A 193445-nucleotide genomic window follows, 5' to 3' on the forward strand; every position below is an offset into this window, starting at 1 on the left:
AGAAGGCCTGCGCTTCGCTATCCGCGAAGGTGGCCGTACCGTCGGCGCCGGCGTCGTGGCAAAGATCCTCGACTAAGTTGTTCGATTGCGAACGCGGCACCAACCGGCCGCGTTCGTTGCCAGAAAGGGTTGGCGCTAGCGTCAGCTCTCAGTAGTTTTAGGGGTATAGCTCAACTGGCAGAGCGTCGGTCTCCAAAACCGAAGGTTGGGGGTTCGATTCCCTCTGCCCCTGCCAAATCAATCAGCCGCGTCGCGAGGAGCAATCGTGACGCGGCTTAGTCTCGTTTGCGAAACATGGCCAATCCCAATGTTGAAACCGTGAACGCCAACAGCGGCAAGTGGATGCTCGGCGTCGCGGTGCTGCTGGTGGTTGCCGGCGTCATCGGTTTCTATGCACTCGCACAGCAACCGTCTTATGTACGTGGCGCTGCGCTGTTCGGCGGTATTGCACTGGGTGTCGTCGTTGCACTGGTGTCGGCACCGGGCAAGGACTTCATTGGGTTCGCCAAGGAATCGTATCGGGAAGTTCGCAAGGTCGTCTGGCCGACGCGCAAGGAAGCCGGACAGATGACGGGCCTGGTGTTTGTCTTCGTCGTAGTGATGGCACTGTTCTTGTGGTCGGCGGACAAGCTCATCGAGTGGGTTGTGTTCTCGCTCGTGCTGGGCTGGAAATAAGAGGTAGCACATGACCGATAACGCTCAGCAGGAAACCACCGCGCCGGAATCGCCTTCGTCGAAGAAGCGCTGGTATGTCGTGCATGCCTACTCCGGCATGGAGAAGAGCGTGCAGCGCGCGCTGCAGGAGCGCATCGAGCGCGCCGAGATGCAGGACAAGTTTGGCCGCATCCTGGTGCCGTCCGAAGAAGTCGTGGAAATCAAGGGCGGCCACAAGTCGGTCACCGAGCGTCGTTTCTTCCCGGGCTACGTGCTGGTGGAAATGGAAATGACCGACGAAACCTGGCACCTGGTGAAGAACACCAGCAAGGTCACTGGTTTCGTGGGCGGCGCACGCAACCGCCCGAGCCCGATTTCGCAGCGCGAAGTCGACAAGATCATGACCCAGATGCAGGAAGGGGTCGAGAAGCCGCGTCCCAAGACGCTGTTCGAAGTGGGCGAAATGGTGCGCGTCAAGGACGGCCCGTTCACCGATTTCAACGGCAACGTGGAAGAAGTGAACTACGAGAAATCGCGCCTGCGCGTCTCGGTCACCATCTTCGGACGTGCAACGCCGGTCGAACTCGAATTCGGCCAGGTCGAGAAGGTTTAAGGAATTTGCCGGTTGTCGGCCGAGAGGGCGGCAACTGGCAACGGCAGTGTCCCAGGGCGTTGCCAAAGAGGAGCGTGAGGCCGTGCCACCGGTGCGGCGACAGCGCGTTACGACTCAACAGGATCGTCTTCCCCGAGTGGAGCGATCCGGATTGGAGTAGAGATGGCCAAGAAGATCATTGGCTTTATCAAGCTGCAGATTCCGGCTGGTAAGGCAAATCCCTCCCCGCCCGTTGGTCCCGCACTGGGTCAGCGTGGTCTGAACATCATGGAGTTCTGCAAGGCGTTCAATGCCCAGACCCAAGGCATGGAGCCTGGTCTGCCGGTGCCGGTGGTGATTACCGCCTTCGCCGACAAGAGCTTCACCTTCGTGATGAAGTCGCCGCCTGCGACCGTGCTGATCAAGAAGGCAGCCGGCATCACCAAGGGTTCGCCGAAGCCCCATACCGACAAGGTTGGCAAGATCACCCGCGCCCAAGCTGAAGAAATCGCCAAGGCCAAGAACGCTGACCTGACCGCCGCCGACCTGGACGCCGCCGTGCGTACCATCGCCGGTTCGGCTCGTTCGATGGGCATCACCGTGGAGGGTCTGTAAATGGCTAAGGTTTCCAAGCGCGTCGCCGCCAACAAGGCGAAGATCGAGCGTACCAAGTTCTACCCGATCGACGAGGCCCTGGGCCTGGTGAAGGGCTGCGCCTCGGCGAAGTTCGACGAGTCGATCGACGTGGCCGTGCAACTGGGTATCGACGCCAAAAAGTCGGACCAGGTGGTTCGTGGTTCCGTGGTGCTGCCCGCCGGTACCGGCAAGTCGGTGCGCGTGGCTGTGTTCGCCCAGGGCGACAAGGCCGAGGCCGCCAAGGCCGCCGGTGCCGATATCGTCGGCATGGAAGATCTGGCCGAGCAAGTCAAGGCTGGCAACCTGAACTTCGACGTCGTGATCGCTTCGCCGGACACGATGCGTATCGTCGGTACGCTGGGCCAGATCCTGGGCCCGCGCGGCCTGATGCCGAACCCGAAGGTCGGTACCGTGACCCCCGACGTGGCCCAGGCCGTGAAGAACGCCAAGGCCGGTCAGGTCCAGTTCCGTGTCGACAAGGCCGGTATCATCCACGCCACCATCGGCCGCCGTTCGTTCGAAGACGCCGCGCTGAAGAGCAACCTGTCGGCGCTGCTGGACGCGCTGGTCAAGGCCAAGCCGGCCACCAGCAAGGGCGTGTACCTGCGCAAGATCGCTGTTTCGTCGACCATGGGCGTCGGCGTGCGTGTCGACCAGGCTACGCTGGCTGCCTGAGCTGACGGCAAATTGCTGACCGGCACCCGATAACACCGGTCGGCAAAAAGAATTGAAGACCCTGGCCAATGGCGAGGGTCGTCTCCGGACCGCAAGGGATGGAGCATGGCTTTGGGCAGCGGTGCTCGCTGGATGCGCAAGCATCGGCAGGCATCGCTGGTTATCAAAGACCGCTGGTGTCCTTGTCCGCGGCAGTGATGCGGAAAGGGCTTAATCGGTCGGAACGTGCGGCAAGGCTTCATGCCTGAGCGACGTCTTCCGGCCAGCCAGCGCAGATGGCGCACCCGAAGGGATTGAAGCAACCGGGCACTGACCCGGGTGATTCGGGCCAATCGGACGCCGTTCGTTTGTGCTGACGTGAAGGCTCCGGTATAGCCGGAGACCCAGCGTCATTTTGGAGCTTAACCGTGCCACTCAATATTGAAGATAAGAAGGCCGTCGTTGCTGAGGTCTCGGCGCAAGTCGCCAAGGCCCAGACCATCGTCGTCGCCGAATATCGCGGCATTGCGGTTGGCGATCTGACCAAGCTGCGTGCTGCCGCTCGCCAGCAAGGCGTGTACCTGCGTGTTCTGAAGAACACGCTGGCTCGCCGTGCCGTCGAAGGTACGCCGTTTGCAGGCCTCGCAGAGCAGATGACCGGTCCGCTGATCTACGGTATTTCCGAAGATGCAGTGGCCTCGGCCAAGGTTCTGAACGACTTCGCCAAGACCAACGACAAGCTGGTCCTGCGCGCCGGGTCGTATGACGGCAAGGTTCTCGACGCTGCCGCCGTGAAGGCGCTGGCCTCGATCCCGACCCGCGACGAACTGATTGCTCAGCTGCTGGGCGTGATGCAGGCACCGGTGTCGGGCTTCGCCCGTCTGCTGGCTGCCCTGGCCGCCAAGAAGGAAGAAGGCGCTCCCGCGGAAGCGGAAGCCGCCGGCGCCTAAGGCAATCCAGGCCGCGCATCGAAAGATCGCATTACCGATACCGAATCAAATCTAGTAGGAGTATTTCAAATGGCAATCACCAAAGACGACATCCTGGAAGCCGTTGGCGCGATGTCCGTGATGGAACTGAACGACCTGGTCAAGGCGTTCGAAGAGAAGTTTGGCGTGTCGGCTGCTGCCATGGCCGTGGCTGCTGCTCCGGGCGCTGGCGGTGCCGCCGCTGCTGAAGAGCAGACCGAGTTCAACGTGATCCTGGCCGAAGTCGGCGCCAACAAGGTTGGCGTGATCAAGGCCGTTCGCGAAATCACCGGTCTGGGCCTGAAGGAAGCCAAGGACCTGGTCGATGGCGCACCGAAGCCCGTCAAGGAAGGCGTGGACAAGGCCGCTGCTGCCGAAGCCAAGAAGAAGCTGGAAGACGCCGGCGCCAAGGTCGACGTCAAGTAATGTTGTACTCGCGTGCCCTTGCGGCACGCGAATGGGGCTGGCAAAGGGAAATTCCCGGCGCCAGCCTTTTTGCGCTTGTGCGATTGTGTTTTAGTCACCACTCGGCACAGCGGCAAAGTTACAAAATGTGATGTTTGCGGGTCCCGGCACCACTTCATTTGCCGGCAACTCAGCAGAGGCCAAACATCAGTGGCACACTAAGTGGTTGCTGCTGATGTTTGTCTTCTGAACCGACTGCAGAAGACAAGTTTGGTCGGGTGTCCCCCGGGCGAGTGCAGGCGTTGCGCTGATGCGACGACCACACCGCCCGCAGCGTGCGGACACCGTCAGCCAGAGGTTGGTAGCGGCCAACCGCCAAATCCCCTCCCAGTCGCTGAACACCTCAGGCGCGGCCAGGTCCAGCCGTCCTGCGATGATTCGGAGATCCCATGGCGTACAGCTTCACCGAAAAGAAGCGCATTCGCAAAAGTTTTGCGAAGCGCGCGACGGTACATCAGGTTCCATTCCTGCTTGCCACTCAGATTGAATCCTACACCCAGTTCTTGCAAGCGGAAACGCCGACCGCGCGTCGCAAGAGCGAAGGCCTCCAGGCCGCATTCAACGCAATCTTCCCGATCTCTTCGCATAACGGGCTCGCCCGTATGGAGTTCGTCTCGTATCACCTGTCCAACCCGCCGTTCGACGTCAAGGAATGTCAGCAGCGTGGCCTGACCTTCCACTCGGCCCTGCGCGCCAAGGTTCGCCTGATCATCAACGATCGCGAGAACCCGGGCAAGGTCAAGGAAGTGAAGGAGCAGGAAGTCTACATGGGTGAGATCCCCCTGATGACTTCCACCGGTTCGTTCGTGATCAACGGCACCGAGCGTGTCATCGTCTCGCAGCTGCACCGCTCGCCGGGCGTGTTCTTCGAGCACGACAAGGGCAAGACCCACAGCTCGGGCAAGCTGCTGTTCTCGGCCCGTATCATCCCCTACCGCGGTTCGTGGCTGGACTTCGAGTTCGACCCGAAGGACATCCTGTACTTCCGCGTCGACCGCCGCCGCAAGATGCCGGTGACGATCCTGCTGAAGTCGATCGGCCTGACCCCGGAACAGATCCTCGCGCACTTCTTCGTGTTCGACAACTTCACGCTGCAGTCGGAAGGCGCGCAGCTGGAGTTCGTGCCCGAGCGCCTGCGCGGTGAAGTCGCGCGCTTCGACATCGCCGACAAGAACGGCCGCGTGGTGGTCGAGAAGGACAAGCGGATCAACGCCAAGCATATCCGCGACCTGGACTCGGCCGGCACCAAGCTGATCAGCGTGCCGGAAGACTACCTGCTGGGCCGCGTGCTGGCCAAGAACATCATCGACCCGGATACCGGCGAGGTGATTGCCAACGCCAACGACGAGCTGACCGAAACGCTGCTGGAAAACCTGCGCGAAGCCGGTGTCAAGCAGATCCAGACCCTGTACACCAACGATCTGGACCAGGGCCCGTACATGTCGCAGACCCTGCGCGTGGACGAGACCGCCGACCAGACCGCTGCGCGTATCGCGATCTACCGCATGATGCGCCCGGGCGAGCCGCCGACCGAAGAAGCCGTGGAAGCGCTGTTCCAGCGCCTGTTCTACAGCGAAGAGTCGTACGACCTGTCGCGCGTTGGCCGCATGAAGGTCAACAGCCGCCTGGGCCGCCCCAGCGGTGAAGGCGCCATGGTGCTGCAGGACGAGGACATCCTCGAGACCATCAAGATCCTGGTCAACCTGCGCAACGGCAAGGGCGAGGTCGATGACATCGACCACCTGGGCAACCGTCGCGTGCGTTGCGTCGGCGAACTGGCCGAAAACCAGTTCCGCGCCGGCCTGTCGCGTGTGGAGCGCGCCGTCAAGGAACGTCTGGGCCAGGCCGAGACCGAGAACCTGATGCCGCACGACCTGATCAACTCGAAGCCGATCTCGTCGGCGATCCGCGAGTTCTTCGGTTCGTCGCAGCTGTCACAGTTCATGGACCAGACCAACCCGCTGTCCGAGATCACGCACAAGCGCCGTGTCTCCGCACTGGGCCCGGGCGGTCTGACCCGCGAGCGCGCAGGCTTTGAAGTCCGCGACGTGCACCCGACCCACTACGGCCGCGTGTGCCCGATCGAAACGCCGGAAGGTCCGAACATTGGCCTGATCAACTCGCTGGCACTTTACGCGCGCCTGAACGAGTATGGCTTCCTGGAAACCCCGTACCGCAAGGTCGAGAACAGCAAGCTGACCGACCAGGTCGACTACCTGTCCGCGATCGAGGAAGGCAAGTACGTGGTGGCGCAGGCCAACGCGACCGTCGACGCCGACGGCAACCTGACCGACGAACTGGTGTCGGCGCGCGAAGGCTCCGAGCGTGAAACCCGTATGGTGACGCCGGACCGCGTGCAGTACATCGACGTGGCGCCGTCGCAGATCGTGTCGGCCGCAGCCTCGCTGGTGCCGTTCCTGGAACACGATGACGCGAACCGTGCACTGATGGGCGCGAACATGCAGCGTCAGGCCGTGCCTTGCCTGCGTCCGGACAAGCCGCTGGTCGGCACCGGCATCGAGCGCACCGTTGCGGTCGACTCGGGTACGGCCGTGCAGGCGATGCGTGGCGGCGTGGTCGACTACGTCGACGCGATGCGTATCGTGATCCGCGTGAACGACGACGAAGCCGTGGCCGGTGAAGTCGGCGTGGACATCTACAACCTGATCAAGTACACGCGCTCGAACCAGAACACCAACATCAACCAGCGTCCGATGGTGAAGGTCGGCGACCACGTTGCCCGCGGCGACGTGATTGCCGACGGCGCCTCGACCGACCTGGGCGAGCTGGCACTGGGCCAGAACATGCTGGTGGCGTTCATGCCGTGGAACGGCTACAACTTCGAGGATTCGATCCTGATCTCGGAGCGTGTGGTGGCCGAAGACCGCTATACCTCGATCCACATCGAGGAATTGTCGGTCGTTGCCCGCGACACCAAGCTGGGACCCGAGGAAATCACGCGCGATATCTCGAACCTGGCCGAAGCCCAGCTGGCTCGCCTGGACGAGTCGGGCATCACCTACATCGGCGCCGAGGTTGAAGCCGGCGACGTGCTGGTGGGCAAGGTCACGCCGAAGGGCGAGACCCAGCTGACCCCGGAAGAGAAGCTGCTGCGCGCGATCTTCGGCGAGAAGGCATCGGACGTGAAGGACACCTCGCTGCGCGTGCCGTCGGGCATGAGCGGCATCGTGATCGACGTCCAGGTCTTCACCCGCGAAGGCGTGACCCGCGACAAGCGCGCCCAGTCGATCATCGACGACGAGCTGAAGCGCTACCGCCTGGACCTGAACGACCAGCTGCGTATCGTGGAAGGCGATGCCTTCCAGCGTCTGGAGCGCCTGCTGATCGACAAGACCGTCAACGGCGGTCCGAAGAAGCTGGCCAAGGGCGCCAAGATCACCAAGGAATACCTGGCTGACGTCGACAAGTACCACTGGTTCGACATCCGTCCGGCCGACGAGGAACTGGCTGCCCAGCTGGAAGCCGTCAAGGAAGCCATCGAGCAGAAGCGCCACGAATTCGACCTGGCCTTCGAAGAGAAGCGCAAGAAGCTGACGCAGGGCGACGAACTGCCGCCGGGCGTGATCAAGATGGTCAAGGTCTACCTGGCCGTCAAGCGCCGCCTGCAGCCTGGCGACAAGATGGCAGGCCGTCACGGTAACAAGGGTGTGGTGTCGAAGATCGTCCCGATCGAAGACATGCCGTACATGGCGGACGGTACCCCGGCCGACATCGTGCTGAACCCGCTGGGCGTGCCGTCGCGGATGAACGTGGGCCAGATCCTGGAAACCCACCTGGGCTGGGCCGCGCGCGGCCTGGGCCAGCGCATCGGCGACATGCTCAAGGCCTCGGCCAAGGCGCAGGAACTGCGCACGCTGCTCTCGCAGATCTACAACGAGAGCGGCAAGCCGGAAGACCTGGACAGCCTGAGCGACGCCGAAGTGCTGGAACTGGCGCACAACCTGAAGAAGGGCGTGCCGTTCGCGACGCCGGTGTTCGACGGTGCGCACGAGAAGGAAATCAAGCGCATGCTCGACCTGGCCTACCCGGACGAGATCGCCGCCGAGAAGGGCCTGACGGCTTCCAAGCAGCAGGTCACGCTGCACGACGGCCGCACCGGCGAAGCGTTCGAGCGTCCGGTCACGCTGGGTGTGATGCACATGCTGAAGCTGCACCACCTGGTCGACGACAAGATGCACGCACGTTCCACCGGCCCGTACTCGCTGGTGACGCAGCAGCCGCTGGGCGGTAAGGCCCAGTTCGGTGGCCAGCGTTTCGGTGAGATGGAAGTGTGGGCACTGGAAGCCTACGGCGCGTCCTACGTGCTGCAGGAAATGCTGACGGTCAAGTCCGATGACGTGAACGGCCGTACCAAGGTGTACGAGAACATCGTCAAGGGCGAGCACTCGATCGATGCCGGCATGCCGGAATCGTTCAACGTGCTGGTGAAGGAAATTCGCTCGCTGGGTATCGACATCGACCTCGATCGCTACTGATCGAGACGATGCGGGTGCCAGCCACGGCGGGCACCCACCAGCGCAGGATTTCCCACAGGATTGAATGCCGCGGCACCGGACAGACTCCGGAGCGGCGGCGAAACAAGGAGTTGCAATGAAAGCATTGCTCGATCTCTTTAAGCAGGTACAGCAGGAAGAGCAGTTCGACGCGATCAAGATCGGCCTGGCCTCGCCCGAGAAGATCCGTTCGTGGTCGTACGGCGAAGTGAAGAAGCCGGAAACGATCAACTACCGTACGTTCAAGCCGGAACGCGACGGCTTGTTCTGCGCCAAGATCTTTGGCCCGATCAAGGACTACGAGTGCCTGTGCGGCAAGTACAAGCGCCTGAAGCACCGCGGCGTGATCTGCGAGAAGTGCGGCGTTGAAGTGACGCTGGCCAAGGTGCGCCGCGAGCGCATGGGCCACATCGAACTGGCCGCGCCGACCGCGCACATCTGGTTCCTGAAGTCGCTGCCGTCGCGCCTGGGCATGGTCCTGGACATGACGCTGCGCGACATCGAGCGCGTACTGTACTTCGAAGCATTCGTGGTGCTCGAGCCCGGCATGACCCCGCTCAAGAAGAGCCAGATCATGTCGGAAGACGACTACCTGGCGAAGTGCGACGAGTACGGCGAGGGCGAGTTCGTCGCCATGATGGGTGCCGAGGGCATCCGTGAACTGCTGCGCGGCATCGACATCGAGAAGCAGATCGAACAGATCCGCGCCGAGCTGCAGGCCACCGGTTCCGAAGCCAAGATCAAGAAATTCGCCAAGCGCCTGAAGGTGCTCGAGGCCTTCCAGCGTTCGGGCATCAAGCCCGAGTGGATGATCCTCGAAGTGCTGCCGGTGCTGCCGCCCGAGCTGCGTCCGCTGGTGCCGCTGGACGGCGGCCGCTTCGCGACCTCGGACCTGAACGACCTGTATCGCCGCGTCATCAACCGTAACAACCGCCTGAAGCGCCTGCTGGAGCTGAAGGCGCCTGAGATCATCGTGCGCAACGAAAAGCGCATGCTGCAGGAAGCGGTTGACTCGCTGCTGGACAACGGCCGTCGCGGCAAGGCGATGACCGGCGCCAACAAGCGTCCGCTGAAGTCCCTGGCCGAAATGATCAAGGGCAAGGGCGGCCGTTTCCGTCAGAACCTGCTGGGCAAGCGCGTCGACTACTCGGGCCGTTCGGTCATCGTGGTGGGCCCGACGCTCAAGCTGCACCAGTGCGGCCTGCCCAAGCTGATGGCGCTCGAGCTGTTCAAGCCCTTCATCTTCCACAAGCTGGAAACGATGGGCATCGCCACCACCATCAAGGCGGCGAAGAAGGAAGTCGAAAGCCAGACCCCGGTGGTGTGGGACATCCTCGAAGAGGTGATCCGCGAGCACCCGGTGATGCTGAACCGTGCGCCGACGCTGCACCGCCTGGGTATCCAGGCGTTCGAGCCGGTGCTGATCGAAGGCAAGGCCATCCAGCTGCACCCGCTGGTCTGCGCGGCGTTCAACGCTGACTTCGACGGTGACCAGATGGCTGTCCACGTCCCGCTGTCGCTGGAAGCGCAGATGGAAGCCCGCACCCTGATGCTGGCCTCCAACAACGTGCTGTTCCCGGCCAACGGCGACCCGTCGATCGTGCCGTCGCAAGACGTGGTGCTGGGTCTGTACTACACGACCCGCGACAAGATCAACGGCCGCGGCGAGGGCATGACCTTTGCCGACATCAGCGAAGTGATCCGCGCCTACGAGAACAAGGAAGTCGAGCTGGCTTCCCGCGTGAACGTGCGTATCACCGAGTATGAGCTTGTCGACAAGGACGCCGAAGGCGACGCCCGTTTCGCACCCAAGATCACGCTGCAGGCCACCACGGTCGGCCGCGCGATCCTGTCCGAGATCCTGCCGAAGGGCCTGCCGTTCTCGGTGCTGAACAAGCCGCTCAAGAAGAAGGAAATCTCGCGCCTGATCAACACGGCGTTCCGCAAGTGCGGCCTGCGCGAGACCGTGATCTTCGCCGACAAGCTGCTGCAGTCGGGCTTCCGCCTGGCAACCCGCGCCGGTATCTCAATCGCGATCGACGACATGCTGGTGCCGCCCGCCAAGGAGAAGATCATCGCCGAGGCCTCGGCCAAGGTGAAGGAATACGACAAGCAGTACATGTCGGGTCTGGTGACCGACCAGGAACGCTACAACAACGTCGTGGACATCTGGGGCGCCGCCGGCGACCAGGTGGGCAAGGCGATGATGGAGCAACTCCAGCACGAAGACGTGGTCGACCGCGATGGCAAGACCGTGAAGCAAGAGTCGTTCAACTCCATCTACATGATGGCCGACTCGGGCGCACGGGGTTCCGCGGCGCAGATCCGCCAGCTGGCCGGTATGCGTGGCCTGATGGCCAAGCCGGATGGCTCGATCATTGAAACGCCGATTACGGCGAACTTCCGTGAAGGCCTGAACGTTCTGCAGTACTTCATCTCGACCCACGGTGCCCGTAAGGGTCTGGCGGATACGGCACTGAAGACCGCGAACTCGGGTTACCTGACCCGTCGTCTGGTCGACGTGACCCAGGATCTGGTCGTGGTGGAAGACGATTGCGGCACCTCCAACGGCGTGGCCATGAAGGCCCTGGTCGAAGGCGGTGAAGTGATCGAAGCCCTGCGCGACCGTATCCTCGGCCGTGTGACCGTGGCCGACGTGGTGAACCCGGAAACCCAGGAAACCGCGATCGAATCCGGCACGCTGCTGGACGAAGACCTGGTCGAGCTGATCGACAACATCGGCGTGGACGAAGTCAAGGTCCGCACCCCGCTGTCGTGCGACACGCGCTACGGCCTGTGCGCCAAGTGCTACGGCCGCGACCTCGGCCGCGGCGTGATGGTGAACTCCGGCGAAGCGGTTGGCGTGATTGCCGCCCAGTCGATCGGTGAGCCGGGCACGCAGCTGACCATGCGTACGTTCCACATCGGTGGTGCGGCATCGCGTGCGGCGGTGGCATCGAGCGTGGAAGCGAAGGCAACCGGTACCGTGCGTTTCACGGCGACCATGCGCTACGTCACCAATGCGAAGGGCGAACTGATCGTCATCTCGCGTTCGGGCGAGGCGCTGATCACCGACGACCACGGCCGCGAGCGCGAGCGCCACAAGATCCCGTACGGCGCCACGCTGCTGGTGCAGGACGGCCAGGCCATCAAGGCTGGCACGCAGCTGGCCACGTGGGATGCACTGACTCGCCCGATCGTCTCGGAATACACCGGTACGACGAAGTTCGAGAACGTCGAAGAAGGCGTGACCGTCGCCAAGCAGATGGACGAAGTGACCGGCCTGTCGACCCTGGTGGTGATCGACGCCAAGCGCCGCACGGCTGCAACCAAGGGCATCCGCCCGCAGGTGAAGCTGCTCGACGCCAACGGCCAGGAAGTGAAGATCCCGGGCACGGACCACTCCGTGACCATCGGCTTCCAGGTCGGCGCGCTGATTACCGTGAAGGACGGCCAGCAGGTGCACGTGGGTGAAGTGCTCGCACGTATCCCGACCGAATCGCAGAAGACCCGCGACATTACCGGTGGTCTGCCGCGTGTGGCCGAGCTGTTCGAAGCGCGTTCGCCGAAGGACGCCGCCGTGCTGGCGGAAGTCACGGGCACGACCTCGTTCGGCAAGGACACCAAGGGCAAGCAGCGCCTGGTCATCACTGACCTGGACGGCAATGCCCACGAGTTCCTGATCGCTAAGGAAAAGCAGGTGCTGGTGCACGACGGCCAGGTGGTGAACAAGGGCGAAATGATCGTGGAAGGTCCGGCGGACCCGCACGACATCCTGCGCCTGAAGGGCATCGAAGAGCTGGCGCACTACATCGTGGACGAAGTGCAGGACGTGTACCGTCTGCAGGGCGTGAAGATCAACGACAAGCACATCGAGGTGATCGTTCGCCAGATGCTGCGTCGTGTGCAGATCGCCGATGTGGGCGACACCAAGTTCATCCCGGGTGAACAGGTGGAGCGCTCGGAACTGCTCGACGAGAACGACCGCGTGATCGCCGAAGGCAAGCGTCCGGCAACCTACGAGAACCTGCTGCTGGGTATTACCAAGGCGTCGCTGTCGACCGACAGCTTCATCTCGGCGGCATCGTTCCAGGAAACCACGCGCGTACTGACCGAAGCCGCGATCATGGGCAAGACCGATGACCTGCGTGGTCTGAAGGAAAACGTGATCGTGGGTCGTCTGATCCCGGCCGGTACCGGCCTGGCCTACCACCGTGCCCGCAAGGCGCGCGAGGCCTCCGAGCGCGAACGCGCCCAGGCGATCGCCGAAGAAGAGCAGTCGCTCTTCATCGAGCCGCCGCCGGTGGTGCAGGCGACGACCGAGGGTGAAGGCGACAACGCCTGATCTCGCAGTAGTGAATGCCCGCCGCAAGGCGGTCAAAAAGCCCGGCTGATCCAGCCGGGCTTTTTTTTATCCGCGCGTGGCGTGACCTTTCGTGAGAATCGTCGGAGAGTTTGCCCGCGAGGCGCGGTAGCCGGGTCCCTTAGTGGTAAGGTTACGGCTTTTCCGGCTTCAGCAATTCCGCAGTCCATGTCGCAAGCACTGGCGATCCTCAAGGATGTCTTCGGCTACCACGCCTTCCGCGGGCGCCAGGCCGAGATCATCGACCACGTTGCCGAAGGCGGCGACAGCCTGGTGCTGATGCCGACCGGCGGCGGCAAGTCGCTGTGCTACCAGATTCCGGCACTGCTGCGCCAGCGCTCAGGGCAGGGCGTCGGCATCGTGGTATCGCCGCTGATCGCGCTGATGCAGGACCAGGTCGCGGCGCTGACCGAAGCCGGCGTGCGCGCCGCGGTACTGAATTCGACGCTGACCGGTTCGGAAGCGTCCGCCGTCGAGCGCGACCTGCTCGCCGGCAGGGTGGAGATCCTCTACGTCGCACCCGAGCGGCTGATGACGCCGCGCTTCCTCGACCTGCTCGAGCGTACCCGCGTCGGGCTGTTCGCCATCGACGAGGCGCATTGCGTATCGCAGTGGGGCCACGATTTCCGGCCGGAGTACATCCAGCTGTCGGTGCTGCACGAACGCTTCCCGTACGTGCCGCGCATCGCGCTGACCGCGACCGCCGACGCGCTGACGCGCAACGAGATCATCGAGCGGCTGGCGCTGGACGACGCCCGCGTTTTCATCTCCAGCTTCGACCGGCCGAATATCCGCTACCGCATCGTCGAGAAGGACAATGCGCGCCAGCAGTTGCTGGCCTTTATCAAGGCCGAGCACACCGCCGCCGACGGCACACACGACAGCGGCATCGTCTACTGCCTGTCACGCAAGAAGGTGGAAGACACCGCGGCGTGGCTGGAAGGGCAGGGCATCAACGCGCTGCCTTACCATGCCGGCATGGACCCCGGCACGCGCCAGCGCCACCAGGCACGCTTCCGCGAAGAAGAAGGGCTGGTGATGGTGGCCACCATTGCCTTCGGCATGGGGATCGACAAGCCGGACGTCCGCTTCGTCGCTCACCTTGACCTGCCCAAGAGCATGGAAGGCTACTACCAGGAGACGGGACGCGCCGGGCGCGACGGATTGCCCGCCAATGCCTGGATGGCCTACGGCCTGGGCGACGTGGTGCAGCAGAAGCGCATGATCGACGAGTCGGAGGCGGACGAGGCGTTCAAGCGCGTGTCGTCGGCCAAGCTCGATGCGCTGCTGGGTTTGTGCGAAACCGCCGGCTGCCGGCGCCAGCGCATCCTCGCGTACTTCGACGAAGCCAGCGAGCCCTGTGGCAACTGCGACACCTGCCTGGAGCCGCCGGCCACCTGGGACGGCACGCGCGAGGCGCAGATGGCGCTGTCTTGCGTGTACCGCACCGCGCAGGCAAGCCGCATCCACTTTGGTGCGACCCACCTGGTCGACGTGCTGCGCGGCAATGCCTCGGAAAAGATCAAGCAGTGGGGCCATGACAAGGTATCGACCTTCGGCATCGGCAAGGACCGATCGGTGCATGAATGGCACACGGTCTTCCGCCAGCTGATCGCCCAGGGTCTGCTGATGATCGACCATGGCGGTCACGGCGCGCTGCTGCTGGGCGAACGCGCGCGCGAGGTGCTCAGGGGCGAGCGCCAGATCATCCTGCGACGCCAGGCTGCCAAGCCGGCCAAGTCCGGCGAGCGCGCGGCGCGCGGCAACCGCATCGACCATACCGCGGACATGGACGCCGATACGCTGGCCAACTGGGAGGCGCTGCGCCGCTGGCGCACCGAGGCCGCGCGCGAGCACGGCGTGCCGGCCTACGTGATTTTCCACGACGCCACGCTGGCCGAACTGGCGCGCACGGCGCCGGACTCGCTGTCGGCGATGCAGGGCATTCCCGGGATTGGTGCATCCAAGCTGGAGCGCTACGGGCAGGGCATCCTCGACACCCTGCGCGGGGTCTAGCCGGCGCTGCTTGTCAGCCGGGTATACGGCTTGACGGTATACGATTCCCCTGCTAGAGTGCCAGATTCGAGTTTTTGGCTTTGGATTTCGCTCGCCCGTCGGATATGTGGCTTTCATGCCGCTGCCGGCAAGCCTTCCGGACCGGTTTTGATGGACCGGTGGCGGCAGATGCGGGATCCGGATGCCGGCTCGCGCTCTTTGGCATGCTGTTACCGCACAGTCCCGTCTCCAGAGCGCGTCCGCTCATCTCTCCCGCCCAAAAACTTGTAGTTGCCTCTCCATCCTGGTTCATGCCGGTGCGAGGGGCGTTTTTCGTAAAACCAAGCTGGATTGAACAATGCCAACTATCAACCAACTGGTTCGCAAGCCGCGCGTCTCTGAAGTCGTCAAGAGCAAGAGCCCGGCGCTTGAGAACTGCCCCCAGCGCCGTGGTGTGTGCACCCGTGTGTACACCACGACGCCGAAGAAGCCGAACTCGGCACTGCGTAAGGTCGCCAAGGTGCGCCTGACCAACGGTTTCGAAGTCATTTCGTACATCGGCGGTGAAGGCCACAACCTGCAGGAACACTCGGTCGTGCTGATCCGCGGCGGCCGTGTGAAGGATCTGCCGGGTGTGCGTTACCACATCGTCCGTGGCTCGCTGGACCTGCAAGGCGTGAAGGACCGCAAGCAGGCCCGTTCGAAGTACGGCGCGAAGCGTCCGAAGGCGGCCTAAGCTTAGGGTGCCTGGGTCCGAAAGACCCACAGCAGCAACAACCGATAGCCTGTGGCGCAAGTCATGGTGCTGTCACCAGGCGGCGGTACAACGGAGCGCCCTTTTGGCAACCGTGCCGTCGAGTAAGTGGTCACCCGGCGAATTTGCTGTCTATTGCATGCAAGCTAGTTGGTGGCCGGAGAGCGGAAACAACTGACCGCGCTCTCAACTGAATCTAAAGGAAAGAAGATGCCACGTCGTCGTGAAGTCCCCAAGCGGGATGTTCTGCCTGATCCGAAGTTCGGCAACGTTGAAGTTGCCAAGTTTATGAACGTGCTGATGCTGGACGGCAAGAAGTCGGTTGCCGAACGTATCGTCTATGGCGCGTTCGACCAGATCGAAAAGAAGGCAGGCAAGGCCCCCATCGAAGTGTTCTCCGTTGCCATCAACAACGTGAAGCCGGTGGTGGAAGTGAAGAGCCGTCGCGTGGGCGGCGCCAACTATCAGGTTCCGGTCGAAGTCCGTCCGTCGCGTCGTCTGGCATTGGCGATGCGTTGGCTGCGCGAGGCCGCGAAGAAACGCAGCGAGAAGTCGATGGCGCTGCGCCTGGCAGGTGAGCTGCTGGAAGCATCGGAAGGCCGTGGCGGCGCGATGAAGAAGCGCGACGAAGTGCACCGCATGGCCGAAGCCAACAAGGCGTTCTCGCACTTCCGCTTCTAAAGCGCGCGAAAACACTGTTGGTTGCCGGGCGGGCTGTGTTTTCACACATCTCGCCCGTTTGTGTTAAGGGCGCAGGTCATGAGATCTCTGCGCCTCATGGACGAATAGAGGATTAAAGTGGCTCGTAAGACTCCTATTGAGCGCTACCGTAACATCGGTATTTCGGCTCACATTGACGCGGGTAAAACCACCACGACCGAGCGGATCCTGTTCTACACCGGTGTGAACCACAAGATCGGTGAAGTGCATGATGGCGCGGCCACCATGGACTGGATGGAGCAGGAGCAGGAGCGCGGCATCACCATCACGTCTGCTGCGACCACCGCCTTCTGGAAGGGCATGGGCGGCAACTACCCCGAGCACCGCTTCAACATCATCGACACCCCGGGCCACGTGGACTTCACCATCGAGGTGGAGCGTTCCATGCGCGTGCTGGACGGCGCCTGCATGGTCTACTGCGCAGTGGGTGGCGTGCAGCCGCAGTCGGAAACCGTCTGGCGTCAGGCCAACAAGTACAAGGTGCCGCGTCTGGCGTTCGTCAACAAGATGGACCGTACCGGCGCGAACTTCTTCAAGGTCTACGACCAGCTGAAGACCCGCCTGAAGGCCAACCCGGTGCCCGTCGTGGTACCGATCGGCGCTGAAGACGGCTTCCAGGGCGTCGTCGATCTGCTGGAAATGAAGGCGATCGTTTGGGACGAAGCCAGCCAGGGCGTGAAGTTCGAATACCAGGACATCCCGGCCGAGCTGCAAGCCACCGCTGACGAATGGCGCGAGAAGATGGTCGAATCCGCCGCCGAAGCCAGCGAAGAGCTGATGGAAAAGTACCTGGGCGGCGAAGAGCTGACCCGCGCCGAGATCGTCAAGGCGCTGCGTGACCGTACCATCGCCTGCGAAATCCAGCCGATGCTGTGCGGCACCGCGTTCAAGAACAAGGGCGTGCAGCGCATGCTCGACGCCGTGATCGACTTCCTGCCGTCGCCGGTCGACATTCCGCCGGTTACGGGCACGGACGAGGACGACAGCGAGAAGAAGCTCGAGCGCAAGGCTGACGACAACGAAAAGTTCTCGGCACTGGCGTTCAAGATCATGACCGACCCGTTCGTTGGCCAGCTGATCTTCTTCCGCGTCTACTCGGGCAAGATCAATTCGGGCGACACCGTGTACAACCCGGTCAAGAGCAAGAAGGAACGCCTCGGCCGTATTCTGCAGATGCATGCCAACCAGCGCGAAGAAATCAAGGAAGTGCTGGCCGGCGACATCGCCGCTGCAGTGGGCCTGAAGGACGCCACCACGGGCGACACGCTGTGCGATCCGGCTGCACCGATCGTGCTCGAGCGCATGGTGTTCCCGGAGCCGGTGATCTCGCAGGCCGTCGAGCCGAAGACCAAGGCTGACCAGGAAAAGATGGGCATCGCCCTGAACCGCCTGGCCGCCGAAGATCCGTCGTTCCGCGTGCGTACCGATGAAGAATCGGGCCAGACCATCATTTCGGGCATGGGCGAGCTCCACCTCGAAATTCTGGTCGACCGCATGAAGCGCGAATTCGGCGTGGAAGCCAACATCGGCGCGCCGCAGGTGGCCTACCGCGAAACCATTCGCAAGACGGCCGAAGGCGTCGAGGGCAAGTTCGTCAAGCAGTCGGGCGGCCGCGGCCAGTACGGTCACGCCGTGATCACGCTGGAACCGCAAGAGCCGGGCAAGGGCTTCGAGTTCATCGACGCCATCAAGGGCGGTGTGATTCCTCGTGAATACATCCCGGCGGTCGAGAAGGGTATCGTCGACACGCTGCCGAACGGTATCCTGGCTGGCTTCCCGGTGGTGGACGTGAAGGTGACGCTGACGTTCGGTTCGTACCACGACGTGGACTCGAACGAAAACGCGTTCCGCATGGCCGGCTCGATGGCTTTCAAGGAAGCCATGCGCAAGGCCAGCCCGGTCCTGCTCGAGCCGATGATGGCCGTGGAAGTGGAAACGCCGGAAGACTACACGGGTACCGTGATGGGCGACCTGTCGTCCCGCCGCGGCATCGTGCAGGGCATGGACGACATGGTGGGTGGCGGCAAGATCATCAAGGCCGAAGTCCCGCTGTCGGAAATGTTTGGTTATTCCACGTCGCTGCGCTCGGCCACGCAAGGCCGCGCCACGTACACCATGGAATTCAAGCACTACGCTGAGGCACCGAAGAACATCGCCGAAGCCGTGATGACGGCCAAGGGCAAGTAATTCGAAGTTTGCCGCCGCGCCTGCCGGTGCGGCGGCGCGATGAAACAACAAGACTGCATTCCTATCAGGAGCTAAGAAATGGCAAAGGAAAAGTTCGAGCGGACCAAGCCGCACGTGAACGTTGGTACGATTGGTCACGTTGACCATGGCAAGACGCGGTATTACCATCAATACCGCCCACGTCGAGTACGAGACGGCCAACCGCCACTACGCGCACGTTGACTGCCCGGGCCACGCCGACTACGTGAAGAACATGATCACGGGTGCCGCCCAGATGGACGGCGCGATCCTGGTGTGCTCGGCCGCTGACGGCCCGATGCCGCAGACGCGCGAGCACATCCTGCTGGCCCGTCAGGTTGGCGTGCCGTACATCATCGTGTTCCTGAACAAGTGCGACATGGTGGACGACGCTGAACTGCTCGAGCTGGTCGAGATGGAAGTTCGCGAGCTGCTGAGCAAGTACGAGTTCCCCGGCGACGACACCCCGATCATCAAGGGTTCGGCCAAGCTGGCCCTGGAAGGCGACAAGGGCGACCTGGGCGAAGAAGCCATCATGCGCCTGGCCGACGCGCTGGACACCTACATCCCGACGCCGGAGCGTGCCGTTGACGGTACCTTCCTGATGCCGGTGGAAGACGTGTTCTCGATCTCGGGTCGCGGCACCGTGGTGACCGGCCGTATCGAGCGCGGCATCATCAAGGTCGGCGAAGAAATCGAAATCGTCGGTATCCGCCCGACCGTGAAGACCACCTGCACCGGCGTGGAAATGTTCCGCAAGCTGCTGGACCAGGGCCAGGCTGGCGACAACGTCGGTCTGCTGCTGCGCGGCACCAAGCGTGAAGACGTCGAGCGCGGCCAGGTGCTGTGCAAGCCGGGTTCGATCAAGCCGCACACGCACTTCACCGGCGAGGTGTACATCCTGTCGAAGGACGAAGGCGGCCGTCACACCCCGTTCTTCAACAACTACCGCCCGCAGTTCTACTTCCGTACGACCGACGTGACCGGCTCGATCGAGCTGCCGAAGGACAAGGAAATGGTCATGCCGGGTGACAACGTGTCGATCACCGTCAAGCTGATCGCCCCGATCGCCATGGAAGAAGGCCTGCGCTTCGCTATCCGCGAAGGTGGCCGTACCGTCGGCGCCGGCGTCGTGGCAAAGATCCTCGACTAAGAGAAGGCCTGCGCTTCGCTATCCGCGAAGGTGGCCGTACCGTCGGCGCCGGCGTCGTGGCAAAGATCCTCGACTAAGCACTTCCTGGGACATGCCTGCGGGCATGTCCCCATTTAACTGGGCACCTTGCCCAATCGCTCTTTTAAGGAAATATCATGCAGAACCAGAAGATCCGTATCCGCCTGAAGGCTTTCGACTATCGCCTGATCGACCAGTCGGCTGCCGAAATCGTGGATACCGCCAAGCGTACCGGCGCAATCGTCAAGGGCCCGGTGCCCCTGCCGACCCGCATCCAGCGCTTCGACATCCTGCGTTCGCCGCACGTCAACAAGACCAGCCGCGATCAGTTCGAGATCCGCACTCACCAGCGCCTGATGGACATCGTCGATCCGACCGACAAGACGGTTGACGCGCTGATGAAGCTCGACCTGCCGGCCGGCGTGGACGTCGAGATCAAGGTGTAAAGATGCTTTTGGCCGCGTTGGTGGCCTGATGCAGCAAAAACGGCGAACCGCAGGGTTCGCCGTTTTTGTTGGCTGACAAGTTTGAATCGCCGATTGTTTGCTCCCCTCTCCCACTTCGCGGGAGAGGGGAGCCTCTACCAGGGGCGTTGGCTTGCGTTCAGCGCGTGGTGCACGTATGCCGGTACAGATCGGACGTCAACCCGCCCCACGCCGCCGCAGCGTCTGCGCCGGACATTCACCGAATGCCCGCCGATATTCGGCGCTGAAGCGCCCCAGATGCGCAAAACCCCAGCGCAATGCCGCGGCGCTGACCGATGCCACCGATGCATCGTTCAGCAGGTCGTGCCGCACCCGCTCAAGCCGCACGGTGCGCAGGTAGGCCATCGGCCCAGTACCGCGATGCTCGCGAAAGCCGGCAAACAGGCTGCGCACACTGACGCCGGCCACCTCCGCCAGCAAGGCCGGGTTCAACGCCGCATCAGCGTTGGCATGAATGTACTCCTCCACCACCTTGACATGGCGCGGCGCCAGCGGCTTGCCGTGCTCGCGCAGCGCGTCCGACAGGCTATGCGGCTGTGCGGTCAGCAGCGTACCGATCACCAGTTGCTCGAGCTGGCAGGCGGTGAGGGGATGCCGGGCCGATTCCGGGGCCGCCTCGAGCATCGCGGCGAGGTAGCGCATCAGCTCGTACCAGGCGCCGGTGCGCCACGCCATGCCAAGCGCAAAGCGCAGCGCGCGCTCGGGACGCCGGCCCAGGTGGGCGGCGCAGATCCGGTCGAGCGCGCTGCGCTCGATGCGCACGATCAGCTGGTCGCTGTCCGCGCTCCAGCGCATCGCGAGCGCGTCGGCCGGCGTCAGCACCGAGGCGCTGTCCGGCGTGGACAGGATGTGCTGGTCGCCACAGCGGATATCGGCCTGGCCCGACAGCGGCATCTGCACCAGCAGGAAGTCGCCCAGCGGACCGGGATCGATGGTGACGTCGGCGCCGTACGCCAACCGGTTGAACGACACCGCGCCCAGCGGGGCATGGTGCATGCGCGCCTGCAGCCGGGTACCACGCACTTCCAGCCGATGCGGCTTGAACACGCGGCCGACGGCTGCGCGCGTCTCGGCTACGTCGGTCGAGGCAAACACGCACCGCGCGGGGTCGCCGAGCAGGGCGCGCACCAACGGTCCGGCGGCCGTGGCGGCGGGGGGCAGCTGCATTGTCTCGCTCCTCTGGCGTGGACCGCGGTGCTGCCGGGCAGGCTGGGCCTGGCGCCGTGCGCGCCGCATGGTCAGGGACCGGGCCGGCGGTCGAAGTCCGCCCGGCAAACGGTTTCCCACGCGATCCACTATAGCGGATGGGCCCCGGCCGCCGTGTGCCGCCGGCGCCACAGCGTTGACCGGGTCGGCAGTTTCCTGCACTAATCGGATAGCCGCTGCGCCCAGCGGCTAGTTTGCTGCGGTGCGGAGCCACCATGATGGATTCCAGCACGGCAGCCGCCCACCAGGTACCGTAAAGCGAAAACGACAAGGAGAGCAGGCCATGGGCCAGACCATCCAGATCCAGACCCCAGAAGGCAGTTTCAGCGGTTATCTCGCCGTCCCGGCGGCAGGCAAGGGCCCGGGCATCGTGCTGTGCCAGGAGATTTTCGGCGTCAACGCCACCATGCGCCAGGTTGCCGACTACTACGCCGAAGAGGGCTACACGGTGCTGGTGCCCGACCTGTTCTGGCGCATCGCCCCGGGCATCGAGCTGATTGATCGCGGCGAAGACTTCCAGCGCGCGCTCGGCCTGTACCAGCAGTTCGACGAGGCCAGGGGCGTGCAGGATGTGGGCGCGGCCCTGGACGCGCTGCGCGCCCGCCCGGAATGCGCCGGCCAGACCTGCGTGCTGGGCTTCTGCCTGGGCGGCAAGCTGGCCTACCTGGCGGCTTGCCGGCTGCCGGACGTGGCTTGCGCAGTGGCCTACTATGGCGTCGGCATCGAGCATGCGCTGGCCGAGGCCGCCAATGTGCGCGGCCGCCTGGTGCTGCATATCGCGGAGAAGGACGGCTTCTGCCCGCCGAAGGCACAGGCCGCGATCCGCGAAGCGCTGGCCGGGCGCGACCACATCGAGGTCTATGTCTACCCGGGCGTCGACCATGCCTTCGCGCGCGTGGGCGGCGAGCATTTCGACAAGCCCTCCGCGCTGATGGCGCACCAGCGCGCGATTGCCGCGCTGCGCCGCGAGATGGGGCCGCACTACGATTTCTCCACGCTGTGGGACAAGCACTGCGAATATGAATTCGCCACGCGCGACGTGGATGCCACCATGGCGACGATGGTGCCGCAGCCCTACGTGAACCATATCCCGACCATGACCGGCGGCGTCGGCTACGCGCAGCTGCGGCGCTTCTACCAGAACCACTTTGTCCACAGCAATCCACCGGATACCACGCTGATTCCGCTGTCGCGAACGATCGGCACCACGCAGATCGTCGATGAACTGCTGTTCTGCTTCACGCATACCTGCGAGATCGACTGGATGCTGCCGGGCGTGCCGCCCACCGGCAAGCGCGTGGAGATCCCGCTGGTCGCCATCGTCAAGTTCCGCGGCGACAAGCTCTATCACGAGCATATCTACTGGGACCAGGCCAGCGTGCTGGTGCAGATCGGCAAGCTCGACCCGGCGGGTCTGCCGGTGGCGGGCGTGGAGACCGCGCGCAAGCTGCTGGATGAAACCTTGCCGTCGAACACGCTGATGGCGCGCTGGCAGGAGAGCGAGGGTAAGTAGCGAGCGCAAGTAGCGAGCACAACAACGATCCGGAGCGGGCCCGCAGAGGCCTGCCCGGAACACGGACACGGATGGCAAACAAGGAGACAACCATGAAGGGATTGCAGGACAAGGTGGCCATCGTCACCGGCGGCGCCACTCTGATCGGCGCTGGCGTGGCGCGGGCCTTCGTCGAGGCTGGTGCGCGCGTGGCGATCTTTGATATCGACGCCGCCAACGGTGAGCGCGTTGCCGCGGAGCTGGGCAAGGACGCGCTTTTTATCGCGGCCGATATCACGCAGGACGAACAGGTCCGCGATGCCGTGGGCCAGGTCGCGCAGCGCTTCGGCGGCGTGGACTTCCTGGTCAACCTGGCCTGCACCTATCTCGACGACGGCTTCCGCTCCAGCCGTGCCGACTGGCTGGCGGCGCTCGACGTCAACGTCGTGTCCGGCGTGATGCTGGCGCAGGCGGTGGCGCCGCTGATGCGCGCGCGCGGCGGTGGCGCCATCGTCAATTTCACCAGCATCTCGGCCAATGTCGCGCAGACCGGGCGCTGGCTATATCCGGTATCCAAGGCGGCCATCGCGCAGCTGACGCGCAATATGGCGATGGATCTGGCGCCCGACCGCATCCGCGTGAATTCGGTGTCGCCGGGCTGGACATGGTGCCGGCTGATGGACGAGGTCAGCGGCGGCAACCGCGCCCGTACCGATGCCGTCGCCGCGCCATTCCACCTGCTGGGCCGCGTGGGCGAGCCCGACGAGGTCGCGCAGGTGGTGCTGTTCCTGTGCTCTGACCATGCCAGCTTCGTCACCGGCGCGGATTACGCCGTCGACGGTGGCTACAGTGCGATGGGCCCGGAGCAGAACGTCCCGGCAATCGGCAAGCTGGCCGGCTGACGCCATCGCCGCACACGCCATCCCCATCCAATCAGGAGACCACATCATGCGCCAACGCATCGCCATCGTAGGGGCCGGGCAATCCGGCCTGCAAATGGCCCTCGGGCTGCAGGCGGCCGGCTACCAGGTCACGCTGCTGTCCAATCGCACGCCGGAGCAAGTCCGCACCGGCAAGGTCATGTCGAGCCAGTGCATGTTCGACCGCGCCTTGCAGACCGAGCGCGACCTCGGCCTCAACTGGTGGGACGACAACTGCCCGCCGGTCGAAGGCATCGGCCTGGCCGTGCCGCATCCCGAACTACCCGGCGCGAAAGCCATCGATTGGGCCGCGCCGCTGGACCGGCCGGCACAGGCGGTCGACCAGCGGCTGAAGATGCCGGCGTGGATGGAAGCCTTCGCCGCGCGCGGCGGCGACCTGCGCATCGTCGATGTTGGCGTGGACGAACTGGAAGCGCTGACCGGCGAGCACGACCTGGTGCTGCTGGCCGCCGGCAAGGGCGAGATCGTCAGCCGCTTCGAGCGCGACGCGCAGCGCAGCCCGTTCGACAAGCCGCAACGCGCGCTGGCGCTGACCTATGTCACCGGCATGGTACCGCGCGAGCCGTTCTCGCGGGTTTGCTTCAACCTGATCCCGGGTGTCGGCGAATACTTCGTCTTCCCCGCGCTGACGCTGTCGGGGCCGTGCGAGATCATGGTGTTCGAGGGCATCCCCGGCGGCCCGATGGATCGCTGGGCCGAGGCACGCACGCCCGACCAGCACCTCGCAGAGAGCCTGCGCATCCTGCGCACCTATGCGCCGTGGGAGGCCGAGCGCTGCGAGCGGGTGGCGCTGACCGACGACAACGGCATCCTGTCGGGCCGCTTCGCGCCGACGGTGCGCAAGCCGGTGCTGACGCTGCCTTCGGGCCGGCTGGTATTCGGCATGGCCGATGCCGTGGTGGTCAACGACCCGATCACCGGGCAGGGTTCCAACAATGCCGCCAAATGCTGCAAGGTCTACCTCGACGCCATCCTCGCCCATGGCGAGCGGCCGTTCGACCGTGACTGGATGGAGCAGACCTTCGCCCGCTACTGGCAATACGCCGGCGATGTCGTGGCCTGGACCAACTCGCTGCTGACCCCGCCGCCGCCGCATATCCTGGCGCTGCTGGGCGCGGCAGGGCAGGCGCCCGCGCTGGCGGCGCGCATCGCCAACGGCTTCGACAATCCACCGGACTATTTCCCGTGGTGGATGGACGAGCAGGCTTGCCACCAGCTGATCGACCACCACCTGCCGCAGGCTGCCTGACATGGACACCACCAATCATGCCGCGCCCCTGCTCGATCCGCGCGAGTTGCGGCGGGTTTGCGGCCGCTACGCGACCGGCGTGGCGGTCATCGGTGCCTGTACCGCGCAGCTACGGCCGGTCGGCATCACCGTCAACTCGTTCGCGTCGCTGTCGCTGGCGCCGCCGCTGATCCTGTGGAGCCTGGCGTCGCACTCGCCCAACGCCGGGTTGTTCGAGCCAGGCCGGCCGTTCGGTGTCAGCATCCTGCGCGCCGGGCACGGCGACCTGGCGCGCCGCTTCGCGGCGCCGGCTGTAGACAAGTTCGCCGGCGTGCGCCATACGCGCTGCGCCCAGGGCGTGCCTTACCTTGACGAGGCGCTCGCCACGCTCGCGTGCCGCGTCGAGCGTGCCGATCCCGTGGGCGATCACCTGCTGATCGTCGGCGCGGTGGAGTCCATCTCGGCGGAAGAAGGCGAGCCGCTGGTCTTCTATAGTGGCGGCTTCGTGCGCGTCGCCGCCTGAGCCGCATGCCGGCGAGCGGCGTCTGCTGCCCGCCGCGCCGCCTTCGTGCCAGCTTTTGTGCACATCTGCTTGAATCCTGCCTACAACACCCATCGGCAAATCACAATTGCTTATTGCCCTTTCCTCGGGGAAGGGTTATAGTGTAAGGCTACCCGTGTCTCCGGGTAGTGGGTTGGCCGTTTTGGCCAGGCGCAGTCCTCTTTAGCGCAGCCCATCCGCGCACAAGCGCAAACACAGTTTTCGTGTATCAATCAGCCCCGGCCAATCGCAGCTGGGAATGGAGCAAACCATGAGCCTTGGCCTTGTAGGTCGCAAGGTTGGCATGACCCGTATTTTCACGGACGACGGTGAAGCGATTCCCGTGACCGTGGTCGAGGTCGGCGACAACCGCGTGACGCAAATCAAGACGGACGAGACCGACGGTTATACCGCGGTTCAAGTCACCTTCGGCGCACGACGCGCAAGCCGCGTCACCAAGCCGCTGGCGGGTCACCTCGCCAAAGCCGGCGTGGAAGCCGGCGAAATCATCCGCGAATTCCGTATCGATGCAGCCAAGGCTGCCGAACTGCAAGCTGGCGGTTCGCTGTCGGTCGACCTGTTCGAAGTCGGTCAGAAGATCGACGTGCAGGGCGTGACCATCGGTAAGGGCTACGCCGGTACCATCAAGCGCTATCACTTCGCCTCCGGCCGTGCCACCCACGGTAACTCGCGCTCGCACAACGTGCCGGGCTCGATCGGTATGGCGCAGGATCCGGGCCGCGTGTTCCCGGGCAAGCGCATGACCGGTCACCTGGGCGATGTCACCCGCACCGTGCAGAACCTGGAGATCGCCAAGATCGACGCAGAGCGCAAGCTGCTGCTGGTCAAGGGCGCCATCCCTGGCTCCAAGAACGGCAAGGTCATCGTTACCCCGGCCGTCAAGGCCAAAGCCAAAGCTTAAGGAGCGCATGTAATGGAACTCAAGCTCCTCCAGGACAATGGCCAGATCGGCGCGGGCGTTGCCGCTTCGCCCGAAGTGTTCGGCCGTGACTACAACGAAGCCCTCGTTCACCAGATCGTCGTCGCTTACCAGGCCAACGCGCGCAGCGGTAACCGCAAGCAGAAGGATCGTGAAGAGGTCAAGCACACGACCAAGAAGCCGTGGCGCCAGAAGGGTACGGGCCGTGCTCGTGCCGGTATGTCTTCCTCGCCGCTGTGGCGCGGGGGCGGCCGTATCTTCCCGAATTCGCCGGAAGAGAACTTCAGCCAGAAGGTCAACAAGAAGATGTTCCGTGCCGGCATGCGCTCGATTTACTCGCAGCTCGCACGTGAAGGTCGTATCAATGTGGTGGACGGTTTCACCGTCGACGCGCCCAAGACCAAGCTCTTGGCCGACAAGTTCAAGGCCATGGGCCTGGACTCGGTGCTGATCATCACCGACAGCCTCGACGAAAACCTCTACCTGGCTTCGCGCAACCTGCCGCACGTGGCAGTTGTCGAGCCGCGCCAGGCTGATCCGCTGTCGCTCGTGCACTACAAGAAGGTGCTGGTGACCAAGGCAGCCGTCGCGCAGATCGAGGAGTTGCTGAAATGACGCAAGTAGCCAAGAACGATCATCGTTTGATGCAGGTGCTGCTCGCGCCGGTGGTTTCCGAAAAGGCAACCCTGGTCGCCGACAAGAATGAACAAGTCGTGTTCGAAGTGGCCCGCGATGCCAACAAGGCAGAAGTGAAGGCCGCCGTCGAACTGCTGTTCAAGGTCGAGGTGCAGTCCGTTCAGATCCTGAACCAGAAGGGCAAGCAGAAGCGCTTCGGCCGTTTCATGGGCCGTCGCAACCACGTGAAGAAAGCTTACGTGTCGCTGAAGCCGGGTCAGGAAATCAATTTTGAAGCGGAGGCCAAGTAATCATGGCACTCGTCAAGACCAAGCCGACTTCCCCGGGTCGTCGCTCGATGGTGAAGGTCGTCAACAAGGACCTTCACAAGGGCGCCCCGCACGCTCCGCTGCTGGAAAAGCAATTCCAGAAGTCGGGTCGTAACAACAATGGTCATATCACCACCCGCCACAAGGGCGGTGGTCATAAGCACCACTACCGCGTGGTCGACTTCAAGCGCAACGACAAGGACGGCATCCCCGCCAAGGTCGAGCGCCTGGAATACGATCCGAACCGCAGCGCCAACATCGCGCTGGTCGTGTTCGCCGACGGCGAGCGCCGCTACATCATCGCCACCAAGGGCATGGTTGCCGGCCAATCGCTGCTGAATGGCTCGGAAGCGCCGATCAAGGCTGGTAACAACCTGCCGATCCGCAACATTCCGGTCGGTACCACGATCAACAACGTGGAAATGCTGCCGGGCAAGGGCGCCCAGATCGCCCGCGCTGCAGGCGGCTCCGCCGTGCTGCTGGCCCGTGAAGGCCTGTACGCCCAGGTTCGCCTGCGCTCCGGCGAAGTGCGCCGCGTGCACATCGAGTGCCGCGCCACCGTCGGTGAAGTTGGCAACGAAGAGCACAGCCTGCGCGTCATCGGCAAGGCCGGTGCGACCCGTTGGCGCGGTATCCGCCCGACGGTCCGCGGCGTTGTGATGAACCCGGTCGACCACCCGCACGGTGGTGGCGAGGGCAAGACCGCTGCTGGCCGCGATCCGGTGTCGCCGTGGGGTACCCCGACCAAGGGCTACCGCACCCGCAGCAACAAGCGCACGGACAGCATGATCGTCCAGAAGCGCCACAAGCGTTAATCGGTAGGTAGGAGCTAAAGATATGACTCGTTCCGCTAAAAAGGGTCCGTTCTGCGACGCCCACCTGCTGAAGAAGGTGGAAGTTGCAGTCAGCGGCAAGGACAAGAAGCCCATCAAGACTTGGTCGCGCCGCTCGACCATTCTGCCGGAGTTCATTGGCCTGACGATCGCCGTGCACAACGGCCGTCAACACGTGCCGGTGTACGTGACGGAAAACATGGTTGGCCACAAGCTCGGCGAATTTGCGATCACCCGCACGTTCAAGGGCCACGCGGCTGACAAGAAAGCGAAGAGGTAAGGTGCCATCATGGAAGTGAAAGCGATTCATCGCGGTGCCCGCATCTCCGCCCAGAAGACGCGCCTGGTCGCTGACCAGATCCGTGGTCTGCCGATCGAGCGCGCGCTCAATGTCCTGACGTTCAGCCCGAAAAAGGCTGCCGGGATTGTGAAGAAGGTGGTCGAATCGGCCATCGCCAACGCTGAGCACAACGAAGGCGCCGACATCGACGAACTCAAGGTCAAATCGATCTACGTCGACAAGGCGACCTCGCTCAAGCGCTTCACCGCACGGGCGAAGGGCCGCGGCAACCGCATCGAGAAACAAACCTGTCACATCACTGTGACGCTCGGCAACTAAGGAGTCACGATGGGACAGAAGATTCATCCGACTGGCTTCCGTCTGGCTGTCAGCCGTAACTGGGCTTCGCGCTGGTACGCCAGCAACACGAAGTTCGCCGGCATGCTGAAGGAAGACATCGAAGTTCGCGACTTCCTGAAGAAGAAGCTGAAGAACGCATCGGTTGGCCGCGTCGTCATCGAGCGCCCCGCCCGCAATGCCCGCATCACCATTTACAGCTCGCGTCCGGGCGTGGTGATCGGCAAGAAGGGTGAGGACATCGAACTGCTGAAGGCCGAACTGCAGCGTCGCATGGGCGTGCCCGTGCACGTGAACATCGAGGAAATCCGCAAGCCGGAAACCGATGCTCAGCTGATCGCCGACTCGATCACCCAGCAGCTCGAGCGCCGCATCATGTTCCGCCGCGCCATGAAGCGCGCCATGCAGAACGCGATGCGCCTGGGTGCCCAGGGCATCAAGATCATGAGCGCCGGCCGTCTGAACGGTATCGAAATCGCACGTACCGAGTGGTACCGCGAAGGCCGTGTGCCCCTGCACACCCTGCGCGCCGACATCGACTACGGCTTCTCCGAAGCAGAAACCACCTACGGCATCATCGGTGTCAAGGTGTGGGTCTACAAGGGTGATCACCTCGGCCGCAATGAAGCGCCGGTGGTGGAAGAGCCGCAAGACGACCGTCGTCGTCGCCCGGGTCGTCCGGAAGGCCGCCGCCGTGAAGGCGAAGGCCGTCCGGGTGGCAACCGCCGTGGCGGTGCCGGTGCCGGTCGTCGCGCTGCGCCTGGCGCAGATGGGAAGAGTGGAGAATAACGATGCTGCAACCTAAGCGCAGAAAATACCGCAAGGAGCAGAAAGGCCGCAACACGGGTAAGGCTACCCGTGGCAACGCCGTGTCTTTCGGCGAATTCGGCCTGAAGGCCATGGGCCGTGGCCGTCTGACGGCTCGCCAGATCGAGTCGGCACGTCGTGCGATGACCCGTCACATCAAGCGTGGCGGCCGCATCTGGATCCGGATCTTCCCGGACAAGCCGATCTCGAAGAAGCCCGCTGAAGTCCGTATGGGTAACGGTAAGGGCAATCCGGAGTACTACGTGGCTGAAATCCAGCCGGGCAAGATGCTGTACGAAATGGATGGCGTGAGCGAAGAGCTGGCGCGTGAGGCGTTCCGCCTCGCAGCGGCCAAGCTGCCGATCGCCACCAATTTCGTGGTGCGCCAGGTCGGGACGTAAGGAGAGCAGGGATGAAAGCATCCGAACTTCGCGGCAAGGACGCCGCAGGCCTGAACCAGGAGCTCTCCGAGCTGCTGAAGGCCCAATTTAGCCTGCGCATGCAAAAGGCAACCCAACAGCTGCAGAACACCAGCCAGCTGAAGAAGGTTCGCAAGGACATCGCGCGCGTGCAAACCGTGCTGACTGAAAAGGCGAACGCGAAATGACTGAAGCTGCACAAACGGAAAAGTCGCTTCGCCGTACCCTGGTCGGCCGTGTCGTGAGCGACAAGATGGACAAGACCGTTACGGTCTTGGTGGAAAACCGCGTCAAGCATCCCCTGTACGGCAAGTACGTGCTGCGTTCCAAGAAGTACCACGCACACGACGAAGCCAACCAGTACAAGGAAGGCGACAAGGTCGAAATCCAGGAAGGCCGTCCGCTGTCGCGGACCAAGTCCTGGGTGGTTTCCCGGCTGGTAGAGGCTGCACGCGTCATCTAAGAACAACACGTTCTTAGCTTGACTTGCAAGTCCAGGATTATGTAGCTATAATCCTGGACTTCCGCTTTATTGCGTTCGCCTTAGCAGTACCACCCGGGCGGGCCTGTTGAGCGAGCCAGGGCCAAGCGATTCGACATCAGTCAAGTTGCCAGGCTCCTACCGACTTCAAAGTTGATCAACCCATACGGTGCTGGCGCAAGGCCGGAACCGACGGGACCAAGACTGACCGACGGGCGCTATGGCACCTGGCGGATTAAGTTGGGAAGACAAACACCATGATTCAGACAGAAAGCCGGCTCGAAGTGGCCGATAACACTGGTGCGCGCGAAGTGCTGTGCATCAAGGTGCTGGGTGGCTCCAAGCGCCGCTACGCAAGCGTTGGCGACATCATCAAGGTGACCGTCAAGGACGCAGCGCCGCGCGGTCGCGTGAAGAAGGGCGACATCTACAACGCCGTCGTCGTGCGTACCGCCAAGGGCGTGCGCCGCGCTGACGGTTCGCTGATCAAGTTCGACGGCAATGCCGCCGTCCTGCTGAACAACAAGCTCGAGCCGATCGGCACCCGTATTTTCGGGCCGGTGACTCGTGAACTCCGTACCGAGCGCTTCATGAAGATCGTGTCGCTCGCTCCGGAAGTGCTGTAAGGAGCCGACATGAACAAGATTCGCAAAGGCGATGAAGTCATCGTCCTGACCGGCAAGGACAAGGGCAAGCGCGGTACCGTGCAGGCCGTGCTCGGTGACAAGGTTGCGGTGCAGGGCGTGAACATCGCCAAGAAGCATGCGCGCCCGAACCCGATGCTGGGCACCACCGGTGGCGTGGTTGACAAGGTCATGCCGCTGCATATTTCCAACGTTGCGCTCGTGGATGCCAATGGCAAGCCGTCGCGCGTCGGCATCAAGGTGGAAGACGGCAAGCGCGTGCGCGTGCTGAAGACCACCGGCGCCGTCGTGGCAGCTTGATTCTGGGCACGTTTAGGAGTTGAGCATGGCAGCACGTCTGCAAGAGTTTTACAAAGAACAGGTTGTGCCGAAGCTGATCGAACAGTTCGGCTACAAGTCGGTCATGGAAGTGCCGCGCATCACCAAGATCACCCTGAACATGGGCCTTGGCGAAGCGATCAATGACAAGAAGATCATTGAAAACGCCGTCGGCGACCTGACCAAGATCGCCGGTCAGAAGCCGGTCGTGACGAAGGCCAAGAAGGCCATCGCCGGCTTCAAGATCCGCCAGGGCTACCCCATCGGTGCGATGGTGACCCTGCGCGGCGAGCGCATGTTCGAATTCCTCGATCGTTTCGTCACCGTGGCCCTGCCGCGCGTGCGTGACTTCCGTGGTGTGTCGGGCCGTTCGTTTGACGGTCGTGGCAACTACAACATCGGTGTGAAAGAGCAGATCATTTTCCCCGAAATCGAGTACGACAAGATCGACGCACTGCGTGGTCTGAACATCAGCATCACGACGACGGCAAAGAACGACGAGGAAGCCAAGGCACTCCTCGGTGCGTTCAAGTTCCCGTTCCGCAATTAAGGGGTAACCGTGGCTAAACTGGCTCTGATTGAACGTGAGAAGAAGCGCGCCAAGCTGGTGGCGAAGTACGCCGCCAAGCGCGCCAACCTCAAGGCCATTATCGACGACCAAGAGAAGTCGGAAGAAGAGCGTTACAGCGCGCGTCTCGAGCTGCAACAGCTCCCGCGCAACGCGAACCCGACTCGCCAGCGCAATCGCTGCGCGATCACCGGTCGTCCCCGCGGTACCTTCCGCAAGTTTGGCCTGGCGCGTAACAAGATCCGCGAAATCGCCTTCAAGGGCGAAATCCCGGGTCTGACGAAAGCCAGCTGGTAATTACGCACAGGCTACAGGAGAAACAGTATGAGCATGAGCGATCCTATCGCCGATATGCTGACGCGCATCCGCAACGCCCAGGGCGTGCAGAAGGCGTCGGTTGTCATGCCGTCGTCGAAGCTGAAAGTGGCAATCGCCAAGGTCCTGAAGGACGAAGGCTACATCGACGATTACGCCGTCCAGGAAGATGGCGGCAAGGCACAACTGAGCATCGGCCTGAAGTACTACGCCGGCCGTCCGGTGATCGAGCGCATCGAGCGCGTCTCGAAGCCCGGCCTGCGCGTGTACAAGGGCCGCAGCGACATCCCGCAAGTGATGAACGGCCTGGGTGTGGCGATCATCTCGACCCCGCAGGGTCTGATGACCGACCGCAAGGCTCGCGCCACCGGCGTGGGCGGCGAAGTTCTCTGCTACGTCGCTTAAGGAGAGAACCATGTCCCGTGTAGGTAAGGCTCCCATCGCGCTCCCCAAGGGCGCGGAAGTGAACGTGGCAGCTGGCGTGCTCTCCGTGAAGGGTCCGCTGGGTACGCTGTCGCAACCGATTCACAGCCTGGTCAAGGTCAATGTCGAGAACGACACGCTGACCTTCTCGCCGGCTGACGAGTCGCGTGAAGCAAACGCCCTGCAAGGCACCATGCGCGCCCTGGCGGCGAACATGGTCAAGGGCGTGACCACCGGTTTCGAGCGCAAGCTGAACCTCGTTGGCGTGGGCTACCGTGCCCAGCTGCAAGGCGCTGCGCTGAAGCTCCAGCTTGGTTTCTCGCACGACGTGATCCATGAGATGCCGGAAGGCGTGAAGGCGGAAACGCCGACGCAGACCGAGATCATCATCAAGGGTGCGGACAAGCAGAAAGTCGGTCAGGTTGCCGCGGAAGTCCGCGCGTACCGCCCGCCTGAGCCCTACAAGGGCAAGGGTGTGCGCTACAGCGACGAGCGCGTCATCCTGAAGGAAACCAAGAAGAAGTAAGGGGTGCAATGATGAACAAGAAAGACGCTCGTTTGCGCCGTGCACGTCAGACCCGCGCCAAGATCGCGGAGATGAAAGTCAATCGTCTGACCGTGTTCCGTACGAATTCGCATATTTACGCCCAGGTCTTCTCCGAGTGCGGCACCAAGGTGCTGGCTTCGGCTTCGACCGCAGAGGTGGAAGTGCGCAAGGAACTGGATGGCAAGGGCGCTACCGCCGCTGCCGCCACCGTGGTTGGCAAGCGCATCGCCGAGAAGGCGAAGGCTGCCGGCGTGGAAACCGTCGCGTTCGATCGCGCCGGCTTCCGTTTCCATGGCCGCGTGAAGGCCCTGGCAGACGCCGCCCGCGAAGCCGGCCTGAAGTTCTAAGCGCATAGAGAGAGATACGTCATGGCAAAGATGCAAGCAAAAGTCCAACAGGACGAACGCGACGACGGCCTCCGCGAGAAGATGATCTCGGTCAACCGTGTCACCAAGGTGGTGAAGGGTGGCCGGATTCTCGGTTTCGCAGCGCTGACCGTGGTTGGTGACGGCGATGGCCGCATCGGCATGGGCAAGGGCAAGGCCAAGGAAGTGCCGGTTGCTGTTCAGAAGGCAATGGACGAAGCCCGTCGCAAGATGGTCAAGGTCTCGCTGAAGAACGGCACGCTGCAACACGAAGTCGTTGGCAAGCACGGCGCCGCCAAGGTGCTGATGATGCCCGCCAAGGAAGGTACCGGCGTGATCGCTGGCGGCCCGATGCGCGCGATCTTCGAAGTGATGGGCGTCACCAACGTGGTGACCAAGTCGCACGGCTCCACCAACCCGTACAACATGGTTCGCGCCACGCTGGACGGCCTTCAGAAGATGAGCACGCCGGGCGAAATCGCCGCGAAGCGTGGCAAGTCGGTCGAAGACATCCTGGGTTAAGGTGAACGCAATGTCGCAGAAAACCGTAAAAGTGCAACTCGTGCGCAGCCTGATCGGCACGCGCGAGGATCATCGCGCCACCGTTCGTGGCCTGGGCCTGCGCCGCATCAACTCGGTGTCGGAGCTGCAGGACACGCCCGCCGTGCGCGGCATGATCAACAAGGTCTCGTACCTGGTGAAGGTTCTGGCCTGATCGGGACTTGGAGAGCAAGATGCAACTGAACAACCTGAAACCGGCTGCCGGTTCGAAGCACGCCAAGCGTCGCGTCGGCCGCGGTATCGGCTCCGGCCTGGGCAAGACTGCCGGTCGCGGTCACAAGGGTCAGAAGTCGCGTTCGGGCGGCTTCCACAAGGTGGGTTTCGAAGGCGGTCAAATGCCGCTGTATCGTCGCCTGCCGAAGCGCGGCTTCACCTCGCTGACCAAGGCGTTCACCGCCGAAGTCACGCTGCGTGACATCGAGCGCCTGGAAGCGGCCGAAGTCGACCTGCTGGTTCTGAAGCAGGCTGGCCTGGTCAGCGACCTGGTCAAGAGCGCCAAGGTCATCAAGGCCGGCGAGCTGACCCGCAAGGTGACGATCAAGGGTCTGGGCGCCACCGCTGGCGCCAAGGCCGCGATCGAAGCCGCTGGCGGCCAGATCGCAGCCTGACAAGACATTTATCGCAGCATAGGCAGTTATAGTCGGAGCATCGTTTGGCCACGGCGAAACCCAATGCAAGCGCGCAAGCCAGGAACACGGCGAAGTACGGCGACCTCAAGCGCCGGCTGATGTTTCTGGTGCTGGCCCTGATCGTGTACCGCATCGGCGCTCATATTCCGGTGCCCGGTATCGATCCGGAGCAGCTTGCGAAGCTTTTCCAGAGTCAGTCGGGTGGCATCCTCGGGATGTTCAACCTGTTCTCGGGCGGGGCGCTGTCGCGCTTTACCGTCTTCGCGCTCGGCATCATGCCGTACATCTCGGCGTCGATCATCATGCAGTTGCTGACGATCGTGCTGCCGCAGCTGGAGTCGCTGAAGAAGGAAGGGCAGGCAGGCCAGCGCAAGATCACGCAGTACACGCGCTACGGCACCGTGGTCCTGGCCACGTTCCAGGCGCTGTCGATTGCGGTGGCGCTGGAGTCGCAGCCGGGGCTGGTGCTGGATCCTGGCCTGATGTTCCGGGCCACGGCGGTGATCACGCTGGTGACCGGTACGATGTTCCTGATGTGGCTGGGTGAGCAGATCACCGAGCGGGGTCTGGGCAACGGCATCTCGATCATCATCTTCGGCGGTATCGCGGCGGGCCTGCCCAACGCGATCGGCGGACTGTTCGAACTGGTCCGCACGGGTTCCATGAGCATCATCGCGGCGATCTTCATCGTGGCGATCGTGATCGGTGTGACCTTCGCAGTGGTGTTCGTCGAGCGTGGCCAGCGCAAGATCCTGGTGAACTATGCCAAGCGTCAGGTCGGCAACAAGGTGTACGGCGGACAGTCGTCGCACCTGCCGCTGAAGCTGAACATGGCAGGGGTGATTCCGCCGATCTTCGCGTCGTCGATCATCCTGTTCCCGGCAACGATCGCGGGCTGGTTCACGTCTGACGCGACTGGATCGGTGGGCGGGTTCATCAAGGACCTGGCTGCCACGCTGTCGCCGGGCCAGCCGGTCTACATCCTGCTGTACGCTGCTGCGATTGTATTTTTCTGCTTCTTCTACACGGCCCTGGTCTACAACAGCCGTGAAGTGGCAGACAACCTGAAGAAAAGCGGTGCCTTCATTCCGGGCATTCGTCCGGGCGAGCAGACGACGCGCTATATCGACAAGATCCTGGTGCGTTTGACGCTGGCTGGTGCGATCTACATCACACTGGTCTGCCTGTTGCCGGAATTCCTGGTGCTGCGCTGGAACGTTCCGTTCTATTTCGGCGGAACCTCCCTGCTGATCATCGTGGTCGTCACGATGGACTTCATGGCCCAGGTTCAGTCCTATGTCATGTCGCAGCAGTATGAGTCGCTGCTGAAGAAGGCGAATTTCAAGGGTAATCTGACCTTGCGCTGACTTCGGATCGGTACAGGCTAGGTATGGCAAAAGACGACGTCATCCAGATGCAGGGCCAGGTCCTGGAGAACCTGCCCAATGCGACGTTCCGAGTCAAGCTGGAGAATGGCCATGTAGTGCTGGGCCACATCTCCGGCAAGATGAGAATGAACTACATCCGGATTCTTCCGGGTGACAAGGTGACGGTCGAGCTGACCCCATATGATCTGTCGCGCGCACGAATCGTCTTCCGGACGAAGTGAGCGAACAGGAATTGAAGGAAGAGGAAAATTATGAAAGTGCTGGCTTCTGTTAAGCGCATTTGCCGCAACTGCAAAATCATCAAGCGCAACGGTGTCGTGCGCGTGATCTGCTCGTCGGATCCCCGCCACAAGCAACGCCAAGGCTAATCGGAAAGAGGATTGACGAATGGCACGTATCGCAGGGGTTAACATCCCGAACCACAAGCATACCGAAATCGGCCTGACCGCCATTTACGGTATCGGCCGCTCGCGCGCCCGCAAGATTTGCGAGGCCACCGGTGTACCGTTTGACAAGAAGGTCAAGGATCTGACCGACGCCGACCTGGAAAAGCTTCGTGACGAAGTGGGCAAGGTCACGGTCGAGGGTGACCTGCGTCGTGAAACCACGATGAACATCAAGCGTCTGATGGACCTTGGTTGCTATCGTGGCATGCGTCACCGCAAGGGCCTGCCCATGCGCGGTCAGCGTACCCGTACCAACGCACGTACCCGCAAGGGTCCGCGCAAGGCCGGCGTGGCTCTGAAGAAGTAAAGCCGAAGGCAGAGGAAGAAACTAATGGCAAAAGGTCCGAATAACGCCGCTCGCGCGCGTAAGAAGGTCAAGAAGAACGTTGCCGACGGCATTGCGCACGTCCACGCCTCGTTCAACAACACCATCATCACGATCACCGACCGTCAGGGCAATGCCCTGTCGTGGGCGACCGCCGGTGGCCAGGGCTTCAAGGGTTCGCGCAAGTCGACCCCGTTCGCTGCCCAGGTTGCTGCCGAGAACGCCGGCCGCGTGGCGCAAGACCAGGGCATCAAGAACCTGGAAGTGCGCATCAAGGGCCCTGGCCCTGGCCGTGAGTCGGCTGTCCGCGCGCTGAACGCGCTGGGCATCAAGATCGCGATCATCGAAGACGTCACGCCGATTCCGCACAACGGCTGCCGTCCGCCGAAGCGCCGCCGCATCTAAGCGATGGCGTGTCCGAGCCCGGTGGGTTTACCTGCCGGTTTCGGATATGGTAGTATCGCGCGTTGACCTGCTGCATTTGATGCGGCAGGTTTTCGTTTTGCATCGAGGGAATGTCGCATAAAGCACATTTCGGTGTCGATGCACTGTAAATGCTTTCAGCGTCGTATCCCGGCCCCAACAGGCCAGGTCGCGCTTCATAAGCCCACCGTCCGTCACGGTCTTCCCGGGTTTCCGGGGGGTACTGCGTTGGCGGACTCGCGGCGCGTCAAGAAGGCGCCGTGATCGATCAAAGGAAGACAACGTGGCACGTTATACCGGCCCGAAGGCCAAACTTTCCCGCCGTGAAGGCACCGACCTGTTCCTGAAGAGCTCGCGCCGCTCGCTGGCCGACAAGTGCAAGCTGGACAGCAAGCCGGGCCAGCATGGCCGCACCTCGGGTGCACGCACCTCGGACTACGGCAACCAGCTGCGCGAAAAGCAGAAGGTCAAGCGCATCTACGGCGTGCTCGAGCGCCAGTTCCGCCGCTACTTCGCCGAAGCCGATCGCCGCAAGGGCAACACCGGCGAAAACCTGCTGCAACTGCTGGAATCGCGCCTGGACAACGTGGTGTACCGCATGGGCTTCGGCTCGACCCGCGCTGAAGCGCGCCAGCTGGTTTCGCACAAGGCGATCCTGGTGAACGGTCAGACCCTGAACGTGCCGTCGGCCCAGATCAAGTCGGGCGACATCATCGCCATCCGCGAGCAGTCGAAGAAGCAAGTCCGTATCGCCGAAGCGCTGTCGCTGGCCGAGCAGTCGGGCTTCCCGACCTGGGTTGCCGTGGATGCCAAGAAGTTCGAAGGTACCTTCAAGCAAGTTCCGGATCGCGCCGATATCTCTGGCGACATCAACGAAAGCCTGATCGTCGAACTGTACTCGCGTTAATCCGCGAGGCAGACGGCCCAGCGCTTGCGTTCTCCGCAAAGCTTCTCTTTCAGCCCGACGCGCGCTACGCGCGGTCGGGCTTCGCCCATCGTTACGATGGGTATTTTCAGGTTCCAAACGTCAGCCTTATCGGTGTAACGAGCCGAGGGTATTGAAAAGGACAACCTAATGCAAACAGCACTCCTCAAGCCAAAAATCATCGCCGTCGAGCCTCTGGGCGACCATCACGCCAAAGTCGTGATGGAGCCGTTCGAGCGCGGCTACGGCCATACGCTCGGTAACGCCCTGCGTCGCGTGCTGCTGTCGTCGATGGTCGGCTATGCCCCGACCGAAGTCACGATCGCTGGGGTGGTCCACGAGTATTCCACCATCGACGGCGTGCAGGAAGATGTCGTCAACCTGCTGCTCAACCTGAAGGGCGTGGTGTTCAAGCTGCACAACCGTGATGAAGTCACGGTGTCGCTGCGCAAGGATGGCGAAGGCGTTGTCACGGCTGCCGATATCGAGCTGCCGCACGACGTCGAGATCATCAACCCGAACCACGTGATCGCCCACCTGTCGGCCGGCGGCAAGCTGGACATGCAGATCAAGGTCGAGCAGGGCCGTGGCTACGTGCCGGGCAACGTGCGCAAGTTCGGCGACGAGTCGGGCAAGGTCATCGGCCGCATCGTGCTGGACGCCTCGTTCTCGCCGGTGCGCCGCGTGTCGTACGCCGTTGAATCCGCTCGCGTGGAGCAGCGTACCGATCTGGACAAGCTGGTGATGAACATCGAAACCGATGGCGTGATCTCGCCCGAGGAAGCGATCCGCCAGTCGGCCCGCATCCTGGTCGACCAGCTGTCCGTGTTCGCCGCGCTGGAAGGCACCGAGTCGGCAGCCGAGGCTGCTTCGAGCCGCACGCCGCAGATCGATCCGATCCTGCTGCGCCCGGTCGACGACCTGGAGCTGACGGTGCGTTCGGCCAACTGCCTGAAGGCCGAGAACATCTACTACATCGGCGACCTGATCCAGCGTACCGAGAACGAGCTGCTGAAGACCCCGAACCTGGGTCGCAAGTCGCTCAACGAGATCAAGGAAGTCCTCGCCTCGCGTGGCCTGACCCTCGGCATGAAGCTCGAGAACTGGCCGCCCGCAGGTCTGGAAAAGTAATTGTGGCGCGGGGGCGTTAGCCCCTGCACCGCGGTAACCGCCCTGGCTTCGGCCGGGGCTCGTATGACTACCGGCCCGCGTCCGCCCGTATCGGACGATAGAAGAGCTGGTCAAACACTTAACTGAAAGGAATCATCATGCGTCACCGTCATGGTCTGCGGAAACTGAACCGCACCTCGTCGCACCGCCTCGCGATGCTGCGCAACATGTCCAACTCGCTGTTCCAGCACGAGCTGATCAAGACCACCGTGCCCAAGGCCAAGGAACTGCGCAAGGTCGTCGAGCCGCTGATCACGCTGGCCAAGAAGGACACCGTTGCCAACCGCCGCCTGGCCTTCGCCCGCCTGCGCGACCGCGACATGGTCACCAAGCTGTTCACCGAACTGGGCCCGCGCTACGCCACCCGTCCGGGCGGCTACACCCGCATCCTGAAGTTCGGCTTCCGTCAGGGCGACAACGCGCCGATGGCGCTGGTCGAGCTGGTGGATCGTCCGGAAATCACCGAAGCCCCGGCCGAAGAAGCCGCGGAATAAGTGCGTTTCCTGCCCGCTGCCGTCGTGAGACGGTTCCGGGCACACCGCTTACAATCGAGCCAGGCATCCGCCTGGCTCTTTTGTTTTGGGCGCCAGCCGCCCGTGCCACCCTTGCCAGCCGTACCAGGAGAGTGCCGATGCCCGATGCCAGCCAGTCACCCGACCCCGCGGAGGTGCTCGTGGTGATCACCAATACCCCTGATGCCGAGACGGCAGCGCGGCTGTCCCGGACAGTGCTGGAGGCGCGCGCGGCGGCCTGCGTGAACCGTCTGGCCCCGGTGGAATCCGAGTACTGGTGGCAAGGCGTGCTGGAGCAGGCGCGCGAATGGCCGCTGCTGATCAAGACCACGCGCGCGCGCTACGCTGCACTCGAGGCCGTGATCCGGCAACATCACCCCTATGACGTGCCGGAGATCATCGCCGTGCCGGTGACGGCGGGCTTTGCACCGTACCTGGCGTGGGTTGGCAGCGAGACGGATACCGGCGCGCAGGCGGCGGGATAATGGGCGAAGGGGGCTGCCGCGCAGCAGTGGGTACGGCAGGGCCCATCGGCCAGGACAGACAGGAAACAGCTTCATGAACATCGGTTTGGCACTTCCGGAGCGGGCACGCGGGCTGGTTCAGGCGCGGCATATTGCCGCAGGCCTGCTGGCGGTACTGGCCTGGCTTTGCCTGGCTGGTGCGGCGCTGGCGGCAACGGAGGACGACTTCCTGCCGCCGGAGCAAGCCTTCCGCTTCGCCGCGCGCCAGATCGACGACAACACCGTGGAGGTGCGTTTCGATGTCGCGCCCGGCTACTACATGTACCGGGAGCGATTCGCCTTTGCGACGGAGCCTGCCGCCGTGAAGCTCGGCACGCCGGACCTCCCGCACGGCAAGGTCAAGTTCGACGACACCTTCGGCAAGGAGATGGAGACGTACCGGGACAGCGTGACCATCCGCGTGCCGGTGGCGGCGGCGCCGGCGGACGGCAAGTGGACGCTGACGGTCACCTCGCAGGGCTGCGCCGACAAGGGCCTGTGCTATCCACCGATGGAAAGCGTCTACAAGGTCGGTGGCACCGGCCTGGCCGACCTGTTCGGCAAGCGCGGGCGCTCCGATGCGACCGCTGCCGCCCCGCTGCAGGCCCAGCCAGCCCAGCCGGCTGCCGCCGCATCGCTGCGTGCCGACGACTCCGACCGCATCGCCGGCGCGCTGGCGAGCCGCAACATGGGCCTGATCGCGGCGCTCTTCTTCGGCCTGGGCCTGCTGCTGACCTTCACGCCGTGCGTGCTGCCGATGGTGCCGATCCTGTCGTCGATCGTCATCGGCGAGCATGTCACGCGCAGCCGTGCGCTGGTGGTGTCGCTGGCCTATGTACTGGGCATGGCGGTGGTGTACACCGCCGTCGGCGTGGCTGCAGGGCTGCTGGGCGAAGGCCTGTCGGCCGCGCTGCAGACGCCATGGGTGCTGGGCCTGTTCGCCGCGCTGATGGTGGCGCTGGCACTGTCGATGTTCGGCCTGTACGAGCTGCAGCTGCCGCAGCGCTGGCAGGCGCGGCTGACGGAATCGTCCAACCGCCGCCAGGGTGGTCAGGTGGCTGGCGCGGCAGCGATGGGCGCGATCTCCGCGCTGATCGTCGGGCCCTGCGTGACCGCGCCGCTGGCGGGGGCGCTGGCCTATATCGCGCAGACGCGCGATGCGGTCATCGGTGGCGCAGCGCTGTTTGCGATGGCGATCGGCATGGGCGTGCCGCTGGTGCTGGTGGGCGTGGGTGCGGGCAACCTGCTGCCGCGCGCAGGCCGCTGGATGGAGGTGACCAAGCGCTTCTTCGGCTTCCTGCTGCTGGGGGTGGCGTTGTGGATGCTCGGGCCGGTGCTGCCGGCATGGACGACGATGCTGCTTTTGGCGGCATTGCTGCTGGTGGCCGCGGTGTTCCTCGGCGCCTTTGACGGGCTCGGGGCCGATCCGCGCAACCTGGCGCGCGTGGGCAAGGGGCTTGGTGTCTTGTTCGCGATCGCCGCGGCCATCGTGCTGATCGGCGTGGCGTCGGGCGGGCGCGATCCGCTGCAGCCGTTGTCGCACCTGAGCGCAGGCCGCGGTGGTGTGGAAAGCGCGGGCGCCGCTCAGGCGGTGCGCTTCGAGCGCGTGCGCAGCGTCGCGGAACTGGATGCCCGCGTGGCGCAGGCCGCCGCGGCCGGCAAGCCGGTGCTGCTCGATTTTTATGCCGACTGGTGCGTCAGCTGCAAGGAAATGGAGCGCATGACCTTCGTCGACCCGCGCGTGCGCGCGCGGCTGTCCGAGATCGTGCTGCTGCAGGCGGATGTGACCGCCAACAATGCCGACGACAAGGCGCTGCTCAAGCGCTTCGGGCTGTTCGGGCCGCCGGGGATCATCCTGTTCGGATCGGATGGGCGCGAGCGGCCGGTGCGGGTGATTGGCTACCAGTCGGCCAACCGCTTCCTGGAGAGCCTGGAGCGCGCCTTCGGCAAGCGCACCAGCACCTGAGGTGTACCTGCGCCTGCGCTAGTGCTCCAGCTGCCGCGCCACGGCCCACAGCGCGCCCAGCACCACCACCACCGCCCCCATCAGGCCGATCGACCACCAGAATCCGTCCGGCGCCTGCAGCCAGGGCATGCGCTCGAAATTCATGCCGAAGATGCCGGTGATCAGCGTCAGCGGCATGAACAGCGCCGTGATCAGCGTCAGCATGCGCATGGTGCGGTTGGTGCGGTGGGCCACCGCCGAAAAGTGGATCTGCACCGCCGACTCGATTGAATCCTCCAGCCGCCGCGCATGCGCGAGCACGCGCTGGATATGTTCCATCACGTCGTTGATGCGCACCAGCAACAGTTCGTCGCGACCCGGGACATCTACCGGGGTGCCGTGCTGGTCGCTGCTGTAGCGGTTGTCGAGCAGGCTGTCGCGGAATTCCTGCAGCGCGTCGCGCTGTTCCTCGCTCAGGTGCTCCAGCTTGCGCAGCTGGATGCGCGCGTCGAGCAGCCCCTCCCAACTGGAAAAACTGCGGCGCGAGTTCAGCAGCGCGCGCTGCCAGCGGTCGAGCTGGCGCGTCAGCGGGGCGCGCAGTTCCAGATAGCGGTCCACCATCGCATTGAGCAGGCGCAGCATCAGATCCTCGGGCCGGTTGGGCGGGCGCACGCCGTGCAGCAGCGTCTGGCCGTTGCCGCGCGCGGGCGACGCCTGCGGCCGCGGCGCCTGGCAGAGCTCGAGCAGGCGCTGGCGCACCTGGTCGACGGTGCGCGACGGGCCGTTGCGTACCGTGACCAGCAGCGTATCGAAGACGAAGAACGTGACCGGCTGCGTATCGATTTTGGCCAGTGCGGGCAGGAAGCCGGGCGGATACCGGCGCGCACGCGCCGTCGTCGCATCGCCAGACGCTCTGGGCGCATTGGCCGGCGTTGCCTCCTGCGGCTCGGCCTCGGCGATCGCGCGGCTGGTCTCGAAGGTCAGCTTGCGGAAGATCACCATGTCATACGCGTTGGTCGTGTCGAAATACGACGGATGCGCGGCATTGGTGGCGTCGGCCAGGTGCAGGTCGAGGACCGAAGCGCCGGCGAGCTGGCGCACGTTCTCGCGCCAGGCGTCCGGGGCAGCCGTGACTTCCTCGGTGGAAAAGTCCGCCCAGACGAACAGCGCGGCGGCATTGCCGCCGAGGAAGCTGGCCGCTTCGGTCAGCGAGGCGAGCGGGTGTACCTGGCTGGCCGAGAAGCCGAGCAGTTCCATAGGCGCTTGGGTTCCCACAGAGCGATAGAGCGATCGTGCGATGCAGGTCAGGCGGCCAGCAGGCGCGCGGCGTCGCGTGCGAAATAGGTCAGGATGCCGTCGGCGCCGGCGCGGCGGAAGGCCAGCAGCGATTCCATCATGACCTTGTCGTGGTCGAGCCAGCCGTTCTGCGCGGCGGCCTTCAGCATCGCGTACTCGCCGCTGACCTGGTAGACGTAGGTCGGGAAGCGGAACTCGTCCTTCACGCGGCGCACGATATCGAGGTAAGGCATGCCGGGCTTGACCATCACCATGTCGGCGCCTTCGAGGATGTCCTGCGCCACTTCGCGCAGCGCTTCGTCGGTGTTGGCCGGGTCCATCTGGTAGGTCATCTTGTTGCCCTTGCCCAGGTTGGCGGCCGAGCCCACTGCATCGCGGAAGGGGCCGTAGAAGGCCGATGCGTACTTGGCCGAGTAGGCCATGATGCGGGTATGGATGTGGCCGTTGTCTTCCAGCGCCGTGCGCACCGCGCCGATGCGGCCGTCCATCATGTCGGACGGGGCCACGATATCGACGCCCGCGTCGGCCTGGGCCAGCGCCTGGCGCACCAGGATCTCCACGGTGGTGTCATTGATGACGTAGCCGTTTTCATCCAGCACGCCGTCCTGGCCGTGGCTGGTGTAGGGATCGAGCGCAACGTCGCAGAGCACGCCGAGTTCGGGAAAGCGGTCTTTCAGCGCCCGCACCGCGCGCGGCACCAGGCCGTCGGGATTGATGGCCTCGATGCCATCGGGCGTTTTCAGCGAGGGGTCGATCACCGGGAACAGCGCGAGCACCGGGATGCCGAGCTTGACGCAATCTTCGGCCACCGGCATCAGCAGGTCCACGGAGACCCGCTCGACGCCCGGCATCGACGCCACGGACTGGCGCTGGTTCTGGCCGTCGAGGATGAACACCGGGTAGATCAGGTTGTCCGGCGACAGGCGATGTTCGCGCATCATGCGGCGGGAGAAATCGTCGCGGCGCATGCGGCGCGGGCGGTACTCGGGGAAGGTCGACATGGCAGGCTTCTTGTGCTGGAGACGGGACAGAAATGTCCAATTTGCCAGCCGGCAAGCACTGCGCGCGCGGCGCAAAGTTGCCGGCTGAAGAAAAACTAAACTTTTATGCGTGCCCGCCATCATACTCGCGGACACTATGTGCGTTGCGCTTGCGTGGCGCGGTGTCCCCCGCTACTCCTCCCTGAGCGGGTACCCGCCCCAGCGGCGGGAAAGTTCGCCCCCGTTGCTTGCAACGGGGCTTTTTTTGCGCGCTGGCTACGCTGCGGCGTTATGCCGCAGGGTCTGTGGTGGCAGGAGGTTCAGCCGCCGTTGGTGCCGTGGCACCGTCCTGCGCCGCGTTCTTCTGCGCTTCCGGCAGGTTGAGCCAGCCGGCGATCACGCCCTGCGCTTCTTCGATGCCGCGACGCTTGAGGCTCGAAAACAGCTGTGCGGTCAGGGGCACCGGCGTTTCCAGCTGCTCTGCGTAGCCCTGCAGCATTTTGCGCGTCTCGCGCAGCGCCTTGGCGTTCTCGCTGTTGGTGAGCTTGTCGGCTTTGGTCAGCAGAACGTGGATCGGCTTGCCGGTGGGCAGGAACCACTCGACCATCTGGCAATCGAGATCGGTGAACGGACGGCGCGCATCCATCATCAGGATCAGTCCCGAGAGTTGCGGCCGCGTCTGCACGTAGTCGCTGAGCAGGCCCTGCCAGTGGTATTTGGCCGAGCCCGACACCTCTGCATAACCGTAGCCCGGCAGGTCGACCAGGAATGCCTGCGGGTCCGGTGCCTTGACCGGGGCCACCGTGAAATAGTTGATGTGCTGCGTGCGCCCGGGCGTGCGCGAGGAAAACGCCAGCCGCTTCTGGTTGCACAGGATGTTGATGGCGGTGGACTTGCCGGCGTTGGAGCGGCCGGCGAACGCTACTTCGGGCACGGCCGTGGCGGGCAGGTCGCGCAGGTGGTTGACGGTAATGAAGAAGCGGGCCTGGTGGAGAAGGGACATGCGCTGGAGAGGTAGGGCGGGGCGCCGCGCGGCGCGCATTGGCGCGGCCGTGGCCGGGGTACCGCCAGGGGTGGGCAGGGCTGCGGCCGGGGCCGCTCGCCGGGCTTTGATCTGGCGCAGCCCGCGGCCGGTTCAACACGGCACAGCAGGGCGCAAGGCATCAATCCGGCACATAACTTATTGTACAATACGCCGGTTTACGGTCTCCTGACCGGGTGACGCGCGACATCCTTTGCCGCGTGGCTCGGCTGCCGTTGTCCGGACGGGAAGCCTCGTTGTGTCGTCCTATCGTGGGCACGGCCTTGTTTCGCATCACGCGTTGCACCTCGGGTGCCGCGGCGGCGGAGCAGGGGCTGGCGGAGGTCTGCCGCCAGGCAAACCGCAGCGGATCGGTCATCCGCGCGGGTCGCCCCGATGTCAGGCCTTTGCCCCGGCGCGTCCTCACCGCCGGCAGAGTGCCGGTCGGCATGCATCACGGTATCCAAAACAATTCAGAGAAGGTGTGCGAATGAACCGCATTGCGAAGATTCTGGGTGTCCTGGCACTGGCCGTTCCTGCAGCCGCCCTTTCCGGACTGGCATCTGCCGCAGAGCAGGCCGCCGCGAAGGCCGACCCGGCCAAGGGTGAGACGCTGTACACGCAAGGCGCCCCTGATCGCAATGTGCCTGCCTGCCTGAGCTGCCACGGCGCAGCCGGCAACAGCGCGGCCGCCGCCAACCCCAAGCTGGCCGCCCAGCATCCGGAATACGTCCACAAGCAACTGGCCGATTTCAAGTCCAAGGCGCGCAACAACGCGATCATGGTGCCGATGGCATCGGTGCTGACCGACGACGAAATGCGCAACATCGGCGCCTACCTGGCCAAGCAGCCGATCAAGCCGGCCACCGCCAAGAACAAGAACACGATCGAGGAAGGCCAGAAGATCTACCGTGGCGGCATCGCCGCCAAGGGCGTGCCGGCCTGCGCCGCCTGCCATGGCCCCACCGGCGCCGGCATTCCGGCCCAGTATCCGCGTATCGGCGGACAGTGGTCGGAATACACCGAGGCACAGCTGGTGGCGTTCCGCCAGGGCACCCGCAAGAATAATTCGGTCATGACGACCATCGCTGCCAAGATGTCGGATGCCGAGATCAAGGCGGTGGCGGACTACGTCGCCGGCGTCCGGTAACGACGTTAGCGCAGTACGCTGGCGCCGCCGGGCGCCGGCGCTTCGGCGTGCAGCCCGCGCGGCATGCAACCGAACGCGCCTGTCAAAATCGAAAAGGGTGGCCTGCTCGTTCAAGCAAGTCCACCCTTTTTCATTTCAAAGCAGCATGTTGTCTTAGGTGTCACTGCACATGTCGACCGCTTCCACTTCAGGGCTGCACCTGAAGACCTCTCACCGCGTGTTGCGCGACGCGGTCGAATTGTTGTCCTCGATGCGCTTCGCGATCGCGCTGCTGACGGTGATCTCCATCGCCAGCGTGATCGGTACCGTGCTCAAGCAGAATGAGCCGTATCCGAACTACGTCAACCAGTTCGGTCCGTTCTGGGCCGATGTGTTCCATACGCTATCGCTGCAGAAGGTCTACGGCTCGTGGTGGTTCCTGCTGATCCTGGCCTTCCTGGTGGTGTCCACCACGCTCTGCCTGGTGCGCAACACCCCCAAGATGATCGGGGACATGCGCTCATGGAAGGACCATGTGCGCGAGCGCAGCCTGCGCGCCTTCCATCATCGCGGCGAGTTCGACGGCGCGCGCGCGCGCACCGAGGCGGTCGGCAGGCTGTCGGCGCTGCTGCGCAACCGCGGCTACCGCATCAAGGCCGTCGACCATGACGGCGCCACGCTGCTGGCGGGCAAGGCGGGGGCCGCCAACAAGGTCGGCTATATCCTGGCGCATACCGCCATCGTGGTGATCTGCATCGGCGGCCTGCTCGATGGCGACATGCTGATCCGCGCGCAGATGTGGCTGGGTGGCAAGACCCCGATCAGCGGCAACGCGGTGATCAGCGAGATCCCGCCGCAGCACCGGCTGCCGGCGACCAACCCCGGTTTCCGCGGCAATGCCTATGTGCCCGAGGGGCAGACCGTGTCCACGGCCATCCTGAACGTCGCCGACGGCGCGCTGGTGCAGGACCTGCCGTTTGCGCTGACGCTCAAGAAGTTCTCGATCGACTTCTACGAGACCGGCATGCCCAAGCTGTTCGCCTCGGACGTGATCGTCACCGACCGCGTCACCGGCAAGCAGACCGAGGCCACCATCAAGGTGAACGAGCCGTTGATCGTCGACGGCATCGCCATCTACCAGTCCAGCTTCGAAGATGGCGGCTCGCGCCTGAAGTTCGTCGGCTACCCGATGCAGGGCACCGCTCGTGGCACCTTTGCCATCAATGGTGCCGTGGGCGGCAATGCGCCGCTGAAGGGCACCGGCACCGGCGCGGACAACGAAGGCGTGACGGTCGAGTTCAGCGACTTCCGGCTGATGAATATCGAGAACGTCACCGATGCCTCGGGCAAGCCTGACGCACGCGGCGTCGCGCGCAAATCGCTGAACGAGACGCTGGAAAAGCACCTGGGTGCCGCGGCCAGCGCCGACCGCGCCAAGACGCTGCGCAACGTAGGCCCGTCCGTGCAGTACAAGCTGCGCGATCGCACCGGGCAGGCGCGCGAGTACAACAACTACATGGTGCCGGTGCAGATGGACGGGCAGTCGGTGTTCCTGGCCGGCATGCGCGAATCGCCGAGCGAGCAGTTCCGCTACCTGCGCATTCCCGCCGACGACCAGGGCAGCGTTGCCGACTGGATGCGCCTGCGCGCCGCGTTGCAGGACCGCGCGCTTCGGGGCGAGGCCGCCCGCCGCTTTGCGCTGGCGTCGATGCCGGGAGACGACAAGGCCGACCTGCGCCGCCAGCTTGCCGAAAGCGCACTGCGCGCGCTCGACCTGTTTGCGGGCGCCACGCGCCCGACGCCGGACTCGCCCCCGGGCGGCTTCACCGCAATCGCGGCATTCCTGGAAAAGTCGGTGCCGCAGGCCGAGCAGCAGAAGGCCGCCGACGTCCTGCTGAAGATACTGAATGGCTCGATGTGGGAGCTGTGGCAGCTGGCGCGCGCCCAGGACAAGCTGCCGGTGGTGCCAAACAGCGCACAGAGCGGCACCTTCCTGCAGCAGGCGATCAGTGCGCTGTCAGACAGTTTTTTCTACGGCGCACCGGTATTCCTGCAACTTGACGAGTTCAAGGAGATCAAGGCCAGCGTGTTCCAGATGACCCGTGCGCCGGGCAAGAACATCGTGTATCTTGGCTGTCTGCTGCTGACACTGGGGGTGTTCGCGATGTTCTATATCCGCGAGCGCCGCGTCTGGATCTGGATCAAGGACAAGCCCGCCGAGGGAGACGCCGTGCCGTCCAGCAGCCATGTACTGATGGCGATGTCGACCCAGCGCCGCACGATGGATTTCGAAAAGGAATTCACGGCACTGCGCGACGACATCGGCCGTGCTGCCGGCGGGACCCCCGCGGAAACGCCACATCAAAACGGCAGCGATTAAACGAGCAGGTACGCTATGTCTTCAAATCTGAATCCCGGCGACCAAACCATGCGCGGCGCCACGCAAGCCACGCGCGCCACGCCTGCCCCTGGGGGCGCCGGCGACGAGGCCTATCTCGAACCTTCCTTCCTGCGCCGGCTGACGTGGGTGGATTGGCTGTTCGCGCTGGCGCTGGCCGTCGGCGCGGGCGTTGCGCTGTCGCGATACGGGCAGTGGATGGATGGCTACGACAAGGCGGTGCTGATCGGCGCCGTGCCTACCTTTGCACTGCTCGGCTGGCAGTGGAAGGCGGTACGTCCGCTGATGCTGGGGCTGACGGTGCTGTCGCTGTTCGCGATCCAGCTCTACCAGGGCCAGCTCGCGCGTGCGGACCAGGCGTTCTTCCTCAAGTACTTCCTGTCGAGCCAGTCGGCCATCCTGTGGATGAGCGCGCTGGTGTTCCTGTCCACGCTGTTCTACTGGGTCGGGCTGGCCACACGCTCGAACACCGGCTACAGCATCGGCAGCAAGCTGTGCTGGGGCGCGATCGTGCTGGGCTTCACCGGCATGCTGGTGCGCTGGTACGAGTCGTACCTGATCGGCACCGACATCGGCCATATCCCCATCTCGAACCTGTATGAAGTGTTCGTGCTGTTCACGCTGATCACTTCGCTGTTCTACCTGTACTACGAAGGCCGCTACGGCACGCGCGCGCTGGGACCGTTCGTGATGCTGGTGGTATCGGCCGCGGTGGGTTTCCTGCTGTGGTACACGGTCACCCGCAACGCGCAGGAAATCCAGCCGCTGGTGCCTGCGCTGCAGAGCTGGTGGATGAAGATCCACGTGCCGGCCAACTTCATCGGCTACGGCACCTTTGCGCTGGCGGCGATGGTGTCGGTCGCATACCTGCTCAAGCAGCGCGGCATCCTGGCAGAACGGCTGCCGTCGCTGGAGCTGCTCGACGACGTGATGTACAAGGCCATCGCGGTCGGGTTTGCCTTCTTCACCATCGCCACCATCCTCGGCGCGCTGTGGGCGGCAGAAGCCTGGGGCGGTTACTGGAGCTGGGATCCGAAGGAGACCTGGGCACTGATCGTGTGGCTGAACTACGCGGCGTGGCTGCACATGCGGCTGATGAAGGGGCTGCGCGGGACGGTGGCTGCGTGGTGGGCGCTGGTCGGACTGCTGGTGACGACCTTTGCGTTTCTCGGCGTCAACATGTTCCTGTCTGGCCTGCATAGCTACGGCGAACTCTGACCGCCACTTACGACGCACCATGGTGCGATGCAAGAAAACCTGCCTCCGGGCAGGTTTTTTTTCGACTTTTTTACAAGGTGACGGAATAAAGGCATCACATCCGGTGTTTACTGTAGGAGCGGTGCCGGCTGGCGGCACCGGTTAGCATGGAGAACAAGATCATGGCACGTGTGCGTCTTACCTCTGCAGCATCCCTCGTTCGTCCCGCCGCGCTGGCGCTCGGCTGCGCGGCTGTCCTGCTCGCCGGCTGTTCCGGCATGGGCATGGGCATGGGCGGCAGCAGCGCCGGCACCATGCCGCCCACGGTGAAGGTGACCGGTGGCGTGCTGACTGACCCGCAGGGCCTGACGCTGTACACCTTCGACCGCGACATCGCCAACAGCGGCAAGAGCGCCTGCAACGGCCCCTGCGCCACCAACTGGCCGCCGCTGATGGCCGCGCCAGGCACCAACGCGTCGGGCCAATACACCATCATCACGCGCGATGACGGCGGCAAGCAGTGGGCCTATCGCGGCATGCCGCTGTACCGCTTTGCCAAGGACGCCAAGCCTGGCGACAAGACCGGCGACAACCTCAACAACGTCTGGCACGTCGCCAAGCCCTGATGGGCTGATGCCCCGGACGTACTGAAGCAAGCCACGGCATGGAAGGCTTTGAAGGCCAGCTCGTCGCGCTGGCGCCGCGGCTGCGGCGCCACGCGCGCGGCCTTACCGGCGACTCGGCGCAGGCCGACGACCTGGTGCAGGACACGCTCGAGCGCGCGCTGCGCTACCGCTGGCGCTTCCGCCTGCGCCCCGGCGCCTGGTGGGGCGACGGCGCCGACGGCCTGTTGCCGTGGCTGCTGACCCTGATGCACCGGCTGCGCCTGAACAGCTTGCGCCGCAAGGACCTGGTGGTGGCCACCGATACCCTGCCCGAGGTCAGCGCGCCCGCGGCCGACCCCGGCCTGCGCCGCGATCTGCTGCAGGCGCTGGCGCAGCTGCCCGAAGCCCAGCGCGCGGTGCTGCTGCTGGTCAGCCTGGAACAACTGACTTATGCCGAGGCGGCGCGCGTGCTCGACATCCCGCAAGGCACGGTGATGTCGCGCCTGGCGCGTGCGCGCGAGCAGATGCGGCGGCTGCTCGACGGCGGTGCCCCCGCCCAGCCGATACCTGCCGCCAGCTCACTGCAGCGGGTGAAATGATGTCCGCGATCCACGAAGCCGATCTCCATGCCTACGCCGATGGCCAGCTGTCTGGCGCGCGCCGCGCCGCGGTGGAAGCGTACCTGGCGCAGCACCCGGATGCAGCGGCGCAGGTCGCCGCGTGGCGCCGCCAGGCCGATGCGCTGCACGGCATGCTGGATCCCGTATTGAACGAGCCGGTGCCGATGGCCGCGCTGCCGCCCGCCCTGCATGGCGAGCCGCGCCAGGCCGGGCGCCGCCGCGCGCCGCGCTGGACCATGGCGCTGGCCGCGAGCTGTGCCTCGGTGGCATTGCTGGCGCTCGGGGGCGCGCTCGGCTGGATGGCCCACGATCGCATGGACACCACCACCACCGTGGCGATGGCACCCGGCGAGCGCTTTGCGCGCGAGGCGCTTGCCACGCATGTGGTGTACGCGCCGGAAATGCGCCACCCGGTGGAAGTCGCCGCCAGCGACGAGGCGCACCTGATCGCGTGGTTGTCCAAGCGCCTCGGCATGGCGCTGCAAGTGCCCGACCTGCGCGCGCAGGGCTTCCACCTGATCGGCGGACGGCTGGGCGTGGCCGAAGGCGGCCCGTCGGCCATCCTGATGTACGAAGCGGACGACGGCACGCGCCTGTCGCTGCAGTTGCGGCGCATGGCGCAAGGCACGCCCGACACCGGCTTCCGCGTCGAACGCATGGCGCGCGAAGGTTCTCGGCGGCCGGCTCCAGGCCCGGCGCCGATGGCGTTCTACTGGATCGACCGCGACCTCGGCTTTGCGCTGGCCGGGCCGCTGGAGCGCGCCCGGCTGCTGACGCTGGCGCAGGCGGTCTACCAGCAATACCAGGGCGGCTAGCCCCTGGCGTGGTGACTACGCCGCATCGAAAAAATCTGTCAGGACTGGCCCGCACGCCACGACCAAGCACTGAGTCCAACCCTGCAAGCGCCAGGCAACGAGGAAAACCATGTTGATTCCTTCCCCCAAATGGCTCCGCGGCGGCGATATCGCCGCCGACGAGATCACCCCCCGCGATGTCTTCGAGTCGCGCCGCCGCATGCTCGCGCTGGCCGCTGCAGGTGCCGCCGGCGCCACGCTGGCGCCATGGTTTGCCCGCAACGCCTGGGCGCAGGGACAGCACGGCCCGAAGCTGGCGGCCACGCCCAACAACGCCTACGTCGTGACCGAGAAGCGGACGCCCTACGAGGACGTGACCAACTACAACAACTTCTACGAGTTCGGCACCGACAAGTCCGACCCGGCCCGCAACGCCGGCACGCTGCGCCCGCGCCCGTGGCAGGTGTCGGTGGAAGGGCTGGTGAAGAAGCCCAAGGTCTACGATCTCGATGAGCTGATGAAAGTCGCGGCGATGGAGGAGCGTGTCTACCGCCTGCGCTGCGTCGAAGGATGGTCGATGGTGATCCCCTGGATCGGCTATCCGCTGGCCGAGCTGATCAAGCGCGTCGAGCCGCAACCCGGCGCGAAATACGTGCAGTTCATCACGCTCGCCGACAAGAAGCAGATGCCCGGCGTCAGCAGCAGCGTGCTCGACTGGCCCTACAGCGAAGGCCTGCGCATGGACGAGGCGATGCACCCGCTGGCGCTGCTGACCTTCGGCCTGTACGGCGAGGTGCTGCCCAACCAGAACGGCGCGCCGGTGCGCATGGTGGTGCCGTGGAAATACGGCTTCAAGAGCGCCAAGTCGATCGTGAAGATCCGCTTTGTCGACAAGCAGCCGCCCACCAGCTGGAACCTGGCGGCGCCGCAGGAATACGGCTTCTATTCCAATGTGAACCCCGACGTCGACCACCCGCGCTGGAGCCAGGCGACCGAGCGCCGCATCGGCGAGGACCGCGGCGGCGGTTTCGGCGCGCTGTTCGCGCCCAAGCGCAAGACGCTGCCGTTCAACGGCTACGGCCAGCAGGTGGCATCGCTGTACCAGGGCATGGACCTGAAGAAGAACTTCTGATGCCGGGTGAACGCATGGCCTCCACTTCCAACGCAGTGACCGCCGCGGGCGGCGTGGCGCGCAAGCCGGCCGGCCTGGCTGCCTTGTCGCCGCAGCGCGTGCGCGCCATCAAGATCGTACTGTGGCTGCTGGCCCTGTTGCCGTTCATCCGCCTGCTTTACCTGGGCGTAACCGGGCAATATGGCGCCAACCCGCTGGAATTCGTCACCCGTTCCACCGGCACCTGGACCCTGGTGATGCTGTGCCTGACGCTGGCGATCACGCCGCTGCGCCGGCTGACCGGCTGGAACTGGCTGATCAGGCTGCGCCGCATGCTGGGTTTGTTTGCGTTCTTCTATGGGGTGCAGCACTTCCTGCTGTGGATCGGCGTGGATCGCGGCTTCGACCTGGCCTACATGATCAAGGACGTGTACAAGCGCCCCTTCATTACGGTGGGGTTCACGGCCTTCATGCTGATGGTGCCGCTGGCGTTGACGTCGACCAACGGCATGGTGCGCCGCCTGGGCGGCAAGCGCTGGCAGGCGCTGCACAGGCTGGTCTATGCGACCGCCGTGCTGGCGATCCTGCACTACTGGTGGCACAAGGCGGGCAAGAACGACTTCGGCGAAGTCTCCATCTATGCCGCGGTGATGTTCGTGCTGCTGGGGATGCGGGTCTGGTGGTGGGCGCGCAAGGGCAGGGCTGCCTGATGAACTGCAGCGCCGCAGCCGGCCCCATAGCCGGCTGCGCTGCGCAGATCAGTCCTGCAGCAGGCGCTCGTCGCGGAACAGGTCTTCGACCAGTTCGCGCTCGCGCACCAGGTGCACGCGGGCGCCGTCCACCATCACTTCGGCGGCGCGCGGGCGGGTGTTGTAGTTCGAGCTCATGGTGAAGCCGTACGCGCCCGCGGACATGACCGCCAGCAGGTCGCCCGGCTGCACCGACAGCGCGCGGTCGCGGCCAAGCCAGTCGCCCGACTCGCACACCGGCCCGACGATGTCGTAGGTCACCATCGCAGCGTCGCGCAGCGCGACCGGCTCGATGCGGTGGTACGCCTCGTACATCGCGGGGCGGGCCAGGTCGTTCATCGCCGCATCGACGATGCAGAAGTTCTTGGCTTCGCCGGGCTTGAGGAATTCCACCTGCGTCAGCAGCACGCCGGCATTGCCCACCAGCGAACGGCCCGGCTCGAACAGCACCTCGCGGTGGCCGTGGCCTCGCGCGGCCACGCGTTCCAGCAGCGTGGTGGCAAAGCCGGTGATGTCGGGCGGGGTCTCGTCGGTATAGGTGATGCCGAGGCCGCCGCCCACGTCGATGTGCTCGAGGTTGATACCCTCGCGCTCGAGCGCCTCGACCACGTCCAGCACCTTGTCCAGCGCTTCCAGGTAGGGCTCGACCTCGGTGATCTGCGAGCCGATATGGCAGTCGATGCCGGTCACTTCCAGGTGCGGCAGCGCGGCCGCGGCGCGGTAGGTCGGCAGCACGTCCTCGAAGGCGATGCCGAACTTGTTACCCTTCAGGCCGGTGGAAATATACGGATGGGTCTTGGCGTCGACATCCGGGTTGATGCGCAGCGACACCCGGGCGCGCTTGCCGATACGGCCGGCAACCTCGTTCAGGCGGTCCAGCTCGGGGATCGACTCGACATTGAAGCAGCGTACGTCGTGCGCCAGCGCCAGTTCCATCTCCGCCGCGCTTTTGCCCACGCCCGAGAACACCACCTTGCGTGCGTCGCCGCCGGCGGCCAGCACGCGCTTGAGTTCGCCGCCCGAGACGATGTCGAACCCCGCCCCCAGCCTGGCGAACACCTGCAGCACGGCCAGGTTGGAGTTGGCCTTCATGGCGTACTGGACCTGCGCCTTGCGGCCCTGGCAGGCGGCGGCGTAGGCCTGGTACGCGGCGGTCAGCGCCGCGCGTGAATAGACATAGGTGGGCGTGCCGAATTCAGCGGCGATCTGCGCCAGCGGCACCTGCTCGACGGCAAGCGCACCGTCCTGGCGATGGAAAAAAGCGGTCATGGTTATCGGGTAGTGGGGGCGGCGGGCGACGATGCCGGCTGGCTGGCCGGAGCCGCCGCCGGAAGGGGCACCACATCGGTACGGCCCAGGCCGGGATCGCCTACGGTGGGCGCGGTCGGCTCGGGCGGTACCTTGGGCATGGTCAGCGGCCCGCGGATGCCGCATCCGCCCAGCAGGGGCATCGCAAGGGTGGCGGCAAACGCCGATACAATCGCAACACGACGCAGCATCGGTTGTCCCATCGGTCGTCCTTTAGGCTGTTGGCATGACGTTGGCGGGGTCCGGCGCGGCCGGATCGCCGAGGCGCTGCGCAACATGAATTCTCAACAAAAAAGCCGTTCGCGCCACGTACGCCCGGTCCGGGCAGCGGCGGCAACGGCGGTCTCGGAGTTTAGCATGCCCCCCTTGAGCGAAAGCGAGTTCCTGGCCCTGGCCACCGAGGAACTGGACCGCATCGAAGCCGCGGTCGAAGCGGCCGCCGACGCGGCCGATGCCGATGTGGAAATCAGCCGCACCGGCAACGTGATGGAACTGGAGTTCGAGAACGGCTCCAAGATCATCATCAACAGCCAGGCGCCGATGCAGGAACTGTGGGTGGCGGCGCGCTCCGGCGGCTTCCACTTCCGCCGCGACGGCGAGCGCTGGGTCGACACGCGCAATGGCGGCGAACTGTACGCGGCGCTGTCGGGCTATGTGAGCGAGCAGGCCGGCGCCATCCTCAAGCTGGGCTGAAGCAAAGCACGCGTTGCGCAAAGAAAAAGCCGGCCATGGCCGGCTTTTCTGCATTCTGGCGATACTGCGGAGCAATCAGGCGCCGCCGAACATTTCCAGGATCTTCTTCTTCTCCTGCTCGGTATCCGGCGCCGGTGCCGTCGAGGATTCGTCCGGCTTGCCCGGCCACGGGTCGCCCAGGCCGACCGAGGCCACGCCGGCTCCGCCCGCGTTCTCCTCAAAGGTCCAGTCGCCGCCCACCATCAGCACGCCTTCGGGCGCCGGCCGCTCCGGCGACTCGGGCACGCCCTTGAGCGCCTTGCTCATGTAGCCGACCCAGATCGGCAGCGCCAGCCCGCCACCGGTCTCGCGCACGCCCAGGCTCTTGGGCTGGTCGTAGCCCATCCAGGCAATCGCCACCAGGTTAGGCGTGTAGCCGGCGAACCAGGCATCGACCGCATCGTTGGTGGTACCGGTCTTGCCGGCCAGGTCGTTGCGGCCCAGGCGCTGCTTGGCGCTGTTGGCGGTGCCAAAGCGGACCACGTCGCGCAGCATGGTGTCGGCGATAAACGCGGTGCGTGCGTCGAGCACGCGCACGGCATCGGTGCCGGCGCGTTGCGGATGGGTTTCGGAGATCACGTTGCCGCGCGCGTCCACAACCTTCTGGATCAGGTAAGGGTTGACGCGGTAGCCGCCGTTGGCAAACACCGAGTATGCGCCCGCCATCTGCAGCGGCGTCACGGCGCCGGAGCCCAGCGCCATCGGCAGATAGGCGGGATGCTTGTCGGCCTCGAAGCCGAAGCGGGTGATGTAGTCCTGCGCATACTGCGTGCCGATCGCGCGCAGGATCCGCACCGAAACCAGGTTCTTGGATTTGGCCAGCGCGCGGCGCATGGTCATCGGGCCTTCGAAGCGGCCGTCGTAGTTCTTCGGCTCCCACACCTGCCCGCCGGTATCGGGACCGATCGTCAGCGGCGCGTCGTTGATCACCGTGGCCGGCGAGAAGCCCTTCTCCAGCGCCGCCGAATAGATGAACGGCTTGAAGCTCGAACCCGGCTGGCGCCAGGCCTGCGTCACGTGGTTGAACTTGTTGCGGTTGAAGTCGAAGCCGCCCACCATGGAGCGGATCTCGCCGTCCTGCGGGTTCAGCGACACGAACGCGGCGGCTACTTCCGGCAGCTGCGTGACCGACCAGTTGCCCTTGTCATCCTGCGTCACGCGGATGATCGCGCCGGGGCGCATCTTCATCTTGGGCTGCGCGTTCGCCGACATAGACGGCGAGATAAAGCGCAGCGCCGAGCCTTCGATGGTCGCCACCTCGCCCGACAGCAGCGTGGCCTTGACCTGCTTGGATGACACGCTGGTGACCACGGCCGAGCGCAGGTCGCCGCTGCCCGGGTGCTCGACCAGCGCATCGTCGATCGCCTGCTCGCGCTCGGCCGGATCGGAAGGCAGGTCGACAAAGGCCTCGGGGCCGCGGTAGCCGTGCTTGCGCTCGTAGTTCATGATGCCGGTGCGCACGGCTTCGTACGCGGCATCCTGGTCGGGCTTGGTCAGCGTGGTGTAGACGGTCAGGCCACGCGTGTAGGTTTCTTCACGGTACTGCGCGTACATCAGCTGGCGCACGATTTCGGCGACGTACTCGGCATGGGTCGAGAACTCGTTGCCCTCGGTGCGCACCTTCAGTTCCTCGCGCACCGCCGCGTCGTATTGCTCGGGGCTGATGTAGCGCAGGTCGCGCATGCGCTGCAGGATGTATTCCTGGCGCACCTTGGCGCGGCGGGGGTTGACCACCGGGTTGTACGCCGACGGCGCCTTGGGCAGGCCGGCCAGCATCGCGGCCTCGGCCGGCGTCACGTCGCGCACCGACTTGCCGAAGTACACGCGCGCGGCGCTGTCGAAGCCGTATGCGCGCTGGCCCAGGTAGATCTGGTTCATGTACAGCTCGAGGATCTGGTCCTTGTTCAGGTTGGCCTCGATCTTGTACGCCAGCAGCATTTCGTAGATCTTGCGGGTGTAGGTCTTCTCGCTCGACAGGAAGAAGTTGCGCGCCACCTGCATGGTGATGGTCGACGCACCTTGCGACAGGCCCCCGCGCAGGTTGGCCAGTCCCGCGCGCATCACGCCGACGAAGTCGACGCCGCCGTGTTCGTAGAAGCGGTCGTCCTCGATCGCCAGGACGGCCTTTTTCATCACGTCGGGGATTTCGGCGATCGGCACGAAGTTGCGGCGCTCTTCGCCGAACTCGCCGATCAGCACATTGTCCGCCGTGTAGATCCGCAGCGGGATCTTGGGCCGGTAGTCGGTGATGGTGTCCAGCGAGGGCAGGTTGGGCGCGGCCACCAGCAGCGCATAGCCGAGCAGCAGCGCGATCATGACGGCACCGGCAACAACCAGCCCCACCGCCCAGAACATGAAGCGCGCCCAGATCGGGCGGCGGGCAGGATGCTTCTGTTGTGCTGTGGCCATAAGGAAAATACCTAGTCAGGGGTGCCGGGCATTATATCTTCCGGCATCGGGCGTGCCGGGCGCGCAGTGCCCCGCGCGTCGCTACAGTGCTGTTACAAGATGTAAGACAGCGGAAGGCGGCATGCAGGGCGAAGTTACATGCAGCAAGCTTAGGCGGAAGGGAACCCGACGACCGTGGGGTTTTGACAACGGATTGGCGAGAGCCGTCTGAAAAAGGAATCGTGGTCAGACCGGCACATTGCCACCGGTGCCGGTTTTTGTGAGAATCGGCCAACATATAAGAGCAAGTGTTTCGGTCAAGAAACAAGGCTCGCCCGATTAGAGCGTACAAGCCGTGGGCGAGTTCAAAGTCAGGGGGGTCACCTTGCGACGGGGCATTTTGTCGGGGCTTCTGCGCCGGACTACGGTCGGCGTGGATATCGGGTCTTCCAGTATCAAGGTAGTCGAGTTGTCCGTCGGTGGCGGCAAGCACGACTATCGGCTGGAAAAGTGCGCCAGCGAACTGCTGGACCGCAATGCCGTTGCCGATGGCAACGTCATCAACATTGAAGCCGTCGGGATCGCGCTCAGGCGTGCGCTCGGCAAGGCCGGCATCCGCTCGAAAGACGTGGTGCTGGGCGTGCCGTCCATGCTGACCGAGTCGCAGACCGTCAGCCTGCCGGACAACCTGTCCGAGGACGAACTGTATTCGCAGGTCGAGTCCGAGGCACACCGGCTCTATCCGCCATCGCAGGCGGTCAATTTCGACTTCGCCGTGATCGGCCCCAGCGAGACCGAGGGCGGCATCGGCGTGCGCGTCACCGCTGCCAACAGCGACCGCGTGCAGGAGCGCGTGACCGCTGCCGAGATGGCCGGGCTCAAGCCGCAGGTGATGGACGTCGAAGAGTACGCGGTGCAGCGCTCGATCGTGCAGATGCTGGGCGTGCCCCAGGAGATGTCCGAAGCCGATGCCCGCGCGCTGCCCGTGGTGGCGGTGGTCCACCTGGGCGGCAGCCGCTCCAAGGCGATCTTCTACCAGGGCTGGAAAGAGCTCTACGAACAGCCGCTGAACAGCTACGGCGACCAGCTCACGCAGAGCGCGGCGCGCATGTTCACGCTCGATGCGCTCAAGGCCGAGATCAAGAAGCGCAAGAACACGCTGCCCGAAGCGTGGCGCGCGCAACTGCTCAAGCCGTCGCTCGATGCGCTGGCGCTGGAAGTGCAGGCCGCGATCGGCAACTTCATCGCCAGCTCCAGCCTGGGACGCGTCGACGAGATCCTGCTGTCGGGCGGCCATGCCTCGCTGCTGGGCGTGCAGGCGGCGATCCAGCAGCAGACCAAGATCACCACCACGCTGGCGAATCCGTTCGCCAACATGGCGACCAACGCCAAGGTCAACGAGCGCTACCTGCAGCGCGACCTGCCGGCGTATATCGTCAGTGCCGGCCTGGCCCTGCGCGGCCTGCAATAACGCACCGGAGGCATTCGAATGTCCACGAACACGCTGCCTTCGGTCAACCTGCTGCCTTACCACGAAGCCCGCAAGGCGGCGCGGCGCAAGAAGGTCTATTCCCTGCTCGGCGGTGCGGCCGCGGCCGGTGCCGCCGTCGTGCTGCTGGGCGGGCTCTATATCGACGGTCGTATCGACTCCGTGGTCGCGCTGAACCAGGTGCTGAGCGCGGAGAACGCCAGGCTCGATGGCCAGATCCGCGAGGTCAACAACCTCAAGAAGGATATCGACGCGCTGCTGCAGCGCCAGAAGGCGGTGGAAAGCCTGCAGACCGAGCGCAACCGCCCGGTCCAGCTGCTGGAAGAACTGGTGCGCCAGGTGCCGGAAGGGGTCTACCTGACCAGTCTGAAGCAGGCGGGCGAGGCCTTCACCATCGCCGGCGTGGCCCAGTCCAACGAGCGCATCTCCGAACTGCTGCGCAACCTTGGCGACGTGCCGTGGCTGGACAAGGCCGAGCTGGTCGAGTCCAAGGCGGTCACGATGACCAACAACCTGCGCGAGCAGCGCCGGCTGTTCGATTTCTCGATGCGCTTCGCGTACCGCGCGCCGGAGGCGCCGGACGCCAATGGCAAGAAGGGTACGGCGGGCAATCCCGCCGGCGCACCTGCTTCAGCACCCGCTTCAGCTCCCGCACCTGCAGCCGCATCCGGAAAGGCAGCCTGACCATGGCGCTCAATACCGAAATCAACCTGGCCGACCTGACGAGCCAGTTCCGCGGGCTCAACCTCAACGAGCCGGAAACGTGGCCGGCCGCGCCGCGCGTGCTGTTCGCCGTGATGGCCGCGGCGCTGGTGCTGCTGCTCGGCTGGCAGTTCTACTGGAGCGGCAAGTTCGACGAGCTCGGCCGCCAGCGGCTGGAACAGGAAAACCTGAAGCAGGCGTACCAGACCAAGGTGGCGCAGGTGGCCAACCTCGACGCATTGCGCGAGCAGAAAAAGCAGGTCGAGCAACGCGTCGCGCTGCTGGAGCGGCAACTGCCCAACAAGACCGAGATGGACGCGCTGCTGGCCGACGTCAACCATGCCGGCGTGGCGCGCGGCCTGCAGTTCGAGCTGTTCAAGCCACAGGCGGCGGTGCTCAAGCCTTACTTTGCCGAGATCCCGGTGAACCTGCGCGTGACCGGCCGCTACCACGAGGTGGCGCAATTCAACGCCGACGTGGCCGCGCTGTCGCGGATCGTGTCGATGCAGAGCCTGCAGCTTGCCCATACCAAGGAGGGTGGACTCTCCATGGAGGCGGTCGCAATGGCGTACCGTGCGCTCGATCCTGACGAGCAGGCCGCGCAACGCAAGGCCGCCGCGGCTGCCGCCGCCGCCAAGACGGGAGGTGCCAAATGAGCCGCACCCATCGCACCCATCGCGCCCATCGTCCTGGCGGCCCGGCATGGCGGCGCCTGCAGGCATCGCCCCGCGTGATGGCGGCAGCGGCGCTGGCCGTCGGCCTGCTGGGCGCGTGTGGCGCCAGCGACGAAGACGCGCTGCGCCAGTGGATGGACGCCACGCGCAACGCCCGCGCCAAGCCGCCCGAGCCGTTGCCCGAAGCCAAGCCCTACGTGGCGCGCGAATATGCCGCGGCCAATGCGCCGGAGCCCTTCGCCCAGGCCAAGATCGGCGAACTGAACAAGACGCTGTCGGATTCGCCCGAAGCCGGGCGGCCGCGCCAGCCGCTGGAAGACTACCCCCTCGAGAATTTCAAGATGCTCGGGATGCTGAAGAAGCAGGGGGAGACCTTCGGCATCGTACGCGTCGATAACAAGATCCACCACGTAAAGGTGGGTCAGTATCTCGGCCAGAGTTACGGCCGGGTGGTCCGCATCACCGATCAGGAGATCGTGTTGCGCGAATTAGTCCGGGAGGGGGTATCCGAGTGGAAAGAGAAAATGACCAGCCTCAAGCTGGAGGTGTCGGCATGACCCCCGCGCGCTGGTATCGTGCGCTCGCGGGCGCCGCAAGCGCGACGCTCGCGCTGTTGCTGCTCAGTGCCGCACCGGCGGCACTGGCACAGAGCAACCGGATCAAGGCGGTGGACGTCAGCACGGTCGGCGAGCAGACCGTGTTCACGGTCGAACTCGAACGGCCGCTGGCGCAGAAGCCGATCGATTTCACCACCCAGAACCCGGCACGGCTCGCGATCGATTTTGCCGATACCGGCGTTGCCAACGGGCGCGCGCAGTATGACTACGGCGGCAAGCTGGTCAAGGCCGCCAACGTCCTGCAGATCGGCAACCGCACCCGCGTGATCCTCGAGCTTACCCGCAACGCCACCTATCGCACCGACCAGCGCGGCAATGTCTTCGTGGTGGCGCTGGATAATGTGGCGCCGGCGGTCAAGAACGCCGTGCCCACGTTCGCCCCGGCTGCGGCGACGACGCCTGCAGCCGCGGCGGCGCGGCCGTCGGTGCGCCATATCGACTTCCGGCGCGGCGCGGACGGGGCCGGGCGCGTGGTGGTGGACCTGTCCTCGCGCGATTCGGGCATCAATATCGCGCAGCAGGGCAAGAACGTGGTGGTCGATTTCCTCGGCACCACGCTGCCTGACCACCTGCGGCGGCGCTTCGATGTCAGCGACTTCGGCTCGCCGGTGCAGAGCATGCTTGCCTCCGACACCAACGGCAATGCGCGCCTGACCATCGAGCCGCGCGGCCACTGGGAATACAGTTCCTACCAGACCGACACGCAGTTCGTGGTCGAGGTGCGGCCCGTCAAGGAAGACCCGACCAAGCTGATCAGCGGCCCGGGCTACCGTGGCGAGCGCCTGTCGCTGAATTTCCAGAATATCGACATCCGTTCGCTGCTGCAGGTGTTCGCGGACTTCACCAACCTGAACATCATTACCAGCGAAAGCGTGCAGGGCAATATCACGCTGCGGCTGAAGGATGTGCCGTGGGACCAGGCCCTGCAGATTGTGATGGATGCCAAGGGGCTGGCGTCGCGCCGCAACGGCAATGTGCTGTGGGTGGCGCCCAAGGCTGAACTCCAGACCAAGGAAAAGCTCGAGCTCGAGTCGCAGCAGCAGATCAATGACCTCGAGCCCATCCGCAGCCAGGTGTTCCAGCTCAACTACCAGCGCGCCGAAGACGTGCGCCGGATGCTGTTGGGCATGGGTGCCGGCGGCGGCAGCGCTGTGACCCCCGTTGGGGCGGCGGGCGGCGCGGGGGCGAGTGCGCGCATGTTGTCCAAGCGCGGCTCGCTGACCGCCGATGCGCGCACCAACCAGCTGTTCGTGTCGGATATCGCCAGCAAGCTCGAAGAGGTGCAGAGCTTTATCGGCAAGATCGATATCCCGGTGCGCCAGGTCATCATCGAGGCGCGCATTGTCGAGGCCACCGATTCCTTCAGCCGCAACCTCGGCGTGAAGCTGGGCTTTGCCGGGCAGTACAACAACGCCAAGGTCGGCAACACCTATAACAACGTGCTGCCGGGCTCGACCTCGGACAACGGCCCGTTCCTGAGCCTGCCGGCCGCCTCGATCAACGGCACCAACCCGGCCAACATCGCGGTCAGCCTGTTCAACAGCGCGGCCACCCGTTTCCTGGCGCTGGAGCTGTCGGCGCTCGAGGCGGACGGCAAGGGCAAGATCATTTCCAGCCCGCGCGTGGTCACGGCCAACAACATCAAGGCGCTGATCGAGCAGGGCACCGAGCTGCCGTACCAGGCCGCCACCTCCAGCGGCGCCACCTCGGTGCAGTTCCGCAAGGCCAACCTGAAGCTGGAAGTGACGCCACAGATCACGCCTGAAGGCAATGTGCTGCTGGACGTGGACGTGAACAAGGACAGCGTCGGTATCCAGACCACGTCGGGCTTTGCCATCGACACCAAGCACGTGCAGACGCAGGTGCTGGTGGAAAACGGCGGCACCGTGGTGATCGGCGGCATCTACACGCAGACCGAGTCCAACGACACCGACAAGGTGCCGCTGCTGGGCGATATCCCGGTGCTGGGCTACCTCTTCAAGAACAACGCCAAGGTCCGCAACCGGACCGAGCTGCTGGTGTTCCTGACGCCGCGGATCCTGAACGAAAGCGTGTCGCTGCGGTGATCGCACCGGGGGTTCGACGCCGGATACAGTAGACTGGCAGGCCGCATCGACAGATGCGGCCTTTTTTGTTGCCGCCGGGCTGGACCGGTGGCCAGCCAGGCCAGGAGGAGGCCGGCATGCGCGGCAATACACGCGGGGATGTGGTCGATGCTGCATCCGGCACTTGCCGTGCGCACCACAACATAAGAAGATGATGCAGTTCCTAACCGGGGAGGGCGGCCCAGGCGCCGCGCTCCCGAACGACAGTCCCGTGACAGCTTCTGCGACAGGGTCGGCACCGCGCCCGCACCCCGATCGACAGGAATCCGACCGACCGGAATCCGATCGACCCAATCTCTTTTTCGTCGGCCTGATGGGCGCCGGCAAGACTACCGTGGGCCGCACGGTGGCGCGGCGTCTGCATTATCCGTTTTTCGATTCCGACCACGAGATCGAGGCGCACTGTGGCGTGCGCATCCCGGTGATCTTCGAGGTCGAGGGCGAAGCCGGCTTCCGCGACCGCGAGACCGCGATGATCCGCGAACTGGCCGGGCGCCAGGGCATCGTGCTGGCCACCGGCGGCGGCGCGGTGCTGCGCGCCGAAAACCGCGAGGTGCTGAAGGCCCGCGGCACCGTGGTCTACCTGCGCGCGAGCCCCCACGACCTGTGGCTGCGCACCCGCCACGACCGCAACCGCCCGCTGCTGCAGACCGAAGACCCCAAGGGCAAGCTCGAGGCGCTGTACGCCCAGCGCGACCCGCTCTACCGCGAGGTGGCGGATTTCATTATCGAAACCGGCAAGCCTTCGGTGGCGCAGCTTGCTAATATGGTGCTGATGCAACTCGAAATGGCCGGCTTCGCGATCGATCCCCCGCAACCGGCGCCGCAGGACCCCACCCATCCATGATCACGCTTGAAGTCGACCTGGGAGCGCGCAGCTACCCCATCCATATCGGTACCGGCCTGCTCGACAACGCCGAACTGCTGCGCCCGCACGTGCGCGGCCAGCACGCCGTCATCGTCACCAATGAGACCGTGGGGCCGCTCTATGCGGCGCGCGTCGAGGCCAGCCTGAAGTCGCTCGGCAAGATTGTGCGCACGGTCACGCTGCCCGACGGCGAGGCCTTCAAGCAGTGGGAAACGCTGAACCTGATCTTCGACGCGCTGCTGCAGGCCGGTGCCGACCGCAAGACCACGCTGGTCGCGCTGGGCGGCGGGGTGGTGGGCGACATGACCGGGTTTGCCGCCGCCTGCTATATGCGCGGCGTGCCGTTCATCCAGGTGCCGACCACGCTGCTGTCGCAGGTGGATTCATCGGTGGGCGGCAAGACCGGCATCAACCACCCGCTTGGCAAGAACATGATCGGCGCGTTCCACCAGCCCAACGCGGTGATCGCCGATATCGACACGCTGCGCACGCTGCCCCCGCGCGAACTGGCCGCCGGCATGGCCGAGGTGATCAAGCACGGCGCCATTGCCGACGCCGAGTACTTTGCCTGGATCGAGCGCAATATCAAGGCGCTGAACGACTGCGCCCCCGAGCTGATGGCGGTGGCGGTGCAACGTTCGTGTGAAATCAAGGCCGGCGTGGTGGCGCAGGACGAGCGCGAGGGCGGCCTGCGTGCCATCCTCAATTTCGGCCACACCTTTGGCCATGCGATCGAGGCCGGCATGGGCTACGGCGCCTGGCTGCACGGCGAGGCGGTGGGCTGCGGCATGGTGATGGCCGCAGACCTCTCGCACCGGCTGGGCTTTATCGACACCGAGACCCGCGCCCGCATCCGCGAACTGACGCTGGCAGCCAACCTGCCGGTGGTGGCGCCGGAACTGGGCACCGACCGCTATATCGAAATGATGAAGGTCGACAAGAAGGCCGAGGCCGGCAGCATCAAGTTCATCCTGCTGAAGAAGCTCGGCGAGGCGTTCATCACCACGGTGCCGGACGCCGACCTGCGTGCCACGCTGCAGCACGCGGTGCTTAAACCTCCCACCGAGGCCACGGTCGCTTGAGTGACCGGTTATGCCTCGCAACCCAGGCCCACAAACCTACAGCCAACGGATTGCCGCATGACCGACTTTGAAAGCCACCTCGCCCCGTACGCCGCCCGCTCCGCGCAGACGCGCGGGCGGGTGCACGCCGAACCTGCGTCGCAGTCGCGCAGCGAATTCCAGCGCGACCGGGACCGGGTCATCCACAGCACCGCGTTCCGGCGGCTCGAATACAAGACCCAGGTCTTCGTCAACCATGAGGGGGACCTGTTCCGCACCCGGCTAACCCATAGCCTGGAGGTGGCGCAGATTGCCCGCTCGATCGCCCGCAACCTGCGCCTCAACGAAGACCTGGTCGAAGCCATCTCGCTGGCGCACGACCTTGGCCATACCCCCTTCGGCCACGCCGGGCAGGATGCGCTCAACGCCTGCATGAAGAACCATGGCGGCTTCGAGCACAACCTGCAGAGCCTGCTGGTGGTGGATGAGCTGGAGGAGCGCTATGGCGGCTTCAATGGCCTGAACCTGACCTTCGAGACCCGCGAGGGCATCCTGAAGCACTGCTCGCGCGTCAATGCCGCGGCGCTGGGCGAGCTGGGCCGGCGCTTCCTGGAGGGCACGCAGCCGTCGCTGGAGGCGCAACTGGCCAACCTGGCGGACGAGATCGCCTACAACAACCACGATATCGACGACGGCCTGCGCTCCGGCCTGCTGACGCTGGAGCAGCTGGACGAGGTCCCGATGTGGGCGCGCCATCGCGCCGAGGTAGCCGATGCCTTCCCCGGCGTGAATGGCCGGCGCGCCATCAACGAGACGGTCCGGCGCATGATCAATACGCTGATCGTGGACCTGATCGAGACCACCAGCCGCAACATCGCCGCCGCCAACCCGCGCAATATCGACGCGGTGCGGGCCGCCGGCCCCCTGGTGGGCTTCAGTCCCCAACTCCATGAGGAAGCGGCGGCATTGAAGCGCTTCCTGTTCCGGCACCTGTACCGGCATTACCTGGTGATGCGAATGTCGGCCAAGGCCCAGCGCATCGTCGGCGACCTGTTCGGGGCCTTCATGTCCGATCCGCGCCTGCTGCCGCCCCAGTACCAGGCCGGCCACGGCGCCGACCAGCCGCGGCTGATCGCGCATTACATCGCCGGCATGACGGACCGCTATGCGATCCGCGAGCACCGGCGCATCTTCGCGGTCAGCGAGGGCAACTGATACGCAAGGAAGGGCTTGGGCACCTTCGGATAATTGGGGACGGATCAGGCTATCATGCGGGCATCGACGCTCGCATGACCTGCCATGGCCCGCCTTCCCCGTTTCTCCCCCGCCGGACTTCCCGCCCTGGTGTTGCAACGTGGCAACAATCGCCAGGACGTCTTCCTCGGCCCGGACGACTACCTGCACTACCTCGACTGCCTGCGCATGGCCGCGCGCGAGCATGACCTCGCCGTCCACGCGTACGCGCTGCGGCCCAATCATGTCCACATCGTGGCCACGCCCAAGGGGGCGGACTCGCTAAGCCTGACCATGCAGGCGGTCGGCCGCCGCTATGCACGCTACTTCAATCGCGTGGCCAACCGCACCGGCACGCTGTGGGAAGGGCGCTTCCGCTCGGCGGTATTCGAACCGGCGCCATGGATGCTGCCGGCCATGCTGTATGTCGAAGGCAATGCGCTGCGCGCGGGTGAGGTCTCGACGCCCGAGGCCGACCGCTGGAGCAGCTATCGCCATCACGCCGGCATCGAGGCAAGCCCACTTGTGAGCGATCACTCCGCGTACTGGGAGCTGGGCAATACCCCGTTTGAACGCCAGTCGAATTACCGCATGCTGACCGCCGAGGGGCTTTCCGGCCGCACGCTGCAAGCGCTCCGCAGCCATGCCCACAGCGGTTGGCCTCTTGGTGACGAGGTATTCTTGGCGCAGCTTGAGCGGGGTGCAACGCGACGCGTGCAGCCGCTCCCGAAAGGGCGCCCCAAAAAGGTGCAAGTTTCGGCGGAAAATGTGCTGCCCGCCACGCAAAAGTGATGTGTCCCCATTTAAATCAGTCACCGAAACGGTGCGATATTAAATGTGTTCTGACCCCATTTAAAATTTTTGCGAGGCTTTCAGGATTCCCATATAGTTGCTCCACCCACAGTCATTGTGCGGCGCGTCACGCTCGTGTACGCCGCTGCGGCCCGCAGACAGCTTCGTCCCCATTTTCCTACCCGCCGGATCCAGTCCAGGGTGGATCTGATTAGAAAGCGCGCGGTCCCCGTTCCGGTAGTCCAGCAGTTCGCGCAGCCTTCACCGGAATTCAGCCCGTGGACCAAATGAAGAACCTTTCGGCCCAAGCGCAGACCAGCGAGCAAATCAGCGAGTCTTCCTCCGCCCTCGACCTGCACCAACTGCGTCCGCAGGCGCAAGGCATGTACGACCCGACCAACGAGCATGACGCCTGCGGCGTCGGCATGGTCGCGCACATCAAGGGCAAGAAGTCCCACGAGATCATTTCCCAGGGCCTGAAGATCCTGGAGAACCTGGACCACCGGGGCGCGGTCGGCGCGGACGCGCTGATGGGCGACGGCGCCGGCATCCTGATCCAGATTCCGGACCAGTTCTACCGCGAAGAAATGGCAGCGCAGGGCGTGAGCCTGCCGCCCGCCGGCGAATACGGCGTGGGCATGATCTTCCTGCCGAAGGAACACGCCTCGCGCCTGGCCTGCGAGCAGGAGCTGGAGCGCACGGTCCGCCTGGAAGGCCAGGTCGTGCTGGGCTGGCGCGACGTGCCGGTAGACGCCAACATGCCGATGTCGCCGACGGTGCGCAAGACCGAGCCGGTGATCCGCCAGATCTTCATCGGTCGCGGCCGCGACATCATGACCACGGACGCGCTGGAACGTAAACTCTACGTCATCCGCAAGACCGCCAGCCACGCCATCCAGGCGCTCAAGCTCAAGCACGGCAAGGAATACTTCGTGCCGTCGATGTCGGCCCGTACCGTTGTGTACAAGGGCCTGCTGCTGGCCAACCAGGTCGGCGAGTACTACCTGGACCTGCAGGACCAGCGCGCCGTGTCGGCCCTGGCCCTGGTGCACCAGCGCTTCTCGACCAACACCTTCCCGGCCTGGGAGCTGGCCCACCCGTACCGCATGGTCGCCCACAACGGCGAAATCAACACAGTCAAGGGCAACGTCAACTGGATCAACGCGCGTACCGGCGCGATCTCGTCGCCGGTGCTGGGCGACGACCTGCCCAAGCTGTGGCCGCTGATCTACCCGGGCCAGTCCGATACGGCATCGTTCGACAACTGCCTCGAACTGCTGACGATGGCCGGCTACCCGCTCGTCCACGCGATGATGATGATGATCCCGGAAGCCTGGGAACAGCACACGCTGATGGACGACAACCGTCGCGCCTTCTACGAATACCACGCCGCCATGATGGAGCCGTGGGACGGCCCCGCCGCGATCTGCTTCACCGACGGCCGCCAGATCGGCGCGACGCTGGACCGCAACGGCCTGCGCCCGGCACGTTTCTACGTGACCGAGGACGACGTCGTGGTGCTGGCCTCGGAAGCCGGCGTGCTGCCGTTCCCCGAGTCGCGCATCGTTGAGAAGTGGCGCCTGCAGCCGGGCAAGATGTTCCTGATCGACATGGAGCAGGGCCGCATCATTGACGACAAGGAACTGAAGGACAACCTGGCCAACGCCAAGCCGTACAAGAGCTGGATCGACGCTGTCCGCATCAAGCTGGACGAAATCGACGCCAAGCCGGAAGACGTCGCTGCCGAGAAGAAGCCGGTGGCCAAGCTGCTGGACCGCCAGCAGGCCTTTGGCTACACCCAGGAAGACGTCAAGTTCCTGATGGCGCCGATGGCGCTGGCCGGCGAAGAAGCCACCGGCTCGATGGGCAACGACTCGCCGCTGGCGATCCTGTCGTCCAAGAACAAGACGCTGTACCACTACTTCAAGCAGCTGTTCGCCCAGGTCACCAACCCGCCGATCGACCCGATCCGCGAGAACATGGTGATGTCGCTGGTGTCGTTCATCGGCCCGAAGCCGAACCTGCTCGAGCTGAACAACATCAACCCGCCGATGCGCCTCGAAGTGTCCCAGCCGGTGCTGGACTTCAAGGACATCGCCAAGATCCGCAACATCGAGCACTACACCGGCGGCAAGTTCCGTTCGTACGAACTGAACATCTGCTACCCGACCGCGTGGGGCAAGGAAGGCATCGAAGCGCGCCTGGCCTCGCTGTGCGCCGAAGCCGTGGATGCGGTGCGTTCGGGCTACAACATCCTGATCGTGACCGACCGCCCGGTGGATGCCGACCACGTTGCCATCCCCGCGCTGCTGGCCACCTCCGCGATCCACCACCACCTGGTGGAGAAGGGCCTGCGCACGTCCACCGGCCTGGTGGTCGAGACCGGCACCGCGCGTGAAGTGCACCACTTCGCGCTGCTGGCCGGCTATGGCGCCGAAGCCGTGCACCCGTACCTGGCGATGGAAACCCTGGCCGACATGGCCAGCGGCCTGTCGGGCGACCTGTCGCCCGAGAAGGCGGTCAAGAACTTCGTCAAGGCGGTCGGCAAGGGCCTGTTCAAGGTGATGTCCAAGATGGGCATCTCCACCTACATGTCGTACACCGGCGCGCAGATCTTCGAAGCCATCGGTCTGTCGCGCGAGCTGGTGCAGAAGTACTTCCACGGCACGCCGTCGAACGTCGAGGGCATCGGCATCTTCGAAGTGGCCGAGGAAGCGCTGCGCCTGCACAAGGACGCCTTCGGCAACAGCCCGGTGCTGGAGAACATGCTGGACGCCGGCGGCGAGTACGCCTTCCGCATCCGCGGCGAAGAGCACATGTGGACCCCGGACTCGATCGCCAAGCTGCAGCACTCGGTGCGCGCCGACGACGGCAAGGGCGCCTACCAGACGTACAAGGAATACGCAAACATCATCAACGACCAGAGCAAGCGCCACATGACGCTGCGCGGTCTGTTCGAGTTCAAGGTCGATCCGGCCAAGGCGATTCCGCTGGAAGAAGTCGAGCCGGCCAAGGAGATCGTGCGCCGCTTTGCCACGGGCGCGATGTCGCTCGGCTCGATCTCGACCGAAGCCCACACCACGCTGGCGCTGGCGATGAACCGCATCGGCGGCAAGTCCAACACCGGCGAAGGTGGCGAGGACGAGAAGCGCTACCGCAACGAGCTGCGCGGCATCCCCATCAAGCAGGGCGATACCCTGAAGAGCGTGCTGGGCGACGGCGTGATCGAGACGGACCTGGAACTGAAGGACGGCGATTCGCTGCGCTCGAAGATCAAGCAGGTGGCGTCGGGCCGTTTCGGCGTGACCGCCGAGTACCTGGCTTCGGCCGACCAGATCCAGATCAAGATGGCGCAGGGCGCCAAGCCGGGCGAAGGCGGCCAGCTGCCGGGCCACAAGGTCTCGGACTACATCGGCAAGCTGCGTTACTCGGTGCCGGGCGTGGGCCTGATCTCGCCGCCCCCGCACCACGACATCTACTCGATCGAAGATCTGGCGCAACTGATCCACGACCTGAAGAACGTCAACCCGTCGTCGGATATCTCGGTCAAGCTGGTGTCCGAAGTGGGCGTCGGCACGGTGGCCGCGGGCGTGTCCAAGGCCAAGGCCGACCACGTCGTGATCGCCGGCCATGACGGTGGCACCGGCGCCTCGCCGTGGTCGTCGATCAAGCACGCCGGCACGCCGTGGGAGCTGGGCCTGGCCGAGACGCAGCAGACGCTGCTGCTCAACGGCCTGCGCAACCGCATCCGCGTGCAGGCCGACGGCCAGATGAAGACCGGCCGTGACGTCGTCATCGGCGCGCTGCTGGGCGCCGACGAGTTCGGCTTCGCCACGGCACCGCTGGTTGCCGAGGGCTGCATCATGATGCGCAAGTGCCACCTGAACACCTGCCCGGTGGGCGTGGCCACGCAGGATCCGCAGCTGCGCAAGAAGTTCCAGGGCAAGCCGGAACACGTGGTCAACTTCTTCTTCTTTGTTGCCGAAGAAGCCCGCGAGATCATGGCCCAGCTGGGCATCCGCACCTTCGACGAGCTGATCGGCCGCGCCGACCTGCTCGACACCAAGGCTGGCATCGAGCACTGGAAGGCGCGCGGCCTGGACTTCAGCCGCATCTTCCACCAGGTGTCGCTGGGCGCGGACGTGCCGCTGTACCACACCGACGTGCAGGACCACGGCCTGTCGGCCGAAGCCGGCAAGGCGCTGGACCACGTGCTGATCGCCAAGGCCCGTCCGGCGATCGAGAAGGGCGAGCGCGTGTCGTTCATCCAGCCGGTCAAGAACGTCAACCGTACGGTGGGCGCGATGCTGTCCGGCGTGGTCGCCAAGCAGCATGGCCACGAAGGCCTGCCCGATGACACCATCCACATCCAGCTGCAAGGCACCGCCGGCCAGTCGTTCGGCGCGTTCCTGGCGCACGGCATCACGCTGGACCTGGTGGGTGACGGCAACGACTACGTCGGCAAGGGCCTGTCGGGCGGCCGCGTGATCGTGCGCGCTCCGCACGAGTTCCGCGGCGACCCGACCCGCAACATCATCGTCGGCAACACCGTGCTGTACGGTGCCATCGCCGGTGAAGCGTTCTTCAACGGCGTGGCCGGCGAGCGCTTCGCGGTGCGTAACTCGGGTGCGGTGGCAGTGGTGGAAGGCACCGGCGACCACGGTTGCGAGTACATGACCGGCGGCACGGTGGTGGTGCTGGGCGGCACGGGCCGCAACTTCGCGGCCGGCATGTCGGGCGGCGTGGCCTACGTCTATGACGAGGACGGCCTGTTCGACAAGCGCTGCAACACCTCGATGGTGGCGCTGGAAGCGGTGCTGGCCTCGGCCGACCAGGAGAAGGGCCAGCCCCAGGCTTCGTGGCACAAGGTCGACGGCAAGCGCGTGCTGGATGAAGTCATCCTGCGCAACCTGATCGAGCAGCACTTCCGCTATACCGGTTCCGAGCGCGCCAAGGCGCTGCTGGCTGACTGGACCACGGCACGCCGCAAGTTCGTCAAGGTCTTCCCGACCGAGTACAAGCGCGCGCTGGGCGAGATGTACGTCAAGGAACAGGCCGCCCGCGACAGCGACCGCGAAGCCATCGCGGCCTGAGCGCAGAACCAAGCAGCGATGGGCCGCGGCAGCCGCCGCGGCCCTGACAAGATACTGACCCCACCGCAGGCCCGGCGAAGCCGCCGGTCCCGCGCAGCATGACCAAGGACGCAACATGGGTAAGGCGACTGGCTTTCTCGAATTTCCGCGCCAGAATGAGGGCTACGAACCGGTAGTCAAGCGCGTGAAGCACTACAAGGAATTCGTGTTCGCGCTGTCCGACAGCGAAGCGAAGATCCAGGGTGCGCGCTGCATGGACTGCGGCATCCCGTTCTGCAACAACGGCTGCCCGGTCAACAACATCATTCCCGACTTCAACGACCTGGTGTACCGCCAGGACTGGAAGTCGGCGATCGAGGTCTTGCACCAGACCAACAACTTCCCCGAGTTCACCGGCCGCATCTGCCCGGCACCGTGCGAGGCCGCGTGCACGCTGGGCATCAACGAGCTGCCCGTGGGCATCAAGTCGATCGAGCACGCCATCATCGACAAGGCCTGGGAAGAAGGCTGGGTTGCACCGCAACTGCCGCGCCACAAGACCGGCAAGACCGTCGCCGTGGTCGGCTCCGGCCCCGCCGGCATGGCTGCCGCGCAGCAGCTGGCACGCGCCGGCCATGACGTAACCGTGTTCGAGAAGAACGACCGCATCGGCGGCCTGCTGCGCTACGGCATTCCCGACTTCAAGATGGAGAAGTCGCTGATCGACCGCCGCATGGAACAGATGCAGGCAGAAGGCGTGACCTTCCGCGCCGGCGTGATGGTGACTGATGGCGAACTGCCGGCCGGCATCAAGAACTACGCGCGTGAAACCATCTCGGCCCAGGCCCTGATGGACCAGTTCGACGCCGTGGTGCTGGCGGGCGGCGCGGAAGTGCCGCGCGACCTGCCGGTGCCGGGCCGCGACCTGGACGGCATTCACTTCGCGCTGGAAATGCTGATCCCGCAGAACAAGGAAGTGGCTGGCGATGGCGCCAACGACATCCGCGCCGAAGGCAAGAACGTGATCGTGATCGGTGGCGGCGATACCGGCTCCGACTGCGTGGGCACGTCCAACCGCCACGGCGCCACCTCGGTGACCCAGTTTGAGCTGCTGCCGCAGCCGCCGGAAGAAGAGAACAAGCCGCTGGTGTGGCCGTACTGGCCGATCAAGCTGCGCACCTCGTCGTCGCACGACGAAGGCTGCGAACGCGACTGGTCGGTCGCCACCAAGGAATTCATCGGCGAGAACGGCAAGGTCACCGCGCTGAAGGCCTGCCGCGTCGAGTGGAAGGATGGCCGCATGCAGGAAGTGGAAGGCAGCGAGTTCATCCTGCCGGCCGACCTGGTGCTGCTGGCGATGGGCTTCACCAACCCGGTGGGCTCGATGCTGGAAGCCTTCGGCGTCGACACCGATGCGCGCAAGAACGCCAAGGCCGCCACCGAGGGCGAGCGTGCTTACCACACCAACGTGCCCAAGGTGTTCGCCGCCGGCGACGTGCGCCGTGGCCAGTCGCTGGTGGTGTGGGCCATCCGCGAAGGCCGCCAGGCCGCGCGTTCGGTCGATGCATTCCTGATGGGGCATACCGACCTGCCGCGCTGATCCACAGCTCATTGCCGCAACAAAAAGCCCGCCTGGCGCAAGCCGGCGGGCTTTTTTCGTTGTGGACTCGGCGCCGCGGCGGGCCTCAGCCGGCCAGCGCCTTTTCCATCAGGACCGCGGCGGCGCCATAGTCCGCCAGCTTGCCAGCGTGCCGCGCCGCCGTTTCCGCCGCCGCCGGCGCGTACCCGAGCCTGCGCCACCAGGGCGCCGCCGACTGTACGGCAATCAGCCGCGAATGCTTCAGTCCGGCCGCCAGCGCAGCCGCCTGCGCTGCCGCGTACAGGCGTGGCGCCAGCCCGCCGCCGCGGCCGCCAGGCGCCACGGCCATGTCGTGGACGAACCAGGTCAGGGGCGCCGGCGTTGGCGGCTGGCGCCAGCCGCCGTCGAGCACGCCATCGAGCGGGGGCAGGCTGGTCTCGGGCCAGGCGTGGGTGAACAGGTAGGCGGCCAGCGTGCTGGGCCGGTGCGGATCGTCGGCGACCCAGCAGGTGGTGGGGGAGAGCGCCAGCCGGCTGGCCAGCGCGCCGCGGCTTTCCAGCAGCACCTCGGTATAGCAGGCGGCCTGCACGGCCAGCACGGCGGGCAGGTCGGCGGCTGTCATGCGCCGCAGGGGAAACATCGTCATCGCGCGATTATAGCCGGCGGTTCATGCCGGGCCGCGGTGCGGCAGGCACTGGGCGGTGACCTGGTCATGGCGCGTTTGGCTAGGCTGGACAAGGCCTTCAGGGTTCTCCCGGCTATGGTTTACGTGCCTGTGGCCGTCCCGGCAATGTACTTACAATTTTCAAAAAAACAACTCACGGAAACCGCCTCGCGAATCCTTTTTCCCCAGAACCAGCTCGCCGTCCCCTCAGGGGATGGGTGGGAGGAAATTGATGACCGAAGTGCGCAATATGCCGCAGCTTTGGCGAGGTAACGCAAAGTTCGCGTCGTGGCAATCCACGTGGACATTGCTCCGGCGCTGGCTCAAGCCTTTCCTGTGCCTGTATGTCCTGGGCTGTGCCACGCTCGCGCTCGCCGTACCCGCGACGCCGGTGGTAGCCGGGCCGCAGTTGGTACGCAGCATGTCGTTCCCGAACCGGCCGATGCGCCTGATCGTGCCGTTCCCGGCCGGCGGCGTGGCCGACGCGGTCGCCCGCCTGCTGGCGGAGCGCCTGTCTGAGCGGCTGGGTGTGCTGATGGAGGTCGACAACCGCCCTGGCGCAGCCGGCACTACCGCCGGCGATGTCGTCGCCAAGGCCAGCTCGGACGGCCACACGCTGCTTTTCCACCAGGCCAATATGCTGATCCAGCCGGGGCTGGAGCCGGTGCCATATGACGTGGTGCGCGATTTCACCCCGGTGGCGCGGGTCGCCACCACGCCGCTGTTCCTGGTGATCGACGCCCGGCTGCCGATGCGTACGCCGGAGCAGTGGATGACCGCGGTGAAATCCAACCCGGCTTCCTACAGCTACGGCTATGGCCAGCCGGGCAGCCCCTCCCACCTGTACGCCCAGTACGCCGTGCGCGGCATCCGCAACGGCGTGCCGCTGGTCACCGCCAAGGGCGAGGCCGCGGTGGTGCAGGAGATGCTCGCCGGCCGCATCAGCGCCTGCTTCTGTTCGTATGCCGCGGTGCAGAGCCAGGTCCGCAGTGGCGGGCTGCGGCTGATCGGCGTTACCGGCGTGGCGCGCTCGCCGCTGGCGCCGCTGGTGCCAACGCTGCAGGAGTCTGGGTTGGAAGGGTACGCGGCGGCCGCCTGGTTTGGCGTGATGGCGCCCGCCAAGACGCCGCGGGCGATCGTTGCGCGGCTGGCAATCGAACTCGACGCGGTGATGTCCGAGCGCGAGGTGCGCTCCCGGCTGCAGGCCGCCGGGCTGACGACGCTGCGCGATTCGCCGGAGGCGTTCGCCACGGCGATCCGTTCGGAATCGATCCAGTGGCAGGTGATCCTGCGGGACGTCAGCCAGGTGCAGGAACCTTAAAGCGAGAATTTTCGCTCACAGAATCAGACCCTTTCCTATTGCATCGGTCGGCAGCGATGTGGTGCCCGGCACACGGGTGCCAGCAGGGCTAGGTAGTACACCTTATAATGCGCCCCTGTCCCGACCGGTGCCAACGTGACCGACCCTGCTCAAAACCTCGTCGAACTGAATGCGGTGGATTTCGCCTATGCGGACCACGGCAAGCCCATCCTGTCCGGCCTCACCATGCAGTTCCCGCGTGGCAAGGTGATCGCGGTCATGGGCGGTTCGGGGTGCGGCAAGACCACGGTGCTGCGGCTGATCGGCGGCCAGGTGCGCCCGCAGGCGGGCACGGTCCGCTTCGACGGCACCGATATCCACCGGCTGGATACCCGCGGCCTGTACGGGGTGCGGCGCCAGATGGGCATGCTGTTCCAGTTTGGCGCGCTGTTTACCGATTTGTCGGTCTTCGACAATGTGGCCTTCCCGCTGCGCGAGCATACCGACCTGCCGGACTCGATGATCCGCGACCTGGTGCTGATGAAGCTGAACGCGGTCGGCCTGCGCGGCGCCCGCGACCTGATGCCGTCGCAGATCTCGGGCGGCATGGCGCGGCGCGTGGCGCTGGCGCGCGCGATCGCGCTCGATCCCGCGCTGCTGATGTATGACGAGCCCTTCGCCGGCCTCGACCCGATCTCGCTCGGCCTGACCGCCCGCCTGATCCGCAGCCTCAACGACGCGCTCGGCGCGACCACGATCATCGTCTCGCACGACGTGCACGAGACCTTCCAGATCGCCGACTACGTGTATTTCATTGCCGACGGGCGCATCGCCGCGCAGGGCGAGCCCGAGGCGCTGCGCGCCTCCACCGACCCCTTCGTGCACCAGTTCGTCCACGCCGAGGCCGACGGCCCGGTGCCGTTCCACTATCCGGGACCGTCGCTGGCCGAGGACTTTGCCGGAGGTGCGCGGTGATCGGCTTCCTTGCCACCATCGGCGCGGCCGTGCGCCGCAGCGTGACGGGCCTGGGCCATGCCACGCGCATGTTCCTTGCCGTGCTGGGCCTGTCGCCGGCGCTGCTGCGCCGATTCCGGCTCGTGACCGACCAGGTTTTCTTTGTCGGCAACCTGTCGCTGGTGATCATCGCCGTGTCGGGCCTGTTCGTCGGCTTCGTGCTCGGCCTGCAGGGCTATTACACGCTGAACCGCTACGGCTCGGAGCAGGCGCTGGGCCTGCTGGTGGCGCTGTCGCTGGTGCGCGAACTGGGGCCGGTGGTGACCGCGCTGCTGTTTGCGGGCCGCGCCGGCACTTCGCTGACCGCCGAGATCGGCCTGATGAAGGCGGGCGAGCAGCTGACCGCGATGGAAATGATGGCGGTGAATCCGCTGCAGCGCGTGGTTGCGCCGCGTTTCTGGGCGGGCGTGATCGCCATGCCGGTGCTGGCGGCGATCTTCAGCGCGGTGGGCATCCTGGGCGGCTACGTGGTCGGCGTGCAGCTGATCGGCGTCGACGCCGGCGCGTTCTGGTCGCAGATGCAGGGCGGCGTCGACGTGCGCGCCGACGTGCTCAACGGCGTGGTCAAGAGCTTTATTTTCGGCATTGCCGTGACGTTCATCGCCTTGTACCAGGGCTTTGAGGCCAAGCCGACGCCCGAAGGCGTCTCGCGCGCGACCACCCGCACCGTGGTGATCGCGTCGCTGGCGGTGCTGGGGCTGGATTTCCTGCTGACCGCGCTGATGTTCAGCAACTGAGGCCGCACCAGAAGCGCGGGCGATACTGACAAAAAAGACAGCGACAAGACACTACAGGGTTGAAGAAAGAGATTCCAATGAAAAAGATCACACTCGATTTCTGGGTGGGGCTGTTTGTTGCGGCGGGGTTTGTGGCCCTGCTGTTCCTGGCCCTCAAGGCGGGCAACATGAGCGCCTTTACCTTCCAGGACACTTACAGCGTGCAGGCCCGCTTCGACAATATCGGCGGGCTCAAGCCGCGCGCGCCGGTCAAGAGCGCCGGCGTGGTGGTCGGCCGCGTCGCGGCGATCCGCTTCGACGACAAGACCTACCAGGCCACCGTCGAGATGAACCTGGAGAAGCGCTACCAGTTTCCCAAGGACACCTCGGCCAAGATCCTGACCTCGGGCCTGTTGGGCGAGCAATACATCGGCCTGGAAGCCGGTGGCGACACCGCCATGCTGGCCGATGGCGCCCGCATCACCATGACGCAGTCCGCGGTGGTGCTGGAAAACCTGATCGGGCAGTTCCTGTACAACAAGGCGGCGGATGCCGGTGGTGCCAGCGGCTCGCCCGCGGCCGGCGCCAGCGCGCCGGCGCTGGGTGGGGATGCCAAATGAGGGTTGTCCCCCCCGTCAAGCCGGGCCGCGTTGCACGCCGCCCGGTGGCCGGCCTGATGGCCGCGGCGGCAGCCGCTGCGCTGATCGCCGGCTGCGCCACCGGCCCCACGGCCAACCCGAAGGATCCACTGGAGCCCTTTAACCGCGAAGTCTCGAAGATCAACGAGGACTTCGACAAGGGCATCCTGCGCCCGGTGGCCGAGCTGTACGCCGACTACATGCCGACGCCGGTGCAGCGCGCGGTGGAGAATTTCTTCTCCAACGTCAGCGATGCCTATTCGGCGGTGAACAACCTGCTGCAGGGCAAGCCCACGCGCGCCGCCGAGGATTCGATGCGGGTCGCGATGAACTCGGTGCTTGGCCTGGGCGGGCTGATCGACATCGCCACGCCGGCCGGCCTGCCCAAGTACAAGGAAGACTTCGGCCAGACGCTGGGTGTGTGGGGCGTGCCGCCAGGCCCGTACCTGGTGCTGCCGCTGTTCGGCCCGAGCTCGGTGCGCGATACCGGCGGCATGCTGGTGGACCGCCAGTTCGACCCGTCGGCCTATATCTACCCGGTATCGCTGCGCAATTCGCTGGCCGGCGTGCGCATCGTCGCGGGCCGCGCGCAGCTGCTTGGCGCGAGCAACCTGCTGGAGCAGGCGGCGCTGGACAAGTACTCGTTCCTGCGCGACTCCTACCTGCAGCGGCGCCAGTACCTGGTTTACGATGGCAATCCGCCGGAAGCCGACGACGCTGACAGCGATGGCGCCGCACCCGCAGCACCGGCTGCCCCGGATGACGCCGGCGAGAAGCCTGCTGGCGCCACCACGCCCGCGGCACCGGCACCTGCCGCACAACCGGCGGATGCGTCCGCGCCCGCGGCCACGCCGCCGGCCGATGCGTCGGCCCCGGCCGCCACGCCTCCCAAGGGCGACATCCAGCCGGAAAGCCAGAGCCTGCCGGTGCCGCCGGTGGAGCCGATGCAGCGTATCGTCCCCGGCGTGATCCGCATTCGCTAAGCGCCTTGTGCGCCAGTCCCGGGGGCCGGCGCCAGGCTGTGAATGCCCTGTCAGGGCTGAAACAATTTGTTTGGAAGTGGCGGAGAAGGCGCTGGTCCGTGCAACGCGCAGGCCGTGCTTATGTTCCAATCACCGCAAGGCCGCTGCCGGCAGGCGGCGCCAGTCCGGTGTACTTCGCCGGCAAACGTCTTTGAGAAAGAAGGAAAAATCCATGATTAAGCGACTGTTGGTCCCCTTCCTTACGGTAGTAGCCTTCGCCGGCGCTGCCCATGCACAGGTGTCGGGCACGGACGCCGCCACGCCGGACGGGCTGGTGAAGGCCGTGGTCAACGACGTAATGACGACCGTCAAGGCCGACAAGGACATGCAGGCCGGCAATATTGCCAAGATCACCGCGCTGGTCGAGCAAAAGATCATCCCCAACGCCAACTTCCAGAAGACCACGCAGATCGCGATGGGCCGCAACTGGTCGAAGGCGACGCCCGAGCAGCAGAAGCAGATCACCGAGGAGTTCAAGACCCTGCTGATCCGCACCTACGCCGGCGCCATCGCGCAGATCCGTGACCAGGCCGTGCAATACCGCCCGTACCGCGGCACGCCTGAGGACACCGATGCCACCATCCGCACCCAGGTCATCAACAAGGGCGAGCCGATCCAGATGGACTACCGCCTGGAGAAGACCGCGAACGGCTGGAAGGTCTACGACATCAACGTGCTGGGTGCGTGGCTGACCGAGGCCTACAAGGGCAGCTTCAATACCATCGTCGGCCAGCAGGGCGTCGAGGGTGTGATCAAGACGCTGCAGGACCGCAACCGCCAGCTGGCCAACGCCAAGAGCTAAGCCGCGGCGAGCGCGCGCCGCTGCAATGCAGCACAGCGCGCCGATCTTGCACTACAATGGCCGTTCGCGGCACTGGCTCCCGCCTCAGCGCGGGAGCTTTTGTTTGCGCCGCCTTGCTCTCCATCCAAGCCGATTACGTTTCCTGACGCCACCATGCTTTCGCTGGGTACCTCGCTGACCAACCAGAACGCCGCGGCCGTGCTGCGCGACGGGCTGGCGCGCGTGGCGCAGGGCGGGGCGCAGGGCAAGGTGCAGGTCGATTGCACGGGCCTGGCGCAGGTGGATTCCTCCGCAGTTGCCGTGCTGCTGGCGTGGCATCGTGCCGCAGCCGCGCGTAACCTGGCGCTGTCGCTGCGCGGGGTGCCGGCGCAGCTGTCGCAGCTGGCCGGCCTGTATGGCGTCGATGGCCTGCTGGGCCTGGCGAACGGCGCTGACGCGCTTTCCCGTCCGGGCCACCACCACCGACATTGATCCGGCATCGCCGGGCGCAGCGATTGCGTCCGAACGCGATGCCCCGGCGACGGCCTGGTGCGTCGCCGCGCCCAGCGGACCATCCGGTGGGGGATCAAGCGGGACCTACCCCTGATCCCCTATAATTCCGGGTTGTTCGCCCTTCCCCCCGCCTGATTCCGGTGCATGCCAAGCCGGCCCAGGAAATCCGGGCACACAGTAGTTCCCCATTCCAGGCGGCTGGCCCCCCAAAAAAGGCCGGACACGCCACAGACAACGGCCATGAAAGCCATTGAAATCCACGACGTCCGCAAGCGCTACCGCAACCTCCAGGCGCTCAAGGGCGTCAGCTTCACCGTCGAACGCGGCGAATTCTTCGGCCTGCTCGGGCCGAACGGCGCCGGCAAGACCACGCTGATCTCGATTCTCGCCGGCCTGAACCGCGCCGACTCCGGCGGCGTCCGTGTGCTGGGCCACGATGTCGTATCCGACTACCGGATGGCGCGGCGTATGCTTGGCGTGGTGCCGCAGGAGCTGGTTTTCGACCCGTTCTTCACGGTGCGCGAGACGCTGCGGCTGCAGTCCGGCTATTTCGGCCTGACCCGCAACGACGACTGGATCGACGAGATCATGGCCAACCTGGACCTGACCAGCAAGGCCGATTCCAATATGCGCCAGTTGTCCGGTGGCATGAAGCGCCGCGTGCTGGTGGCGCAGGCGCTGGTACACCGCCCGCCGGTGATCGTGCTGGACGAACCCACCGCCGGCGTCGACGTCGAGCTGCGCCAGACGCTGTGGAAATTCATCTCGCGCCTGAACCGGGAAGGCCACACCATCATCCTGACCACGCACTACCTGGAAGAGGCCGAGGCGCTGTGTGACCGCATCGCCATGCTCAAGTTCGGCGAAGTGGTGGCGCTGGACCGCACCAGCAACCTGCTGACGCAGTTCGCCGGGCTGCAACTTGTGCTGACTTTCGCGCAGGGCACCCTGCCGCATGCGCTGGAGCCGCTGCGTATGCCGGCCAACCCGGGCGAGCGCGCGGTGCGGCTGCGGCTGTCGGGCTACCAGGCGGTCGAGCCGATCCTGGCCGCCTGCCGCGAAGCGGGCTGTGACATCGAAGACATGGAAATCAACAAGGCCGACCTCGAAGACGTGTTTGTCCAGATCATGCGCCGCGAGGGCCACATGCCGGGCGCGCTGCCCGACCCCGCCATGGAGGCCTCGGCATGAAGCAGCCTGGCGAAATCGAACTGGTGGAAGACGCCCGCCTGGGCCCGATGGCCGTTGGCGGCCTGGTCGGCTTCCGGACCCTGCTGTACAAGGAAGTGCTGCGCTTCTGGAAGGTCAGCTTCCAGACCGTGGCCGCGCCGGTGCTGACCGCGGTGCTGTACCTGCTGATCTTCGGCCACGTGCTGGAAGACCGCGTCAAGATCTACGACCAGATCAGCTACACCGCCTTCCTGGTGCCCGGCCTGGTGATGATGAGCGTGCTGCAGAACGCCTTCGCCAACAGCTCGTCGTCGCTGATCCAGTCCAAGATCACCGGCAACCTGGTGTTCGTGCTGCTGCCGCCGCTGTCGCACTGGGAGATGTTCGGTGCCTATGTGCTGGCCTCGGTGATCCGCGGGCTGACCGTGGGCCTGGGCGTGCTGCTGGTGACGGCATGGTTTGCCAACCTGCACTTTGCCAACATCGGCTGGATCGTGGTGTTCGCACTGCTGGGCGCGGGCATCCTCGGTACGCTTGGCCTGATCGCCGGCATCTGGGCCGAGAAGTTCGACCAGCTCGCCGCGTTCCAGAACTTCCTGATCATGCCGGCCACTTTCCTGTCCGGCGTGTTCTATTCGATCCATTCGCTGCCGGCCTTCTGGCAGGCGGTGTCCCATGCCAATCCGTTCTTCTACATGATCGACGGCTTCCGCTATGGCTTCTTCGGCGTCTCGGACGTGTCGCCGCTGTTTAGCCTGGCGGTGGTGGGATCGGCCTTCGTGGTGCTGGCGGCGCTGGCGCTGCGGCTGCTGAAATCCGGCTACAAGCTGCGCCACTGAGCGCCGCCGCACTGACATCGCGCACATTCTGAATACGCTGAAGAGAACCCCATGCTGCCTACACCGGAACAAGTCAGGGAATACATTGCCCAAGGATTGCCCTGCGAACATCTGGAAGTCGAGGGCGACGGCCAGCACTTCTTTGCCACCATCGTCAGCAACGAGTTCGAAGGCAAGCGGCTGATCCAGCGCCACCAGCGTGTCTATGCCGCGCTGGGCGACCGCATGCGCGCCGAGATCCATGCGCTGTCGATGAAGACGCTGACGCCCGCCGAGTGGCAGGCAGGTGAGGGCAAGTAAGCTCAGGCCGTGCCGCACCGCGCCGCATGCGCGGTTGAAAACAATGATGCCGGGTCCAGGCCCGGCCAGAACCGACACAACATGGACAAATTCCAGATCCAGGGCAACGGTCCGCTACGGGGCGAAGTCCGCGTTTCGGGCGCCAAGAATGCCGCGCTGCCGATCCTGTGCGCGGGCTTGCTCACGGCCGATACCGTCTCGCTGGATAACGTGCCCAACCTGCAGGACGTGCGCACCACGCTCAAGCTGCTGCGCCTGATGGGCATGCGCGCCGAGCAGGATGGCGCCACCGTCGCGCTCAACGGTGCCGACGTCAACTCGCTCGAAGCCCCGTACGAGCTGGTCAAGACCATGCGCGCCTCGATCCTGGTGCTGGGTCCGCTGGTGGCGCGCTTCGGCGAGGCCCGGGTCTCGCTGCCCGGCGGCTGCGGCATCGGCGCGCGGCCGGTCGACCAGCACATCAAGGGCCTGCAGGCGATGGGCGCCGAGATCAGCATCGAGCATGGCTTTATCCATGCCCGTGCCCGGCGCCTGAAAGGCGCGCGCGTGGTCACCGACATGATCACCGTGACCGGCACCGAGAACCTGCTGATGGCCGCCACGCTGGCCGAAGGCGAAACCGTGCTGGAAAACGCCGCGCGCGAGCCGGAAGTCACCGACCTGGCTCACCTGCTGGTCAAGATGGGCGCGAAGATCGACGGCATCGGCACTGACCGGCTGGTGGTGCAGGGCGTCGACAGGCTGCACGGCGCCCGCCACAGCGTGGTCGCAGATCGCATCGAGGCCGGGACCTTCCTGTGCGCGGCGGCCGCGACGCTGGGCGAACTGGTGCTGCGCGACGTGCGCCCGGACCTGCTCGACGCCGTGCTCGACAAGCTGCGCGAAGCCGGCGCCCGCATCGAGACCGGCGCCGACTGGATCCGCCTGGCGATGCCGCACCGCGCCAGGGCGGTGAGCTTCCGCACCTCGGAATACCCCGCCTTCCCGACCGACATGCAGGCCCAGTTCATGGCGTTGAATGCCGTGGCCGAAGGCACCGCGCGCGTGACCGAGACCATCTTCGAGAACCGGTTCATGCACGTGCAGGAACTGAACCGACTCGGCGCCGACATCGCCGTGGAAGGCAACACCGCGGTGGTCAGCGGCGTGCCGCGCCTGTCCGGCGCCAGCGTGATGGCGACCGACCTGCGCGCCTCCGCCAGCCTGGTCATCGCCGGCCTGGTCGCCGAGGGCGACACCGTGATCGACCGTATCTATCACCTGGACCGCGGCTACGACCGCATGGAAGACAAGCTGTCTGCAGTGGGCGCCAAGATTCGCCGCATTGCCTGAGCACGAGGACTGACGCACGATGAGCCCCACTTTCAACGCATCGCCCAACCAGCTGACGCTGGCGCTGTCCAAGGGCCGCATCTTCACCGAGACGCTGCCGCTGCTCGAAGCCGCCGGCATCCAGGTCACCGAGGATCCCGAGACCTCGCGCAAGCTGATCCTGCCGACCTCGGACCCCGCCGTGCGCGTGGTGATCGTGCGCGCTTCGGACGTGCCGACCTACGTGCAGTACGGCGCCGCCGACTTCGGCGTGGCCGGCAAGGACGTGCTGATGGAGCATGGCATGGCCGGCCTGTACGCGCCGATCGACCTCAATATCGCCCGCTGCCGCATGTCGGTGGCGGTGCCGGCCGGGTTTGACTACGCCAGCGCGGTGCGCCAGGGCGCGCGCCTGGCGGTGGCCACCAAGTACGTGCAGACCGCGCGCGAGCATTTTGCGAAAAAGGGCGTTCACGTCGATCTGATCAAGCTGTACGGTTCGATGGAGCTGGGCCCGCTGGTGGGCCTGTCCGATGCCATCGTCGACCTGGTCAGCACCGGCAGCACGCTGCGCGCCAACAATCTGGTCGAAGTGGAAGAGATCGTGCAAATTTCGTCGCGGCTGGTGGTGAACCAGGCTGCGCTCAAACTCAAGCGCGAGCGGCTGGCGCCGATCCTCGACGCTTTCGAACGCGCTTCGGCGGCGCTGGTGTAGGGCCACATCGGGCCACATCAGGCCGGTACCGACCGAGAAGGAAAAGAAGTCATGAACGCAACCGTATCCGAAATGGAAAACCTGCCGATCCGCCGGCTTGATTCCAGCGAGCCGGGCTTTGCCGAGGCGCTGCGCCAGGTGCTGGCCTTCGAGGCCGGCGAGGACGAGGCCATCGACCGCGCCGCGGCACAGATCCTGGCCGACGTGAAGGTCCGCGGCGACGCCGCGGTGCTGGAGTACACGAAGCGCTTCGACCGCATGGAAGCGCCGTCGATCGCGGCGCTCGAGCTGTCCCAGACTGAACTGGAAGCCGCTCTCGAAGACCTCGAGCCCAAGCGCCGCGCCGCGCTGGAAGCCGCTGCCGCGCGCGTGCGTGCCTACCACGAGAAGCAGAAGATCGAGTGCGGCAGCCACAGCTGGGAGTACACCGAGGCCGACGGCACCATGCTGGGCCAGAAGGTGACGCCGCTGGACCGCGTCGGCATCTACGTGCCGGGCGGCAAGGCCGCCTACCCATCGTCGGTGCTGATGAACGCGATCCCGGCGCGTGTGGCCGGCGTGAAGGAGATCATCATGGTCGTGCCCACGCCCGGCGGCGTGCGCAACGAGCTGGTGCTGGCCGCCGCGCAGATCGCCGGCGTCGACCGCGTCTTCACCATCGGTGGCGCGCAGGCCGTGGGCGCGCTGGCCTACGGCACCGCGACGCTGCCGCAGGTCGACAAGATCGTCGGCCCGGGCAATGCCTATGTGGCCGCGGCCAAGCGGCGCGTGTTCGGCACCGTCGGCATCGACATGATCGCCGGGCCTTCCGAGATCCTGGTGATCTGCGACGGCACCACCGACCCCGACTGGGTGGCGATGGACCTGTTCTCGCAGGCCGAGCACGACGAACTGGCGCAGTCGATCCTGCTGTGCCCGGACTCGGACTACATCGCCCGTGTCGAAGCCAGCATCCAGCGCCAGCTGCCGACCATGCCGCGCCGCGACGTGATCGCTTCGTCGATCTCCGGCCGCGGCGCGCTGGTCAAGGTGCGCGACATGGAAGAAGCCTGCGAGATCGCCAACGCGATCGCGCCGGAGCACCTGGAAATCTCCGCCGAGAACCCGCGCCAGTGGAGCGAGAAGATCCGCCACGCCGGCGCCATCTTCCTCGGCCGCTATACCAGCGAATCGTTGGGCGACTACTGCGCCGGCCCCAACCACGTGTTGCCGACCTCGCGCACGGCGCGCTTCTCGTCGCCGCTGGGCGTCTATGACTTCCTGAAGCGCTCGAGCCTGATCGAGGTCAGCGAGGGCGGGGCGCAGATGCTTGGCCAGATCGCCGCCGAGCTCGCGTATGGCGAAGGTCTGCAGGCCCACGCCCGCAGCGCGGAATACCGTTTCAAGCGCAGTTGATTTACTGAACCAACGCAGTCAAACCAGGAGTTTCCATGTCAGCCGTAGAGCCCTCCCTGATCGAACGCATCATCCGTGACGACGTGCGCGCCATGGGCGCCTACCACGTCCCGGATTCGCACGGTCTGGTCAAGCTCGACGCGATGGAAAACCCGTACCGCCTGCCGCAGGAGCTGCGCCAGCAGCTGGCCGCGCGGCTGGGCGAGGTGGCGCTGAACCGCTACCCGGTGCCCAGCAGCGAAGCGCTGCGCGCCAGGCTCAAGGATGTGATGCAGGTGCCCGCCGGCATGGACGTGCTGCTGGGCAACGGCTCGGACGAGATCATCAGCATGCTGGCGCTGGCCGCGGCCAAGCCGGGCGCCACGGTGATGGCGCCGGTGCCGGGCTTTGTCATGTATGCGATGTCGGCGCAGTTTGCCGGGCTCGAGTTCGTCGGCGTACCGCTGCGCGCCGACTTCACTCTCGATCGCGACGCCATGCTGGCGGCGATGGCCGAGCACCAGCCCGCCATCATTTACCTGGCCTATCCGAACAACCCCACCGGCAACCTGTTCGACGCGGCCGACATGGAGGCCATCCTCCGTGCCGCGCAAGGCGATGTCTGCAACAGCCTGGTGGTGGTCGACGAGGCCTACCAGCCGTTCGCGCAGCAAAGCTGGATGCCGCGCCTGACGGACTTCGGCAACCTGCTGGTGATGCGCACCGTGTCCAAGCTCGGCCTGGCCGGCATCCGCCTGGGCTACCTGGCCGGGGCGCCGGAGTGGCTGGCGCAGATCGACAAGGTGCGCCCGCCCTACAACGTCAACGTGCTGACCGAGGCCGCCGCGCTCTTCGCGCTGGAGCATGTGTCGGTGCTGGACGAACAGGCCGCGCAACTGCGCGCCGAGCGCACCCGCGTGGCCGACGGCATGGCCGCGCATGCAGGCGTCACGGTGTTCCCAAGCGCCGCCAACTTCCTGCTGGCGCGCGTGCCGGATGCGGCACAGACCTTCGACCGCCTGCTGGCGCGGAAGGTATTGATCAAGAACGTGAGTAAAATGCACCCGTTGCTGGCCAATTGTCTGCGCGTCACGGTCAGCACGCCCGAAGAAAACGCGCAGTTCCTTGAGGCATTCGCAGCGTCGCTGCAGGATTAACACCATGCGTGTTGCAGAGGTCACCCGCAATACTTCGGAAACGCAAATCCGCGTTTCCCTGAATCTCGACGGCACCGGCCGCCAGAAGCTGGCGTCGGGCGTGCCGTTCCTCGACCACATGCTCGACCAGATCGCCCGGCATGGCATGTTCGACCTGGAGGTCGAAGCCACCGGCGACACGCATATCGACGACCACCATACGGTGGAAGACGTCGGCATCACGCTCGGCCAGGCCGTCGCCAGGGCCATTGGCGACAAGAAGGGCATCACCCGCTACGGCCACAGCTACGTGCCGCTGGACGAATGCCTGTCGCGCGTGGTGATCGACTTCTCCGGCCGCCCCGGCCTGGAATTCCACGTGCCGTTCACCCGTGCGCGCGTGGGCAGCTTCGACGTCGACCTGACCATCGAGTTCTTCCGCGGTTTCGTCAACCATGCGGGCGTGACCCTGCATATCGACAACCTGCGCGGCATAAATGCCCACCATCAGTGCGAAACCGTGTTCAAGGCCTTTGGCCGGGCACTGCGCATGGCGGTGGAGCTGGATCCGCGCGCGGCCAACACGATCCCGTCGACCAAGGGTACGCTCTGAGCTTCCTGAACCCGTAGGCGTGCCGGCTGGTTGCGGCGCCCGCCCACCTCTCTATCCAATACCGCCAGCGATGCTGGCAACCCGCAACCGATGGATACGCTCAAGTCGTTTATCTCGCTGCTGGCGCTGATCAACCCGATCGGGGCGATCCCGTTCTTCATCAGCCTGACCAGCCAGCAGACCGAAGCGGAAAAGCTGCGTACCATCAAGATCGCGTCGATCTCGGTGGCGATCGTGGTGGCGGTGTCGGCGTTGCTGGGGCAGCAGATCATCGAGTTCTTCAATATCTCGGTGGCATCGCTGCAGGTGGGTGGCGGCCTCATCATGATCATGATGGCCATGAACATGCTGAACGCGCAGACCGGCCGCACCAAGGCCACGCCGGAAGAAGAGGATGAGGCCGAGGTAAAGTCCAGCATCGCGGTGGTGCCGCTGGCGCTGCCGCTGCTGACCGGGCCGGGCTCGATCAGCACGGTGATCGTCTATGCCGGCAAGACCCAGCACTGGTACCAGCTGCTGATTTTGGTGGGCATTGGCGCGCTGCTGGGTTCGGTGGTGTACATGGTGTTCCGCGCGGCCGACCCGATCGCCCGGGTGATCGGCCGCACCGGCATCAATATCGGCACGCGCCTGATGGGGCTGATCCTGTCGGCGCTGGCTGTTGAATTCATCGTGGACGGGCTGAAGACATTGTTGCCTGTTTTGAAATCATGACTACCATAGCAATTGTGGATTACGGCATGGGCAACCTGCGCTCGGTGGCGCAGGCACTGCGTGCCGCGGCACCGGAAGCGGACGTGCGGGTGGTGGATGCCCCCGAAGGCATCCGCAGCGCGGATCGCGTGGTGCTGCCCGGCCAGGGCGCGATGCCGGACTGCATGTCGGCACTGGGCGCCTCGGGCTTGCAGGAAGCGGTGGTCGAGGCCGCCGGCAGCAAGCCGATGCTTGGTGTGTGCGTCGGCGAACAGATGCTGTTCGAGTTCAGCACCGAAAGTCGTGCTGGCGCGGACCGCACACCGGCGCTGGGGCTGATGCCCGGCCAGGTGGTGCGTTTTGCGCTGGACGGCATGACGCAGCCCGATGGCTCGCGTTTCAAGGTGCCGCAGATGGGCTGGAACCGGGTGCGCCAGGCGAAGCCGCACCCGCTGTGGGCCGGGATTCCCGACGACAGCTGGTTCTATTTCGTCCACAGTTACTACGTGCAGGCGCAGGATCCGGCCCATATCGCCGGCGAAACGGAGTATGGAGTCGTGTTTACCAGCGCGGTAGCCCGCGATAATATTTTCGCGACGCAGTTCCACCCCGAGAAGAGCGCGGCCCTGGGCCTGCAGCTGTACCGGAACTTCGTCCACTGGAATCCATAAGGCGCACCGGACACCCCGAATCGCTTGTTTGACGATTGTTCGACCGAGAACCAGACAGACCCGTCACCGGACCCTGACCCTGACCCTTCACGCAACCCGTCAAGCGACCAGTTCCCGATCGAACATCGACCCCGACCTGACCGGCCTCGCCGGTCTCGCTCAACCTCACTTACTCAACCACGCTCGTCACGCATATGTTGCTCATTCCGGCCATCGACCTGAAGGACGGTCAGTGTGTACGCCTCAAACAAGGCGACATGGACCAGGCCACCGTCTTTTCCGAAGATCCCGCCGCCATGGCACGCCACTGGGTGGAGCAGGGCGCGCGGCGCCTCCACCTGGTGGACCTGAACGGCGCGTTCGTGGGCAAGCCCCGCAACGAGGCGGCCATCAAGGCCATCATCGCCGAGGTCGGCGATGAGATCCCGGTGCAACTGGGGGGCGGTATCCGCGACCTGAACACCATCGAACGCTGGCTGGACGACGGCTTGTCGTACGTCATCATCGGCACCGCGGCGGTGAAGAATCCCGGCTTCCTGAAGGACGCCTGCTCGGCCTTCGGCGGCCACATCATCGTCGGCCTCGATGCCAAGGACGGCAAGGTCGCCACCGACGGCTGGAGCAAGCTGACCGGGCATGAAGTGGCGGACCTGGCGCGCAAGTATGAAGATTACGGTGTCGAAGCCATCATCTATACCGACATCGGCCGCGACGGCATGCTGCAGGGGATCAATATCGACGCCACCGTCAAGCTGGCGCAGTCGATGTCGATCCCGGTGATCGCCAGCGGCGGCCTGTCCAACCTGGCGGATATCGACAACCTGTGCGCGGTCGAGGGCGAGGGTGTGGAAGGCGTCATCTGCGGCCGCGCGATCTACTCCGGTGATCTGAACTTTGCCGATGCGCAGGCCCGTGCCGACAAGCTGCGCGACGGCCAGTAAGGCCAACGCGGGCCCAACGCAAGCCAACGCGCCCGCGGGCGCAGCCGCTGTCGCACCGGTGCCTTGCCGGCGCGGCGGCGGACAAGGACTCTCATGCTAGCCAAACGTATCATCCCCTGCCTGGACGTGACCAACGGGCGGGTGGTCAAGGGCGTCAACTTCGTTGAGCTGCGCGATGCGGGCGACCCCGTGGAAATCGCGCGCCGCTATGACGAGCAGGGCGCCGACGAAATCACATTCCTCGACATCACCGCCACCAGCGACGGGCGCGACCTGATGCTGCATATCATCGAGGACGTCGCCTCGCAGGTGTTCATTCCGCTGACGGTCGGCGGCGGCGTGCGCACGGTCGAAGACGTGCGGCGCCTGCTCAATGCCGGCGCGGACAAGATCAGCGTCAACTCGTCGGCCATCGCCAACCCGCAGCTGGTGTCCGACGCCACCGCCAAATACGGTTCGCAGTGCATCGTGGTGGCGATCGATGCCAAGCGCAGCTCCGCCCCGGGCGAGCCGTCGCGCTGGGAAGTCTTCACCCACGGCGGGCGCAAGGCTACCGGCCTGGACGCGGTCGAATGGGCGCGTGAAATGGCCGCGCGCGGCGCCGGCGAGATCCTGCTGACCAGCATGGACCGCGACGGCACCAAGAGCGGCTTCGACCTGGAACTGACCCGCGCCGTCAGCGACGCGGTGCCGGTGCCGGTGATCGCCTCGGGCGGCGTCGGCGGGCTGCAGGACCTCGCCGACGGCATCACCAAGGGCCGCGCCGACGCGGTGCTGGCCGCCAGCATCTTCCACTACGGCCAGCATACCGTGGGCGAAGCCAAGGCATTCATGGCCCGCGAGGGCATTCCCGTGCGGATCTGATCATGGCAAAGAAGTGGCTCAACAAGGTCAAGTGGGACGATAACGGCCTGGTGCCGGTGATCGTGCAGGAAGTGGGTTCGAACGACGTGCTGATGTTCGCGTTCATGAACCGCGACGCGCTGCAGCGCACCGTGGAACTGGGCGAGGCCGTGTTCTGGTCGCGCTCGCGCAAGCGCCTGTGGCACAAGGGCGAAGAGTCCGGCCACGTGCAGAAGGTGCATGAGATCCGCCTCGACTGCGACGAGGACGTGGTGCTGCTCAAGGTCACGCAGGTGGACAGCATCGCCTGCCATACCGGGCGCCATTCCTGCTTCTTCCAGAAATTCGAGGGCGATGCGGAGGCGGGTGACTGGCAGACCGTCGAGCCCGTGTTGAAAGACCCTGCACAGATCTATACCAAGCCATGAGCGACACCCAACCGAGCAGCAGCGATGTGCTGGCACGCGTGGCCGAAGTGCTCGAATCGCGCAAGCCCGCCAATGGCGGCGACCCCGCCAAGTCCTATGTTGCCAAGCTGTACAGCAAGGGCGACGACGCGATCCTGAAGAAGATCGGCGAGGAAGCCACCGAGACCGTGATGGCGGCCAAGGACGCGCGCGCTGCCGGCCACAGCGGCAGCGAGGCCGGCAAGCTGGTCTATGAGGTGGCGGACCTGTGGTTCCACACCCTGGTGTTGCTGGCAAACTTCGGGCTGGGCCCGGACGACGTGGTCAACGAACTGGCACGGCGAGAAGGGCTCTCCGGCCTGGAAGAAAAAGCCCGGCGCAAGGAAGAGGGCTGACCTGCTGACCAGTCGCTGTGCTGGCCAGTTTCCCGCCTGCCGCGAGGCAGGCCATCGCAGAACAAGGGCAAACATGGCGAACGACTATACCGCGCAGGTTACCGGCCCCAGCAGCGAACAGCAGAGCAGCCTGCGCAAGCTGCTGCATATCCTGTACGCGCTGTACGCGATCTTCTGGCTGACCGGCGGCATCACCGCGCTGATCGCTATCATCATCGACTACGTCAAGCGCGACGACGCGCGCGGTTCGCTGTATGCCTCGCACTTCGCATGGCAGATCCGCTCGTTCTGGTGGTCGGTGGCGTGGGCGGTGCTGGGCGGCGTGCTGTTCGCCACCGTGGTGCTGATGCCGCTGGCGTTTGCGGTGTGGGCCGTGCTGTCGCTGTGGATGCTGTATCGTATCGTCAAGGGCTGGCTGTACCTCAACGACAGCAAGCCGATGTACCCGGATCAGCAGTTCTGATGCCGGGCGGACACGGTACCCTCGGGGTGCAGGGTTCGCCGCAATGAAATTTTCATGAACGTTCAGGATAATTGCATCTTCTGCAAGATCGTGGCCGGCCGGATACCGTCGCGCAAGGTGTACGAAGACGACGACATGGTGGCCTTTCACGATATCCATCCCAAGGCCCCGGTACACCTGCTGGTCATCCCCAAGTCGCATGTCGACTCGCTGGCCGATTGCGGCGCCGGCGAAGGGGAGGTGCTTGCTAGAATGATGCTGAAGGTGCCTGAACTGGCGCGCGCGGCAGGCTGTGGCAACGGCTTCCGGACGGTGATCAATACCGGGCCGGACGGCGGCCAGGAAATCTACCACCTGCATCTGCATGTGCTCGGTGGGCCGCGCCACGAGTGGAAGGGACCGCTGCCCTGAACGGGCAGCCTTGGCATGGGAGCGCCCGGGCGGCAACGCCGGGGCAAATGCTGCGCCGGCAACCGTCGCCCGGCGCGGCCATAACGGGACGGAACAACGGGTCCGGGCGACTATGACTACGCCCGAGGCTTCACCAGGAGCAAGAGATGGGTTCGTTTAGCATTTGGCACTGGCTGATCGTGCTGGTGATCGTCATGCTTGTGTTTGGCACCAAGAAGCTGCGCAATATCGGCCAGGACCTGGGCGGCGCGGTCAAGGGTTTCAAGGATGGCATGAAGGACGGCGAAGACAAGGAAAAGTCGGCCCAGGCCGCCCAGTCCAAGGAACTGCGCGACTCCACCACCATCGACGTAGAAGCCAAGGAAAAGTCGCGCCAGCAGCAGTAAGCCGGCGGTGCGCTATCCCCTTCCCGCGATCGTGGCTGCCTGTGCGCAGCCCCGCGTCCCCGCTGTCTTCCGCATGATGTCCGCATGATTGATCTCGGCATTTCCAAGCTGGCGCTGATCGGTGCCGTGGCACTGATCGTGATCGGTCCCGAGCGGCTGCCCAAGGTCGCCCGCACCGTTGGCGCTCTGGTCGGCCGCGCGCAACGCTATATCAATGACGTCAAGGCCGAGGTCAGCCGCGAAGTCGAGCTGGAAGAATTGCGCAAGATGCGCTCTGAATTCGAGGAAGCGGCGCGCGACGTCGAGCGCACCATCCACAAGGAAGTCAGCGAGCAGACCCAGGCACTGAACGAAGCGCTCGGCGGCACTGAAGCGGGCACCGAAGGCGTCAGCGCCGGCGGCGACAGCTTCGTGCCAAGCTGGGACGCGGCGCACAAGGCTCACAACGGCCGCAAGAGCTGGCGCGTGAAGCAGGGCGCGCGGCCGCTGTGGTTCAAGCGCCAGCACAATGTGCGGGTCTGGGTGCAGTCGGGCGCCGCGCGCGTGAAGCGCCACCGCCCGGCCAGCCGGCCGTCCCGTTCCTTCTTCGAGTGAGCATGTTGCGCGTGCCGGCCCATGCCGGGGCTGCCGCCGCCATCGCCATGCCCGTCCAACCGCGCCGCGCCGAGCGGCATCATCGATCCCACCTTGCCAGCCTGCGCGGCTGAGCGGTCCACGCCATGAGCGACACCCGGTCCCCAGATCCCCAAGACCCGCAAGACGAGTCGCAGCAGGAAACCTTCATTTCCCACCTGATCGAGTTGCGCCAGCGCCTGGTCAAGGCGGTGGCCGGGATCATCCTGGTCTTCGTTTGCCTGGTCTACTGGGCGCCGGTCATCTTCAACCTGTTTGCGGCGCCGCTGATGCAGTCGCTGCCCAAGGGCGGCAAGATGATCGTGACCGACGTCACCGGCTCGTTCTTCGTGCCGATGAAGGTCACGTTGCTGGTGGCGTTCCTGATCGCGCTGCCATGGGTGCTGTACCAGGTCTGGCAGTTTGTCGCGCCCGGGCTGTACCAGCATGAGAAGCGGCTGATCCTGCCGCTGGTCTCGAGCAGCTACATCCTGTTCCTCTGTGGCGTGGCGTTTGCGTACTTCCTGGTGTTCCCGACGGTGTTCCACTTCATGGCGCACTACAACGCGCCGCTGGGTGCGGACATGTCGACCGACATCGACAAGTACCTCAGCTTCGCCATGACTACCTTCCTGGCCTTCGGCATCACCTTCGAGGTGCCGGTGGTGGTGATCGTGCTCGTCCGGTTCGGCGTGGTCGAACTGGAAAAGCTCAAGCAGATCCGCCCGTATGTGATCGTCGGGGCGTTTATCATTGCCGCCATCGTGACGCCGCCCGATGTGCTGTCGCAGTTGCTGCTGGCGGTTCCGCTGGTGCTGCTCTATGAACTTGGGCTGGTCATGGCGCGCTTCGTCGGCCGTCCGGCCGCGCAAACCGAGGCTTCAGCGGAAACGCAGACGGACTAATACCGCTGAGGTAGGTATACCGAGCCATCCACCCCGTTTTTGCACCAAAACGGGGATTTTTTTGCCCAGCCGTGTTGTTCGATCACAACAAAAACCGTTGGTAAGCGTGGTTTACGCCGAAAAAGCCTTCTGAGGGCTGGGGGGGCTGGCACATAATACGCAGCAGACGTGAATGTAAATACGTCGCCCAAGCACTTGGGCAACCAAGATTTCCCAATCAGTTGACAAGGAAAGTGTCGATATGAAGATGAAACTGTTTGCTGCTGCCGTCGCCGCTCTGGCCGCTGGCGGCGCGTATGCCCAATCGAGCGTGACCCTGTACGGCGTGGCTGACGTTGGCCTCGAGTACAACACCAATGCCAACGCCGCTGGCGACGACCTGTTCCGTATGGCGTCGGGTAACCAATCCGGTTCGCGCTGGGGCCTGCGTGGCGTGGAAGATCTGGGCGGCGGCCTGAAGGGCGTGTTCGTGCTGGAAAGCGGTTTCGAACTGGACAACGGTACTTCGGCCCAAGGCGGTCGTCTGTTCGGTCGTCAAGCTTACGTCGGTCTGCAAAGCCAATACGGCTCGCTGCTGCTGGGCCGTCAACAGACCTCGTTCTATGACTTCGGTCTGATCTATGACCCGATGGCCATCTCGTCGCGTTATGGCATCCTGGCTCAAGACTCCCAGTTTGCTGCTCGCGCTGACAACACCGTCAAGTACATCGGCACCTTCGGTGGCCTGACCGCATCGGCTTTCTACAGCTTCAACAACAACGGCCAAGAAACCGCTGGCGCGTTCCGCCGCGGCCAACAGTACGGCGCGCTGCTGAACTACGCAGCTGGCCCGTTCTCGGTTGGCGCTGCCTACGACGAAATCCACGGCACCGTGTCGGCTGCTGGTGTTGACCAAAGCGGTCAGCGCACCCGCCGCGCTACCGTTGGCGCCAACTACGCCTTCGGTCCGGCCAAGGTGTACGCTGGCTATCGCTGGGCCAAGGCTTTCGACGGCGCCCCGCTGACGGGCGGCACGACGGTTGACAACGGTGTTGTCACCACGTCGACCTCGTCCAACCTGTACTGGCTGGGTCTGGGCTACCAACTGACCCCGGCGTTCTCGCTGTCGGGCGCTGCTTACTACCAGGACTTCCGCAAGAGCGACGCAGATCCGTGGCAATTCGTGATCACGGCCGACTACGCGCTGTCGAAGCGTACCGACGTGTACACCTCGCTGTCGTACGCTCTGAACGACAAGGGCTCGGCCCTGGGCGTGAACGGCTTCAACACCGCCACGACCACCAACGTTCAGCCGAACAAGGATCAGTTCGGTGCTGTGGTTGGTCTGCGCCACAAGTTCTAATCCAGCGCGAGCGTAAGCTCGCTTGAGATTGGCTTGCAGAAGGCCGGCGTCCGCAAGGATGCCGGCCTTTTGTCTTGTCTGAGAAGTCTTGGCGTCGGGGCAGAGGCTCACGAGCAGGCGGGAGCCAGCCGGGACCTCTGTACAGCGTCGCGGCGCGTACTGTTACGCAGCAGGAGGGTCGTGGTTCGTGGCTCGGGGTTCGGGGTTCGGGCATGGGCAACGGGCTACGAGCTGAACTGGGCCGCAACGATCGGAAAAAGTGCGCGGCACTGATTCGACTTTCGCGCATTCGTTCGCTTGTCTAGCCCACCGGCAGTCGCGCCGCTGCCCGTCAACCTTCACTGGGTCAGCCCATCCTTCGCGCAATAAAAAACCCCGCCATCGCTAGCGGGGTTTTGCATCCAGGCCGGGAACGACTCGGTCTCACTCCTCCTCTTCGAACGGCATCGCCCGGCGCGGCGGAGGCGGGCGCTTGCCAATCGTTACCGTCAGTTCGGTAGGCTTGCCGCGTCGGATCACCATCATCTTGATGTCGACACCCGGCTTGAGCTGGGCGATGGCATTCAACAGCGCTGTCGTGTCGGTGATCGACGAGCCATCCACCTTGGTCAGCACATCGCCCGGCTTCACGCCGGCCTTGTCGGCCGGGCCGCCCTGGACCACCGCGGCGATCAGTGCGCCTTCCTTGGCATCGAGGCCGAACGATTCGGCGATTTCCGGCGTCATGTCCTGCGGCTCGACGCCGATCCAGCCGCGTGTGACGCTTCCGGTGGAAATTATCGACTCCATCACTTGCTTGGCCGTGGATACCGGGATCGCAAAGCCAATCCCGAGCGAGCCGCCCGAACGCGAGTAGATCGCCGTATTGATGCCCAGCAGGTTGCCCTGTGCGTCAACCAGCGCACCGCCCGAATTGCCCGGGTTGATCGCGGCGTCGGTCTGGATGAAATTCTCGAAGGTATTGATGCCGAGATGGCTCCGACCCAGCGCCGACACGATGCCCATCGTCACCGTCTGGCCCACGCCGAACGGATTGCCGATCGCCAGCACCACATCGCCGACCTTGACGTTCTCCAGCCGGCCCAGCGTGATCGCGGGCAGGTCCTTCAGCGTCACCTTGAGCACGGCCAGGTCGGTCTCGGGGTCGGAGCCGACCACCTTGGCGTTGGCCTTGCGGCCATCGGTCAGCGCGATCTCGATCTCGTCGGCGCCATCCACTACGTGGTGGTTGGTTAGAATGTAACCCTCGGCACTGACAATCACTCCTGATCCCAGGCTCGACACCGGCTCCTGCCGCTCAGGCAGGCGGTCGCCAAAGAAGAAGCGGAACCACGGATCCTCGGCCTGCGGGTTGGGCGAGCGCTTGTTGCCGTTCTTGCTGGTAAAAATATTCACCACCGCCGGCATGGCGGACTGTGCGGCTTCACTGTAAGACCCTTCGGCGGCAGGGCCGGACACGTTAGGCACGACTTCCTTGAGCGCCACGATCGGCGACCCGGATTGGACCGCGACGCGCCCCCTCTGCAGCCAATCAGGCTTGAGCGTTGCCACGACGAACCAGACCGCCAGCACGACGGTGACAGCCTGGGCAAAGAACAGCCAAAAGCGCCGCAACATATTGGAGTTTTGAGCAGGAAATGAAAACAAAAGAGCTTGAATTGTACTTGAACGACCTGTTAGAGGTTTCCCGTTACAAGGACTATTGTCCCAACGGGCTGCAAGTGCAAGGTCGACCGGAAGTCACTCATGTCGTCACCGGCGTCACGGCGAGCCTGGCACTGGTCGAGGCCGCGGCCGAAGCCGGCGCCGATGCCATCCTGGTCCATCACGGCTATTTCTGGAAAAACGAAGATGCGCGTGTGGTCGGGCAGAAGCACGCGCGTTTGAAGCGGCTGCTTGGCGCCGACATCAACCTGTTCGCCTTCCACCTGCCGCTGGACAACCATCCGGAATTCGGCAACAACGCGCAGCTCGGGCTGCAACTCGGCTTCACGCCGACCGGGCGTTTCAGCGATGACCAGCTCGGCTGGACCGGCACCTTGCCCGCGCCGATGCCGCTGTCCGCGCTGGCGGCACACGTCGGCGGCGTGCTCGGGCGCGAGCCGCTGTCAATCGGAGAGCCGGAGCAGATGATCCGCATGATCGGCTGGTGTACTGGTGGGGCGCAGGGTTATTTCGATGCGGCGGTAGCCGCGGGCGTCGATGCCTACCTCAGCGGCGAGGTCTCGGAGCAGACCACGCACCTCGCGCGCGAGAGCGGCGTGGCGTATCTGGCCGCCGGCCATCACGCCACCGAGCGCTACGGCATCCGCTCACTGGGCGAACATGTGGCGCAACGCTTCGGATTGCGGCACACATTCATCGATATTCCCAATCCTGTCTGACCCAAAACAATACGGCCCCATCGGGGCCGTTTTATCGTTCTGGGCTCAGCGCGTCTTGAGGGCGTCACGGATCTCGCGCAGTAGCACCACTTCTTCAGGCGGCGCGGCCGGCGGCGGGAGCGGCTCCTTCTCGCGCATCTTGTTGAACGCGCGCACCATCATGAAGATGATGAAGGCCAGGATCACAAAGTTGACAACGATAGTCAGGAAACTGCCATAGGCAAATACGGGCACACCAGCCTTCTTCAACGCGTCCAGCGTCAATGGCGTTCCAGGCGGTGGATCGGCCAGCGTGACGAACATACTAGAGAAGTCCAGCTTGCCGACGACGCGGCCCACTACCGGCATGATCAGGTCATTGACCACTGAATCCACAATTTTTCCGAATGCAGCGCCAATGATCACACCGACCGCGAGGTCGATGACGTTGCCGCGCATTGCGAAGGTCCTGAATTCCGAGACCATGCCCATGGGGGGTTCTCCTTCTTGTTGCTAGCGATGAACGGTATCAAGCTGTCAGCCTGCCGCATCACTGCCCGGAAAGCAAGTCTGGAGGCGGATTCCCGGCTTGCATGTCCGATTATCGATCAAGGACAAGGCAATTTGCGCCTATCTAGTGCGCAGATGTCTAAGGTACACTTTATGGTTGACGCAAAATCTAAATTGACTTCCCCTGGGGTTTGGAATGAGTGACCAGCAAGACGTGAAGAGCGTGGATAAAGGTCGCCGCAATTGGTTGATCGCGACATCCGTCGCTGGCGGCGTCGGAGGCGTGGCGGTAGCGGTTCCTTTCGTCAGTACCTTTGCACCATCGGAGAAAGCCAAGGCCGCGGGTGCGCCAGTCGAAGCAGATATCGGTGCGCTGAAGCCGGGCGAGATGATGACTGTCGAATGGCGCGGCAAGCCGGTCTGGATCATGAAGCGGACCGAGGAACAGCTGGCGTCGCTGAAGAAGACGGACGGCGAGGTGGCCGATCCGAATTCCGAAATTCCTTTTACCATGCAGACGCCGGATTACTGCAAGAACGAAACCCGTTCGCGCGCAGAACACAAGGACGTCCTGGTCGTGGTCGGCATCTGTTCCCACCTTGGCTGCTCGCCTTCCGGCCCCTTCGCTTCCGGTGCCAATCCCCAACTCGGCGCCGATCCCGGTTTCCTTTGCCCTTGCCACGGCTCCACGTTCGACCTGGCCGGGCGCGTCTTCAAGAACAAGCCGGCTCCGCAAAATCTCGATGTTCCCCCCTACCAATTCCTGACTGACACCAAGATCGTGATCGGCAAGGATGAGAAAGGAGAAGCCTGATCATGGCGGCCGAAAAACAAGTCAAGACGACCGGCCTGATGGGCTGGATCGACGCCCGCTTCCCGGCAACGCAACTGTGGGAAGACCACCTTTCCAAGTACTACGCGCCGAAGAACTTCAACTTCTGGTACTTCTTCGGTTCGCTGGCGCTGCTGGTGCTGGTGATTCAGATCGTCACGGGTATTTTCCTGGTGATGAACTACAAGCCGGACGGCACGCTCAACGCCGCCGGCATTCCCGTGGCCTTCGCCAGCGTGGAATACATCATGCGCGAAGTCCCGTGGGGCTGGCTGGTGCGCTACATGCATTCGACCGGCGCCTCGGCCTTCTTTGTCGTGGTCTACCTGCATATGTTCCGCGGGCTGCTGTACGGTTCGTACCGCAAGCCGCGTGAACTGGTCTGGATCTTCGGCTGCCTGATCTTCCTGTGCCTGATGGCGGAAGCCTTCATGGGCTACCTGCTGCCGTGGGGCCAGATGTCGTACTGGGGCGCGCAGGTGATCGTGAACCTTTTCTCGGCGATTCCCGTGATCGGCCAGGACCTGTCGCTGTTCATCCGCGGCGACTACGTGGTGAGCGATGCCACGCTGAACCGCTTCTTCTCGTTCCACGTCATCGCGGTGCCGCTGGTGCTGCTGGCCCTGGTGATCGCGCACATCATCGCGCTGCACGAAGTGGGCTCGAACAACCCGGACGGCGTCGAGATCAAGGCCAAGAAGGACGAGAACGGCGTGCCGCTGGATGGCATCCCCTTCCACCCGTACTACTCGGTGCACGACACGCTGGGCGTTGCCGGCTTCCTGATCATCTTCTCGGCGGTGATCTTCTTCTTCCCGGAAGTGGGCGGCTATTTCCTGGAGCATAACAACTTCTTCCCGGCTGACCCGCTGAAGACTCCGCCGCATATCGCGCCGGTCTGGTACTTCACGCCGTTCTACTCGATGCTGCGTGCCACCACGTCGAACTTCCTGCCGATCCTGTGGGTGTTCTTCGCGCTGCTGCTCGGCATGGTGTTCCTGCGCAGCAAGGACGCACGCGTCAAGATCGGTGCGATTGCCATCGCCGTGATCCTGGCCGTGGGCTTCTACTTCATCGACGCCAAGTTCTGGGGCGTGCTGGTGATGGGCGGCTCGGTCGTGATCCTGTTCTTCCTGCCGTGGCTGGACTGCTCGCCGGTCAAGTCCATCCGCTATCGTCCCGCTTTCCACAAGTCCATCCTGATCGTCTTTGTGGTGGTGTTCCTGGTGCTCGGCTATCTCGGCGTGCAACCGCCGTCGCCGGTTGGTGAGAAGGTTTCGCAGCTCGGTACGCTGCTGTACTTCGCCTTCTTCCTGACCATGCCGCTGTGGAGCCGTGCCGGCGAGTTCAAGCCGGTGCCTGAGCGTGTCACGTTCCACCCGCACTGAGCGACGCGAACCCCGACAAGAGCACAAGGACACAAGATGAAAAAGCTGCTTTCGATCATCGCGCTGGCCGGCGCCTGCTTTGCCGGCGCGCCCGCCATGGCATCAGAGGGAGGCTTCCCGCTGGAGCCGGCACCGGTGAACACTGCCGACCTGTCGTCGCTGCAGCGCGGCGCCAAGCTGTTCGTCAACTACTGCCTGAACTGCCACGGCGCATCGATGATGCGCTACAACCGGCTCAAGGACATCGGCCTCACCGACGACCAGATCCGCCAGAACCTGCTGTTCACAGCGGACAAGGTTGGCGAGACCATGACCATCGCCATGCAGCCGAAGGAAGCCAAGGCCTTCTTCGGCGCGCAACCGCCGGACCTGTCGGTGATCGCGCGTGCCCGCGGCGACGACTGGCTCTATACCTACCTGCGCACCTTCTACCGTGACGACAGCCGCGCGACGGGCTGGAACAACCTCGTGTTCCCGAGCGTCGGCATGCCGCACGTGCTGTGGGAACTGCAGGGCCAGCGCGCCGCCAAGTTTACGGAAGTGGAAGAGCATGGCGAGAAGGTGCACAAGTTCGCCGGCTTCGAGCAACTGAGCCAGGGCAAGATGAGCAAGGTCGAATATGACCAGGCCACCGCCGACCTGGTCGGCTTCCTCGACTGGATGGCAGAACCCGCGCAGAATCACCGCAAGCGCCTTGGCGTGTGGGTGCTGCTGTTCCTGGGCATATTCACCGTCTTTGCATGGCGCCTGAACGCGGCCTACTGGAAGGATGTGAAGTAAGTCTTGCTGGTGGCGGCCCGGAGGCGGGCAGCCACGCCGAAGGCCAGATGCGGACGTTGCGAAGGCAGCATCGCTCTGGCCTTTTTCATTGGGCCAGGGTGATGAAATATGCCGGGGTAAGTGGATTAAATGCCACTTATTTGCTTTTCGGTGTCCGCTTTTGGCAGAATGGCAGACCTTACCGTCCGACCCAGCTCCGGCTAAGCCCAAGGAATCCAACCATGATGGTGTTGTATTCGGGTACGACTTGCCCGTTTTCCCAACGTTGCCGCCTTGTCCTGTTCGAAAAGGGCATGGATTTTGAAATCCGCGACGTCGACCTGTTCAACAAGCCCGAAGATATTTCGGTGATGAACCCCTACGGCCAGGTACCCATCCTGGTCGAGCGCGACCTCATCCTGTATGAGTCGAACATCATCAACGAATACATCGACGAGCGCTTCCCGCACCCGCAGCTGATGCCGGCCGACCCGGTCCAGCGCGCCCGTGCCCGACTGTTCCTGTTCAATTTCGAAAAGGAACTGTTCACGCACGTGTACACGCTCGAGAACGAAAAGGGCAAGGCCGCGGAGAAGAACCACGAACGCGCCCGCGCCGCGATCCGCGACCGTTTGACGCAGCTCGCGCCGATCTTCGTCAAGAACAAGTACATGCTGGGCGAAGAGTTCTCGATGCTCGACGTCGCCATCGCGCCGCTGCTGTGGCGCCTGGACCACTACGGCATCGAGCTGTCGAAAAACGCCGCGCCGCTGTTGAAGTATGCTGAACGCATTTTCAGCCGTCCCGCGTACATCGAAGCGCTCACCCCCTCCGAGAAGGTGATGCGCCGCTAATCGGCACCGGCCCGAAGGCATCCGCCCTCGGGCCACCCGGCGCCACTGGAAGCACAATGCCTGAAACCTCCACCAAGCCTTACCTGATCCGCGCCATTTATGAGTGGTGCACGGATAACGGCTTCACGCCGTACATCGCCGTGTTCGTCGATGCCAACACCAACGTGCCGCGCGAGTTCGTCAAGAACAACGAGATCGTGCTCAACGTGAGCTTCGACGCCACTAGCGGCCTGGATATGGGTAACGAGTGGATCACCTTCAGTGCGCGCTTTGGCGGTGTCTCGCGCAAGATCGACGTTCCCGTCGAGAACGTGCTGGCCATCTACGCCCGCGAGAACGGGCAGGGCATGGCCTTCCCGGTCGAACGCAGCGTGCCGGAAACGCAGGCCGCCACCGAGCGCGAAAACAACCCGCCGCCCAAGCTGGCCCCGGTGGAAGCCGAGACCCCGGCCACCACCGCCGACTCCGACCCGGGCGACGACGAAACGCCGCCCCCGGTGCCTCGCATCGGCGGCAAGAAGCCAGCGTTGAAGGTGGTGAAGTAAGCCATCCCCAAGTGGGCTGCGATGCAGTAGAATCGCGGTCTGCACCAGACATGCCGGCTTAGCTCATCAGGTAGAGCAGTTGATTTGTAATCATCAGGTGGCGGGTTCGAGTCCTGCAGCCGGCACCAGATAAATCAAGGGGTTACGTGAATTTCACGTGACCCCTTGTGCTTTCTGGGCGCTGAAAAGTACATTTTCGGTACAGTCAGCTCTCAGAACAGTACATGGCAACCATCGTCAAGACGCCTTCCGGCACCTGGAAGGCGGTCATTCGCAAGATCGGCTGGCCCACCACGGCCAAGACCTTCCGCACGAAGCGCGACGCCGAGGATTGGGCGCGACGGACTGAGGATGAGATGGTCCGGGGTGTGTACCTGTCTCGCGCGCCGTCTGAAAAGCTCACCGTATCGGCTGCATTGAAGCGTTACCTGGGTGAGGTGTCGATCACCAAGAAGCCGACCACCCAGCGCAGCGAGCGCTTTACCTCCCAGCACCTGGACGCCTTCTTTGGGAAATACTCTATGGCGGCCGTCAGTGCCGACCTGGTGGCCAGGTACCGCGATGAGCGACTGGGTGCCGGAAAGTCGAACAACACGGTGCGCATCGAGCTGGCAATGCTCGGGCACCTTTTCCGCACTGCGATTCAGGAGTGGGGCATCGGGCTAACCTTCAACCCGGTCGCAAACATCCGGAAGCCGAGTCCTGGGCCCGGGCGCAATCGCCGCCTGAGCGCTGACGAGCAGAAGCTGCTGTTCGCTGCAGTGGAATCGCACAGTAATCCCATGCTTGGATGGATCGTCCACCTCGCAGTAGAAACTGGAATGCGGTCCTCGGAGATCACCGGCCTACGCCGCTCCCAGGTTGACCTGCGGCGGCGCGTTGTTACGCTCGTGGATACGAAGAATGGAACTGCAAGGGTGGTGCCTCTGACGCGTGCTGCCACCGAGGTTCTCCAGCATGCAATCGACAACCCGGTTCGTCCCATTGACACGGATCTCATTTTTTTTGGCGAGCCGGGCAGGGGCGGTCGGCGCGCACCCTATGTATTCCAGAAGCTTTGGGCCCAGATCACCGCAGACATAGGCCTAGGCGATCTGCACTTCCATGATCTGCGCCATGAGGCCGTAAGTAGGCTGGTGGAGGCAGGGCTGAGCGATCAGGAGGTGGCGGCAATCAGTGGCCACAAGTCGATGCAGATGCTGAAGCGATATACGCATCTTCGCGCCGAAGATCTGGTGGCGAAAATGGATCGTCTAGCGGCCAACTGAGCGGCTAGCGACAAGGGTCTGCTGGCACGCAGTGGAGACACAATGGCGGTCGACTGACCGAACACGTAGTGCGAAAGTGGCTGTGTTACAAGGAATATTTTTGGGGTGGCAGATGGGATTCCACGGCCAACCACCCCGACCTAGCATCCATGCGGGTTTCCGGACCGTTGCCACACAAGGCCGTGTAGCGCGGAGTAGCAGTCCGGGGCGACTTGCCGAGGCTTTCAGAGCCCTCCAAGGTACTTTATGGTTGCGTTTAGTTGGATTCTGGCCGGAGTCACACCGGCCGCCGCCGCAAAGCGGATGGGGCACTCCGTGCAGATGTTCCTGAAGCACTACGCGCGCTGGATCGACGGCGACCTTGATCAGGCGCAGAACCAGCGGCTTGAGAACTTTCTGGCAGCCGCCGACGCCGACGCGAAGGTCGGCACCTGATGCCGCTTGCGCATGAGCACGCCCGGAGCCGCAATGCTGGCGTCACGTCGTTCCGTCATGACGGCTCAAATCGAAGTCGCGTGGCGCCGGTGCCGATCGTCTTGAAGAGGCGGCGACCCCGCTCGGTCATCGGATTGGGAAGCTCCATCACCCGCCAACGTGCAGGATCGAAGGCGAACGGTACGTACAGGATTCTGTACTTCCGATTTCCATCTGCGGCGCACTCGGCTGCACTCCGCATTTCGTTCTGCGTAAACTCGAACTCAAAGGCATCGTCTAGGTTCGATTTCACCTCGTAGCGCCACTCAGTCTCGACTGTCTGCAGCCGGAAATCGAACCCGAGGCTGTCGTCACCCTCCCAGTCGATCTCGAGCCGGCCTCGGTTCTCTGAGACCCAGCAGCGGTCGTTGTAGTGACCCTTGTGCTTTTCACGCAGGAACCGGCTGGCCAGATACTCACTGGCGAATCCCATCGCCCATTTCAAGTCCTCCGAAACCCTCTCGGTCCGACGTCGCTTCCCGCCCTGACCGCCGGTGCCGCCGCCACCCTTATCCGAAATCGCCTGCTCTGCGAGGTTGAACCGGCGGCGGGATCGCGTGAGCCACGCCCCGTCCGCCATCTGGGCGTCGGCGAGCACGATTAGGTTCTGCGCGAACTCCTTTGACCGGGTGTCGAGTGGACGGTCCGCGAAGGTAATCGTGCGCTTGGCGAGCTCGGCTTGCTCTCTGCGCTCGTCCTCACGTTTCTTCTCTCCAAGAAGGTCCTCTGGATCGAGGCCAAGCGCCACGGGATCGACGGTGTGAGGCATGCCGTGGGGCCAGCGGCCCGCCCGGGAGAGCGTTGCAATTTCCTGCCCGCCCTCCACCGGCGCGAAGTCGAGCAAGCCCTGTTGATCGACCGATTTGAGAACGGCGAGCGCGCCATCGGCCCACGGGTTCGGCTGCTCGTTCCGGAAGCACCAGGCGCCCACCGTTGGCGCCACCTCGTCAATGAAACGCTGAAGCGTGCGCTTTGAGCGGCTGCGAAGCGGTGTGAGCAGCTCCAGCTCGCGCTCCACATCGTCTCCGACGAGCTCGGCGAGGCGCGCCTCCAACAGGGTGGCTACGTCGTCCCTTGAAAGCTCCTCTCGGTCGATGACCCACCCTTCTTGGAACTCAAGAAAGTCGAGCGTTCGGAGGCTGACGTAACGATCCAGTGGGAAGCCCCCGTCAAATGACGACCAGAAGTGCCGCCGGAGCCGATCGACGGCGGCAGGCGAGAGCTCGGCCTTCCACGTTTCGAAGAGGCGCCGCAGCTCGCCCTCGTTGGAGAGGATCGGCTGACCCAGAGCGGAAAGCATCTGGTTCATGCGCCCGTAGTCGAGGCCGAGCGTCCGGCGGATCTCGGCGAGGTCCGGCCGCGCAAGAACGTCGAGTAGTTCGTGCGGCGGAAGCGGGAGACGGTCGGCAATCGAGGCAAGTGCCTCGAGGACCTTCGACCGCAAAGGGCTATCGCCTAGCTCGGTGCCAAGATTCTGGGCAGTCTGCAAGTCCGTAGCGCACGCCACAACGGGCAGCAATCTACGAATCAGCATGTCGCCGTCTGCCCGAAGCGCAAGAGCGTGCTCGCGGATCAGCTCTACCTTACACCCCAGCGCGCGGGCAAGTTCGTCTTCGGTAGGAGGTTCGCGCGGATCCTGCGTGACGCTCCTATGCGCCAACCTCAGCATAAGCATCTCGAGCGAGCGCATGCGACGGTCGAGCAGGGTGGAAAGGAATGGTGCGGCATCGGCCAGCACCGACCAAGTCAGCTCCTGACCATTCCCGACGACCAGCGTGGGGTGATCGTCATCAGGGAGCGCAAAGAACGGGAGCGCCTCGTCCACCGGCTTTCCCGCCACAGCGAGACTGATGTTTACGCAATAACGGAGGCGGACGCGGCGGAGCCGCTGGTCGACAGCGGAGCTGGAGATTTGCCGCTCGAGTTCCCGGCCGAGCAGCTCGTTCGCCAACACCGCAGCCTCTGGTAGCCATTCCAACCCGTCGCTTGCAAGCAGAGGGTCGGCGAGGCTCGCCACCATCGGCTCGCCATCAACGAGAACGTCGACTTGGTTGCGGTCGATGCCCAACGGATCGAAGCCGCCGCTCCCCCGAAGCAGCTCGAGCGCCGGTTCCACGAGGTCCTCCTCACCCAGTTCGAGGACCGGTTGGCCAGCGGCGATAATCGCCTTGGTCTCCGCCCGTAGCGAGTCGCCGGTCACGAAGACGCGCGTCGGCTCGGACTTGTTTCCTGTGACTACCGAGACACCGACCGAGGTGACCGTTGCGACCGGTAAGTCGGCAGGCAGCGTTGCTCCAGCCTCGCAGGCCTCCGCCCACGCGCGCTGATAGATTTTCCGGAAACTCACCCGCTCCCGCGGCTCCACGACGTTCGACCCCTTCGCCAAGTCGCCGAGCTTGCGAACTACCTCTCCGGTAGCCGACCAGTCGCGCAGGCCCACCAAAGAGCCGAACATGACCCCGGCGAGGCGCTTTTCGTCGTCTATCAGATCCACAAGTCGTTCGCGCGGGCGATCGACATACCGTGGCGGACGCTGCCTGCGGTCTTTCGTTGCCCAAAGGACTGTCGGGCGTTCAAAGCGTTCGGGGTCGCCCTCCACAGGCATCCAAGGCGCGTGTGCGATGAACACGGCGGCTGGCGTCGGTAACTCACGCTCGTTCTGCTCGCCTTGCCCGCGGTCGTAACGTCCGAGGCGCCACTTGAGCCATTTCTGATCGTCGCTCGCGAACTGCACAAGGAGGAGCTCAGCAAGGCGTTGGCGCGTCTCAGGCGGAAAGGTTTCGTGTTCGACTTGGCCGGGCACCCGCCAGAGGCCGCCCCGTCGGGTATACGTGGTCTGCGGATTTGGCAAATGGATGGCCGAATTCGCCGCAGTCCATGCTGCCGAGCGGCCCTTGGCCACAACTACGGTGCCCCGGAACCGGTCCCAAGTCCAGGAGGGTGTACCGGTCGTTGAGGCGCCCTCGTCATCTAGCAACGGGAGGCCGTCGCGAACGCCAGCAGCGCGGAGAAAGTCTATCCACTGCCTGCGGGCGTTACCCTCCGACTTCGGAGCCCAGCTAGGCTCAGGCGCCAGGAGGAGTTCCGCCGCTTGCGCGCAGTCGGGCGAGCGCGGAGCGGCCTCGGCGAGGTAGGTCGCGAGTCGCCACCCGGCATTCGTCCACCCCTCAGAAAACCGCGCCGTGCTCGCCGGCCGCCAGCCGCTTCTCGTCTCCACGTGCAGATCGACTTCGCGGAGGATCTTCTCCGACTTGGGGCCCTCGGCGCGCCACACGTCAAAGGCCCACTTCAGGAGCGCCTCGCGCCGTTTGGGCGCGGGCTTTTCGCCAAAGAGCGAGTGCATGCTATGCAGCACCTGGATGGCGTCGTAGCGACGCACCAGCCCTGCCTTGATGAAATCGGCGACGACCTCCGCGGCCATCGGAATCCCGTCGTCGAGAATGGCGATCTTGCTCGCAACTGCGGAGGACGGAAGCGGCGCACGGTCTCGGTCCCGCGGGCCGGCCTCACGGACGAACACGGGCGCACCGCCTGCTCCCCCCGCTGGCTCGATGCGGCCTTCACGGGTTCTGAGAATCTTTTTCCCGCTAAGCTGGCGCAGGCTGTTCGTCGGCGCGAGCGCCTTGCGCGCGTCGTTGTAGAGGCTGCCCCAGGTGTTGAGACCCGAGCCGTCCTCCTGAAGTGATAGTGCAACCGACTGTATCCAGTCGGCGAGCACGGCGTCGTCGGGCATCGGGTGCAGATGCACCGCCTCCATCAGCAGGCGGAGCCGGTCGAGCCGGGGGCCCTCGAGCCGGGGATCGGCAAGGCTGGAAATGCCCGCCTTTACCAGCCGGCGAACGCGCAGCATCTTGTATCCCTGCTCGTGCCAGATCCGCGACTTCCGGAACGTGGCCCAGCTGTTGTCGGAACCAGCGGCTGGCACGAGTGCGCAGTCGCGCCAGTCCACACCAACCCGCTGCGAGGCGCGGGCTAGCCGCTGCACGTCGTCGGGGGCCCAAGCAGCGAGGTCGAAGATGGTGTTGCGGCCAATTTCGTGCGCACGCGGCTTCAGCTCCGTCGCAGCGCGCAGCGCAGTCTCTGCTAGCTCGTCGAGCAGGAATGAGTTCAGGGGCAGGTCGAAGTTGGCGCGCCGCCTGTCGATAGATGCATAAAAAGGGGCGTCAACGTGGCCACGGATCCGGGACGGTACTTCAGTGGCCATCGGCAAGAAGTTGTACGTGCGGCCGCGCTCCGTGTCGCTTGCCGACAGAGCAATGGCCACCGCGACGCTCGGCTCACCGTGCCACTCGCGCCAGCGCGCGAGTTGGGGCTCCTTGGCGATGCTCGCCTCCACTGCAGCGGACAGGCGGGCGCGGTCCACAGACCTACGCGCCACGATGTAGCGACGGCTGCCCGGCCCTATGGCGACGATCTCGCAGCGCAAAGTGGAGTCTGCATCCGGCAACAGCCCGCTTTGGGCGCTACGTGTGAGAGTGCGTCGGCGAGCCGTGCCTGAGTCATCGATTTCTATCGCTACGCGCGCCAGGCGGTCCAGAAAGAGCAGAAGGGGCGCGTCAAGGTCCGCGAGGGCGGAGACCTGCTCGCGGGCGACCTTGACGGCGGCCGGCCCTGCCAGCGGGAGGTGCACGACGGTGGCGAACCCGCCCCTGGCGAACTCCTTGATTTCCTCCGTCTGGCTATGCAGCGGCATCGCGGCGAGATAGCGTGGGAGGACCTTTGCCACGTGATCCGCCGTAGCGACATCTGCGATTTCGAGGGTCATCGTCCTGACCTCGTCGGGGCCGGCAAAGCGGAAGCAGAACCCAGTGAACTCCTCTGCCGCGACGGCTTGCTCCTGTGAGTAGATCCTCGGGTCGTCGCACAGGGTTTCCACACTCCGGAACCCTAGCCCCTTGTTCCCGATGCCTTCGCCAACCGACTTGCTTGACACGCCGATGTTGCGAATGGCGTTCACATTCTTCCAGCTGAATCCTTTGCCCTTGTTCGCGATGAAGAGATCCCCGCTGTCGGCTCCCCTGATCACGAGCTTAAGAAGGATCGATCCCTCCTCGCCGTCCTCGTGCGCATCGTGCGCGTTCTGCACGAGCTCGTAGATCACGCGATCGCCATACTCGCCGCCGATCACCTCGCTCACGTTTCGAAGGCTCTCGTAGGTGAGCAGGCCCGAGCGGACGGCGTCTACGGTGTTGCGAAGCTGCGCCGTGAGCGTCGATTTCAGCTGCTCCGCTGGCGACTGAAATGGTCCGCCACCGACCGGCGGCGACGCCGGGGCGTCGTTCACGAGCGCCAATTGGATCACACTTGAATCGGTCACCGCTCTCCCCTCGTCATGGTTACCCGGTAGTGTTCCCGTCTTGTACGTTACCGGCTAACGGTTCGACTCAACAAGGTGTGCTGAATTTAGCGCTTACGACTGACTTGCGTCCATAGCCTGTGGATATCCTGTGAAGATGCTGGGGATATCGCCCTGGAATTTCCCCCCAATTGGGGACACTTCGCCCCCCAAAAGGGGACATATGCCCCCCAAATGGGGACATATCGGTCCGCAATCCCAAGCCAGGCAAGGGTTTCAGGGATGTAAACGTTATTTAAAGGTTTACTAAAGGTGTTGATAAGGGACGGGCCCGGCAGGTGTCTTCTCGATCGCTCCCTGCTAGGCATATGTCCCCAGATGGGGGGCGAGTGAGCGTGATTTTTCCAGAGCGGCAAACTTTTCTGACGCAAATAACCAAATAAATAAAAATTTCGGCCATTATGTTGCGGCTTTTTGTTGTGTACCCGCATTGCTCCCCTTAAACGGGGACAAATCACTGATCGCGAGGGCAATGGAAGGGGCTTAGGTCTGAGTTATCGCCCCGACGGGTGCAACTTCATTTGTAGGCGGAATACAGCGCCAAAGCAGTGTACCGACGAGCCAGTTGCGGCATCCATAGGAGAAGATGTAAGAACGGATTCTCAACGAACATGCCGATGTTAAAGGGCCCGTAAGGGCGGTACGCATGCTGGATCGCCTGGCGGTAGCGCCCGTCTGATGAAATTCGCTCTTGCTCTAGCCCCACGACGTAGCTCGACAAGTCATCAAAAACGCCCCAGGCGCGTAACTGAGGATGTAGGTCTGCCAGTGCAAGCCTTACGCATAGGTACGCCCTGAGCCCATGCTCGGCCAGAAAGCCGCGGGCATGCCCTTTCAGGCGATATAGGACCAGCGCTCGACTAAGGTCTACGATCGTAGTGGCCACGTCGCAATCGTAGTTGCCATACAGGCGGATTTCCAAGTCAGTGATGACGTCTTCGAAGTCCGCTGTAGGTCCCCACGCCCCCTCATATTCACTTGCGAGCGGAAAAATCTCCCAAAGCCGCTCCGTCGCGTGTTCGTGGCCCCAGAGCGCCGTCCATAGATTGGCTGGTCCTTGCCAGAACAGCTCAGTCACGCCGAGGTAGGGAAGGTACTCGCGCCCATACTTCGGCTGCTGCGAGGGCGCTGCATACGCGCGGGTTACCGAGCGCAACCCGCTAGGAGCTGTCATAACCGCGTAGTAGCGATCGTCCGGAAACAACTCATGCAAAAGGTCCAGGGATTCCCTGGTCAATGCCGCATCGCCGTGGAAGTTTCTTCTCCACTTCCGAGATCGCTGGGTACCCCAATCGACCAACGGGTGTCGCTCAGACATTGTCTGATCAAACCATCGAGCAAACTGGTCTGCGTTGTCGGCACATGTCGTACGGGCGAGCAGATCAAACATTGTCGCGACGGTGCGGATCCGATCTCGCAATCGATCGACGCGGCACTTAATTGTTCCGGCCGGCCGGCCACGCTTCTTTCGAGGTGCCGCATTCAGCCAAGGGTCCTGCGGTTGTCCTTGCATCGGCCTTTTAGACGCGGAATTTCTTTTACCCCGAAATGTAGCGCAGTTTGCGGAAGAATACCGACGTCAATCGCAACAGTGCGATGCAAGAGGAGTGGGCTTTGACCTCAACATTTGCGATCCTGAAGGACAAGTATTCGGTGTTACTCACGCTGCAGCAGCTAGCTGAAGTTCTAAGTCGGAGTCCGGACGGGCTTCGCATCAGCTTGGCCACATCTCGGTCGGATTGGGCTCGTCACATCAACGCGACGAAGATCCACATTGGCCGGCGCATGTACTTCCGTACGGAAGGCATTGCTCGACTTATTGACGAAGAAATCTCGGCGTCGCAAAGATGAGTGCCATAGCACCGACTGCGGACGCGAGCTTTCGAGCCGAGACCACGTGGTTTCATGTGTTTCGCTCGATGTTCTCTTCGCGCGATGCAGCAAGGATGGGGCCTTATGCTGTCACGGTGTACCTGGTCATCAAGGCGCATGCCAACTTCAATACTGGCAACTCCTTCCCTTCGATTGACGTAATCGTCGATGAAACAGGCATTAGCAAGAGCCAGGTGATACGGGTCCTAAAGGTCTTGGAGACCTTTGGTTACCTCAAACGGACAAAGGCCGGGCGAAAGAACGAGTATCGCCTTCGCGAAAAGGTGTCTATTCGCGATGGAAGGGGGCAACAGGCAGCCGTGGCGACTTGGGACTACCTTCCGACCACTGTGCAAGCAGCCATGGCAGACATAAAGAACCTCATGCTATCCGGAGATTTCTCTGGCTCCAGGGTCGTTCATATCGAGCGTTTGCAGATCAATGTCACGCATGCCGGCCGCGATGTCATCACACTAAACGCGGCGGACTTCGATGAACTTCCGATCGCGACACGGGAAGCACTCCTGTCCCTGCGAGACAAGCTTCCCTCAAGGGACGCGATAGAAGTTGTACACAGCTCTGAGTGACACGTATCCCTCAGACACCTGATGCCGTCGAATCGGTGTCTGGTAGGTACCTGATGGGCAGGGAAAGGTGTCTGCCAGAAACCCTAACAAGATATATCTTTTACCTTAAAAGAAGCGCCCCGGACTCTTGTTGGCTGTGGACAACTGAAAATGAAGACGGCAAAAGGGGCCCAGTGGGCCAGGAGCGTGCAACCGCGGCCCCCAACGCGCGCGGTAGTCTTCGACGCGTTTGGCACGCTAGTAGCGATCAGGCAACGGCGATGGCCATTCGCAAGGCTTGTGCGAGCGACAGCCGACCCGCGTCACGCGCTACAAGTTGTTATGACAAGACCGCTGGGGCTGCGCGAGGCAGCGCAAGCGCTAGGTTGCAACGAAGTTCCGCTCTCATCCCTCGAAGCTGACTTGGCTATCGAGCTGAACAGCATCACGTTGTTTCCAGAGGTTTCAGAGACGCTGGCGGCCATTCGTGCGCTAGGTCTCAAGATCGGCATCGCCTCGAACTTAGCTGCCCCCTATGGGGAGCCCGTGGTGCGGCAATTGCCTATGGTGCTAGACGGCTATGCATGGTCATTTCAGGTCGGTTTCCTCAAGCCCGACCCCATGCATTACCGATGGATATGTGAGGAACTGCAAGTGGCGCCAGAAGAGACGCTGATGGTTGGCGATACTCTGGCGGCAGATTTCCTCGGGGCGCGCTCCTACGGGCTGCAGGCGGTTCACCTGGATCGTAGTGGGCGAGCGCCGAAGCCCGATGTTCCAACAATTCGAACGCTGGTCGAGACCTTGGCGTGGCTCTGACTTGTTTGGGGTATTCACGGTGAATATCCGTGCTGCTGTTCAGCCTTTCCTGGGGTGATTCACGATGAATCCGGGCGAACTAACAGTCCGCTAACAGAAAACTAACACCAAACTAACACAAAGCTAACACTTCTCGGGTGGGCTTAGCCCCTCGCTAACATTTTGCTAACACCTGCCAGCTGAAGATGGTCTCAGGCCACCGGATCGTCGCCGCGAAAATTCACGGGAATGGAACATAAAGACTGTAGTACAGGATGGCGCAGAGATGGTCCCGCTCGCTTGAAGAACAAGGACTGCAGCTGTACTACGCACTGACGTTGCGGAGGCAAATTGTAGTACCCAGGGACTACAAGCCCAGCAGCGACCGCTGCTGGGCGCATGGTACGTCGGACTTCACCGCTCCAAGCCTCTTTCCTACAAAATTCCTACGGCGTTCCAACAGATTCCCAAGGACTCCTACAGAATTCCTACAGGTTTCCTGCAGCGCTTCAAGATTCCTACAGGATTCCTACAGAGGCCGGCGCATCCTGGGGAAATGCCCCGCTTACGGGAATGGAACATAAAGGGTGTGGCACACAAGTGCTGCTAAAATAGCTTAACCTATTGTTTTATTTGCGATATTCGTGTGTCACGGAATCGTTTCTGTATCGTGATTTGTATTCGAATCCGAATACAGGCTTGAAGTGTGCAAGCCGTATCAATCGAGTGCAGGTCCAGCGTTCATGGCAGCCGAGTTGGAGTCGATGAAAGGAGTGTTTCGCGTACCACATTCGTACGTGTAATCCAATGAGCCATGTCCCCTTTCAGGCGCATCCGGCCGGAGCACTATGGACAAGTGCAAGCTGAGCGCCCGCGCCTGGATTCATCGTGATGGCGACTTTCAGCCGTGGACTCAAGGGGATCGAGGTAAGCGCAGTTGTCTGAGCTACTCTACCGATGCACACCGGCCATCACGGTGAATGGCCGTTCCTCGTCTTCCCGTAGGTTGATGCGCTGGCGGATAGCACCTACGCCCATACTCGGTTGTGCGAGCCAATTCTCGACGCGAGCTTGGGCAGCAAGTAGCTCAGCCTTTACGTTGCCCATATCCTCTACGCGGCGTCCGATGTGGAGCATTTCGGATGTGGGCGGCTCCTGTGACAAGGCAGCGGCCACCAAGGCATCGGCCTTTGCGCGTGCCCGCATGAATGACGAGAGCCTTGCAGGGGGGCGTTGTTGGCGCGCTTTAGACATTCAGGGCTGTACAAGAAGCCCGTTCAATGCGCTCAATACTACTCGGGATGACTGGGCTCCGTAGTGCCCGAACGGCAGCATTTCACGCAAAGATCGGACACAGGGTGTCATTTCGGCAGATAACCACCATGGCACCATGGATGCTTCTCAGGGCCATCGCGAACGTCGCCCGGCCTCGGTCGTCGCTAGACGTTCGTTCGACACAACGCTTGATACACCTTGTTGCTTGCAGAACGTGCATACGTCAGTGCATCATTCAACCCGCAGGCACGACTCCCGCTCATGTGCGGCATGCGGCTCTTATGGGGCTGTCGAGTTGCGTCAAGCCTGTGCCGTAGCAGAAATTGGGCTTGGAAGCTCCGACTTCGGCGCGAGTGATAGAAAAAAACAATGGAACTTGGGTGGCCCAGCGACTTTAGCTAGGCCTAAAATTCGCCGTTAGTCAAGCGTACGGCGAATTTTCATCGTTTCACGATATAAAATGACAACAACCGTGTTCGACGGGGCGGCTCGATTGGTGACGAGCGATTCCCGATGGTCCGCGCCCTTGAGGTCCGCAATCGCATTCGTAGACGATACCGGCTTCGGGAAGATTGAACTTGCGAGTGGGAACGCGTTCGTATTTGCAGGCGACTCGGCCCAGATTGCTGAATGGAAGTCGTGGCTGCACTCCTCGCCGACTGGTGCTGCAGGTCACCCTCCGGCAACCAAGGGCATCAACATGCTGATCGCGAACGTCGATTCCGGCAAAGTCGCTTTCGAGTTTGGACAGTCTGAGTTGCCCAACGCACGGTTTGGCGGATCAGGGGCGATCCATGCTAGAGATTGTTGGGCAGCAAATGGCGACGGACGCCGTGCTGTGGAAACCGCCAAGCTCTTTGATCCATACACCGGTGGAAGCACGAAATTTTTGGAATTTGGTTCTGGCCGTGGCAACTTCGCAGATGAGGTTGGCTTGGACGGATTACGTGATGCATTTTTGCAAAGGGGTAAGATCATGTACATGAACAGCACGAAGGCAATCGTTCCTGTTGATGTCGCCGCGCAGCAGGATCCACAAGTTCACGCCCTGCGAGACAAGATTGCGGCTGGCGAGGTTTCGATGTCCGCTCCGTGCCACAGCATGTACAACGAATGGTCGGACCAGGATCGTCAGCGTCTCGATGCCGTTTTGGATCGAATCTTTCTTGCGGACTAATAATTTCGCACTTAAAAAATGCCCGCATTAGCGGGTTTTTTTTTGTCCCATTGGACAAGATGATGGCTTCAAGTGAAAAATCGTACACGATAGATTGGAAGCGGGCGATCTTCATTAACGACACGATCGACGATGTGCTGGTGAAAAGGCTCACCCCGGAAATCTTGCTTCTCCGTGAAGAGAGCGATTTACCCATTACGGTTGGGATCGACAGCCCCGGGGGTTCACTCGCTTCCTTGGATATGCTGCTAGCCCTGCTTAGAGGGCCGAATCAGCGTGTAAAGAAGGGCGAAATAATTACCGTTGTTACAAATCGCGCTTACAGTGCAGCGGCAAACCTCTTGGCATTCGGTGATTATGCCGTCGCTATGGAGCATGCCAAGATTTTGTATCACGATGTCCGTTATTCAGGGCTGCAGGACGTGACGCCCGACAAAGCTTCTGCTGCTGCAAAAGATTTGAAGGAGGCCAATGAGAAGCACGCGCTGAAGCTGGCGGGGCGAATTGTTTCTCGCATGATTTGGAATTACATTGGCTTGACATCAAAGTTTGAAGAAAAATGCAATGAGTTGTCGAATGTAGTTCGTCATCTTGAAGCGCAGTTAGGGCCAACGGTGAGGCCTACGGCTGGCACGTTGGACGTTATCAGTTTTATGGTTACTTTGTACGCGGAACTTTCGCAACAGAGTGATAATCTAATTCCACAGGTTGCAGAACGACTTGGGAATTGGGTTCGCATGAAGCAAATAGTTGCCGATGCACCGACCTATCGCCAGAAAGGCAGTCGCACACCGGGCATCTTGGATGGTGCAAGGCATCTTTACGAGGCCTTGAATCCAGCGGGTAAATCCAGGGGCGAGATTCTACCTTATCAAGAAGACCTTAAATTACTTCATTGCTTGACGATCAGCACGCTTGCAGAGCCAAAGCGGATCAGTGATCGAGATTTTGGTGCGACATTTGCAGAGGTAATGCATGAGTTCGCCGTTATTCAAATGATGAACGGGCCTGCTCACGCCAAAGAAGCGTTGCGCCTGATGCTTGTGCACCAAGAGGCATTTTTTGGGCGGGAAATTATCAACGACGAATTTTTCAAGAAAACTGATGAGGAGCAAGCTGCAATTCTGTCTCCTGTGAGACCAATCGCACAGATGTTTTGGTATTTTTGCGCGCTACTCTGCAGGGAATTGTTTGCCGGGGATCACTACCTGACGCCGGCGGATGCCCAGCTCCTCGGCCTCGTTGATGAAGTTTCGGGGGGCGGGCACATTCAAAGTGTCCGCGAAGTGTATGTGCAACAGCTAGAGGTGGAGCGCAAGCGCGAGGAGGAGCAACAGCGGCAGGACAGGGAGCGAGCGGATGACGCGACGAGGGAGACTGGGGTATAGTCGGTTAGCATGGTGCGGTAGGAATAATGAAGAGCGAGGGAACACATGAAACTTCATGACATCTTGTCAACGGATTTGCCAGATATTGACGATTCGACCAAGGAATGCGTGAATCTCGGGCAATGGCTATTGTTCAAATCTGAAAAGCGACAAGAAGGTGCTCGTGATAAGGTTGCATTTTATCTCAAGGCAGGCGCCAGCGTTTATGGATTGAACGAAAAAGGCGCTGTCCTGGAAGAGCTTGATCGAAAATATGAAAACCTTCAGATCGATGAGTTGTATTATTTTTCCGATTTGCCTAAGCCTGGGTCGCTAAGCAATTTTTCGACTTCCTTGGACGCGGCGCCAGATTTGATGTGATTGATTGGTGAGGAAATGGGGCTCAGAAAAGATAATACAAAGTGGGTTTTATTTCTATCCTCCGCTCGGGAGCCGGACTCTCGTCATGTAAATGATTTGGTGTTCGGACTTCAGTGTTTGGAGGCGGCGGGTGTGCAGGCGAAGGATATATTTATTTATATTGACGGAGCTAATAGGGCGCTGATTTCAAACTTCATGTCCAATGGGACAAGGAGTGCGATTCCAATCAAAACTTCGGCAGATTTTTTTGTTGATCTTCAAGTCAATAGCCATGAAAGTATGGTGATGTTCGTGACGGGACATGGGGGTATAGATGGAATCGATGCAAATCCGCCTATAACTCCGCACAAACTGCTTAGTGGAATTAAATCAGCTCCGCATCTTAATCGGGCGGTTATTTATCTCGGTCAGTGCCATGCAGGGATATTTAACTACATCGGTGCTGGTAGGAAAGGAAAGGAAGGGGGGCATGATCCCGATGTAATTTTTATTGGCGCGACGAATCTCCACGAAAGTCTTAGCTCGTCGACGACGGAGACGCTGGTAAACGGACCTTTGACGTGGGTGGCCAATCTGTTTCTGCTTCACGTCTTCAAATGGATTTCCAATCCGGTTGATGTCGATGGCGACGGTCGTGTGACGGTAATGGACTCCTATAAGTATGCAGGTGTTCTGTCCAATATGAAGAGCAAGCAAATAAAGGGACAGTCATTTGTCGAGTCCATCAACTTGCATCAGAGGTGGGTAGCTGCTTCTGCGGCCGATCAGGCACATTCAACCCCCCAGACGCAACTCGCACTAAAGTCGGTTGAAATGCAATACGACAGTCAGCTACAAATTCGCTACGTACATCAAGAGTGCTGGATCTTGAATGCGATCCCCGCCCAGCAAGTGGAGTTGTAGTGGTTGGCGTGCGCCTTTATCCCATGTGATCGATGCGTCGGCACTGCGCCGTGTGCGTCGAGCGGACGTAGGCATCAGTACAAAGACAGTACGTTCACCAGTTCGTCCCGCCTTCGCTAACTTACGCTAAGTTACTGAATCTAAAGTACTTTACTCTTTTGCTAACTACGCCAGATTTCCTTTGAATATCAATAACTTATTGATTTAATTGAAAATTTGTAATCATCAGGTGGCGGGTTCGAGTCCTGCAGCCGGCACCAGGAATATAAATGGCCTCCCGATTCGGGAGGCCATTTTCATTTGGGTAGTGCATTAGCAACATTCGACGATATCTAAGATTGGCGGCATATCAGGCAGGCTCGTAAGCGCGCGGTGATCTCGTCTTGACGACAGGGCCGCGGTCAGGACGGTGGGAGTTGCCAGTGATGAGGCAGAAGATCCACCTATTCGTTAAGTGGACACGATACTCCCAAGGCCCTCACTGCAATTCAAGACGGGTTGCCCGGACGCTTACGCAGGCTCGCCAAAGTCGAGCAATATCTTGCAGCTCTCGCGCGGGTTGTGTTCGGCAAGGTCCAGGGCATCGGCGACATCGTGGAAATCGATCCGATGCGTGACGATGCAGCCGGGGTCGACCAGCCCCTGGGAGATCCAGTCGATCACGGTGGTAAACATGTCGCAGTTCAGGCGCGAGGCATAGAGCGAGAGTTCCTTCCGGGTCAGCTCCAGTTGCGGAACGGCCGATGGCATCGCGGAAAAGCCCAGTATGCCGATGCGTCCTGCCGGGGCGGCAATGCGCACGGCTTCCTCCAGGATCGATGGGTGGCAGACGGCGTCGTAGATAAGTGTCGGGCCCTCTGCCACGCCGCGTTTTGCAAGGGCCTGTCCGATGTCCTCATGTGAGGTGTTGATGACGTCATCCGCATCGGCGCCGCAATGGCGGGCCAGCGCCAGCCGTTCGTCAAGGTGGTCGGTGATCAGAACCCGTGCACCGTAGACGCGCTTGAGTACTTGCAGCAGGTTCAAACCGATAGGGCCGGCGCCATAGATCAACGCGATGTCTTCGCGCAGCACGCCTGTGCGGTGGGTCATGTTTGCCGCGACGGCGAAGGGCTCGATCACCGCCGCGCTCGTCGCCGCCAGGCCAGCCGGCACCGCGTAGGCATTGCACGCCGGCACGCACGTGTATTCGCTGAAGCCGCCGTCACGGTGCACGCCGATTACCTGCATGCGGCTGCAGACGTTGCGCCGGCCAATGCGGCAGGCGTGGCATTGGCCGCAACTGATGACCGGATCCACCGCCACGCGTTCGCCGATGCGCTGCGCGCTGATGCCCGCGCCGACAGCGTCGATATGACCCATGAATTCATGGCCGATAACGCGGGGATACGCTGCGAACGGATTCTTGCCGTGGAAGATGTGCAGGTCGGAGCCGCAGATGCCGGCATAGCGCACGCGCAGGCGGACTTCGCCGGGGGCGGGGGTGGGGATGGGCCTTGCGCACAAGGACAGGCCGTGGGGTTGGTTAACGACGATGCTCAACATGTTGGGTGCTGGTGGCATGGGGGACGGCATTGTGTGGAAGTGAGCGTCATCTATCGCGTGCCAGGCTACCAGTTCCACATCGCTCCATCGCGTAGCCTTGCCACAGGCAGGTAGGCACGCTCATACGGGTACCTGGCGGCCAGCGCTTCGTCGATGTCGACGCCAAGTCCAGGCACCTCGTCCATGACCAGATGGCCGTCCGCAAAGCGATAGTTGTGCGGGAACACTTCGTCGGTCAGCGCGTTGTGCGGCATCAGTTCCTGGATGCCGAAGTTCGGCGCCCACAGCCCGAAGTTGACCGCCGCCGCCATGCACACCGGCGACAGGTCGGTGGCGCCGTGGAATCCGGTGCGCACCTGGTGCATCGCGGCGAAGTCCGCGATGCGCCGCACATGCGTGATGCCGCCGGCATGGACGATGGTGGTGCGGATGAAGTCGATCAGCTGGTTGCCGATGAGGTCCTTGCAATCCCAGATCGAATTGAAGACTTCTCCTACCGCCAGCGGCGTGGTGGTGTGCTGGCGGATCAGGCGGAAGGCGTCCTGGCTTTCGGCCGGCGTGGCGTCTTCCAGCCAGAACAGGCTGAACGGCTCGAGTGCCTTGCCAAGGCGGGCCGCTTCGATCGGCGTCAGCCGGTGGTGCGCATCATGCAGCAGGTGTGGCCCGAAGCCGATGGCATCGCGCACCTTGCGGAACAGTTCCGGCGTGTGGCGCAGGTAGAGGGCAGTGTCCCACGGTTCTTCCGGCGGGAGCCCCTTCTCCGCGGGTTCATAGTGGCCGGCTTGCTTGCCCACGCCATACACCTTGGAGAGTCCCGGCACGCCGGATTGCACACGGATCGCCTTGAAGCCCTCCTCGATATGCCGGTGGACGGCATCGACGGCTTCCTCGTGGTCGCGGCCGTTGGCGTGCCCGTAGACCAGCAGCCGTTGCCGGCTCTTGCCGCCCAGCAACTGGTACACCGGCATGTTCGCCAGCTTACCGAGAATATCCCACAGCGCCATGTCGATCGCGGCGATCGCGGTCATCGTGACGGGGCCGCGCCGCCAGTAGGCGCCGCGATACAGGTATTGCCAGATGTCTTCGATGCAGCGCGGGTCGCGGCCGATGAGGCAGGGGATGACATGCGCGTCGAGGTAGGTGCTGACCGCAAGCTCGCGGCCGTTGAGCGTGGCATCGCCAAGTCCGTAGACGCCCTGGTCCGTCATCACCTTGACCGTGACAAAGTTGCGGCCCGGACAGGTGACGATGGTTTGTATCCGTTCGATCTTCAAGACGTGCTCCGGCAGTTGTGCGCTTCCCACTGGCTGCGTCATCGCATGCGGGGTGCGCACGGGCATGACCGTATGGGAAGGATGCGAAGCAGGTTACCGCGCGAAGGGAGGGGCGGATACGGGCGGATTCTGCAGCGGGAAAGCGCATGGGCTGCACAAATCTTGCGAAACGGCTGCACGTCTGCAGCATTTCTCAATGGTACGTTTTGCCATGGTCAACAGCACGGATGCCACGCACGATGCCGCAATACAAACAATCGAGGGTCAGGGCATGAGGCTGGCGCAGCGTACCGTCTGCAGCGCCGACGCCGCCGTGCAACAGCCCGGCTACGAGCGCAGCCGTCTGTCGCGCGGCGTGGTGCATATCGGGCTCGGCGCCTTCCACCGCGCGCACCAGGCGCTGTACACCGAGGCAGCGATCCATGATGGCGACACGCGCTGGGGCATCGTGGGCGTCAGCTTGCGGGAACCGCGCATGGCGCGCGCGCTGACTGCGCAGGATTGCCTGTACGCGGTCATCGAGCGACAGGGTGCCGAGGCCACGGGGCGCATCGTGGGGGCGCTGGTGCAGGCCCTGTATGCGCCGCATGCACTGGAGCAGGTGATCGGCGCCATCGCCGATCCCGCCGCGTCGGTCGTAACCTGCACCGTGACTGAAAAAGGCTACCACCGGCATCCGTCGACATCCGACCTCGACACCAGCGATCCGGAAATCCGTCATGACCTGGCCCATCCCGAGGCGCCGCGCAGCACGCTCGGCGTGCTGGCGGCGGGGATACGCCGCCGGCCGTTCGGCGCGCCGCTGAGCATTGTCTGCTGCGACAACATGGCCGACAACGGCGACACGCTGCGCAAGCTGCTGACGCAGTACGCGTCGCAGGCCGATCCGGCGCTGGCCCGGCGTATCCACGATGAGGTGGCGCTGCCGAACACCATGGTCGACCGCATTGTGCCGGCCGCAACGCCAACGTCGCTGAACTGGACGCAGCAGCGCCTCGGACTACGCGATGAAGCCGCCATTGTCTGCGAGCCGTTCACGCAATGGGTGATCGAAGACCGCTTCGCCGGAGCGCGGCCCGCGTGGGAGGCTGGCGGCGCGCTGATGACCGGTGATGTCCGGCCGTTCCAGGCCATGAAGCTGCGCATGCTGAACGGCACGCATTCGGCGATCGCCTATGCCGCGCAGTTGTGCGGCATAGAAACCGTGGCCGGGGCGATGGCCGATCCGGTCCTCGGTGCCTTCGCGCGCGGGGTGATGGAGGACCTGCATGCCACCGTCACCGCGCCGCCGGAGTACGACGTCGCCCGCTACGGCAATGCGTTGCTGTGCCGCCTGCGCAACGCGGCGATCGCGCATCACACCGCGCAGATTGCGATGGATGGCACGCAGAAGGTCCCGGTGCGCTGGCTGCCGGCCTTGCGCGAAAGCCTGGCCGCGGGCATCGAGCGGCCATGCCTGGAGCGTGCGCTGGCGCTGTGGCTCCACTATCTGCGCTGCGACATCAACGAGCGTGGCGAGCCGCTGGTCGCCAGCGATCCCGGTGCGCCGCCACTTGCCGCAGCGCTGCGCGGCGCGGACAGCAATACGGAAGCCGTGCACCGGGCCCTGGCGCACGGCGCCGTATTTGGCGACGCCCCGTGGCCGCAGCAGTTCCGGCGCCGGCTTGCCGCACACCTGACGGTATTGCGCGAGCGCGGCGCGGCAGCACTGCTGTCCTTCCCGGCCACAACTTGAACAACAGGAGACAAGCACATCATGGCCCATCGGTTCACTCGCCGGCAGTTCGGCGCACTCGCCGCCGGCGGACTGGCGCTGGCATTGCCCGCGCGCAACGCGTTCGCCCAGAACGCCACCATCAGGCTGAAGTACGGCACGGCCTTCCCGGCCGACCATCCGGGCACGCTTCGCATCAAGGAGGCCGCCGAGGCCATTCGCCAGGACACCGGCGGCAAGGTCGACCTGCAGGTCTATCCCAATAGCCAGCTGGGCAGCGAGCCGGACATGGTCTCCCAGGTCCTCGCCGGTGCCATCGACTTCATGTCCACGGCCAGCACCAACCTGCAGACACGTGTCCCGGCCGCCAGCATCAACGGTGTGGCCTTTGCCTTCAAGGACTACGCCGCGGTGTGGGCCGCGATGGACGGCGGACTGGGCGCCTATGTCCGGGGCGCGCTGGGCAAGGTGAACCTGCACGTGTTCGAGAAGTGCCTCGACAACGGCTATCGCAACATCACCTCCGCTACCCGCCCGGTGAACACGCCAGCGGACCTGAAGGGGTTCAAGATCCGCGTCCCGGCGATCCCGCTGTGGGTCTCGATGTTCAGGATGCTGGGCGCGGCGCCGACGGTCATACCGTTCGCCGATCTCTATTCGGCGCTGCAGACACGCGTGGTGGATGGCCAGGAGACGCCGCTGTCGCTGATCCGCAGCGGCAAGCTGTATGAAGTGCAGAAGTTCTGCTCGATGACCGCGCATACCTGGGACGGCCACTTTATCTTCGGCAATGCCAGAAAATTCCAGGCACTGCCGCGCGAGGTGCAGGCTTTGCTGACGACGCGCTTCACCACCGCGGCGCTGAAGCAGCGCGAGGATATCGCGCGGCTCGACGTCGAAGCGCAGGCGGAGATGACCCGGCTTGGCATTAAGTTCAACCGGCCGGATCCGGCGCCGTTCCGCAAGCTGCTGCGGGACGCGGGCTTCTACGCCGAGTGGCGCAAGAAGTTTGGCGACGAGGCATGGCAGATGCTGGAAAAATACACCGGGCCGCTGGTCTGAAGCAGGCACCATCAAGCCGACATGCAAGAGGAGACAAAGATGGAGCACACCGCCGAGACCCTGGACCGGCCCGCCAGTACCCCCTCCACGGCCAGCGCACGCTGGAGCCGCGTCCTGGCCTGCGTGGTCGAGGTTCCGGCCGCGCTGATCGTCGTGGCCGAGACCCTGATCCTCGGGGGCGGCGCGTTTGCGCGTTATGCCTTGCATGCGCCGCTGCCCTGGACGGAGGAACTCGCCGGCATCCTGTTCCTGTGGCTGGCGATGCTCGGCGCCATCATTGCCCTGCAGCGCAGCGCGCATATGCAGCTCACCACCTTCATCAGCAAGCTGCCGCCGCACCGGCGCGCATGGCTGGATGCCTGTGGCATGTGGATGGTGGTGGCGTTCCTGTTGCTGCTGGTGCGGCCGGCTTGGGAACATCTCGTCGAACACGTGGACGTGCTGACGCCGACCCTGGAGGTCAGCGAAGCCTGGCGCGCCGGGGCGGTGTTCGCCGGCACCGTGCTGATGCTCGTGACCGCCGCGATCCGCCTGCTGGAGACCGCAAGCCGCAGGCAGGTGGCCCTCAGTGGCCTGCTGGTCGGGCTAGGCGCTGGCGCGTTGTGGCTGCTCTCGCCGGTGCTGTTGGGACTGGGCAACGCCAACCTGGTGATTTTCTTCCTGCTGATGCTGGTTGGCTGCGTTGCCATCGGCGTGCCCATTGCCTTCGCTTTCGGGCTCTCCACGCTGTGCTACCTGGCGCTGTCCACGACCACGCCGCTGTCCATCATGCCGAACCGCATGCAGGAGGGCATGTCACACCTGATCCTGCTGGCGGTCCCGCTGTTCATCTTCCTCGGCGGGCTGATCGAGATGACGGGCCTGGCGCGCGCGATGATCCAGTTCCTGGTCAGCCTGATCGGGCACGTACGCGGCGGCCTGCAGTATGTGCTGCTTGGGGCGATGTACATCGTCTCGGGCATCTCCGGTTCAAAAGCTGCCGATATGGCGGCGGTCGCGCCGGCGCTGTTCCCGGAGATGAAGCAGAGCGGCGCGAAGGATGGCGACCTGATCGGCCTGCTGTCGGCGTCCGGTGCGATGTCGGAAACGATTCCACCCAGCATCGTGCTGATCACGGTGGGGTCGGTCACGGGCGTGTCGATCACCTCGCTGTTCATCGGCGGGTTGATGCCGGCGCTGGTCGGCCTGGCGATGATGGCACTGGTGGTCTGGTGGCAGACGCGCAAGGAGGACAGGGGCGGCATGGTGCGGCCATCGAGCAGGACGTTGCTGAGATTGCTGGTGGTGGCCCTGCCGGCGCTGGCGCTGCCGGTCATCATTCGCACGGCGGTGGTGGAGGGCGTGGCCACTGCCACCGAGGTATCGACCATCGGCATCTTCTATACGGTGCTGGCCGGCTTGCTGGTGTACCGGCAGTTCGAACTCCGGCGCATTTATCCGATCCTGCTCGATACCGCGGCGTTGTCCGGTGCGATCCTGCTGATCGTGGGCTGTGCCACCACCATGGCGTGGGCGCTGACGCAGTCCGGGTTTGCGGAGGACCTGGTCAGCATCATGTCCGCTGTGCCGGGCGGAAAGACTGGCTTCCTGCTGGTGTCGGCGCTGGCTTTTGTGATCCTGGGCAGTTTGCTGGAAGGCATCCCGGCCATCGTGCTGTTCGGGCCGTTGCTGTTTCCGATTGCCAGGCTGGTCGGCGTGCATGAGGTGCACTACGCCATGGTGGTGATCTTCGCCATGGGGCTGGGCTTGTTCGCGCCGCCGTTCGGCGTGGGCTTCTATGCCGCCTGCGCCATCGGGCGCGTGTCGCCGGACGTTGCCATGCCGCGCGTGTGGCCGCATATGGCGGCGTTGTGCATTGCGCTGTTGCTGCTGACGCTGGTGCCGTGGTTCTCGATTGGGTTCCTGTAAGGCTGCGGGCAGGGGCTTACCAGTGGGACTGGCAAGCCTTCAGCGGCCAAGGCCGTCAGGCGGCAAGCTCCTCCGCCAATATGCCTTCCAGCTGCGCCTTCAACAGTCGAAGCAGGCAAAGCGCACTGAAGCAGCCTTCGGATGCGTCGCACAACTGGTCCAGCATGCCAAGCACGCCTTCGATGCCCGCCGCCAATGACTCAAGATTCAGCCGTGCCGCTGTGGATAACGAGTTTCCCGACATATGACCTCCGATCGTTGGATGAAGGCCTGCCGCGCGACGTGAGGGGAGGGCGGCGGGCCTGACAACGAGGGTGGAAGCCCGGTGTCACAGCCAATGCCGGTCAGCCTTGCGGCTGTCTCGTCCGGCCCGCCATAAAGCAATGGCTAGCCCGAATGGGCAAGAAGGTCGCCAACGGCGACTATCAAACTGTGACACGCGGGCTTCCACACCCGGTCATCGTTGTTCGATGACGGCCTCAGTCTCTCGCGCCTTGGCTCGCGATTCGATAAGACACTTCGCATTCCCATACGGACGCCGCATCCTGCCTGAGTGCCGTTCGCCGGCAAATAGCCAAACACCGAAACCCCTCCTCCCTCAACCCGCCCACGCCGGCGAGCTGGCGCCTTTTGCATGGCTTCCCCGGCGGCACGGCTCGCTGTCTCCCGATCGTCTCGCCTACAATGAATCAGACTGCACAATTCGCCCGGACCCACGCATTGCCGCGCGGCACCTATCGCACAGGCAAGCAGGTCACGGACGACAGTGCGGCAAAGGAGCATGATCGATGCGCTCGCCAGCGATGGATGCCACGCGCCTGAGACGCCCCGCGACCTGGGTAGTGGCCGTCATCGTCGCGCTGGTCGCTGCCGGGCGCGTCAGCGACCTCATCGTTGACTGGCTGTGGTTTACCTCCGTTGGCTACGCCGGGGTTTTCCGCACCATATTCTCGACCCAGGCGGTGCTGTTGCTTGCCGTCTTCGGCGTGTCGGCGGGTGCGATCTGGGTATCGGGCTGGCTGGCGCACCGCTGCGCGAGGCAGGCGCAGGCCTGGGCGCCGGAGGCCCGGGGCGAACCGGTCGGCGAGATGGCGATGCGCCTGCCCTGGCGCGCCGCCATTGCCGGCGTTGCCGTCTTTGTAGGGCTGCTGATGGCCGTCGGAGAGCTGTCGAGCTGGGACACTGCGCTGCGCTACATCAATCAGGTTCCATTCGGAAAGTCCGATCCGATCTTCGGCAAGGACATCGGCTTCTACTTCTTCTCGCTGCCTGCGTATCTGGCACTCAGGAACTGGCTGCTCCTGCTGCTGGGCTGCTGCGCAGTGATTGCCGGCGCGGTCTATGGGTTGCGCGGCGATATCGCGCTGGTCCAGCCGCCGCGCGGGCTTTCAGCGGCGGCCGCTATCCATGCTGCCGCGTTGCTGGGCTTGTTCTTCGCGTTGCAGGCGTGGTCCTACTGGCTTGACCGCTACCTTCTTCTCTATGGCGACAACGGCGTCGTGGTCGGCGCGAGCTATACCGACATCCATGTGGGGCTGCCGGTCCTGTGGCTGCAGTGCAGCCTGTCTGCCGCGGCTGCCGCCGCTTCATGGGCCTATCTGCGCTGGCGGGACTACCGGGTGCCTGCGGCCGGGGCAATCCTGGTGGCCGGCAGCGCGTTCCTGCTCGGCACGGTCTATCCGGCGCTGTTCCAGCGATTCTATGTCAAGCCCAACGAACTGCAACTGGAGACGCCGTACCTCGAACACAATATCGCGCTGACACGTGAGGCCTATGGCGTAACGCAGATCGAGGCAAAGCCGTTCCCGGTCGAACAGAGCCTGAATCTTGCCTCACTCCAGGCCAATCGCCCGACCATCGACAATATCCGTCTGTGGGACCTGCAGCCGCTGCGCGATACCTATGCGCAGCTGCAGGAGATCAGGACCTATTACAAGTTCCTCGCGACGGATATCGACCGCTACCAACTCGACGCCGGTTACCAGCAGGTCATGCTGTCGGCGCGGGAGCTGGAGCCGGCGCTGATCCCGCCCAATGCCCAGACCTGGGTGAACCTGCATCTCTTGTTCACCCATGGCAATGGCGTGGTCATGTCGCCGGTCACCGAGAAATCCGCCGAAGGCCTGCCCTTGCTCTATCTGCATGACATTCCACCGCTCTCCGACGGCGGCCCGGTCATCCACGAGCCGCGCCTCTACTTCGGAGAAGGCGGCAAAGGCTATGTCATCGTCAACGGCAGTGTGCCCGAGTTCGACTACCCCAAGGGCAAGGACAACGTCTATACGGCCTACCGCGGGCGCGACGGCATCGACGTCGGCAGCCTGGCGCGCCGGGTCCTGTTTGCCTGGCAGCTCGACGATCCCAATATCCTGCTGAGCGGCTACATCACGCCGCAGAGCCGCATCCTGCTCCATCGCAACATCCGGGACCGGGTGCGCACGATTGCCCCGTTCCTCATCCTCGACCGCGACCCCTATATCGTGGCAAGCGACGGGCGCCTTTACTGGATCCAGGACGCCTACACCACCAGCCGCTGGTTCCCTTACTCGCAGCCTGGCACCGGCGACGGCGACAACTACATTCGCAACGCAGTCAAGGTAGTGATCGATGCCTACAACGGCACGGTGGACTTCTACGTCAGCGACCCCGCTGATCCAATCCTGCGGGTGTACCAGCGCATCTTCCCGGGCATGTTCAGGCCGCTGGGCGCAATGCCGCGGGACCTGCAGCGGCATATCCGCTACCCGGAAGACCTGTTCCTGGTCCAGGCGCAGATCTACCGCGCCTACCACATGGAAGCGGCGGAAGTCTTCTATAACCGCGAGGATCTCTGGGAGTTCCCGCGCCAGTTGTCGGGCATGAGCGCAGGGAACACGCCCGCCGAGCGGATGATGCCCTACTACATGATCCTGCGGCTGCCTGAGGAAGCGAGCGCCGAGTTCGTGCTCATGCTGCCGATGGTGCCCAGCCAGCGCGAGAACATGATCGCGTGGCTCGCGGCGCGCTCCGATCCGCCCAACTACGGCAAGCTTGTCGCCTACACCTTCCCCAAGGAGAAGCTGGTCTACGGGCCGTTCCAGATCGAGGCGCGCATCCAGCAGAATACCGAGATCTCGCAGCAGATTTCGCTGTGGAACCAGATGGGCTCGCGCGTCATCCGCGGCCATCTGCAGGTCGTGCCGATCGAGAATTCCATCCTCTATGTCTCGCCGCTCTACCTGCGCGCGGAGTCCGGCCAGTTACCCGAACTGAAGCGGGTGATCGCCGCCTATGGTGATCGCGTGGCCATGGAGGACACCCTGGGCGCGGCCCTTGCGGCCCTTTTCGGGGGATCCGCCCCGGTGGCGATATTTGAGCAGGGCGCTGCGAACACCCGTGCGCGCGAGGCACTCGCGCACTATGACCGCGCCATCGAGCGCCTGAAAGCAGGGGACTGGGCCGGCTTCGGCGCGGAACTCGATGCCTTGCGGCCGCTGCTTGAGGCGCTCGGGGGCGGGGGTGCCGACAGGCAAAGGTGAACGGCCCGTCTAAGGCTCCGCTGTCGCCGCCCTCTGGGGGAGGGGGGCGCTGCACGAGGGCCGGCCAGAGTGCGCCGGGCTGAAGGTGTGGATGGCGCATGATCCGCTTGTACTCCTGCTGCCGCTCAAGCATAGCCCCTTGGGATCGTGGCGCCGGCGCCATCCCGCCGGGCTTCAGCCATCTCCTATCATGTAGTCACGCCTTACCTCTGAACGAGCAGGCAAACGGGGCCCGGCGCGAACCAGCTGATTCATGTCGATGGCGTCTGCGACGCCGCTCTCACGGCCGGTTACGCGGCGGCGGTTCCTCCTTTGGCTTACCTGGCGGCGCCAAAGCTGCGCGTCGCCTGAATGCGTGTTGGGAGAATGCCATGGGCGACAACCAGCAACAAACTGTCTTGGCGCTGAACCAGCTGATCGAAGCTGGCAAGGACAGCGAACTGGCCTGCATGAGCGGTGCCGGTGAAGTGCGCGATGCACAGCTTCGCGACATCCTGACCGCTACGGCGGACACCTACCGGGCGTCGGTGAAGGAATTGCAATCGATGGTCAGTGCCATGGGCGGCCGGCCGACCGACCGGGGCACCATGAATGGCACGCTGTTCCGTGGCTGGATGGCGTTCCGTCACATGCTGCAGCCAAACAACGACGACGCCGTGCTGGGAATGTGCGAGCACGAGGAAGATGCCGCCAGGCGCGAGTATCAGTCCGTCATGATGAAGACACTGCCACCCGATGCCAGCGCGACACTTCAGCGCCAATATGACGCGTTGAAGCGGCAGCATGAGCGGATACATGCCATGCGCGGCATGCAGGTTCATTGAGGGCTCGCAGTCACACCAAGCGGAGGTGCATTACCGCCGCGTTGCCGGCGGTAATGCGACTTCGCCAATCCGGCCGACGATTCGCGAAGAAGCTGTAACTAGCTTCCCGCCTTGTCCAGTTCGCGCCACGCCAGCCACAGGCGCGTGTCGAATTCCAGCTGGTGGTAGCGCGGCTCCATGTGTTCGCAGAGCCGGTAGAAGGCCTTGTTGTGGTCGCTCTCCTTTAAGTGCGAGAGCTCGTGCACGACGATCATGCGCAGGAATTCCGTCGGCGCTTCCTTGAACAGCGACGCCACGCGGATTTCCTTCTTGGCTTTCAGCTTGCCGCCCTGCACGCGCGAGATCGCGGTGTGCAGGCCCAAGGCCTTGTGCGCCGAGTCGAGCGTGGCATCGAAGCCGACCTTATGCAGCGGCGGCGCGCTGCGCAAAAATTCCTGCTTCAGTTCGGTGGCGTAGTCGTACAGCGCGCGATCGGTCTGCACGGTATGGCGGCCGGGATAGCGGCGGGCGAGGTGGTCGCCCAGGCGGCCGGCGGCGGCGAGTTCGCGCACCTGGTCGAGCACTTCGGGCGGATAGCCGCCCAGGAAGCGCATCGGGTCCTTGCCGGCGGGGCGCCAGGTTTCCGTCACTGCTGCAGCCTGCTTAGTGGTGATGGTGATGCATCCAGCTGTTGTCCAGCGAGTTCACGAAGGACTCGACTGCATCCTTGTCGCCGGTGGCGTGGCGCATCATCTCGCCGCATTTGCAGAAGCCCTGGTACGGGGTGATGTGCGAGCACGCGGACGTCTTCTGCAGGTACAGGGTGACGGGTTTCGCGCACTTCTTGCACTTGAACTTCAGGGTCAGGGCAGGTCTGCTCATGGCGATGGCTCGGAAAATCAGCGGAAAGTCGAACCTGCCATTGTACCGGCGGGGGCCAAAGCTGGCTGGGGCCGGCAGCGCGCGCCGGCGTGCCTGATACACTCCCGCCATTCCCGCACCAACACCAACACGCACCCATGGCACAGTACGTTTTCACCATGAACCGCGTGGGCAAGATCGTTCCGCCCAAGCGTCACATCCTGAAGGACATCTCGCTGTCGTTCTTCCCCGGCGCCAAGATCGGCGTGCTGGGCCTGAACGGCTCGGGCAAGTCCACGCTGCTCAAGATCATGGCCGGCCTCGACAAGGAGATCGAGGGCGAGGCCACGCCGATGCCGAACCTGAACATCGGCTACCTGCCGCAGGAGCCGCAGCTCGATCCCGAGCAGACCGTGCGCGAATCGGTGGAGGCGGCGCTGGGCGGCGTGTTCGAGGCGCGCAAGAAGCTCGATGAGATCTACGCCGCCTATGCCGAGCCGGACGCCGACTTCGACGCGCTTGCCGCCGACCAGGCCAAGTACGAAGCCATCCTGGCCGCCAGCGATGGCAACAACGTCGAGCTGCAGCTGGAGATCGCCGCCGACGCGCTGCGCCTGCCGCCGTGGGACGCGAAGATCGGCCACCTGTCCGGCGGTGAAAAGCGCCGCGTGGCGCTGTGCCGCCTGCTGCTGTCGCGCCCCGACATGCTGTTGCTCGACGAACCGACCAACCACCTGGATGCCGAGTCGGTCGACTGGCTGGAACAGTTCCTGACGCGCTTCCCGGGCACCGTGGTGGCCGTGACCCACGACCGCTACTTCCTCGACAACGCCGCCGAGTGGATCCTGGAGCTGGACCGCGGGCAGGGCATCCCCTGGAAGGGCAACTACAGCTCGTGGCTGGACCAGAAGGAAGCGCGCCTGAAGCAGGAAGAGGCCAGCGAGTCGGCGCGCCAGAAGGCCCTGCACAAGGAACTGGAGTGGGTGCGCCAGAACCCCAAGGGCCGCCAGGCCAAGTCCAAGGCGCGCCTGGCCCGCTTTGACGAGCTCAACAGCCAGGAATACCAGAAGCGCAACGAAACCCAGGAAATCTTCATCCCGGTCGGTGAGCGCCTGGGTAACGAAGTGATCGAGTTCGACAACGTCAGCAAGGGTTTCGGCGACCGCATGCTGATCGAAAACCTGAGCTTCAAGGTGCCGCCGGGCGCCATTGTCGGCATCATCGGTCCGAACGGCGCCGGCAAGTCGACGTTCTTCAAGATGCTCACCGGCAAGGAACAGCCGGACAGCGGCGAAATCAAGATCGGGCCGACCGTGAAGATGGCGTTTGTCGACCAGAGCCGCGATGCGCTGGACGGCACCAAGACCGTATTCGAGGAAATCTCCGGCGGCGCCGACGTGCTGACCGTTGGCCGTTACGAAACCCCGTCGCGCGCCTATATCGGCCGCTTCAATTTCAAGGGCGGCGACCAGCAAAAGCAGGTCGGCACGCTGTCGGGTGGCGAACGCGGCCGCCTGCACATGGCCAAGACGCTGATCGCCGGCGGCAACGTACTGCTGCTGGACGAGCCGTCGAACGACCTCGACGTGGAAACGCTGCGCGCTCTGGAAGATGCGCTCCTGGAGTTCGCCGGCTGCGTAATGGTGATCTCGCACGATCGCTGGTTCCTGGACCGGATCGCGACGCACATCCTGGCGTTCGAGGGCGACTCGCATGTGGAGTTCTTCCCGGGCAATTACCAGGAATACGAGGCGGACAAGAAGAAGCGGCTGGGTGAAGAAGGGGCCAAGCCGAAGCGGATTCGGTACAAGCCGATTGCGCGGTAAGGTACTGCTGAGTGTGAAAGAGAACCAGGCCTGCGGGCCTGGTTTTTTTATGGCTTTTTTATGGCTGTAACGCTCGCGAGCGCATTGGCGATGCTGCTTAGTCCTACGCCCGCACCAGCCGCAACCGCGTAATCTCCGAAGGCGCCCCGAACCGTTTCGGCGGCCCCCAGTACCCCGTCCCCCTGCTCACATAGACCCACATCGCGCCATGCCGCACCAGCCCCGCGGTGTACGGCTGCTGCATCGGCACGAACAGGTTCCACGGCCAGAACTGCCCCCCGTGGGTATGCCCTGATAGCTGCAAGTCAAAGCCAGCCTCCGCGGCGGCGGCGGCAGTGCGTGGCTGGTGCGCCAGCAGCACGCGCACGCCGGCCTGCGCCGGAGCGCCGGCGATGGCGCGGTGCGGGTCGCTGCGGTGGCTTTCATGGAAGCGGCCGGCGGAGTAGTCGGTCACGCCCGCCAGCACCAGCGGCTGCCCACCGTGCTCCACCACCACGTGCTCGTTCATCAGCACGCGCAGGCCGAGCCGGCGCAGTTCGTCGATCCATGGCTGCGCGCCGGCGTAATACTCATGGTTGCCGGTGACGAAGTAACTGCCATGGCGCGCCTGCAGCCGCGCCAGCGGCGCGGTATGCGCGGACAGTTCGCGCACGGTGCCGTCGACCAGGTCGCCGGTGATGGCCACGGCGTCCGGCTGCAGGCTGTTAACGCGCTCGACGATGCGGTCGAGGTAAGGCCCCTTGATGGTGGGGCCGACGTGGATGTCGCTGATCTGCGCGATGGTGAAGCCGTGCAGCGCCTCGGGCAGGTCGGCCACGGGCACGTCGACCTCGACCACGCGCGCCACGCGGCGGGCGTTGATATAGCCGGCCAGCGTGACCAGCAGTGCCAGCAGCGGCACGGCGAGGGCGCTGCCCGATGCCAGTCCGGCGGCCTGCCAGCCGAGCAGCTTGCCCGCCAGCCAGGCGGCGGCCAGCGCGACGTCGCGCGCCAGCGTCAGCACCAGCAGGGATGAGAAGAATCCCATTGCCAGCATGCCGATCCAGGAAATCCGGTCCGCCCACGGCTGGCTGAAGCGCCGCGCCAGCAGCCCGGCGGGCAGCAGCGCGCAAGACAGGGCGAGCCAGACAACAGCAAGCATCTTGACCAGCATCGGCACGGGCATTGCCGGCAAGAGGCGCAGCCCGATGTAGGCGTGCAGCAGCGCCGTGATCAGCGCGGCAGTCAGGATCGTGGTGCGAGGAGGCATGGGGCGCGGCAATAGCCAGGGAAACACTGGAGATGAGGCCGTGGCGCGGTCGCTTCAAGGGCGGCGGCTGGTGGCTGGCGCAACGGCGCATCGCGCCTCGGTGTCTTCCTGACCACCAGGCGCCGCAGGGGCGGTGCATCATGCACGCAGACGGCCCGATCTGTCTTTTTTTGCAAGCGCCCTGAATGTTTTCAAATGCGATTGTTCGCCTGTCCGGCCTAATTTAGATTGCCAGCATGGGCCGCCTGCTGTGCTGCATCGTGCCCTCCACGCTGGAGAAAGCCATGCCTTTTCGCCTCAAGCAGACCAGCGCCCTGATCGTGGCGGCGTGGCTTGCGCTCGCGCCCCTCGCGCCGCGGGCCGCTACGCCACCGCAGCCAACCGCCGCAGCGCTGGCCTGGCCGCGCAATTTCGACGCCGCCAACGACCATGTCGAGCTGTACCAGCCGCAGGTCGAGACATGGGACGGCAACCGCCTGTCGGGCCGTGCCGCCGTGGCGGTAGGCGAGAAGAGCGGCTCGCCTACCTACGGCGTCGTGCATTTTTCGGCCACCGCCGATATCGACAAGCCGTCCGGGCTGGTGCAGCTGAGTGCGCTGCGCATCGAGAGCGTGGAAGTCCCCACCAGGCCGGACGCCGCCGACCGGGTACGCCAGGCGCTGGTGTCCCGGCTGCCGGCCAACGGCCTGACGGTGCCGCTGGACCACTTGCAGGCCAGCTATGCCGTGTCACAGCAGCTGGCCCGCGCCGGCCGCGTGCCGGTCCGCAACGACGCCCCGCAGATCCTGTTTGCGACCACGCCGACACTGCTGGTGCTGGTCGACGGCGACCCCGCCTGGCGCGCCGTTGCCGGCACGCAATATGAACGCGCGCTCAACAGCCGCGCCCTGCTGCTGCGCGAGTCGGGCGGCGAGCTGTACCTGAAGGCCGCTGGCTACTGGTACCGCTCGGAATCCGCGGGCGGCGCATGGGAGGTCATGACGACGGTGCCGAAGGCGCTGGAGCATGCCGCCACCAAGGCCGCCGCCGGCATGAAACCGGACGCGATGCTGCCCGCGGACGGCAAGCGCCCGGCGCGGGCACCGGCCATCGTTTTCGCCACCCGGCCGACCGAGCTGGTGATCACCAGCGGCGCGCCGCAGATGACGCCGGTCAGTGGCGTGGGCCTGCTGACGGTCTCCAACGCCGATCACGCCATCTTCGTCGACCCGGCCACCAACCAGTATTACGTGCTGGTGTCAGGCCGCTGGTTCCGCGCGCCGATGCTGACCGGGCCGTGGGAATACGTGCCTGGCCGCGAGTTGCCGGCCGACTTTGCCAAGATCCCGACGACCGATCCCAAGGCCAACGTGCTGGTGTCGGTGCCGGGCACGCCGCAGGCGCGCGAGGCCGAGATCGCCGCCACCATCCCGCAGACCGCCACGGTCTCGCGCAGCAAGGCCAGCCTGAACGTCACCTACGACGGCGCGCCGCGCTTTACGCCGATCACCGGTACCTCGCTCAGCTATGCGGCGAACACGGGCACGCCGGTGATCGAGGTCGATGCCAGCCACTACTACGCGGTCGCCAATGGTGTCTGGTTCGCGGCGCCCGCACCGTCGGGACCGTGGCGCGTCGCCACCGAGGTGCCGTCGGCGATCTACACCATCCCGCCGGCCTCGCCGCTCCACTACGTGACCTATGTACGGATCTACTCGGTCACGCCTGACACCGTCGTGGTCGGCTACACCCCCGGCTACATGGGCGTGGTGGTCAGCCCCGACGGCACGGTCGTGTACGGCACCGGCTACGTCTATCCGGCCTACGTCGGCGCGGTCTACTACGGCTACCCGGTTACCTATGGATACGGCGCAGGCTTTGGCGTCGGCATGGCCGAGGGGTTTGCCTTCGGCTTCGCCGCGGGTGCGTTCTGGGGTGCGGCGTCGCCGTACTGGGGACCGTACTGGTGGGGCGCCCCGTTTAACTGGAACTACGTCAATGTGAACCAGGCCAATTTCTATGGCCGCTGGGGGCAGGGCACGGTGACGCATGCGCAAGGCTGGAATGCCTGGACCGGCACCGAGTGGCGCGGCAGCGCGGCCTCGGGCATCAACCCGGCGACCGGCGCGCGCTACCAGGGCAGCCGCGGCGCGGCGTTCAACCCATATTCCGGCAACTACGCGGCCGGCCACCAGGGCTCGTTCGCCAAACCGTCGACCGGCCGCGAAGGCGCCGCGCGCGGCGGCGTGGCCGGCAACACCTATACCGGCGACTACGCGGCCGGACGCCAGGCGGCGGGCTACAACGCGCAGACCGGCCGCATCGGCGCGGGCGAGGCCGGTATTGCCGGCAACACCCGGACCGGCGCGCACACCGCCGGCAGCCGCGGTTTTGTCGCCAACCCCGGCAAGGACAACGCCCTGGTGTGGAACAACGGCAACGTCTACGCCGGCCACGACGGCTCCGTGTACCAGCACACCGACGACGGCTGGCAGAAACACACCGCCGGCGGCTGGGAACCGGTGCAGCCGAACAACGACGCCACCAGCCGGCTGGAGTCGCAGCGCCAGGCACGCGAGGTCGGCCAGCAGCGCTGGCAGGGCATGGCGCAGCACTGGCAGGGCGCAGGGCGCTTTGGCGGCGGTGGCTTCCGCGGGGGCGGCTTCCATGGCGGATTCCGGCGCTGAAGCGGTGGCCGGACAACTGCCGCCAGCCCGGTCCCGGCTGTCGAAATGAGTAAACACGGGCACAAGAAAGATTGAATTGGCGCGTCCATGGGCGCGCCTTAACCTGCCTGAACAGGCACAGGATCGGCGGCGGGCGCCGCTGCGTCCGGCATCGGGGGCGGCCATGGTTGCTGGCGGAGGAGGCTTTGTGAGGACAATGCTTAACGGGTGCGGCGTGGCGGGCCTGCTGGCCCTGCTGCTGGTGGCGGGTTGCAGCAAGGAGAAACCGGCGGCGGTGGCGCCGCCGGCAGCCGAGGTGGGTGTCATCACCGTGGCGCTGCGCGACGTGCCGCTCGTCTATGACTTCGTCGGCCAGACCCAGAGTTCGCAGCAGGTGGAGATACGTGCGCGCGTCAATGGCTTCCTGGAGAAGCGGGTCTATACGGAAGGCGCCCTGGTCAAGACGGGCGAGACCCTGTTCCTGATGGATCCCAAGCCGTTCGAGGCCACGCTGAAGGCGGCCGAGGCCGAAATGGCGCAGCAGCAGGCGCGCCTGAATACAGCACGCGCCGACCTGAACCGCGTGCGCCCGCTGGCGGCGCGCAATGCCCTCAGCCAGCGCGACCTGGATGACGCCACCGGCAAGGAGCAGGAGGCAGCAGCCGCGGTGGAGCAGGCGCGCGCCAATGTGATCAATGCCAAACTGAACCTGAGCTACACCACGATCAAGTCGCCGGTGGCGGGCCTGTCGAGCTTTGCCAAGCGGCAGGTGGGCTCCTATATCGATACCACCAACAGCCTGCTGACCTATGTCGCCAAGCTGGATCCGATGTGGGTCAACTTCAGCCTGTCCGAGAACGAGGTGCTGTCGTTCCGCTCGTCGGAGAAGTCGGGGGCGGTCCGGTACCCGGCGCAGGAAGCCTTCGACATCGTCATCGTGCTGGCCGACGGGACGGAGTTCCCGCACCACGGCAGGATCGCTTTCGCCGACGCCTCGTTCAGCCAGGAAACCGGCACCTACCTGGTCCGCGCCGAGGTCGCCAATCCGCAGGGCACGCTGAGGCCGGGCCAGTTCGTGCGGGTCAAGGTGCATGGCGCGATGCGCACGCAGGCCATTGCCGTGCCGCAGGAAGCCATCGTGCAAGGCCCGCGCGGGCAGACGGTCTGGGTGATCGGCCCGGACAGCAAGGCGCAGCAGCGCGTGGTCGACGTGGGGGAATGGACCGGCTCCAACTGGGTGGTGCGCTCGGGCCTGAAGGCCGGTGAGCGCGTGGCGGTGAGCGGCCTGGTGCGGCTGATGCCGGGCGCGACGGTCAAGGCCGTGCCGGCGACCGAACTGGCCGCGCATGGCGCGGCCAGCGGTGCCCAGCCCACGGGTGCCCAGCCTGCTGCCGCGGGCTCGGCCACTCCGGCCACTCCGGCCGCTCCGGCTGCATCCGGTGCAGGCGCGCAGCAGGCGGCGGGCTCCACCGGGGGCAAGCCATGAAGCTTGCCCATTTCTTTATCGACCGGCCGATCTTCGCATCGGTGCTGTCCATCATCATCACGGTGGGCGGCCTGGTGGCGCTGACCAAGCTGCCGATCGCCCAGTTCCCGGATATCACGCCCCCGTCCATCACGGTCACGACCAAGTACCCCGGCGCCAGCGCCGAGGTGGTGGCGCAGAACGTGGCCGCGCCGATCGAGCAGCAGGTCAACGGCGCCGACCACATGATGTACATGAACTCGACGAGTTCCTCGACCGGCGACCTGACGCTGACCACGTATTTCGAGATCGGCACCGACCCCGAGCTCGCGCAGGTGGACGTGCAGAACCGCGTCAACCTGGCGCTGCCCACGCTGCCCGATGCCGTGACGGCGCAGGGCGTCTCGGTGCAGAAGCGGTCGTCGGCGTTCATGATGGTGATTGCCATCTACTCGCCCGACAACAGCTACAACCAGACCTTCGTCGGCAACTACGCCAACATCTACGTGCTGGATGCGCTCAAGCGCATTCCCGGCGCCAACCAGTCGTCGATCTTCGGCAGCCCGGACTACGCCATGCGCATCTGGCTGCGGCCCGACCGCATGGCGTCGCTGGGCATCACCACCGAGGACGTCAAGAACGCGGTCTCCAACCAGAACCAGCAGTTCTCCGCGGGGCGCATCGGCCAGTCGCCGACCACCGGGCCGGTGCAGCAGACCTTCCCGATCGCCACCAAGGGCCGCATGACCGAGCCGGCCGAGTTCGACAACATGATCCTGCGCGCGCAGTCCGGCGACGCCGCGCTGGTGCGCCTGAAGGACATCGGCCGCGCCGAGCTCGGGTCCAAGGACTACTCGCTGCGCAGCCGCTACAACGGTAAGACCGCCACGCTGCTGGCGGTGTACCAGCAGCCGGGAGCCAATGCGCTGGATGTGGCCAAGCAGGTGCGGTCCACGCTGGCGGAGCTGAAGAAGAGCTTTCCGCCCGGGCTGGAGTACGAGATCGCGCTCGACACCACCGAGTTCGTGCAGGAGTCGATCGACGAGGTGGTGCACACGCTGCGCGACGCGGTGATCCTGGTGATCCTGGTGGTGTTCCTGTTCCTGCAGAGCCTGCGCGCCACGCTGGTGCCGATCCTGGCCGTTCCCGTGTCGATCATCGGCGCCTTCGTCGGCATGAGCGCGTTCGGCTTCTCGGTGAACATGCTGACCTTGTTCGGCATGGTGCTGGCCATCGGCATCGTGGTCGACGACGCGATCGTGGTGATCGAGAACGTCGAGCGCAACATGACGGAGTTCAACCTGCCGCCCAAGGAGGCGGCCAAGAAGGCGATGGACGAGGTCAGCGGCCCGGTGGTCGCGATCGTGCTGGTGCTGCTGGCGGTGTTCATCCCGGTGGCGTTCCTGTCGGGCATCACCGGGCAGCTGTACAAGCAGTTCGCCATCACCATCGCGGTCTCGGTGGTGCTGTCCGGCGTGGTCGCGCTGACGCTGTCGCCGGCGATGGCGGCGATCCTGCTCAAGCCCGGCCAGCACAAGAAGAACCGCTTCTTCACCTGGTTCAACAATTCCTTCGACCGGCTCATTGCCGGCTATGACAGGTCGCTGCAGATCGTGATCCGGCGCACGGTGATGTCGATCGCCATCATCCTGGCGATGGTGGCGGTCAGCGTGGTCATGTTCATGCGCATCCCGACCTCGTTCCTGCCGGTGGAGGACCAGGGCTATCTGTTCGGCGCGGTGGTCATGCCGGACGCGGCCAGCCTGGATCGCACCCAGACGCTGTCGAGCCGGGCCGAATCCTGGCTGTCCAGGCAGCCCGGCGTGTCATCGGTGGCCACGGTCGATGGCTACAGCCTGATCGATTCGCAGAACAAGGCCAATGCCGGCACGCTGTTCATCACGCTCAAGGGCTTCCATGAGCGTGGCGAGGGCGAGTCCGCGGCCGACCTGATCCAGAAGTCGATGCGGGAATTCTCGCGCTACCAGGACGGCGTCGTGATCCCGCTGAATCCGCCTTCGATCCCGGGCCTGGGCACCACCGGCGGCTTCGAGTTCTGGCTGCAGAGCACAGCGGACGGGACTTACCAGCAGCTGGAGCAGAAGGTCCACGAGTTCATCGCCAAGGCCCGCCAGCGGCCGGAGCTGACCGGCGTGAACTCCACCATCAATTCGCGCTCGCGCCAGTTCCTGGTCGAAGTCGACCGGGAGCGCTCCGAGACCCAGGGCGTGCCGGTCGAGAACGTCTATTCTGCGCTGCAGACCATGTTCGGCTCGCTCTACGTGAGCCAGTTCCCGAAGAACAGCCGCTTGTTCCAGGTGATCCTGCAGGCCGAGCCCGAGTTCCGCTCGCGCCCGGAAGACCTCGACAAGGTCTACGTGCGCAACCACAACGGCGAGATGGTGCCGATCAAGGCGGTGACCTCCACCAAGTATGTGCCGGGGGCGGACATCGTCACACGCTTCAACAACTTCCCGGCCGCCAAGGTCATGGGCGACGCCGCGCCGGGCTACAGCTCGGGGCAGGCTATCTCGGCCATGGAGGAGGTGGCGCAGGAGGTGCTGGGGCCGGGCTACGCCTATGCCTGGAGCGGCCAGGCTTATGAAGAAAAGACCGCCGGCTCCACCGCGGTCTACGTCTTCGCCTTTGCCTTGCTGATGGTGTTCCTGATCCTGGCGGCGCAGTACGAGAAGTGGTCGCTGCCGCTGGGCGTGCTGCTGGCGGTGCCGTTCGCGCTGTTCGGCGCGCTGCTCGGCATCCTGATGCGCGGCATGGAGAACGACGTCTACTTCCAGATCGGCCTGACCGTGCTGATCGCGCTGGCGGCGAAGAACGCGATCCTGATCTTCGAGTTCGCGGTGGAAATGCGCGAGAAGGAGGGGCTGAGCGCCTACGATGCCGCTATCCACGCGTCCAAGCTGCGCCTGCGGCCGATCATCATGACCTCGCTGGCCTTTATCCTGGGCTGCGTGCCGCTGGCCATCGCCAGCGGCGCCTCGGCCGCCAGCCGGCAGTCGCTCGGCACGGGCGTGATCGGCGGCATGCTCGGGGCGACGGTGATCGCGCTGTTCTTTATCCCGATGTTCTTCTGGGGCCTGGAGCGCATGTCCGAAGGCAAGCCCAGGAAGCCCGCCAAGGCCGGCGATGCACAGCAGCCACCCACTACTCCACCCACCGCGCCGTCGGCCGGAGAAACGCTATGAGCCCGCGCGTGTGGATGCTGGCGGCCTGTGCGGCGGCAACGCTGGGCGGCTGCGCGATCGGCCCCAACTACCAGCGCCCCGAGACCCCGGACGCGTCGCAGTACCGGCTCGACACCGGCGCGCTGGCGATCGCCGCCGACAGCGACTGGTGGAACCAGTTCAGCGACCCGGTGCTGAACGCGCTGGTGGATGAGGCGCTGGCAGGCAACTACGATATCCGCATCGCCGCCGCACGCATCGACGAATTCCGTGGCCAGCTGATGGTGGCGCGCGCCGGCTTTTTCCCGCAGCTCAATCTTTCCGCGTCGGCCGCGCGCCAGAGCATCGGCAGCCTGAACAGCACGCAGTTCGGCAGCGGCACCGGCAATACTTACCAGTTGCTGGCCAACGCCAACTGGGAGATCGACCTGTGGGGCCGCATCCGCCGGCAGGCCGAGGCGGCCGAGGCCAGCCTGTGGAATGCCGAGTATGCGCGCCGCGGCGTGGTGCTGGCGCTGGCGGCTTCCGTGGTGCAGGGGTATGCCACGCTGCGCGGGCTCGATGCGCAGCTCGATGTCGCGCAGCAGACGCTGGCATCGCGCGCGAGCGGGCTGGATATCTTCCGCCAGCGCTATGAAGGCGGCGTGATTTCGCAGCTTGAACTGGCACAGGCCGAGAATGACTACTACGTGGCCGAGGGCTCGATCCCGCCGCTGCGTGCCAGCATCGCGCAGACCGAGAACGCGCTGTCGGTGCTGCTGGGCCGGCCGCCGGGCCCGATCGAGCGTGGCAAGCCGATCCACGAGCTGCAGGCGCCGCCAGTCGGCGCCGACCTGCCGGCCGCCTTGCTCTCGCGCCGGCCCGATGTGCTGCAGGCCGAGCAGGCCGCCATCGCCGCCAATGCGCAGCTGGGCGCGGCGCAGGCGCTGTACCTGCCGGCGGTCAACCTGAGCGGCCTGTTCGGCGCCGTGGCGGCGTCGCCGGGCGCGCTGTGGGACAGCGCGTCGCGGGTGTGGGCGTTCGGCGCGGGGCTGACCCAGCCGATCTTCCAGGGCGGCGCCATCCGCGGGCAGGTGCAGACCGCGTCCGCGCAGCGCAACCAGGCCATGTTCGCTTACCAGGGCACGGTGCTCGCGGCGCTGGCGGATGTGAACAGCGCGCTGGCCAACGGCGTCGAGACCCGCACGCGGCTGGGCAGCCTGCGCCGGCAGGAACAGAGCCTGTTCATCTATGCCGACCAGGCTTTTGCCCGGTACGAGGGCGGGTATTCGAGCTACCTGGAGGTCACCAATGCGCGCGAGAAGCTGTTCGATGCGCAACTGGCGGCGATCCAGGGCAAGGTCGACGTGCTGACCAGCACCGCGGCGCTGTACAAGTCGCTGGGCGGCGGCTGGCCGTCGGTGCCGCAGGCCGTGCGCGAGGCGGGGATGCAAGGGGATGCGAAGGTGCTGGCGAGGTAGGACCGAAGCCGAAGCCGACGGTGTTGGGTGCTCCAAGCCGCCCGAGCTGGCCCAAGCAAGGTGTTCTCACTCTCCCCTCAGCGGGAAAGATGACCAAACCGGCGGGATGCGACAGTCATCCCTACCGCGCCGACCACTCCCCCTGCCTGACCCCCAGCGCGGTCACCACCCCATACGCCGTAATTCCCAGCGCCACCCCCAGGAAATGCCCGTCCAGCCCCATCCCGAACACATTCGCCAGCACCCAGCCGCCCCCCGCCGCCAGCGCGATCCGGCATAGCCCCGCCGCCACCGGCCAGCGCATCCGCCCGGCGCCCATCGAGGCAAAGTACAGCGCCATTCCCAGCCCGAAGCCGCCGAACGCCGGCCCCACCCATGACAGCGCGCGCGCCGCGATGGCGATGACTTCCGCATCGTTGGTGAACAGGCCGGCAAAGCGCACCGGCGCCAGCCCGACCGCCGCACCGGCCGTACCCGCGATCGCCAGCGCAAGGAAGGCGCCGACCCAAGCGGTGCGGCGCGCCGTATGCCAGTCGCCCGCACCGACCGCGCGCCCGACCAGCGCCGTCAGCGCCGAACCCACGCCGAACGCCAGCGGGATCATCAGGAATTCCAGCCGCGCCGAGATCCCATAGGCCGCCACCGCCGCGGTGCCATGATGGCGCAGCTGCGCGGTGACCAGGATGGTGGTCAGGTTGGCCACCGACGCCAGCGCGCACGCCACCAGCCCCACCGACAGGATGCGCGAGAACAGCGCCCACGACGGCCGCACCCGCAGCACCGGCACGAAGCCGGCGCCGCCGCGTGCGACCACGATCGCCATCGCCAGTGCCGCGGCCCACGAGACCGCGGCCAGCGCGGCGCCGATGCCGGCCAGCCCCATGCCGGCGGGTTCGGCCAGCAGCCATGCCAGCACCGGGAAGGCCACCCACATCAGCGCCAGCACGCGCGCCGCCAGCGCATGGCGACCGCCGCCGCGCAGCACCGAGGCCAGCGTATTGGCCAGCCACGCCGGGATCGCGCCAGCGCCGAACAGCCAGATCGCATAGCTGGCGGCAGCTTCGGCAGCGGTGCCGCCGGCCACGGCGCCGAGCACCCCGCGCGGGAAGCCGGCCAGCACCACCGCAAAGGCCAGCCCGGCCGTGACCGCGATCAGCAGCGCATGCATCACCAGCGCCGAGGCTTCCTCGCGCTTGTTGGCGCCCAGCGCCCGCGCGATCGCCGCGACCACGCCGCCGCCCATGGCGCCGGCCGACATCTGCTGCAGCAGCAGCGCAAACGGCAGCACCACCGCCCAACCCGCCAGCGCGGCGGTGCCCTGGCGCGCGGCCAGCCAGGTTTCGATCAGCTGGCCCACCGCCTGCAGCACCGCAATCAGCGCGGTCGGGCCGGCCAGGCGGCCGATGCGGCGGGCGAGTTCCGTGGCGGGGACTGTCTCGGCCGGTACGGTGCCGGCGGGCAAGGCGCCGGTTTCACTCATGTCCGTGCTCCGCGCCGTGGCCCACGCTGTCGGGTTCGCCGAAGCGGCGCTGCAGGAAGCGGCCGGCGCCAGGGCCCGGCAGCACGCGCACGTCGTCCAGCGTGATCGGCGTGCCGTCGGCGCGCGCCAGTGCGGGCTCGGCGATTTCCTGGCCGGTGCGGCGGTCCTGCAGCAGCGTCAGCGGACCTTTCTCATCGGTCATCCAGCGGTCGGCCCAGGCCTTGAGCGCGACATAGGCCGGAAAAAAGTCACGGCCCTTGTCGGTCAGCCGGTAGACATGGCGGCCGCCGCCCTCTGGCGTGACGCGGGCCAGCAGGCCGTGCGCCACCAGCGTCTTGAGCCGCGCGCTGAGGATATTGGGGGCGATGCCCAGGTTGCGTTCGAACTCGTCGAAGCGCGTGCTGCCGTAAAAGGCCTCGCGCAGCACCAGGATGGCCCAGCGCTCGCCCAGCACCGCCATGGATCGGGCGACCGGGCAGGGCATGGAAGTGAAATCGGTTGGGGTGGGTGGCATGGTCTCGGCGCCTCGGTCGGTCTCTTGCTTTCAATTTGCAAGTTTCATGAAGCATAGCTTGCAGAATGAAAGTTCGTTCAGCATCGGGAGGGGGCCGCAGGGGATTCTGTTCGATTACCGGCCACCGTCGCCAACGGGGCGGCGCTGGCTGAACCTGCCGGCCATGTCGAGCTTCAGGCTGCAAAGACTTCGATCTTGCCCAGCTCTTCCCGCATGAAGCCGATCAGCGCGCGGGTGGCCATCGACGGATGCAGGTTCGGCGTGGTGATGATGTAGAGCCGGTTGCCCAGTCCTTCCGGCCGCCAGTCCGGCAGCACGGGCACCAGCGTGCCGGCTTGCACCGCCTCCCAACCGATATAGACCGGCAGCAGGCCGATGCCATGCCCCTCGCTGACCGCGCGCGCCAGGAACAGGAAGTGCTCGGATTGCAGCGTCGGCGTCAGCGCCACGTCGACACGCTGGCCCTCGCGGTACAACGACAGCGCAAACTGGCGCGGCGTATAGGGCGGGCAAAGAAAGCTGCACCCCGCCAGGTCCGGCGGCACTCGCACGGGCGGAATGGTCGCGAGGTAATCCGGCGATGCATACAGTTGCCAGCGGATATCGCAGATTTCGCGCGCCACATGGTCCAGCGGCGGTGCCGAGGTGACCTTCAGCGCCACGTCGATCTCGGCCGCGATCAGGTCGTTGACGCGGTTGGCGAAGAACACCCGCAGCGTGATCCCGGGATGCAGCTTGGCGAAACGCAGCAGCAATGGCGCGATATAGGCGTCGCCCAGCCCGGTCGGCACGCTCACGCGCACATGGCCGCGCAGGGTCTTGCCCAGGCTGTCGATCTCCGCCTGTGCCGAAGTCACCTCCTGCAAGATGCGCACGCCGTGCTGGTACAGCGCGTGGCCGGGCTCGGTCAGCTCCAGCCGGCGCGTGGTCCGGCGTAGCAGCTGGGCGCCGGCCTGGTGCTCCAGCTCGCGCAACTGGCGGCTGACCTGCGAGCGCGTGACGCCGCGCCGCCGGCCCGCTTCGGCAAGATTGCCGGCGTCGACGATATCGACGAAGGCCTGGATCAGGTTGAGGTCCATCCGGGATTGCCTGTGGGATTGTCGAGTCTGGCGCAACATTGTGATTCCGCTGCGCGTGATTGTCGATGAATGACCGTGCCGATACAGTGGCAAGCTGATAGTCAGCTAAGCGAGAAAGGGAGACAACGGATGGCCACGGACCTCTGGTTTGAAGACATGCACCGCACCGCCGACGAACTGGTGGCGCGCGGCGCACAACTCGCCGGCGGCCTGCGCCGGCTGGGCGTTGAGCAGGGCGACGTGGTCGCCGTGCTACTGCGCAACGATCCCGCCTACGCCGACGTGGTCAACGCTTGCCGCACCGCCGGCTGCTACTACTGCCCGATCAACTGGCACTTCACCGCCGAAGAGGTGCGCTTCCTGCTGGCCGACAGCGGCGCCAAGGTGCTGCTGGTTCAGTCCGACCTGCTGGCCGCGGTGCGTGACGCCGTGCCCGCCGGCATGACGGTGCTGTCGGTCGGCGGCAGCGCCGAGGGCGCGACCGAATATGAAGGCTGGCTGGCGCAGCAGCCGGCCTATGACGGCCCGCGCGTGGCGCCGCGCGGCCATATGGCCTACACGTCCGGCACCACCGGCCGGCCCAAGGGCGTGATACGCGCTCCGGTCCCGCTGGACCAGCTCGAAGCGCAGCAGGCGCGCGCGCGCTCGCTGGTGCGGCAGACCTACGGCCTGGAGCCGGGCTGCCGCGCGCTGATGTCGGCGCCGCTGTATCACAGCGCGCCCAGCTCGTTTATCCAGAACGCGCTGCAGATGGCCGAGCGCCTGGTGATCACGCCGCGCTTCGACGCCGAGCAGGTGCTGGCGCTGATCGAAAAGCACCGCATCGACGTGGTCTACCTGGTGCCGATCATGTACGTGCGCCTGCTCAAGCTGGCGCCCGAGGTGCGCGCCAGATACGACCTGTCGTCGCTGCGCTTCGTCGCCTCGACCGGCTCGCCGTGCGCGCCGGAGGTCAAGCGCGCCATGCTCGACTGGTTCGGCCCGATCATCCACGAGACCTATGCCTCCAGCGAGGCCGGCATGATCACCGTGGCCACGCCGGCAGACGCCGCCGCGCGTCCCGGCACCGCCGGCCGCCCGGTCGACGACGCGCAGCTGCGCATCCTGGATGAAGACGGCCGCGAGTGCGCGCCGGGCGAGATCGGCCTGGTCTACGTGCGCCAGCCCGCCTATCCCGACTTCAGCTACCGCAACAACGAGGCCGCGCGCCGCGCGATCGACCGCAGCGGGCTGGTGACGCTGGGCGACATGGGCTACGTCGACGCCGACGGCTACCTGTTCATCTGCGACCGCGCGTCCGACATGGTCATCTCCGGCGGCGTCAACATCTACCCGGCCGAGATCGAGCACGAGCTGGTGCGCTATCCCGGCGTGGCCGACTGCGTGGTGTTCGGCGTCCCCGACGACGAGTACGGCGAGCGCCTGCTCGGCATGGTGCAGCCGATGCCGGGCGTGGAAATCCGCGAGGCCGAGGTCATCGAATGGCTGCGCCAGCGGCTGTCGGGCTTCAAGGTGCCGCGTAGCATCGTGGTCGAGCCGCAGCTGCCGCGCGACGAGACCGGCAAGCTCGCCAAGCGCCGGCTGCGTGACCGATACTGGGAAGGCCGCCAGCGGCGCGTCTGAGTCTACCGGGCAGCGCGGCGATACAGAGATAACCACAGGAGGAGACGCGATGCACAAGGACAAGAAAGGACGGCGGGCCTGGCTCGCCGCGATGGCAGCCGGCGCCGGATGCGCACTGGCTCTGTGGGGCGGCGCCGCGCTGGCCGCCTATCCGGACCGGCCGCTCAAGCTGGTGGTGCCGTACACGCCGGGCGGCTCGACCGACCAGTTCGGACGCGCGCTCGCCGACGGCATGTCGCGACAGCTGGGCCAGACCGTGGTGGTGGAAAACCGCCCCGGCGCCGCCACCATGATCGGCACCAACAGCGTGGCACGCGCGCCCGCCGACGGCTACACCATGGTGCTGGCGACCAACGGCAGCATGGTGCTGAACCCCATGCTGTACAAGAAGATCAGCTACGATCCGCCCAAGGACTTCAAGATCTTCACGATTGGTGCCGAGGCGCCGCTGGTGGTGGTGACCAACACCCAGGTGCCGGCCGGCAACATCAAGGAATTCGCGGCCTACGCCAAGTCGTCCGGCGGCAAGCTCAACTATGCATCGGTGGGGCTGGGCAACGCGCTGCAGCTGGCCACCGAGATGCTCAAGACCGAGCTCGGCATCAACGTCACGCATGTGCCCTACAACGGCAGCGCGCCCGCGCTGGCGGCGCTGCTGGCCAACGACGTGCAACTGATGGTCGATGTGGTCAGCACCTCGCTGCCGCATATCAAGGCCGGCAAGCTCAAGGCGCTGGCGGTCACCGGCCGCACCCGGCTGGAGGTGCTGCCCAACGTGCCGACCGTGGCCGAGAGCGGCTATCCCAATTTCCAGGCAGCGACGTGGTTCGGGCTGGCGGTGCCGGCGCAGACGCCGCCTGAAGCCGTAGCCAAACTGCAGGCGGCCGCTTCGCACGTGCTGAAGGACCCGCAGTTCCGCGCGACCTTCAGCGCGCTCGGGCTGATCGTGCAGCCGCCGCGCACGCAGGCGGAGATCGACCGGTATATCGAGGCGGACCGGGAGCATTGGGGGAAGGTGATCAAGGCGAACAATATTTCGCTGGACTGAGTACGCTGGCTTTCGCTGACTGAGGCTTTGCTCCCCTCTCCCACTTCGCGGGAGGGGAGCGTTCACCACGAGCGGCAGCTTACTCAATTGCTCGCGAGCCGATCACCGGCCACCCTTGGCCCACGCCGCAACGATGGGCGTATAGTTCTCGCTGATCCCGGCCGTGCAAGTCCCGTCACCGCGCCGAATGCCCCAGCAACGCCCCCCGTGTCATGACCGAGCGCGAGCCCACCGATCCTAAAGATCCCGATTCCGCCAATCCGTCATCCGCGGAGCCGGGGCAGCGTCCAGACGCCGAGGCCCAGCCTGACCCCACCGCACCGCATCCCGATCCCCGCCTGCTGAACAAGCTCACCCGCCGCGCCCGCGTTGCCGCCTCGCGCAAGTCGCGCCAGGCCAGCCGCATATCGCGCACCACGCTGCGCTACACGGTGTTCATGTTCGGCGCCGGTTGCGTTGGCCTGTTTTCGCTGGTGTTCGCATGGATCGCCGAGGTGGCGCTGCGTTGGAACCACCACCTGACGCAGGCCACGCCGTGGCTGGCGTTTGTAATGCTGCCGTTCGGGCTGGCAGCGCTGCGCTGGCTGACGATCCGCTTTGCGCCGCAGGCGCGCGGCAGCGGCATTCCGCAGGTGATCGCCGCGTTCACGTTGCCGCCGAATGGTCCGGCACAGACCGCGCTGGTGTCATTGCGGCAATCGATGTGGAAGGTGTTGCTGACCACGCTGGCATTACTGGCCGGCGCGTCGGTGGGCCGCGAAGGGCCATCGGTGCAGGTCGGCGCCGCGGGTATGCTGGCGTGGGGCCACTGGTGCCAGGAGAAACTGCGCTTCCGCATCGGCTTCCATCCCAATGCGCTGATCGCCGCGGGTGCGGCCGGCGGGCTGGCGGCCGCGTTCAATACACCGCTGGCCGGCGTGGTGTTCGCCATCGAGGAACTGGGGCGCGGCACCGCCGTGCGCTGGGACCGGCTGGTGCTGTCGGGTGTGCTGACCGCCGGTTTCCTGTCGCTGGCGGTGCTGGGCAACAACCCGTATTTCGTGGTCAAGGTGCCGATGCTGGTGTTGAGCAATGCGTGGGGCCCGGTGCTGGTGTGCGCGCTGCTCAATGGCGTGCTGGGCGGCTTCTTTGCCAAGGCGCTGGCCGGCGGCGTTTCCGGGCTGCTGCCCGCGCGCTGGGGCGGCCTGGCTACGCAGCATCCGGTGTGGGTGGCGTTCGGCTGCGGGCTGGTGGTGGCCGTGCTCGGCGTGGCGACCTCGGGCGCTACCTTTGGCACCGGCTACGAGCAGGCCGCGGCGCTGATCAACGGCGAGTCCCACGCCACGCTGTGGTTCGGCATCGCCAAGCTGGTGGCGACGGTGGTGTCCTACTTTGCCGGCACCCCGGGCGGGATCTTCACCCCCGCGCTGGCGATCGGCGCAGGCATCGGCCAGAACGTGGCGCAGTTCGTCACCGGCATGGCCGAGCCGCGCGTGCTGGCGCTGGTGTCGATGGCGGCGTTCCTGGCCGCGGCCACGCAGGCGCCCATCACCGCCAGCGTGATCGTGATGGAGATGACGCGCACGCAGGACCTGACCGTGTTCCTGCTGGCGGCGTCGCTGCTGTCGTCGTTTATCGCGCGGCAGTTCTCGCCGCGCCCGTTCTACCACCAGGTGAGCCACGGCTTCAGGCGCGAGGCGCAGGCGCTGGCAAGCAAGGCGCCAGCCTGAGAGTCGCACCGCGGCGCTATGTGCAGGAGCCGCCGGGGCGATCGGTTAAGCTAGCGCTCGCCCCGATCCGCAGGCTGTCAGGTGACTTTTGCGGCACGTACGCCGCAGCCCCGCTGCCATGCGTGAGCGGTGCCGCCCCCCGGCCCGTGGAACATCCCGGCCGGGGCGCGCTCCAACCCGGAGCCGATTTCCAGGAGTCAGACTTTGAAATTCCCCGTTGCCGGGCTGGCGCTCGCCGGCCTGCTGGGCGCCGCCGGCGCCATTGCCGCCCCCGCCGCCAAGCCCGCTGCCGCGGCAGCAGAATCCAAGACCGCCAAGACAGCCAGCAGCCCCGAAAACAGCGCGCTGGCGCCGCTGCTGGGCATGCTCGAGATCGGCAATCCGCTGCCCGCGCTGCCCGACTGCGCCGACAAGCGCTCGCCCGATGGCCGCGACGTGACCGCGTTCTGCGTGGAACTGAAGGGCGACGGCCTGGTGCGCCAGGTTGGCGTGCCGCGCGACAAGCGCCCGGGCTTCATGGATGGCCCGCACTTGGTGGCCTTTGTCGACCGCAATGCGCTGGTGGGCCTGGTGGTCCCGACCGCCGGCGCCAATTCGCAGCAGGCCGCCGTCGACAGCATCAACGCGCTGTATGGCAAGCCGTTCCGCCAGGAACAGGAAGAGATGCGCGACAAGGCCGGCAAGACCGTCAAGACGATCCATGCCGGGTGGACGAAGAGGCCACTGACCGTCGAGCTGTACGCGATGCCGGAAGACCCGGCCACCGGCACCATCGAGATGCTGCTGCCCCAGGCGCGCGCGCTGATGGCGGAAAAGGATGCAGAGGTGGACGGCAAGTTGAACCCCGCATCGGCGCCCGCGGCGAAAGGCAAGGCTGACAAGCCTGAAAAGACGGCCGCCAAGCCGCCTGCCAAGCCGGTCAATCCCGGCAGCTGGTAAGCAGCGCGAGGCTGTGGCGGCCCGCGGCCGTCACAGGCCTTTCATCACCTTGTCCAGCCCCCGCACCACGCCGCGCACGGTGTGGACCTTGCGGATCGCCAGCAGCGCGCCGGCGACATAGGGCTTGGAGCCGTCGCCGGCCTCGTGCTTGAGGTGCAGGCGCTGGCCGTCGGCGCCGAAGATCACCTCCACGCCGAGCTGGTAGCCTGGCAGCCGCACCGCGTGCACCTGCGTGCCCGACATGGTCGCGCCGCGGGTTTCCTTCGGGCCGTTGACCTGGTCCACCGGCACCGCCTGCGCGGCGGTCTTGACCTGGCCGAGCCGGTAGGCCAGTTCGCGCACCGTGCCCGACGGCACGTCGACCTTGCCGGCCTTGGCGTAGTCGATGATCTCCCAGTGTTCCAGGTGGCGCGCCGCCATCTCGGCAAACTTCTGCAGCAGCACCACGGTGATGGCGAAATTGCCGCATGCCAGCACGCCGCGCTCGGCCTGGCGCGCGGCCGCGTCGATCTCCGCGTAGTCCTCGTCGGTCAGCCCCGAAGTGCCCACCACCACGTGCGCGCCGTGCGCCAGTGCCTGCAGGATGTTGTGCTTGGCGATGGCCGGCTTGGTGTACTCGACATAGACGTCATAGGGCGTCTGTCCCAGCGCTTCGATGCTGGCAGCAGCCACGCCCGGCGTGTCGGCATGGCCGGTCAGCTGCGCCAGCGGCTGCCCGGCGGCGCCGCGCGACAGGCCTGCCACCAGCGCCATGTCGGAGGCATGCGCCACGCCGCGCGCCAGTTCACCGCCGGCCCAGCCGGTCACGCCGCCTACGGCGACACGGATCGGATTGCTCATTGGATATCTCCGCTTTGGCTTGTTCGGTCTGCGAGCATACCGCTTCAGCCGGCAGCGCGCCGGCGGTCGAGCTTGCGCGCCAGCACGATCGAGGTGGTGGTGTGGTTCACGCCGTCGAGCATGCCGATCTCGTCCAGCAGCCGGTCCAGCCGGTCGTGCGTGTCGCAACGGATCGCCACCAGGTAATCGACCGGCCCGCTGACCGAGTTGACCTCTTCGATCTCGGGCAGGCGCTGCAGCGCGCGCAGGATCGCCGGCGCGGCCTTGGGCTGCACCGAGAGCCCGCAATAGGCCAGGATCACGTTGTCTTCCATCTTCTGCCCCAGGCGCACGCCATAGCCTGCGATCACGCCGCTGCGCTCCAGCCGGGCAATGCGGGCGACCACGGTGGTGCGGGCGATGCCCAGCTGCCGTGCGAGGTTGGCGGCGCTTTCGCGCGCATTCGCCTGCAGCAACGACAGCAAATGGCGGTCGGTCACGTCGAGTTCGGTCATAACGTCGGACAGGTTCGTCGGTTCGTTCGATTATGGCGGGTTTTCGTCGTTCTTGTGCCTTCATTCCGTCGCAGCCGCTATCCATACTCCAGTCACGGGACAATCTTTCTTGTGGACGGAGGCACCATGCAACCCTCGAACCTGGGCCGGCAGGCCCCACCAGACCTGCCTAAGGCGAACCGCCCGCTGCATGTGACGGTGCTGGGCGCGGGCAAGATCGGACGCACCATTGCCGCCATGCTGCACGACACCGGCGACTACCGCGTCAGCGTGGTCGACCATGACGCGCGCCGCCTCGACGGCCTGCCGCGGGGCGTGCTGGCGCGCGCCGGCGATCCTACCGAGCCGGGCACCTGCGCCGCGCTGCTGGCCGGCGCCGACGCGGTGCTCAATGCGCTGCCTTTCCACGCCGCCATTGCCGTGGCCTCGGTCGCGGCGCGCCTGGGCGTGCATTACTTCGACCTGACCGAGGACGTGGCCGCCACCCATGCGATCCGCCAGCTGGCGCAGAACGCGCGCTCGGTTCTAATGCCGCAGTGCGGGCTGGCGCCGGGCTTTATCGGCGTGGTCGGGAATGACCTGGCGCGGCGCTTCATGCGTGGCGGCGGCGAGCTGCTGGACCTGCAGATGCGGGTCGGCGCGCTGCCGCGCTACCCCAGCAACGCGCTCAAGTACAACCTGACCTGGAGCACCGAGGGACTGATCAACGAATACTGCAACCCGTGCGAAGCCATCGTCGACGGCCGCCGCGTCGAACTGCCGGCGCTGGAAGGGCTGGAAAGCTTTGCGCTGGACGGTATCGAGTACGAAGCCTTTAATACATCTGGGGGCCTTGGCACGCTGCCCGAGACGCTGGCCGGGCGCGCGCGCCACGTCGACTACAAGTCCATCCGCTACCCCGGCCACTGCGCGCTGATGAAGCTGCTGCTCAACGACCTGCGCCTGCGCGAGCGCCGCGACTGGCTGCGCGAGATCTTCGACCGCGCCATCCCGGTGACCGAGCAGGACGTGGTGATCGTGTTCGCCACCGCCACCGGCTACCCGGCCGGCGGCGAACGCGGGCGCGGGCCGCTGACGCAGGCTTCGTTCTCGGCGCGCATCGGCGGGGTCGACAACAAGGACGGGCACCTCAACGCGATCCAGCTGACCACCGCGGCGGGCATCTGCACCGCGCTGGACATGGTAGCCACCGGCGCGTTGCCGCAGGCCGGCTTCGTGCGCCAGGAGACGATGCCGCTCGACGCCTTCCTCAAGAACCGCTTCGGCCGCCACTACACGCAGCATCCGCTGCAGGAGACCCACGTATGAAAGCGCAAGAGTTTGCAGCCTGCTGGGATTCGCTGGGCCTGCCGCGCCCATGGCAGGACGGCACGCCTGCCGGCGCGGTGACGGTGCGCTCGCCGGTAGACGGCGAGGCCATCGGCCATGTGCCGGCCTGCACGCCGGCGCAGGCCGATGCGCTGATCGCGCGCGCGCACGCGGCGCAGAGCACCTGGGCGCTGCTGCCGGCACCGGCACGCGGCGAGATCGTGCGGCGCTACGGCGAGGTGCTGCGCGAGCACAAGCCCGCGCTCGGCCGGCTGGTGTCGCTGGAATCCGGCAAGATCCTGCAGGAAGGGCTGGGCGAGGTGCAGGAGATGATCGACATATGCGACTTCGCCGTGGGCCTGTCGCGCCAGCTGCACGGGCTGACCATCGCCTCGGAGCGCCCGCAGCATGCCATGCGCGAGACCTGGCATCCGTACGGCCTGTGCGGCGTGATCTCGGCCTTCAATTTCCCGGTGGCGGTGTGGGCGTGGAACGCGGCGCTGGCGCTGGTGTGCGGCAACGGCGTGCTGTGGAAGCCGTCGGAGAAGGTGGCGCTGTGCGCGCTGGCCGCGCACGGGCTGCTAGAGCGCGTGCTGGCTGCGGCGGCGCCGCAGCATGCCGGCATCACCGCGGTGCTGCCGGGCGGGCGCATGCTTGGCAACCACCTGGTGCAACACGCGGCGGTGCGGCTGGTCAGCGCGACCGGCTCTACCCGCATGGGTCGCGAGGTCGGCATCGCCTGCGCCGGGCAGTTCAAGCGCAGCATTCTCGAGCTGGGCGGCAACAACGCCGCCATCGTCGCACCTTCGGCCGATATCGAGCTGGCGGTGCGGGCCATCACCTTTGCAGCGGCGGGCACGGCGGGCCAGCGCTGCACCACGCTTCGCCGCTGCTTCGTCCATGCCGACCTGATGGATACCATGGCGAGCCGGCTGGTCACGGTGTTCGACCGGCTGCCGGTCGGCGATCCGCTCGACGACGGCACGCTGATCGGCCCGCTGATCGACAACGCCGCGGGCGACGCCATGGCCAACGCGCTTGCCGCGTGCCGCGCGCAGGGCAATATCGTCACTGGCGGCGAACGGCTGCTGGCCGCGCGCTTCCCGCATGCCTGCTACGTGCGGCCGGCGCTGGTGATGACCGACGTGCAGCACGACACCATGCTGACCGAGACCTTCGCGCCGATCCTGTACCTGATGCCGTACACCAGCTTCGACGAGGCGATCGCGCTGAACAATGCCGCCGCGCACGGGCTGTCGTCGTGCATCTTCACCGAGTCGATGCGCGAGGCCGAGCGCTTCCTGTCGTCGTCGGGCAGCGACTGCGGCATCGCCAACGTCAATATCGGCACCAGCGGGGCGGAGATCGGCGGCGCCTTCGGCGGCGAGAAGGCGACCGGCGGCGGGCGCGAGTCGGGATCGGATGCGTGGAAGGGGTATATGCGCCGGGCGACCAACACCATCAACTACGGCGATTCATTGCCGCTGGCGCAGGGGATCAGGTTCGAGATCTGAAGGCGGCATCACGAGCGCCGTAGGGAACGGTAACAAGCCTTACATGCCTTTGACGCCGTATTACGCAAACTGCCCGTATAACGTCAGCAGGGCAGGCACATGCCCGTTTCCGGCCCTGAGGCCCCCTAGGAAAACACCATGAAACTGCTGACGATTGGACTGGCTGCCGCGGCGGCATCGGTCACCCTGCTGGGCGGCTGCGCCGTCTATCCCACTCCCGCCGGTCCCGCCGTGGGTCCCGCGCCGGTCTATGTTGCCCCCGCGCCGGTCGTGGTCGCTCCGCGGCCGTATTACTACGGCGGCTACGGCTACTACGGCCGTGGCTATCGTCGTTGGTAATGACAGCTGGAATGACAGCTGGAATGACAGCTGGAATGACAGCTGGAATGACAGCAGCACCGCCGCGATTGCCGGAGGTTGCGGCAAGGTAGGCAGGATTGAAGCAACGGCGGGGAGCCCGGCAACAGCGTTCAGTTGCCGCCCGCCGCGTCACCGGGCCGGGCGTTGAGCCCGCCCCAGCTGGGCGTGAGCGTCTGGCCGATCTCGGGCAGGTCGACCAGGTCCAGCACCCGGCCGACCGTATGGTCGACCAGCTCGGCAATGCTTTGCGGCTTCTGGTAGAAGCCCGGCACCGGCGGGAACACGATCCCGCCCATTTCCGTCACCGCCGTCATATTGCGCAGGTGCGCAAGGTTCAGCGGCGTTTCCCGCACCATCAAGACCAGCTTGCGCCGCTCCTTCAGCGTGACGTCGGCGGCGCGCGCGATCAGGTTATCCGACAGGCCATGCGCGATCGCGGCCAGCGTGCGCATGGAGCAGGGCGCCACCACCATCGCGTGGGCGCGGAACGAGCCGCTGGCAATGGTGGCGCCGATATCGCGCACGTTGTGCACGACACTGGCCAGCGCTTCCACCTCGGCACGGCCGATGTCGAGCTCGTGCTGCAGGTTCATCACGCCGGCCGGCGAAATCAGCAGGTGGGTTTCCACCGCGGGCGCCGCGCGCAGCACCTGCAGCAGGCGCACGCCGTAGATGGCGCCGGTGGCGCCCGTGATCGCGACGATCAGCCGCCGCGGTGGTACAGACCCCGCCGTGGCCGGCGGGGCAGCGCTCACGGGCATGGCGGGCTCAGCCCTTCAGCAGGGTTTGCAGCTCGCCGTTCTGGTACATCTCCATCATGATGTCCGAGCCGCCGATGAACTCGCCGTTCACGTAGAGCTGCGGGATGGTCGGCCAGCTGGCGTATTCCTTGATGCCCTGGCGGATGCTGTCGTCGTCCAGCACGTTGACCGTGGTCGGCGCGTCGACGCCGCAGGCCTTCAGGATCTGGATGGCGCGGCCCGAGAAGCCGCACATCGGGAACTGCGCGGTGCCCTTCATGAACAGGACTACCGGGTTGCCCTTGACGATCTGGTCAATCTTTTGCTGCACGTCGCTCATGGTCTGCTTTTCAGTTGGATGGCGCCGCCGTCGGGCGCCGCCTGGGAAAAGGGATGCCGCGCGGCAAGCCACGCGGCGGGAATCTGCCGCCGATTTTACCGGAATCGCCGGCGGGCTTCAGGCTTGCGCCCCAGACCAGCGTCCGCCGGTGCAGCGCTCCTGGCCGGCGAGGTCGCGCGCGGTGAAAACGTCTGTAAAGCCGGTCTCCTGCAGGAGCGCGCGCGTCGCCTGGGCCTGGTCGTAGCCGTGCTCCATCAGCAGCCAGCCGCCCGGCAGCAGCCGTTGCGGCGCGCCGTCGACGATGGTGCGCAGGTCGGATAGGCCGTCCTGGTGGTCGGTCAGCGCATCGATGGGCTCGAAGCGCAGGTCGCCTTCGGCCAGGTGCGGGTCGCCCGCGGCGATATAAGGCGGGTTGCTGACGACCAGGTGGAAGCGCAGCCCGGGCGGCAGCGCGGCGTACCAGTCCGATACCAGGAAGTTGATACGGTCGGCGCCAAGCGCGCTGGCGTTGTCCTGCGCCACCATCAGCGCGCCGGGCGAGATATCGGTCGCCCATACCTGCGCATCGGTGCGTTCTCGCGCCAGCGTCACGGCCAGGATGCCCGAGCCGGTGCCCAGGTCCAGCACCAGCGGGCGGGGCACGTCGGCCAGCCGGGCCAGCGAGGCTTCGGCGGCGATCTCGGTGTCGGGGCGCGGGATCAGCACATCGGGCGTGACGCGGAACTTGCGGCCGAAGAATTCGCGCTCGCCCAGCAGGTAGGCCATCGGCTCGCCAGCGAGGCGCCGCGCCAGCAGCGTGGCAAAGGCATCGCGCTGGGCCAGCGTGAGCGTGTCGGTATCGCGCGTGATCAGCTGCGTGCGGGTGAGGCCGGTCACGTGCGTCAGCAGCATGCGCGCTTCCAGCGTGGGCAGGCCCACCATGGCAGCGAGGGTCTGGGCTTCGCGCAGCGTTGGCGTGGCCGGCAGCGCGGCAGTGTTAGGGGAAGACATCGGGTAGGGACGGTTCTGTTGCCGGCCACAAAAAACCCCACCGGCGCAGGGCCTGGCGGGGCTTTGAGGCGGGATCTCCGGCGTTTCGCCAAGTGTACCGCCCATCGGAGGCGGGCGGCTGAAAGCCCCCCGCCGGCACGATTACTTATTGACGGCGTCCTTGGCCTTGTCGGCGCCGGCATTGACGGCGTCCTTGGCTGCCTGCTTGGCATTGGCCATGGCGCTGCCGGCTTCTTCCTTGGCCTTCTCGGCGGCAACCTGCGCGCTCGAAGCGGCATCGCTGGCGGCAGCCCTGGCGGCGTCGGCAGCGCTGCCAGCTGCTGCGGCGGCGTCGCTGGCAGCGGCCTTGGCGGATTCAGCGGCGCTTTGCATGGCGCTGTCGGCGCTGGAAGCTGCGGGGGCTTCTTCCTTCTTGCTGCAAGCGGCCATGGCTGCGGTGATCATCAACAGCGCGAGCAGTTTTTTCATGATTTCGTCCTAGGAAATGTTTTGGGAGAGACTCACCCGGCACCATTCTCCGTTTGCCGGTCGAAATCGATTATAGACAGCGCGTTTACCCCTACCAGTGCTGTTTCAAGCATTTACAAGAAATACAAAGTCTTGTGGGACGTTACGCGCTGTTCGCGCACGAAGCGGGCCTGAGCGGTGCTTAAGCCGCTTATGCGTCCTCGCCGAGCGCGGCCAGCTGGTCCGCCTGGTGCTCCGCGGCCAGCGACGACAGCAGCTCGTCCATGTCGCCATCCATGATCATGTCGATCTTGTAGAGCGTCAGGTTGATGCGGTGGTCGGTCACGCGGCCCTGCGGGAAGTTGTAGGTGCGGATGCGGTCGCTACGGTCGCCCGAGCCGATCAGGTTGCGCCGCGTGCTGGCTTCCTTCGCCTGGGCGGCGCGGGTCTGCATGTCCTTGATGCGCGCGGCCAGCACCTTCATCGCCTTGTCCTTGTTGCGGTGCTGCGACCGGTCGTCCTGGCACTCGACCACGATGCCGGTCGGCAGGTGGGTCAGGCGCACGGCCGAATCGGTCTTGTTCACGTGCTGGCCGCCGGCGCCCGAGGCGCGGAAAGTGTCGATGCGCAGGTCGGCCGGATTGATCTCGACCTCGCCGACCTCATCGGCTTCCGGCATCACCGCCACCGTGCAGGCCGAGGTATGGATGCGCCCTTGTGCCTCGGTGGCGGGCACGCGCTGCACGCGATGGCCGCCGGATTCAAACTTCAGCTTCGAAAACGCGGCATCCCCGGCGATCCGCACGATGACTTCCCGGAAGCCGCCCAGGTCGGACCCGGACTCGCTCATGATCTCGACCTGCCAGCGCTGGCGCTCGGCGTAGCGCGTGTACATCCGCAGCAGATCTGCGGCGAACAGCGCGCTTTCTTCGCCACCGGTGCCGGCGCGGATTTCGAGCAGCAGGTTGCGGTCGTCGTTGGGATCCTTGGGCAGCAGCAGGCGCTGCAGGCTCTGCTCCAGCGCTTCCAGCCGCTCGCGCGCGCTGGCGATCTCGTCGGCGGCGAAGTCCTTCATCTCGGGATCGTCCAGCAGCGCCTGCGCGGTGCCCAGGTCGTCCTGCGCCTGGCGGTATTGCCCGTACTGCTCGGCCACCGGCGACAGCTCGGCATGCTCGCGGCTGAGCTTGCGGTACTGGTCGATGCTGGCGGTCGCGTCTTCGCGCGCGAGCAGGGCGTTGACTTCATCGAGTCGCTCGGCCAGTTGGTCGAGCTTGGCAAGCATGCTGGCTTTCATCGGGATGCGGGGGAATGGAGGGAGGCCAGTGGGCCGGGGCTGCCGGAATGCGGCGGCGGCGTGCCAGCGCGGTCGGCGTGCGGCAAGACCGGAGCGCGGCTAGCGCTCGGAGTGGCTGCTGTGGCGGAACAGGCCCGGCACCAGGCGCAGCAGCGCCTCGCGGTCTTCGCCCTGGGTGTGGTTCAGCGCGTGGGTCGGGCCGTGCAGGAACTTGCGGGTCAGTGCGCCGGACAGGGCTTCGAGCACCGCCTCGGGGTCGTCGCCGCGTGCCAGCATGCGGCGCGCGCGCTCCAGCTCGGCCTGGCGGATGGCTTCGCCGCTGGTCTGCAGCTCGCGGATGACCGGCACCACGCTGCGCGTTTCGAGCCAGTGCATGAAGTTCTGCACGCGGCTTTCGATGATGGCTTCGGCCTGCGCGACGGCGGCCTGGCGCAGCGCGTTGCCTTCGCGCACGATCGCGCCGAGGTCGTCGACGGTGTACAGGAAGACGTCGTCCAGGCGCGCGACCTCCGGTTCCACGTCGCGCGGCACGGCCAGGTCGACCATCATGATCGGGCGGTGCTTGCGGCGCTTGACCGCGCGCTCCACCGCGCCCAGGCCGATGATCGGCAGCGAGCTGGCGGTGCAGGACACCACGATGTCGAATTCATGCAGCCGCTCGCCCAGGTCGGTCAGGCGGATCGCCTGCGTGATCAGGCCCTGGCCAGACAATTGCTCGGCCAGTTTCTCGCCGCGCTCGACGGTGCGGTTGGCCACCACGATCTGGCGCGGCTGCTGCGCGGCGAAGTGGGTCGCGCACAGCTCGATCATCTCGCCCGCGCCGATAAACAGCACGCGCTGGGTCGAGACGCTTTCAAAAATCCGTTGCGCCAGCCGCACCGCGGCGGCGGCCATCGATACGGAATGCGCGCCGATCTCGGTCTGGCCGCGCACTTCCTTGGCCACCGCGAAAGTGCGCTGGAACAGCTGGTTCAGGTACGTCCCCAGCGAGCCGGCCTCGCCGGCGGTGCGCACCGCGTCCTTGAGCTGGCCCAGGATCTGGGTCTCGCCCAGCACCATCGAATCCAGCCCGCTGGCCACGCGGAAGGCGTGGCGCACGGCTTCGGACTGCGGCAGCGCGTACAGGTGCGGGGCCAGGTCGCCGGCCGGCACGTTGTGGTGCTGCGACAGCCACCGCAGGGTGTGCTCGAAACCTTCCTGGCCCGGCTTCAGGACGTCGGTGGCGCAGTAGATCTCGGTGCGGTTACAGGTGGAAAGGATGGCGGCTTCGGTGCCGCTGCGGCCGGACAGGTGCTCGCGCAGCGCTCCCAGTGCGGGTTTGATCTGCTCGAGCGGAAACGCCACCCGCTCGCGCAGCGAGACTGGTGCCGTCGTGTGGTTGATGCCGATCGCGAGCAGTTGCATTTGTTGGGGACAGGTACGATCCGGAGCGTGGCCGGACCGGTTGCCATTATACCGCCGGCACCACAGATTGCAGGCGCATACCCAGTATGCGTCGCAGCCGTCTGGTTTGCAGTATCGTTACGACGCAGCCGGATGCGGCTGTGATTCAGGCTACACAGGAGAATTGGATGCTGGGCACTTTGATCGTGGGTTTGCTGGTGGGACTGGCTGCGCGCCGGCTGCATCCGGCAGGACGCGTCGTGACCCTGCCGGCCGCGCTGGTGCTGGGCGCGGCGGGCGCGGCGGCCGCTTTCTACGGTGGCCGCGCGCTGCACCTGTTCGTCGACGGGCAGCTCAGCAGCTGGCTGGCGGTGATTGCCGGCGCCGCCATCCTGGTCGGCGCCTGGGGAGCCGTCCGGCCGCGCGGACGGTAAGGACAGAACCGACGCGGCGGCCTGGAATCTGCGCGCCGCTTGATCCTGGTCAGGTGCGCACGGGATCCGCTTCAGCCCGCGCGGCCAGCAGCCGGCGCAGCACGCCATTGGAATAGTGGCTGGCCACCTCCTTCAGGAATGCCGCGAAATCCACATGGGCGGTATCGTCCGCCCGGTCCGACACCGTGCGCATGACCGCGTACGGGACGCCGTATTCATGGCACACCTGCGCCACCGCGGCGCCTTCCATTTCCACCGCCAGCAGGCCGGGCAGCCGCTCGCGCAGTTCCGCCACCGCAGCCGGGGCCCCGATAAACTGGTCGCCGCTGGCGATCATGCCCTTGTGCAGCCCCGGCGTGGCCACGCCGAAGCGGGCCAGCACCTCGGGCGGCACGTCGGCGCCCAGGTCGAGGCGCAGGAAATCCGCCGCGGCGCCTTCCAGTTCGGCGGTCAGCGCCGGGTCGGCCGGGAACTCGGCGCGGTCCAGCAGCGGCACTTCATGGCGGCCGAAGAACGGGCGCGCGTCGAGGTCGTGCTGGATCGTCCGGTCCGCGATGACGATGTCGCCGACATTGGTGTCGGCGCCGACGCCGCCCGCCAGCCCGGTAAACACCACCTGGGTGGCGCCGAACTCCCGGATCAGCGTGACCGTGGTCGCCGAGGCTGCCACCTTGCCCATGCGCGCCAGCACCAGCACGCACGGCTGGCCGTACAGGTTGCCGACGTAGTAGTCGCGCATGCCGATGGTGTGCACCGTGGCGCGGCTGTCGTCGTGGCGCATCGCGGCCACCAGGCCGTCGACTTCATCGTGGATGGCGGCAAGGATTCCCAGGGTCATGGGGCAGGCGGAGTGGAAGGCGAAACCCAGAGCATACCGGCGCCCATGCGGCAGGCATAGCGCCGGCACGCCGCAAGGTGCGGCCCGGGCTGCGCTTTGCTAAAGTCCCACGCATCGGGGCACGCAAGGGCGAGCATGCAAACCTCCACCGTGGCAAACGGCGAACGGCGCGCCATCCGCCAGGCGCTGGCCGACTGGCGCGCACGCGGACGGCTGGCTGCCGAGGCGATCGCCGCCCCCTGGGCACGCACCGAGCCGGCCGCTACCGACTGGCGCCGCTGGCTCGACCAGGCGCTGATGGCGCTGGGCACCGCCCTGCTATGCGCCGGCGTGATCGTCTTCTTTGCCTTCAACTGGCAAGACCTGCACAAGTTCTCCAAATTTGGCTTGCTCGCCGCCGCCATCACGGTGCTGGCAGCGTTCGCGTGGCTGCGACCCGCCGCCGACGCCGCCGGCCGCGCCGCGCTCGGGGGCGCGCAGGTGCTGTCCGGCGTGCTGCTCGCCGTGATCGGCCAGAACTACCAGACCGGCGCCGATGCCTGGCAGCTGTTTGCGCTGTGGGCGCTGCTGGCGGTGCCGTGGGCGCTGGCGGCGCGCGCTGCGCCGCACTGGTGGCTGGTGCTGGTGGTCGGCAACGTGGCGCTGCTGCGCTACTTCAGCATCCGTTTCGGCATGGAAGGCCTGTTTGCGCTGCTGTTCGACAGCCGCTACCTGCGCACCGCCACGCTGGCGTTGCTGGGGGCGGTGCTGCTGCAACTGGCGCTGTGGCACCTGCTGGCCGCCCGCGCGTCCGGGCTGGGCTTCCGGGGACAGACCGGCAGCCGCCTGCTGGCTGCGCTGGCCTGCGTGCAGGCCGGCTCGCTGGGCCTGACCAGCCTGTTCGACAGCCGCTTCGATGCGGCATCATTCGTGGTTGCGCTGGCCGTGCTGGCAGGTCTGGCGTGGTGGTACCGGCAACGCGCCTTCGATATCGTCGTGCTGAGCCTGACCTGCCTGACCGGCATCGTGCTGGTGGTGGCCGGACTCGGCAAGCTGCTGTTCGAGGGCAAGGGCGACTTCGGCGCATTCCTGCTGCTCGGGCTGGTCACCATTGGCCTGGCCGCAGGCGCGGCGGCGTGGCTGATGCGCGCTTATCGCGCTCAACTGCGCGCCCAACCGGAGCAGGCATGAGCACCACCTTGCAGACCGAGCAACGGCTCTGGCAGGAACTGGCCGCGCGCGGCGCGGTGCAGGGCGAATGCCCGGAGCACAGCCACGCGCCGTGGGCGGTGCGCTGCCTGATGGGCGCGGCCGGCTGGCTTGGCGCCTTGTTTTTCCAGATGTTCCTGGTTGGGACGGTGTTCGTGGCCGCGCGCGAGAACGGCATCGCCATGGCCGTGACCGGGCTGGCCATGATCGCGCTGGCCGCGTTGCTGTACTGGCGTGGCGGCGGGATCGCGGCGAGCCAGTTCGCGCTGGCGGTCAGCCTGTGCGGGCAGGGGATGGCGGTGTATGGGCTGGTGGAGGCGCTTGGCTTTGCGCGCGTGACCGGGACCGCCGGATTCTGGGCCGGCATCGCGCTGTTCGAAGGCGTGCTGGTGTTGCTGGTGCCCAACCGGTTGCACCGGCTGCTGTGCGGGCTTGGCGTGTGGATCGGGCTGGCGGGCGCACTGCATCTTGCCCTGCCGCACGGATCCTCCGATGACTGGCGCGCGCTGACGTGGACGCTCGGCTGGCTGGCGCCGCTGGGCTGCGCGCTGGTGACCGCCTTCACGCTGGCAGAGGCGCGCGTGTGCGCGGCGGGGCGGCATGCACTGCTGGAGCCGCTCGCCGATGCCACGCTGCTGGCCGCGCTCGCCATGGCGCTGGTGGTGACCGGGATGAGTCATCCGATGACGTGGCTGTTCGGTCCGGAGGCGGGGCGGCTGTCGGTCGCGCACTGGATGGGGGGCGCGCTGCTGACGCTGGTGCTGGCGGGGTTTTCCCTGGCCGAGTGCCGCCGCCTGGCCACTGGCTCCGCCATGCAGGCGGCAGTGCTCGCCGGCACGCTCGCCTTTGGCGCACTGATGGCCGCGGCGCCTGCCGTCGTGGCCGGCGCGCTGGCGCTGGCACTGGCCCTGCGCCGGGCTTCCATGGCCTGGATGGGCTTGGGCGTCACCGCCATTGCCGTCGGCTTCGTCTGGTACTACAGCGCGCTGCACTGGACCCTGCCGGCCAAGTCCGTCACGCTGGCAGCGGCGGGTGTGCTGTTGCTGGCCGGGCGCCACTGGCTGCTGCGCGGTCGCACCGGCAAGGAGTTCGCATGAAGCGCTGGATCGTGACCGCCTGGGCGCTGACCCTGGCGCTGGCCGCCGCCGGCATCGCCGGCAAAGAAACGCTGCTGGCACGCGGCGACACCGTCTTGCTGCGGCTCGCGCCGGTCGATCCGCGATCGCTGATGCAGGGCGACTACATGGCGCTGAACTTCGCCATCGGCAACCAGATCCGCACGGCGCAGGGGCCGGCGCAGCGCCCGCCGCGCGACGGCGTGGCGGTGATCCGGCGCGACGCGCAGGGCGTGGCCAGCTTCGTGCGGCTGCATGACGGCGGGCCGCTGGGCGTGGGCGAGCAGTTGCTGCGCTTCCAGGCGGCGCGGTCGCGCTGGGGCGGGGCGCAGGTGCAGGTGTCGACCGATGCGTATTTCTTCCAGGAGGGGCAGGGCGAGCGCTTTGCCCAGGCCATGTACGGGGAGTTCCGCGTGGGCGCGGACGGCCAGGCGCTGCTGGTGGGGCTGCGGGGGAAGGAAATGGAAAAGCTGTGAAGCGGCGGGCGGTTCCCCCGCGCCCGGCAGAAAACAAAAAACCCGCGAAATCGCGGGTTTTTTGGCGTCGGGGGCTGGCTCAGACGTTGAACAGGAAGTTCAGCACATCCCCATCCTTCACCACGTATTCCTTGCCTTCCGCCCGCATCTTGCCGGCTTCCTTGGCGCCGGTCTCGCCCTTGAACGAGATGTAGTCGTCGAAGGCAATGGTCTGCGCACGGATAAAGCCGCGTTCGAAGTCGGTATGGATCACGCCGGCCGCCTTGGGCGCCGTGTCGCCGACATGGATGGTCCAGGCGCGCACTTCCTTCACGCCGGCAGTGAAGTAGGTCTGCAGGCCAAGCAGCTTGAAGCCGGCGCGGATCACGCGGTCCAGGCCCGGCTCTTCCATGCCCAGGTCGGCCAGGAATTCGGCCTTGTCGGCGTCGTCCAGGTCGGCGATCTCGGCTTCGATGGCGGCGCACACGGCTACCACCGGCGAATTGGTCTGCTTGGCGTACTCGCGCACCGCGTCCAGGTGCGGGTTGTTCTCGAAGCCGTCTTCACGCACGTTGGCGACATACATGGTCGGCTTGGCGGTGATCAGGCAGAACGGACGGATGGCGTCCCATTCTTCCGGGGCCAGGTCGAGGGTGCGCACGGCCTTGGCCTGGTCGAGCACGGCTTGCGCCTTTTCCAGCACGGCGACCAGGCGCTGCGCTTCCTTGTCGCCGGCGCGGGCCGGCTTGATATAGCGGGCCAGGGCCTTTTCCACGGTGGCCAGGTCGGCCAGTGCGAGTTCGGTGTTGATGACCTCGATGTCCGACAGCGGATCGACCTTGCCGGCCACGTGGATCACGTTGTCGTCTTCGAAGCAGCGCACCACGTGGGTGATGGCATCGGTTTCGCGGATATTGGCCAGGAACTGGTTGCCCAGGCCTTCACCCTTGGAAGCGCCCGCGACCAGGCCGGCGATGTCGACGAACTCGACCGTGGCCGGCAGGATGCGCTCAGGCCTGACGATCTCGGCCAGGCTGGCGAGCCTCGGATCCGGCACTTCGACCACGCCCACATTGGGCTCGATCGTGCAGAACGGATAGTTTTCGGCGGCGATGCCGGCCTTGGTCAGGGCATTGAACAGCGTGGACTTGCCGACGTTGGGCAGGCCGACGATGCCGCATTTGAGGCTCATGGTCTTGTCTTAGAAATCAAGGGTTTGCAGGATGCGGTCCGGTGCCGGGCGGGCTGGCGACGGGCGCCTGGCGGGGCCAGTGGCGGGACTGCATCGGACGAGACAAACACGTCACATCGAGCTCGGGCTCGACGGCTATACGGGGTCTGCCACGGAAAACGGCAATTGTAACCCTATCGGGCCTCCGGGTTGCTGGCCGGTCGCCGTTCCACCCGCATATAAAACAAGACGGCCAGGAAAGTCTTCCTGGCCGTTGCGTGAGCGCCGCTTCCGCTCAATCGAGGTTCACGACGTTCATGCGCCGTCCGTGAACTGGTCCCGCTTATCCGTCGTCTTGGCGCCGTCCGTAAACATGTCGCGCCTGTCGATTGCCCTTGCACCATCCAGGAATACATCCCGCCGGTCGATTGACCGTGCTCCATCCGAATACACATCGAATTTGGAGACCTTGGCGCCGTCGGTATAAACGTCCCGCGGGCCAGTCGTGCCTCCGAATGCCGATCCCCCTGCAACCGCGATACCAACCGCGGCAATCCAAAGCGCCCTCTTCATTGCTCCACCTCCCTTCAGGTGGTTCGTCCCCGGTCAGAAACAATTCGTTTCAATATAGGCTGTGCGTTTCCGAACTTTGACCCACGCACCGACAGTTTTGTCATATGCCTAATGACCTGAGGAAATAATGAGCGGCCGCGCCCGAAGGGCCCCGGAGTGACGTGGCTATAATCCAGCCATGACCCGATCCCACGCGTCCGCGCGCACCGCTGCGCGCAATTCTTCCGCTTTCCAGGTGGCCGTCGTCGGCGGCGGCATCGTCGGCAAGTCCTGTGCCTTGTTGCTGGCCCAGCAGGGCATGGACGTGGCGCTGGTGGCGCCGAAGCCGCCCCGCGGCGTCGGCCGCGCGCCAGCCGAGGATTGGGACAGCCGTATCTATGCCTTCTCCGCCAGCTCGCAGGCGCTGCTGGAGCGGATGCGCGTGTGGGAGGCGCTGGACCCGGCTCGCATCCAGCCGGTGCGCGACATGCGTGTCTTTGGCGACGTCAGCGCCGCCGAGACCTCGCCCAGCCTGGACGGCGACCTGCATTTCTCCGCGTACGCCGCGGCGGTGCCGCAACTGGCGTGGATCATCGAATCCGGCCATGTCGAGCGCGCGCTCGACACCGCGCTAGGCTTCCAGCACCAGGTGACCTGGCATGACGGCACCGCCACCGTATGCGAGCGCGATCCGGAGGGCATTACCCTGACGCTGGACAACGGCAACAAGCTGCGCACGGCGCTGGCGATCGGCGCCGACGGCGCGCGCTCGTGGCTGCGCCAGCAGTGCCATATCGGCGTCAGCACGCGCAAGTACCGCCAGCTTGGCGTGGTCGCCAACTTTGCCTGCGAGCGTCCGCACCACGAGACCGCCTGGCAGTGGTTCCTGGGCGCGCCGGAAAAGCTGATGGCCGACGAAGAGCCTGCCAACGGCGAGGTACTGGCGATGCTGCCGCTGCCGGGCAACCATGTCTCGATGGTCTGGTCGGCAGACGAAGCGCACGCGCGCGACCTGCTCGCGCTGTCGCCCGAGGCGCTTGCCGCCACCGTGATGCAGGGCGCCGCCGGCGCGGTCGGCAGCCAGTTCGGCACGTTGCGCTGCGTGACGCCGGCGCAGGGCTTCCCGCTGGTGCTGCAGCGCGCCGACCAGTTCGTGCAGCCGCACGTGGCGCTGGTCGGCGACGCCGCCCACGTGGTGCACCCGCTGGCGGGGCAGGGCATGAACCTGGGCCTGCGCGATGTGGCGGAACTTGGCCGCGTGATGGCCGACAAAGAACCTTTCCGCAGCGAGGGCGACCTGCGCCTGCTGCGCCGCTACGAGCGCGCGCGCGCCACCGACCTGCTGTCGCTGACCGCGGCCACCGACGGGCTGCACCGGCTGTTCTCGCTGCCCGGCGGCGTGGCGCGGGTGGTGCGCAACACCGGCATGCGCGCGGTAGGCGGCCAGCCGCTGCTCAAGCGTTTCCTGATCGGGCGCGCGCTCGGCTGACGCCGCCACCGCGCCCCGAACGATCACCCGATCACCGAACACCCCTGGAGTCCACATGTTCCAATTCCTGCGCCGCCACCCTGTCCGCAGCGCCACCGTCACCGCCGTCGCTGGCGGCCTGGCCGCGGCCGGCTTTGCCCTGCATGCCATGGCGGCGGGTGAACCCGGCACCGACCGCATCAAGGAGTCGCTGCAGAAGGTGCTGGGCGGCCGCGCCGAGGTGAAAAGTGTCAGCAAGACTCCGGTGCCGGGGCTATTCGAGGCCAATATCGGCGGGCAGGTGGTCTACACCGACAGCACCGGCCGCTACATCCTCAACGGCGAGATGATCGACACCCGCACCGGCACCAACCTGACCGAAGAGCGGATGGCCGAGATCAACCGCATCAAGTGGTCGGACCTGCCGCTGGCGCGCGCGATCAAGTGGACCAAGGGCGATGGCAGCCGCCAGATCGCGGTGTTCTCCGACCCGAACTGCGGCTACTGCAAGCGCATCGAGCAGACCTTCCAGCAGATGGACAACATCACCGTGTACACCTTCCTGTACCCGGTGCTGTCGCCCGACTCGGAAACCAAGGCCAAGCAGGTCTGGTGCGCGGCCGACCGCACCAAGGCGTGGCGCGACTGGATGCTCAAGCAGGTCGCGCTGACCGGCAACGGCAGCTGCCAGACGCCGTTGCAGGAAAACCTGGCGCTGGGCCATAGCATGAACGTGACCGGCACGCCGGCAGTGTTCTTCATGGATGGCACCCGCATCCCGGGCGCGGCCGACGTGGCCACGCTGGAGAAGAAGCTCGCCAGCATCAAGAAATAAGCGCGCGCCGGCCCCGTCCCGGCTTGATCGACGGCCGGACTTGTCCGGCCGTTCTGCTTTCCGCATTCCCCTCATTCCCAAGCGATCGCCGCCAGGCGACTAGGAGACACCATGACGTTCCAGGCATTGCTGCTGACCCAGGCCGACGGCGCCACCCAGGCCAATCTGGCCACGCTAGACGAAGCGCAGTTGCCCGCCGATGGCGACGTGCTGGTCGCCGTGGACTACTCCACCATCAACTTCAAGGACGGCCTGGCGATCACGGGCCGCTCGCCGGTGGTGCGCAAGTGGCCGATGGTGGCGGGCATCGACGGCGCCGGCACGGTGCTGGAATCGTCCAGCGCGCGCTGGCAGGCCGGCGACAAGGTGGTGCTGAACGGCTACGGCGTGGGCGAGACCCACTGGGGCTGCCTGGCGCAGCGCGCGCGGCTGAAGGGTGACTGGCTGGTGCGCCTGCCCGATGCCTTCACCACGCGCCAGGCCATGGCGATCGGCACCGCCGGCTATACCGCGATGCTGTCGGTGCTGGCGCTGGAGCGCGGCGGCGTCAACGGCCCGGTGCAGCCCGGCGATGGCGAGGTGCTGGTGACCGGCGCTTCCGGCGGCGTGGGCTCGGTCGCGATCGCGGTGCTGAGCAAGCTGAGCTACAAGGTGGTGGCGTCGACCGGCAAGACCAATGAAGCCGACTTCCTGAAGGCGCTGGGCGCTGCCGATGTCATCGACCGCGCCGAGCTTGGCGCGCCCGGCAAGCCGCTGCAGAAGGAGCGCTGGGCCGCGGTGGTGGATTCGGTCGGCTCGCATACCCTGGTCAACGCGTGCGCGCAGGTGCGCTACGGCGGCGTGGTGACGGCGTGCGGGCTGGCGCAGGGGATGGACTTCCCGGCATCGGTGGCGCCGTTCATCCTGCGCGGCGTTACGCTGCACGGCATCGACAGCGTGATGGCGGCCATGCCGCTGCGCGAGCGCGCGTGGCAGCGGCTGGCGAGCGACCTGGAGCCGGATCGCCTGAACGCGATCACGCGCGAGATCGGGCTGGCCGAGGCGATCGACGCCGGCCGCAGGATCGTGGAAGGCGGCATGCGCGGCCGCGTGGTGGTCGACGTCAATCGTGCCTGAGCGGCGACCGGCTGCTTCACCAGCGTCGGCGAGGCCAGCGGTGCGCCGACGTTACAATCCTGCCCATGACGCCGATCCGCTACGCCATCGCCCCGCTTGCGCCTGAGGCGCACCTGTTTGCCGTCACCGTCACGGTGAGCGAGCCCGATCCCGCCGGCCAGCGCTTCACGCTGCCCGCGTGGATCCCGGGCAGCTACATGATCCGCGACTTCGCCCGCCATATCGTGCGCATCCGTGCCGATGCCGGCGGCCGCGAAGTCCCGCTGACCAAGCTCGACAAGCAGAGCTGGCAGGCCGCGCCGGTGAGCCTGTCGGACGGCCCGCTGATGCTGAGCTACGAAGTCTATGCCTGGGACCTGTCGGTGCGCGCCGCGCACCTGGACGCCACCCATGGCTTCTTCAACGGCAGCTCGGTGTTCCTGTGCGTCGAAGGCCAGGCCGAGCGGCCATGCACCGTCGATATCCACGCGCCCGAAGGCGAGGCCTACCGCGGCTGGCGTGTCGCCACCGCGATGCCGGAAGCGCCGGGCCGCGACGGCGCGAAGCGCTACGGCTTCGGCCGCTACCAGGTTGCCGACTACGACGAACTGGTCGACCACCCTGTCGAGATGGGCAACTTCCAGCTCGCCAGCTTCCGTGCCTGTGGCGCGCAGCACGACGTGGTCTTCACCGGCCGCGTGCCCAACCTCGACCTCGAGCGCGTGTGCCGCGACCTCAAGCGCATCTGCGAAAACCAGATCCGCCTGTTCGAACCCCGCAGCGCCGAGGCGCCGTTCCTGGACAGCAACCGCCGCTACGTCTTCATGACGATGGTCACCACCGACGGCTACGGCGGCCTCGAGCACCGCGCCAGCACCGCGCTGATGTGCGCGCGCAATGACCTGCCGGTGCGCGGCGACAGCGACACCAGCGAGGGCTATCGCACCTTCCTGGGCCTGTGCAGCCACGAGTATTTCCACACCTGGAACGTCAAGCGCATCAAGCCCGCCGCGTTCGTGCCGTACCGGCTGGCCGACGAAGCCTACACGCCGCTGCTGTGGCTGTTCGAGGGCTTCACCAGCTACTACGACGACCTGGTGCTGGTGCGCTCGGGCTGCGTGACCGAGGCGCAGTACGTCGAGATGCTGGGCAAGACCTGGAACGGCGTGCTGCGCGGCAACGGCCGCACCAAGCAGAGCGTGGCCGAAAGCTCGTTCGATGCCTGGACCAAGTACTACCGCCAGGACGAGAACGCGCCCAACGCCATCGTCAGCTACTACACCAAGGGGTCGCTGGTGGCGCTGGCGCTGGACCTGACCATCCGCGCCAAGTCGCGCGGACGGCGCTCGCTCGACGACGTCATGCGCGCGCTGTGGCGCCGCTACGGGCGCGGCTTCTATGCGCCCGGCGCGATGCAGCGCGGCGTGACCGAGCCGGAGGTGTATGCGCTGTTCGACGATGTGACCGGCCTGAAGCTGGGCAGCCTGCTGCGCTCGCTGACCGAAGGCACCGGCGAACTGCCGCTGGCGGCGCTGTTCAGGGACTTCGGCGTCAAGGCCGAGGCGCAGAAGCCGTCGCGCACCGCGGCGCTGGGCATCAAGGTCAAGACTGACGACGGCTGGGTACGCGTCACGCAGGTGCTGGACGGCGGCGCGGCGCAGGCCGCGGGCCTGTCGGCCGGCGACCTGCTGGTGGCCATCGACGGCCTGCGCGTGGCGCCCGGCCAGGTCGACAAGCTGCTGGGACGCTACCGCACCGGCGACCGCATCGACCTGCACGCCTTCCGCCGCGACGAGCTGCAGGTGCTGCCGGTCACGCTGGCGCGCGAGCCCGCGGCGCAGTTCAAGGTCAAGCTGGCGGACGGCCGGCATGCGGCGCGCTCGCGCTGGCTGGGCCAGTGACGTAGCGCAGCGATCCCCCACAACCCAGCCACCGCCCCGGCCGCATCGCCGTATGCAATACGCGCACGACCCCCGCACCTTCCTGTATTCGCACTACGTATACCGGGGGCTGCGCTCGGCCACCGGGGTGATCGGCGCCACGCTGATCGCGCTGCATTTCTCCGACCTGCCCACCGCGATGGTGGTGTCGATGGGCGCGCTGTGCACCAGCCTGATGGACCTGCCCAGCCCGCTGAACCACAAATTCAACGAGATGCTGGCGAGCGTGCTGCTGTGCAGCGCGGTGACGCTGGTGGTGGCGCTGACCACGCCGTTCCCGCGGGTGATGCCGTTCGTGCTGGTGCTGGTGACGTTCCTCGCCGCCATGATGACGGTGTACGGCAACAAGACCTTGCCGCTGCAATTCGCCGCGCTGTTCGTGATGACGCTCACGATCAACGAGGACTTCGTGGTCGAGCGCGCGCTGGTCCATGCGGCGCAGTTCAGCGCCGGCGCGGTGGCCTACCTCGGCTACGCGATGCTGGTGAGCTGGCTGACCGAGCGGCGCACCAGGCAACAGGTACTGGCCGAGTCGCTGTACGAGCTGGCCGGCTACCTCGAGATCAAGGCCGGCTTCTACGACGCCGGCAATGACTACGATGCCCAGTTCAACCAGCTGGTGCGCCAGCAGATCGTGGTGGCCGAGCGCCAGCAGGCCGCGCGCGACCTGGTGCTGCGCGGCAACCGCACGCCGCATGACGGGCTGCTGGTGCAGGTGCACCTGCGCATGCTCGACCTGTACGAGTACGTGCTGTCCACCAACACCGACTACCCGCTGCTGCGCCAGACCTTCGGCGGCACGCCGGTGCTGGACCACCTGCGCGGGCTGGTGGTGCTGATGTGCAAGGACGTGGAAGAGATCGCCTACGAGGTCACGCGCGGGCGCGGCTCTTACGCGACGGTGGAATACCGCGAAGGCCTGCGCGCGGTCGAGGCCGAGATCGCGCAGCTGCGCCACCACCACATCAAGCCCGCGGCGATGACGGCGCTGGCCGAGACGCTGGACATGATCCGCGGCGCGATCACGCTGATCGGGCAGCTGCACGAGGCCTCGCGCACGCCGGTGGAGCCGGCCAAGGTGCTGCCGGGCAGCGACATGACGCCGTTCCTGACGCGCCAGAAGTACGAGCTGGGCGTGCTGCGCGAAAACCTGCACTGGCGCTCGCCGGCGTTCCGCTTTGCGCTGCGCATGTCGATGGCGGTGGCGCTGGGGCTGTGGATCACCAACCACCTGCCGTACGCCTCGCACAGCTACTGGATCCTGCTGACCATCATCGTCATCCTGAAGCCGAACTTCAGCATGACCAAGCAGCGCTACAACGACCGCGTGATCGGCACGCTGATCGGCTGCGTGGTGGCGGTGGGGATCCTGAAGGTGGTGGACGAGCCGCTGATACTGCTGGGCGTGCTGTTTCTGGCGCTGGTGGCCAGCGCCGCGTTCGTGACCATCAAGTACCGCTACACCGCGATCGCGGCCTGCATCCAGGTGCTCATCCAGATCAACCTGCTGATGCCGGGCAGCCCGACGGTGGCGGGTGAGCGGCTGGTCGATACGGTGATCGGCGGCATCATCGCCTCGTTGTTCAGCTTCGTGCTGCCGAGCTGGGAATACCGCGCCATCCCCAAGCTGGTGGAGAACGTGCTGCAGGCCAACCGCCGCTATATCGCCGCAACGCGCGACCTGCTGCTGCGCCGGGCCAAGGACGACTTTGCCTATCGCGTGCAGCGCAAGCAGTTCATGGACAACCTGTCGGCGCTGATCTCTTCGTTCCAGCGCATGCTGGACGAGCCCAGGAGCCGGCATCGCGCGGTCGACAACCTGAACCGCTTTATCGTGCAGAACTACCTGGTGGCGGCGCACGTGGCGGCGGCGCGGATCCAGGTGCGGCAGCACTACGATGAGCTGGATATTCCCGCGGCCGAGGCGGCCATCGAGCAGGCTACCGAAGCGGCGCGCAACAGCCTGCAACTGGCCAGCGAGCGGCTGCATGCCGACGAGCGTGGCGGCGGGCGCGGCGCGGGCTTTATCCGCCGCGAACGCGCGCCTGTGTTGGCCGAAGCGCAGGCGCCGCTGGCGGTAGCGGCAGGGCCGGTCGTGGCCGATGTCGCTGAAGCCGAGGAGGATGCGGCGGCCGAGCGCCGCGCGCGGCTGGCGGACTCGGCGGACAAGCGCCGCACCGATACGCTGGTACAGGCTGCCGCTCTGGGCGAGTCTAGCGAGCAGGCTGGGCCGACGTCCAGCTCCACTGGCCGTCCCGCCAACGCAGTGCTGGAGCGCCGGCTGCGCGCGCTGCGCGAGGACGCGGCCAAGATCGCGCTGCGTACCGGGGCGATCGGGCGGGCGATGCGGGCGCGTTCTTAATCACGCGTTCGAGTCCCGATGGGTTTTCTCCCCTCTCCCGCTTGCGGGAGGGGAGAAAATCTGTCGCGGCGTTAAAGGCCGTGCCCCTCCGGCATCTCATCCTCAGGCAACGTCAGCATCCCGCTGTTATAGCTGTACTCAAAGATCTCCCCATACCGCCCCCCAGCGCCGGCACCAGCACCTTCTCGGCGGTGCGGCTCTTGGACGCCAGTGCCGCGAACGCCAGCGAGAACAGCAGCGACGCCGCCAGTGCCGCCAGCATGCGGATGCTGGTGCGCATCAGGTAGTAGGGCAGGGTAGGCCACGTCCAGGTGCACCGCCAGCTGCTGGTCGGGGTGGAACGGGGCATTCATCTGCTGTGCAGCGAACGCGATCATCAGGATCACGGCCAGGATGATCGGACTTACTGGCGCATGCAGCCGGCTTCACCCGGGCGGCGCGCATCCCTTTGTAACGCCCGGCATGGCGGTCTAGTTTACTTGGTGTCGATCACAGAACGCGCACGCCTGGCGTGCGCTCACGGGGAAACGGCCATGAAGAAGGCAACCTGGCGCCTGGTCGCGCATGGGCGCGTGCAGGGCGTCGGCTATCGCGCCGCCTGCGCCGACGCCGCGGATGAACTCGGGCTGGGCGGCTGGGTGCGCAACCGGGTCGACGGCACCGTCGAGGTGATGGCGCACGGCACCGTCAAGCAGCTGGAAGCGCTGCAGGCGTGGATGGAAACGGGCCCGCCGGCGGCGCAAGTGACGTTTGTCGAGGTCGGGCGCGGGGAAGGGGAGTTCGCCGGCTTCGAGTTCCGGCCGACGATCTAGTCGATCAGGCCGCGGTCCAGTCGACCGGCGTGCGGCCGTGCGCTTCGAGCCAGCGGTTGGCTTCGCGGAAGTGGCCGCAGCCGAGAAAGCCGCGATGCGCCGACAGCGGCGAAGGATGCGGCGCTTCGAGCACGCGGTGGCCGTCGCCGAGCAACGGTTTCTTCGCCTGGGCGTGGCTGCCCCACAGCATGAACACCAGGTTCGGGCGGCTTGCCGCCAGCGCGTGGATCAGGCAGTCCGTGACCGCTTCCCAGCCGCGGCGCGCGTGGCTGGCGGCCTGGCCCTGCTCGACCGTCAGCACGGTGTTGAGCAGCAGCACGCCCTGGCGTGCCCAGCCTTCCAGGTTGCCCGAGGTGCGCGGCGGGGTGCTATCCACGCCGAACTCGGCGGCGATTTCCTTGAAGATGTTGCGCAGGCTGGGCGGCACCTTGATGCCTTCCTGCACTGAGAAGGCCAGGCCGTGCGCCTGCGGCAGCTCCACGCCGCCGACGGTGCCGGTGCCGTGGTATGGATCCTGGCCCAGGATCACCACCTTGACCGCATCCGGCGGCGTCAGGTGCAGCGCGTGGAAGACGTGGTGCGGGAACACCGGTTTGCCGGCGGCGCGTTCACCATCGACAAAGGCGGCCAGCTCCTGCCATGCCGGCACGGTGATGCAGGGCGCCAGCAGCGCGCGCCACGCGGCGGGGAGGGCATCGGCCTGGGCCTGCAGGCTGGCGGCGGGGGAGGGCTCGCCGGGGGCACAGGGCGCTTCGGCGGCGAAGAGATCGGCTTGCATGCGTAAGGAATGCCTGGCGGGAAAAACCGCGATTATGACGCCTTGCCTTCGGCGATTCCCGCGAGGCGGTAGCCGCGCGCGGCTTTGCTGAGATCGGAAGGCGCCAGCGTGGCCACGGCGCCAAGCCGTGCGGCGAAGGCGCGCAGGGCATCGGCCGCGTGCGCGGCGTCGCCGTCGAGCCATTCCAGTTCGAGTTCCTGGATGCGTTCCTGCGCGGCGCTGGCCGGCGCGGTAATGGTGCCGGTGTCGAGGGCAGCCTCGATACGCGCGCCGTCCTGCGTGACGATCCAGGTGCGGCGGATGAAGTCGGTACGGAACACCGGTGCCAGCTTGCTGACCAGTGGCGCGAGCACGGATTGCGCTTCAGCGGGGAAGGTCTGCAGCTCGATGGCCTCCCCGGCGATTCCGGTTTCCCATTCATGGCGCGTGGCCAAGCCTGCCTGGCTGCTGCCGGCGGTCTTCAGCGTCTGCAGCCATTGCGCGCCCTTGCGGCGCAGGCGCAGCGCGGCGCGGGCCTGGGCCAGGTCGTGTTCGGGCGTGTCGAGGTAGACGTTGAGCAGGGTCGCTTCGCCCTGCGGCTGGCCGTTGGCGTCGAGCCAGGCGGCCAGCGGGGCGAGGGCGGCATCGGGGACGGCGAGTTTGAGTTCGATTTCCTGGGGCATGGCGAGGATTTAACGGTGGGCAATGGCGATGGCTTCCCAATCACCACCAGCCGGTCCTCTCTCCCGCTTGCGGGAGAGGGGAGCAAACAAGCGGTAGGTCTTTACCCTCAGCCAAACAACCGCGCCAGCTCCACCCCCGGATCCGGCGCCCGCATGAACGCCTCGCCCACCAGGAACGCATGCACATTGGCATCGCGCATGCGCTTCACATCCGCCTGGCCGAGGATGCCCGATTCGGTCACCACCAGCTTGTCAGCCGAAATATGCGGCAGCAGGCCCAGCGTATTGTCCAGCGACACCTCGAACGTGCGCAGGTTGCGGTTATTCACGCCCAGCAGCGGCGTCTTCAGCCGCAGCGCGGCGTCGAGTTCATCGTCGCCGTGCACTTCCACGAGCACGTCCATGCCGAGTTCCAGCGCACAGGCTTCCAGCTCGGCCATCAGGCCATGGTCCAGCGCGGCGACGATCAGCAGGATGCAGTCGGCGCCCCAGGTGCGGGCCTCGTAGACCTGGTACAGGTCGACCATGAAGTCCTTGCGCAGCGCAGGCAGCGGGCACGCGCCGCGCGCGCGCTTCAGGTAATCGGCATGGCCCTGGAAGAAATTCACGTCGGTCAGCACCGACAGGCAGGCTGCGCCGTGGGTGGCATAGCTCTCGGCGATGGCTTCGGGCACGAAGTTCTCGCGCAACACGCCCTTGGACGGCGAGGCCTTCTTCACCTCCGCGATCACGCCGGCATGGCCAGCCGCGATCTTTTCGCGCAGCGCGCGCTCGAAACCGCGCGGTGCCAGGCCGGGCTCGGTGCGCAGGCTCTCGGCCTCGGCGCGCAGGCTGGGCAGGTCGCGCTTCTTGCGCGCGGCGGCCACTTCATCGGCCTTCACGGCCAGGATTTTGTCCAGGATATCTGACATATCAGCGCCTCTTATTTGAATTGCTGCGTGGCGCGCACGAACTGGTCGAGCTTCTCGCGCGCAGCGCCGCTGGCGATGGCCTCGCGCGCGCGGCGGATGCCGTCCTCGATCGAGTCGGCCACATTGGCGGCGTACAGCGCGGTGCCGGCGTTCAGCGACACGATCTCGCGCGGCGTGCCGGGCACGTCGGACAGCGCTTCCAGCAACATCTCCTTCGATTCCCCCGCATCGGCCACCTTCAGGCCGCGGTTGGAGACCATCGACAGGCCGAAGTCTTCCGGGTGGATCTCGTACTCGCGCACCTCGCCGTCCTTCAGCTCGCCGACCAGCGTGGCGGCACCGAGCGACACCTCGTCCATGCCATCCTTGCCGTAGACGACAATCGCGTGCTTTGCGCCCAGGCGCTGCATCACGCGCACCTGGATGCCGACCAGGTCGGGGTGGAACACGCCCATCAGGATATTGGGCGCATCGGCCGGGTTGGTCAGCGGGCCCAGGATATTGAAGATGGTGCGCACGCCCATTTCCTTGCGTATCGGCGCGACGTTCTTCATCGCCGGATGGTGCGTAGGGGCGAACATGAAGCCGATGCCGGTCTGCTCGATGCACTGGCCGACCTGCTCGGGCGTGAGCATGATGTTGACGCCGAGCGCCTCCAGCACGTCGGCGCTGCCCGACTTGGAGCTGACGCCACGGTTGCCGTGCTTGGCGATCTTCGCACCCGCCGCGGCGGCGACGAACATCGAAGCAGTCGAGATATTGAACGTATGCGAGCCATCGCCGCCGGTGCCGACGATATCGACGAAATTCTCGCGGTCTTTCACCGGCACCTTGTTGGCGAACTCGCGCATCACCTGCGCGGCGGCGGAGATCTCGCCGATGGTTTCCTTCTTCACGCGCAGGCCGGTCAGGATCGCGGCGGCCATCACCGGCGAGATCTGCGCCTGCATGATCTGCCGCATCAGGTGCAGCATCTCGTCATGGAAGATTTCGCGGTGCTCGATGCAGCGCGTCAGGGCTTCTTGCGGCGTGATCATGGCGTTCTCGTTGACAGTCTGGATGGCGTGTTGGGTGCTGGAAGGCGCGGCGTCGAGCAGTCTCATCGCGGCGCCTTGACGAAGTTGGCCAGCATCGCATGGCCATGCTCGGACAGGATCGACTCGGGATGGAACTGCACGCCTTCGATGGCGAGCGCCTTGTGGCGCACGCCCATGATTTCGCCGTCCGGGGTCCAGGCGGTGATCTCCAGGCAATCGGGCAGGGTCTCGCGCTCGATTGCCAGTGAATGATAGCGCGTCACGTCGAAGTGCTTGGGCAGGCCGCTGAACACGCCTTGCTGCGTGGTCTCGATGGTGCTGACCTTGCCGTGCATCACCTGCTTGGCGCGGATCACCTTGCCGCCGAACGCCTCGCCGATAGCCTGGTGGCCCAGGCACACGCCCAGCATCGGCACCTTGCCGGCAAAATGCTGCAGCGCCGCCACCGAGATACCGGCTTCCTTGGGGCTGCACGGGCCGGGCGAGACGCAGATATGGTCGGGCTTCATCGCCTCGATCTCTTCGATGGTGATCTCGTCGTTGCGGTAGGTGTGCACCTCCACCCCCAGTTCGCCAAAGTATTGGACCAGGTTGTAGGTGAACGAATCGTAGTTGTCGATCATCAGCAGCATGGCGTCTGTCTCCTGTTCTCTCAGATATCGGAGTCCAGGCCATCCTGGACCTGCTCGGCGGCGCGGATCACGGCGCGCGCCTTGGCTTCGGTTTCCCTCCATTCGGCCTCGGGGTCCGAATCGGCAACGATGCCGGCGGCGGCCTGCACGTAGAGATTGCCGTCCTTGATGATGCCGGTGCGGATGGCAATGGCCAGGTCCATCTCGCCGCCGAACGAGAGGTAGCCCACCGCGCCGCCGTAGATGCCGCGCTTGCGCGGCTCCAGCTCGTCGATGATTTCCATCGCATGCACCTTGGGCGCGCCCGACAGCGTGCCAGCGGGAAAGGTCGCGCGCAGCACGTCGAGGTTGCTCATGCCTTCGCGCAGCGTGCCTTCGACCGAGCTGACGATATGCTGCACGTGCGAGTACTTCTCGATCACCATCTTGTCGGTGACCTTGACCGAGCCGGTCTGGGCGATGCGGCCGATATCGTTGCGCGCCAGGTCGATCAGCATCACGTGCTCGGCGATTTCCTTGGGATCGTTGAGCAGCTCGGTGGCAAGCTGGGCGTCCTTTTCCGGCGTATTGCCGCGCGGACGGGTACCGGCCAGCGGGCGGATGGTGACGATGTGTTCGCTGCGGGTGTCGCCGCCGTTGTCGCCATTGGTGCCGACCTTGCGTTCCTCCTGGCGCACCAGGATTTCCGGCGACGCGCCCACCACCTGGAAGTCGCCGAAGTTGTAGAAATACATGTACGGCGACGGGTTCAGCGAACGCAGAGCGCGGTACAGCGACAGCGGCGAGTCGCGGTAGGGCTTCATCAGCCGCTGGCCGATCTGCACCTGCATCATGTCGCCGGCCATGATGTATTCCTTGGCCTTGTGCACGGCGTTCAGGTAGTCCGCCTTGGCGAATTCGCGGTAGACCTCGGTCTGCACCGACGGGCTGGTTACCGGCACGTCCACCGGCTGGCGCAGCTTCATGCGCAGCTCGCGCAGGCGCTGGCGGGCGCGGGGATAGGCTTCGGGCGTGGTCGGGTCGGCGTAGACGATCAGGTAGAGCTTGCCCGACAGGTTGTCGATCACGGCCAGCTCTTCGCACAGCAGCAGCTGGATATCGGGCAGGTTCAGGTCGTCGGGCTTCTGCGTGCTGGCGAGTTTCTTCTCGATATAGCGCACCGCGTCGTAGCCGAAGTAGCCGGCCAGGCCGCCGCAGAAGCGGGGCAGGCCCGGGCGCAGCGCGACCTTGAAGCGGCCTTCAAACTCGGCGATGAAGTCGAGCGGATTGCCTTCGTGCGTTTCCACCACCTTGCCGTCGGTCACCACCTCGGTGCGGTTGCCGAAGGCGCGCAGCAGCGTGCGCGCATGCAGGCCGATGAAGGAATAGCGCCCGAAGCGCTCGCCGCCGACCACCGACTCCAGCAGGAAGGTGTTGACCCCGCGCGTCTGCGACTGGGCCAGCTTCAGGTACAGCGACAGCGGCGTTTCCAGGTCGGCAAAGGCCTCGGCGATCAGCGGGATGCGGTTGTAGCCCTGGTCGGCCAGCGATTTGAATTCCAGTTCGGTCATGTCGGTCCTCTTGCGGTCCTCTTGTGCGGCGTCGCTGCGCGATGAGGTTGGGCGCGGCGCCGCATTTCGGCAATCAGGCTGGAGCGAATGGATACCCGCCCCGTTTGGCGGGCCGTGGTGCAGGCAAGTTGCGGACAAGACTGCACACGGCCGGGGAAGGGCGTGCGGCGCGTTCTTGAGCTAAACGTAGCAGAGAATTTCCGCTGCGCTGGCTTTTGGCGGGTTTGGGTGGGATGCCCGGCACGGGGTTGGACCCTCAGCCGGTTGTCACGACGCCCTCGGGTAGAGGGCGCGTCAGCAGACTCGCGAACGCACTTTACGCCTGTTGGAAGGCGCGCCAGCGACGCCAGGGCCAAGCCTGCCGATCACTGCCAGAAGAGATGCGTTTGCGGTTGAGAAACATTGAATGTTCAGGGATTTCAGTCGCGATCGACCTGATGATCGACCTTGTTGAGAGCGACCCTATCGATGACCTGCCCGGTGTGCCGCAAACAGCGCTGCGGCGTGGGCAATGGTGTCGACTATACCATCGGCCTCGACGGCTTGTACAGGATTGCCATGGTTGTAGCCATAGGGCACCAGCAGCACGCCCATGCCCGCCGCTCGGGCCGCCTGGGCGTCGTTTTCCGAGTCACCAAGGGCCGCCATCGCCGACGGATCCAGCCGGAACACTTCCGCCACCTTGAGCAGCGGGAACGGGTCGGGTTTGCGCAGCTGGAACGCATCGCCGCCGTAGACCAGCTCGAAATATGCCGCCAGCCCGGTCTTGGCCAGCAGCGGCTCGGTGAAGCCGAAGGGCTTGTTGGTCACGCAGGCCAGCCTCAGGCCGGCTGTCTTCATTGCCGCCAGGCCTTCGCGAACGCCCGGGTAGACCTGCGAGAACTGGCCGTTGATGCGGATGTACTCGCGGTCGTACAGCGCGTAGGCATCGGCAAAGAGGCTGTTGGCGTGCAGCGGCGAGAAGCGCGCGTCGAGCACGCGCCGGATCAGGTTTTCCGAGCCCTTGCCGACGTAGCTGACGATTTCCTGCTCGGACATCGGCGCCACCGGCCCCAGGTTGGGGTGCTGGCGGCCCAGCGCCAGCAGCATGGCGTTGATCGAGGCGTGGAAGTCGCCCGCCGTATCGACCATGGTGCCGTCCAGGTCGACGATCACCCCTTCGATGCCGCTCCAGTCGGTGCGGCGCAGTGCCACGCCCGCAGTCATCGGCCAACCTTCGCCAGTTCGCCGCGCAGCGCCGAGATGATGCCGCGGTAGCCGCCGTCGCCGTCGGGCTTGCCGAACACGGCCGAGCCCGCCACGAACGTGTCTGCGCCGGCCGCGGCGATCTCGGCGATATTGTCGACCTTCACGCCGCCGTCCACTTCCAGCAGGATGGTGCGGCCGGTGCGGGCAGTGTATGCGTCGATACGCTGGCGCACCGCGCGCAGCTTGTTCAGCGTCTCGGGGATGAACGACTGGCCGCCGAAGCCGGGGTTGACCGACATCAGCAGGATCACGTCCAGGCGGTCCATCACGTGGTCCAGGTGGTGCAGCGGGGTGGCGGGGTTGAACACCAGGCCGGCCTGGCAGCCGTTATCGCGGATCAGCGCGAGCGAGCGGTCGACGTGCTCGCTGGCTTCCGGGTGGAAGGTGATGATATTGGCGCCGGCCTTGGCAAAGTCCGGGATGATCCGGTCTACCGGGCGCACCATCAGGTGCACGTCGATGGGGGCGGTCACGTGGGGACGGATCGCCTCGCACACCAGCGGGCCCACGGTCAGGTTGGGCACGTAATGGTTGTCCATCACGTCGAAGTGGATCCAGTCGGCGCCGGCCTCGGTCACGCGGCGGACTTCCTCGCCCAGGCGGGCGAAATCGGCGGACAGGATGGAGGGGGCGATGCGGAAGGTGGGTTGGGTCATTTTGGCGGGCGGTGAATGCAGGGAATGCTGTTATCGCCGCTGCGGCGGGCCGAAGGCGCCGCCGCAGCAGGGGCGGCCGGGGCGCACGGCGGGCGGCGGCAAGGCGTTGAAAGACCGATATTCTACGCCCGCCCGGTGCGATCGCGTCCGGCCGGCACCCTTGCCCGTCCCGCGGCCATCCCGCACAATGCGGCTACCCCATTCCCCTGCCGGCCGATGCTGCCGCCGGCCCTGCCCAAGATGAGCGAATACGCCTTCTCCGTGTCGGTGCGCACCCAGTACCTGCCGGACCAGTCCGATCCCGAGCGCGGGCGCCATGCCTTCGCCTACACCATCACCATCCACAACACTGGCGAGGTGGCGGCGCAGCTGATCTCGCGCCACTGGATCATCACCGACAGCGACAACGGCACGCAGGAAGTCGCCGGCCTGGGCGTGGTGGGCCACCAGCCGCTGCTGAAGCCGGGCGAGCATTTCGAATACACCAGCTGGGCCACCATCTCGACGCCGGTCGGGTCGATGAAGGGCGAATACTTCTGCGTGGCCGAGGACGGCCACCGTTTCGAGGTGCCGATCCCCGAATTCGCGCTGGTGCTGCCGCGCATGCTGCACTGAGCGCGCGCCCAGCCGGAAGCCGGGAAGCCTCGAAGCGGGAACCTACTGGCGCTTCGCGCTGTCCTGTTCCTGCGCCGGCGTTTGCCGGCCCTGCGTGGATTCCTGCGGCTGGCGCGACGGGTGGTCGTCGGGCGCGCGGGTCGGGCGCGGGTTCTTTTTGGCCGTGCCCATGGTCCAGACCACGATAAAGATCAGCAGGAACAGCGCCACGCCGGCCTCGAGGGCGAACAGCAGCATGGGATGGGCTTCGAAGAACTTGCTCATGGCGGATGCGGCGGTGGCGATGACAGATGACAGATGACGGTGGGATTGTAGGGCAACTGCCCGGTGCGATCCCTGCCGGGCCGGCACCGGTCGCGGGACACTGCGCGGGACACTGAACAACAAGCAAGATGGCATACGCGGATTCGCTTTCGATTTCTCTCCCAGGTTTCACTGCGCGCGCTGGCGCCCGTGCCCGCGCCTGGCTGGCGCTCGCCGGCGCCGGCGCGCTGCTGGCCGGCTGCATGAGCGGCCCGCCGCCGCGCATCGAGACCGGCCCGTCCGGCAGCACGCCGCCCGCTTCGTCGACCCAGAAAGGCCAGCTGCAGGCCGCCAGCTGGAACGACATCGGCGGCTGGACCCAGGACGACGTGCGCGCAGCCTGGCCCGCGCTGCAGGCCAGCTGCCAGGCGCTGAAGAAGCGCGCCGAGTGGAGCCGAGCCTGCGCCGCCGGCATGATGGTCGACGCCGGTGACCTCAACGCCATGCGCGCCTATTTCGAGACCAACTTCCAGCCGTTCCGCGTGGTCAACGGCGACGGCACCGACAGCGGGCTGATCACCGGCTACTACGAGCCCATCCTGCACGGCTCGCGCACGCGGCAGGGGCGCTTCCAGGTGCCGCTTTACCGCAAGCCGGCGCAGTTCGGCAACCGCCCGCTGCCGGGCCGCGCCGAGCTGCTGCAGAACCCGGCCATGCGCGGCAACGAGCTGGTGTGGGTGGATGACGCGGTCGAGGCCGCCTTCCTGCAGATCCAGGGCTCGGGCCGGATCCGCATGGCGGACGGCACCATGATGCGGGTCGGCTTCGGCGGCACCAACGACCAGCCGTTCCGCTCGTTCGGCAAATGGCTGCTGGACCGCGGCGAGATCACGCCGGCGCAGGCCACCATGCAGGGCATCAAGGCGTGGGCGCGGGCCAACCCGGGGCGCGTCGACGAGATGCTGAACGTCAATCCTCGCTTCGTGTTCTTCCGCGAGCTGCCGCCGAACAATGACGGCCCGGTGGGCGCGCTGGGCGTGCCGCTGACCGCCGAGCGCTCGATCGCGGTGGACCCCGCCACCATTCCGCTGGGCGTGCCGGTGTTCCTGTCGACCACGCGCCCGCTGTCGACCGAACCGATCCAGCGGCTGATGTTTGCGCAGGATACGGGCAGCGCCATCAAGGGCGGCGTGCGCGCCGATTTCTTCTGGGGCGCCGGCGATGCGGCGGGCGAGACGGCGGGGCGGATGAAGCAGGGCGGCCGGATGTGGGTGCTGATGCCGCGTAGCTGAGGCCAGCCGATCAGGCTAATACTGCGAATGTTGTCTCCCCTCTCCCCCAACCGCTCTCCCGCAAGCGGGAGAGGGGAGCAAAGCGGCGGAATTCTTAATGGCCCTGGGCCATCACCGCGGCCGCTGGTCCACGATCCGCTTCGCCTTCCCCACCGAACGCTCGATGCCTCCCTCCGGCAGCACCTCGATGGTGGCGGTCACCCCGATATAAGACTTGATCTCGTGCGCCAGCCGCTCGCGCGCAGACTGCGCACGCGCCAGCTCGCTGCCATGGGCGCATTCCACACGCACCGTCAACGTATCCATATGGCCGTCCTTGCCCAGCACGCACTGGTAGTGCGGCGCCAGCTCGGCCTGCTTCAGGATCAGTTCCTCGATCTGTGACGGGAACACGTTGACGCCGCGCACGATCATCATGTCGTCGGTCCGGCCGGTGACCTTTTCCATGCGGCGGAAGGCCGGCCGCGCCGTACCCGGCAGCAAGCGGGTCAGGTCGCGGGTCCGGTAGCGCACCACCGGCATCGCTTCCTTGGTCAGCGAGGTAAAGACCAGCTCGCCGAATTCGCCATCGGGCAGCACTTCGCCGGTATTCGGGTCGATGATTTCCGGGTAGAAGTGGTCTTCCCAGATGGTCGGGCCGTCCTTGGTTTCGGCGCATTCATTGGCCACGCCCGGGCCCATCACCTCGGACAGCCCGTAGATATCGACCGCGGAAATGCCCATGCGCTTCTCGATCGCCAGCCGCATTTCGGGCGTCCACGGCTCGGCGCCGAAGATGCCCACGCGCAGCGAGCTGGTGGCCGGGTCGACGCCCTGGCGCTCGAACTCGTCGGCGATCGCCAGCATGTAGCTGGGCGTGACCATGATGATCTCGGGCTTGAAGTCCAGGATCAGCTGGACCTGGCGCTCGGTCTGGCCGCCGCCGAACGGGATTGCCGTCAGGCCGGCTTTCTCGACGCCGTAGTGCGCGCCCAGCCCGCCGGTGAAGAGGCCGTAGCCATAGCTGATATGTACCTTGTCGCCCCGGCGCGCGCCGGAGGCCCGGATCGAGCGCGCCATCACCGTCGCCCAGTTATCAATGTCCTGGAGCGTGTAGCCGACCACCGTGGGCTTGCCGGTGGTGCCGGACGAAGCATGCACGCGCGCCACGCGGTCCTGCGGCACGGCGAACATGCCGAACGGGTAATTGTCGCGCAGGTCCTGCTTGCTGGTGAACGGAAAGCGCGCCAGGTCGGCCAGCGATTGCAGCTGGTCGGGATGGACGCCGGCCTCGTCGAACTTGCGGCGGTACACCGGCGAATTGGCGTAGGCGTGGTGGAGCGACCATTTCAGCCGCTCCAGCTGCAGGGCCTGCAGCTCGGCGCGGCTGGCGGTCTCGATCGGGTCCAGGGGCAGATCGGTCAGGCGCGTGCTCATGTCGTCTCCTGCACGGGGGGCGGTTATCTTGGTGGCTGCGGTGTTCAGGCGACGGTATCCGGCGGCACGACATGGCCCTTGATATGCGCCGACTTGCCGCGGAACAACGCCACCACCTCGCCGGCGGCGTTGGTCACGCGGATGTCGTAGATGCCGTGGCGGCCCGACAGGGTCTGCTCGATCCCCTCTGCGGTCAGCACGTCGCCGCCGTGCACGGGTTTGAGGAACTCGATGCTGCAGCCGGCTGCCACGGTATTGATGTTATGGCTGTTGCAGGCGAACGCGAAGGTCGAATCGGCCAGCGTGAACATCAGGCCGCCGTGGCAGATGCCGTGGCCGTTCAGGAATTCATTGCGTACCGGCATGGTCAGCCGGGCATAGCCGGGGCGGACCGCTTCAACGGTGATCCCGAGCCAGCGGCTGCAGGTGTCGGCTTCATACATGGCGGCCGCGGCCGCTTCGGCGAGGGCCTGGGGGTCCTTGTGCAACGTGGTCTCCTTGGGGGGCGGGGTGGCGCCGTGCAGGCGCCCTGAAGCGCTTACTTGCCGGTAAATCGGGCGGCGCGCTTTTCCAGGAAGGCATTGACGCCTTCCGCATAGTCCGCCGACTGGCCGAGCTCACGCTGCAGGTCGCGTTCCAGGTCGAGCTGGGTGTCGAGGGTGGCGGTCGCGCTGGCGTACATGGCGCGCTTGATCGAGGCCAGCGCCCGGGTCGGCTGCGCGGCCAGGTGCGTGGCCAGCGCCAGCGCCTGCTCGGGCAGCAGCGGATCGTCCATGGCTTCCCAGATCAGGCCCCATTTCTCGGCTTCCTCGGCGGACAGGCGCTCGCCGGTCATCGCCAGCCCGAGCGCGCGCGCCATGCCGATGCGCTTGGGCAGCAGCCAGGTGCCGCCGGAATCCGGCACCAGCCCGATCTTGACGAAGGCCTGGATAAAGTTGGCCGAGCGCGCGGCCAGCACCATGTCGCAGGCCAGCGCCAGGTTGGCGCCGGCGCCGGCGGCGGTGCCGTTGACTGCGGCTACCACCGGCAATGGCAGCGCCTGCAGCCGGCGGATCAGCGGGTTGAACCAGGTGTCGATCAGTTCGCCGAGGTCGGTCATCCGGCCGGGCGTGAAATCCAGGTCGGCCAGGTCCTGACCGGCGCAGAAGCCGCGCCCGGCGCCGGTCAGCAGCAGCGCCCGCGCGCCGCCGGCCTCGACATGGTCGAGCGCCTGCTGCAGCGCCTTGTGCATCTCGCGGGTGAAGCTGTTGAGCTTGTCGGGGCGGTTCAGCGTGATTACCGCGACGGACCCCTGCCATTGGAGCAGGATGGGGCCGGCATCGAGGCTGACCGGCTGGCCAGCGGGCGTGGACATCGGGGGCATGTTTGTCTCCTGCCTGGTGTTCTTTGCGGTCGGCGCGGGGCTGGCGCCGCTAAAATAAACCGACCAGTCGGTCGGCAAATGGTAGCACTAAATACTGCATGCGTGAGCTATTCGCTCAGCGTAAGGGCGCCGGACCGAGGTGCCTTATTAGTACTAACCCGCGATCGCGTTCCGCAATCGGGATGGCGACCGCAATGCCGGCATCCCGTGTCGCTCTATAATCGCGCTGCCAACAACAATTGCAGCATCGCTGGTGCCCGTTGCGCGCCGGCACGCAAGACTGTTTCACTGATTCCCTCATTTCCGCACTGGATCTCCCTATGAAGAAGTTCGCAGCACTCCTTTTGGCCTCGTCCGTGGCGCTGTTCGCCGCGTGCGGCAAGAACGAATCCGCACCGGCCGCCGGCACGGGCAGCGCCGCCGCCAGCAAGATCATCGTCGGCCTGGATGACAATTTCCCGCCCATGGGCTTCCGCGATACCAATAACGAGCTGGCCGGCTTCGATATCGATATGGCGAAAGAGGCCAGCCGCCGTCTCGGCATGGCCGTCGAATTCAAGCCGATCGACTGGAGCGCCAAGGAAGCCGAACTGAACGGCAAGCGCGTGGACGTGCTGTGGAACGGGCTGACCATCACCGACGAGCGCAAGAAGAACATCAGCTTCACCGCGCCCTATATGACCAACCACCAGATCGTCATCGTCGGCACCAATTCGCCGGTGAAGGCCAAGGCGGACCTGGCCGGCCGCATCGTCGGCGCGCAGGACGGCAGCAGCGCGGTGGACGCCATCAAGAAGGAAGGCCAGGTCTCCGCCAGCCTGAAGGAGCTCAAGACCTTCGGCGACAACGTGACGGCACTGATGGACCTGTCCGCCGGCCGCCTCGACGCGATCGTGGTGGATGAAGTGGTGGGCCGCTACCTGATCAGCAAGCGTGCCGGCGAATACCGCGTGCTCGAAGAGAACTTCGGTACCGAGGAGTACGGCGTCGGCGTCCGCAAGGATGACGCCGATCTGCTCGGCAAGCTCGACAAGACCCTGGCATCGATGAAGCAGGACGGCACCGCCGCCCGCATCGCGACCCAGTGGTTCGGCACCGATATCACCAAGTAATCCAGGCGCCAGCCGGCGCCCTGCGCGGTTCGGGCAGGGTGCCGGCTTCCTGCCGGACTCGGGCGCTGGCCGCGCGACGGCCCGCTGCCTGGAATCCTTCCTCCTTCTGTTCGCGCGAACATGGATTACGTCTTATCTCTACTGGGGCCATTGGCGCAGGGTGCGAAAGTTACGCTCACCCTGTTCGTCATCACGCTCGCCCTGTCGGTGCCGCTGGGGCTGGCGCTGGCGCTCGCGCGCATCTCGTCATGGCCGCTGCTGAGCGGTGCGGTCAATGGCTACATCTGGCTGATGCGCGGTACGCCGCTGATGCTGCAGATGCTGTTTATCTATTTCGCGCTGCCGTTCGTGCCGGTCATCGGCGTGAGGCTGCCCGATTTTCCCGCGGCGGTGGTGGCGTTCGCGCTCAACTACGCCGCGTACTTCGCGGAAATCTTCCGCGCCGGGATCAAGTCCGTCGACCGCGGCCAGTATGAAGCCAGCAAGGCGCTGGGCATGACGTACTTCCAGACCATGCGCCGGGTCGTGCTGCCGCAGATGGTCAGCCGCGTCCTGCCGCCGGTCAGCAATGAAACCATCACGCTGATCAAGGACACGTCGCTGATCTACGTGCTCGCCCTCAACGATATCCTGCGCACCGCGCGCGGCATCGTGCAGCGCGATTTCACGACCACGCCTTTCCTGGTCGCAGCGCTGTTTTATCTGGTGATGACGCTGATTCTGACCTGGTTCTTCCAGAATCTCGAAAAACGCTATGCCAAACATGATGACTAGCCCGAATGGCGCCACCTCTGACCAAGCGCCCGGCATCATGATCGCGGCGCGGGACATCTTCAAGTCGTTCGGATCGCTGCAGGTCCTGCGCGGCGTCTCGCTGACGCTGCGCAAGGGCGATGTCACCGCGGTGATCGGGCCGTCGGGCTCGGGCAAGAGCACCTTGCTGCGCTGCCTGAACCATCTCGAGGTGATCGACCGCGGCACCATCGACATCGAAGGCGAAGCGCTGGCGGCCGCTGGCCCCGACGGTGCCTCCAGGTATGTGCCGGAGGCGGAAGTCCGCCGCATCTGCCGCAAGATGGGTATGGTGTTCCAGTCGTTCAACCTGTTCCCGCACATGACGGTGCTGCAGAACATCATCGAGGCACCGATGACCGTCAAGGGGCTGTCGCGCGACGCGGCGGTGCCCAAGGCCGAGGAACTGTTGCGCAAGGTCGGGCTGCTGGCCAAGCGGGACAACTATCCGGCGCGCCTGTCCGGCGGGCAGAAGCAGCGCGTGGCGATTGCGCGCGCGCTGGCGATGGAGCCCGACATCATGCTGTTCGACGAGCCGACCTCCGCGCTCGATCCGGAACTGACCGGGGAAGTACTGCGCACCATGCGGCAACTGGCGGACGAGCATATGACCATGCTCGTCGTCACGCATGAAATGGGGTTTGCGCGCGAAGTGGCCAACCACGTCGTGTTCATGGACGAGGGCAGGATCCTCGAGGAAGGCGCGCCTGCCGAGGTGTTCGGCTCTCCCGCCCATGCACGCACCCGGGAATTCCTGGCGCACATGCTCTGAACAGGGAACAGCGCCGCCAGGCCGCGACAGGTGGCAGAATAGCCCGCAGCCGGTGGCGGACGCTGCCATTTGATTGCCAATACATAGGAGAAGACATGCCGTACGAAAACATCCTGGTCGAGACGCGCGGCCGCGTTGGTCTGGTTACGCTGAACCGCCCAAAGGCGCTGAACGCGCTCAACGACGCGCTGATGGATGAACTGGGTGCCGCGCTGACGGCGTTCGACCAGGATGAGGGCATCGGCGCCATCGTCATTACCGGCAGCGACCGCGCCTTCGCCGCCGGCGCCGATATCGGCATGATGGCCAAGTACTCCTTCATGGATGTCTACAAGGGCGACTACATCACCCGCAACTGGGAAACCATCCGCAAGATCCGTAAGCCGGTGATTGCTGGCGTGGCGGGGTACGCGCTGGGCGGTGGCTGCGAACTGGCGATGATGTGCGACATCATCATCGCGGCGGACTCGGCCAAGTTCGGCCAGCCGGAAGTCAAGCTCGGCACCATGCCCGGCGCCGGCGGCACGCAGCGCCTGCCGCGCGCGGTGTCCAAGGCCAAGGCGATGGACCTGTGCCTGACCTCGCGCATGATGGACGCCGCCGAAGCCGAGCGCTCGGGCCTGGTGTCGCGCGTGGTGCCGGCCGACAAGCTGCTGGACGAAGTGCTGGCCGCCGCCGAAACCATCGCCGGGTTCTCGCTGCCGGTGGTCATGATGATCAAGGAGTCGGTCAACGCCGCTTACGAGACCACGCTCAATGAAGGCGTGCACTTCGAGCGCCGGCTGTTCCATTCCACCTTTGCCAGTGAAGACCAGAAGGAAGGCATGGCCGCTTTCGTAGAGAAGCGCGCCCCTAATTTCCAGCATCGCTGAAAACTTGATAGGGGAATACCTGACGGCAGCGCGGGGGTATTCAAGGGCCGCCGCGCTGGCCATCTTGAGGTTTTCCTTTATTGCTCAAAGGGTTACGACATAATCACGCGAACCCCTAGCTGAGCGCTGTGACAAAGATGTTGCAAGGTCCGTGGAACCGGCCTAATATTCGCCCCCTCGCAACACACAACGCAGCGCTGCAAAGCAGACGCAGCAAGGGTTGCGGGGTCGACCGCAAGGTTGGCGCAGCGAAGTTGGCAGCGCTGGCCGCAGCAAAACACGGCAGGGTTCATGACTGGGGTGAAGTCGTAACAAGGTAGCCGTATCGGAAGGTGCGGCTGGATCACCTCCTTTCCAGAGGCTTGTGTCTCAAGCCTAGCGTTCACACTTATCGGTTTGTTTGCTGTTACAGCCAAGGGTCTGTAGCTCAGGTGGTTAGAGCACCGTCTTGATAAGGCGGGGGTCGTAGGTTCAAGTCCTACCAGACCCACCAAGTTATCCGAGGGGGGATTAGCTCAGCTGGGAGAGCACCTGCTTTGCAAGCAGGGGGTCGTCGGTTCGATCCCGTCATCCTCCACCA

185 protein-coding genes, 4 tRNA genes and 2 pseudogenes are annotated in these 193445 nt (G+C 65.2%); 146 read left to right on the forward strand and 45 right to left on the reverse strand.

Annotated features, from left to right (window positions below):
* The first annotated feature begins 159 nt into the window (after positions 1-159).
* The 16 genes and pseudogenes from ACAD63_RS01285 to rpsJ all read left to right on the forward strand — a co-directional run bounded on the left by ACAD63_RS01285 (position 160) and on the right by rpsJ (position 20137).
* Positions 160-235: transfer RNA gene (locus ACAD63_RS01285), tRNA-Trp, on the forward strand.
* Positions 236-294: 59 nt separating this feature from the next.
* Positions 295-675: a preprotein translocase subunit SecE gene (gene secE, locus ACAD63_RS01290; protein ID WP_135706079.1), complete on the forward strand. Its 381-nt coding sequence runs from the start codon at positions 295-297 to the stop codon at positions 673-675.
* Positions 676-685: 10 nt separating this feature from the next.
* Positions 686-1267 carry a transcription termination/antitermination protein NusG gene (gene nusG / locus ACAD63_RS01295; RefSeq protein ID WP_010810468.1) on the forward strand — a complete coding sequence of 194 codons (582 nt, stop codon included), beginning with the start codon at positions 686-688 and terminating at the stop codon, positions 1265-1267.
* A gap of 162 nt (positions 1268-1429) precedes the next feature.
* Positions 1430-1861: a 50S ribosomal protein L11 gene (gene rplK / locus ACAD63_RS01300; protein WP_010810467.1), complete on the forward strand. Its 432-nt coding sequence runs from the start codon at positions 1430-1432 to the stop codon at positions 1859-1861.
* On the forward strand, positions 1862-2557 hold the full coding sequence (gene rplA, locus ACAD63_RS01305) for a 50S ribosomal protein L1 (RefSeq protein WP_029049799.1): 696 nt from the start codon (positions 1862-1864) through the stop codon (positions 2555-2557). It abuts the gene before it with no gap.
* A gap of 407 nt (positions 2558-2964) precedes the next feature.
* Positions 2965-3486: a 50S ribosomal protein L10 gene (rplJ, locus tag ACAD63_RS01310; RefSeq protein ID WP_115660927.1), complete on the forward strand. Its 522-nt coding sequence runs from the start codon at positions 2965-2967 to the stop codon at positions 3484-3486.
* Positions 3487-3555: 69 nt separating this feature from the next.
* Positions 3556-3930: a 50S ribosomal protein L7/L12 gene (rplL, locus tag ACAD63_RS01315; protein WP_010810464.1), complete on the forward strand. Its 375-nt coding sequence runs from the start codon at positions 3556-3558 to the stop codon at positions 3928-3930.
* A gap of 428 nt (positions 3931-4358) precedes the next feature.
* Positions 4359-8465, forward strand: coding sequence for a DNA-directed RNA polymerase subunit beta (rpoB, locus tag ACAD63_RS01320; protein WP_133098469.1), 4107 nt, complete (start codon positions 4359-4361; stop codon positions 8463-8465).
* A 115-nt stretch (positions 8466-8580) separates the two neighbouring features.
* The gene (gene rpoC / locus ACAD63_RS01325) at positions 8581-12828 is read left to right on the forward strand and encodes a DNA-directed RNA polymerase subunit beta' (RefSeq protein ID WP_135706078.1); all 4248 of its coding nucleotides are present in this window, start codon (positions 8581-8583) and stop codon (positions 12826-12828) included.
* A gap of 186 nt (positions 12829-13014) precedes the next feature.
* Positions 13015-14862: a DNA helicase RecQ gene (gene recQ, locus ACAD63_RS01330; RefSeq protein WP_135706077.1), complete on the forward strand. Its 1848-nt coding sequence runs from the start codon at positions 13015-13017 to the stop codon at positions 14860-14862.
* 337 nt (positions 14863-15199) lie between these two features.
* The gene (gene rpsL, locus ACAD63_RS01335) at positions 15200-15577 is read left to right on the forward strand and encodes a 30S ribosomal protein S12 (RefSeq protein WP_010810460.1); all 378 of its coding nucleotides are present in this window, start codon (positions 15200-15202) and stop codon (positions 15575-15577) included.
* A gap of 228 nt (positions 15578-15805) precedes the next feature.
* Positions 15806-16276, forward strand: coding sequence for a 30S ribosomal protein S7 (rpsG, locus tag ACAD63_RS01340; protein WP_010810459.1), 471 nt, complete (start codon positions 15806-15808; stop codon positions 16274-16276).
* Between the two features lie 117 nt (positions 16277-16393).
* Complete coding sequence (gene fusA, locus ACAD63_RS01345; protein WP_029049804.1) at positions 16394-18502, forward strand: elongation factor G; 2109 nt, start codon at positions 16394-16396, stop codon at positions 18500-18502.
* A gap of 78 nt (positions 18503-18580) precedes the next feature.
* Positions 18581-19673 (forward strand): annotated as a pseudogene (tuf, locus tag ACAD63_RS01350) (elongation factor Tu).
* Between the two features lie 20 nt (positions 19674-19693).
* Positions 19694-19750, forward strand: coding sequence for a hypothetical protein (locus ACAD63_RS01355; RefSeq protein WP_434033956.1), 57 nt, complete (start codon positions 19694-19696; stop codon positions 19748-19750).
* A gap of 78 nt (positions 19751-19828) precedes the next feature.
* Complete coding sequence (gene rpsJ, locus ACAD63_RS01360; protein ID WP_006160488.1) at positions 19829-20137, forward strand: 30S ribosomal protein S10; 309 nt, start codon at positions 19829-19831, stop codon at positions 20135-20137.
* 195 nt (positions 20138-20332) lie between these two features.
* Here the strand turns inward: rpsJ and ACAD63_RS01365 are convergent, their stop codons facing one another.
* Positions 20333-21343 (reverse strand): AraC family transcriptional regulator, encoded by a 1011-nt coding sequence (locus ACAD63_RS01365; RefSeq protein ID WP_434033336.1) that lies wholly within the window; start codon positions 21341-21343, stop codon positions 20333-20335.
* A 322-nt stretch (positions 21344-21665) separates the two neighbouring features.
* Between ACAD63_RS01365 and ACAD63_RS01370 the strand changes: the two genes are divergently transcribed.
* The 34 genes from ACAD63_RS01370 to dsbD all read left to right on the forward strand — a co-directional run bounded on the left by ACAD63_RS01370 (position 21666) and on the right by dsbD (position 42673).
* Entirely contained in the window at positions 21666-22895 is a 1230-nt protein-coding gene (locus tag ACAD63_RS01370) for a dienelactone hydrolase family protein (protein WP_434033337.1), read from the forward strand.
* Positions 22896-22987: 92 nt separating this feature from the next.
* Positions 22988-23776, forward strand: coding sequence for an SDR family oxidoreductase (locus tag ACAD63_RS01375; RefSeq protein WP_133093425.1), 789 nt, complete (start codon positions 22988-22990; stop codon positions 23774-23776).
* Positions 23777-23822: 46 nt separating this feature from the next.
* Positions 23823-25064, forward strand: a complete 1242-nt coding sequence (locus tag ACAD63_RS01380; protein WP_133093426.1) for a styrene monooxygenase/indole monooxygenase family protein — start codon at positions 23823-23825, stop codon at positions 25062-25064.
* 1 nt (position 25065) lies between these two features.
* Complete coding sequence (locus ACAD63_RS01385) at positions 25066-25566, forward strand: flavin reductase family protein (protein ID WP_135706074.1); 501 nt, start codon at positions 25066-25068, stop codon at positions 25564-25566.
* Positions 25567-25855: 289 nt separating this feature from the next.
* A complete protein-coding gene (gene rplC, locus ACAD63_RS01390; RefSeq protein ID WP_010812397.1) occupies positions 25856-26506 on the forward strand; it encodes a 50S ribosomal protein L3 in 651 nt (216 codons plus the stop codon).
* A 12-nt stretch (positions 26507-26518) separates the two neighbouring features.
* Complete coding sequence (rplD, locus tag ACAD63_RS01395; protein ID WP_029047583.1) at positions 26519-27139, forward strand: 50S ribosomal protein L4; 621 nt, start codon at positions 26519-26521, stop codon at positions 27137-27139.
* A complete protein-coding gene (rplW, locus tag ACAD63_RS01400) occupies positions 27136-27450 on the forward strand; it encodes a 50S ribosomal protein L23 (protein ID WP_006576245.1) in 315 nt (104 codons plus the stop codon). The genes rplD and rplW overlap by 4 nt, the downstream gene beginning before the upstream one ends.
* 2 nt (positions 27451-27452) lie before the next feature.
* Positions 27453-28283: a 50S ribosomal protein L2 gene (gene rplB, locus ACAD63_RS01405; protein ID WP_029047584.1), complete on the forward strand. Its 831-nt coding sequence runs from the start codon at positions 27453-27455 to the stop codon at positions 28281-28283.
* Positions 28284-28305: 22 nt separating this feature from the next.
* Positions 28306-28581, forward strand: coding sequence for a 30S ribosomal protein S19 (gene rpsS, locus ACAD63_RS01410; protein ID WP_029047585.1), 276 nt, complete (start codon positions 28306-28308; stop codon positions 28579-28581).
* A 9-nt stretch (positions 28582-28590) separates the two neighbouring features.
* Positions 28591-28920 carry a 50S ribosomal protein L22 gene (gene rplV / locus ACAD63_RS01415; protein WP_003271370.1) on the forward strand — a complete coding sequence of 110 codons (330 nt, stop codon included), beginning with the start codon at positions 28591-28593 and terminating at the stop codon, positions 28918-28920.
* 9 nt (positions 28921-28929) lie between these two features.
* A complete protein-coding gene (gene rpsC, locus ACAD63_RS01420) occupies positions 28930-29727 on the forward strand; it encodes a 30S ribosomal protein S3 (RefSeq protein ID WP_029047586.1) in 798 nt (265 codons plus the stop codon).
* A gap of 2 nt (positions 29728-29729) precedes the next feature.
* On the forward strand, positions 29730-30146 hold the full coding sequence (rplP, locus tag ACAD63_RS01425) for a 50S ribosomal protein L16 (RefSeq protein WP_006576240.1): 417 nt from the start codon (positions 29730-29732) through the stop codon (positions 30144-30146).
* Positions 30147-30157: 11 nt separating this feature from the next.
* Positions 30158-30352 carry a 50S ribosomal protein L29 gene (gene rpmC / locus ACAD63_RS01430; protein WP_008642937.1) on the forward strand — a complete coding sequence of 65 codons (195 nt, stop codon included), beginning with the start codon at positions 30158-30160 and terminating at the stop codon, positions 30350-30352.
* Positions 30349-30627, forward strand: a complete 279-nt coding sequence (gene rpsQ, locus ACAD63_RS01435; protein ID WP_010812389.1) for a 30S ribosomal protein S17 — start codon at positions 30349-30351, stop codon at positions 30625-30627. Before rpmC ends, rpsQ begins: the two co-directional genes overlap by 4 nt.
* 275 nt (positions 30628-30902) lie before the next feature.
* A complete protein-coding gene (gene rplN / locus ACAD63_RS01440; protein WP_010812388.1) occupies positions 30903-31271 on the forward strand; it encodes a 50S ribosomal protein L14 in 369 nt (122 codons plus the stop codon).
* Between the two features lie 9 nt (positions 31272-31280).
* A complete protein-coding gene (rplX, locus tag ACAD63_RS01445; protein ID WP_010812387.1) occupies positions 31281-31589 on the forward strand; it encodes a 50S ribosomal protein L24 in 309 nt (102 codons plus the stop codon).
* Between the two features lie 25 nt (positions 31590-31614).
* A complete protein-coding gene (rplE, locus tag ACAD63_RS01450; RefSeq protein ID WP_010812386.1) occupies positions 31615-32157 on the forward strand; it encodes a 50S ribosomal protein L5 in 543 nt (180 codons plus the stop codon).
* A gap of 9 nt (positions 32158-32166) precedes the next feature.
* Positions 32167-32472 (forward strand): 30S ribosomal protein S14, encoded by a 306-nt coding sequence (gene rpsN / locus ACAD63_RS01455; RefSeq protein WP_010812385.1) that lies wholly within the window; start codon positions 32167-32169, stop codon positions 32470-32472.
* Between the two features lie 27 nt (positions 32473-32499).
* Positions 32500-32895: a 30S ribosomal protein S8 gene (gene rpsH, locus ACAD63_RS01460; protein WP_010812384.1), complete on the forward strand. Its 396-nt coding sequence runs from the start codon at positions 32500-32502 to the stop codon at positions 32893-32895.
* A 10-nt stretch (positions 32896-32905) separates the two neighbouring features.
* Positions 32906-33439: a 50S ribosomal protein L6 gene (gene rplF, locus ACAD63_RS01465; protein WP_133093429.1), complete on the forward strand. Its 534-nt coding sequence runs from the start codon at positions 32906-32908 to the stop codon at positions 33437-33439.
* An 11-nt stretch (positions 33440-33450) separates the two neighbouring features.
* Positions 33451-33807 (forward strand): 50S ribosomal protein L18, encoded by a 357-nt coding sequence (rplR, locus tag ACAD63_RS01470; RefSeq protein ID WP_010812382.1) that lies wholly within the window; start codon positions 33451-33453, stop codon positions 33805-33807.
* 21 nt (positions 33808-33828) lie between these two features.
* Positions 33829-34347, forward strand: coding sequence for a 30S ribosomal protein S5 (gene rpsE / locus ACAD63_RS01475; RefSeq protein WP_006160449.1), 519 nt, complete (start codon positions 33829-33831; stop codon positions 34345-34347).
* 10 nt (positions 34348-34357) lie between these two features.
* Entirely contained in the window at positions 34358-34540 is a 183-nt protein-coding gene (gene rpmD, locus ACAD63_RS01480; protein ID WP_010812381.1) for a 50S ribosomal protein L30, read from the forward strand.
* 19 nt (positions 34541-34559) lie between these two features.
* A complete protein-coding gene (gene rplO / locus ACAD63_RS01485; protein WP_063241272.1) occupies positions 34560-34994 on the forward strand; it encodes a 50S ribosomal protein L15 in 435 nt (144 codons plus the stop codon).
* Between the two features lie 44 nt (positions 34995-35038).
* Complete coding sequence (gene secY / locus ACAD63_RS01490; RefSeq protein ID WP_029047589.1) at positions 35039-36382, forward strand: preprotein translocase subunit SecY; 1344 nt, start codon at positions 35039-35041, stop codon at positions 36380-36382.
* Positions 36383-36405: 23 nt separating this feature from the next.
* Positions 36406-36624 (forward strand): translation initiation factor IF-1, encoded by a 219-nt coding sequence (gene infA, locus ACAD63_RS01495; protein WP_116320343.1) that lies wholly within the window; start codon positions 36406-36408, stop codon positions 36622-36624.
* A gap of 30 nt (positions 36625-36654) precedes the next feature.
* Entirely contained in the window at positions 36655-36771 is a 117-nt protein-coding gene (gene rpmJ, locus ACAD63_RS01500; RefSeq protein WP_008642959.1) for a 50S ribosomal protein L36, read from the forward strand.
* 19 nt (positions 36772-36790) lie between these two features.
* A complete protein-coding gene (gene rpsM / locus ACAD63_RS01505) occupies positions 36791-37156 on the forward strand; it encodes a 30S ribosomal protein S13 (protein WP_008642961.1) in 366 nt (121 codons plus the stop codon).
* Between the two features lie 24 nt (positions 37157-37180).
* On the forward strand, positions 37181-37579 hold the full coding sequence (gene rpsK / locus ACAD63_RS01510; protein WP_010812376.1) for a 30S ribosomal protein S11: 399 nt from the start codon (positions 37181-37183) through the stop codon (positions 37577-37579).
* A gap of 301 nt (positions 37580-37880) precedes the next feature.
* Positions 37881-38504, forward strand: a complete 624-nt coding sequence (gene rpsD, locus ACAD63_RS01515) for a 30S ribosomal protein S4 (RefSeq protein WP_133093430.1) — start codon at positions 37881-37883, stop codon at positions 38502-38504.
* A gap of 168 nt (positions 38505-38672) precedes the next feature.
* Positions 38673-39653, forward strand: a complete 981-nt coding sequence (locus tag ACAD63_RS01520) for a DNA-directed RNA polymerase subunit alpha (protein WP_010812374.1) — start codon at positions 38673-38675, stop codon at positions 39651-39653.
* A gap of 137 nt (positions 39654-39790) precedes the next feature.
* On the forward strand, positions 39791-40186 hold the full coding sequence (gene rplQ, locus ACAD63_RS01525) for a 50S ribosomal protein L17 (RefSeq protein ID WP_010812373.1): 396 nt from the start codon (positions 39791-39793) through the stop codon (positions 40184-40186).
* A gap of 137 nt (positions 40187-40323) precedes the next feature.
* A complete protein-coding gene (gene cutA, locus ACAD63_RS01530; RefSeq protein WP_133093431.1) occupies positions 40324-40689 on the forward strand; it encodes a divalent-cation tolerance protein CutA in 366 nt (121 codons plus the stop codon).
* A gap of 73 nt (positions 40690-40762) precedes the next feature.
* Positions 40763-42673, forward strand: coding sequence for a protein-disulfide reductase DsbD (dsbD, locus tag ACAD63_RS01535; RefSeq protein WP_135706072.1), 1911 nt, complete (start codon positions 40763-40765; stop codon positions 42671-42673).
* 18 nt (positions 42674-42691) lie between these two features.
* Here dsbD and ACAD63_RS01540 read toward each other — a convergent pair whose 3' ends face one another.
* The 3 genes from ACAD63_RS01540 to yihA form a co-directional block, all read right to left on the reverse strand.
* Entirely contained in the window at positions 42692-43909 is a 1218-nt protein-coding gene (locus ACAD63_RS01540) for a magnesium transporter CorA family protein (protein ID WP_135706071.1), read from the reverse strand.
* A gap of 47 nt (positions 43910-43956) precedes the next feature.
* Positions 43957-44949 (reverse strand): porphobilinogen synthase, encoded by a 993-nt coding sequence (hemB, locus tag ACAD63_RS01545; protein WP_063241266.1) that lies wholly within the window; start codon positions 44947-44949, stop codon positions 43957-43959.
* 268 nt (positions 44950-45217) lie between these two features.
* Complete coding sequence (gene yihA, locus ACAD63_RS01550) at positions 45218-45931, reverse strand: ribosome biogenesis GTP-binding protein YihA/YsxC (RefSeq protein ID WP_135706070.1); 714 nt, start codon at positions 45929-45931, stop codon at positions 45218-45220.
* A 508-nt stretch (positions 45932-46439) separates the two neighbouring features.
* Here yihA and ACAD63_RS01555 point away from each other — a divergent pair.
* The 8 genes from ACAD63_RS01555 to msrQ all read left to right on the forward strand — a co-directional run bounded on the left by ACAD63_RS01555 (position 46440) and on the right by msrQ (position 54513).
* Positions 46440-47099, forward strand: coding sequence for a c-type cytochrome (locus ACAD63_RS01555; protein WP_133093435.1), 660 nt, complete (start codon positions 46440-46442; stop codon positions 47097-47099).
* A 169-nt stretch (positions 47100-47268) separates the two neighbouring features.
* The gene (locus ACAD63_RS01560; protein WP_195431098.1) at positions 47269-49458 is read left to right on the forward strand and encodes a cytochrome c biogenesis protein ResB; all 2190 of its coding nucleotides are present in this window, start codon (positions 47269-47271) and stop codon (positions 49456-49458) included.
* A gap of 15 nt (positions 49459-49473) precedes the next feature.
* The gene (ccsB, locus tag ACAD63_RS01565; RefSeq protein WP_434033338.1) at positions 49474-50694 is read left to right on the forward strand and encodes a c-type cytochrome biogenesis protein CcsB; all 1221 of its coding nucleotides are present in this window, start codon (positions 49474-49476) and stop codon (positions 50692-50694) included.
* A gap of 161 nt (positions 50695-50855) precedes the next feature.
* Entirely contained in the window at positions 50856-51299 is a 444-nt protein-coding gene (locus ACAD63_RS01570; protein WP_434033339.1) for a COG4315 family predicted lipoprotein, read from the forward strand.
* A gap of 38 nt (positions 51300-51337) precedes the next feature.
* Positions 51338-51877, forward strand: a complete 540-nt coding sequence (locus ACAD63_RS01575; RefSeq protein WP_133093439.1) for an RNA polymerase sigma factor — start codon at positions 51338-51340, stop codon at positions 51875-51877.
* A complete protein-coding gene (locus tag ACAD63_RS01580) occupies positions 51874-52713 on the forward strand; it encodes an anti-sigma factor family protein (RefSeq protein ID WP_135706068.1) in 840 nt (279 codons plus the stop codon). The genes ACAD63_RS01575 and ACAD63_RS01580 overlap by 4 nt, the downstream gene beginning before the upstream one ends.
* A 109-nt stretch (positions 52714-52822) precedes the next feature.
* The gene (gene msrP / locus ACAD63_RS01585) at positions 52823-53824 is read left to right on the forward strand and encodes a protein-methionine-sulfoxide reductase catalytic subunit MsrP (RefSeq protein WP_135706067.1); all 1002 of its coding nucleotides are present in this window, start codon (positions 52823-52825) and stop codon (positions 53822-53824) included.
* Positions 53824-54513: a protein-methionine-sulfoxide reductase heme-binding subunit MsrQ gene (gene msrQ, locus ACAD63_RS01590; protein WP_434033340.1), complete on the forward strand. Its 690-nt coding sequence runs from the start codon at positions 53824-53826 to the stop codon at positions 54511-54513. Before msrP ends, msrQ begins: the two co-directional genes overlap by 1 nt.
* Before the next feature lie 48 nt (positions 54514-54561).
* Here msrQ and lysA read toward each other — a convergent pair whose 3' ends face one another.
* Positions 54562-55821, reverse strand: coding sequence for a diaminopimelate decarboxylase (lysA, locus tag ACAD63_RS01595; protein WP_135706066.1), 1260 nt, complete (start codon positions 55819-55821; stop codon positions 54562-54564).
* Between the two features lie 2 nt (positions 55822-55823).
* A complete protein-coding gene (locus tag ACAD63_RS01600) occupies positions 55824-56051 on the reverse strand; it encodes a hypothetical protein (RefSeq protein ID WP_434033341.1) in 228 nt (75 codons plus the stop codon).
* Between the two features lie 166 nt (positions 56052-56217).
* Between ACAD63_RS01600 and cyaY the strand changes: the two genes are divergently transcribed.
* On the forward strand, positions 56218-56553 hold the full coding sequence (gene cyaY / locus ACAD63_RS01605) for an iron donor protein CyaY (protein WP_135706065.1): 336 nt from the start codon (positions 56218-56220) through the stop codon (positions 56551-56553).
* A 75-nt stretch (positions 56554-56628) separates the two neighbouring features.
* Here cyaY and ACAD63_RS01610 read toward each other — a convergent pair whose 3' ends face one another.
* Positions 56629-59001: a penicillin-binding protein 1A gene (locus tag ACAD63_RS01610; protein ID WP_167884601.1), complete on the reverse strand. Its 2373-nt coding sequence runs from the start codon at positions 58999-59001 to the stop codon at positions 56629-56631.
* A 379-nt stretch (positions 59002-59380) separates the two neighbouring features.
* Between ACAD63_RS01610 and pilM the strand changes: the two genes are divergently transcribed.
* From pilM to ACAD63_RS01665, 11 genes are all read left to right on the forward strand, one after another.
* Positions 59381-60451: a type IV pilus assembly protein PilM gene (gene pilM, locus ACAD63_RS01615; RefSeq protein WP_195431139.1), complete on the forward strand. Its 1071-nt coding sequence runs from the start codon at positions 59381-59383 to the stop codon at positions 60449-60451.
* An 18-nt stretch (positions 60452-60469) separates the two neighbouring features.
* Positions 60470-61153, forward strand: a complete 684-nt coding sequence (locus ACAD63_RS01620; protein WP_133093446.1) for a PilN domain-containing protein — start codon at positions 60470-60472, stop codon at positions 61151-61153.
* A gap of 2 nt (positions 61154-61155) precedes the next feature.
* Complete coding sequence (locus ACAD63_RS01625; RefSeq protein ID WP_135706064.1) at positions 61156-61827, forward strand: type 4a pilus biogenesis protein PilO; 672 nt, start codon at positions 61156-61158, stop codon at positions 61825-61827.
* The gene (locus ACAD63_RS01630) at positions 61824-62402 is read left to right on the forward strand and encodes a pilus assembly protein PilP (RefSeq protein ID WP_434033342.1); all 579 of its coding nucleotides are present in this window, start codon (positions 61824-61826) and stop codon (positions 62400-62402) included. Before ACAD63_RS01625 ends, ACAD63_RS01630 begins: the two co-directional genes overlap by 4 nt.
* On the forward strand, positions 62399-64528 hold the full coding sequence (pilQ, locus tag ACAD63_RS01635) for a type IV pilus secretin PilQ (protein ID WP_135706063.1): 2130 nt from the start codon (positions 62399-62401) through the stop codon (positions 64526-64528). Before ACAD63_RS01630 ends, pilQ begins: the two co-directional genes overlap by 4 nt.
* Before the next feature lie 352 nt (positions 64529-64880).
* The gene (locus tag ACAD63_RS01640; RefSeq protein ID WP_133093536.1) at positions 64881-65414 is read left to right on the forward strand and encodes a shikimate kinase; all 534 of its coding nucleotides are present in this window, start codon (positions 64881-64883) and stop codon (positions 65412-65414) included.
* On the forward strand, positions 65411-66517 hold the full coding sequence (gene aroB / locus ACAD63_RS01645; RefSeq protein WP_434033343.1) for a 3-dehydroquinate synthase: 1107 nt from the start codon (positions 65411-65413) through the stop codon (positions 66515-66517). The genes ACAD63_RS01640 and aroB overlap by 4 nt, the downstream gene beginning before the upstream one ends.
* Positions 66518-66574: 57 nt before the next feature.
* Positions 66575-67711, forward strand: a complete 1137-nt coding sequence (locus ACAD63_RS01650; protein WP_063241249.1) for a deoxyguanosinetriphosphate triphosphohydrolase — start codon at positions 66575-66577, stop codon at positions 67709-67711.
* Between the two features lie 84 nt (positions 67712-67795).
* Positions 67796-68521, forward strand: coding sequence for a transposase (locus ACAD63_RS01655; protein WP_434033344.1), 726 nt, complete (start codon positions 67796-67798; stop codon positions 68519-68521).
* Between the two features lie 287 nt (positions 68522-68808).
* Positions 68809-73614 (forward strand): glutamate synthase-related protein, encoded by a 4806-nt coding sequence (locus ACAD63_RS01660; RefSeq protein WP_434033345.1) that lies wholly within the window; start codon positions 68809-68811, stop codon positions 73612-73614.
* A gap of 115 nt (positions 73615-73729) precedes the next feature.
* On the forward strand, positions 73730-75193 hold the full coding sequence (locus tag ACAD63_RS01665) for a glutamate synthase subunit beta (protein WP_133093451.1): 1464 nt from the start codon (positions 73730-73732) through the stop codon (positions 75191-75193).
* Between the two features lie 85 nt (positions 75194-75278).
* On the opposite strand, the gene ACAD63_RS01670 is transcribed toward ACAD63_RS01665, so the two are convergent.
* Entirely contained in the window at positions 75279-75818 is a 540-nt protein-coding gene (locus tag ACAD63_RS01670; RefSeq protein WP_135706060.1) for a GNAT family N-acetyltransferase, read from the reverse strand.
* A 250-nt stretch (positions 75819-76068) separates the two neighbouring features.
* Between ACAD63_RS01670 and ACAD63_RS01675 the strand changes: the two genes are divergently transcribed.
* The 27 genes from ACAD63_RS01675 (at position 76069) to ACAD63_RS01805 (ending at position 97347) form a co-directional block, all read left to right on the forward strand.
* The gene (locus ACAD63_RS01675; RefSeq protein WP_135706059.1) at positions 76069-77157 is read left to right on the forward strand and encodes a Bug family tripartite tricarboxylate transporter substrate binding protein; all 1089 of its coding nucleotides are present in this window, start codon (positions 76069-76071) and stop codon (positions 77155-77157) included.
* 135 nt (positions 77158-77292) lie between these two features.
* Positions 77293-78111: an ABC transporter ATP-binding protein gene (locus tag ACAD63_RS01680; protein WP_135706058.1), complete on the forward strand. Its 819-nt coding sequence runs from the start codon at positions 77293-77295 to the stop codon at positions 78109-78111.
* Positions 78111-78887 carry a lipid asymmetry maintenance ABC transporter permease subunit MlaE gene (gene mlaE, locus ACAD63_RS01685; protein ID WP_434033957.1) on the forward strand — a complete coding sequence of 259 codons (777 nt, stop codon included), beginning with the start codon at positions 78111-78113 and terminating at the stop codon, positions 78885-78887. The genes ACAD63_RS01680 and mlaE overlap by 1 nt, the downstream gene beginning before the upstream one ends.
* 77 nt (positions 78888-78964) lie before the next feature.
* The gene (mlaD, locus tag ACAD63_RS01690) at positions 78965-79486 is read left to right on the forward strand and encodes an outer membrane lipid asymmetry maintenance protein MlaD (RefSeq protein ID WP_133093456.1); all 522 of its coding nucleotides are present in this window, start codon (positions 78965-78967) and stop codon (positions 79484-79486) included.
* Positions 79483-80487: an MlaA family lipoprotein gene (locus ACAD63_RS01695; protein ID WP_371703153.1), complete on the forward strand. Its 1005-nt coding sequence runs from the start codon at positions 79483-79485 to the stop codon at positions 80485-80487. The genes mlaD and ACAD63_RS01695 overlap by 4 nt, the downstream gene beginning before the upstream one ends.
* A 211-nt stretch (positions 80488-80698) precedes the next feature.
* Positions 80699-81328 (forward strand): MlaC/ttg2D family ABC transporter substrate-binding protein, encoded by a 630-nt coding sequence (locus tag ACAD63_RS01700; protein ID WP_133093457.1) that lies wholly within the window; start codon positions 80699-80701, stop codon positions 81326-81328.
* Positions 81329-81481: 153 nt separating this feature from the next.
* Entirely contained in the window at positions 81482-81799 is a 318-nt protein-coding gene (locus tag ACAD63_RS01705; protein WP_133093458.1) for an STAS domain-containing protein, read from the forward strand.
* A gap of 261 nt (positions 81800-82060) precedes the next feature.
* Positions 82061-83011 (forward strand): ABC transporter ATP-binding protein, encoded by a 951-nt coding sequence (locus tag ACAD63_RS01710; RefSeq protein WP_434033346.1) that lies wholly within the window; start codon positions 82061-82063, stop codon positions 83009-83011.
* Positions 83008-83829 (forward strand): ABC transporter permease, encoded by an 822-nt coding sequence (locus ACAD63_RS01715; protein WP_133093460.1) that lies wholly within the window; start codon positions 83008-83010, stop codon positions 83827-83829. The genes ACAD63_RS01710 and ACAD63_RS01715 overlap by 4 nt, the downstream gene beginning before the upstream one ends.
* 51 nt (positions 83830-83880) lie before the next feature.
* A complete protein-coding gene (locus ACAD63_RS01720) occupies positions 83881-84129 on the forward strand; it encodes a BolA family protein (RefSeq protein WP_133093461.1) in 249 nt (82 codons plus the stop codon).
* Positions 84130-84210: 81 nt separating this feature from the next.
* Positions 84211-85461, forward strand: a complete 1251-nt coding sequence (gene murA / locus ACAD63_RS01725; RefSeq protein ID WP_133093462.1) for a UDP-N-acetylglucosamine 1-carboxyvinyltransferase — start codon at positions 84211-84213, stop codon at positions 85459-85461.
* 19 nt (positions 85462-85480) lie between these two features.
* Positions 85481-86155 carry an ATP phosphoribosyltransferase gene (gene hisG, locus ACAD63_RS01730; protein WP_029047631.1) on the forward strand — a complete coding sequence of 225 codons (675 nt, stop codon included), beginning with the start codon at positions 85481-85483 and terminating at the stop codon, positions 86153-86155.
* A gap of 51 nt (positions 86156-86206) precedes the next feature.
* Entirely contained in the window at positions 86207-87550 is a 1344-nt protein-coding gene (gene hisD, locus ACAD63_RS01735; RefSeq protein WP_133093463.1) for a histidinol dehydrogenase, read from the forward strand.
* 35 nt (positions 87551-87585) lie between these two features.
* Positions 87586-88686, forward strand: a complete 1101-nt coding sequence (gene hisC / locus ACAD63_RS01740) for a histidinol-phosphate transaminase (protein WP_135706055.1) — start codon at positions 87586-87588, stop codon at positions 88684-88686.
* Positions 88687-88690: 4 nt separating this feature from the next.
* The gene (gene hisB / locus ACAD63_RS01745) at positions 88691-89278 is read left to right on the forward strand and encodes an imidazoleglycerol-phosphate dehydratase HisB (protein WP_019451384.1); all 588 of its coding nucleotides are present in this window, start codon (positions 88691-88693) and stop codon (positions 89276-89278) included.
* A gap of 90 nt (positions 89279-89368) precedes the next feature.
* Entirely contained in the window at positions 89369-89992 is a 624-nt protein-coding gene (locus tag ACAD63_RS01750) for a YchE family NAAT transporter (protein WP_133093465.1), read from the forward strand.
* Positions 89989-90642 carry an imidazole glycerol phosphate synthase subunit HisH gene (gene hisH, locus ACAD63_RS01755; RefSeq protein ID WP_165971443.1) on the forward strand — a complete coding sequence of 218 codons (654 nt, stop codon included), beginning with the start codon at positions 89989-89991 and terminating at the stop codon, positions 90640-90642. Before ACAD63_RS01750 ends, hisH begins: the two co-directional genes overlap by 4 nt.
* Before the next feature lie 194 nt (positions 90643-90836).
* Entirely contained in the window at positions 90837-91583 is a 747-nt protein-coding gene (hisA, locus tag ACAD63_RS01760) for a 1-(5-phosphoribosyl)-5-[(5-phosphoribosylamino)methylideneamino]imidazole-4-carboxamide isomerase (protein ID WP_029047635.1), read from the forward strand.
* Between the two features lie 93 nt (positions 91584-91676).
* Positions 91677-92447, forward strand: coding sequence for an imidazole glycerol phosphate synthase subunit HisF (hisF, locus tag ACAD63_RS01765; RefSeq protein WP_063241228.1), 771 nt, complete (start codon positions 91677-91679; stop codon positions 92445-92447).
* Positions 92448-92449: 2 nt separating this feature from the next.
* Complete coding sequence (hisI, locus tag ACAD63_RS01770; protein WP_063241227.1) at positions 92450-92854, forward strand: phosphoribosyl-AMP cyclohydrolase; 405 nt, start codon at positions 92450-92452, stop codon at positions 92852-92854.
* Positions 92851-93228: a phosphoribosyl-ATP diphosphatase gene (locus ACAD63_RS01775; RefSeq protein ID WP_133093467.1), complete on the forward strand. Its 378-nt coding sequence runs from the start codon at positions 92851-92853 to the stop codon at positions 93226-93228. The genes hisI and ACAD63_RS01775 overlap by 4 nt, the downstream gene beginning before the upstream one ends.
* 73 nt (positions 93229-93301) lie before the next feature.
* Positions 93302-93691: a DUF4870 family protein gene (locus ACAD63_RS01780; RefSeq protein WP_133093468.1), complete on the forward strand. Its 390-nt coding sequence runs from the start codon at positions 93302-93304 to the stop codon at positions 93689-93691.
* Positions 93692-93745: 54 nt separating this feature from the next.
* Positions 93746-94102 (forward strand): histidine triad nucleotide-binding protein, encoded by a 357-nt coding sequence (locus ACAD63_RS01785; RefSeq protein ID WP_133093469.1) that lies wholly within the window; start codon positions 93746-93748, stop codon positions 94100-94102.
* Between the two features lie 146 nt (positions 94103-94248).
* The gene (gene tatA / locus ACAD63_RS01790; RefSeq protein ID WP_133093470.1) at positions 94249-94488 is read left to right on the forward strand and encodes a Sec-independent protein translocase subunit TatA; all 240 of its coding nucleotides are present in this window, start codon (positions 94249-94251) and stop codon (positions 94486-94488) included.
* An 84-nt stretch (positions 94489-94572) separates the two neighbouring features.
* Positions 94573-95082, forward strand: coding sequence for a Sec-independent protein translocase protein TatB (gene tatB, locus ACAD63_RS01795; RefSeq protein ID WP_133093471.1), 510 nt, complete (start codon positions 94573-94575; stop codon positions 95080-95082).
* Between the two features lie 125 nt (positions 95083-95207).
* The gene (tatC, locus tag ACAD63_RS01800) at positions 95208-96005 is read left to right on the forward strand and encodes a twin-arginine translocase subunit TatC (RefSeq protein WP_133093472.1); all 798 of its coding nucleotides are present in this window, start codon (positions 95208-95210) and stop codon (positions 96003-96005) included.
* A 241-nt stretch (positions 96006-96246) separates the two neighbouring features.
* Positions 96247-97347 (forward strand): porin, encoded by a 1101-nt coding sequence (locus ACAD63_RS01805; RefSeq protein WP_133093473.1) that lies wholly within the window; start codon positions 96247-96249, stop codon positions 97345-97347.
* Positions 97348-97770: 423 nt separating this feature from the next.
* On the opposite strand, the gene ACAD63_RS01810 is transcribed toward ACAD63_RS01805, so the two are convergent.
* A complete protein-coding gene (locus ACAD63_RS01810; RefSeq protein ID WP_133093474.1) occupies positions 97771-98964 on the reverse strand; it encodes a Do family serine endopeptidase in 1194 nt (397 codons plus the stop codon).
* 20 nt (positions 98965-98984) lie between these two features.
* Here ACAD63_RS01810 and ACAD63_RS01815 point away from each other — a divergent pair, with 20 nt between their 5' ends.
* A complete protein-coding gene (locus ACAD63_RS01815; RefSeq protein WP_434033347.1) occupies positions 98985-99731 on the forward strand; it encodes a Nif3-like dinuclear metal center hexameric protein in 747 nt (248 codons plus the stop codon).
* A gap of 45 nt (positions 99732-99776) precedes the next feature.
* Here ACAD63_RS01815 and mscL read toward each other — a convergent pair whose 3' ends face one another.
* On the reverse strand, positions 99777-100202 hold the full coding sequence (mscL, locus tag ACAD63_RS01820) for a large conductance mechanosensitive channel protein MscL (RefSeq protein WP_434033348.1): 426 nt from the start codon (positions 100200-100202) through the stop codon (positions 99777-99779).
* Positions 100203-100416: 214 nt separating this feature from the next.
* Between mscL and petA the strand changes: the two genes are divergently transcribed.
* From petA to ACAD63_RS01855, 7 genes are all read left to right on the forward strand, one after another.
* The gene (gene petA / locus ACAD63_RS01825) at positions 100417-101034 is read left to right on the forward strand and encodes a ubiquinol-cytochrome c reductase iron-sulfur subunit (RefSeq protein ID WP_133093477.1); all 618 of its coding nucleotides are present in this window, start codon (positions 100417-100419) and stop codon (positions 101032-101034) included.
* Positions 101035-101036: 2 nt separating this feature from the next.
* Complete coding sequence (locus ACAD63_RS01830) at positions 101037-102440, forward strand: cytochrome b (RefSeq protein WP_133093478.1); 1404 nt, start codon at positions 101037-101039, stop codon at positions 102438-102440.
* A 36-nt stretch (positions 102441-102476) separates the two neighbouring features.
* Positions 102477-103220, forward strand: coding sequence for a cytochrome c1 (locus tag ACAD63_RS01835; RefSeq protein WP_133093479.1), 744 nt, complete (start codon positions 102477-102479; stop codon positions 103218-103220).
* Between the two features lie 221 nt (positions 103221-103441).
* On the forward strand, positions 103442-104053 hold the full coding sequence (locus tag ACAD63_RS01840; protein ID WP_010812311.1) for a glutathione S-transferase N-terminal domain-containing protein: 612 nt from the start codon (positions 103442-103444) through the stop codon (positions 104051-104053).
* Positions 104054-104109: 56 nt separating this feature from the next.
* Positions 104110-104598 carry a ClpXP protease specificity-enhancing factor gene (locus tag ACAD63_RS01845; protein WP_133093480.1) on the forward strand — a complete coding sequence of 163 codons (489 nt, stop codon included), beginning with the start codon at positions 104110-104112 and terminating at the stop codon, positions 104596-104598.
* A gap of 52 nt (positions 104599-104650) precedes the next feature.
* A tRNA-Thr gene (locus ACAD63_RS01850) sits at positions 104651-104726 on the forward strand.
* Positions 104727-104822: 96 nt separating this feature from the next.
* Entirely contained in the window at positions 104823-105866 is a 1044-nt protein-coding gene (locus tag ACAD63_RS01855; RefSeq protein ID WP_434033349.1) for a tyrosine-type recombinase/integrase, read from the forward strand.
* 490 nt (positions 105867-106356) lie between these two features.
* Here ACAD63_RS01855 and ACAD63_RS01860 read toward each other — a convergent pair whose 3' ends face one another.
* Complete coding sequence (locus tag ACAD63_RS01860; protein ID WP_434033350.1) at positions 106357-111657, reverse strand: sacsin N-terminal ATP-binding-like domain-containing protein; 5301 nt, start codon at positions 111655-111657, stop codon at positions 106357-106359.
* 556 nt (positions 111658-112213) lie between these two features.
* Positions 112214-113086: a hypothetical protein gene (locus ACAD63_RS01865; protein ID WP_434033351.1), complete on the reverse strand. Its 873-nt coding sequence runs from the start codon at positions 113084-113086 to the stop codon at positions 112214-112216.
* Between the two features lie 457 nt (positions 113087-113543).
* Between ACAD63_RS01865 and ACAD63_RS01870 the strand changes: the two genes are divergently transcribed.
* From ACAD63_RS01870 to ACAD63_RS01895, 6 genes are all read left to right on the forward strand, one after another.
* A complete protein-coding gene (locus ACAD63_RS01870) occupies positions 113544-114155 on the forward strand; it encodes a helix-turn-helix domain-containing protein (RefSeq protein WP_434033352.1) in 612 nt (203 codons plus the stop codon).
* 150 nt (positions 114156-114305) lie between these two features.
* Positions 114306-114953: an HAD family hydrolase gene (locus tag ACAD63_RS01875; RefSeq protein ID WP_434033353.1), complete on the forward strand. Its 648-nt coding sequence runs from the start codon at positions 114306-114308 to the stop codon at positions 114951-114953.
* A 1714-nt stretch (positions 114954-116667) separates the two neighbouring features.
* A complete protein-coding gene (locus ACAD63_RS01880) occupies positions 116668-117384 on the forward strand; it encodes a hypothetical protein (protein ID WP_434033354.1) in 717 nt (238 codons plus the stop codon).
* A 59-nt stretch (positions 117385-117443) separates the two neighbouring features.
* The gene (locus ACAD63_RS01885; protein WP_434033355.1) at positions 117444-118772 is read left to right on the forward strand and encodes an ATP-dependent Clp protease proteolytic subunit; all 1329 of its coding nucleotides are present in this window, start codon (positions 117444-117446) and stop codon (positions 118770-118772) included.
* Between the two features lie 45 nt (positions 118773-118817).
* Positions 118818-119132, forward strand: a complete 315-nt coding sequence (locus ACAD63_RS01890; RefSeq protein WP_434033356.1) for a hypothetical protein — start codon at positions 118818-118820, stop codon at positions 119130-119132.
* A gap of 15 nt (positions 119133-119147) precedes the next feature.
* Positions 119148-120035, forward strand: coding sequence for a hypothetical protein (locus tag ACAD63_RS01895; protein ID WP_434033357.1), 888 nt, complete (start codon positions 119148-119150; stop codon positions 120033-120035).
* A 510-nt stretch (positions 120036-120545) separates the two neighbouring features.
* Here ACAD63_RS01895 and ACAD63_RS01900 read toward each other — a convergent pair.
* Both ACAD63_RS01900 and manD read right to left on the reverse strand, forming a co-directional pair.
* Positions 120546-121580 (reverse strand): Zn-dependent oxidoreductase, encoded by a 1035-nt coding sequence (locus tag ACAD63_RS01900; protein WP_195431133.1) that lies wholly within the window; start codon positions 121578-121580, stop codon positions 120546-120548.
* Positions 121581-121645: 65 nt separating this feature from the next.
* Positions 121646-122854: a D-mannonate dehydratase ManD gene (gene manD, locus ACAD63_RS01905; protein WP_434033358.1), complete on the reverse strand. Its 1209-nt coding sequence runs from the start codon at positions 122852-122854 to the stop codon at positions 121646-121648.
* Between the two features lie 271 nt (positions 122855-123125).
* On the opposite strand from manD, the gene ACAD63_RS01910 reads away from it, so the two are divergent.
* Genes ACAD63_RS01910 through ACAD63_RS01920 form a run of 3 tightly spaced genes read left to right on the forward strand, consistent with a single transcriptional unit; the run spans position 123126 to position 127538 of the window.
* Complete coding sequence (locus ACAD63_RS01910) at positions 123126-124589, forward strand: mannitol dehydrogenase family protein (protein WP_195431130.1); 1464 nt, start codon at positions 123126-123128, stop codon at positions 124587-124589.
* 21 nt (positions 124590-124610) lie between these two features.
* Complete coding sequence (locus ACAD63_RS01915; RefSeq protein WP_135706020.1) at positions 124611-125630, forward strand: TRAP transporter substrate-binding protein; 1020 nt, start codon at positions 124611-124613, stop codon at positions 125628-125630.
* A 39-nt stretch (positions 125631-125669) separates the two neighbouring features.
* A complete protein-coding gene (locus ACAD63_RS01920) occupies positions 125670-127538 on the forward strand; it encodes a TRAP transporter large permease subunit (protein ID WP_434033359.1) in 1869 nt (622 codons plus the stop codon).
* 55 nt (positions 127539-127593) lie between these two features.
* On the opposite strand, the gene ACAD63_RS01925 is transcribed toward ACAD63_RS01920, so the two are convergent.
* Entirely contained in the window at positions 127594-127782 is a 189-nt protein-coding gene (locus tag ACAD63_RS01925; RefSeq protein ID WP_135706018.1) for a hypothetical protein, read from the reverse strand.
* 544 nt (positions 127783-128326) lie between these two features.
* Here ACAD63_RS01925 and ACAD63_RS01930 point away from each other — a divergent pair.
* A complete protein-coding gene (locus ACAD63_RS01930; protein ID WP_434033360.1) occupies positions 128327-131056 on the forward strand; it encodes a UPF0182 family membrane protein in 2730 nt (909 codons plus the stop codon).
* A 371-nt stretch (positions 131057-131427) separates the two neighbouring features.
* A complete protein-coding gene (locus ACAD63_RS01935; protein ID WP_133093486.1) occupies positions 131428-131880 on the forward strand; it encodes a PA2169 family four-helix-bundle protein in 453 nt (150 codons plus the stop codon).
* 98 nt (positions 131881-131978) lie between these two features.
* Here the strand turns inward: ACAD63_RS01935 and ACAD63_RS01940 are convergent, their stop codons facing one another.
* Positions 131979-132473 carry a M48 metallopeptidase family protein gene (locus tag ACAD63_RS01940; RefSeq protein ID WP_133093541.1) on the reverse strand — a complete coding sequence of 165 codons (495 nt, stop codon included), beginning with the start codon at positions 132471-132473 and terminating at the stop codon, positions 131979-131981.
* Positions 132474-132522: 49 nt separating this feature from the next.
* The gene (locus tag ACAD63_RS01945) at positions 132523-132741 is read right to left on the reverse strand and encodes a hypothetical protein (RefSeq protein ID WP_133093487.1); all 219 of its coding nucleotides are present in this window, start codon (positions 132739-132741) and stop codon (positions 132523-132525) included.
* Between the two features lie 137 nt (positions 132742-132878).
* On the opposite strand from ACAD63_RS01945, the gene ettA reads away from it, so the two are divergent.
* A complete protein-coding gene (gene ettA, locus ACAD63_RS01950) occupies positions 132879-134546 on the forward strand; it encodes an energy-dependent translational throttle protein EttA (protein WP_029048366.1) in 1668 nt (555 codons plus the stop codon).
* A 103-nt stretch (positions 134547-134649) separates the two neighbouring features.
* Here ettA and ACAD63_RS01955 read toward each other — a convergent pair whose 3' ends face one another.
* Positions 134650-135795, reverse strand: coding sequence for a metallophosphoesterase (locus tag ACAD63_RS01955; RefSeq protein ID WP_133093488.1), 1146 nt, complete (start codon positions 135793-135795; stop codon positions 134650-134652).
* Positions 135796-136079: 284 nt separating this feature from the next.
* Here ACAD63_RS01955 and ACAD63_RS01960 point away from each other — a divergent pair, with 284 nt between their 5' ends.
* From ACAD63_RS01960 to ACAD63_RS01975, 4 genes are all read left to right on the forward strand, one after another.
* A complete protein-coding gene (locus tag ACAD63_RS01960; RefSeq protein WP_434033361.1) occupies positions 136080-138461 on the forward strand; it encodes a carbohydrate-binding family V/XII in 2382 nt (793 codons plus the stop codon).
* A 196-nt stretch (positions 138462-138657) separates the two neighbouring features.
* A complete protein-coding gene (locus ACAD63_RS01965) occupies positions 138658-139926 on the forward strand; it encodes an efflux RND transporter periplasmic adaptor subunit (protein WP_135706318.1) in 1269 nt (422 codons plus the stop codon).
* On the forward strand, positions 139923-143108 hold the full coding sequence (locus tag ACAD63_RS01970; protein ID WP_135706015.1) for an efflux RND transporter permease subunit: 3186 nt from the start codon (positions 139923-139925) through the stop codon (positions 143106-143108). Before ACAD63_RS01965 ends, ACAD63_RS01970 begins: the two co-directional genes overlap by 4 nt.
* Complete coding sequence (locus ACAD63_RS01975; RefSeq protein ID WP_434033362.1) at positions 143105-144547, forward strand: efflux transporter outer membrane subunit; 1443 nt, start codon at positions 143105-143107, stop codon at positions 144545-144547. Before ACAD63_RS01970 ends, ACAD63_RS01975 begins: the two co-directional genes overlap by 4 nt.
* Positions 144548-144668: 121 nt before the next feature.
* Here ACAD63_RS01975 and ACAD63_RS01980 read toward each other — a convergent pair whose 3' ends face one another.
* The 3 genes from ACAD63_RS01980 to ACAD63_RS01990 form a co-directional block, all read right to left on the reverse strand.
* Positions 144669-146027 (reverse strand): MATE family efflux transporter, encoded by a 1359-nt coding sequence (locus ACAD63_RS01980; RefSeq protein WP_135706014.1) that lies wholly within the window; start codon positions 146025-146027, stop codon positions 144669-144671.
* Positions 146020-146541: a winged helix-turn-helix transcriptional regulator gene (locus ACAD63_RS01985; protein ID WP_135706013.1), complete on the reverse strand. Its 522-nt coding sequence runs from the start codon at positions 146539-146541 to the stop codon at positions 146020-146022. Before ACAD63_RS01985 ends, ACAD63_RS01980 begins: the two co-directional genes overlap by 8 nt.
* Positions 146542-146714: 173 nt before the next feature.
* Positions 146715-147620 (reverse strand): LysR family transcriptional regulator, encoded by a 906-nt coding sequence (locus ACAD63_RS01990; protein ID WP_133093494.1) that lies wholly within the window; start codon positions 147618-147620, stop codon positions 146715-146717.
* A 129-nt stretch (positions 147621-147749) separates the two neighbouring features.
* On the opposite strand from ACAD63_RS01990, the gene ACAD63_RS01995 reads away from it, so the two are divergent.
* The 4 genes from ACAD63_RS01995 (at position 147750) to ACAD63_RS02010 (ending at position 152939) form a co-directional block, all read left to right on the forward strand.
* Positions 147750-149243, forward strand: a complete 1494-nt coding sequence (locus ACAD63_RS01995) for an acyl-CoA synthetase (protein ID WP_434033363.1) — start codon at positions 147750-147752, stop codon at positions 149241-149243.
* 49 nt (positions 149244-149292) lie between these two features.
* A complete protein-coding gene (locus tag ACAD63_RS02000) occupies positions 149293-150291 on the forward strand; it encodes a Bug family tripartite tricarboxylate transporter substrate binding protein (protein WP_195431023.1) in 999 nt (332 codons plus the stop codon).
* A 212-nt stretch (positions 150292-150503) separates the two neighbouring features.
* The gene (locus ACAD63_RS02005; RefSeq protein ID WP_434033364.1) at positions 150504-152000 is read left to right on the forward strand and encodes a chloride channel protein; all 1497 of its coding nucleotides are present in this window, start codon (positions 150504-150506) and stop codon (positions 151998-152000) included.
* 204 nt (positions 152001-152204) lie between these two features.
* Complete coding sequence (locus tag ACAD63_RS02010; RefSeq protein WP_434033365.1) at positions 152205-152939, forward strand: hypothetical protein; 735 nt, start codon at positions 152205-152207, stop codon at positions 152937-152939.
* 30 nt (positions 152940-152969) lie between these two features.
* Here ACAD63_RS02010 and dapB read toward each other — a convergent pair whose 3' ends face one another.
* Both dapB and ACAD63_RS02020 read right to left on the reverse strand, forming a co-directional pair.
* Complete coding sequence (dapB, locus tag ACAD63_RS02015; RefSeq protein ID WP_434033366.1) at positions 152970-153779, reverse strand: 4-hydroxy-tetrahydrodipicolinate reductase; 810 nt, start codon at positions 153777-153779, stop codon at positions 152970-152972.
* 44 nt (positions 153780-153823) lie between these two features.
* On the reverse strand, positions 153824-154273 hold the full coding sequence (locus ACAD63_RS02020) for an Lrp/AsnC family transcriptional regulator (protein WP_029048352.1): 450 nt from the start codon (positions 154271-154273) through the stop codon (positions 153824-153826).
* A 126-nt stretch (positions 154274-154399) separates the two neighbouring features.
* Here ACAD63_RS02020 and ACAD63_RS02025 point away from each other — a divergent pair, with 126 nt between their 5' ends.
* The 3 genes from ACAD63_RS02025 (at position 154400) to ACAD63_RS02035 (ending at position 157434) form a co-directional block, all read left to right on the forward strand.
* Positions 154400-155581 carry a saccharopine dehydrogenase C-terminal domain-containing protein gene (locus tag ACAD63_RS02025; RefSeq protein WP_434033367.1) on the forward strand — a complete coding sequence of 394 codons (1182 nt, stop codon included), beginning with the start codon at positions 154400-154402 and terminating at the stop codon, positions 155579-155581.
* Positions 155578-157095, forward strand: a complete 1518-nt coding sequence (gene amaB, locus ACAD63_RS02030) for an L-piperidine-6-carboxylate dehydrogenase (protein WP_195431017.1) — start codon at positions 155578-155580, stop codon at positions 157093-157095. Before ACAD63_RS02025 ends, amaB begins: the two co-directional genes overlap by 4 nt.
* A gap of 144 nt (positions 157096-157239) precedes the next feature.
* Positions 157240-157434 carry a hypothetical protein gene (locus ACAD63_RS02035; RefSeq protein ID WP_029048349.1) on the forward strand — a complete coding sequence of 65 codons (195 nt, stop codon included), beginning with the start codon at positions 157240-157242 and terminating at the stop codon, positions 157432-157434.
* Positions 157435-157565: 131 nt separating this feature from the next.
* On the opposite strand, the gene ACAD63_RS02040 is transcribed toward ACAD63_RS02035, so the two are convergent.
* From ACAD63_RS02040 to hemA, 6 genes are all read right to left on the reverse strand, one after another.
* Positions 157566-158216, reverse strand: coding sequence for a UbiX family flavin prenyltransferase (locus ACAD63_RS02040; protein WP_135706007.1), 651 nt, complete (start codon positions 158214-158216; stop codon positions 157566-157568).
* A 7-nt stretch (positions 158217-158223) separates the two neighbouring features.
* On the reverse strand, positions 158224-158535 hold the full coding sequence (gene grxD / locus ACAD63_RS02045; RefSeq protein ID WP_029048347.1) for a Grx4 family monothiol glutaredoxin: 312 nt from the start codon (positions 158533-158535) through the stop codon (positions 158224-158226).
* Between the two features lie 117 nt (positions 158536-158652).
* Positions 158653-159525, reverse strand: coding sequence for a peptide chain release factor N(5)-glutamine methyltransferase (gene prmC / locus ACAD63_RS02050; RefSeq protein WP_240745902.1), 873 nt, complete (start codon positions 159523-159525; stop codon positions 158653-158655).
* Between the two features lie 141 nt (positions 159526-159666).
* Positions 159667-159993 (reverse strand): hypothetical protein, encoded by a 327-nt coding sequence (locus ACAD63_RS02055; protein ID WP_133093503.1) that lies wholly within the window; start codon positions 159991-159993, stop codon positions 159667-159669.
* Between the two features lie 190 nt (positions 159994-160183).
* On the reverse strand, positions 160184-161266 hold the full coding sequence (prfA, locus tag ACAD63_RS02060; protein WP_133093504.1) for a peptide chain release factor 1: 1083 nt from the start codon (positions 161264-161266) through the stop codon (positions 160184-160186).
* A gap of 99 nt (positions 161267-161365) precedes the next feature.
* On the reverse strand, positions 161366-162670 hold the full coding sequence (hemA, locus tag ACAD63_RS02065; RefSeq protein WP_195431014.1) for a glutamyl-tRNA reductase: 1305 nt from the start codon (positions 162668-162670) through the stop codon (positions 161366-161368).
* Between the two features lie 167 nt (positions 162671-162837).
* Here hemA and ACAD63_RS02070 point away from each other — a divergent pair, with 167 nt between their 5' ends.
* Positions 162838-163083 (forward strand): hypothetical protein, encoded by a 246-nt coding sequence (locus tag ACAD63_RS02070; protein ID WP_133093506.1) that lies wholly within the window; start codon positions 162838-162840, stop codon positions 163081-163083.
* A gap of 49 nt (positions 163084-163132) precedes the next feature.
* On the opposite strand, the gene ACAD63_RS02075 is transcribed toward ACAD63_RS02070, so the two are convergent.
* Entirely contained in the window at positions 163133-163921 is a 789-nt protein-coding gene (locus tag ACAD63_RS02075) for a 5'-methylthioadenosine/adenosylhomocysteine nucleosidase (protein WP_133093507.1), read from the reverse strand.
* A 135-nt stretch (positions 163922-164056) separates the two neighbouring features.
* On the opposite strand from ACAD63_RS02075, the gene ACAD63_RS02080 reads away from it, so the two are divergent.
* The 3 genes from ACAD63_RS02080 to ACAD63_RS02090 are packed head-to-tail and all read left to right on the forward strand — an operon-like array spanning position 164057 to position 166700.
* A complete protein-coding gene (locus tag ACAD63_RS02080; RefSeq protein ID WP_434033368.1) occupies positions 164057-165091 on the forward strand; it encodes a DUF2157 domain-containing protein in 1035 nt (344 codons plus the stop codon).
* Positions 165088-166206: a DUF4401 domain-containing protein gene (locus tag ACAD63_RS02085; RefSeq protein ID WP_135706001.1), complete on the forward strand. Its 1119-nt coding sequence runs from the start codon at positions 165088-165090 to the stop codon at positions 166204-166206. Before ACAD63_RS02080 ends, ACAD63_RS02085 begins: the two co-directional genes overlap by 4 nt.
* Entirely contained in the window at positions 166203-166700 is a 498-nt protein-coding gene (locus ACAD63_RS02090; RefSeq protein WP_135706000.1) for a GDYXXLXY domain-containing protein, read from the forward strand. The genes ACAD63_RS02085 and ACAD63_RS02090 overlap by 4 nt, the downstream gene beginning before the upstream one ends.
* 79 nt (positions 166701-166779) lie before the next feature.
* Here ACAD63_RS02090 and ychF read toward each other — a convergent pair whose 3' ends face one another.
* Together ychF and ACAD63_RS02100 are read right to left on the reverse strand one after the other, a co-directional pair.
* Entirely contained in the window at positions 166780-167871 is a 1092-nt protein-coding gene (ychF, locus tag ACAD63_RS02095; RefSeq protein WP_133093511.1) for a redox-regulated ATPase YchF, read from the reverse strand.
* Between the two features lie 294 nt (positions 167872-168165).
* Positions 168166-168423, reverse strand: a complete 258-nt coding sequence (locus tag ACAD63_RS02100) for a hypothetical protein (RefSeq protein ID WP_135705999.1) — start codon at positions 168421-168423, stop codon at positions 168166-168168.
* A gap of 178 nt (positions 168424-168601) precedes the next feature.
* Here ACAD63_RS02100 and ACAD63_RS02105 point away from each other — a divergent pair, with 178 nt between their 5' ends.
* The 5 genes from ACAD63_RS02105 (at position 168602) to ACAD63_RS02125 (ending at position 176102) form a co-directional block, all read left to right on the forward strand.
* Positions 168602-169891 carry a UbiH/UbiF family hydroxylase gene (locus tag ACAD63_RS02105; RefSeq protein WP_135705998.1) on the forward strand — a complete coding sequence of 430 codons (1290 nt, stop codon included), beginning with the start codon at positions 168602-168604 and terminating at the stop codon, positions 169889-169891.
* A 55-nt stretch (positions 169892-169946) separates the two neighbouring features.
* Positions 169947-170705, forward strand: a complete 759-nt coding sequence (locus tag ACAD63_RS02110) for a DsbC family protein (RefSeq protein ID WP_133093514.1) — start codon at positions 169947-169949, stop codon at positions 170703-170705.
* A gap of 111 nt (positions 170706-170816) precedes the next feature.
* A complete protein-coding gene (acuI, locus tag ACAD63_RS02115) occupies positions 170817-171821 on the forward strand; it encodes an acrylyl-CoA reductase (NADPH) (RefSeq protein WP_434033369.1) in 1005 nt (334 codons plus the stop codon).
* Positions 171822-171886: 65 nt separating this feature from the next.
* Positions 171887-173701: a M61 family metallopeptidase gene (locus ACAD63_RS02120; RefSeq protein ID WP_195431010.1), complete on the forward strand. Its 1815-nt coding sequence runs from the start codon at positions 171887-171889 to the stop codon at positions 173699-173701.
* Between the two features lie 52 nt (positions 173702-173753).
* Positions 173754-176102, forward strand: coding sequence for an FUSC family protein (locus ACAD63_RS02125; RefSeq protein WP_434033370.1), 2349 nt, complete (start codon positions 173754-173756; stop codon positions 176100-176102).
* Between the two features lie 163 nt (positions 176103-176265).
* On the opposite strand, the pseudogene ACAD63_RS02130 reads toward ACAD63_RS02125, so the two are convergent.
* A pseudogene (locus tag ACAD63_RS02130) lies at positions 176266-176506 on the reverse strand (sulfonate ABC transporter permease); the annotation flags it as partial.
* Between the two features lie 129 nt (positions 176507-176635).
* On the opposite strand from ACAD63_RS02130, the gene ACAD63_RS02135 reads away from it, so the two are divergent.
* Positions 176636-176914 (forward strand): acylphosphatase, encoded by a 279-nt coding sequence (locus ACAD63_RS02135; protein WP_029048328.1) that lies wholly within the window; start codon positions 176636-176638, stop codon positions 176912-176914.
* Between the two features lie 4 nt (positions 176915-176918).
* Here the strand turns inward: ACAD63_RS02135 and ACAD63_RS02140 are convergent, their stop codons facing one another.
* From ACAD63_RS02140 to rpe, 8 genes are all read right to left on the reverse strand, one after another.
* Positions 176919-177692: a uracil-DNA glycosylase gene (locus tag ACAD63_RS02140; RefSeq protein WP_135705993.1), complete on the reverse strand. Its 774-nt coding sequence runs from the start codon at positions 177690-177692 to the stop codon at positions 176919-176921.
* Positions 177693-177724: 32 nt separating this feature from the next.
* Positions 177725-178354, reverse strand: coding sequence for a CYTH domain-containing protein (locus tag ACAD63_RS02145; protein ID WP_133093520.1), 630 nt, complete (start codon positions 178352-178354; stop codon positions 177725-177727).
* Positions 178355-178461: 107 nt separating this feature from the next.
* Positions 178462-179265, reverse strand: coding sequence for an indole-3-glycerol phosphate synthase TrpC (gene trpC / locus ACAD63_RS02150; RefSeq protein ID WP_133093521.1), 804 nt, complete (start codon positions 179263-179265; stop codon positions 178462-178464).
* Positions 179266-179276: 11 nt separating this feature from the next.
* Positions 179277-180302, reverse strand: a complete 1026-nt coding sequence (gene trpD, locus ACAD63_RS02155) for an anthranilate phosphoribosyltransferase (protein WP_133093544.1) — start codon at positions 180300-180302, stop codon at positions 179277-179279.
* Between the two features lie 62 nt (positions 180303-180364).
* Entirely contained in the window at positions 180365-180934 is a 570-nt protein-coding gene (locus tag ACAD63_RS02160; protein WP_133093522.1) for an aminodeoxychorismate/anthranilate synthase component II, read from the reverse strand.
* 20 nt (positions 180935-180954) lie between these two features.
* Positions 180955-182484 (reverse strand): anthranilate synthase component I, encoded by a 1530-nt coding sequence (gene trpE / locus ACAD63_RS02165; RefSeq protein ID WP_133093523.1) that lies wholly within the window; start codon positions 182482-182484, stop codon positions 180955-180957.
* A gap of 462 nt (positions 182485-182946) precedes the next feature.
* The gene (gene gph, locus ACAD63_RS02170) at positions 182947-183690 is read right to left on the reverse strand and encodes a phosphoglycolate phosphatase (RefSeq protein WP_135705991.1); all 744 of its coding nucleotides are present in this window, start codon (positions 183688-183690) and stop codon (positions 182947-182949) included.
* A complete protein-coding gene (gene rpe, locus ACAD63_RS02175) occupies positions 183687-184388 on the reverse strand; it encodes a ribulose-phosphate 3-epimerase (RefSeq protein ID WP_133093525.1) in 702 nt (233 codons plus the stop codon). Before rpe ends, gph begins: the two co-directional genes overlap by 4 nt.
* Positions 184389-184628: 240 nt before the next feature.
* Here rpe and apaG point away from each other — a divergent pair, with 240 nt between their 5' ends.
* Positions 184629-185003 carry a Co2+/Mg2+ efflux protein ApaG gene (apaG, locus tag ACAD63_RS02180; protein ID WP_012353991.1) on the forward strand — a complete coding sequence of 125 codons (375 nt, stop codon included), beginning with the start codon at positions 184629-184631 and terminating at the stop codon, positions 185001-185003.
* A 42-nt stretch (positions 185004-185045) separates the two neighbouring features.
* Here the strand turns inward: apaG and ACAD63_RS02185 are convergent, their stop codons facing one another.
* A complete protein-coding gene (locus ACAD63_RS02185) occupies positions 185046-185267 on the reverse strand; it encodes a hypothetical protein (RefSeq protein WP_133093526.1) in 222 nt (73 codons plus the stop codon).
* Positions 185268-185395: 128 nt separating this feature from the next.
* On the opposite strand from ACAD63_RS02185, the gene mltA reads away from it, so the two are divergent.
* Positions 185396-186538: a murein transglycosylase A gene (mltA, locus tag ACAD63_RS02190; RefSeq protein ID WP_195431006.1), complete on the forward strand. Its 1143-nt coding sequence runs from the start codon at positions 185396-185398 to the stop codon at positions 186536-186538.
* A gap of 111 nt (positions 186539-186649) precedes the next feature.
* On the opposite strand, the gene paaK is transcribed toward mltA, so the two are convergent.
* The 3 genes from paaK to paaG are packed head-to-tail and all read right to left on the reverse strand — an operon-like array spanning position 186650 to position 189317.
* Positions 186650-187954, reverse strand: a complete 1305-nt coding sequence (gene paaK, locus ACAD63_RS02195; protein ID WP_135705989.1) for a phenylacetate--CoA ligase PaaK — start codon at positions 187952-187954, stop codon at positions 186650-186652.
* Positions 187955-187998: 44 nt separating this feature from the next.
* The gene (gene paaI / locus ACAD63_RS02200; protein ID WP_133093529.1) at positions 187999-188442 is read right to left on the reverse strand and encodes a hydroxyphenylacetyl-CoA thioesterase PaaI; all 444 of its coding nucleotides are present in this window, start codon (positions 188440-188442) and stop codon (positions 187999-188001) included.
* Between the two features lie 50 nt (positions 188443-188492).
* The gene (gene paaG / locus ACAD63_RS02205) at positions 188493-189317 is read right to left on the reverse strand and encodes a 2-(1,2-epoxy-1,2-dihydrophenyl)acetyl-CoA isomerase PaaG (protein WP_434033371.1); all 825 of its coding nucleotides are present in this window, start codon (positions 189315-189317) and stop codon (positions 188493-188495) included.
* A gap of 320 nt (positions 189318-189637) precedes the next feature.
* Here paaG and ACAD63_RS02210 point away from each other — a divergent pair, with 320 nt between their 5' ends.
* From ACAD63_RS02210 to ACAD63_RS02235, 6 genes are all read left to right on the forward strand, one after another.
* The gene (locus ACAD63_RS02210; RefSeq protein WP_135705988.1) at positions 189638-190429 is read left to right on the forward strand and encodes an amino acid ABC transporter substrate-binding protein; all 792 of its coding nucleotides are present in this window, start codon (positions 189638-189640) and stop codon (positions 190427-190429) included.
* A 120-nt stretch (positions 190430-190549) separates the two neighbouring features.
* Positions 190550-191203, forward strand: a complete 654-nt coding sequence (locus tag ACAD63_RS02215; RefSeq protein ID WP_029048313.1) for an amino acid ABC transporter permease — start codon at positions 190550-190552, stop codon at positions 191201-191203.
* Between the two features lie 37 nt (positions 191204-191240).
* Positions 191241-191993 (forward strand): amino acid ABC transporter ATP-binding protein, encoded by a 753-nt coding sequence (locus ACAD63_RS02220; RefSeq protein ID WP_135706316.1) that lies wholly within the window; start codon positions 191241-191243, stop codon positions 191991-191993.
* Between the two features lie 95 nt (positions 191994-192088).
* Positions 192089-192865, forward strand: a complete 777-nt coding sequence (locus tag ACAD63_RS02225; RefSeq protein ID WP_133093532.1) for an enoyl-CoA hydratase — start codon at positions 192089-192091, stop codon at positions 192863-192865.
* 416 nt (positions 192866-193281) lie between these two features.
* Positions 193282-193358, forward strand: a tRNA-Ile gene (locus ACAD63_RS02230).
* 11 nt (positions 193359-193369) lie between these two features.
* Positions 193370-193445, forward strand: a tRNA-Ala gene (locus tag ACAD63_RS02235).

It is taken from the genome of Cupriavidus sp. a3 (assembly GCF_051015765.1).
GTDB classification, from domain to species: domain Bacteria; phylum Pseudomonadota; class Gammaproteobacteria; order Burkholderiales; family Burkholderiaceae; genus Cupriavidus; species Cupriavidus oxalaticus_A.

Excerpts from the sequence above, each read along its gene's own strand:
- secE (WP_135706079.1), top strand. The coding sequence starts at position 295 with ATGGCCAATCCCAATGTTGAAACCGTGAACGCCAACAGCGGCAAGTGG.
- nusG (WP_010810468.1), top strand. The coding sequence starts at position 686 with ATGACCGATAACGCTCAGCAGGAAACCACCGCGCCGGAATCGCCTTCG.
- rplK (WP_010810467.1), top strand. The coding sequence starts at position 1,430 with ATGGCCAAGAAGATCATTGGCTTTATCAAGCTGCAGATTCCGGCTGGT.
- rplA (WP_029049799.1), top strand. The coding sequence starts at position 1,862 with ATGGCTAAGGTTTCCAAGCGCGTCGCCGCCAACAAGGCGAAGATCGAG.
- rplL (WP_010810464.1), top strand. The coding sequence starts at position 3,556 with ATGGCAATCACCAAAGACGACATCCTGGAAGCCGTTGGCGCGATGTCC.
- rpoB (WP_133098469.1), top strand. The coding sequence starts at position 4,359 with ATGGCGTACAGCTTCACCGAAAAGAAGCGCATTCGCAAAAGTTTTGCG.
- rpoC (WP_135706078.1), top strand. The coding sequence starts at position 8,581 with ATGAAAGCATTGCTCGATCTCTTTAAGCAGGTACAGCAGGAAGAGCAG.
- recQ (WP_135706077.1), top strand. The coding sequence starts at position 13,015 with ATGTCGCAAGCACTGGCGATCCTCAAGGATGTCTTCGGCTACCACGCC.
- rpsL (WP_010810460.1), top strand. The coding sequence starts at position 15,200 with ATGCCAACTATCAACCAACTGGTTCGCAAGCCGCGCGTCTCTGAAGTC.
- rpsG (WP_010810459.1), top strand. The coding sequence starts at position 15,806 with ATGCCACGTCGTCGTGAAGTCCCCAAGCGGGATGTTCTGCCTGATCCG.
- rpsJ (WP_006160488.1), top strand. The coding sequence starts at position 19,829 with ATGCAGAACCAGAAGATCCGTATCCGCCTGAAGGCTTTCGACTATCGC.
- ACAD63_RS01365 (WP_434033336.1), bottom strand. The coding sequence starts at position 21,343 with ATGCAGCTGCCCCCCGCCGCCACGGCCGCCGGACCGTTGGTGCGCGCC.
- ACAD63_RS01370 (WP_434033337.1), top strand. The coding sequence starts at position 21,666 with ATGGGCCAGACCATCCAGATCCAGACCCCAGAAGGCAGTTTCAGCGGT.
- ACAD63_RS01375 (WP_133093425.1), top strand. The coding sequence starts at position 22,988 with ATGAAGGGATTGCAGGACAAGGTGGCCATCGTCACCGGCGGCGCCACT.
- ACAD63_RS01380 (WP_133093426.1), top strand. The coding sequence starts at position 23,823 with ATGCGCCAACGCATCGCCATCGTAGGGGCCGGGCAATCCGGCCTGCAA.
- ACAD63_RS01385 (WP_135706074.1), top strand. The coding sequence starts at position 25,066 with ATGGACACCACCAATCATGCCGCGCCCCTGCTCGATCCGCGCGAGTTG.
- rplC (WP_010812397.1), top strand. The coding sequence starts at position 25,856 with ATGAGCCTTGGCCTTGTAGGTCGCAAGGTTGGCATGACCCGTATTTTC.
- rplD (WP_029047583.1), top strand. The coding sequence starts at position 26,519 with ATGGAACTCAAGCTCCTCCAGGACAATGGCCAGATCGGCGCGGGCGTT.
- rplW (WP_006576245.1), top strand. The coding sequence starts at position 27,136 with ATGACGCAAGTAGCCAAGAACGATCATCGTTTGATGCAGGTGCTGCTC.
- rplB (WP_029047584.1), top strand. The coding sequence starts at position 27,453 with ATGGCACTCGTCAAGACCAAGCCGACTTCCCCGGGTCGTCGCTCGATG.
- rpsS (WP_029047585.1), top strand. The coding sequence starts at position 28,306 with ATGACTCGTTCCGCTAAAAAGGGTCCGTTCTGCGACGCCCACCTGCTG.
- rplV (WP_003271370.1), top strand. The coding sequence starts at position 28,591 with ATGGAAGTGAAAGCGATTCATCGCGGTGCCCGCATCTCCGCCCAGAAG.
- rpsC (WP_029047586.1), top strand. The coding sequence starts at position 28,930 with ATGGGACAGAAGATTCATCCGACTGGCTTCCGTCTGGCTGTCAGCCGT.
- rplP (WP_006576240.1), top strand. The coding sequence starts at position 29,730 with ATGCTGCAACCTAAGCGCAGAAAATACCGCAAGGAGCAGAAAGGCCGC.
- rpmC (WP_008642937.1), top strand. The coding sequence starts at position 30,158 with ATGAAAGCATCCGAACTTCGCGGCAAGGACGCCGCAGGCCTGAACCAG.
- rpsQ (WP_010812389.1), top strand. The coding sequence starts at position 30,349 with ATGACTGAAGCTGCACAAACGGAAAAGTCGCTTCGCCGTACCCTGGTC.
- rplN (WP_010812388.1), top strand. The coding sequence starts at position 30,903 with ATGATTCAGACAGAAAGCCGGCTCGAAGTGGCCGATAACACTGGTGCG.
- rplX (WP_010812387.1), top strand. The coding sequence starts at position 31,281 with ATGAACAAGATTCGCAAAGGCGATGAAGTCATCGTCCTGACCGGCAAG.
- rplE (WP_010812386.1), top strand. The coding sequence starts at position 31,615 with ATGGCAGCACGTCTGCAAGAGTTTTACAAAGAACAGGTTGTGCCGAAG.
- rpsH (WP_010812384.1), top strand. The coding sequence starts at position 32,500 with ATGAGCATGAGCGATCCTATCGCCGATATGCTGACGCGCATCCGCAAC.
- rplF (WP_133093429.1), top strand. The coding sequence starts at position 32,906 with ATGTCCCGTGTAGGTAAGGCTCCCATCGCGCTCCCCAAGGGCGCGGAA.
- rplR (WP_010812382.1), top strand. The coding sequence starts at position 33,451 with ATGAACAAGAAAGACGCTCGTTTGCGCCGTGCACGTCAGACCCGCGCC.
- rpsE (WP_006160449.1), top strand. The coding sequence starts at position 33,829 with ATGGCAAAGATGCAAGCAAAAGTCCAACAGGACGAACGCGACGACGGC.
- rpmD (WP_010812381.1), top strand. The coding sequence starts at position 34,358 with ATGTCGCAGAAAACCGTAAAAGTGCAACTCGTGCGCAGCCTGATCGGC.
- rplO (WP_063241272.1), top strand. The coding sequence starts at position 34,560 with ATGCAACTGAACAACCTGAAACCGGCTGCCGGTTCGAAGCACGCCAAG.
- infA (WP_116320343.1), top strand. The coding sequence starts at position 36,406 with ATGGCAAAAGACGACGTCATCCAGATGCAGGGCCAGGTCCTGGAGAAC.
- rpmJ (WP_008642959.1), top strand. The coding sequence starts at position 36,655 with ATGAAAGTGCTGGCTTCTGTTAAGCGCATTTGCCGCAACTGCAAAATC.
- rpsM (WP_008642961.1), top strand. The coding sequence starts at position 36,791 with ATGGCACGTATCGCAGGGGTTAACATCCCGAACCACAAGCATACCGAA.
- rpsK (WP_010812376.1), top strand. The coding sequence starts at position 37,181 with ATGGCAAAAGGTCCGAATAACGCCGCTCGCGCGCGTAAGAAGGTCAAG.
- ACAD63_RS01520 (WP_010812374.1), top strand. The coding sequence starts at position 38,673 with ATGCAAACAGCACTCCTCAAGCCAAAAATCATCGCCGTCGAGCCTCTG.
- rplQ (WP_010812373.1), top strand. The coding sequence starts at position 39,791 with ATGCGTCACCGTCATGGTCTGCGGAAACTGAACCGCACCTCGTCGCAC.
- cutA (WP_133093431.1), top strand. The coding sequence starts at position 40,324 with ATGCCCGATGCCAGCCAGTCACCCGACCCCGCGGAGGTGCTCGTGGTG.
- dsbD (WP_135706072.1), top strand. The coding sequence starts at position 40,763 with ATGAACATCGGTTTGGCACTTCCGGAGCGGGCACGCGGGCTGGTTCAG.
- ACAD63_RS01540 (WP_135706071.1), bottom strand. The coding sequence starts at position 43,909 with ATGGAACTGCTCGGCTTCTCGGCCAGCCAGGTACACCCGCTCGCCTCG.
- hemB (WP_063241266.1), bottom strand. The coding sequence starts at position 44,949 with ATGTCGACCTTCCCCGAGTACCGCCCGCGCCGCATGCGCCGCGACGAT.
- yihA (WP_135706070.1), bottom strand. The coding sequence starts at position 45,931 with ATGTCCCTTCTCCACCAGGCCCGCTTCTTCATTACCGTCAACCACCTG.
- ACAD63_RS01555 (WP_133093435.1), top strand. The coding sequence starts at position 46,440 with ATGAACCGCATTGCGAAGATTCTGGGTGTCCTGGCACTGGCCGTTCCT.
- ACAD63_RS01560 (WP_195431098.1), top strand. The coding sequence starts at position 47,269 with ATGTCGACCGCTTCCACTTCAGGGCTGCACCTGAAGACCTCTCACCGC.
- ccsB (WP_434033338.1), top strand. The coding sequence starts at position 49,474 with ATGTCTTCAAATCTGAATCCCGGCGACCAAACCATGCGCGGCGCCACG.
- ACAD63_RS01570 (WP_434033339.1), top strand. The coding sequence starts at position 50,856 with ATGGCACGTGTGCGTCTTACCTCTGCAGCATCCCTCGTTCGTCCCGCC.
- ACAD63_RS01575 (WP_133093439.1), top strand. The coding sequence starts at position 51,338 with ATGGAAGGCTTTGAAGGCCAGCTCGTCGCGCTGGCGCCGCGGCTGCGG.
- ACAD63_RS01580 (WP_135706068.1), top strand. The coding sequence starts at position 51,874 with ATGATGTCCGCGATCCACGAAGCCGATCTCCATGCCTACGCCGATGGC.
- msrP (WP_135706067.1), top strand. The coding sequence starts at position 52,823 with ATGTTGATTCCTTCCCCCAAATGGCTCCGCGGCGGCGATATCGCCGCC.
- msrQ (WP_434033340.1), top strand. The coding sequence starts at position 53,824 with ATGCCGGGTGAACGCATGGCCTCCACTTCCAACGCAGTGACCGCCGCG.
- lysA (WP_135706066.1), bottom strand. The coding sequence starts at position 55,821 with ATGACCGCTTTTTTCCATCGCCAGGACGGTGCGCTTGCCGTCGAGCAG.
- ACAD63_RS01600 (WP_434033341.1), bottom strand. The coding sequence starts at position 56,051 with ATGCTGCGTCGTGTTGCGATTGTATCGGCGTTTGCCGCCACCCTTGCG.
- cyaY (WP_135706065.1), top strand. The coding sequence starts at position 56,218 with ATGCCCCCCTTGAGCGAAAGCGAGTTCCTGGCCCTGGCCACCGAGGAA.
- ACAD63_RS01610 (WP_167884601.1), bottom strand. The coding sequence starts at position 59,001 with ATGGCCACAGCACAACAGAAGCATCCTGCCCGCCGCCCGATCTGGGCG.
- ACAD63_RS01620 (WP_133093446.1), top strand. The coding sequence starts at position 60,470 with ATGTCCACGAACACGCTGCCTTCGGTCAACCTGCTGCCTTACCACGAA.
- ACAD63_RS01625 (WP_135706064.1), top strand. The coding sequence starts at position 61,156 with ATGGCGCTCAATACCGAAATCAACCTGGCCGACCTGACGAGCCAGTTC.
- ACAD63_RS01630 (WP_434033342.1), top strand. The coding sequence starts at position 61,824 with ATGAGCCGCACCCATCGCACCCATCGCGCCCATCGTCCTGGCGGCCCG.
- pilQ (WP_135706063.1), top strand. The coding sequence starts at position 62,399 with ATGACCCCCGCGCGCTGGTATCGTGCGCTCGCGGGCGCCGCAAGCGCG.
- ACAD63_RS01640 (WP_133093536.1), top strand. The coding sequence starts at position 64,881 with ATGGGCGCCGGCAAGACTACCGTGGGCCGCACGGTGGCGCGGCGTCTG.
- aroB (WP_434033343.1), top strand. The coding sequence starts at position 65,411 with ATGATCACGCTTGAAGTCGACCTGGGAGCGCGCAGCTACCCCATCCAT.
- ACAD63_RS01650 (WP_063241249.1), top strand. The coding sequence starts at position 66,575 with ATGACCGACTTTGAAAGCCACCTCGCCCCGTACGCCGCCCGCTCCGCG.
- ACAD63_RS01655 (WP_434033344.1), top strand. The coding sequence starts at position 67,796 with ATGGCCCGCCTTCCCCGTTTCTCCCCCGCCGGACTTCCCGCCCTGGTG.
- ACAD63_RS01660 (WP_434033345.1), top strand. The coding sequence starts at position 68,809 with ATGAAGAACCTTTCGGCCCAAGCGCAGACCAGCGAGCAAATCAGCGAG.
- ACAD63_RS01665 (WP_133093451.1), top strand. The coding sequence starts at position 73,730 with ATGGGTAAGGCGACTGGCTTTCTCGAATTTCCGCGCCAGAATGAGGGC.
- ACAD63_RS01670 (WP_135706060.1), bottom strand. The coding sequence starts at position 75,818 with ATGACGATGTTTCCCCTGCGGCGCATGACAGCCGCCGACCTGCCCGCC.
- ACAD63_RS01675 (WP_135706059.1), top strand. The coding sequence starts at position 76,069 with ATGACCGAAGTGCGCAATATGCCGCAGCTTTGGCGAGGTAACGCAAAG.
- mlaD (WP_133093456.1), top strand. The coding sequence starts at position 78,965 with ATGAAAAAGATCACACTCGATTTCTGGGTGGGGCTGTTTGTTGCGGCG.
- ACAD63_RS01695 (WP_371703153.1), top strand. The coding sequence starts at position 79,483 with ATGAGGGTTGTCCCCCCCGTCAAGCCGGGCCGCGTTGCACGCCGCCCG.
- ACAD63_RS01700 (WP_133093457.1), top strand. The coding sequence starts at position 80,699 with ATGATTAAGCGACTGTTGGTCCCCTTCCTTACGGTAGTAGCCTTCGCC.
- ACAD63_RS01705 (WP_133093458.1), top strand. The coding sequence starts at position 81,482 with ATGCTTTCGCTGGGTACCTCGCTGACCAACCAGAACGCCGCGGCCGTG.
- ACAD63_RS01710 (WP_434033346.1), top strand. The coding sequence starts at position 82,061 with ATGAAAGCCATTGAAATCCACGACGTCCGCAAGCGCTACCGCAACCTC.
- ACAD63_RS01715 (WP_133093460.1), top strand. The coding sequence starts at position 83,008 with ATGAAGCAGCCTGGCGAAATCGAACTGGTGGAAGACGCCCGCCTGGGC.
- ACAD63_RS01720 (WP_133093461.1), top strand. The coding sequence starts at position 83,881 with ATGCTGCCTACACCGGAACAAGTCAGGGAATACATTGCCCAAGGATTG.
- murA (WP_133093462.1), top strand. The coding sequence starts at position 84,211 with ATGGACAAATTCCAGATCCAGGGCAACGGTCCGCTACGGGGCGAAGTC.
- hisG (WP_029047631.1), top strand. The coding sequence starts at position 85,481 with ATGAGCCCCACTTTCAACGCATCGCCCAACCAGCTGACGCTGGCGCTG.
- hisD (WP_133093463.1), top strand. The coding sequence starts at position 86,207 with ATGAACGCAACCGTATCCGAAATGGAAAACCTGCCGATCCGCCGGCTT.
- hisC (WP_135706055.1), top strand. The coding sequence starts at position 87,586 with ATGTCAGCCGTAGAGCCCTCCCTGATCGAACGCATCATCCGTGACGAC.
- hisB (WP_019451384.1), top strand. The coding sequence starts at position 88,691 with ATGCGTGTTGCAGAGGTCACCCGCAATACTTCGGAAACGCAAATCCGC.
- ACAD63_RS01750 (WP_133093465.1), top strand. The coding sequence starts at position 89,369 with ATGGATACGCTCAAGTCGTTTATCTCGCTGCTGGCGCTGATCAACCCG.
- hisH (WP_165971443.1), top strand. The coding sequence starts at position 89,989 with ATGACTACCATAGCAATTGTGGATTACGGCATGGGCAACCTGCGCTCG.
- hisA (WP_029047635.1), top strand. The coding sequence starts at position 90,837 with ATGTTGCTCATTCCGGCCATCGACCTGAAGGACGGTCAGTGTGTACGC.
- hisF (WP_063241228.1), top strand. The coding sequence starts at position 91,677 with ATGCTAGCCAAACGTATCATCCCCTGCCTGGACGTGACCAACGGGCGG.
- hisI (WP_063241227.1), top strand. The coding sequence starts at position 92,450 with ATGGCAAAGAAGTGGCTCAACAAGGTCAAGTGGGACGATAACGGCCTG.
- ACAD63_RS01775 (WP_133093467.1), top strand. The coding sequence starts at position 92,851 with ATGAGCGACACCCAACCGAGCAGCAGCGATGTGCTGGCACGCGTGGCC.
- ACAD63_RS01780 (WP_133093468.1), top strand. The coding sequence starts at position 93,302 with ATGGCGAACGACTATACCGCGCAGGTTACCGGCCCCAGCAGCGAACAG.
- ACAD63_RS01785 (WP_133093469.1), top strand. The coding sequence starts at position 93,746 with ATGAACGTTCAGGATAATTGCATCTTCTGCAAGATCGTGGCCGGCCGG.
- tatA (WP_133093470.1), top strand. The coding sequence starts at position 94,249 with ATGGGTTCGTTTAGCATTTGGCACTGGCTGATCGTGCTGGTGATCGTC.
- tatB (WP_133093471.1), top strand. The coding sequence starts at position 94,573 with ATGATTGATCTCGGCATTTCCAAGCTGGCGCTGATCGGTGCCGTGGCA.
- tatC (WP_133093472.1), top strand. The coding sequence starts at position 95,208 with ATGAGCGACACCCGGTCCCCAGATCCCCAAGACCCGCAAGACGAGTCG.
- ACAD63_RS01805 (WP_133093473.1), top strand. The coding sequence starts at position 96,247 with ATGAAGATGAAACTGTTTGCTGCTGCCGTCGCCGCTCTGGCCGCTGGC.
- ACAD63_RS01810 (WP_133093474.1), bottom strand. The coding sequence starts at position 98,964 with ATGTTGCGGCGCTTTTGGCTGTTCTTTGCCCAGGCTGTCACCGTCGTG.
- ACAD63_RS01815 (WP_434033347.1), top strand. The coding sequence starts at position 98,985 with ATGAAAACAAAAGAGCTTGAATTGTACTTGAACGACCTGTTAGAGGTT.
- mscL (WP_434033348.1), bottom strand. The coding sequence starts at position 100,202 with ATGGGCATGGTCTCGGAATTCAGGACCTTCGCAATGCGCGGCAACGTC.
- petA (WP_133093477.1), top strand. The coding sequence starts at position 100,417 with ATGAGTGACCAGCAAGACGTGAAGAGCGTGGATAAAGGTCGCCGCAAT.
- ACAD63_RS01830 (WP_133093478.1), top strand. The coding sequence starts at position 101,037 with ATGGCGGCCGAAAAACAAGTCAAGACGACCGGCCTGATGGGCTGGATC.
- ACAD63_RS01835 (WP_133093479.1), top strand. The coding sequence starts at position 102,477 with ATGAAAAAGCTGCTTTCGATCATCGCGCTGGCCGGCGCCTGCTTTGCC.
- ACAD63_RS01840 (WP_010812311.1), top strand. The coding sequence starts at position 103,442 with ATGATGGTGTTGTATTCGGGTACGACTTGCCCGTTTTCCCAACGTTGC.
- ACAD63_RS01845 (WP_133093480.1), top strand. The coding sequence starts at position 104,110 with ATGCCTGAAACCTCCACCAAGCCTTACCTGATCCGCGCCATTTATGAG.
- ACAD63_RS01855 (WP_434033349.1), top strand. The coding sequence starts at position 104,823 with ATGGCAACCATCGTCAAGACGCCTTCCGGCACCTGGAAGGCGGTCATT.
- ACAD63_RS01865 (WP_434033351.1), bottom strand. The coding sequence starts at position 113,086 with ATGTTTGATCTGCTCGCCCGTACGACATGTGCCGACAACGCAGACCAG.
- ACAD63_RS01870 (WP_434033352.1), top strand. The coding sequence starts at position 113,544 with ATGAGTGCCATAGCACCGACTGCGGACGCGAGCTTTCGAGCCGAGACC.
- ACAD63_RS01875 (WP_434033353.1), top strand. The coding sequence starts at position 114,306 with ATGAAGACGGCAAAAGGGGCCCAGTGGGCCAGGAGCGTGCAACCGCGG.
- ACAD63_RS01880 (WP_434033354.1), top strand. The coding sequence starts at position 116,668 with ATGACAACAACCGTGTTCGACGGGGCGGCTCGATTGGTGACGAGCGAT.
- ACAD63_RS01885 (WP_434033355.1), top strand. The coding sequence starts at position 117,444 with ATGATGGCTTCAAGTGAAAAATCGTACACGATAGATTGGAAGCGGGCG.
- ACAD63_RS01890 (WP_434033356.1), top strand. The coding sequence starts at position 118,818 with ATGAAACTTCATGACATCTTGTCAACGGATTTGCCAGATATTGACGAT.
- ACAD63_RS01895 (WP_434033357.1), top strand. The coding sequence starts at position 119,148 with ATGGGGCTCAGAAAAGATAATACAAAGTGGGTTTTATTTCTATCCTCC.
- ACAD63_RS01900 (WP_195431133.1), bottom strand. The coding sequence starts at position 121,580 with ATGTTGAGCATCGTCGTTAACCAACCCCACGGCCTGTCCTTGTGCGCA.
- ACAD63_RS01910 (WP_195431130.1), top strand. The coding sequence starts at position 123,126 with ATGAGGCTGGCGCAGCGTACCGTCTGCAGCGCCGACGCCGCCGTGCAA.
- ACAD63_RS01915 (WP_135706020.1), top strand. The coding sequence starts at position 124,611 with ATGGCCCATCGGTTCACTCGCCGGCAGTTCGGCGCACTCGCCGCCGGC.
- ACAD63_RS01920 (WP_434033359.1), top strand. The coding sequence starts at position 125,670 with ATGGAGCACACCGCCGAGACCCTGGACCGGCCCGCCAGTACCCCCTCC.
- ACAD63_RS01925 (WP_135706018.1), bottom strand. The coding sequence starts at position 127,782 with ATGTCGGGAAACTCGTTATCCACAGCGGCACGGCTGAATCTTGAGTCA.
- ACAD63_RS01930 (WP_434033360.1), top strand. The coding sequence starts at position 128,327 with ATGCGCTCGCCAGCGATGGATGCCACGCGCCTGAGACGCCCCGCGACC.
- ACAD63_RS01935 (WP_133093486.1), top strand. The coding sequence starts at position 131,428 with ATGGGCGACAACCAGCAACAAACTGTCTTGGCGCTGAACCAGCTGATC.
- ACAD63_RS01940 (WP_133093541.1), bottom strand. The coding sequence starts at position 132,473 with ATGCGCTTCCTGGGCGGCTATCCGCCCGAAGTGCTCGACCAGGTGCGC.
- ACAD63_RS01945 (WP_133093487.1), bottom strand. The coding sequence starts at position 132,741 with ATGAGCAGACCTGCCCTGACCCTGAAGTTCAAGTGCAAGAAGTGCGCG.
- ettA (WP_029048366.1), top strand. The coding sequence starts at position 132,879 with ATGGCACAGTACGTTTTCACCATGAACCGCGTGGGCAAGATCGTTCCG.
- ACAD63_RS01955 (WP_133093488.1), bottom strand. The coding sequence starts at position 135,795 with ATGCCTCCTCGCACCACGATCCTGACTGCCGCGCTGATCACGGCGCTG.
- ACAD63_RS01960 (WP_434033361.1), top strand. The coding sequence starts at position 136,080 with ATGCCTTTTCGCCTCAAGCAGACCAGCGCCCTGATCGTGGCGGCGTGG.
- ACAD63_RS01965 (WP_135706318.1), top strand. The coding sequence starts at position 138,658 with ATGCTTAACGGGTGCGGCGTGGCGGGCCTGCTGGCCCTGCTGCTGGTG.
- ACAD63_RS01970 (WP_135706015.1), top strand. The coding sequence starts at position 139,923 with ATGAAGCTTGCCCATTTCTTTATCGACCGGCCGATCTTCGCATCGGTG.
- ACAD63_RS01975 (WP_434033362.1), top strand. The coding sequence starts at position 143,105 with ATGAGCCCGCGCGTGTGGATGCTGGCGGCCTGTGCGGCGGCAACGCTG.
- ACAD63_RS01980 (WP_135706014.1), bottom strand. The coding sequence starts at position 146,027 with ATGAGTGAAACCGGCGCCTTGCCCGCCGGCACCGTACCGGCCGAGACA.
- ACAD63_RS01985 (WP_135706013.1), bottom strand. The coding sequence starts at position 146,541 with ATGCCACCCACCCCAACCGATTTCACTTCCATGCCCTGCCCGGTCGCC.
- ACAD63_RS01990 (WP_133093494.1), bottom strand. The coding sequence starts at position 147,620 with ATGGACCTCAACCTGATCCAGGCCTTCGTCGATATCGTCGACGCCGGC.
- ACAD63_RS01995 (WP_434033363.1), top strand. The coding sequence starts at position 147,750 with ATGGCCACGGACCTCTGGTTTGAAGACATGCACCGCACCGCCGACGAA.
- ACAD63_RS02000 (WP_195431023.1), top strand. The coding sequence starts at position 149,293 with ATGCACAAGGACAAGAAAGGACGGCGGGCCTGGCTCGCCGCGATGGCA.
- ACAD63_RS02005 (WP_434033364.1), top strand. The coding sequence starts at position 150,504 with ATGACCGAGCGCGAGCCCACCGATCCTAAAGATCCCGATTCCGCCAAT.
- dapB (WP_434033366.1), bottom strand. The coding sequence starts at position 153,779 with ATGAGCAATCCGATCCGTGTCGCCGTAGGCGGCGTGACCGGCTGGGCC.
- ACAD63_RS02020 (WP_029048352.1), bottom strand. The coding sequence starts at position 154,273 with ATGACCGAACTCGACGTGACCGACCGCCATTTGCTGTCGTTGCTGCAG.
- ACAD63_RS02025 (WP_434033367.1), top strand. The coding sequence starts at position 154,400 with ATGCAACCCTCGAACCTGGGCCGGCAGGCCCCACCAGACCTGCCTAAG.
- amaB (WP_195431017.1), top strand. The coding sequence starts at position 155,578 with ATGAAAGCGCAAGAGTTTGCAGCCTGCTGGGATTCGCTGGGCCTGCCG.
- ACAD63_RS02040 (WP_135706007.1), bottom strand. The coding sequence starts at position 158,216 with ATGCCCGTGAGCGCTGCCCCGCCGGCCACGGCGGGGTCTGTACCACCG.
- grxD (WP_029048347.1), bottom strand. The coding sequence starts at position 158,535 with ATGAGCGACGTGCAGCAAAAGATTGACCAGATCGTCAAGGGCAACCCG.
- prmC (WP_240745902.1), bottom strand. The coding sequence starts at position 159,525 with ATGTCTTCCCCTAACACTGCCGCGCTGCCGGCCACGCCAACGCTGCGC.
- ACAD63_RS02055 (WP_133093503.1), bottom strand. The coding sequence starts at position 159,993 with ATGAAAAAACTGCTCGCGCTGTTGATGATCACCGCAGCCATGGCCGCT.
- prfA (WP_133093504.1), bottom strand. The coding sequence starts at position 161,266 with ATGAAAGCCAGCATGCTTGCCAAGCTCGACCAACTGGCCGAGCGACTC.
- hemA (WP_195431014.1), bottom strand. The coding sequence starts at position 162,670 with ATGCAACTGCTCGCGATCGGCATCAACCACACGACGGCACCAGTCTCG.
- ACAD63_RS02070 (WP_133093506.1), top strand. The coding sequence starts at position 162,838 with ATGCTGGGCACTTTGATCGTGGGTTTGCTGGTGGGACTGGCTGCGCGC.
- ACAD63_RS02075 (WP_133093507.1), bottom strand. The coding sequence starts at position 163,921 with ATGACCCTGGGAATCCTTGCCGCCATCCACGATGAAGTCGACGGCCTG.
- ACAD63_RS02080 (WP_434033368.1), top strand. The coding sequence starts at position 164,057 with ATGCAAACCTCCACCGTGGCAAACGGCGAACGGCGCGCCATCCGCCAG.
- ACAD63_RS02085 (WP_135706001.1), top strand. The coding sequence starts at position 165,088 with ATGAGCACCACCTTGCAGACCGAGCAACGGCTCTGGCAGGAACTGGCC.
- ACAD63_RS02090 (WP_135706000.1), top strand. The coding sequence starts at position 166,203 with ATGAAGCGCTGGATCGTGACCGCCTGGGCGCTGACCCTGGCGCTGGCC.
- ychF (WP_133093511.1), bottom strand. The coding sequence starts at position 167,871 with ATGAGCCTCAAATGCGGCATCGTCGGCCTGCCCAACGTCGGCAAGTCC.
- ACAD63_RS02100 (WP_135705999.1), bottom strand. The coding sequence starts at position 168,423 with ATGAAGAGGGCGCTTTGGATTGCCGCGGTTGGTATCGCGGTTGCAGGG.
- ACAD63_RS02105 (WP_135705998.1), top strand. The coding sequence starts at position 168,602 with ATGACCCGATCCCACGCGTCCGCGCGCACCGCTGCGCGCAATTCTTCC.
- ACAD63_RS02110 (WP_133093514.1), top strand. The coding sequence starts at position 169,947 with ATGTTCCAATTCCTGCGCCGCCACCCTGTCCGCAGCGCCACCGTCACC.
- acuI (WP_434033369.1), top strand. The coding sequence starts at position 170,817 with ATGACGTTCCAGGCATTGCTGCTGACCCAGGCCGACGGCGCCACCCAG.
- ACAD63_RS02120 (WP_195431010.1), top strand. The coding sequence starts at position 171,887 with ATGACGCCGATCCGCTACGCCATCGCCCCGCTTGCGCCTGAGGCGCAC.
- ACAD63_RS02125 (WP_434033370.1), top strand. The coding sequence starts at position 173,754 with ATGCAATACGCGCACGACCCCCGCACCTTCCTGTATTCGCACTACGTA.
- ACAD63_RS02135 (WP_029048328.1), top strand. The coding sequence starts at position 176,636 with ATGAAGAAGGCAACCTGGCGCCTGGTCGCGCATGGGCGCGTGCAGGGC.
- ACAD63_RS02140 (WP_135705993.1), bottom strand. The coding sequence starts at position 177,692 with ATGCAAGCCGATCTCTTCGCCGCCGAAGCGCCCTGTGCCCCCGGCGAG.
- ACAD63_RS02145 (WP_133093520.1), bottom strand. The coding sequence starts at position 178,354 with ATGCCCCAGGAAATCGAACTCAAACTCGCCGTCCCCGATGCCGCCCTC.
- trpC (WP_133093521.1), bottom strand. The coding sequence starts at position 179,265 with ATGTCAGATATCCTGGACAAAATCCTGGCCGTGAAGGCCGATGAAGTG.
- trpD (WP_133093544.1), bottom strand. The coding sequence starts at position 180,302 with ATGATCACGCCGCAAGAAGCCCTGACGCGCTGCATCGAGCACCGCGAA.
- ACAD63_RS02160 (WP_133093522.1), bottom strand. The coding sequence starts at position 180,934 with ATGCTGCTGATGATCGACAACTACGATTCGTTCACCTACAACCTGGTC.
- trpE (WP_133093523.1), bottom strand. The coding sequence starts at position 182,484 with ATGACCGAACTGGAATTCAAATCGCTGGCCGACCAGGGCTACAACCGC.
- gph (WP_135705991.1), bottom strand. The coding sequence starts at position 183,690 with ATGACTGCGGGCGTGGCACTGCGCCGCACCGACTGGAGCGGCATCGAA.
- rpe (WP_133093525.1), bottom strand. The coding sequence starts at position 184,388 with ATGACCCAACCCACCTTCCGCATCGCCCCCTCCATCCTGTCCGCCGAT.
- apaG (WP_012353991.1), top strand. The coding sequence starts at position 184,629 with ATGAGCGAATACGCCTTCTCCGTGTCGGTGCGCACCCAGTACCTGCCG.
- ACAD63_RS02185 (WP_133093526.1), bottom strand. The coding sequence starts at position 185,267 with ATGAGCAAGTTCTTCGAAGCCCATCCCATGCTGCTGTTCGCCCTCGAG.
- mltA (WP_195431006.1), top strand. The coding sequence starts at position 185,396 with ATGGCATACGCGGATTCGCTTTCGATTTCTCTCCCAGGTTTCACTGCG.
- paaK (WP_135705989.1), bottom strand. The coding sequence starts at position 187,954 with ATGAGCACGCGCCTGACCGATCTGCCCCTGGACCCGATCGAGACCGCC.
- paaG (WP_434033371.1), bottom strand. The coding sequence starts at position 189,317 with ATGCCCCCGATGTCCACGCCCGCTGGCCAGCCGGTCAGCCTCGATGCC.
- ACAD63_RS02210 (WP_135705988.1), top strand. The coding sequence starts at position 189,638 with ATGAAGAAGTTCGCAGCACTCCTTTTGGCCTCGTCCGTGGCGCTGTTC.
- ACAD63_RS02215 (WP_029048313.1), top strand. The coding sequence starts at position 190,550 with ATGGATTACGTCTTATCTCTACTGGGGCCATTGGCGCAGGGTGCGAAA.
- ACAD63_RS02220 (WP_135706316.1), top strand. The coding sequence starts at position 191,241 with ATGATCGCGGCGCGGGACATCTTCAAGTCGTTCGGATCGCTGCAGGTC.
- ACAD63_RS02225 (WP_133093532.1), top strand. The coding sequence starts at position 192,089 with ATGCCGTACGAAAACATCCTGGTCGAGACGCGCGGCCGCGTTGGTCTG.